This is a genomic window from Burkholderia anthinoferrum, assembly GCF_002925705.1.
In the GTDB taxonomy this organism is placed as follows: domain Bacteria; phylum Pseudomonadota; class Gammaproteobacteria; order Burkholderiales; family Burkholderiaceae; genus Burkholderia; species Burkholderia semiarida.
In genome coordinates this window covers 513,407-742,285 of record NZ_LFZP01000052.1, presented here as the reverse complement: position 1 = coordinate 742,285, position 228,879 = coordinate 513,407, and the positions used below count along the sequence as shown (strand labels likewise).

General features: G+C 67.5%; 199 protein-coding genes, 2 tRNA genes and 5 pseudogenes (2 of these 206 only partly in view). 125 read left to right on the top strand and 81 right to left on the bottom strand.

Going from position 1 to position 228,879, the window contains the following annotated elements:
* Nucleotides 1-829, bottom strand: partial view of a mannose-1-phosphate guanylyltransferase/mannose-6-phosphate isomerase gene (locus C5F75_RS26045; protein WP_059583041.1) — the 5' portion only. 728 nt of this gene lie to the left of the window's left edge; the window shows 829 of its 1,557 coding nt (coding positions 1-829); the start codon lies at nt 827-829; its stop codon lies off the left edge, out of view.
* Nucleotides 830-1,257: 428 nt separating this feature from the next.
* On the opposite strand from C5F75_RS26045, the gene C5F75_RS26035 reads away from it, so the two are divergent.
* From C5F75_RS26035 to C5F75_RS25990, 10 genes are all read left to right on the top strand, one after another.
* Complete coding sequence (locus C5F75_RS26035) at nt 1,258-2,631, top strand: undecaprenyl-phosphate glucose phosphotransferase (protein WP_060311804.1); 1,374 nt, start codon at nt 1,258-1,260, stop codon at nt 2,629-2,631.
* 74 nt (nt 2,632-2,705) lie between these two features.
* Complete coding sequence (locus tag C5F75_RS26030; RefSeq protein ID WP_059639103.1) at nt 2,706-4,118, top strand: UDP-glucose dehydrogenase family protein; 1,413 nt, start codon at nt 2,706-2,708, stop codon at nt 4,116-4,118.
* A 30-nt stretch (nt 4,119-4,148) separates the two neighbouring features.
* Complete coding sequence (locus tag C5F75_RS26025; RefSeq protein ID WP_059583036.1) at nt 4,149-4,592, top strand: low molecular weight protein-tyrosine-phosphatase; 444 nt, start codon at nt 4,149-4,151, stop codon at nt 4,590-4,592.
* The gene (locus tag C5F75_RS26020; RefSeq protein WP_059583033.1) at nt 4,586-5,764 is read left to right on the top strand and encodes a polysaccharide biosynthesis/export family protein; all 1,179 of its coding nucleotides are present in this window, start codon (nt 4,586-4,588) and stop codon (nt 5,762-5,764) included. Before C5F75_RS26025 ends, C5F75_RS26020 begins: the two co-directional genes overlap by 7 nt.
* A gap of 51 nt (nt 5,765-5,815) precedes the next feature.
* Entirely contained in the window at nt 5,816-8,041 is a 2,226-nt protein-coding gene (locus C5F75_RS26015) for a polysaccharide biosynthesis tyrosine autokinase (RefSeq protein WP_059583031.1), read from the top strand.
* Nucleotides 8,042-8,103: 62 nt separating this feature from the next.
* A complete protein-coding gene (locus C5F75_RS26010) occupies nt 8,104-9,063 on the top strand; it encodes a glycosyltransferase family 2 protein (RefSeq protein ID WP_059583028.1) in 960 nt (319 codons plus the stop codon).
* A gap of 43 nt (nt 9,064-9,106) precedes the next feature.
* The gene (locus tag C5F75_RS26005; RefSeq protein ID WP_059583025.1) at nt 9,107-10,252 is read left to right on the top strand and encodes a glycosyltransferase family 4 protein; all 1,146 of its coding nucleotides are present in this window, start codon (nt 9,107-9,109) and stop codon (nt 10,250-10,252) included.
* Nucleotides 10,253-10,262: 10 nt separating this feature from the next.
* The gene (locus C5F75_RS26000) at nt 10,263-11,729 is read left to right on the top strand and encodes an O-antigen ligase family protein (protein ID WP_059583023.1); all 1,467 of its coding nucleotides are present in this window, start codon (nt 10,263-10,265) and stop codon (nt 11,727-11,729) included.
* The gene (locus C5F75_RS25995) at nt 11,726-12,910 is read left to right on the top strand and encodes a glycosyltransferase family 4 protein (protein WP_059583018.1); all 1,185 of its coding nucleotides are present in this window, start codon (nt 11,726-11,728) and stop codon (nt 12,908-12,910) included. The genes C5F75_RS26000 and C5F75_RS25995 overlap by 4 nt, the downstream gene beginning before the upstream one ends.
* Complete coding sequence (locus tag C5F75_RS25990; RefSeq protein WP_059583017.1) at nt 12,910-14,076, top strand: glycosyltransferase family 4 protein; 1,167 nt, start codon at nt 12,910-12,912, stop codon at nt 14,074-14,076. The genes C5F75_RS25995 and C5F75_RS25990 overlap by 1 nt, the downstream gene beginning before the upstream one ends.
* Before the next feature lie 162 nt (nt 14,077-14,238).
* On the opposite strand, the gene C5F75_RS25985 is transcribed toward C5F75_RS25990, so the two are convergent.
* Nucleotides 14,239-15,474 carry an MFS transporter gene (locus C5F75_RS25985; protein WP_059583014.1) on the bottom strand — a complete coding sequence of 412 codons (1,236 nt, stop codon included), beginning with the start codon at nt 15,472-15,474 and terminating at the stop codon, nt 14,239-14,241.
* A 153-nt stretch (nt 15,475-15,627) separates the two neighbouring features.
* Here C5F75_RS25985 and C5F75_RS25980 point away from each other — a divergent pair, with 153 nt between their 5' ends.
* On the top strand, nt 15,628-16,098 hold the full coding sequence (locus C5F75_RS25980) for a winged helix-turn-helix transcriptional regulator (protein ID WP_181035465.1): 471 nt from the start codon (nt 15,628-15,630) through the stop codon (nt 16,096-16,098).
* A 151-nt stretch (nt 16,099-16,249) separates the two neighbouring features.
* Here the strand turns inward: C5F75_RS25980 and C5F75_RS25975 are convergent, their stop codons facing one another.
* Nucleotides 16,250-17,023 carry an AraC family transcriptional regulator gene (locus C5F75_RS25975; protein WP_059583011.1) on the bottom strand — a complete coding sequence of 258 codons (774 nt, stop codon included), beginning with the start codon at nt 17,021-17,023 and terminating at the stop codon, nt 16,250-16,252.
* Nucleotides 17,024-17,058: 35 nt separating this feature from the next.
* Nucleotides 17,059-17,400 (bottom strand): FKBP-type peptidyl-prolyl cis-trans isomerase, encoded by a 342-nt coding sequence (locus C5F75_RS25970; protein WP_006479474.1) that lies wholly within the window; start codon nt 17,398-17,400, stop codon nt 17,059-17,061.
* Between the two features lie 581 nt (nt 17,401-17,981).
* On the opposite strand from C5F75_RS25970, the gene C5F75_RS25965 reads away from it, so the two are divergent.
* Together C5F75_RS25965 and C5F75_RS25960 are read left to right on the top strand one after the other, a co-directional pair.
* On the top strand, nt 17,982-18,905 hold the full coding sequence (locus C5F75_RS25965) for a metal-dependent hydrolase (protein ID WP_059583163.1): 924 nt from the start codon (nt 17,982-17,984) through the stop codon (nt 18,903-18,905).
* Between the two features lie 443 nt (nt 18,906-19,348).
* Nucleotides 19,349-20,830 (top strand): sigma-54 dependent transcriptional regulator, encoded by a 1,482-nt coding sequence (locus tag C5F75_RS25960; protein ID WP_059583008.1) that lies wholly within the window; start codon nt 19,349-19,351, stop codon nt 20,828-20,830.
* Nucleotides 20,831-20,867: 37 nt separating this feature from the next.
* Here the strand turns inward: C5F75_RS25960 and C5F75_RS25955 are convergent, their stop codons facing one another.
* Nucleotides 20,868-21,254, bottom strand: a complete 387-nt coding sequence (locus C5F75_RS25955; protein ID WP_059583005.1) for a GtrA family protein — start codon at nt 21,252-21,254, stop codon at nt 20,868-20,870.
* A 618-nt stretch (nt 21,255-21,872) separates the two neighbouring features.
* On the opposite strand from C5F75_RS25955, the gene C5F75_RS25950 reads away from it, so the two are divergent.
* Nucleotides 21,873-22,121, top strand: coding sequence for a hypothetical protein (locus C5F75_RS25950; protein ID WP_081059116.1), 249 nt, complete (start codon nt 21,873-21,875; stop codon nt 22,119-22,121).
* A gap of 227 nt (nt 22,122-22,348) precedes the next feature.
* Here the strand turns inward: C5F75_RS25950 and C5F75_RS25945 are convergent.
* Nucleotides 22,349-22,684, bottom strand: a pseudogene (locus C5F75_RS25945) (transporter substrate-binding domain-containing protein); the annotation flags it as partial.
* An 88-nt stretch (nt 22,685-22,772) separates the two neighbouring features.
* On the opposite strand from C5F75_RS25945, the gene C5F75_RS25940 reads away from it, so the two are divergent.
* Both C5F75_RS25940 and C5F75_RS25935 read left to right on the top strand, forming a co-directional pair.
* Nucleotides 22,773-23,192, top strand: a complete 420-nt coding sequence (locus C5F75_RS25940) for an MbcA/ParS/Xre antitoxin family protein (protein WP_059583003.1) — start codon at nt 22,773-22,775, stop codon at nt 23,190-23,192.
* Nucleotides 23,189-23,890 (top strand): RES family NAD+ phosphorylase, encoded by a 702-nt coding sequence (locus C5F75_RS25935; protein ID WP_059583000.1) that lies wholly within the window; start codon nt 23,189-23,191, stop codon nt 23,888-23,890. The genes C5F75_RS25940 and C5F75_RS25935 overlap by 4 nt, the downstream gene beginning before the upstream one ends.
* Nucleotides 23,891-23,945: 55 nt before the next feature.
* On the opposite strand, the gene C5F75_RS25930 is transcribed toward C5F75_RS25935, so the two are convergent.
* On the bottom strand, nt 23,946-24,677 hold the full coding sequence (locus C5F75_RS25930; protein ID WP_059582997.1) for a metallophosphoesterase: 732 nt from the start codon (nt 24,675-24,677) through the stop codon (nt 23,946-23,948).
* Between the two features lie 133 nt (nt 24,678-24,810).
* On the opposite strand from C5F75_RS25930, the gene C5F75_RS25925 reads away from it, so the two are divergent.
* A complete protein-coding gene (locus C5F75_RS25925; protein WP_059582995.1) occupies nt 24,811-25,464 on the top strand; it encodes a DUF1345 domain-containing protein in 654 nt (217 codons plus the stop codon).
* A 6-nt stretch (nt 25,465-25,470) separates the two neighbouring features.
* Here the strand turns inward: C5F75_RS25925 and C5F75_RS25920 are convergent, their stop codons facing one another.
* Nucleotides 25,471-26,139, bottom strand: coding sequence for a glutathione S-transferase (locus C5F75_RS25920; RefSeq protein WP_059583161.1), 669 nt, complete (start codon nt 26,137-26,139; stop codon nt 25,471-25,473).
* Nucleotides 26,140-26,236: 97 nt separating this feature from the next.
* Entirely contained in the window at nt 26,237-26,944 is a 708-nt protein-coding gene (locus C5F75_RS25915; protein WP_059582992.1) for a class I SAM-dependent methyltransferase, read from the bottom strand.
* A gap of 317 nt (nt 26,945-27,261) precedes the next feature.
* Between C5F75_RS25915 and C5F75_RS25910 the strand changes: the two genes are divergently transcribed.
* On the top strand, nt 27,262-28,914 hold the full coding sequence (locus C5F75_RS25910; RefSeq protein ID WP_104012893.1) for a DUF3459 domain-containing protein: 1,653 nt from the start codon (nt 27,262-27,264) through the stop codon (nt 28,912-28,914).
* Between the two features lie 69 nt (nt 28,915-28,983).
* Here C5F75_RS25910 and C5F75_RS25905 read toward each other — a convergent pair whose 3' ends face one another.
* The 5 genes from C5F75_RS25905 to C5F75_RS25885 form a co-directional block, all read right to left on the bottom strand.
* Nucleotides 28,984-29,568, bottom strand: coding sequence for a thiamine phosphate synthase (locus C5F75_RS25905; protein WP_059582989.1), 585 nt, complete (start codon nt 29,566-29,568; stop codon nt 28,984-28,986).
* 22 nt (nt 29,569-29,590) lie between these two features.
* Entirely contained in the window at nt 29,591-30,934 is a 1,344-nt protein-coding gene (locus C5F75_RS25900; protein ID WP_059582988.1) for a hemolysin family protein, read from the bottom strand.
* 77 nt (nt 30,935-31,011) lie between these two features.
* Nucleotides 31,012-31,791 carry a sensor histidine kinase gene (locus C5F75_RS25895; protein ID WP_059582985.1) on the bottom strand — a complete coding sequence of 260 codons (780 nt, stop codon included), beginning with the start codon at nt 31,789-31,791 and terminating at the stop codon, nt 31,012-31,014.
* Between the two features lie 67 nt (nt 31,792-31,858).
* Complete coding sequence (locus C5F75_RS25890; RefSeq protein WP_059583155.1) at nt 31,859-32,782, bottom strand: DMT family transporter; 924 nt, start codon at nt 32,780-32,782, stop codon at nt 31,859-31,861.
* A gap of 40 nt (nt 32,783-32,822) precedes the next feature.
* Nucleotides 32,823-33,680 (bottom strand): LysR family transcriptional regulator, encoded by an 858-nt coding sequence (locus C5F75_RS25885; RefSeq protein WP_059582984.1) that lies wholly within the window; start codon nt 33,678-33,680, stop codon nt 32,823-32,825.
* Between the two features lie 113 nt (nt 33,681-33,793).
* Between C5F75_RS25885 and C5F75_RS25880 the strand changes: the two genes are divergently transcribed.
* The 3 genes from C5F75_RS25880 to C5F75_RS25870 all read left to right on the top strand — a co-directional run bounded on the left by C5F75_RS25880 (nt 33,794) and on the right by C5F75_RS25870 (nt 36,839).
* Complete coding sequence (locus tag C5F75_RS25880; RefSeq protein ID WP_059582981.1) at nt 33,794-34,177, top strand: tautomerase family protein; 384 nt, start codon at nt 33,794-33,796, stop codon at nt 34,175-34,177.
* Nucleotides 34,178-34,329: 152 nt separating this feature from the next.
* A complete protein-coding gene (locus C5F75_RS25875) occupies nt 34,330-35,949 on the top strand; it encodes a CHAD domain-containing protein (protein WP_059582979.1) in 1,620 nt (539 codons plus the stop codon).
* Between the two features lie 53 nt (nt 35,950-36,002).
* Nucleotides 36,003-36,839, top strand: a complete 837-nt coding sequence (locus tag C5F75_RS25870; RefSeq protein ID WP_059583152.1) for a TOBE domain-containing protein — start codon at nt 36,003-36,005, stop codon at nt 36,837-36,839.
* Nucleotides 36,840-37,022: 183 nt separating this feature from the next.
* On the opposite strand, the gene C5F75_RS25865 is transcribed toward C5F75_RS25870, so the two are convergent.
* The 4 genes from C5F75_RS25865 to C5F75_RS25850 all read right to left on the bottom strand — a co-directional run bounded on the left by C5F75_RS25865 (nt 37,023) and on the right by C5F75_RS25850 (nt 40,098).
* Complete coding sequence (locus C5F75_RS25865) at nt 37,023-37,724, bottom strand: sulfate/molybdate ABC transporter ATP-binding protein (RefSeq protein ID WP_059582977.1); 702 nt, start codon at nt 37,722-37,724, stop codon at nt 37,023-37,025.
* A 64-nt stretch (nt 37,725-37,788) separates the two neighbouring features.
* Nucleotides 37,789-38,466 carry a molybdate ABC transporter permease subunit gene (gene modB / locus C5F75_RS25860; protein ID WP_059582975.1) on the bottom strand — a complete coding sequence of 226 codons (678 nt, stop codon included), beginning with the start codon at nt 38,464-38,466 and terminating at the stop codon, nt 37,789-37,791.
* Between the two features lie 10 nt (nt 38,467-38,476).
* Nucleotides 38,477-39,271: a molybdate ABC transporter substrate-binding protein gene (gene modA / locus C5F75_RS25855; protein ID WP_059582973.1), complete on the bottom strand. Its 795-nt coding sequence runs from the start codon at nt 39,269-39,271 to the stop codon at nt 38,477-38,479.
* Nucleotides 39,272-39,399: 128 nt separating this feature from the next.
* A complete protein-coding gene (locus C5F75_RS25850; protein WP_059582970.1) occupies nt 39,400-40,098 on the bottom strand; it encodes a phosphatase PAP2 family protein in 699 nt (232 codons plus the stop codon).
* 259 nt (nt 40,099-40,357) lie between these two features.
* On the opposite strand from C5F75_RS25850, the gene C5F75_RS25845 reads away from it, so the two are divergent.
* Together C5F75_RS25845 and C5F75_RS25840 are read left to right on the top strand one after the other, a co-directional pair.
* Nucleotides 40,358-41,464, top strand: coding sequence for an extracellular catalytic domain type 1 short-chain-length polyhydroxyalkanoate depolymerase (locus C5F75_RS25845; protein ID WP_059582966.1), 1,107 nt, complete (start codon nt 40,358-40,360; stop codon nt 41,462-41,464).
* Nucleotides 41,465-41,544: 80 nt separating this feature from the next.
* Nucleotides 41,545-41,721, top strand: coding sequence for a DUF3563 family protein (locus C5F75_RS25840; protein WP_069618521.1), 177 nt, complete (start codon nt 41,545-41,547; stop codon nt 41,719-41,721).
* A gap of 110 nt (nt 41,722-41,831) precedes the next feature.
* On the opposite strand, the gene C5F75_RS25835 is transcribed toward C5F75_RS25840, so the two are convergent.
* The 5 genes from C5F75_RS25835 to C5F75_RS25815 form a co-directional block, all read right to left on the bottom strand.
* Nucleotides 41,832-42,251, bottom strand: a complete 420-nt coding sequence (locus C5F75_RS25835) for an organic hydroperoxide resistance protein (RefSeq protein ID WP_059582963.1) — start codon at nt 42,249-42,251, stop codon at nt 41,832-41,834.
* Nucleotides 42,252-42,405: 154 nt separating this feature from the next.
* Nucleotides 42,406-42,858 carry a MarR family winged helix-turn-helix transcriptional regulator gene (locus C5F75_RS25830; protein WP_059582960.1) on the bottom strand — a complete coding sequence of 151 codons (453 nt, stop codon included), beginning with the start codon at nt 42,856-42,858 and terminating at the stop codon, nt 42,406-42,408.
* Between the two features lie 184 nt (nt 42,859-43,042).
* Nucleotides 43,043-43,852: a BPSS1780 family membrane protein gene (locus C5F75_RS25825; RefSeq protein ID WP_059582957.1), complete on the bottom strand. Its 810-nt coding sequence runs from the start codon at nt 43,850-43,852 to the stop codon at nt 43,043-43,045.
* Nucleotides 43,843-44,841 (bottom strand): homoserine kinase, encoded by a 999-nt coding sequence (locus C5F75_RS25820; protein ID WP_059582956.1) that lies wholly within the window; start codon nt 44,839-44,841, stop codon nt 43,843-43,845. The genes C5F75_RS25825 and C5F75_RS25820 overlap by 10 nt, the downstream gene beginning before the upstream one ends.
* 99 nt (nt 44,842-44,940) lie before the next feature.
* Entirely contained in the window at nt 44,941-45,351 is a 411-nt protein-coding gene (locus C5F75_RS25815; protein WP_059582953.1) for a hypothetical protein, read from the bottom strand.
* 129 nt (nt 45,352-45,480) lie between these two features.
* On the opposite strand from C5F75_RS25815, the gene C5F75_RS25810 reads away from it, so the two are divergent.
* Nucleotides 45,481-47,007 (top strand): AMP nucleosidase, encoded by a 1,527-nt coding sequence (locus C5F75_RS25810; protein WP_011548157.1) that lies wholly within the window; start codon nt 45,481-45,483, stop codon nt 47,005-47,007.
* Nucleotides 47,008-47,122: 115 nt separating this feature from the next.
* Here C5F75_RS25810 and C5F75_RS25805 read toward each other — a convergent pair whose 3' ends face one another.
* The 4 genes from C5F75_RS25805 to C5F75_RS25790 form a co-directional block, all read right to left on the bottom strand.
* Nucleotides 47,123-47,686, bottom strand: a complete 564-nt coding sequence (locus C5F75_RS25805; RefSeq protein ID WP_059582950.1) for a tautomerase family protein — start codon at nt 47,684-47,686, stop codon at nt 47,123-47,125.
* 148 nt (nt 47,687-47,834) lie between these two features.
* On the bottom strand, nt 47,835-48,827 hold the full coding sequence (locus tag C5F75_RS25800) for a GlxA family transcriptional regulator (protein WP_059582947.1): 993 nt from the start codon (nt 48,825-48,827) through the stop codon (nt 47,835-47,837).
* A 155-nt stretch (nt 48,828-48,982) separates the two neighbouring features.
* Nucleotides 48,983-49,273 carry a hypothetical protein gene (locus C5F75_RS25795; protein ID WP_059582944.1) on the bottom strand — a complete coding sequence of 97 codons (291 nt, stop codon included), beginning with the start codon at nt 49,271-49,273 and terminating at the stop codon, nt 48,983-48,985.
* A gap of 381 nt (nt 49,274-49,654) precedes the next feature.
* Nucleotides 49,655-50,416 (bottom strand): LOG family protein, encoded by a 762-nt coding sequence (locus C5F75_RS25790; protein ID WP_059582942.1) that lies wholly within the window; start codon nt 50,414-50,416, stop codon nt 49,655-49,657.
* A gap of 1 nt (nt 50,417) precedes the next feature.
* Between C5F75_RS25790 and polA the strand changes: the two genes are divergently transcribed.
* The 3 genes from polA (at nt 50,418) to C5F75_RS25775 (ending at nt 56,019) form a co-directional block, all read left to right on the top strand.
* Nucleotides 50,418-53,171: a DNA polymerase I gene (polA, locus tag C5F75_RS25785; RefSeq protein WP_059582940.1), complete on the top strand. Its 2,754-nt coding sequence runs from the start codon at nt 50,418-50,420 to the stop codon at nt 53,169-53,171.
* Nucleotides 53,172-53,449: 278 nt separating this feature from the next.
* Entirely contained in the window at nt 53,450-54,784 is a 1,335-nt protein-coding gene (locus C5F75_RS25780; RefSeq protein ID WP_059582937.1) for an NAD(P)/FAD-dependent oxidoreductase, read from the top strand.
* A 359-nt stretch (nt 54,785-55,143) separates the two neighbouring features.
* Entirely contained in the window at nt 55,144-56,019 is an 876-nt protein-coding gene (locus C5F75_RS25775) for a dienelactone hydrolase family protein (protein WP_059582935.1), read from the top strand.
* Between the two features lie 84 nt (nt 56,020-56,103).
* Here C5F75_RS25775 and C5F75_RS25770 read toward each other — a convergent pair whose 3' ends face one another.
* Nucleotides 56,104-56,973: a sulfurtransferase gene (locus C5F75_RS25770; RefSeq protein WP_059582932.1), complete on the bottom strand. Its 870-nt coding sequence runs from the start codon at nt 56,971-56,973 to the stop codon at nt 56,104-56,106.
* A 117-nt stretch (nt 56,974-57,090) separates the two neighbouring features.
* The gene (locus tag C5F75_RS25765) at nt 57,091-58,197 is read right to left on the bottom strand and encodes an aromatic ring-hydroxylating oxygenase subunit alpha (protein WP_059582927.1); all 1,107 of its coding nucleotides are present in this window, start codon (nt 58,195-58,197) and stop codon (nt 57,091-57,093) included.
* A gap of 269 nt (nt 58,198-58,466) precedes the next feature.
* Here C5F75_RS25765 and C5F75_RS25760 point away from each other — a divergent pair, with 269 nt between their 5' ends.
* From C5F75_RS25760 to folE2, 4 genes are all read left to right on the top strand, one after another.
* Entirely contained in the window at nt 58,467-58,760 is a 294-nt protein-coding gene (locus C5F75_RS25760) for an exodeoxyribonuclease VII small subunit (RefSeq protein WP_006479428.1), read from the top strand.
* Nucleotides 58,757-59,641: a polyprenyl synthetase family protein gene (locus C5F75_RS25755; protein WP_059582924.1), complete on the top strand. Its 885-nt coding sequence runs from the start codon at nt 58,757-58,759 to the stop codon at nt 59,639-59,641. The genes C5F75_RS25760 and C5F75_RS25755 overlap by 4 nt, the downstream gene beginning before the upstream one ends.
* An 81-nt stretch (nt 59,642-59,722) precedes the next feature.
* Nucleotides 59,723-61,627, top strand: a complete 1,905-nt coding sequence (gene dxs, locus C5F75_RS25750) for a 1-deoxy-D-xylulose-5-phosphate synthase (protein WP_059582921.1) — start codon at nt 59,723-59,725, stop codon at nt 61,625-61,627.
* Between the two features lie 154 nt (nt 61,628-61,781).
* On the top strand, nt 61,782-62,591 hold the full coding sequence (gene folE2, locus C5F75_RS25745) for a GTP cyclohydrolase FolE2 (protein WP_059583149.1): 810 nt from the start codon (nt 61,782-61,784) through the stop codon (nt 62,589-62,591).
* A gap of 87 nt (nt 62,592-62,678) precedes the next feature.
* On the opposite strand, the gene tsaD is transcribed toward folE2, so the two are convergent.
* Nucleotides 62,679-63,719, bottom strand: a complete 1,041-nt coding sequence (gene tsaD / locus C5F75_RS25740) for a tRNA (adenosine(37)-N6)-threonylcarbamoyltransferase complex transferase subunit TsaD (protein ID WP_059582919.1) — start codon at nt 63,717-63,719, stop codon at nt 62,679-62,681.
* Between the two features lie 121 nt (nt 63,720-63,840).
* Between tsaD and C5F75_RS25735 the strand changes: the two genes are divergently transcribed.
* From C5F75_RS25735 to C5F75_RS25705, 7 genes are all read left to right on the top strand, one after another.
* Entirely contained in the window at nt 63,841-65,070 is a 1,230-nt protein-coding gene (locus C5F75_RS25735; protein WP_258048591.1) for a BaiN/RdsA family NAD(P)/FAD-dependent oxidoreductase, read from the top strand.
* Between the two features lie 105 nt (nt 65,071-65,175).
* Nucleotides 65,176-65,388 carry a 30S ribosomal protein S21 gene (rpsU, locus tag C5F75_RS25730; RefSeq protein WP_006479415.1) on the top strand — a complete coding sequence of 71 codons (213 nt, stop codon included), beginning with the start codon at nt 65,176-65,178 and terminating at the stop codon, nt 65,386-65,388.
* A 194-nt stretch (nt 65,389-65,582) separates the two neighbouring features.
* The gene (locus C5F75_RS25725; protein ID WP_006479409.1) at nt 65,583-66,029 is read left to right on the top strand and encodes a GatB/YqeY domain-containing protein; all 447 of its coding nucleotides are present in this window, start codon (nt 65,583-65,585) and stop codon (nt 66,027-66,029) included.
* 70 nt (nt 66,030-66,099) lie between these two features.
* Nucleotides 66,100-67,977, top strand: coding sequence for a DNA primase (gene dnaG, locus C5F75_RS25720; RefSeq protein WP_059583147.1), 1,878 nt, complete (start codon nt 66,100-66,102; stop codon nt 67,975-67,977).
* An 88-nt stretch (nt 67,978-68,065) separates the two neighbouring features.
* Nucleotides 68,066-70,483 carry an RNA polymerase sigma factor RpoD gene (rpoD, locus tag C5F75_RS25715; RefSeq protein ID WP_081066417.1) on the top strand — a complete coding sequence of 806 codons (2,418 nt, stop codon included), beginning with the start codon at nt 68,066-68,068 and terminating at the stop codon, nt 70,481-70,483.
* 138 nt (nt 70,484-70,621) lie between these two features.
* Nucleotides 70,622-70,700 (top strand) — tRNA-Ile (locus tag C5F75_RS25710).
* A 246-nt stretch (nt 70,701-70,946) separates the two neighbouring features.
* Entirely contained in the window at nt 70,947-72,497 is a 1,551-nt protein-coding gene (locus C5F75_RS25705) for a phospholipase D family protein (protein ID WP_104012875.1), read from the top strand.
* 314 nt (nt 72,498-72,811) lie between these two features.
* Here C5F75_RS25705 and C5F75_RS25695 read toward each other — a convergent pair whose 3' ends face one another.
* The 11 genes from C5F75_RS25695 to C5F75_RS25635 all read right to left on the bottom strand — a co-directional run bounded on the left by C5F75_RS25695 (nt 72,812) and on the right by C5F75_RS25635 (nt 89,532).
* A complete protein-coding gene (locus C5F75_RS25695; RefSeq protein WP_059582906.1) occupies nt 72,812-74,644 on the bottom strand; it encodes a S53 family peptidase in 1,833 nt (610 codons plus the stop codon).
* A gap of 643 nt (nt 74,645-75,287) precedes the next feature.
* The gene (locus tag C5F75_RS25685; protein WP_104012874.1) at nt 75,288-75,911 is read right to left on the bottom strand and encodes a histidine kinase; all 624 of its coding nucleotides are present in this window, start codon (nt 75,909-75,911) and stop codon (nt 75,288-75,290) included.
* Nucleotides 75,908-76,600 (bottom strand): response regulator, encoded by a 693-nt coding sequence (locus C5F75_RS25680; protein ID WP_059582901.1) that lies wholly within the window; start codon nt 76,598-76,600, stop codon nt 75,908-75,910. Before C5F75_RS25680 ends, C5F75_RS25685 begins: the two co-directional genes overlap by 4 nt.
* A 100-nt stretch (nt 76,601-76,700) precedes the next feature.
* Complete coding sequence (locus C5F75_RS25675; protein ID WP_059582898.1) at nt 76,701-78,137, bottom strand: efflux transporter outer membrane subunit; 1,437 nt, start codon at nt 78,135-78,137, stop codon at nt 76,701-76,703.
* 4 nt (nt 78,138-78,141) lie between these two features.
* Nucleotides 78,142-81,285, bottom strand: a complete 3,144-nt coding sequence (locus C5F75_RS25670; RefSeq protein WP_104012873.1) for a multidrug efflux RND transporter permease subunit — start codon at nt 81,283-81,285, stop codon at nt 78,142-78,144.
* Between the two features lie 20 nt (nt 81,286-81,305).
* Complete coding sequence (locus C5F75_RS25665; RefSeq protein ID WP_089465479.1) at nt 81,306-82,466, bottom strand: efflux RND transporter periplasmic adaptor subunit; 1,161 nt, start codon at nt 82,464-82,466, stop codon at nt 81,306-81,308.
* A 402-nt stretch (nt 82,467-82,868) separates the two neighbouring features.
* Nucleotides 82,869-83,480 (bottom strand): ankyrin repeat domain-containing protein, encoded by a 612-nt coding sequence (locus C5F75_RS25655; RefSeq protein WP_059639142.1) that lies wholly within the window; start codon nt 83,478-83,480, stop codon nt 82,869-82,871.
* A 77-nt stretch (nt 83,481-83,557) separates the two neighbouring features.
* Nucleotides 83,558-85,093 (bottom strand): catalase, encoded by a 1,536-nt coding sequence (locus tag C5F75_RS25650; protein WP_104012872.1) that lies wholly within the window; start codon nt 85,091-85,093, stop codon nt 83,558-83,560.
* A 234-nt stretch (nt 85,094-85,327) separates the two neighbouring features.
* Entirely contained in the window at nt 85,328-86,815 is a 1,488-nt protein-coding gene (locus C5F75_RS25645; RefSeq protein WP_104012871.1) for an efflux transporter outer membrane subunit, read from the bottom strand.
* A 13-nt stretch (nt 86,816-86,828) separates the two neighbouring features.
* Complete coding sequence (locus tag C5F75_RS25640) at nt 86,829-88,415, bottom strand: MDR family MFS transporter (protein ID WP_059582883.1); 1,587 nt, start codon at nt 88,413-88,415, stop codon at nt 86,829-86,831.
* The gene (locus C5F75_RS25635; protein ID WP_059582880.1) at nt 88,408-89,532 is read right to left on the bottom strand and encodes an HlyD family secretion protein; all 1,125 of its coding nucleotides are present in this window, start codon (nt 89,530-89,532) and stop codon (nt 88,408-88,410) included. Before C5F75_RS25635 ends, C5F75_RS25640 begins: the two co-directional genes overlap by 8 nt.
* Before the next feature lie 91 nt (nt 89,533-89,623).
* Here C5F75_RS25635 and C5F75_RS25630 point away from each other — a divergent pair, with 91 nt between their 5' ends.
* Nucleotides 89,624-90,460 (top strand): CerR family C-terminal domain-containing protein, encoded by an 837-nt coding sequence (locus C5F75_RS25630; protein ID WP_104012870.1) that lies wholly within the window; start codon nt 89,624-89,626, stop codon nt 90,458-90,460.
* A 33-nt stretch (nt 90,461-90,493) separates the two neighbouring features.
* On the opposite strand, the gene C5F75_RS25625 is transcribed toward C5F75_RS25630, so the two are convergent.
* Both C5F75_RS25625 and C5F75_RS25620 read right to left on the bottom strand, forming a co-directional pair.
* The gene (locus C5F75_RS25625) at nt 90,494-92,938 is read right to left on the bottom strand and encodes a mechanosensitive ion channel family protein (RefSeq protein WP_104012869.1); all 2,445 of its coding nucleotides are present in this window, start codon (nt 92,936-92,938) and stop codon (nt 90,494-90,496) included.
* Between the two features lie 348 nt (nt 92,939-93,286).
* On the bottom strand, nt 93,287-94,246 hold the full coding sequence (locus tag C5F75_RS25620) for an LLM class oxidoreductase (RefSeq protein ID WP_104012868.1): 960 nt from the start codon (nt 94,244-94,246) through the stop codon (nt 93,287-93,289).
* Nucleotides 94,247-95,309: 1,063 nt separating this feature from the next.
* Here C5F75_RS25620 and C5F75_RS25610 point away from each other — a divergent pair.
* The 4 genes from C5F75_RS25610 (at nt 95,310) to C5F75_RS25595 (ending at nt 98,902) form a co-directional block, all read left to right on the top strand.
* Entirely contained in the window at nt 95,310-96,212 is a 903-nt protein-coding gene (locus C5F75_RS25610) for an NAD-dependent protein deacetylase (RefSeq protein ID WP_059582868.1), read from the top strand.
* The gene (locus tag C5F75_RS25605) at nt 96,209-96,850 is read left to right on the top strand and encodes a DUF938 domain-containing protein (protein WP_104012867.1); all 642 of its coding nucleotides are present in this window, start codon (nt 96,209-96,211) and stop codon (nt 96,848-96,850) included. Before C5F75_RS25610 ends, C5F75_RS25605 begins: the two co-directional genes overlap by 4 nt.
* A 97-nt stretch (nt 96,851-96,947) precedes the next feature.
* Entirely contained in the window at nt 96,948-98,360 is a 1,413-nt protein-coding gene (gene gndA / locus C5F75_RS25600; RefSeq protein ID WP_027791098.1) for an NADP-dependent phosphogluconate dehydrogenase, read from the top strand.
* Between the two features lie 197 nt (nt 98,361-98,557).
* Nucleotides 98,558-98,902: a DUF4148 domain-containing protein gene (locus C5F75_RS25595; protein ID WP_059582861.1), complete on the top strand. Its 345-nt coding sequence runs from the start codon at nt 98,558-98,560 to the stop codon at nt 98,900-98,902.
* 110 nt (nt 98,903-99,012) lie between these two features.
* On the opposite strand, the gene C5F75_RS25590 is transcribed toward C5F75_RS25595, so the two are convergent.
* Nucleotides 99,013-99,333 carry a hypothetical protein gene (locus C5F75_RS25590; RefSeq protein WP_104012866.1) on the bottom strand — a complete coding sequence of 107 codons (321 nt, stop codon included), beginning with the start codon at nt 99,331-99,333 and terminating at the stop codon, nt 99,013-99,015.
* A gap of 414 nt (nt 99,334-99,747) precedes the next feature.
* Between C5F75_RS25590 and C5F75_RS25585 the strand changes: the two genes are divergently transcribed.
* Nucleotides 99,748-100,482: a peptidoglycan DD-metalloendopeptidase family protein gene (locus C5F75_RS25585; protein WP_059582858.1), complete on the top strand. Its 735-nt coding sequence runs from the start codon at nt 99,748-99,750 to the stop codon at nt 100,480-100,482.
* Between the two features lie 66 nt (nt 100,483-100,548).
* On the opposite strand, the gene C5F75_RS25580 is transcribed toward C5F75_RS25585, so the two are convergent.
* Nucleotides 100,549-101,187: a Pr6Pr family membrane protein gene (locus C5F75_RS25580; protein WP_059583144.1), complete on the bottom strand. Its 639-nt coding sequence runs from the start codon at nt 101,185-101,187 to the stop codon at nt 100,549-100,551.
* A 224-nt stretch (nt 101,188-101,411) separates the two neighbouring features.
* Between C5F75_RS25580 and C5F75_RS25575 the strand changes: the two genes are divergently transcribed.
* The 5 genes from C5F75_RS25575 (at nt 101,412) to C5F75_RS25550 (ending at nt 107,043) form a co-directional block, all read left to right on the top strand.
* Nucleotides 101,412-101,948 (top strand): cytochrome b, encoded by a 537-nt coding sequence (locus C5F75_RS25575; RefSeq protein ID WP_059582855.1) that lies wholly within the window; start codon nt 101,412-101,414, stop codon nt 101,946-101,948.
* A 156-nt stretch (nt 101,949-102,104) separates the two neighbouring features.
* A complete protein-coding gene (locus C5F75_RS25570) occupies nt 102,105-102,473 on the top strand; it encodes a DUF2946 domain-containing protein (protein ID WP_104012865.1) in 369 nt (122 codons plus the stop codon).
* An 83-nt stretch (nt 102,474-102,556) separates the two neighbouring features.
* The gene (locus C5F75_RS25560) at nt 102,557-104,689 is read left to right on the top strand and encodes a TonB-dependent copper receptor (RefSeq protein ID WP_059582850.1); all 2,133 of its coding nucleotides are present in this window, start codon (nt 102,557-102,559) and stop codon (nt 104,687-104,689) included.
* A 221-nt stretch (nt 104,690-104,910) separates the two neighbouring features.
* Nucleotides 104,911-106,005 carry an alpha/beta hydrolase gene (locus C5F75_RS25555; RefSeq protein WP_059582845.1) on the top strand — a complete coding sequence of 365 codons (1,095 nt, stop codon included), beginning with the start codon at nt 104,911-104,913 and terminating at the stop codon, nt 106,003-106,005.
* 3 nt (nt 106,006-106,008) lie between these two features.
* Complete coding sequence (locus C5F75_RS25550) at nt 106,009-107,043, top strand: lipase secretion chaperone (protein WP_059582843.1); 1,035 nt, start codon at nt 106,009-106,011, stop codon at nt 107,041-107,043.
* A 27-nt stretch (nt 107,044-107,070) separates the two neighbouring features.
* On the opposite strand, the gene pdxR is transcribed toward C5F75_RS25550, so the two are convergent.
* Nucleotides 107,071-108,591 carry a MocR-like pyridoxine biosynthesis transcription factor PdxR gene (gene pdxR / locus C5F75_RS25545; protein ID WP_059582838.1) on the bottom strand — a complete coding sequence of 507 codons (1,521 nt, stop codon included), beginning with the start codon at nt 108,589-108,591 and terminating at the stop codon, nt 107,071-107,073.
* A gap of 107 nt (nt 108,592-108,698) precedes the next feature.
* Between pdxR and C5F75_RS25540 the strand changes: the two genes are divergently transcribed.
* The 5 genes from C5F75_RS25540 (at nt 108,699) to C5F75_RS25520 (ending at nt 114,855) form a co-directional block, all read left to right on the top strand.
* Entirely contained in the window at nt 108,699-109,805 is a 1,107-nt protein-coding gene (locus C5F75_RS25540; RefSeq protein WP_059582835.1) for an ABC transporter ATP-binding protein, read from the top strand.
* Nucleotides 109,806-109,881: 76 nt separating this feature from the next.
* Complete coding sequence (locus C5F75_RS25535) at nt 109,882-110,928, top strand: ABC transporter substrate-binding protein (protein ID WP_059582832.1); 1,047 nt, start codon at nt 109,882-109,884, stop codon at nt 110,926-110,928.
* 111 nt (nt 110,929-111,039) lie between these two features.
* On the top strand, nt 111,040-112,305 hold the full coding sequence (locus C5F75_RS25530; protein ID WP_181035467.1) for an ABC transporter permease: 1,266 nt from the start codon (nt 111,040-111,042) through the stop codon (nt 112,303-112,305).
* A gap of 37 nt (nt 112,306-112,342) precedes the next feature.
* On the top strand, nt 112,343-113,179 hold the full coding sequence (locus C5F75_RS25525; protein WP_104012864.1) for an ABC transporter permease: 837 nt from the start codon (nt 112,343-112,345) through the stop codon (nt 113,177-113,179).
* A gap of 257 nt (nt 113,180-113,436) precedes the next feature.
* Entirely contained in the window at nt 113,437-114,855 is a 1,419-nt protein-coding gene (locus C5F75_RS25520) for an MFS transporter (RefSeq protein ID WP_081075298.1), read from the top strand.
* Between the two features lie 64 nt (nt 114,856-114,919).
* Here the strand turns inward: C5F75_RS25520 and C5F75_RS25515 are convergent, their stop codons facing one another.
* A complete protein-coding gene (locus tag C5F75_RS25515) occupies nt 114,920-116,653 on the bottom strand; it encodes a S53 family peptidase (protein WP_060009501.1) in 1,734 nt (577 codons plus the stop codon).
* A 412-nt stretch (nt 116,654-117,065) separates the two neighbouring features.
* Between C5F75_RS25515 and C5F75_RS36900 the strand changes: the two genes are divergently transcribed.
* The 4 genes from C5F75_RS36900 (at nt 117,066) to C5F75_RS25495 (ending at nt 118,489) form a co-directional block, all read left to right on the top strand.
* A complete protein-coding gene (locus C5F75_RS36900) occupies nt 117,066-117,239 on the top strand; it encodes a hypothetical protein (protein WP_181035463.1) in 174 nt (57 codons plus the stop codon).
* Nucleotides 117,240-117,300: 61 nt separating this feature from the next.
* Entirely contained in the window at nt 117,301-117,624 is a 324-nt protein-coding gene (locus C5F75_RS25505; protein ID WP_059582824.1) for an ArsR/SmtB family transcription factor, read from the top strand.
* Complete coding sequence (locus C5F75_RS25500) at nt 117,624-118,055, top strand: SRPBCC family protein (RefSeq protein WP_059582822.1); 432 nt, start codon at nt 117,624-117,626, stop codon at nt 118,053-118,055. The genes C5F75_RS25505 and C5F75_RS25500 overlap by 1 nt, the downstream gene beginning before the upstream one ends.
* Entirely contained in the window at nt 118,052-118,489 is a 438-nt protein-coding gene (locus C5F75_RS25495) for a DUF1801 domain-containing protein (protein WP_059582820.1), read from the top strand. The genes C5F75_RS25500 and C5F75_RS25495 overlap by 4 nt, the downstream gene beginning before the upstream one ends.
* Nucleotides 118,490-118,592: 103 nt before the next feature.
* Here the strand turns inward: C5F75_RS25495 and acnA are convergent, their stop codons facing one another.
* From acnA to C5F75_RS25470, 5 genes are all read right to left on the bottom strand, one after another.
* Complete coding sequence (gene acnA, locus C5F75_RS25490) at nt 118,593-121,310, bottom strand: aconitate hydratase AcnA (protein ID WP_059582818.1); 2,718 nt, start codon at nt 121,308-121,310, stop codon at nt 118,593-118,595.
* 52 nt (nt 121,311-121,362) lie between these two features.
* Complete coding sequence (locus C5F75_RS25485) at nt 121,363-122,814, bottom strand: bifunctional 2-methylcitrate dehydratase/aconitate hydratase (protein WP_059582817.1); 1,452 nt, start codon at nt 122,812-122,814, stop codon at nt 121,363-121,365.
* A gap of 29 nt (nt 122,815-122,843) precedes the next feature.
* A complete protein-coding gene (locus C5F75_RS25480) occupies nt 122,844-123,359 on the bottom strand; it encodes a hypothetical protein (RefSeq protein WP_059582813.1) in 516 nt (171 codons plus the stop codon).
* 229 nt (nt 123,360-123,588) lie between these two features.
* The gene (locus tag C5F75_RS25475) at nt 123,589-124,596 is read right to left on the bottom strand and encodes an HpcH/HpaI aldolase/citrate lyase family protein (RefSeq protein WP_059582810.1); all 1,008 of its coding nucleotides are present in this window, start codon (nt 124,594-124,596) and stop codon (nt 123,589-123,591) included.
* Between the two features lie 194 nt (nt 124,597-124,790).
* A complete protein-coding gene (locus C5F75_RS25470) occupies nt 124,791-125,777 on the bottom strand; it encodes a malate dehydrogenase (protein WP_006487742.1) in 987 nt (328 codons plus the stop codon).
* Nucleotides 125,778-126,074: 297 nt separating this feature from the next.
* Between C5F75_RS25470 and C5F75_RS25465 the strand changes: the two genes are divergently transcribed.
* From C5F75_RS25465 to gltA, 7 genes are all read left to right on the top strand, one after another.
* The gene (locus C5F75_RS25465) at nt 126,075-126,890 is read left to right on the top strand and encodes a GntR family transcriptional regulator (RefSeq protein ID WP_059583137.1); all 816 of its coding nucleotides are present in this window, start codon (nt 126,075-126,077) and stop codon (nt 126,888-126,890) included.
* Nucleotides 126,891-127,058: 168 nt separating this feature from the next.
* On the top strand, nt 127,059-127,475 hold the full coding sequence (gene sdhC / locus C5F75_RS25460) for a succinate dehydrogenase, cytochrome b556 subunit (RefSeq protein WP_059582807.1): 417 nt from the start codon (nt 127,059-127,061) through the stop codon (nt 127,473-127,475).
* 4 nt (nt 127,476-127,479) lie between these two features.
* Nucleotides 127,480-127,848: a succinate dehydrogenase, hydrophobic membrane anchor protein gene (sdhD, locus tag C5F75_RS25455; protein ID WP_006487767.1), complete on the top strand. Its 369-nt coding sequence runs from the start codon at nt 127,480-127,482 to the stop codon at nt 127,846-127,848.
* Nucleotides 127,849-127,851: 3 nt separating this feature from the next.
* Complete coding sequence (sdhA, locus tag C5F75_RS25450; RefSeq protein WP_059582803.1) at nt 127,852-129,627, top strand: succinate dehydrogenase flavoprotein subunit; 1,776 nt, start codon at nt 127,852-127,854, stop codon at nt 129,625-129,627.
* A gap of 21 nt (nt 129,628-129,648) precedes the next feature.
* Entirely contained in the window at nt 129,649-130,350 is a 702-nt protein-coding gene (locus C5F75_RS25445; protein ID WP_059582800.1) for a succinate dehydrogenase iron-sulfur subunit, read from the top strand.
* Nucleotides 130,351-130,356: 6 nt separating this feature from the next.
* Complete coding sequence (locus tag C5F75_RS25440) at nt 130,357-130,629, top strand: FAD assembly factor SdhE (protein WP_059582797.1); 273 nt, start codon at nt 130,357-130,359, stop codon at nt 130,627-130,629.
* A 66-nt stretch (nt 130,630-130,695) separates the two neighbouring features.
* Nucleotides 130,696-131,997, top strand: a complete 1,302-nt coding sequence (gene gltA / locus C5F75_RS25435; protein ID WP_011881720.1) for a citrate synthase — start codon at nt 130,696-130,698, stop codon at nt 131,995-131,997.
* A 90-nt stretch (nt 131,998-132,087) separates the two neighbouring features.
* Here gltA and C5F75_RS25430 read toward each other — a convergent pair whose 3' ends face one another.
* Complete coding sequence (locus C5F75_RS25430) at nt 132,088-133,065, bottom strand: helix-turn-helix domain-containing protein (RefSeq protein WP_059582794.1); 978 nt, start codon at nt 133,063-133,065, stop codon at nt 132,088-132,090.
* A gap of 71 nt (nt 133,066-133,136) precedes the next feature.
* Between C5F75_RS25430 and C5F75_RS25425 the strand changes: the two genes are divergently transcribed.
* From C5F75_RS25425 to C5F75_RS37755, 5 genes and pseudogenes are all read left to right on the top strand, one after another.
* Nucleotides 133,137-133,526 carry a VOC family protein gene (locus tag C5F75_RS25425; RefSeq protein WP_059582792.1) on the top strand — a complete coding sequence of 130 codons (390 nt, stop codon included), beginning with the start codon at nt 133,137-133,139 and terminating at the stop codon, nt 133,524-133,526.
* A 111-nt stretch (nt 133,527-133,637) separates the two neighbouring features.
* Entirely contained in the window at nt 133,638-134,888 is a 1,251-nt protein-coding gene (locus C5F75_RS25420; protein ID WP_060009498.1) for a DUF1479 domain-containing protein, read from the top strand.
* A 175-nt stretch (nt 134,889-135,063) separates the two neighbouring features.
* Nucleotides 135,064-135,822 (top strand): dimethylarginine dimethylaminohydrolase family protein, encoded by a 759-nt coding sequence (locus C5F75_RS25415; RefSeq protein WP_059583135.1) that lies wholly within the window; start codon nt 135,064-135,066, stop codon nt 135,820-135,822.
* 98 nt (nt 135,823-135,920) lie between these two features.
* Nucleotides 135,921-136,385: an Lrp/AsnC family transcriptional regulator gene (locus C5F75_RS25410; RefSeq protein ID WP_059582787.1), complete on the top strand. Its 465-nt coding sequence runs from the start codon at nt 135,921-135,923 to the stop codon at nt 136,383-136,385.
* Nucleotides 136,386-136,587: 202 nt separating this feature from the next.
* Nucleotides 136,588-136,725: pseudogene (locus C5F75_RS37755) on the top strand (hypothetical protein); the annotation flags it as partial.
* Between the two features lie 149 nt (nt 136,726-136,874).
* On the opposite strand, the gene C5F75_RS25400 reads toward C5F75_RS37755, so the two are convergent.
* Nucleotides 136,875-137,600, bottom strand: a complete 726-nt coding sequence (locus tag C5F75_RS25400) for a glutathione S-transferase (RefSeq protein ID WP_059582781.1) — start codon at nt 137,598-137,600, stop codon at nt 136,875-136,877.
* Between the two features lie 435 nt (nt 137,601-138,035).
* On the opposite strand from C5F75_RS25400, the gene C5F75_RS25395 reads away from it, so the two are divergent.
* The 8 genes from C5F75_RS25395 (at nt 138,036) to asd (ending at nt 144,878) form a co-directional block, all read left to right on the top strand.
* Complete coding sequence (locus tag C5F75_RS25395; RefSeq protein WP_081066418.1) at nt 138,036-138,641, top strand: TetR/AcrR family transcriptional regulator; 606 nt, start codon at nt 138,036-138,038, stop codon at nt 138,639-138,641.
* A gap of 170 nt (nt 138,642-138,811) precedes the next feature.
* Nucleotides 138,812-139,741, top strand: a complete 930-nt coding sequence (locus tag C5F75_RS25390) for an alpha/beta fold hydrolase (RefSeq protein ID WP_059582776.1) — start codon at nt 138,812-138,814, stop codon at nt 139,739-139,741.
* Between the two features lie 265 nt (nt 139,742-140,006).
* Nucleotides 140,007-141,416, top strand: a complete 1,410-nt coding sequence (gene leuC, locus C5F75_RS25385; protein WP_059582772.1) for a 3-isopropylmalate dehydratase large subunit — start codon at nt 140,007-140,009, stop codon at nt 141,414-141,416.
* Nucleotides 141,417-141,419: 3 nt separating this feature from the next.
* Nucleotides 141,420-141,566 (top strand): entericidin A/B family lipoprotein, encoded by a 147-nt coding sequence (locus tag C5F75_RS25380; protein ID WP_011548098.1) that lies wholly within the window; start codon nt 141,420-141,422, stop codon nt 141,564-141,566.
* Between the two features lie 68 nt (nt 141,567-141,634).
* Nucleotides 141,635-142,285 (top strand): 3-isopropylmalate dehydratase small subunit, encoded by a 651-nt coding sequence (gene leuD / locus C5F75_RS25375; RefSeq protein ID WP_059582769.1) that lies wholly within the window; start codon nt 141,635-141,637, stop codon nt 142,283-142,285.
* Between the two features lie 79 nt (nt 142,286-142,364).
* Nucleotides 142,365-143,432: a 3-isopropylmalate dehydrogenase gene (gene leuB, locus C5F75_RS25370; RefSeq protein WP_059582767.1), complete on the top strand. Its 1,068-nt coding sequence runs from the start codon at nt 142,365-142,367 to the stop codon at nt 143,430-143,432.
* A 119-nt stretch (nt 143,433-143,551) separates the two neighbouring features.
* Complete coding sequence (locus C5F75_RS25365) at nt 143,552-143,671, top strand: hypothetical protein (protein WP_006756675.1); 120 nt, start codon at nt 143,552-143,554, stop codon at nt 143,669-143,671.
* 85 nt (nt 143,672-143,756) lie between these two features.
* Nucleotides 143,757-144,878: an aspartate-semialdehyde dehydrogenase gene (asd, locus tag C5F75_RS25360; protein WP_059582764.1), complete on the top strand. Its 1,122-nt coding sequence runs from the start codon at nt 143,757-143,759 to the stop codon at nt 144,876-144,878.
* Between the two features lie 99 nt (nt 144,879-144,977).
* On the opposite strand, the gene flgE is transcribed toward asd, so the two are convergent.
* Nucleotides 144,978-146,222, bottom strand: a complete 1,245-nt coding sequence (gene flgE, locus C5F75_RS25355; RefSeq protein ID WP_059583132.1) for a flagellar hook protein FlgE — start codon at nt 146,220-146,222, stop codon at nt 144,978-144,980.
* A 223-nt stretch (nt 146,223-146,445) separates the two neighbouring features.
* On the opposite strand from flgE, the gene C5F75_RS36895 reads away from it, so the two are divergent.
* The 13 genes from C5F75_RS36895 (at nt 146,446) to C5F75_RS25295 (ending at nt 160,357) form a co-directional block, all read left to right on the top strand.
* Nucleotides 146,446-146,598: a hypothetical protein gene (locus C5F75_RS36895; protein ID WP_155634597.1), complete on the top strand. Its 153-nt coding sequence runs from the start codon at nt 146,446-146,448 to the stop codon at nt 146,596-146,598.
* Between the two features lie 381 nt (nt 146,599-146,979).
* Complete coding sequence (locus C5F75_RS25350; RefSeq protein ID WP_104012863.1) at nt 146,980-149,130, top strand: FimV/HubP family polar landmark protein; 2,151 nt, start codon at nt 146,980-146,982, stop codon at nt 149,128-149,130.
* Nucleotides 149,130-149,942 carry a tRNA pseudouridine(38-40) synthase TruA gene (gene truA, locus C5F75_RS25345; RefSeq protein WP_059582759.1) on the top strand — a complete coding sequence of 271 codons (813 nt, stop codon included), beginning with the start codon at nt 149,130-149,132 and terminating at the stop codon, nt 149,940-149,942. The genes C5F75_RS25350 and truA overlap by 1 nt, the downstream gene beginning before the upstream one ends.
* Nucleotides 149,939-150,643, top strand: a complete 705-nt coding sequence (locus C5F75_RS25340; protein ID WP_104012862.1) for a phosphoribosylanthranilate isomerase — start codon at nt 149,939-149,941, stop codon at nt 150,641-150,643. The genes truA and C5F75_RS25340 overlap by 4 nt, the downstream gene beginning before the upstream one ends.
* Before the next feature lie 55 nt (nt 150,644-150,698).
* Nucleotides 150,699-151,892: a tryptophan synthase subunit beta gene (trpB, locus tag C5F75_RS25335; protein WP_059582753.1), complete on the top strand. Its 1,194-nt coding sequence runs from the start codon at nt 150,699-150,701 to the stop codon at nt 151,890-151,892.
* A 9-nt stretch (nt 151,893-151,901) separates the two neighbouring features.
* A complete protein-coding gene (locus C5F75_RS25330; RefSeq protein ID WP_104012861.1) occupies nt 151,902-152,750 on the top strand; it encodes a DNA-methyltransferase in 849 nt (282 codons plus the stop codon).
* A 36-nt stretch (nt 152,751-152,786) separates the two neighbouring features.
* On the top strand, nt 152,787-153,602 hold the full coding sequence (trpA, locus tag C5F75_RS25325; RefSeq protein ID WP_059582749.1) for a tryptophan synthase subunit alpha: 816 nt from the start codon (nt 152,787-152,789) through the stop codon (nt 153,600-153,602).
* A gap of 65 nt (nt 153,603-153,667) precedes the next feature.
* The gene (gene accD, locus C5F75_RS25320; RefSeq protein WP_040139428.1) at nt 153,668-154,540 is read left to right on the top strand and encodes an acetyl-CoA carboxylase, carboxyltransferase subunit beta; all 873 of its coding nucleotides are present in this window, start codon (nt 153,668-153,670) and stop codon (nt 154,538-154,540) included.
* Nucleotides 154,541-154,635: 95 nt separating this feature from the next.
* Complete coding sequence (folC, locus tag C5F75_RS25315; RefSeq protein WP_104012860.1) at nt 154,636-155,946, top strand: bifunctional tetrahydrofolate synthase/dihydrofolate synthase; 1,311 nt, start codon at nt 154,636-154,638, stop codon at nt 155,944-155,946.
* 29 nt (nt 155,947-155,975) lie between these two features.
* Nucleotides 155,976-156,818, top strand: coding sequence for an SPOR domain-containing protein (locus C5F75_RS25310; RefSeq protein WP_059582744.1), 843 nt, complete (start codon nt 155,976-155,978; stop codon nt 156,816-156,818).
* Between the two features lie 6 nt (nt 156,819-156,824).
* Nucleotides 156,825-157,319 carry a CvpA family protein gene (locus C5F75_RS25305; protein ID WP_059582742.1) on the top strand — a complete coding sequence of 165 codons (495 nt, stop codon included), beginning with the start codon at nt 156,825-156,827 and terminating at the stop codon, nt 157,317-157,319.
* 51 nt (nt 157,320-157,370) lie between these two features.
* A complete protein-coding gene (purF, locus tag C5F75_RS25300; protein WP_059582739.1) occupies nt 157,371-158,903 on the top strand; it encodes an amidophosphoribosyltransferase in 1,533 nt (510 codons plus the stop codon).
* 263 nt (nt 158,904-159,166) lie between these two features.
* Complete coding sequence (locus C5F75_RS25295) at nt 159,167-160,357, top strand: O-succinylhomoserine sulfhydrylase (RefSeq protein WP_059583129.1); 1,191 nt, start codon at nt 159,167-159,169, stop codon at nt 160,355-160,357.
* Between the two features lie 103 nt (nt 160,358-160,460).
* Here the strand turns inward: C5F75_RS25295 and C5F75_RS25290 are convergent, their stop codons facing one another.
* Genes C5F75_RS25290 through C5F75_RS25280 form a run of 3 tightly spaced genes read right to left on the bottom strand, consistent with a single transcriptional unit; the run spans nt 160,461 to nt 163,559 of the window.
* Nucleotides 160,461-161,426, bottom strand: a complete 966-nt coding sequence (locus C5F75_RS25290; protein ID WP_060009488.1) for an NAD-dependent epimerase/dehydratase family protein — start codon at nt 161,424-161,426, stop codon at nt 160,461-160,463.
* A complete protein-coding gene (gene gmd, locus C5F75_RS25285; RefSeq protein WP_059639179.1) occupies nt 161,413-162,459 on the bottom strand; it encodes a GDP-mannose 4,6-dehydratase in 1,047 nt (348 codons plus the stop codon). Before gmd ends, C5F75_RS25290 begins: the two co-directional genes overlap by 14 nt.
* A gap of 35 nt (nt 162,460-162,494) precedes the next feature.
* On the bottom strand, nt 162,495-163,559 hold the full coding sequence (locus tag C5F75_RS25280) for an acyltransferase family protein (protein WP_060009485.1): 1,065 nt from the start codon (nt 163,557-163,559) through the stop codon (nt 162,495-162,497).
* Between the two features lie 444 nt (nt 163,560-164,003).
* Here C5F75_RS25280 and C5F75_RS25270 point away from each other — a divergent pair, with 444 nt between their 5' ends.
* From C5F75_RS25270 to C5F75_RS25260, 3 genes are read left to right on the top strand one after another with little or no spacing between them, the layout of a single operon-like run.
* On the top strand, nt 164,004-166,220 hold the full coding sequence (locus C5F75_RS25270) for an NHL repeat-containing protein (protein ID WP_104012859.1): 2,217 nt from the start codon (nt 164,004-164,006) through the stop codon (nt 166,218-166,220).
* 40 nt (nt 166,221-166,260) lie between these two features.
* On the top strand, nt 166,261-167,727 hold the full coding sequence (locus tag C5F75_RS25265; RefSeq protein ID WP_059639181.1) for a flippase: 1,467 nt from the start codon (nt 166,261-166,263) through the stop codon (nt 167,725-167,727).
* Entirely contained in the window at nt 167,724-170,192 is a 2,469-nt protein-coding gene (locus C5F75_RS25260; protein ID WP_059582723.1) for a glycosyltransferase family 4 protein, read from the top strand. Before C5F75_RS25265 ends, C5F75_RS25260 begins: the two co-directional genes overlap by 4 nt.
* 371 nt (nt 170,193-170,563) lie before the next feature.
* On the opposite strand, the gene C5F75_RS25255 is transcribed toward C5F75_RS25260, so the two are convergent.
* Nucleotides 170,564-171,739, bottom strand: coding sequence for an acyltransferase family protein (locus tag C5F75_RS25255; protein WP_059582720.1), 1,176 nt, complete (start codon nt 171,737-171,739; stop codon nt 170,564-170,566).
* Between the two features lie 217 nt (nt 171,740-171,956).
* Between C5F75_RS25255 and C5F75_RS36890 the strand changes: the two genes are divergently transcribed.
* Nucleotides 171,957-172,100, top strand: a complete 144-nt coding sequence (locus C5F75_RS36890) for a hypothetical protein (protein WP_006479318.1) — start codon at nt 171,957-171,959, stop codon at nt 172,098-172,100.
* 231 nt (nt 172,101-172,331) lie between these two features.
* Nucleotides 172,332-173,219, top strand: coding sequence for a UTP--glucose-1-phosphate uridylyltransferase GalU (gene galU / locus C5F75_RS25250; RefSeq protein WP_006482949.1), 888 nt, complete (start codon nt 172,332-172,334; stop codon nt 173,217-173,219).
* Between the two features lie 370 nt (nt 173,220-173,589).
* Here galU and C5F75_RS25245 read toward each other — a convergent pair whose 3' ends face one another.
* A complete protein-coding gene (locus tag C5F75_RS25245; RefSeq protein ID WP_059582718.1) occupies nt 173,590-174,708 on the bottom strand; it encodes an acyltransferase family protein in 1,119 nt (372 codons plus the stop codon).
* Between the two features lie 266 nt (nt 174,709-174,974).
* Here C5F75_RS25245 and C5F75_RS25235 point away from each other — a divergent pair, with 266 nt between their 5' ends.
* Together C5F75_RS25235 and C5F75_RS25230 are read left to right on the top strand one after the other, a co-directional pair.
* The gene (locus C5F75_RS25235) at nt 174,975-175,424 is read left to right on the top strand and encodes an HU family DNA-binding protein (RefSeq protein WP_059582715.1); all 450 of its coding nucleotides are present in this window, start codon (nt 174,975-174,977) and stop codon (nt 175,422-175,424) included.
* 295 nt (nt 175,425-175,719) lie between these two features.
* A pseudogene (locus C5F75_RS25230) lies at nt 175,720-176,509 on the top strand (AadA family aminoglycoside 3''-O-nucleotidyltransferase).
* A gap of 148 nt (nt 176,510-176,657) precedes the next feature.
* On the opposite strand, the gene C5F75_RS25225 reads toward C5F75_RS25230, so the two are convergent.
* The 3 genes from C5F75_RS25225 to C5F75_RS25215 form a co-directional block, all read right to left on the bottom strand.
* Nucleotides 176,658-177,131, bottom strand: coding sequence for a VOC family protein (locus tag C5F75_RS25225; RefSeq protein ID WP_059582714.1), 474 nt, complete (start codon nt 177,129-177,131; stop codon nt 176,658-176,660).
* Nucleotides 177,132-177,523: 392 nt separating this feature from the next.
* Nucleotides 177,524-178,681, bottom strand: coding sequence for a porin (locus C5F75_RS25220; protein WP_059582711.1), 1,158 nt, complete (start codon nt 178,679-178,681; stop codon nt 177,524-177,526).
* Nucleotides 178,682-179,099: 418 nt separating this feature from the next.
* On the bottom strand, nt 179,100-180,044 hold the full coding sequence (locus tag C5F75_RS25215) for a YihY/virulence factor BrkB family protein (RefSeq protein ID WP_059582710.1): 945 nt from the start codon (nt 180,042-180,044) through the stop codon (nt 179,100-179,102).
* Nucleotides 180,045-180,187: 143 nt separating this feature from the next.
* Here C5F75_RS25215 and fdnG point away from each other — a divergent pair, with 143 nt between their 5' ends.
* The 9 genes from fdnG to C5F75_RS25170 all read left to right on the top strand — a co-directional run bounded on the left by fdnG (nt 180,188) and on the right by C5F75_RS25170 (nt 191,761).
* Complete coding sequence (fdnG, locus tag C5F75_RS25210; RefSeq protein WP_081068207.1) at nt 180,188-183,259, top strand: formate dehydrogenase-N subunit alpha; 3,072 nt, start codon at nt 180,188-180,190, stop codon at nt 183,257-183,259.
* Nucleotides 183,260-183,269: 10 nt separating this feature from the next.
* On the top strand, nt 183,270-184,184 hold the full coding sequence (gene fdxH, locus C5F75_RS25205) for a formate dehydrogenase subunit beta (protein ID WP_059639188.1): 915 nt from the start codon (nt 183,270-183,272) through the stop codon (nt 184,182-184,184).
* Entirely contained in the window at nt 184,181-184,807 is a 627-nt protein-coding gene (locus C5F75_RS25200) for a formate dehydrogenase subunit gamma (RefSeq protein WP_006488816.1), read from the top strand. Before fdxH ends, C5F75_RS25200 begins: the two co-directional genes overlap by 4 nt.
* A 107-nt stretch (nt 184,808-184,914) precedes the next feature.
* Nucleotides 184,915-185,850 (top strand): formate dehydrogenase accessory protein FdhE, encoded by a 936-nt coding sequence (gene fdhE / locus C5F75_RS25195; protein ID WP_179231769.1) that lies wholly within the window; start codon nt 184,915-184,917, stop codon nt 185,848-185,850.
* A 74-nt stretch (nt 185,851-185,924) separates the two neighbouring features.
* Nucleotides 185,925-187,364 carry an L-seryl-tRNA(Sec) selenium transferase gene (selA, locus tag C5F75_RS25190; protein WP_059582698.1) on the top strand — a complete coding sequence of 480 codons (1,440 nt, stop codon included), beginning with the start codon at nt 185,925-185,927 and terminating at the stop codon, nt 187,362-187,364.
* A complete protein-coding gene (selB, locus tag C5F75_RS25185; RefSeq protein WP_059583126.1) occupies nt 187,361-189,286 on the top strand; it encodes a selenocysteine-specific translation elongation factor in 1,926 nt (641 codons plus the stop codon). Before selA ends, selB begins: the two co-directional genes overlap by 4 nt.
* Before the next feature lie 31 nt (nt 189,287-189,317).
* A tRNA-Sec gene (locus C5F75_RS25180) sits at nt 189,318-189,413 on the top strand.
* 599 nt (nt 189,414-190,012) lie between these two features.
* Nucleotides 190,013-190,501 carry an HrpB1 family type III secretion system apparatus protein gene (locus C5F75_RS25175; protein ID WP_059582696.1) on the top strand — a complete coding sequence of 163 codons (489 nt, stop codon included), beginning with the start codon at nt 190,013-190,015 and terminating at the stop codon, nt 190,499-190,501.
* 153 nt (nt 190,502-190,654) lie between these two features.
* Nucleotides 190,655-191,761, top strand: coding sequence for a hypothetical protein (locus tag C5F75_RS25170; RefSeq protein ID WP_060009478.1), 1,107 nt, complete (start codon nt 190,655-190,657; stop codon nt 191,759-191,761).
* 166 nt (nt 191,762-191,927) lie between these two features.
* On the opposite strand, the gene C5F75_RS25165 is transcribed toward C5F75_RS25170, so the two are convergent.
* Together C5F75_RS25165 and C5F75_RS25160 are read right to left on the bottom strand one after the other, a co-directional pair.
* A complete protein-coding gene (locus C5F75_RS25165; RefSeq protein ID WP_059582691.1) occupies nt 191,928-192,782 on the bottom strand; it encodes a methionyl-tRNA formyltransferase in 855 nt (284 codons plus the stop codon).
* Between the two features lie 204 nt (nt 192,783-192,986).
* Complete coding sequence (locus C5F75_RS25160; RefSeq protein WP_226094078.1) at nt 192,987-194,696, bottom strand: hypothetical protein; 1,710 nt, start codon at nt 194,694-194,696, stop codon at nt 192,987-192,989.
* Between the two features lie 284 nt (nt 194,697-194,980).
* On the opposite strand from C5F75_RS25160, the gene C5F75_RS25155 reads away from it, so the two are divergent.
* Nucleotides 194,981-195,286, top strand: coding sequence for a hypothetical protein (locus tag C5F75_RS25155; protein WP_059582687.1), 306 nt, complete (start codon nt 194,981-194,983; stop codon nt 195,284-195,286).
* Between the two features lie 61 nt (nt 195,287-195,347).
* Nucleotides 195,348-195,665: an HrpB1 family type III secretion system apparatus protein gene (locus tag C5F75_RS25150; protein WP_244110501.1), complete on the top strand. Its 318-nt coding sequence runs from the start codon at nt 195,348-195,350 to the stop codon at nt 195,663-195,665.
* Here C5F75_RS25150 and C5F75_RS25145 read toward each other — a convergent pair.
* The 3 genes and pseudogenes from C5F75_RS25145 to C5F75_RS25130 all read right to left on the bottom strand — a co-directional run.
* Nucleotides 195,591-195,966: pseudogene (locus C5F75_RS25145) on the bottom strand (IS3 family transposase); the annotation flags it as partial. The gene C5F75_RS25150 and the pseudogene C5F75_RS25145 overlap by 75 nt on opposite strands.
* A gap of 90 nt (nt 195,967-196,056) precedes the next feature.
* Nucleotides 196,057-196,872 carry a phage tail tip lysozyme gene (locus C5F75_RS36885; RefSeq protein ID WP_059582682.1) on the bottom strand — a complete coding sequence of 272 codons (816 nt, stop codon included), beginning with the start codon at nt 196,870-196,872 and terminating at the stop codon, nt 196,057-196,059.
* 260 nt (nt 196,873-197,132) lie between these two features.
* The gene (locus tag C5F75_RS25130; protein WP_059583124.1) at nt 197,133-199,262 is read right to left on the bottom strand and encodes a hypothetical protein; all 2,130 of its coding nucleotides are present in this window, start codon (nt 199,260-199,262) and stop codon (nt 197,133-197,135) included.
* A gap of 539 nt (nt 199,263-199,801) precedes the next feature.
* Between C5F75_RS25130 and C5F75_RS25125 the strand changes: the two genes are divergently transcribed.
* A complete protein-coding gene (locus C5F75_RS25125; RefSeq protein WP_226094076.1) occupies nt 199,802-200,353 on the top strand; it encodes a hypothetical protein in 552 nt (183 codons plus the stop codon).
* Between the two features lie 207 nt (nt 200,354-200,560).
* Here the strand turns inward: C5F75_RS25125 and C5F75_RS25120 are convergent, their stop codons facing one another.
* Both C5F75_RS25120 and C5F75_RS25115 read right to left on the bottom strand, forming a co-directional pair.
* A complete protein-coding gene (locus tag C5F75_RS25120; protein ID WP_059582679.1) occupies nt 200,561-201,028 on the bottom strand; it encodes a lytic transglycosylase domain-containing protein in 468 nt (155 codons plus the stop codon).
* Nucleotides 201,029-201,202: 174 nt separating this feature from the next.
* A complete protein-coding gene (locus tag C5F75_RS25115) occupies nt 201,203-202,639 on the bottom strand; it encodes a helix-turn-helix transcriptional regulator (protein ID WP_059582676.1) in 1,437 nt (478 codons plus the stop codon).
* 333 nt (nt 202,640-202,972) lie between these two features.
* Here C5F75_RS25115 and C5F75_RS25110 point away from each other — a divergent pair.
* From C5F75_RS25110 to pilV, 10 genes and pseudogenes are all read left to right on the top strand, one after another.
* Nucleotides 202,973-203,155, top strand: a pseudogene (locus C5F75_RS25110) (IS256 family transposase); the annotation flags it as partial.
* Nucleotides 203,156-203,632: 477 nt separating this feature from the next.
* Nucleotides 203,633-204,781 carry a toxin co-regulated pilus biosynthesis Q family protein gene (locus C5F75_RS25105; RefSeq protein WP_230951183.1) on the top strand — a complete coding sequence of 383 codons (1,149 nt, stop codon included), beginning with the start codon at nt 203,633-203,635 and terminating at the stop codon, nt 204,779-204,781.
* Nucleotides 204,781-206,514 (top strand): PilN family type IVB pilus formation outer membrane protein, encoded by a 1,734-nt coding sequence (gene pilN, locus C5F75_RS25100; protein ID WP_059582670.1) that lies wholly within the window; start codon nt 204,781-204,783, stop codon nt 206,512-206,514. The genes C5F75_RS25105 and pilN overlap by 1 nt, the downstream gene beginning before the upstream one ends.
* A 25-nt stretch (nt 206,515-206,539) precedes the next feature.
* Nucleotides 206,540-207,856, top strand: a complete 1,317-nt coding sequence (pilO2, locus tag C5F75_RS25095) for a type 4b pilus protein PilO2 (protein ID WP_059582668.1) — start codon at nt 206,540-206,542, stop codon at nt 207,854-207,856.
* 13 nt (nt 207,857-207,869) lie between these two features.
* Entirely contained in the window at nt 207,870-208,442 is a 573-nt protein-coding gene (gene pilP, locus C5F75_RS25090) for a type IV pilus biogenesis protein PilP (RefSeq protein WP_230951182.1), read from the top strand.
* Between the two features lie 4 nt (nt 208,443-208,446).
* Nucleotides 208,447-210,231 (top strand): GspE/PulE family protein, encoded by a 1,785-nt coding sequence (locus C5F75_RS25085; RefSeq protein WP_059582662.1) that lies wholly within the window; start codon nt 208,447-208,449, stop codon nt 210,229-210,231.
* Nucleotides 210,221-211,297 (top strand): type II secretion system F family protein, encoded by a 1,077-nt coding sequence (locus C5F75_RS25080; RefSeq protein WP_059582659.1) that lies wholly within the window; start codon nt 210,221-210,223, stop codon nt 211,295-211,297. Before C5F75_RS25085 ends, C5F75_RS25080 begins: the two co-directional genes overlap by 11 nt.
* A gap of 102 nt (nt 211,298-211,399) precedes the next feature.
* On the top strand, nt 211,400-211,954 hold the full coding sequence (locus C5F75_RS25075) for a type 4 pilus major pilin (protein WP_059582657.1): 555 nt from the start codon (nt 211,400-211,402) through the stop codon (nt 211,952-211,954).
* 52 nt (nt 211,955-212,006) lie between these two features.
* Nucleotides 212,007-212,486, top strand: coding sequence for a type IV pilus biogenesis protein PilM (gene pilM / locus C5F75_RS25070; RefSeq protein ID WP_104012857.1), 480 nt, complete (start codon nt 212,007-212,009; stop codon nt 212,484-212,486).
* Nucleotides 212,479-214,176, top strand: coding sequence for a shufflon system plasmid conjugative transfer pilus tip adhesin PilV (gene pilV / locus C5F75_RS25065; protein ID WP_059582650.1), 1,698 nt, complete (start codon nt 212,479-212,481; stop codon nt 214,174-214,176). The genes pilM and pilV overlap by 8 nt, the downstream gene beginning before the upstream one ends.
* Before the next feature lie 97 nt (nt 214,177-214,273).
* Here pilV and C5F75_RS25060 read toward each other — a convergent pair whose 3' ends face one another.
* A complete protein-coding gene (locus C5F75_RS25060; RefSeq protein WP_373680972.1) occupies nt 214,274-215,380 on the bottom strand; it encodes a type IV pilus twitching motility protein PilT in 1,107 nt (368 codons plus the stop codon).
* A gap of 103 nt (nt 215,381-215,483) precedes the next feature.
* Here C5F75_RS25060 and sctC point away from each other — a divergent pair, with 103 nt between their 5' ends.
* From sctC to C5F75_RS25040, 4 genes are all read left to right on the top strand, one after another.
* Nucleotides 215,484-217,253 carry a type III secretion system outer membrane ring subunit SctC gene (gene sctC / locus C5F75_RS25055; RefSeq protein ID WP_059583120.1) on the top strand — a complete coding sequence of 590 codons (1,770 nt, stop codon included), beginning with the start codon at nt 215,484-215,486 and terminating at the stop codon, nt 217,251-217,253.
* A 40-nt stretch (nt 217,254-217,293) separates the two neighbouring features.
* On the top strand, nt 217,294-218,502 hold the full coding sequence (locus tag C5F75_RS25050; RefSeq protein ID WP_059582645.1) for a sensor histidine kinase: 1,209 nt from the start codon (nt 217,294-217,296) through the stop codon (nt 218,500-218,502).
* Nucleotides 218,503-218,590: 88 nt separating this feature from the next.
* On the top strand, nt 218,591-219,376 hold the full coding sequence (locus C5F75_RS25045) for a response regulator transcription factor (RefSeq protein WP_059583117.1): 786 nt from the start codon (nt 218,591-218,593) through the stop codon (nt 219,374-219,376).
* On the top strand, nt 219,373-220,800 hold the full coding sequence (locus C5F75_RS25040) for a secretin N-terminal domain-containing protein (RefSeq protein WP_059582643.1): 1,428 nt from the start codon (nt 219,373-219,375) through the stop codon (nt 220,798-220,800). Before C5F75_RS25045 ends, C5F75_RS25040 begins: the two co-directional genes overlap by 4 nt.
* 138 nt (nt 220,801-220,938) lie before the next feature.
* On the opposite strand, the gene C5F75_RS25035 is transcribed toward C5F75_RS25040, so the two are convergent.
* The 5 genes from C5F75_RS25035 to C5F75_RS37345 form a co-directional block, all read right to left on the bottom strand.
* On the bottom strand, nt 220,939-221,394 hold the full coding sequence (locus C5F75_RS25035) for a type III secretion system chaperone family protein (protein WP_059582641.1): 456 nt from the start codon (nt 221,392-221,394) through the stop codon (nt 220,939-220,941).
* 123 nt (nt 221,395-221,517) lie between these two features.
* Nucleotides 221,518-221,727 carry a hypothetical protein gene (locus C5F75_RS25030; RefSeq protein ID WP_006765597.1) on the bottom strand — a complete coding sequence of 70 codons (210 nt, stop codon included), beginning with the start codon at nt 221,725-221,727 and terminating at the stop codon, nt 221,518-221,520.
* Nucleotides 221,728-221,900: 173 nt separating this feature from the next.
* On the bottom strand, nt 221,901-222,188 hold the full coding sequence (locus C5F75_RS25025) for a type III secretion system protein (protein WP_226094072.1): 288 nt from the start codon (nt 222,186-222,188) through the stop codon (nt 221,901-221,903).
* Nucleotides 222,185-223,225, bottom strand: coding sequence for an HrpD5 family protein (gene hrpD5, locus C5F75_RS25020; protein ID WP_059583112.1), 1,041 nt, complete (start codon nt 223,223-223,225; stop codon nt 222,185-222,187). Before hrpD5 ends, C5F75_RS25025 begins: the two co-directional genes overlap by 4 nt.
* A gap of 114 nt (nt 223,226-223,339) precedes the next feature.
* The gene (locus tag C5F75_RS37345) at nt 223,340-223,804 is read right to left on the bottom strand and encodes a hypothetical protein (RefSeq protein ID WP_226094071.1); all 465 of its coding nucleotides are present in this window, start codon (nt 223,802-223,804) and stop codon (nt 223,340-223,342) included.
* Between the two features lie 54 nt (nt 223,805-223,858).
* On the opposite strand from C5F75_RS37345, the gene C5F75_RS37340 reads away from it, so the two are divergent.
* Nucleotides 223,859-224,581: a hypothetical protein gene (locus C5F75_RS37340; RefSeq protein ID WP_226094070.1), complete on the top strand. Its 723-nt coding sequence runs from the start codon at nt 223,859-223,861 to the stop codon at nt 224,579-224,581.
* Here the strand turns inward: C5F75_RS37340 and sctS are convergent.
* The 5 genes in view from sctS to C5F75_RS24990 are tightly spaced (at most 16 nt apart) and all read right to left on the bottom strand, a layout consistent with a single transcriptional unit that may run on beyond the window.
* A complete protein-coding gene (sctS, locus tag C5F75_RS25010) occupies nt 224,551-224,814 on the bottom strand; it encodes a type III secretion system export apparatus subunit SctS (RefSeq protein ID WP_059582636.1) in 264 nt (87 codons plus the stop codon). The two genes, C5F75_RS37340 and sctS, sit on opposite strands and share 31 nt — an antisense overlap.
* Before the next feature lie 10 nt (nt 224,815-224,824).
* The gene (sctR, locus tag C5F75_RS25005; protein WP_059582633.1) at nt 224,825-225,481 is read right to left on the bottom strand and encodes a type III secretion system export apparatus subunit SctR; all 657 of its coding nucleotides are present in this window, start codon (nt 225,479-225,481) and stop codon (nt 224,825-224,827) included.
* Complete coding sequence (gene sctQ, locus C5F75_RS25000) at nt 225,468-226,592, bottom strand: type III secretion system cytoplasmic ring protein SctQ (RefSeq protein WP_059582630.1); 1,125 nt, start codon at nt 226,590-226,592, stop codon at nt 225,468-225,470. The genes sctR and sctQ overlap by 14 nt, the downstream gene beginning before the upstream one ends.
* 7 nt (nt 226,593-226,599) lie before the next feature.
* On the bottom strand, nt 226,600-227,529 hold the full coding sequence (gene sctP, locus C5F75_RS24995) for a type III secretion system protein SctP (protein WP_104012856.1): 930 nt from the start codon (nt 227,527-227,529) through the stop codon (nt 226,600-226,602).
* A gap of 16 nt (nt 227,530-227,545) precedes the next feature.
* On the bottom strand, nt 227,546-228,879 hold the 3' portion of the coding sequence (locus C5F75_RS24990) for an FHIPEP family type III secretion protein (protein ID WP_059583109.1). 643 nt of this gene lie beyond the right edge of the window; the window shows 1,334 of its 1,977 coding nt (coding positions 644-1,977); its start codon lies off the right edge, out of view; its stop codon occupies nt 227,546-227,548.

Below are 228,879 nucleotides of genomic sequence, written 5' to 3'. Positions count from 1 at the left end.
GGAAGAAATCGCCGTCTTCCTTGCCCTGGGCGACGGCCTGTTCGCAGGCCGCGTAGATCGCGGGCTCGAGCTGCCGGATCGCCTTCAGCCAGACCGACGCGCGCACGATGAAGATCCCGCTGTTCCACCAGTATTCGCCGGACGCGACGTACTGCTGCGCGAGTTCGAGGTGCGGCTTCTCAACGAAGCGGTCGAGGCGGCGCACGTCGAGGGCGCCCGTGCCGGCGTCGCCGAGCGGCGCGCCGACGCGGATGTAGCCGTAGCCGGTTTCCGCGTGCTTGGGCACGATGCCCATCGTCGCGATCTTGCCTTGCGCCGCGCAGTGCACGCCGGCCGCGACGGCCGCGTGAAAGCGCGGCACGTCCGCGACCGCATGGTCGGCCGGCATCACGGTCATCACCGCGTCGTTGCCGTTCGCGACGAGCCGCAGCGCGGCGAGCGTCAGCGCGGGCGCGGTGTCGCGGCCGAGCGGCTCGAGCATGATCGTCGCGCGCTTGGCCGTGAGGCGCAGCTGTTCGGCGGTCGTGAAGCGGTGATCCTCGCCGCACACGATCAGCACGTCGTCGTTCAGCGGGTGATCGGCGCTCAGGCCGTCGAGGCGCAGTGCGGTGGACTGCAGCAGCGAATGATCGCCGAGCAGGCCGATCAGCTGTTTCGGAAAGCGCTCCCGCGACATCGGCCACAGGCGCGTGCCGGAGCCGCCGGCGAGAATCACGGGCTGCACGGCGAGGCGCGTGCCGACGGCGGGCGTACCGGCTGCGGGCGTGCCGACGGCGGGTGCGGCGGAAGAAGAATGGCGCGTTTCGGCGGCCACTGCCGGAGCATTCATGATGACACTCTCCATGGTTGAAGTCGGTGCCTGTCGTTGTAGCATGAAGTAAATCGACAATAAAACCGGACCCAATGCCGGATATCCGCCGCGCATGCGGTCGGGAGAATTTTCCGCGGTAGCACCGGCAGGAAATAAAAAAATAAAAAATAATTCCGGGTGCCGGCCCGGCATGCCCGTCTGCAAAGGGCGAGCGGGAAGCGCAATGCATCTGAAAAAATCCCCGTTTCACACCGATTCGGGAAAACCTGCCGATTTAATTAAAAAAGATCGCGGCAAGAATTTCCGATTATTTTTCGAAATACTTGTGCGCTTGAGGCGGAATTTTCTTGTCGCTTCAATAGCGTCATGCAACGTTTGAATCGAAGGTGCGGCACGGGTCGCACGAGGAGCAGTTCGGCAAACGCCTGTTCAAAGAGGAAGCGGACATGTTGAGCGTGCTGGCGAGAGTCATCGATATCGCGATGGTCGTGACGGGGGCGCTGATCGCGGCGGCGCTGCACGACGGCAGCATCGGGCTCAGCGACCTGCAACGTACGACGGTGCTGTTCGATTGCCTGCTCGTCGTCGTGTTCTTTCCGGCCGTCGGCATCTACCAGTCGTGGCGCGGCAAGCGTCTCGTCGGGCTGGTGGTCCGCGTGGCGTTCGCGTGGCTCGCGGTCGAGCTCGCGGGCATCCTGTTGAGTTTCAGCTTTCACCAGTCGGGCGACCTGTCGCGGCTGTGGCTCGGTTACTGGGCGCTCGTGACGATGGCGCTGCTCGCCGGCTCGAAAGCCTGCGTGCACGTCGTGCTGCGGCAGTTGCGCCGCGGCGGCTACAACCTGAAGGCGGTCGCGATCGTCGGCGGCACGCCCGCGGCGCGACGGCTGATCGCGCAGATGCGGGCGCGACCGGAAGCCGGCTTCAACCCGGTGTGCGTGTACGACGAAAGCGAGGCGCCGGGCGAAGTCGCGCTCGACGACGTGCGCATCGAGCGGCAGTTCGACTCGCTGGTGTGGCTCGTGCGCAGCCGCGCGATCAGCGAGCTGTGGCTCACGCTGCCGATCACGGAGGAGCGCCGGATTCACCATATCGTGACGGTGTTCCGCCACGACTTCGTGAACATCCGCTTCATTCCGGACGTGCGCACGCTGTCGTTCTTCAACCAGGAAGTGGTCGAGGTGCTCGGCGTGCCGGCGATCAACCTCGCGGCGTCGCCGATCACCGACGTGCGGATCCTGCCGAAGTTCGTGTTCGACCGGCTGTTCGCGCTGGCGGCGCTCACGGCGCTCGCGCCGGTGATGGTGCTGATCGCGGCGCTGATCAAGCTGACCTCGCGCGGGCCGGTGTTCTTTCGGCAGAAGCGCAAGGGCATCGACGGGCACGAGTTCGAGATCTACAAGTTTCGCTCGATGAAGGTGCACCAGGAAGTGGCCGGGCAGGTCACGCAGGCGACCAAGAACGACGCGCGCGTGACGCCGGTCGGCCGGTTCCTGCGGCGCACGAGCCTCGACGAGCTGCCGCAGTTCATCAACGTGCTGAAGGGCGAGATGTCGGTGGTGGGCCCGCGCCCGCATGCGCTCGCGCACGACGACATCTACAAGGATCTGGTCAAGGGCTACATGTTCCGCTACCGGATCAAGCCCGGCATCACCGGATGGGCGCAGATCAACGGCTATCGCGGCGAGACCGACCAGATCGAGAAGATGATGGGGCGCGTGAAGCTCGACCTGTACTACATGCAGAACTGGTCGTTCTGGCTCGACATCAAGATCGTCGTGCTGACGCTGTGGAAAGGCTTCACCGGCAGCAACGCGTACTGACGCCGACGCGCCGCGTCACGCAGGCATTCCGGTTTTCCGAATTTCGAATCATTGGTCAAGGGGTCCGACACATCATGAATCTGACTATCATCGGCAGCGGTTACGTAGGGCTTGTCACCGGCGCCTGTCTCGCCGACATCGGGCACGACGTGTTCTGTCTCGACGTCGACCAGGCAAAGATCGACATCCTGAACGACGGCGGCGTGCCGATTCACGAGCCGGGCCTGAAGGAAGTCATCGCGCGCAACCGCTCGGCCGGCCGCCTGCGCTTCTCGACCGACGTCGAGGCCGCGGTCGCGCACGGCGACGTGCAGTTCATCGCGGTCGGCACGCCGCCGGACGAGGACGGCTCGGCCGACCTGCAGTACGTGCTTGCGGCGGCGCGCAACATCGGCCGCTACATGACCGGCTTCAAGGTGATCGTCGACAAGTCGACGGTGCCGGTCGGCACGGCCGAGCGCGTGCGCGCGGCGGTCGCCGAGGAGCTCGCGAAGCGCGGCGGCGACCAGATGTTCTCGGTCGTGTCGAATCCGGAATTCCTGAAGGAAGGCGCGGCCGTCGACGATTTCACGCGGCCGGACCGCATCGTGATCGGCTGCGACGACGACGTGCCGGGCGAGCGCGCCCGCGAACTGATGAAGAAGCTCTACGCGCCGTTCAACCGCAATCACGAGCGCACGCTGTACATGGACGTGCGCTCGGCCGAGTTCACGAAATACGCGGCGAACGCGATGCTCGCGACGCGTATCTCGTTCATGAACGAGCTCGCGAATCTCGCCGACCGCTTCGGCGCCGACATCGAGGCCGTGCGCCGCGGGATCGGCTCCGATCCGCGCATCGGCTACCACTTCCTGTACGCCGGCTGCGGCTACGGCGGCTCGTGCTTCCCGAAGGACGTCGAGGCGCTGATCCGCACGGCCGACGAGCACGGCCAGTCGCTGCAGATCCTGAAGGCCGTGTCGTCGGTCAACGCGACGCAAAAGCGCGTGCTGGCCGACAAGATCGTCGCGCGCTTCGGCGAGGACCTGAGCGGCCGCACGTTCGCGCTGTGGGGCCTCGCGTTCAAGCCGAACACCGACGACATGCGCGAGGCGCCGAGCCGCGAGCTGATCGCCGAGCTGCTGTCGCGCGGCGCGCGCGTCGCCGCGTACGACCCGGTCGCGCAGCAGGAAGCGCGCCGCGTGCTCGCGCTCGATCTCGCCGATCACCCGAGCTGGCTCGAGCGCCTGTCCTTCGTCGACGACGAGGCGCAGGCCGCGCGCGACGCCGACGCGCTCGTGATCGTCACCGAATGGAAGGCGTTCAAGAGCCCCGACTTCGTCGCGCTCGGCCGCCTGTGGAAGGCGCCCGTGATTTTCGACGGCCGCAACCTGTACGAGCCGGAGACGATGAGCGAGCAGGGTATCGAGTACCACCCGATCGGCCGGCCGGGCTCGCGCCAGGCGGTCGCCGCGCGCGTGCCGGGCGCCGCGCGCGCCAGCGCGTAACCCGTTTTCCGTCACTCGTTACGAGACGCCATGTTCCGGAACATCCTGATCGTCTGTCACGCGAACGTCTGCCGCAGCCCGGCGGCGGAAATGCTGTTCAAGTCGCACGCCGCGTCGCGCGGCGGCCCGCGTCCGACGTTCCATTCGGCCGGCGTGCACGCGAACGACGGCGACGGCATCGATCCGGTGATGCGGCAACTGCTCGCCGAGCGGGGCGTCGATGCGACGACCCACCGCTCGCGGCGGCTGTCGCGCCGGATCGTGCGCGACGCCGACCTGATTCTCGTCAGCGAGCGCGGACAGATCGCGGCCGTCGAATCGGTCGATCCGTTCGCACGCGGCAAGGTTCACCTGCTCGGCAAGTGGGAAGGGGCCGAGATCGCGGACCCGCACGGCGGCCCCGAGGCCGACTACCGCGAGAGCTACTCACTGATCGAACGTCTGGTTCAAGGATGGCTACAGAAACTATGCTGAAACGCCCGATGCGCCCGGTGGCGCTTGCCGTCGCGCTGACGACTTTCCTGTCAGCCTGTGCAACCGCGCCCGGCAACTACCTCGACTCGTCGAACCTGAAGGACGACGGCCGGCAGGAAGCGGCCGAAACCTATCCGGTTCATTACATCGACGCCAAAGTGGTGATGGATCAGCTGCAGAAAGCGCAGGTCGATCATCCGCTGCCGCCCGGGCGCTATACCGATCCGTCGCAGTACACGTATCGCGTCGGCCCGCAGGACATCCTCGGCGTCACCGTGTGGGACCACCCGGAGCTGACGACGCCGCAGGGCCAGTCGTTCTCGAGCGGCGGCAACACGACGCAATCGGTCGCGGGCGCGCTGCAGCAGCCGTATACGACCGCGCTGCCGGGTCAGGCCGATCCGTACGGCCAGACGGTGGCCGCCGACGGCACGATCTTCTTCCCGTTCGTCGGCCGGATTCGCGTGGCCGGCAAGACGGTCGCGCAGATCCGCGACGAGATGGCGTCGAGCCTCGCGCGCTACGTGAAGAATCCGCAGCTCGACGTGCGCGTGCTGTCGTTCCGCAGCCAGAAGGTGCAGGTGACGGGCGAGGTGAAGCAGCCGGGCCCGCTCGCGGTGAGCGACGTGCCGCTCACGCTCGTCGACGCGATCTCGCGCTCGGGCGGCTCGACCGCCGAGGCCGACCTGCAGCGCGTGCGCCTGACGCGCGACGGCAAGCTGTACACGCTCGACGCGAACGGCGTGCTCGATCGCGGCGAGGTGAAGCAGAACGTGATGCTGCAGCCGGGCGACATCGTCAACGTGCCGGACCGCAGCGACAGCCGCGTGTTCATCATGGGCGAGGTCAAGACGCCGGTCACGGTGCCGATGCTCAAGGGCAAGCTGACGATCGCCGATGCGCTGACCGCGGGCGGCGGGATTCTCGACACCGACGCGAACCCGCGCAAGATCTACGTGATGCGCGGGATGCGCGACAACCCGACGAAGCCCGAAGTGTACCGCCTCGACATGACGCAGCCCGATGCGCTGATGCTGTCGAGCCGCTTCCCGCTTCAGCCGCTCGACGTCGTCTACGTCAGCACGGCCGGTTCGGTGCAGTTCAACCGCGTGCTGCAGCAGGTGCTGCCGACGATCCAGACGATCTTCTACATGCGGCAAATCACGCGCTGATAGCCCGCCGGGGCGGCGTCCGCCCCCCCGGCACCACTCAAGCGGGAACGAATGGTGAACACGCAAGCGAAACACTCCTACGCGGACCTGACCGCGAAGACCGAGGAAGAGGACGTCGTCCTCGGCCAGTTGCTCCAGGTCATCCTGGACGACATCTGGCTGCTGCTCGGCATCGCCGTGATGGTCGTCGCGCTCGCCGGCCTCTACTGCTTCGTCGCGAAGCCGGTCTACCAGGCGGACGTGCACGTGCGGGTCGAGGGCAACGACAACACGTCGCAGGCGCTCACGCAGACGCAGACGGGCGCGTCGATCAACAGCGGGCCGCAGCAGGCGCCGACCGATGCGGAAATCGAGATCATCAAGAGCCGCGGCGTCGTCGCGCCGGTGGTCGAGCAGTTCAAGCTGAACTTCTCGATCGCGCCGAAGACGCTGCCGGTGATCGGCAGCCTCGCCGCGCGCGTCGCGACGCCCGGCGAGCCGTCGCGGCCGTGGCTCGGCCTGAAATCGTACGCGTGGGGCGGCGAAGTCGCCGACGTCGATTCGATCAGCGTCGTGCCGGCGCTCGAAGGCAAGAAGCTCACGCTGACGGCCGGCCCGAACGGCACCTATTCGCTCGTCGACGAGAACGGCACGCGGCTGCTGGCCGGCCGCGTCGGCGAATCGGCGCAGGGCGGCGGCGTGACGCTGCTCGTGAGCAAGCTCGTCGCGCGCCCCGGCACGCAGTTCACGGTGGTGCGCTACAACGATCTCGACGCGATCAGCGGGTTCCAGGCCGGCATCCAGGTAAGCGAGCAGGGCAAGCAGACGGGCGTCGTGCAGATCTCGCTCGAAGGCAAGGACCCGGACCAGACCGCCGCGATCGCGAACGCGCTCGCGCAGTCGTACCTGAACCAGCACGTGATCGCGAAGCAGGCGGAAGCGACCAAGATGCTCGACTTCCTGAAGGGCGAGGAGCCGCGCCTGAAGGCCGACCTCGAACGCGCCGAAGCCGCGCTCACGCAATACCAGCGCACGTCGGGCTCGATCAACGCGAGCGACGAGGCGAAGGTCTACCTCCAGGGCAGCGTGCAGTACGAACAGCAGATCGCCGCGCAGCGCCTGCAGCTCGCGTCGCTCGCGCAGCGCTTCACCGATTCGCATCCGATGGTGATCGCCGCGAAGCAGCAGCTCGCGGAGCTGCAGGGTGAGAAGGACAAGTTCAGCAACCGCTTCCGCAGCCTGCCGGCGACCGAAGTGAAGGCCGTCCAGCTCCAGCGCGACGCGAAGGTCGCCGAGGACATCTACGTGCTGCTGCTGAACCGCGTGCAGGAGCTGTCGGTGCAGAAGGCCGGCACGGGCGGCAACATCCACCTCATCGATTCGGCGCTGCGTCCGGGCGCGCCGGTCAAGCCGAAGAAGGTGCTGATCCTGTCGGCCGCCGTGTTCCTCGGGCTGATCCTCGGCACGGGCGTCGTGTTCCTGCGCCGCAACCTGTTCCAGGGCATCGAGGATCCGGACCGCATCGAGCGCACCTTCAACCTGCCGCTGTACGGGCTGGTGCCGCAAAGCGCCGAGCAGGTGAAGCTCGACGCGGCGGCGGAGAAGGGCGGCAGCCGCGCGCGGCCGATCCTCGCGAGCCTGCGTCCGAAGGACCTGAGCGTCGAAAGCATGCGCAGCCTGCGCACCGCGATGCAGTTCGCGATGATGGACGCGAAGAATCGCGTGATCGTGCTGACCGGCCCGACGCCGGGCATCGGCAAGAGCTTCCTGACGGTCAACCTCGCGGTGCTGCTCGCGCATTCGGGCAAGCGCGTGCTGCTGATCGACGCCGACATGCGCCGCGGGATGCTCGACCGCTACTTCGGCCTCACCGTGCAGCCGGGCCTGTCCGAGCTGCTGAGCGATCAGTCGCCGCTCGAGGAAGCGGTCCGCGAGACGCCGGTGCAGGGCCTGTCGTTCATCGCGGCTGGCACGCGCCCGCCGAACCCGTCGGAGCTGCTGATGTCGACACGCCTGCCGCAATACCTCGAAGGGCTCGGCAAGCGCTACGACGTCGTGCTGATCGATTCGCCGCCGGTGCTGGCGGTGACCGACGCGACCATCATCGGCCGCATGGCCGGCTCGACGTTCCTCGTGCTGCGCTCGGGCATGCATACCGAAGGCGAGATCGCCGATGCGATCAAGCGCCTGCGCACCGCGGGCGTCGATCTGGAAGGCGGGATCTTCAATGGCGTGCCGCCGAAGGCGCGCGGCTACGGCCGCGGCTATGCGGCCGTGCACGAATACCTGAGCGCTTGACCGCATTGCACGACACCGGGCCGGCGCGCGCCGCATCGGCCCGGCCGAATGGAGAACCCTCGATGAAAATTTCCGTGCTCGTTCCGACCTACCGGCGTCCCGCCGACCTCGCGCGCTGCCTGCTGGCGCTGCAGCGGCAGCAGCGGCTGCCCGACGAGGTGATCGTCGTCGCGCGCCCGGAGGACGACGCCACGCACGAACGGCTCGCCGACCCGGCGGTCGGCGGCGCGCTGCCGCTGCGCATCGTGCCGGTCGACGTGGCCGGGCAGGTCGCCGCGCTGAACAAGGGGCTCGACTCGGCGGGCGGCGACATCGTCGCGATCACCGACGACGATGCGGCGCCGCACCCCGACTGGCTCGCGCGCATCGAAGCCGCGTTCCTGTCCAACCCGCGCGTGGGCGCGGTCGGCGGGCGCGACTGGGTGCACGAGAAGGGCCGCGTGCTCGACGAATCGCGCGAGCGGGTCGGCCAGCTCACGCTGTCGGGCAAGATCGTCGGCAATCATCACCTCGGCGTCGGCGGCGCGCGTGAAGTCGACATGCTGAAAGGCGCGAACATGAGCTACCGCCGCGCGGCGATCGAACGGCTGCGCTTCGATACGCGGCTGCGCGGCGCCGGCGCGCAGGTGCACAACGACATGGCGTTCAGCATGGCCGTGCAGCGCGCGGGCTGGACGCTGCTGTACGACCCGGCGATCGCCGTCGATCATTTCCCGGCCGAGCGCTTCGACGACGACCGGCGCGATGCGGCGTCGCTGAACGCGATCGGCAACGGCGCGTACAACCTGCAGCTGACGCTGCGCGAGCATCTGCCCCCGCTGCGGCGCGAGATCGCGTGGTGGTGGTGGACGCTGGTCGGCACGCGCGTCTATCCCGGCTTCGCGCACGTGCTGCTGTCGCTGCCGAGCCCGCGGCGCGCCCGCGTGCTCGCGCACTGGCGCGCGGTGCGCCGCGGCGCGCGCGATGCACGCCGCACGAACCTCGCCCCCCACCGTGCGGCGATGCCGCCGGTGACGTCTTGAACGGCCTGCGCGCCTCGCGCGCGGCCATGCCCGGAGGGCTCGCATGACCACCAAGGCTGCAACGAACGTTCACGTCCATTTGTTCTACGGCGCCGATCCGCGTACCTACCGGAAAGGCGACGGCATCGGCTGCCTGTACGGCTATCACCACGCCGAATCCGACGAATTCCGGCTGACCTATTCGCAGGACGTGCGCGAGAACCGCGTCGTGAGCCTCGCGCGCCGCGCGCTGAAGGCGGCGCTCGGCTTCGACGTCGTGCATGCGTGGCGCAACCGCGCGGCGCTGCGCACCGCCGACGTGATCTGGACGCACACCGAGCAGGAGCATCTGGCCGCCGCGCTGATCCTGAAGCTCGCCGGCGCGCAGGGCAAGCGCCCGCTGCTGCTCGCGCAGAGCGTGTGGCTGTTCGACAAGTGGGACGGCTTCGGCGGCCCGCGCCGCTGGCTGTACCGCAAGCTGCTCGCGCGCGCCGATGTGCTGACCACGCTCGCCCGCGACAACGCCGAGCTGTGCCGCCGCACCCTCGGGCGCGAAGCCGAGTTCGTCTATTACGGGCTGAACACGCAGGATTTCCCGCCGGTCGAGCCGCGGCAATGGCAGCCGAACCGGCCGCTGCGGATCGCCGCGATCGGCAACGACCGCGACCGCGACTGGCGCACGTTTCTCGCCGCGTTCGGCGGCGACGAACGCTACGACGTGCGGCTCGCGACGCGCCGCCGCGTGCCGCGCGAGTGGCATGCGCCGAACGTGAAGATCGGCTCGGCATCGGGGCTCGCGAAGCAGCACGAGCTGTACGCGTGGGCCGACGTGATCGTCGTGCCGCTGCGGCCGAATTTCCACGCGTCGGGTATCACCGTGATGCTCGAGGCGGCGGCCGTCGGCAAGCCGATGATCGTGTCCGACGTGGGCGGCCTGAGCGACTACTTCCCGCACGATACTGCCGCCTACGTGCCGGCGTTCGACGCGCAGGCGATGCGCCAGGCCGCCGACCGCTTCGTCGCCGATCCGGCGGCGGCGCTCGACTGCGCACGGGCGGCCGCCGCGTGCCTGCGCGAACGCAACCTGACCACGCAGGCGTTCGCCGAGCAGCACGTGCGGATCACGCGCGACATGCTGCGCCGGCGCCGCACGCCCGCGGCGGCGGACGTCGCGATGCCGCTCGCGGATTCGAGCGCGTCGTCGCGGTGAGCGCGGATCGATGAGTACGATTGCCGCCGAACGCGCGCCGTCGCGCGCCCGCAGCTGGTTCGCCGAGCCGAAGCACTGGGCCGGGCAGGCCGGACTGTGGGCGTTCACCGCCGCGCTGATCGCCGTCCACCAGGGCAAGGTGCTGACGCTCGCGTTCCCGGTGCTGGCCATCGCGGTCGGCATCTGGCTGTATTTCAAGAGCCCGGCGCGCTATGTCGGCTTCATGTGGTGGGTGTGGTTCCTGAGCCCGGAAGTGCGGCGCCTGGCCGACTGGTCGAAGGGCGCGTTCACGCCGACGAGCCTGATCCAGGTCGCGCCGCTCGCGGTGACGATGATCGCCGGCCTGGGGCTCGTCAGGCATTACCGCGTGCTCGCGCAGCGGCGCGGGATTCCCGTGCTGCTGATGCTGTTCGGGCTCGTGTACGCGTACCTGGTCGGGATCGTGTCGAGCGGCGTGATGGCCGCGACCTACGACCTCGCGAACTGGCTGTACCCGATCCTGATCGGCTTTCACATCATGGTGAACGCGCGCAACTATCCGGAGTATCGCGACGTGCTGCTGTCCACTTTCATGTGGGGCATGCTCGTGATGGGCGTGTACGGCGTCGTGCAGTACTTCGTGATGCCGCAGTGGGACGTGCTGTGGATGGTCGGCTCGCAGATGGGCTCGCAGGGCGAGCCGGTGCCGTACGGCGTGCGCGTGTTCAGCACAATGAATTCGTCGGGCCCGTTCGCGTTCGCGATGATGGGCGCGCTCGTGTTCGTGCTGGTCGCGCCGCAGAAGATCCGCTGGTTCGCGGGCGCGGCCGGCTTCGTGTCGTTCGCGCTGTGTCTCGTGCGTTCGACCTGGGGCGGCTGGGTGATCGCGCTCGCGATCCAGCTCGTGCAATCGAGCAACCGCGTGCGGATGCGGATCCTGATCAGCGGCGTCGTGCTGGTCGGGCTGTGCGTGCCGCTGCTGACCGTCGGGCCGGTGGCCGACCGGCTCGGCCAGCGCCTGCAGTCGATCACGAACCTGAAGGACGACCGCAGCTACGACGACCGCAACAAGTTCTACGCGACCTTCGCGCAGACCGCGTTCACCGACGTCGCCGGCGAGGGGATGGGCGCGACCGGCGCGTCGACGAAGCTGTCGAGCGACAGCGGCGAGCTCGGCAAGTACGGCAGCTTCGACAGCGGCGTGATGAACGTGCCGTTCGTGCTCGGCTGGCCCGGCACGCTGCTGTATCTCGCCGGCGTCGTGATGCTGTTCGGCCGCACGCTGCGCGCGGCGTTCAAGCTGCGCAAGGACAAGTTCGTCGGCGCGTGCCTGAGCCTGTGCCTGTCGACCTTCGCGATGCTCGTGTTCACGAACTCGCTGATCGGCACCGGCGGCCTGCTGATGTTCACAGCCATTTTTTCGATACTTGCCGCGGCGCACTGGCAGAAGGCGCAACGTCTGCTGGCCGCCGCGCGTTCACGGGGAGGCGACCATTGAGAATCGCGATCGTCACGCACGTCGTGCGACATAACGACGGGCAGGGCCGCGTCAATTACGAAATCGCGCGCGCGGCGCTGGCCGAAAACTACGAGGTCACGCTGGTCGCGTCGCATGTCGCGCCCGAGCTGCTGGCCGATCCGCGCGTGCGCTGGGTGCCGGTGAAGGTCGGCGGCTTCTGGCCGTCGAATCTCGTCAAGCAGCAGGTGTTCGCGCTGAAAAGCGCGGCCTGGCTGCGCGCGCACCGCGGCGAATACGACGTGCTGCACGTGAACGGCTTCATCTCGTGGATCAAGGCCGACGTGAATACCGCGCACTTCGTGCACGGCGGCTGGTTCAAGAGTCCGTACTATCCGTTCGGGCCCACCAAGGGGCTGTGGTCGGCTTACCAGTACGTGTACACGCGCGTGAACACCGTGCTCGAGCGCTGGGCGTACAAGCGCTCGCGCGCGATCACCGCGGTATCGCAGAAGGTGGCCGACGAGATCGCCGGGCTCGGCATCGACAGTCGCAAGATCAGCGTGATCTACAACGGCGTCGACGGCAGCGCGTTCGCGGGCGCGCAGGCCGACCGTGCGGCGTTCAAGCTGCCGGACGACGCGTTCCTGCTGCTGTTCGTCGGCGATCTGCGCACGCCGCGCAAGAACCTCGGCACCGTGCTGAAAGCGCTGACGAAGCTGCCCGCGAACGTGCATCTGGCGGTGGCCGGCTACCTGCCCGGCAGCCCGTATCCGGAAGAAGCGCGCGCGCTCGGCCTCGATTCGCGCGTGCATTTCCTCGGGCTCGTGAAGAACATGCCGACGCTGATGCGCTCGGTCGACGCGTATGTCTTTCCGTCGCGCTACGAAGCGATGAGCCTGTCGCTGCTGGAGGCGATGGCGGCCGGGCTGCCGGTCGTCACCGCGCGCACGGCGGGCGGCGCGGAAATCATCACGCGCGAGTGCGGGATCGTGCTGGAGGACCCGGACGATCCTGCCGCGCTCGCGCAGGCGATCGGCTCGCTCGCGGCGTCGCGCGACACCTGTCGCGCGATGGGCGACGCGGCCCGCGAACTGATGACCCGTTTCGGCTGGGCGCACATGGGCGCCCAGTACGTCGCGCTTTACCGGCGCATCGGCCAACCCACGCAGCCGTCCGCGTTCGAGCGGGTCGAGCATGCAATCACGCAGGAGCAACCGTGATGTCCCAATCCTCCCGGCCGATCAAATCGTTGCAGATCGGCATGCACTGGTTCCCCGAACGCGCGGGCGGCCTCGACCGGATGTACTACTCGCTCGTCGGCGCGCTGCCCGGCGCGGGCGTCGAGGTGCGCGGGCTCGTCGCCGGCTCGCCGAAGGTCGCCGACGACACGGGCGGGGCGATCCAGGGCTTCGGGCCCGCGTCGCAGCCGCTCGCGCGCCGGATGCTCGCCGCGCGGCGCGCGCTGCGCGACGAGATCCGCACCGAGCGGCCCGACGTGATTTCGTCGCACTTCGCGCTGTACACGTTCCCTGGGCTCGACGTGACGCGCGGGATTCCGCAGGTGTCGCACTTCCAGGGGCCGTGGGCCGACGAAAGCCAGGTCGAGGGCGCCGCGTCGCTCGGGCAGCGCGCGAAACGCTATCTCGAACAGGCCGTCTATACGCGCTCGTCGCGGCTGATCGTGCTGTCGCAGGCGTTCGGCCAGATCCTGACGAACCGCTACGGAATCGATCCGTCGCGCGTGCGCGTGATTCCCGGCTGCGTCGATACCGCGCAGTTCGACACGCCGCTCACGCCCGCCGAGGCGCGGCACAAGCTGCAACTGCCGCAGGACCGGCCGATCGTGCTGGCCGTGCGCCGGCTCGTGCGGCGCATGGGGCTGGAGGACCTGATCGACGCGATCGGCCTCGTCAAGCGCCGTCACCCGGATGTGCTGCTGCTGATCGCCGGCAAGGGCAAGATCGGCGAGGAACTGCAGCAGCGTATCGACGAAGCCGGGCTGCAGGACAACGTGAAGCTGCTCGGCTTCGTGCCCGACCACCATCTCGCGGCGCTGTACCGCGCGGCGACGGTCAGCGTCGTGCCGACGGTCGCGCTGGAAGGCTTCGGGCTGATCACCGTCGAATCGCTCGCGTCCGGCACGCCGGTGCTGGTCACGCCGGTCGGCGGGCTGCCGGAGGCGGTCGCCGGGTTGTCGAACGATCTCGTGCTGCCGTCGACGGGCGCGGACGCGATCGCGGAAGGGCTCGGCGGCGCGCTGTCGGGCGCGATCGCGCTGCCCGACGAGGCCGCATGCAAGCGCTACGCGCGCGAGCATTTCGACAACGCGGTGATCGCGCGGCGCGTCGCCGGCGTGTACGAAGAGGCGATCCAGGCGGCAGGCTGAACGCCCGCGGCGCGCGCCGCGGGCGCCGCACCGAAGCGGGTCCGAAGCGGGACCGAAGCGGTCCGAAAACCCCACCGGCGCGCGTGCGTGGCCGGTTCGCGTGCCGGCCGTCCGGCAAAGGCGGGCCGGCTTTTCCCGTCCGATCCGCATGGCCGGCGCGCATCACGCGCGCCGGAGCGTCGCGGCCCATACGCCGAGCGCGGCCACGCTCACCCCCGCCCCGAGCACGCACACGCCTGTCCATCCGGCGCGCGCATACATCATCGTCGCCGCGATCGCGCCGAGCCCGCTGCCGGCCGAATAGAACAGCATGTAGCAGCCGACGAGACGCGCATGCGCGTCGGGCCGCGCACCGAGAATCATGCTCTGGTTGACGACGTGCACGGCTTGCCCGCCCACGTCGAGCAGCACGATGCCGACGACCAGCAGCGCAATCGACGTATTGCCGAACGCGAGCGGCAGCCACGCGCACGCGAGCAGCGCGAGTGCGGCGCCTGTCGTCGCTTCGCCGCGCCCGCGATCCGCGAGCCGGCCCGCGCGGGCGGCGGCCGCCGCGCCGAGTGCGCCGACGAGGCCGAACGCGCCGATCTGCGTGTGCGACATCGCGTGCGGCGGCGCGCTGAGCGGCAGCACGAGCGCGGTCCAGAAGATGCTGAACGCCGCGAACATCAGCAGCGCGATCGCGCCGCGCACGCGCAGCACGCGTTCGTCGCACAGCAGCGACCCCATCGAGCGCAGCAGCGCCGCGTAACCGATGCGTTCGCGCGGCGCGTGCATGTCGGGCAGCAGCCGCGACAGCACGACGAGCATCGCGATCGCGAGCGCGCCCGACACGAGATAGACGGCCCGCCATCCCGCGACGTCGGTGACGACGCCCGCCAGCGAGCGCGCGGCCAGCAGCCCGACCACGACGCCGCCTTGCGCGGCCCCCACGACGCGCCCGCGTTCGCCTGCGCCGGCGAGCGCGGCCGAGCACGCGATCAGCCCTTGCGTCATCGCGGTGCCGAGCAGCCCGACCGCGACCATCCCGGCCAGCAACGCGACGCGCGTCGACGCGGCGGCCACGCCGACGCAGGCCGCGGTCAGCAGCAGAAGCTGCACGGCGATCAGGCGCTTGCGGTTCACCAGGTCGCCGAGCGGCACGACGAACAGCAGGGCGAGCGCGCAGCCGAGCTGCGTCGCGGTGATGACGCCGCCGACGGCGGCCTGCGACACGCCGAAGTCCCGCGCGATCGAGTCGAGCAGCGGCTGCGCGTAGTAGACGTTCGCGACGCTCGCCGCGCAGCACGCGGCCAGCAGCGCGACGCGCGCCGGCGACAGGCGGCCACCCTCGGCAGAATGGATCGCATCGATGGGCGTGCGAGCGGCAACGGTGCCGGAATGACAGGACGATCCCATGGTTCCCTTGTGCAATGTAGTTGCAATTTAAAACTGGTTTGGAGTGTAGGGAAACAGGTTTTAAAATGCAACCTGTTGAGTGGCGGGCCAGAGGCCCGTGCACGGATGGCCGGCATGCCCGCGAAGGCGGCCGGCATGCTTGCGGAGAGGAACATGGCCAGACAGAAAAGTCTTGCGGATTCGCCGTGCCCGGTGGCGCGCGCGACCGATATCGTCGGCGATCGCTGGGCGTTGCTGATCGTGCGCGACGCGTTCGACGGCGTGCGCCGCTTCGGCGATTTCCGCGCGAGCCTCGGCGTCGCGAGCAACATTCTGTCCGACCGGCTGAAGATGCTGGTGGACGCCGGTGTGTTCGACGTCGTGCCGGCGTCCGACGGCACCGCGTATCAGGAGTACGTGCTGACCAAAAAGGGCGAGGGGTTGTTTCCGGTCATCGTGATGCTGCGGCAGTGGGGCGAGGCGAACCTGTTCGCGCGCGGCGAGCCGCATTCGGTGCTGGTCGATCGCAGTACCGGGCGCGCGATCCGCAAGCTCGCGCTTCGGCACGACGACGGCCGGCCTTTGAAGGCGGCCGATACGGCCGTCAGGAAGATCGGCGACGAAGCCGGCGCGGCACGGCGGTAAGCGTCATGGGCGATGGTTGCGCCGCCGGATGGTCGTCGATCGTAGGCAGCGACGGACATGCGATGTTTCGGCGGGACGTGAAGCGTCGGTACGGCTGCGGGTGTTGTTGCCTGCTATGTGCGTCGATATGGATTCAGCGAGGCCGATGCGTTCAATGCCGTTCACCGCGCCAGCGTCCCGGCGCGATGCCGAAGCGCTTCGTGAACGCATGCGTGAACGTGCTTTGATCCGCGAAGCCGACGCTGCCCGCGATGTCGACGAGCGAATGCCGGCCGTCGGCGAGCAGCACGACCGCTGCGTCGAGCCGCAGCCGCTGCAGATAGCGATGCGGCGTTTCGCCGAATGCGTCGACGAACAGTTGATGAAACCGGCGCATCCCGTAGCCGCAGTGCGCGGCGAGATCGGCGATGCGCAGCGGTTCGGCGAGGTGGGCGCGCAGCCAGCGGTCGATGCGCGCGAAATCGAGGCCCGACGCAGGCGCGGCGATGCCGGCATCGTCGAGCAGCGCGTCGCACAGGCGCGCGGCGGCCTGCCACTGGAAACGGTGCGCGGCCGCCTGCCGTGCGTCGCCGTCCGGCGCATCGTACTGCGCGGCGGCCGCCGCGACCTGCGCGACGAGCGACGTGAGCGCCGGGTCGATCGACACGGCACGTGCATGGTCGAACAACCGCTGCGGCACCGCGAGCGACGCGAGGGGAAGGTTGAGCACCAGCTGGCGATTCTCGCCCAGGCCCGCGTAATCGTGGCGCGCACCGGCCGGAACCAGCCACGCGCCGTGCCGGTCGAGACGCTGGCTGACGCCGTCCACCGCCATCACCATCGCACCGTCGATGCCGAGCACGATCTGGTGAAAGTCGTGCACATCCGACGCTTCGAGCGTGTCGTAGCGTTGCAGCGCGACGGTGGGGGACGGAAGGTGCGCCATGGGGCAGCGCGTCAGCCGGCGGCTCGCGTGCCGTGTCAGACGTCGAGCAGTTCGACTTCGAACACGAGCGTCGCGTTCGGCGGAATCACGCCGCCCGCGCCGCGCGGGCCGTAGCCGAGTTGCGGCGGGATCGTCAGGCGACGCACGCCGCCGACCTTCATGCCCTGCACGCCTTCGTCCCAGCCCTTGATGACCATGCCGCCGCCGAGCACGAACGCGAACGGGTCGTTGCGATCCTTGCTCGAATCGAATTTCTGACCGTCGGTCAGCCAGCCCGTGTAGTGGACGCTTACCGTCTTGCCGGCTTGCGCTTCCGCGCCGGTGCCTTCGGTCAGGTCCTCGTACTTGAGGCCCGATTCGGTCGTGATGACGGACATGATTTCTCCTGAAAGAGGTTGCGTGAAACCGCTATTGTAGGCGAGCGGGCAGTGGGCCGGCGCGCACGGATTTCGCGCCGCCGCACGCGTGCCGGCAAGCGTGGCGGGGCGCCGAGCGCACCACCGCCCGAAACGCAATTGGAACGCGCGTTTGAATTTTTCGCGAGCCGCTCGGGCCAAGGTTGCACCATGGGGGTGCGCGGCGCGTATGAATCGATGTGACCGGCACGCGTCGCCGCCCGCTGCGCGACGGGTGCCCGATGCGGTGCAAGGCCCGCCGCACGGGGCTCGCGGGCCGACGTGGGGGCGCGGCGCCGCGCCCGGGACCGCGTTCGTCAGTGCACCTCAGCGTTCGAATCGCAACCCGTCCGGGCGTCGTCCGAGCGCCATTTTTTCCGCCTTGCGGACCGCGCGCTGTTTGGAAGCGCGCATCTACCGTGCAGCTTGCGTGTGCCGGCGCGCGCGGCCTATCTTTACATCTGTCGATGTCATGATTTTGGCGGTGCGCGATGCGCCGCCCGGGCTTGCGCCGGCCGCGTCGTACGATGCGCCGGCCGCTCCGCAACAGGAGAACGATGAACATGAAGTCAGCCGCTTGCGCCACCGCAGCCGGGATCATGCCGGTGCGCCGCGACCTGCGCTTCGACCTGCCGGTCGAGCGCGCGAAGGACTGGCATGGCCTCGGATCGCACGTGACCCATTTCTTCAACGCGCTGTCGCTGCTGTTTCCGGCCGGCGAGCGCTTCTTCATGGATGCGGTGCGCAACTATCGCGACCGGATCGACGATCCCGTGCTGAAGCAGCAGGTGCTCGGCTTCATCGGCCAGGAGGCGATGCATACGCGCGAGCACGTCGAATACAACGAGCTGATGCAGGCGAACCGGCTGCCCGCGCGCAAGCTCGACCAGCGCGTGTGGAAGGTGCTCGGCTACATGAAGCGCAAGCTGCCGCATTCGGTGCAGCTCGCGCACACGGTCGCGGCCGAGCATTACACGGCGATGCTCGCCGACTGGCTGCTGCGCGACCCGACGCGCCTCGACGGTTCGGTCGAAGGCTACCGGCAGATGTGGATCTGGCATGCGCTGGAGGAAACCGAGCACAAGGCCGTGTCGTTCGACGTGTGGAATGCCGTGACGGAGCCGGGGCTGCGCCGCTACCTGATCCGCATCGGCGTGTATCTGCTGACGACGCTGACGTTCTGGCCGACCGTGTTTCTGATCCATGTAACGCTGTTGTGGCGCGATCGCGGCGCCGGGCATCACGCGCGCGGCATGCTGCGCACGATCGCGTTCCTGTACGGGCCGCGCCGCGGGCTGTTCCCGCGCATCGCGGGCGAATGGCTGAGCTTTTTCCGGCCGGGCTTCCACCCGTGGGATCACGACAATCGCCACCATCTCGCGCGGGTCGACGTACTGGCCGCCCGCTACGGCCAACACGGCGGCACGCCGGCCGGCCGCGGCCGCGGCCGCGCGAACGCGCCGGCACCGCTCGCATCGGGCCGCTGACCCGGCCCCGCCGCGCGGCGGGGCGCTGAGCATGTTGCGTTCGTGCATCAACCGGCTTCTTTCGGCGATTGACGAAAATCAACCGGAATCGATCTCCCGGGCGCCCGCATGCCCGGCCGACCGGTTGCGCGCACCGGCGCCGGCGCGCCGGCCTTGCATGCGCCGCGTCGCGCGGAATCGCCGCGCGCCAGCACCGGCGCGGCTTTGCGCGTGCAGGGCCGGGCCTTTCCGGTCGCGCGCGGTGCCTGCCACAGGGATAACACCCATCTAGCCGCAGGCCGGCCGCATCGATATACCGTTCATGACAACGTCCACCTCACGCGCGATTCATGCGCAGGGGGATTTTATTCGGACGGAAATACGGCCAATATGTCGGTTCGATCGTGTCCGTCGGATGCGACGGCGAGCCGGCGCGCGATACCAACGCCAAGCGGGGAATAACGATGGTTGCAAGGTCACCCGACGCAAACGGGCAGGCGGCGCCCGAGATGACGGACGTGTCCGTCACCGCTCCCGAGGCCGGACGCAAGCTGTTCGTGATCATGCGCACGCCCGACGAGCCGTTGCTCGCGCAACTGCGCGGGCTCGGCTGGGAGATCTCGGTCGCGAAGACGGCCGGCGCCGCGCAGAACATGACCTCCGGCGTGAGCGTGGCTGCCGGGCTGGTCGATTTCACCGGGTTCACGTCGCGCGACTATCCCGCGCTGAAGATGTGCCTGAGCCAGCCGGCGATCGGCTGGATTTCCATCGCGCAGGCCGGCATCACGATCGGCCCCGCCGTGCGCGAGCTGATCCGCAGCTATTGTTTCGACTACGTGACGCTACCGCTGCCGTACGAATGGATTTCGCACGTGCTCGGCCATGCACGCGGGATGGCCGCGCTCGATCGTGTCGACGGCGCGGCCTATGCGGCGTCGATCGGCGAACACGGGATGATCGGCAACTGCGAGGCGATGCAGCAGTTGTTCAGCACGATCCGCAAGGTCGCGAAGACGGACGCGAGCGTATTCATCTCGGGCGAGTCGGGCACCGGCAAGGAATTGACGGCGCTCGCGATTCACGAGCGCTCCAGCCGCGGCAAGGGGCCGTTCGTCGCGATCAATTGCGGCGCGATTCCGCATCACCTGCTGCAGTCGGAGCTGTTCGGCTACGAGCGCGGTGCGTTCACCGGCGCGAACCAGCGGCGCGCGGGCCGGATCGAATCGGCGAACGGCGGCACGCTGTTCCTCGACGAAATCGGCGACATGCCGGTCGAAAGCCAGGCGAGCCTGCTGCGCTTCCTGCAGGAGGGCAAGATCGAGCGGCTCGGCGGACAGGAATCGATCCCCGTCGACGTGCGGATCATCTCGGCCACGCACGTCGATCTCGACGGCGCGGTCGAGGCCGGGCGCTTCCGCGCGGATCTCTATCACCGGCTGTGCGTGCTGCGCATCCACGAGCCGCCGCTGCGCGCCCGCGGCAAGGACATCGACATCCTCGCGCACTACGTGCTGCAGAAATTCAAGGCCGACAGCGGCCGCAAGATCAGCGGTTTCACGTCGGCCGCGCTCGACGCGATGCGGCGCTACGAGTGGCCCGGCAACGTGCGCGAGCTGATCAATCGCGTGCGGCGCGCGATCGTGATGGCCGAGAGCCGGCTGCTGACGCCGCACGATCTCGGGCTCGACACGCCCGGCGAAACCGAACCGGTGACGCTCGAACAGGCGCGGGCGCTGGCCGAACGCACCGCGATCGAGAACGCGCTGCTGCGCAACGACCACCGGATCAACAAGGCCGCCGCCGAGCTCGGCATTTCACGCGTGACGCTCTACCGGATGATGATCGAACACGGGTTGAACGATCACGACGGCAACGGCGGCAATGGCGACAGCGGCGGGCACGACGGCGCGCCATCGGGCGACGCGGGGCATCAGCGGGTCGGCTGAGCGGCATGCGCGATGCCTGCGATGCGTGCGGACCGGCTTAGCGATAGGTCCACAGCCGGTGCAGCGCGAACGTGACGGGCGGCACGCACAGCACGACCGCGACGATGCTCCATGCGTGGGCGAGGCCGAGCGCGCCGGTGCCGTGCGCCAGCAGCATCGTCACGGCGAGGCCGGCCGTCGCGACCACGAGAAAGCGCGCGAAGTTGCCCCACGTCACCGGCGACGCAAAACTCCACAGCGTGTTGGCGAGATACGAGAACGCGGTCGAGCAGACGAACGCGGTCGCGTTCGCGATGACGGGCGTCGCGTCGAACAGCGCGAACATCGCGGCCGCGATCAGCGCATGCAGCGCGGTCGAGCCCAGGCCCGACACGCCGAAGCGGATCAGTCTCGTGCGCTCGGCGGCGTGAAAGGTTCGGATCATCGTGGGCGCTCGTTTGCGTGAAGTCGCTGGAGGTCGCGTGAGCTCGCGTGAAGCGGTGTCGCAGTATAGCCATGCGATTGGCCGCTGCGTCCAGCGGCGACGTCCGGTGCGTCTAATTGCCGGCGTGGGCATGTAAAGCGCATGAAACATTTCGCGTCGGCCGCCCGGCGAATTTCCGCGTCGAACCGGGCCGATCGGCCAGCCTGCCGCCGGTAAAAATTCCGCGTCCCATTGTTCAGCCTTATTCCGCAAGGCCTCGCCGTTGCCGGGCCGGCGCATGCCCGCGCCCCGATGTTTCAGTTTCGTAACTTCCGGCGGGCCACGCCCGATGCGGCCGGCGGCCGGCCCGATCATCGCCTTGTCCGGCCGGGCTCGCGTGGGGCTGGCCCGGTCCTTGCGACGAGAGACGTGCGAGAGTCGACGACACGAGGTCCATCCGGTCACGCAGCGAAAGCTTCCCGTACCGGCCAGGACGCAGTCCGCGGGGATGCGGCGGCCGAGCGCGGTGCAGCGCAGCAGCCGCGCCGCGGCGAGCACGGAACGTCGTCGCCTGATCGCCGGGGCATCGGCATTGTCCGGTTGCCGGAACACACATCAGACAGCAAACGGGGTAGAAAAATGATCGATCATCACACGCCGCGGTCCGCAGGCCGCGATCGCAGTGATTCGGGACATCGCCGCTCGAACGTCGCGCTTGCGGCCGACCGGCATGCCTCGACAGGCCATCTCTCCGCGCCCGGTGCGAGGCGGATCCGGCTGGTTGCCGGTCATCCGCGCCGGGTCGGCACTTTCCTGCACGCGAACCCGATCCGCATGGGCATGTGCGCACGGGCGCCGATGCCGCGACGCCCGGTCTTCGCCTATTGACCCGAGCGGCACGAGGTCCGTTCGCATGGCCATCTTTTCCGCGAACGATTGATCTGTCATCCGAACGATGGCCGACGCATCGTGCTGCGCGCGATGCAAGACGACAGGCATTCGATGCAACGGCGAACCACGCGCCGCCGTTGCCATCCGGTTGAAGGGGAGGGGCGGTCGGACGCGCGCGACGGAAAAGCGGTATCCGTACGCGCGCGACGCCGTTTTTTCAACCGCCGTAGCGCCGCGTCGAGGCGGCCGGCGATCAGGTCGGCATACACGCCGTCCTGGTTCTGATACGACACGACGTTCGCGCCGTGCTTGCCCCAGTACGCCTTCGCGTACGTCTCCTGCGTCGTGCCCTGCTCGACGCCGGTCGACTTGCCCTTCAGCGATTCGGCGGTCGGCAGCAACGACGAGCCTTTCTTCACGACGAGCCGCGTCGGCGGGTTGTAGATCTTCGTCATGAAGCCGATCTGCTGCGCGCGCCGCGGCGTGATCGACACCGACGACCGCACCGCGTCGAACTTCTTCGCCTTCAGCGCCGGAATCATTCCGTCGAAATCGTTCTCGGGCACGAGCACGGTCGATGGTGCGACCCTTGCAAAAATACAGGAATGGACTAATCTTGTTAGTAAATTCGTTTCGAGACTAACGATCATGTCACAGCCTGCCTATGAATCGCATTCCGCCGTGCCGCGCGCTTCGGTCGCGCAGATGTCGGCGGCCGGCCTGCGTGCATTTTTCAACATCGCGCGCGACTGGGAACTGACGATCGACGAGCAGATCGTGCTGCTTGGCTCGCCCGGCCGCTCGACATTCTTCAAGTGGAAGGCCGCGCCGGAATCGGCGCGCCTGCCGCGCGATACGCTCGAGCGGCTATCGCTCGTGCTCGGCATCTACAAGGGGTTGCAGATCCTGCTGCCGCAACCCGCCGCGGCCGATGCATGGATCAAGCGGCCCAACGATGCGGCGCCGTTCGGCGGCAAGCGCGCGCTCGACCGGATGCTGGCCGGCAACGTCGGCGATCTGGTGGCCGTCCGGCAATATCTCGACGCGATGCGGGGCGGCTGGGCGTGACGATACCGACCGAAGTGACCCGGTGGCCCACGACCACCGTCGACTGGGCGCCCGCCTATCGTGTGATTCCCACCCGTTTTCCCGCCATCAACCTGTTCGATCGCGTCGCGTCGGCGGACGATTTCGACGCGCTCTACGCGCTCGAATCGCTGACCAACGACCGCATCCGCAACGAAGTCGGCACGCTCGACCTCGTGCCGCCCGCCGAGCGTCGCTACGGGCAAGGCTGGGGGCCGATCATGGCCGCATTCACGCACCTGAATCCGCTGGGCAGCCGCTTTTCCGACGGCAGCTACGGCGTGTTCTACTGCACCCGCTCGCGCGACACGGCGATCGCCGAAACGCGCTATCACAGCGGGCTGTTCCTCGCCGCGACGAAGGAGCCGCCGATGCGCCAGCAGATGCGGCTCTATACCGTGTTCGCGCACGGCGACGTCGCCGACGTGCGCACGTGGCCGCAGCGCGATCCCGCGTTGCTGGATCCGGCCGACTACAGCGTCGGGCAGGCATTCGGCCGCGCGGTGCGCAATGCAGGCGGCGCGGGGATTCTCTATCCGTCGGTGCGCGACCCGCGCGGCGAGTGTCTCGCCGCGTTCCGCACGACGCTGCTGCGCGACTGCCAGCATGCGGCCTATCTCGAATACAACTGGAACGGCTCGGCCGTCGATGCGGTGTTCGAACTGAATCAGGTCGGCTAGCGTTCGCCTGGCCCGGGCCGGCTGGGCGCGGTGTACCGTTGCGCGGCCCGGCGCGTCAGGGCAGCGGCCAGTCGCCTGCGCGGCGTTCGCGCGCTTCGGCCTGCGTCATCGACAACGTGTGGCCGGTGCGCGGCTCGGCGAGCGTCAGCCGCCCGGCCGGCGCGAACGCACCCGTGTCGATGAACCATTGCGCGCCGATCCGCTGCGGCGCACGCACGGGCGTGTGCCCGGTGCACGTCAGCGACAGTCCGGCCTGCCACCCGGGATCCGCGAGCCCCTGCACGAGATCGCGGCCCCAGATCAGCCGCTCGCGCACGTCGTGCGCATAACTGCCCGTATCGAGATCCGCATCCGAGCCGAAGAATTCGGCATGCAGCACGTTGAAGCGCGCCGGGCCGTCGCCGATCACGCGCACGAGCGGCAGCGCGTCAACGCGCGCCGCATGCGCGCGCAGCCGCTCCGGCGGCAGCTCGGCCCCCCAGTCGCCGCCGATGCCGCGCCACGCGTCGAGTGGCAGCTTGCCGTGCGCGACGAGGCTCAGCACTGCCTCGTGATTGCCGCGCACGACGTGGCACCACGGCCGGTCGAGCAGGTCGAGCGCGGTTTCGGAGGCCGGGCCGCGGTCGACGAGATCGCCGACCGAGAACAGCCGGTCGCGGGCCGGATCGAAGCGGACGTCGTGCAGCAGCGCGCGCAGCACGTCGACGCAGCCGTGCAGGTCGCCGACGACGAAGTCGCGGCCGGCCGTGTTCGCGGGATGGCGGCAGAGCAGGGCGGTGGCGGTCATCCCCTTATCTTAGGCGCTCGCGCCCATCGCCACGCCACGATGGAATGAGGATAATCGGGGCGCGTTACGTGTCGGCGCCGGGGCTCTCCCGCGCACCGGCCGAATCCTTTCCATCCGCTTTCGGAATCACACGATGACGTTTTATCCGCAGGTATTACGCAACCGGCCGCGCATGGTCGCGGCATTCGTCGCCGGCGTGCTGTGCGCGGTGGTGCTGCCGTTTCCGCTGCGTCCGACCGCGCGCGCGCTGATCGGCTGGGATTGCGCGGTCTGGCTGTATCTGGTGCTGATGTGGGTGCGCATGGTCACCGCGCATCATCACAAGGTGCGCGAAGTCGCGATCCGCGAGGACGAAAACGCGACGACCGTGCTGACCGTCGTGTGCCTCGCCACCGTCGCAAGCGTGGCGGCGATCGCGATCGAACTCGCGACCGCCAAGAGCGTCGGCTTCAGCGCGGGGCTCAGCCACTACGCGATCACGGGCGCGACGCTGTTCGGCGCCTGGTTCCTGATCCCGACGATTTTCACGCTGCACTACGCGCGCCTCTATTACGGCTCGCCGAGCGGCGATCGTGCGCTCCGTTTCCCGGACCAGCACCCCGAGCCCGATTATTGGGATTTCCTGTATTTCGCGTTTACGCTCGCGGTCGCGTCGCAGACGGCCGACGTGTCCCTCGCGAACCGTTCCGCGCGCCGTTCGGTGCTCGCGCAGTCGATCCTGTCGTTCTACTTCAACATGGCCGTGCTCGGCTTGTCGATCAATGTCGCGGCGGGGCTGCTGAGCTGACGCCGGTTACTTGAGCAGGTCGTACCGGCCGCCGCGTTCCAGCGCACGCCGGTACGCGGGCCGTGCATGGATCGCGTCGAGAAAGCGCGCGATCGCGGGATACCGGCTGCCGCCGCCGCGTGCGGTCGCGGCCTCGAGCGGAAAGCTCATCTGGATGTCGGCCGCGCTGAAGCGGTTGCCGACGAACCAGCCGGTGCGCGCCAGCGCGCTGTCGACGTGGCCGAGATGCAGGTCGATCTGCGGATCGACGAAACCCGACTGCAGCGTCGCGGCGATCTTGCGTGCGATCGGCCGCGCGAAGAACGGCATCGGCGCATGCGCGATCCGCAGCGCGACGAGCTTGAGCAGCAGCGGCGGCATCGCCGACCCTTCCGCGTAGTGCAGCCAGTATGTGTAGTCGTGCCGCTCCGGCGAGCCGGGCGGCGGCGCGAGCCGCCCGTCGCCGTAGCGTGCGACCAGGTATTCGATGATCGCGCCCGATTCGGCGAAGGTGCGACCGTCGTCGGTCACGACGGGCGACTTGCCGAGCGGATGGATCGCGCGCAATTCGGCCGGCGCGAGCATCGTCTTCGGATCGCGTTCGTAGCGCACGATCTCGTACGGCACATCCAGTTCTTCGAGCAGCCAGAGCACGCGCTGCGAACGCGAGTTGTTCAGGTGATGGACGGTAAGCATGTCGAGGCCGGAAGGGGGCGGGAACGACATCATACCGAGCGCGGGCGGCGCGTTCGCGAAAGGCGTGATGCGTGCCGTCGCACGTCGCGTCGAACCGTCACGTGCGCCGCACCGCGATCCACGCGCCCCAGAACAGGCTCGCGAAAAAACGCAGCGGCGCATCGAAGCCCGCGTCGCGCAGCAGCGCGAACACGGCTTCCTCGGACGCGGGCGGATCGGCGCCCTGCAGGATCTTCGCGAGTTGCGCGCGCACGGCGTCGGGCGTGGCGCCCTTCATGCGCCAGCGTTGCTGCCACGCATCGAGCAGGCGCGGGTGATCCGCGTAGCGGCGATGGTTGCCGGCGAGCACGAGCGGCGCGCCGGGCTTCAGGCGTCGCGCGATCGCGCGCAGCAGCGCGGCTTTCGCGTCGTCGCCCGGTACGTGATGCAGCACGCCGATCAGCGTCGCGCCGTCGAACGCGGGTGCGTCGGGCAACGCGTCGACGGCATCCTCGACGAACGTCGTCCGCGCGCCGAAACCCGCGGCTTCGACGTTCGAGCGCGCGAGCGCGAGCATCGGCGCGGACGGGTCGACGGCCGTGAATTGCCAGCCCGGTTCCAGCGCGGCCGCGACGCAGATTTCCTGGCCCGTGCCGCCCGCGCCCGCGACGAGCATCCGTGCATCGGCCGCACCGATCGCCGACGCGAGCATGCAGGCGGCGAGTTCGTGGCAGGCATCGTAGCCGGCGAGCGCGATGCGCGATTGCTCGGCATATTCGTGTGCGCGTGACGGATCGAATTTCGCGGCGCTGGCGGGAAGCGACATGGCGGAGTCCTCGAGTCAGGGGGCGGACGACGTGTCCGCGAACGTGACGCAAAGCGTAGGTGCGCGAGGCCGGCGCAACAAGGCGAGCGGTCATTCCGGTATGCCGACTACCCGACTCGCCGGCACGTGCCGGCCGGCGGTTACGACCGCTGGTTTGCCGGGGTCGATTCGCATTTAAAAATGTCTGACCACGCCGCATCGCGGCGGCAAATCCGGCGCATACTCGTTTCTCCCCCCGCCTGGCCTTCGCATGCCGGGCCCCGATGCGCTGCGCCATTGGCGCGGCCATGCCGCTCGGTACGCACGAGGAGCGCATGATGTCCGATTGTCCGCACGATCCGTACGCGCAGCACTACATCCACTGCTTGCCGTTTGGCGCGCAGCCCTGCGGCGCGCTCTGCACGACGCCGCGCACGCATTTCCGCGTGTGGGCGCCCGGCAGCACGCACGTCGAGCTCGAACTCGATACCGGCTACGGCCCGACGCTCATCCCGATGACGAGTGCCGGCCCGAACTGGTTCGAAGTCTTCGTCGATTGCGGCGCGGGCGCGCGATACCGCTATCGTCTCGACGATACCGTGTCGATTCCCGATCCCGCGTCGCGCTCGCAACCCGAAGGGCTCAACGGCCCGAGCGAGGTCGTCGATCCGCGCGCGTTCACGTGGCGCAATACGTTCTGGCACGGGCGCGCGTGGGAGGACATCGCGCTCTATGCGATCCGCCCGCACGCGGTGGGCGGCTTCGACGGCGTGCGCCGCCGCCTGCCGCGGCTCGCGCGCCTCGGCGTGACCGCGCTGGAGCTGCTCGCGTCGCCGCACGACAGCCTGCCGTTCGCGCCGCTCGCGGCCGAAGGCGGCCCGGCCGCGTTGAAGGCGCTGATCGACGATGCGCATGGCTACGGTCTCGCGGTGCTGCTCGAGCTCGACTATGCGCGCTTCGGCAGCGGCACCGATGCGCTTCGCCACTACGCGGGGCCGTTCTTCCATACGCGCGACGATCCGTTGCAGGCCGCGCCGCTCGCGCTCGATCATCCGGAAGTGTGCGATTTCTTCTGCGACAACGCGCTGTACTGGATCGACGAATACCGCTGCGACGGGCTGCGCCTGCGCGAAGCCGACCGGATCGGCGTGTCGTGGCTGCGCGAGATCGCGGATCGCGTGCGCGCCGCCGTGCCGGCCGACCGGCTGATCCACCTCGTGCTCGGCAGCGAGCGGCATCCGGCGCATCTCGCCGATACCCATTTCGATGCGCAGTGGAACGGGTGCGGCGAGCGGGCGCTGCACCGGCTCACGGGGCGCGACACGTCGGCGCATGAAGGCATTTCCACGCATCAGTCGATTCACACGCTCGCCCGCGCGCTGACCGCGGCCGGCGCGGCGTACCAGCGGGCCGCATCGGCGGACGGAATGGCCGCCGAAGGCGGCCTGTCGCTGACGTCGCTCGTGCTGTCCGATGGCGCCTGGCGCGACACCGGCCCGGGCGACAGCGGGCAAGCGGCCGGCCTGGCCGCGCTCGCGCTGTCGCTGCTCACGCCGCAGATCCCGCTGATCTTCGACGAAACCGCGCGCGACATCGATCGTGCGCATTTCGTGCAGTCGGCGCTCGCGGTGCGCGCGAAGCTGATCGCGCCCAGGCTGTCCGATTGCCGGCCGCAGGAAGCCCATGCGCTGAAGGCGAACGGCGACGGCGATGCCGACGCGCTGTGCGCGTCGTGGCGGCTTGCCGACGACGAGACGTTGACGATCGCGTTGAACCTGTCGCCCGATGCGGTGCCGTTCGACGCGCCGGGCGGGCGGGTGGTGTTCGAGACGCCGGCGCGCGCGCGCGACCGGGTCGATGAAGGGGAGTTGCCGCCGTATTCGCTGGTCGCGTGGCTGACCGGCGACGTCAACCACTATGCGCTGACGCACGACGTGCGTCGCATCGACGACGGTTCATGGCGCGCGATGCGTCCGCACCTGAACGCATGAGCGCATGAACGCCTGAGTCGATGAACGTGTGAAGCGGCGGGGCCGGCAGCGCTGCCGGAGGGGGCCGAATTACCAGAACCCGCGAATGCCCGCGATCCCGTACGCGCCGTGACGGCGCGCGTCGTCGAGGTGTGCATGGGTCAGGCCGCCGAGCGCGAACACGGGCATCGCGGCCTGTGCGGCCAGCATGCCGAATTGCGCCCAGCCGAGCGTCGGCGCGCCGGGATGACTCAACGTGGGCAGCACCGGCGACAGCGTGACGAAATCCGCGCCGGCGCGCGCGGCCAGCAGCAGATCTTCCGGTGAGTGGCACGCGGCGGACACCCATCGTCCGGCCGGCAGCGGCCGTTGCGCGACAGCGGGCAACGCGGCGCCGTCGAGATGCCAGCCGGCGCCGTCGAGCCGCATCACGCCGGCTGCCTCGATCGGGCCGTTCAGCATCAGGTGCGCGCCGGCCGCGTCGCAGCGCGCGAGCGCCGCGGCGGCCAGCGACGCGAACGCGGCCGCGTCGAGCGATTTGACGCGCAGTTGCACGAGCGTTTCGCCGCGCGCGAGCACGGCCGACAGCCGGTCGAGGAACGCGGCCCGATCGGCCGCCGACGCGGACGCCGGTTCCGGCGTGATCACGCAGCAGCGCGGCAGCGGCGCGTTCATCGCGCGATGCGACGCGCGGCCGTCATTCGTCGGCCTCCTTCGCGATCTTCGGATAGACGCGCACGAGCACGATGCGCGGCCCGTTCATCTTCTTCACGACGATGTCGAAGCGGTCGAACGATACGCGCTGCCCTTCGGTCGGCAGGTCGCTGAGCGCCTGGATCACGAGGCCGCCGACCGACTCCGCGCGGCCTTCGTCGATGTCGATGCCGAGCGCCTGCTCGAGCGACACGACGGGCAGGCTGCCCTTGCCCATCAGCGTGCCGTCGTCGAGGCGGCTCCAGTCGGCGTCGCCCTGGCGGAATTCGTCGTGGATCTGGCCGACCAGCGCGCCGAGCAGGTTGTCGAGCGTCAGGAAGCCGATCGGCTTCTCGCCCTTGCTGCCGACCAGCGCGAAGTGCGGGGCGCCCTTGCGGAAGCGGCGGAACAGCTCCAGCGCCGGCGTATCGGGCTTCACGTACTGGACCGGGCGCACGTAGTCGGAGAGATCCTCGAGCGCGGCGCCCGCGTGACGCGCGAGCAGCAGGTCCTTCAGGTGGATCAGCCCGCTCACCTGTTCGCGCGACGCATCCTCGAACAGCGGATAGCGGCTGAAACGGTGCCGCGCGACGATCTCCATGTTGTCGGGCAGCGGCAGGTCGCGCCGCAGGCCGATCATTTCATGGGCCGGCCGCATCAGGTCCGACACGGTCATCGACGAAAAATCGAGCGAATGCGCGAGCGTGTTCCACTCGTCGTTGCTGTACGTGCCGCGCGCCGGCTGCGCCGCATTGCCGGCCGCGCTGCGGCGGCTGCGCAGGATCAGCTTCAGCTCGTCGGTCGAATAGTGCGCGTCGCCGCCGTGGTCGGCCGACAGCCCCGCGAGCCGCAGCACCGCGTTGGCGCTGGTGTTGAGCACCCAGATCGCCGGATACATCGCCCAGTAGAACGCGTAGAGCGGCAGCGCGACCCACAGGCCGACCTTCTCCGACTGGCGGATCGCCATCGATTTCGGCGCCAGTTCGCCGACGACGATGTGCAAAAACGAGATCAGCGAGAACGCGAACACGAGCGAGATCAGGTGCACGACGCGTTCGGACTCGACGCCGATCAGGTCGAGCAGCGGGCCGATCAGTTGCGCGAACGCAGGTTCGCCGACCCAGCCGAGGCCGAGCGACGCGAGCGTGATGCCGAGCTGGCACGCGGAAAGATATGCGTCGAGCCGGCCGTGCACGAGGCCGAGGATGCGCCCGCGCAGGCCGTGCTTGCGGGCGAGGGTCTTGACGCGCGTTGCGCGGAGTTTGACGAGGCCGAATTCGGCCGCAACGAAGAACCCGTTCAGGGCCACCAGGAACAACGCGCCGATGAGCGCGAAGATCTGTAACAAAGAATCGCTCCGGTTATGACAGGCCCGTCAGTATAGGGCCCGGAAAGGAAGTTGTAATGTTTCGGGCGGCCGACCGCTTACACCGGCGCCTCGCACGGAATCGAGAACGTGATGGTGGCGGGCGCGCCGTCGGCGAACGCGTCGTGCGCGAACGTGCCGCCGTGCGCGAGTGCGACGCGCTGGCACAGCGCCAGCGTCCACGCGCTGCGTTTCGCGTCGCGCTCGCGCAGCATCTCGCGCCGCGCGAACGATTCGAATACGTGCGGCCGCGCGGGATCGACGAGCACGTCGGCGTTCACGGTGCACGTGGCGCGCGCGGTGAACTGCGCGCCGTCGCGTGTGCATGCGAACGCGACGCGGCTGCCCGCGGCGCTGGCCTCGACGGCTGTCGTCAGCAGGGTCCAGAGCGCCTGCGCGACGCGTTCGCGATCGACGGCGAGCGACGGCTCGCCGTCCGGCAGCGTCGCGTCGAGCGCGACCTCGCGTGCGTCGGCGAGCGCGAAGCGCACGAGCGCCAGCGTGTCGTCGAGCAGCGCGCGCAGCGCGAACCGCTGCGGCGCGAGCGCGAGCGTGCGCGTTTGCGCGCGCGGCGCGTCGAGCACGTCGTCGATCAGCGCGACCTGCTGGTCGATGCCGGTGCGGATGCCCGCGAGCGCGCGCTGCAGGTTCGGATCGGCATTGGCGAGCTGGCGTTCGAGCACGTAGGCCCAGCTGTGCATCGCGTTCAGCGGGCTGCGCAGGTCGTGCGACGCGGTGGAGAGCGCCTGGTCGCGCAGGAACAGCGCCGCCTGGGCGGCGTAGTGCGCTGCGCGTTCGCGCAGCAGGTCGGCGGCGGGATCGACGGAATGGGGCGTCACGGAGCTGGCCTGTCGGAAACGGTTGGCGTAAGGGTCACGCGAATCGTCATTATAGGGACGGTGGCGATCACGCCGGCAGCGCGTCCTCGTCCTTTTTCGGCGCGGCGCCGTTCGGCAGCAACTGGCACGCGAGCAGGCCGGCCAGCATCAACGCGCAGCCGACGAGCGCGCGCAGCGTCAGCGTTTCGCCGAGCGCGGCCCACCCGGCGATCGCCGCGAACACGCCTTCCATGCTGAAGATCACGGCCGCGTGCGCGGGCGCCGCGTCGCGTTGCGCGACGACCTGCAGCGTATAGCCGACGCCGACCGACAGCAGCCCGCCGTACAGCAGCGTGGGCAGCGCGCCGCGCAGCATCGCGACGCTGACCGGCTCGACCGCCAGGCCGACGGCGAGGCACGCCACGCCGCACACGGCGAACTGCAGGAACGCGAGCACGAGCGGATCGTGGCGTTTCGCGAGATGGCCGACCGCCATCACGTGCGCGGCGATGATGACGGCGCCCGCGAGCTGGAACCAGTCGCCGTAGAGCACCGAGAAGTGCTCGTCGATGCTCAGGAAATACAGGCCGATCGCGGCCAGCAACGCGCCGAACCACGTGCCCGCGCCGATCCGGTGGCGCGCGAACACGCCCATCAGCGGCACGATCACGACGTACAGCGAGCTGATGAAGCCGGCGTTGGCGATCCGCGTGTATTGCAGGCCGACCTGCTGCAGCGAGATCGACACGGCGAGCAGCCCGCCGAGCGCGAGGCCCGGCAGCAGCCGCGCCGGGCCGCGGCGGATCGCCGCGAGCTGCGCGCGCGACGCCGGATTCAGCATCAGCAGCGGCGCCAGCACGAGCGCGCCGAGCAGGAAGCGCAGCCCGGTGAACAGGAACGGCCCGATCACGTCGAGGCTCAGGCGTTGCGCGACGAACGCGGAGCCCCAGATCGCGGCGGCGCCGAGCATCAGCAGGTTGGCGCGGAGATGCTTGCGGGCGTCGGGCTTCATCGGCATTCGTCTGGAGATTACGGGCGGCGGGGCCGCTAGTTTACGCCGAGATTGCCAGGCTGTCGGCAAACCTGCGCAGCGCGGCGGCGGCGCGGGCGTCGCGGACGCGCGAATACAGCACGACCTGCGATTGCGGCAGCGCCGGCAGCCCGAATTTCGCGCCGACGTCGACCAGCGTGCGCGGGGCGACGCGCCGCGCGAGCGGGCAGACGGCCAGCCCCGCCGCGGCGGCGGCCGAGACCGCCGCGACTCCGCCGCCCGTGAAGCGCTCGCGCCACGGCAGCCCCGCGCGGTCGAGCGCGCGCAGCGCGGCCGCCCGCACGCCGCAGGGGCCGGCCAGCACCGCGAGCGGCAGCGGCTCGCCTGCGCGCGGCGCCCAGTCGGGCGCGGCGAGCCACGCCAGCGGCTCGGTGAACAGCAGCGTGCCGTCGTCGCGCGGCGGGTCTTCGCCGGGCTCGTGCCGGACGATCACCGCGTCGAACCGCCGTTCGTCGTACTGCGGGAGCAGGCTCGTCGACGCCCCGAGATGCATTTCCAGCGACAGCCCCGGATCCTGGCGGTGCAGGCTCGTGAGCACGGCCGGCAGGTCGGGCACCGCGACGTGCTCGCTGACGCCGAGCGACAGGCGCACCGTGCCGGTCGAGATCGCGCCGAGCGCATGCTCGTGCGCGTCGAGCAGCGCGCGGGCGGCCGGCAGGAAATGCTCGCCGTCGGCGGCCAGCTTGACGACGCGCGGCGTGCGCGCCAGCAGCGGCTTGCCGAGGTGGGCTTCCAGCCGTTTGAGCTTCAGGCTGACGGCCGATTGCGTGGTGCCGAGCGCATCGGCGGCGCGCGTGAAGCTCGCGAGATCGGCGACCAGCACGAACGCGCGCACGGCATCGAGATCGAGTACTTTCATTTCAAATGAAAATGAATGAAATATTCATCAATGACTGTTCATTATAGATTGACGAGCCTAACCTGACGCTGTGTTTTCGTTCTTCAACGTTACTCACCAACAGGAGCAGGACCATGCCATTCACTCGTATCGCCGTACGCGAAGGTAAACCGGCCGCCTACCGCAGGGCCCTCGTCGACGGCGTGCAGCGCGCGCTGATACAGACGTTCAACGTACCCGAGGACGACATCTTCATGGTCGTGACCGAGCATGCGCCTGACAACTTCGTGTTCGGCCGCCATTACCTCGATATCGAACGCAGCGACGATCTCGTGATGATCCAGATCACCGCGAACAACACGCGCACGTTGGAGCAGAAGCGGGCGCTGTACCGGACGATCGCCGAGAACCTCGCGCAGCAGCCCGGCGTGCGGCAGGAAGACGTATTCATCAGCCTTGTCGAGGTACTCAAGGAGAACTGGTCGTTCGGCAACGGCATCGCGCAATATGCCGTCTGACGTACCGGCTTGACCTGCCGGTTTGACGTGCCACACGGAGACAGGGCCGGATCGTCGCCTGCGCCCTTTTGGGGCGTGTACTATGGAAGCTGCTTCACGAGCGACGCCGGCGCGGTGGATGCGCCGGCGATCCTTCTTGTGCGGGAGCCTCCATGTCGCGTGTGCTGGAAATCGTGTTGTCGTTGTCGCTGGAAGGGTGGCCGGTCAAGGGCGCGAGCCGTGCCCGTGGCGCGCAGCGCGACTTCGGCGCCGAACTCGTGCGTGCGTGGCGGATCTGCCCGCAGGTCCGGATGCGGCGTGGCCACGAGCGCGTGACGATCGAGCCGTGCCAGATCGAAGAGGCCGAGCGCAGCCCGGGCGCGAGCTGGTGGACCTGGGTCGAATCGAACGCGCATGGCACGCGGGTCGTCGCGTCGCGCACCGAGGCGTTCGCGCCCGGCGTCACGCAGCGCGAACTGTTCGACGCGGAGCACGCGGGCATCGTCGTCGCGGCGCCGCTGCCGATACCCGCGACGCGTGCCGCAGCCGATGCCGACGCGCCGGCTGCCGACGTGAACGGCGTTGCACCGGACACCGACGAAGCGCGATCCCAGGCATCGGCGCCGCGCATCGTCAGCGAACGGCGGCGCGGGCGCTGGGCCGACGACAGCGGCGTCGTGGTCGAAATGACGCTCGACGACATCACGCTGCACGGCGGCGGCGAGCCGCCGCGCCGCTACGTCGAGCTGCGCCTGGCCGCGCCCGACTGGGACACCGTTGCCGCGCGCACGGCCGCGCTGCACGCGCTGTTCGCCGCGGCGCGCGAACTGAGCGGCGCATGGCCCGCGTTCGTGCAACTGACGAGCGTGATCGACCGCGCCTGTGCGGGCGGCCCGGTGGCCGCCATGCTGGTCAAGGCGCAGCCCGTCGACCTGACCGGCATCCGCACGCAGCGCGCCGCGCTGTTCGCGCTGTCCGGCGACATCACCGCGCAGTGGCTCGGCAACGAGCGTGGCGTGCTCGATCGCGACGATCCCGAATTCGTCCACCAGATGCGCGTCGCGCTGCGCCGCCTGCGCACGCTGATGCGCTTCTTCCCGCGCTTCACCGATCGTCGATGGAAGGACACGCTCGGCGTCGACCTGCGCTGGCTCGCCGCGCTGCTCGGCACGGTGCGCGACTGGGACGTGTTCGCGACCGAGAGCCTGCCTGCGCTGATCGCGGCCGACGGCGGCGGCGGCGACTGGGACGGCACGCTCGACGCGGCCCGCGCGCAGTCGATGGCCGCGCGCGTCGAGCTGCGGCAGGCGCTGCATTCGGCCCGCTATGCGCGGCTGACGCTCGGCTGGCTCGAATGGCTGGGCACGCTCGCGTTGCCGGCGGCCGACGGCGACGACGCGCCGTCGCTGCGGCGTCACGCGACCAAGCGCGTGCGGCGGCTGTTCGGTCATCTCTACGGCTCGCCGTCGCTCACGTCGCTCGACACGGCGGCACGCCATCAGGTGCGGATCGATGCGAAGCGGCTGCGCTACGCGCTCGAATTCTTCGCGTCGCTGGCGTCGCGCCGCACGCGCAACGAGACGGTCAAGACGCTGGCGCGCGTGCAGGGCGTCCTTGGCGAGGCGAACGACGCGATGGTCGCGCTTCACCATCTCGAGCAACTGGGGGCACCGCCGTATCAGCTCGGTTTCGTGCGCGGCTACGGCGCCGCGCTCGAACAGCGCGCGGCGCGCGACGCCGAGGCGCTGCTGGCCAGCCTGCGGCCGCCGAAGCTCGACGGCAAGCCGGGCTGAGCGCCGCGCCCCCCCCCTATAATGGCCGCCCGTTTCCCGCACGCATGCCGATGATGACCGACGCCCCGCCTTCTTCCTCGTCCGCCGGACCGCTCGAACTGGGCGGCGAGCTGTGGTTGCGCGCCGGCGAACGGACGCTCGGCGGCGCGACGCGCATCGCGCTGCTCGCGGCGATCGGCGACACCGGTTCGATCACGCGCGCGGCCAAGGCCGTCGGCCTCAGCTACAAGGCCGCGTGGGACGCGGTCGACACGATGAACAATCTCGCCGGCGAGCCGCTCGTCGCGCGTGCGACGGGCGGCAAGGGCGGCGGCGGCACGACGCTGACGCCGCGCGCGACGTCGCTGATCGCCGCGTTCCGCGCGATCGAGCGCGAGCATCGCCGCTTCATCGAGGCCGCGAGCGCGGCCGTTGCCGGCTTCGACGTCGACTGGGCGCTGATCGGCCGGATCGGGATGAAGACGAGCGCGCGCAACCAGTGGTTCGGCAAGGTCGCGTCGATCGTTCGCGGCACCGTCAACGACGAGGTGACGCTTGCGCTGCCTGGCGGGCAAGCCGTCGTCGCCGTGCTGACGCACGAAAGCGCCGACGCGCTCGGGCTGCGGGAAGGCGAGCACGCGTGCGCGTTGGTGAAGGCGTCGTGGGTCGTGCTCGCGGTCGACGATGGCGGGCCCGACCTGAAAGTTTCCGCGCGCAACCGGCTGCACGGCAGCGTGGAAGCCGTCGCGGCGGGCGCGGTGAACAGCGAGGTGACGCTGGCGCTCGACGGCGGCGGAACGCTGACGGCCGTCGTGACCAACGACAGCGTCGATGCGTTGCAGCTCGACGCGGGCCGGCGGGCCATCGCGCTGTTCAAGGCGTCGAGCGTGATTCTGGCGGTGACGGGCTGACCCGGCCGGCAGTGCGGCTTCCGTTGGCCGGCGGCCGTCGTGCGGGGCGGGGTGAAGCCGGTGCCGCACGCGTGTGTGCATCGCACCGACTTCGTTTCCGCTTTCAGCATGTGCCGCGACGCGGCTTCTCCCAGGCTCCAACGCGGCGGCCAGCGCCACGCTCACGACCACGGCGTCGCGCGCTCAGGTGACGCGCGTCGGCCACTCGGCGTGCGGCGAGTTGGCCTGCACGCGTCCTTCGCTCAACTGCACGACCTGGTCGCCGAACGCGGCGACGTCGTCGGGGTCGTGCGAGATCAGCACCATCGGGATGTCGAGCCGCGCCTGCAGTTCGGCGAGCTCGTGACGCATGCGCTGGCGCATCGCGCCGTCGAGCGCCGCGAACGGTTCGTCGAGCAGCAGGATGCGCGGCTGCGCGACCAGCGCGCGCGCGAGCGCGACGCGCTGCTTCTGCCCGCCCGATAGCTGCGACGGATACTGCCCCGCGAGCGATTCGAGGTCGAACGCGCGCAGCCAGTACGCGACTTCCGGCGGCACCGTCCTCGCGCGCGGGTTGCGCAGCCCGGACGTGAGCCCGAACGCGATGTTCTGCCGCACGTTCAGATGCGGAAACAGCGCGTAGTCCTGGAACAGGTACGCGACACGGCGTTCGCGGGTCGGCACGTCGATGCGGCGCGCGGCGTCGAACAGCGGCTCGCCGTTCAGCGTGATCGTGCCTGCGTCGGGCGTCAGCAGCCCGGCGATCGCCTGCAGCGTCATGCTCTTGCCCGCGCCGGACGGCCCGAACAGCACGACGCGCTGCATCGCCGCCGTGAACGACACATCGAGCGTGAAGCGGCGCTCGGCGTTCGCGTAGGTCTTGCGGATGTCGACGACGAGGCTCATGCGGGCCTCCGCCGAAGCGGGCCGGCTGCCGGACGGCACCGGCGATGCGGACAGGGCACGCGCTTCATGTCGGTTGGCTCCGCCGTGCGCCCGATGGTACGAGCCAGCCGGTCGCGAGCAGCACCAGCACGCAGGTGATCGACGTCACCAGCACGAGGAAATTGGCCGTATTGTCGTCGCCGGCCTGCACGGCCGCGTAGATGGCGACGGACAGCGTCTGCGTGCGGCCGGGCAGGTTGCCGGCGATCATCAGCGTCGCGCCGAATTCGCCGAGCGCGCGCGCGAACGCGAGCAACGCCCCCGCCAGGATCCCGCGCGCGGCGAGCGGCAGCGTCACGCGGAAGAACACCGCGGCTTCGCCGAGCCCGAGCGTGCGCGCGGCGCGCTCGAGATGCGGATCGACGCCTTCGAACGCCGCGCGCGCCGATTTCAGGATCAGCGGAAACGCGACGACCATCGACGCGATCACCGCGCCTTGCCACGTAAACACCAGCTCGATGCCGAGCGTGTCGAGCCACGCGCCGAACACGCCGCGCCGGCCGAGCAGCACGAGCAGGTAATAGCCGAGTACCGTCGGCGGCAGTACGAGCGGCAGCGTCAGCACGGAATCGACGACGTCGCGCAGCGGCGAGCGCCAGCGCGCGAGCACGAACGCGGCCGCGACGCCGAGCACGACGTCGAGCGCGGTCGCCCAGCCGGCAACCTTCAGCGACAGCAGCAGCGGGACCCAGGCGTCTTGCATCGCGAGTCGCTCACTGGGCGGGCTTGAAGCCGAACGTCGACAGCACGGCCTGGCCCTGCGGCGACGCGACGAAATCGATGAACGACTGCGCCTGCGCGGCGTGGCGGCTGTCCTTGACCACCGCGATCGGGTAGGTGATGGCCGTCCGGGTCGGCACCGTCAGCGCGACTTTCACGCGGCCCGGCATGATCGCGGCGTCGGTACCGAACACGAAGCCCGCGTCGACCTCGCCGCGCGCGACGTAGTCGAGGCTCTGGCGCACGTTGGCGGCCAGCACGCCCTTCGCGCTGACCGCCTCCCACACACCGGCCGCGCGCAGCGCGCCCTCGGTGTAGCGGCCGACCGGCACCGACGCCGGGTCGCCGTATGCGATGCGTTTCACGCCGGGCGCGGCCAGGTCGTTCAGCGACGTCGGCGCGGCCGCGTGCCTGTCGGCCGGCACGATCAGCACCAGCGAGTTCGCCGCGAAATCGCGGCGTGTGCCGGGCGCGATCACCTTTTCGTTCACCGCGCGATCCATCGCCTTCTGGTCGGCCGATGCGAACACGTCGGCCGGCGCGCCCTTGGCGATTTGCTGCATCAGCACGTCCGATGCGCCGAAGTTGAGCAGCACCCTGGTGCCCGGATGCTGCTTCTCGTACGCGTCGCCGACGGCCTTGAACGCGTTCGTCAGGCTGGCGGCGGCCGACACGACCAGTTCGTCGGCGGCCGAAGCGGGCGCGCTGAACGCGAACCCGGCGGCAAGGGCGGCGAGCGGCAGCAGGCGAAGCAGGGTGCGGCGAAGCGGGCGGACGGTTGAGCGCATGGCGGATTCGCTTTGAACGGGAGGAAACCGTAATCGTAATATAGGGCGGGTTATAACGCTCGGCATACTGCTCATGCGGCGGTGCGCATGAAATGGTCGGACGTGAAAAGGAGCGGCCCGGCAGCCGGTCACGCGTGAAGCGTATGCGGCGCCGATTCGGTGCGCTGCAGCGACGACGGCTGCGACGCGGGATGGTAGTTCGGGTTGGCCTTCCAGCGCGCGCGGACGAACGGGCGCTCGTGCCCCGACAGTTCCAGCGCGACCTTGGTCACCCAGCGGTGTGACGGCACCGCGATGCCGTGCAGCGCCACGGTGACGAGCGCGAGGCTCGCGACGACCGCGGGCACCGACCAGCGGTGCGGCACCGCGCGCCACGAGCCGGCGATGAACGTGAGCGCGGCGAGCGCGCCGACGATGCAGCCGGTGATCGATTCGGACGGCGAATGCGCGTCGAGCGCGACGCGCGACACGCCGACCGCGATCCCGGCCGTCAGCCCGAGCGCGATGCCGGCGATCCGCAGCGGCGTGCGCGTGCGGATCAGCGCGAGGAAAATCGCAACCGGATACACCGACGTCGACAGCATCGCATGGCCGCTGAACCCGGTGAAATCCCACGCGCGGATGCCGATGCCCCAGCCGAGGAACGCGATCTTCGTGAGCGCCACCACGCCGATCGCGGCCGCGAGCACGCCGAGCCATGCGGCCGCGCGTTGCCACGAATAGCCGAGCGCGAGCCACACGGCAATCGTGATCGCGAGCGGCAAGGTCAGGCCGGCGCCGCCGAACGCGGTGATCATGATCCACAGGTGAGAGGGCAGGTCGAACATCGGGAAGGGGACGAACGAAGGCGGGGAGAATGCTTAAATCAACGCGCGAGCCGGGCAGAACGACTACAACGGATACAAGCGGCGAAACCCCAGTATAGCGCCGCGTCCGCATGAGGCCCGTTTTTTGCGCCGCCGGGAACTATCGGCGCGCAGGAAAAATCCCAGAAACAATGCTATGGTGCATTGCACAAAGCTGAACGCTGCACCCATGGCGGCGCTTTCATGGCGCCCTTATTTTTCCTGACTGCGAGCCCGATCGATGACCAAAAGTCTGACCAAGGTGTGGCTGGGCGGCATGAAACGCATGCTGTCTCCGGCCGCCAAGCGCGGCGCGCGCGATGCGCAACGCATCGCGCGCGACGCACTCGAGGCCGCCTCTCCCGCCGTGTCCGATCTGTCCCCGCCACGCGAATCGCGCGTACGGCCGCGCGCGGCCGCATGGGCGGCGGGTGAGTGGACGCGCGGCGAACATCCGATGACGCCCGCGCTCGGGCGGCTCGTCCAGAACCTCGCATACGGGCTCTACGTACCGCCCGGCCGGCGGCGCGGCGCGATGCCGCTCGTCGTGATGCTGCACGGCTGTCAGCAGTCGGCGGACGAATTCGCGCAGGGCACGCGGATGAACCTGCTGGCCGACAAGCACGGCTTCGCGGTGCTGTATCCGGAACAGTCGCTGCGCGCGCACGCGCACGGCTGCTGGCACTGGTATGAAGACACCGACCGCGCGGGGCGCGGCGAGGCGGACACGGTGGCGTCGCTGGTCGACGCGCTGGTCGACGAGCACGGTTTCGACGCGTCGCGCGTCTACGTCGCCGGGCTGTCGGCCGGCGCGGGGCTCGCGTCGCTTCTTGCACTGCACCATCCGGAGCGCTTCGCGGCGATCGCGTTGCACTCGGGCCCCGCGCTCGGCGAGGCGAACTCCGGCATTACCGCGATGGACGTGATGCGGCGCGGCCTGCGCCAGAACCCGGCCGCGGCGGTCGATGCGCTGGTCGATACCGGTGCGTATCCCGGCATGCCCGTGCTGATCGTCCAGGGCGACGGCGATCATGTCGTCGCGCCGAAGAATGCCGATCAACTGACCGTGCAGTTCATGCGCCTGAACGGGCTTGCCGACAGCCGCGGTGCGCTGCGCGGCGGCGAGCGCGTCGAGACGCGCGAAACGGGTGTGCAGATCACCGATGTGTGTCGCGACGGTGAGCCAGTCGTGCGGCTGTGTCACGTGAAAGGGCTCGCCCACGCGTGGGCCGGCGGCGACGAAGCCGTGCCGTTTCACGCGGCGGTCGGCCCCGACGCAAGCGCGATGATCTGGTCCTTTTTCGAAACCTATCGCCGCACTGTGGCGACGGAACGACGCACCGTCTGATCGATGCTGGTCAAAGCCTAGGGTTTTCCCTATAATTCGGGAAAACCCTAGTCCAGAACCTTTGAACAGCGAGATCGACCATGTACCTGCTGAGCCACCTCTTCCTGATGCTGACCAAGAACGCCGAAAAGGCTGCGAAAGAGCGCGCCGACGCGTACCTGGCCGAAGCCACCGACATCTACGATCTCGAATTCCGCATGCGCAAGATCGATCGCGACGCGGCAATGAACCGCCCGTATTCGATCGGCGCGCGCTAAGCAGCGCACGCGGGCCTTGCCGGCCCGCCAGTTCGACGAATCGCGCAAAAGGGCGCGTGCGGCACGATGCCGCACGCGCCCTTTTTGCATCCTGCCGGAACCTGCGGCCGTCAGACGAGCGTCAGCCGCACCGGCACGTTGTTGCGCGTGGCGTTCGAATACGGGCACACGTGGTGCGCCTTGTCGACCAGCGCCTGCGCGTCGGCCTTGTCGAGCCCCGGCAGCGACACGCGCAGCTCGATGTCGAGCCCGAAGCCGCCTGCGTCGTTCGGGCCGATGCCCACCTCCGCCGTGACTTGCGTGTCGGCCGGCAGCGTCTGCTTGTTCTGGCCCGCGACGAATTTCATCGCGCTCAGGAAACAGGCCGAGTAACCTGCGGCAAACAGCTGCTCCGGATTCGTGCCTTCCGCACCCGTGCCGCCGAGTTCGCGCGGCGCGGCCAGCTTCACTTCCAGCTTGTGGTCGGCGGAAACCGCGCGGCCGTCGCGGCCGCCCGTGCTCGTGGCGCTGGTCTTGTACAGAATGTTCATCGTGCTGCTCCTGTCGGGAAGAGAGGGAGAAAGCGGTCCGGTCCGACGGGGTGTCGCCGGCCACGAAGCAAATATAGAGCACAAATCATTAGTGTGCAAATTAAATTTCGAAGAAAAAACTCGGCACGCCGGGCGGTCGATCCGAGCTCGAGCGTCAGCGTTCGTTGGCCGCCGACAAAGCGTCGCGCAACTGCTGCAGATCGGCGCGCAGCCTGATCAGGAATTCGGGTGTCTGTTGCATCGCGCAAAAGAGGTCGGCGGGCACCGAGCGCGCGCGCTCCTTCAGCGCACGGCCTTCCGGCGTTACGCGCACGTTGACGACGCGTTCGTCGGTCGCGCTTCGCGCGCGCTCGACGTAGCCGAGCGCCTCCAGTCGCTTGAGCAGCGGCGTGACCGTGGCCGGATCGAGGTCGAGCCGCGCGGCGATGTCCTTCACGGCCATGTCGTCGCGCTCCCACAGCACGAGCATCGCGAGATATTGCGGATAGGTCAGCGACAGCTTGTCGAGCAGCGGCTTGTACGCCTTCGTCATCGCGTGCGAAGTCGAATAAAGCGCGAAGCAGAGTTGCTCGTCGAGTGTCTGGGGCAGCGCGGGCAGGCGATCCATGGTTCGGGAAGCGCATCCGATGCGCGAACGATTTGCACACGAATTATTTTGCGCGCAAAAGGTTTGGCTGAACAGGGGGCCGGAGAGCAGTCGATATGGAAAAAGGGGAGACTAGAAGCGCGCCGGCGACGACCGGGGGCCGAACAGCGGAGCGGCCGGCGACATGCGCCGGCCGGAAGCAGGATCAGCGGCCCGACATCGTCGTCGTCGCACCCGGTTCCTGCACGCCGAAGCAGCCGCGATAGGTCGCGTAGAACGAGCAGTACAGCATCGTGACGATGATGATCGTCACCGGCATCATGATCGTCAGCGCATACGCGCCCGCGCCGAGCGCCTGCAGCAGCAGCGACAGCGCGAGCGACGTGCCGAGCGCGACGGCGAACCACAGCACGCCGTACACGACGAACGCGCCGCGATTGCGCCAGCAGCTGACGACGCTGAAGAACAGCGCCTTCGCGGGCGGGACGTCATGCCATGCGACCAGCACCGGCGCGAACCAGAACAGCATCGCGACCGGCAGATAGAGCAGCGTCGCGAAGAACAGCGCGCCGAGCGCGCCTTGCGCGGCGAGCGTCTCGGGCGTCGTGTTCGCTTCGTCGGCCGCGCCCATCATCATGTGGAACAGCGCGCCGCCGTCCACGAACGACGAAGCGGCGAACACCAGCACCATCGACGCGACGTAGATCACGCCGAGCGCGAGCAGCCGCTGGGTCGCGACGGTGCCGTACGAGCGAAAGCCGTCCACGAGGATCGTCGGCATCACGGTCTTGCCGGCCACCGTGTCGCGGCATGCGGCCATGAAGCCGACCGCGATGCCGGGAATGAACACCAACGGCAGCGCCGAGCCGATCACGGGCACCATCGACACCAGCGTGATCGCGAGCAGGTACGTGAAGAACAGCGTGATGAACGCGAGCGGATTCCGGCGGAACAGCCAGATGCCTTGACGGAACCAGACATAGCCCGTTTTGGCGGGCACTTCGATCAGTTGCATGCGGTTTGGATCTCGGGAAGCGCGGGCGTATGCGCGATACGCTCACGCAGAATGCGTTCGAAATGGCCGGGGTCGTGCGGCTTGAGCATCTCGGCCGCGCGCGGCAGGTAGAAGTCGTACAGGCGCGACACCCAGAAGCGGTACGCGCCGGCGCGCAGCATGTCGCTCCAGTGGCGGCGCTCCTCGGCCGTGAACGGCCGAACCGTCTGGTACGCGCGCAGCAGCGCATCGGCGCGTGCGACGTCGAGCGCGCCGGTCGCGAGGTCGACGCACCAGTCGTTGACGGTGACCGCGACGTCGAACAGCCACTTGTCGCAGCCCGCGAAATAGAAATCGAAGAAACCGCCGAGCCGGACGTCGTGGCCGGTGCCGGGCGCCGCGTGCGCGAACAGCACGTTGTCGCGGAACAGGTCGCAATGGCACGGCCCGGCCGGTAGCGCCGCATAGTCGTCCGACGCGAAGAAGCCGGCCTGGTGCGCGAGCTCGCCTTCGAGCAGCGTGCGTTGCGCGTCCGTGATGAACGGCACGATGGCCGGCACGTTCTCCTGCCACCACGGCAGGCTGCGCAGGTTCGGCTGGCTGCGCGGATAGTCGCGCCCCGCGAGATGCAGGCGCGCGAGCATCTGCCCGACCTCGATGCAGTGTTCGACCCGGGGCGCGAGTTCGGCCGCGCCGTCGAGCTTCGTGACGATCGCGGCCGGCTTGCCGTGCAGCTCGCCGAACAGCGCGCCGTCGTCACGCGGGACCGGGTCCGGCACCGGCACGCCGTGGGCGGCCAGATGGCGCATCAGGTCGAGGTAGAACGGCAACTGCTGCGCCGTGAGCTTTTCGAAGATCGTGAGGACGTATTCGCCGCGCGTCGTCGTCAGGAAGAAATTGCTGTTTTCGATACCGGACGGAATGCCGCGGAACGCCAGCACGTCGCCCAGTTCGTAGTGGCGCATCCATTGCGCGAGATCGGAGTCGGAAACAGCGGTGAAAACGGCCATGCGGGATGCGTCAGGTCAGGGTGTCGGCACGCGGGCGGCGTGCAGCGCGACAACGGGTGAAGGGGCGGCGCGGCGCGCTCGACGCGCGGCGCCGCGAAATCAGTAGCGCAGGTTCAGCGACGGCAGGCGCGTGATCGGGATGCCGGCGTCGTGCGGCTTCGGCGACGTGTCGGGCGTCGAGCTCATCTGGTAGCGCGTGCCGAAGTTCGACTTCACGTCGATCTCGACCGGCTTGCCGCGGTCGCGGTACTCGGTGACTTCGGTGCCGTTCTTGCTCTTTTCGTGGAAGCTCGGCGTGCGGCGGATGTCCGCGAAGTCGACTTTCGACGTGACTTCGGCGCCCGGCCGGTTGATCTTGCGGAGATCGGGCAGGCCGGCGGCTTCGTTGGCCTCGGCCCGGGCCTGCGCGTCGGCGCCCGGCGCGTCGGCCTCAGGCGTGCCGCCGGCGGCGTGAGCGACGCTGGCGGCGGCAAACGCGACGGCAGCGGCGACGAAAATGAGCGGCTTCATGATGAGTCTCCAGTGAACCCACCGATTTTAGCAAATACTGCGCGCCATCCGGCCCCTGCGTGCGCGGGGGCGGCCATAAAGGCGCCCGGGTTCCGTGGTAATGTCGTCGGATCAGACGAGGTGATGAAAATGAAGAACGATTTGAGCCGCCGGCACCGTGTGCTGTCGCCCGAAAGCCCGTCGGTCGAGGCTTTCGACGATCCGATCGCCGCGGTCGCGCGGCTGTCCGCCATCTACGACACGAACACGGGCTTCCTGCGCGATGCGTTCGCGCGCTATCGCCGCCACGAAGCGATTACCGAGCACGTGCGCGCATGCTATCCGTTCGTGCGGATCCGCACCGACGTCAACACGCACGTTGATTCGCGCCGCTCGTACGGCTTCGTCGCGGGCCCCGGCGTATTCGAGACGACGGTCACGCGCCCCGATCTCTTCGCGAACTACTACCGCGAGCAACTGCGCCTGCTGGCGAAGAATCACCATGTCAAGATCGAGATCGGCGTGTCGTCGCAGCCGATTCCGATCCATTTCGCGTTTCCGGAAGGCATTCATCTCGAGGGCGAACTCGATCGCGACCGGCTGCTCGCGATGCGCGACATCTTCGACACGCCCGACCTGTCGTATCTCGACGACCGCATCGTCAACGGCACGTTCGAGCCGGCGCCCGGCGAGCCGCATCCGCTCGCGCTGTTCACGGCCGCGCGCGTCGACTTCTCGCTGCACCGGCTGCGCCACTACACGGCGACGTCGCCCACGCACTTCCAGAATTACGTGCTCTACACGAACTACCAGTTCTACATCGACGAGTTCGTGAAGCTCGGCCGCACGATGATGACGGAAAGCGACGATCCCGAGGTGCGTGCGTACCGCAGCGAGTACAGCGCGTTCGTCGAGCCGGGCGACGTCGTCACGTACAACGCGAACCTCGGCGGCGAGCCCGCCGAGGGCACCGCGCCGCCGCGCCTGCCGCAGATGCCCGCGTATCACCTGAAGCGCGCGGACGGCAGCGGGATCACGATGGTCAACATCGGGGTCGGCCCGTCGAACGCGAAGACGATCACCGATCACATCGCGGTGCTGCGTCCGCACGCGTGGGTGATGCTCGGCCACTGCGCGGGGCTGCGCAACACGCAGCGGCTCGGCGACTACGTGCTCGCGCACGGTTACGTGCGGGAAGATCACGTGCTCGACGCCGACCTGCCGCTGTGGGTGCCGATCCCGGCGCTGGCCGAAGTGCAGCTCGCGCTCGAGCGCGGCGTGGCCGAGGTCACGCGGCTGGAGGGCGTGGAACTGAAGCGCGTGATGCGCACGGGCACGGTCGCGAGCGTCGACAACCGCAATTGGGAGCTGCGCGACCATCGCGAGCCCGTGCAGCGGCTGTCGCAGAGCCGCGCGATCGCGCTCGACATGGAAAGCGCGACGATCGCCGCGAACGGCTTCCGCTTCCGGGTGCCGTACGGCACGTTGCTGTGCGTATCGGACAAGCCGCTGCACGGCGAGCTGAAGTTGCCGGGCATGGCCGACACGTTCTATCGCGGGCAGGTCGACCAGCATCTGCAGATTGGCGTGAAGGCGATGGAGATCCTGCGCACGAACGGGCTCGACAAGCTGCATAGCCGCAAGCTGCGCAGCTTTGCGGAAGTGGCGTTCCAGTGACGTGAACCGCGGCCCCGGGTTGCGGTGCGCGCCGCGATGTCCGGCGCAATCGCGAACCGGGGCATGCCTTTCTTCCGTGACGCGGGGCCGGTTGCGATTCCGTTGCGACCCGGCGTCAGCGCGCGGCTTCGGCGCTCGGCTCGTGCGATCCACGCCGGGCCGTCTCCAGCATCGAGTCGCGCACCGCATCGACGAGCCGGCCCGCATCCGCGCGCCGCTTGATCGCCAGGCGCTGTTCGCCGAGCGCGCGCAGCGTCGTGCCGCCGAAATATTCCATGATGTCCGGCAGCCGGCGCACCGTGCCGCGGCTTCCCCAGCAGCCGTCGTCGATTTCCGTCGGAAAGACCCACACGCGCGTCGCGACGGCGTCGATCGGCACGCCTTCCGCACGTGCGACGGCGGCGGTCACGTCGGCGATCAGCGCGGCGCGCGCGGCGTCCGTGTACTGCCCTTCCGGCACCGTCGGCACGACCCGGTAGATCGGCGCAGGTGCGACGACGCCCGCGCGATACACGGCCGCCGGCCGATGGACGAAGATCCAGGTCACGTCGCGTACGCGCGGATCGTCGGGATCGAGCCCCTCGTGGCGGATCAGCGTGGTGGTCAGTTCGTTCATCAACTGTGCTTCGGCTTGCGGCGCGAGCGCGCCTTCGGGGATGGTCACATCGATCATCGGCATGATGGTGTCCTGGGTTCGGTGGAGATCGCGTCGCTCCGGTCAAGGAGACGTGAACCCAGTGTATGAACCGCGTCGCCACGCGCGAAGTGGCGAAACTGCCATTCGACGATGCCATTCCCGACATCGCGCTTCCCGGCCGTTTCAGGCCCTAACGCGCGAAGCGGCGGCGATATTCTCCTGGGGAGATGCCGGTCTCGCGCTTGAACAGTTGCCGGAAGCCGCTGATGTCCGCATAGCCGACGCGTTCGCACACCGTGTCGATCGCGAGCTTCGTTTCCGCGAGCAGCCGTTTCGCGACTTCGATCCTGAGCGTCTGGAGATACCTGAGCGGCGGGGCGCCCACCGCGTCCCGGAAGCGGCGATGGAGCGTGCGTTCGCTCATCGCGACGTGGTCGCTCAGCCGTGCGAGGCTGAAGGGTTCGCGCAAGTGTTTTTCCATCCAGCGTTGCGCGCGCGCGATGGCCGGATCGTCGTGACCGTGGTGGCCCATCCGGTCGAGGTCGATGAACGAATCCTGCGAGTCGCGATTCATGTCGATCAACATGAGCCTGGCGACGGACGCGGCGACGCGCGCGCTCGCCAGTTTGTCGACGACCCGCAATGCGAGATTCTGGTACGACGTGACCGCGCCGCCGCACAGGATGCCGTCCTGTTCGGTCAGTACGTCGGACGCGCGCAGCGCGACGTCCGGATAGCGTGCGCGGAAGCTCGACGCCTTCGACCAGTGCGTCGTGGCGACGCGGCCGTCGAGCAATCCGGCCTCCGCGAGCAGGAACGCGCCGGTGCAGTAAGTCGCGATCAGCGTGCCGCGCGCGTGTTGCCGGCGCAGTGCGTCGAACAGCGGCGCGAGCGAGGCGGGCTTGTCGAGCAGCCGGTCGAGATCCGCGACGAACGGACCGGTCAGCCAGATCGCGTCGGCGGCACTGCCGCCGTCGATCGCGCCGTCGACCGGAACGACCTGCCCGGACGCCGTGCGCACGGGCCGCCCGTCGATCGATTCGACGCGCCAGCGGAACGGTGTAGCCGTGCGATGCGGTGGCATCGTCGATGCGATATGGTTGGCTGCCGTGAGGATGTCGGTCGGCGCGGCGATACCGGACGCAAGGGCGCGGTCGACGGCCCAGATTCGGATGAGCGGCATGAGTGGCGGGACAGGCCTTGGACGAGGGCAATCCTACCACCCGGAATCGAGCGGCTCCGCCGCCTTTCGTTCGCGGCCCGCCACCCAAAATCAAAGGCCGCCCTGCGCCGAATCGCGCGGGCGGCCTTGCGTCGCGGGTGAACGCGCCCGGGCGCTCAGCACTCGCCCTTTTTCGCGTGTCCCGGCGGGCAGTGATAGCCGCCACGCCCGCGATAGTGCTGGTGCTCTTCCCATTCGCGGCGTTCCCAGTAGCGGCGGCCGTCCCAGTAGCGGTCGCCGTGCCAGCCGACGATGACGGCCGGCGCCGGGGCGACCACGACGGGGGCGGGCGCGACGACGACCGGCGCGGGCGTGCCGATGTTGACGTCGACGTTGACGGCGTGAGCGAGGCCGGACAGCGAAAGGCCGAGGCCGGCGAAAGCGAGGGCGATCAGCGAGCGTTGCATGTTCTTTTCCGTGGTGTCGTGATGAATAGGCCGACGCGACGCGATGGAAGCGAGGGGGGGGCGCTCCACCGGGGGAACGCCGCGCCGACACAATGCAGTGTGCTGCCGCGCGACGGAAAAGGCGAGTCGTGATTATTACGGAGGATTGGCGGTGCACAGGCGCGCGAAGGGCCATCCGTTTGACATTGGCGGGCCGCCGGTGCGGCTGATCCCGCCGCATGACGCAGCGCCGACTGCGGGATTTGACATTCGACCGCGCGCGGCGGCGAACGGGCATTAACAGCGCGTTACAAAGTCACGCCCGGCGGGCCACCGGATCGCGCTGCCCTTTGCGTGAAAAGCACGACAGCCGGCCGTCGGGCCGGCTGTCGTCACTGACCGTTACAGATAGAACATCCGGTCTTCTTCAGGCCGCGGCGGTTGATCGTCGCCGTCCGAACCTTCCTCTTCCTCGCCGCTGTCCTCGTAGAACGCGAGCACCGCGTCGAGCACCTGGTCGGGATCGTCGATCACCTGCATCAGGTTCATGTCTTCCGGATTGATCAGGCCCATCGGAATCAGTTGATCGCGGAACCATTGCAGCAGCCCCTGCCAGAATTCGCTGCCGACGAGGATGATCGGCACGAGGCGCGACTTCTTCGTCTGGATCAGCGTGAGCACTTCGGACAGTTCGTCGAGCGTGCCGAAGCCGCCCGGCATCACGATCACGGCATCCGAATTCTTCACGAACGTGACCTTGCGCGTGAAGAAATGGCGGAAGCGCAGCGAGATGTCCTGATAGTGGTTGCCGGCCTGCTCGTGCGGCAACTCGATGTTCAGGCCGACCGACGGCGCCTTGCCGGCGTGCGCACCCTTGTTCGCGGCTTCCATGATGCCGGGGCCGCCGCCGGAGATCACCGCGAAGCCGGCGTCCGACAGCTTGCGCGCGATCTGCGCGGCAAGTTTGTAGTGCGGGTTGTCGGGTTTGAGGCGGGCAGAACCGTAGATGCTGACAGCCGGGCGGATCTCCGACAGGTACTCGGTCGCCTCGATAAACTCTGCCATAATCGTGAACATCTGCCACGATGCGCGCGCCTTCTTGGCCGTCGCGCGTTCTTGATCTGCGAGCGAACGCAGACTCGGAATCACTTTTCTCTTGTTCATAATGCCTGAAGAACGAAATCTGGAAGGTAAGACCCTGCTATTGGTTGACGGTTCGAGCTATCTGTATCGGGCTTACCATGCGATGCCTGATTTGCGTGGCCCTGGCGGGGAGCCGACCGGAGCGCTCTACGGAATCATCAACATGCTGCGCCGTATGCGCAAGGAAGTCAGTGCAGAGTATAGCGCTTGCGTGTTCGATGCAAAGGGCAAGACGTTCCGCGACGACCTTTATGCCGACTATAAGGCAAACCGCCCGTCGATGCCGCCCGATCTCGCCTTGCAGGTCGAGCCGATCCACGGCGCGGTGCGCGCGCTCGGCTGGCCGCTGCTGATGGTCGAAGGCGTCGAGGCCGACGACGTGATCGGCACGCTCGCGCGCGAGGCCGAACGGCACGGGATGAACGTGATCGTGTCGACCGGCGACAAGGATCTCGCGCAGCTCGTCACCGATCGCGTCACGCTCGTCAACACGATGACCAACGAAACGCTCGATCGCGACGGCGTGATCGCGAAGTTCGGCGTGCCGCCCGAGCGGATCATCGACTACCTCGCGCTGATCGGCGACACCGTCGACAACGTGCCGGGCGTCGAGAAGTGCGGGCCGAAGACGGCCGTGAAGTGGCTGTCGCAATACGACAGCCTCGACGGCGTGATCGAACACGCGGGCGAGATCAAGGGCGTGGTCGGCGACAACCTGCGCCGCGCGCTCGATTTCCTGCCGCTCGGCCGCAAGCTCGTGACCGTCGACACGTCGTGCGATCTCGCGCCGCATCTCGAATCGATCGAGGCGTCGCTGAAGACGGACGGCGAAGCACGCGAGCTGCTGCGCGACATCTTCGCGCGCTACGGCTTCAAGACCTGGCTGCGCGAAGTCGACAGCGCACCCGCGGAAGGCGGCGGCGCCGATGCGCCGGAAGGCGAGCCGGCCCCGGTCGTCGCGGCGGACATCGCGCGCGAATACGACACGATCCAGACCTGGGAGCAGTTCGACGCGTGGTTCGCGAAGATCGACGCGGCCGCGCTGACCGCGTTCGACACCGAGACCACCGCGCTCGATCCGATGCTCGCGCGGCTCGTCGGGCTGTCGTTCTCGGTCGAGCCGGGCAAGGCGGCCTATCTGCCCGTCGCGCACCGCGGTCCCGACATGCCCGAGCAGCTTCCGCTCGACGAAGTGCTCGCGCGCCTGAAGCCGTGGCTCGAGTCGGCCGATCGCAAGAAAGTCGGCCAGCACCTGAAGTACGACGCGCAAGTGCTCGCGAACTACGACATCGCGCTGAACGGCATCGAGCACGACACGCTGCTCGAATCGTACGTGCTCGAATCGCACCGCACGCACGACATGGACAGCCTCGCGCTGCGTCATCTGGGCGTCAAGACGATCAAGTACGAGGACGTGGCGGGCAAGGGCGCGAAGCAGATCGGTTTCGACGAAGTGGCGCTCGACCAGGCCGCTGCGTACGCGGCCGAGGATGCGGACATCACGCTGCAGCTCCATCACGCGATGTATCCGCAGGTCGCGCGCGAACCGGGCCTCGAGCGCGTGTACCGCGACATCGAGATGCCGGTGTCGCTCGTGCTGCGCAAGATGGAGCGCACCGGCGTGCTGATCGACGATGCGCTGTTGCAGGCGCAAAGCAGCGAGATCGCGACGCGCCTCATCGAGCTCGAGGGGCAGGCGTACGAGCTGGCCGGCGGCGAATTCAATCTCGGGTCGCCGAAGCAGATCGGGCAGATCTTCTTCGAGAAGCTGCAGTTGCCGGTCGTGAAGAAAACGCCGAGCGGCGCGCCGTCGACCGACGAGGAAGTGCTGCAGAAGCTGGCCGAGGACTACCCGCTGCCGAAGGTGCTGCTCGAGCATCGCGGGCTGTCGAAGCTGAAGTCGACCTATACCGACAAGCTGCCGCGCATGGTGAATCCCGCCACCGGCCGCGTGCACACGAACTACGCGCAAGCGGTCGCGGTCACGGGCCGGCTTGCGTCGAACGACCCCAATCTTCAGAACATTCCGGTGCGCACGGCCGAAGGTCGGCGCATCCGCGAGGCGTTCATCGCATCGCCGGGCCACCGGATCGTGTCGGCCGACTACTCGCAGATCGAGCTGCGGATCATGGCGCACATTTCCGGCGACGCGTCGCTGCTGCGCGCGTTCTCGCAGGGCGAGGACATCCATCGCGCGACGGCCGCCGAAGTGTTCGGCGTGACGCCGCTGGAGGTCAATTCCGACCAGCGCCGGATCGCGAAGGTGATCAACTTCGGGCTCATCTACGGGATGAGCGCGTTCGGGCTTGCATCGAACCTCGGCATCACGCGCGACGCGGCGAAGCTCTATATCGACCGCTATTTCACCCGCTATCCGGGTGTCGCGCAGTACATGGAAGACACGCGCGCGACCGCGAAGGAGAAGGGCTACGTCGAAACCGTTTTCGGTCGCCGCCTGTGGCTGCCCGAGATCAACGGCGGCAACGGCCCGCGCCGCCAGGCGGCCGAGCGCGCGGCGATCAATGCACCGATGCAGGGCACGGCGGCCGACCTGATCAAGCTGTCGATGATCGCGGTGGACGACTGGCTGACGCGCGACAAGCTCGCGTCGCGGATGATCATGCAGGTGCACGATGAACTGGTGCTCGAGGTGCCGGAAGGCGAGCTGCCGCTCGTGCGCGAGAAACTACCGGAAATGATGTGCGGCGTCGCGAAGCTGAAGGTGCCGCTGGTCGCCGAGGTGGGCGCCGGCGCGAACTGGGAAGAGGCACACTGACGCACCCCCGCGCGATTCCCGTTTCCCGCGGCATATTGTTGCAGGGATGCCAAATATCGAGATGGTTTGCTTGTGGTCAACGCGCAAGCTCCCGGACAATGCATGTGAGTCATGTCATTGACGCGGGGCGGCGCGCCCTGCGTTCCGGATCGGACGCATCGAAGTGCTTCGAAGTGCACATCGATGATGTCCGAACCGGTTAATCCACCGGGCGGCGCGCGTATATGGCGTTTGCTTCATCCGGCGGCAGCAGTTTCGAATCGCAAAGGGGGAATCAGATGCATCGGATCATCATCGTAGGCGGAGGCGCCGGCGGCCTGGAACTGGCGACGCGGCTCGGCGACCGTTACGGCGCGCGCGGCAATCGTCCCGCGCGTGCGCTTGTCACGCTCGTCGACCGCAATCCGACGCACATCTGGAAACCGTTGCTGCACGAGGTCGCGGCAGGCAGCATGGACCCGTTCACGCAGGAGCTCGAGTATGCGGCGCAGGCGCGCTGGCACGGCTTCGAGTTCCAGCAGGGCGAGCTGACCGGGCTCGATCGCGCGGCGAAGCGCGTCACGCTGTCGCCCCTCAACGACAGCGACGGCGCGGAGCTGTTGCCGGCGCGCGAGCTGGAATACGACACGCTCGTGATCGCGATCGGCAGCACGACCCACTTCTTCGGCGTGCAGGGCGCCCCGGAAAACGCGATCGCGCTCGACACGGTCGGGGAGGCCGAACGCTTCCGCAAGCGGCTGATCGCGGCGTGCATGCGCGCCGAGCACCAGGCGCCGGCGCCGAGCGCGCCGGGCGAGTCGGCCGAACCGCGCATCCAGGTCGTGATCGTCGGCGGCGGCGCGACGGGCGTCGAGTTGTCCGCGGAGCTGCGCAATACCGCGCAGGTGCTGTCCGCGTACGGGCTGCACAAGCTCGATCCGCGCCATGACGTCGGCATCGTGCTGATCGAATCGGGGCCGCGGATTCTGCCGGCACTGCAGGAGCGCGTGTCGGCGGCGACGGCCGAACTGCTCGAGAAGCTCGGCGTGCGGCTGATGCTCGCCGAGCGCGTGACCGAGGTGGCGCCCGGGTTCGTGCATACCGCGAGCGGCAAGGCGGTGCGCGCGGATCTGACGGTCTGGGCGGCGGGCATCAAGGCGCCGTCCGTGCTTTCGCACCTCGACGGCCTCCAGGTCAACAAGCTCGGGCAGCTCGACGTGCGCCGCACGCTGCAGACCTTCACGGACGACAACGTGTTCGCGCTCGGCGATTGCGCGGCCTGCGTATGGCCCGGCAACGAACGCAACGTCCCGCCGCGCGCGCAAGCGGCGCACCAGCAGGCGAGTTTCCTGCTCAAGGCGATCGGCTGCCGGCTCGAGGGGCGCCCGCTGCCCGAGTTCACGTATCGCGATTTCGGTTCGCTCGTGTCGCTCGGCCACTTCAGTGCGGTCGGCAACCTGATGGGCGGGCTGATCGGCGGCAACATGCTGATCGAAGGGCTGTTCGCGCGCTTCATGTACATGTCGCTGTATCGGCTGCACATCGCGGCGCTGCACGGTTATCCGCGGATGATGCTCGACACGGTCGCGCACTGGTTGCGGCGCACGACCCTGCCGCGCGTCAAGCTGCACTGATCGCGCGCTTGCGCGCGGAGCGGGCGGGATGCGCCTGTCGAGCGTGTTCGCCGCCCGTTTTTCGTTTCGATTCGCAACGATTCGGCCGCGCGACGAACCACGATGCGCGCCGCCGCACGGTGACTCGGCGGCCCGTCGGCAGGCCGCCGTGCGATGATCGATTCGATCGCCTCAACGCGTCGTAATCGAGTCTTACACATCCGACAGTTGACGCGACAACGGATTATTGGGCATCTTGTCCGGGTTTTCGTTTGCGGCGGGGTGCCAACCGCCGCGACATCCGCGCCGTGCGCCGGTGCGATGCCCCGTCATGCCGTATCCGCGATCGTGACGGCGGCGCCCAATCGAGGAGTGCATTCATGTTGAAACCCGAAGTCGACAGCCTGGTCCCCCATGTCCCGTTCTCGCGCCGCAAGTTCATGCAGGCTGCGCTGGGCGGCACCTTCGCGGCGGCCGTGCTGCCCGTGTCGGCGCAGACGGTCACGACCGACAGCGCCGGGCTGGACGTCGACACCATCGAGATCCGCTCGGGCGATGCGAGCGTACCGGCTTATCGCGCGCAGCCGGTCGACAAGACGAACCTGCCGGTCGTCATCGTGATTCACGAGATCTTCGGCGTGCACGCGCATATCGCCGATGTGTGCCGGCGCTTCGCGAAGCTCGGCTATCTCGCGATCGCGCCCGACCTGTTCGCCCGGCAGGGCAACGCGGCGAAGTATCCGACGATCCAGGCGCTGGTCGACAACATCGTCAGCAAGGTGCCGGACCGGCAGGTGACGGAGGATCTCGACGCGACGGTCGCGTGGGCCGGCAAGAACGGCGGCGACCTGACGCGCCTCGGTGTGACCGGCTTCTGCTGGGGCGGCCGCCAGGCGTGGCTGTATGCGGAACACAATCCGCACGTGCGGGCCGCGGTGGCGTGGTACGGGTTCGTCGAGGGCAAGACCGACGAGATGACGCCGTTCAACCCGGTCGATCACGCATCGTTGTTGAAGGTGCCGGTACTCGGGCTGTACGGCGAGAAGGACCAGAACATCACGCAGGCGTCGCTCGCGGACATGCGCAAGGCGATCCAGGCGAGCGATTCGAAGCTCGCGCGCGAATCGGAGATCGTCGTGTATCCGGATGCCGGCCACGCGTTCTTCGCCGATTACCGGCCGAGCTATGTGAAGGCCGATGCCGAGGATGGCTGGAAGCGCGCCATCGAGTGGTTCCACAAGTACGGCGTGATGTGAACGACGAGCGGCGGCATCGGCCGCCGCGGCATCGGCCGCCGCGGCATCGGCCGCCGCATCATCCTCATCGCGTCGCGTGGGTGCTCAAGGGTTCGGGCCGGTCGCGATCGGCCGCGACGGATCGGCGCTCCATTCGCTCCACGAGCCCGGGTACAGCGACGCGCCGTGCAGGCCGGCCACTTCCAGCGCCAGCGCGTTGTGGCATGCGGTGACGCCGGAGCCGCATTGCAGGATCACGCGGTTCGGCTCGGTGCCGGCCAGCACGGCGGTGAATGCCTCGCGCAATTCATGACCGGTCTTGAAGCGGCCGTCGGCAGTCAGGTTGTCCTTGAAGAAGCGGTTGCGCGCACCGGGAATGTGGCCGCCTACCCGATCGATCGTTTCATTTTCGCCGCGATAGCGGTCCGGTGCGCGTGCATCGATCACGACGCGCGCGGGCGACGACACGTTCGCGAGCACGGCAGCTGCATCGACCGTCGATTCGAGTGGCGTTGCCGTGCGGAAATCGCCGGCGGCCGGTTGCGGCACGTCGGTCGTCAGCGGCTGGCCGGCCGCTTCCCACGCCTGCAGCCCGCCGTCGAGCACGGCAACCGAATCGTGGCCGAGCCAGCGCAGCAGCCACCACAGGCGCGCCGCATAGGCGCCGCCTTGCGCGTCGTACGCGACGACCTGCTGACCCTGCTTGAGGCCGCGGCTCGCGAGCAGCGTGGCGAGCGCGTCGCGGGTCGGCAGCGGATGGCGGCCGTTGGTGCCCGTCTTGCGGCCGGACAGGTCGCGATCGAGATGAAGATATTGCGCGCCGGGGAGGTGGCCGGCCGCGTAGGCGGCCTCGCCGGCGCCGGGATCGGCGAGATCGAAGCGGCAGTCGAACAGCGCGACGCTGCCGGGCGCCGCGGCCAGGCGCTCGGCGAGATTGGCGGCGGAGATGAGCGTGGTGTAATGAGTGTGTGGCATGACGGCTCCCTGGAGTGCGAATGGCCTGACACTCCAAGTCTAAACAAAAAAAGACGGGCCGAAGCCCGTCTTTTCGCTTGCCGGCGGCCGGGCGGCGTCGAGGCGCCGCGGCCGCTGTCAGAGGTCGCCGAGGTGGCGGCGCAGGAACTCGTGGAAGTGCTGCATCCCGTCTTCCATCGGGCTCTGGTACGGGCCGACCTGCGACTCGCCGCGGGCCATCAGCGCTCGGCGGCCTGCGTCCATCCGCATCGCGATCTCGTCGTCCTCGACGGCCGTTTCCATATAGGCCGCGCGCTCGGCCTCGACGAATTCGCGTTCGAACAGCGCGATTTCCTCGGGGTAATAGAACTCGACGATGTTGGTGGTTTTCTGCGGCCCGCGCGGGATCAGCCACGACACGACCAGCACGTGCGGATACCACTCGATCATCAGGCCCGGGTAGTAGACCATCCAGATCGCGCCGAACTCCGGCGGCACGCCGTTGCGGAACTTCAGCACCTGCTCGTGCCATTTCTGGTAAGTCGCGCTGCCCGGCTTCGCGAGGGCGTTGTGCACGCCGACCGTCTGCACGCTGTACCAGTCGCCGAACTCCCATTTGAGATCGTCGCACGACACGAAGCTGCCGAGGCCCGGGTGGAACGGGACGACGTGATAATCCTCGAGGTAGACCTCGATGAACGTCTTCCAGTTGTAATCGCACTCGTGCACTTCGACGTGATCGAACAGGTACTCGGAGAAGTCGAAGTGATGCTTGGTGCCGAGGTTGGCGAGGTCGCGCGCGACGTTGCGGCCCTCGGCCTCGAACAGCAGCCCCTGCCAGTTCTGCAGCGGGCTCTTGCCGAGGTTCAGGCACGGCTTGTCGGGGAAGTGCGGCGCGCCAAGCAGCTCGCCTTCGAGGTCGTACGTCCAGCGGTGCAGCGGGCACACGATGTTCTGCGTGTGGCCGCGCCCGTTGAGCATGATCGCCTGCCGGTGGCGGCACACGTTCGACAGCAGTTCGATCCGGTTCGTCTGGTTACGGACCAGCACGCGGCCTTCCTTCTCGGACGGCAGCGCAAAATAATCCCCCGCCTCGGGCACCATCAGCTCGTGCCCGACGTAACGAGGTCCTTTCTTGAAGAGGGTTTCGATCTCGCGCTCGAGTAGCGCCTCATCGAAATATGCAGTGACTGGAAGCTGGCTGTGGGCCGACTTCAACTGAAGCGCATCGCTCAGATTGGACATTCCCACTCCCGGTGTTAGCGTGAAAGCAGTGAACAACCCAACCATCGAAAAATCGATTTAGGGAAACGGAGAATTATACCCGGTTCGCCTCGCAAGGCTAGGATTAAGTGCCTGATTTGTGTCAATTTTTTGTCGGGCTACCCTCGAAAGGCGCACACTGTGCGTCGAAGATGGGGCCGGAATTGTGCGCGGGCGCCCAAGACGGCAGGTCGGAAAATTCTCTTTTGCCGTAGAATGTCCGACTTGTTTTGAAATTTGACACCTCGTCCATGGCGAAAACCGCATCCCCAGGCGCCACGCCGCCCGGCAATGGCACCGAACCGTTGCCGGACAATTACGAGATGGCGCTCGCGGAACTCGAGACGCTGGTTGCCCGGATGGAAGGCGGCGCGTTGAGCCTCGAGGATTCACTGGCGGCGTATCGTCGCGGTGCGACCCTCGTTGCGTTTTGCCAACAGCAGCTCGAGAAAGTGGAGCAGCAGGTCCGCGTGCTCGACGGCGCGACGCTGAAGCCGCTTTCGTCCGGAACGGCCGCCACGGACGGCGAAGACGACGATCTATGACATTCGAACAATGGATGCGGTCCGTGCTTGACCGTGTCGAGGACGCACTCGGCCACTATCTGCCGGCCGAAACCGCGACGCCCGCGAAACTTCACGAGGCGATGCGCTACGCGGTCCTCGGTGGCGGCAAACGCGTTCGCCCGCTGCTGTGCCATGCGGCAGGCGAGCTGACCGGTGCGACGGAGGCGGCCCGCAACGCCGCGGCGGCGGCGCTGGAGATGATCCACGTCTACTCGCTCGTGCATGACGACATGCCGTGCATGGACGACGATGCGCTGCGTCGCGGCAAGCCGACCGTGCACGTGCAGTACGACGAGCCGACGGCCCTGCTGGTCGGCGACGCGCTGCAGTCGCAGGCGTTCGTGGCGCTGACCGACGCCGATGCGCTGTCGCCGGCGCAGCAGGCGGCGCTCGTGCGCGAGCTGGCGCTCGCGAGCGGCTCGATCGGCATGGCCGGCGGGCAGGCGATCGACCTGGCGAGCGTCGGCCTGAAGCTGACGCGCGAGCAGCTCGAAACGATGCACCGGATGAAGACGGGCGCATTGCTGCGCGCGGCCGTGCGAATGGGCGCGCTGGCGGGCGAGACGCCTTCGGCGGAAACGATGGCTGCGCTGGACGTGTACGCGGGGGCCGTGGGTCTGGCCTTCCAGGTCGTCGACGACATTCTCGACGTCACGACCGATTCGGCGACACTCGGCAAGACGGCCGGCAAGGACGCGGCGAACGACAAGCCGACCTATGTATCGATCCTCGGTCTCGAGGCGTCGCGCGAGCTGGCAGCGCAGCTGCGCGCCGAAGCGCACGACGCGCTAAAACCGTTCGGCGCACGCGCACAGCGTCTCGCCGAACTTGCCGACCTGGTGGTGAACCGGGTCAGCTGACGCGAAAGCCCGCCGCCGCGCACACGCTACGGTGCGTGCAAAAGAATGCGGGCGCGTTTGATTTCCTACAATGGAACGACGATGTACGACTTGCTGAAAACCATCGACGACCCGGCGGATTTGCGCCGCCTCGATCGTCGCCAACTGCAACCGCTCGCGGATGAACTGCGCGCGTTCGTGCTCGACAGCGTGTCGAAGACGGGCGGCCATTTGTCGTCCAACCTCGGGACGGTCGAGCTGACGATCGCGTTGCACTACGTGTTCAACACGCCGAACGATCGCATCGTCTGGGACGTGGGTCACCAGACCTACCCGCACAAGATCCTGACGGGCCGCCGCGACCAGATGCATTCGCTGCGTCAGTACGACGGCATCTCGGGCTTCCCGCGCCGCAGCGAATCCCAATACGACACGTTCGGCACCGCGCACTCGAGCACGTCGATTTCCGCCGCGCTCGGCATGGCGATCGGCAGCCAGCTGAACGGCGACGACCGCTTCTCCATCGCCGTGATCGGCGACGGCGCGATGACGGCCGGCATGGCGTTCGAGGCGATGAACAACGCGGGCGTGTCGGAGGATGCGAAGCTGCTCGTGATCCTGAACGACAACGACATGTCGATCTCGCCGCCGGTCGGCGCGCTGAATCGCCATCTCGCCCGCCTGATGTCGGGCCGCTTCTACGCGGCCGCGCGCGCGGGCGTCGAACGTGTGCTGAGCGTCGCGCCGCCGGTGCTCGAACTCGCGCGCAAGCTCGAGGAGCATGCGAAGGGCATGGTCGTGCCGGCCACGCTGTTCGAGGAGTTCGGCTTCAACTACATCGGCCCGATCGACGGTCACGATCTCGATTCGCTGATCCCGACGCTGCAGAACATCCGCGAACTGCGCGGCCCGCAGTTCCTGCACGTGGTGACGAAGAAAGGCCAGGGCTACAAGCTCGCCGAAGCCGATCCCGTGCTCTATCACGGCCCCGGCAAGTTCAATCCGGCCGAAGGCATCAAGCCGTCGACCACGCCTGCGAAGAAGACGTACACGCAGGTGTTCGGCGAGTGGCTGTGCGACGAAGCCGAGCGCGATACGCGCGTGGTCGGCATCACGCCCGCGATGCGCGAAGGCTCGGGCATGGTCGAATTCGAGAAGCGCTTCAAGGATCGCTACTACGACGTCGGCATCGCCGAGCAGCACGCGGTGACGTTCGCGGGCGGTCTCGCGACCGAAGGGCTGAAGCCCGTCGTCGCGATCTACTCGACGTTCCTGCAGCGTGCGTACGACCAGCTGATCCACGACGTCGCGCTGCAGAACCTGCCGGTCGTGTTCGCGATCGACCGCGCGGGCCTCGTCGGCGCGGACGGCGCGACGCATGCGGGCGCGTACGATCTCGCGTTCATGCGCTGCATCCCGAACATGACGATCATGGCCGCATCCGACGAGAACGAATGCCGCCAGATGCTGCACACGGCGCTCCAGCAGCCGAACCCGACCGCGGTGCGCTATCCGCGCGGCGCGGGCACGGGCGTGGCGACGGTGAAGGAATTCACCGAGATCCCGCTCGGCAAGGGCGAAGTGCGTCGCCGCACGTCGCAGCCGGAAGGCAAGCGCGTCGCGATCCTCGCGTTCGGCACGATGGTCGCGCCGTCACTCGCGGCGGCCGACGAACTCGACGCAACGGTCGCGAACATGCGCTTCGTGAAGCCGATCGATGCGGCGCTCGTGCGCGAGCTCGCCGAAACGCACGACTACGTCGTCACGGTCGAGGAAGGCTGCGTGATGGGTGGCGCGGGCTCGGCCTGCGTGGAAGCCCTGATGGAGAGTGGGGTTATCCGACCCGTACTACAATTGGGCCTCCCTGACCAGTTCATCGATCACGGCGACCCCGCGAAGCTGCTGTCGCAATGCGGCCTCGACGGCGCGGGCATCGCGAAATCGATTCGCGAACGCTTCCTGAACCCGGCGGCCGACGTCGCCGGTCAGGCGAAGCGCGTCGCATAAGCTGACGCCGCCCGCGGGCGGCGTCGGTGCGACTGGCGCAACCGGTCTACATTGATGCGGAAAACATGGGCCTGCGGGCCCATGTTGCTTTTCCGGCTGCCGCATGACGCGGCGTGCGCGTCGTCGAACGCGCGGCTTACAAGGATTGAACAAGATGAACCAGATGAATCCCGCCTTCGTGATGCCCGACGTGCAGAGCACGGTGGATACCCGTCAGATTCCGATTCAGCGCGTGGGCGTGAAGGCGGTCCGGCATCCGTTGACGGTGTGTACCGAAAGCGGCGACGTGCAACCGACGGTCGGCGTCTGGAACCTCGATGTCCGTTTGCCGGCCGATCAGAAGGGCACGCACATGTCGCGCTTCGTCGCGCTGCTCGAAGAGAATCGTGCGCCGCTGACGGTCGAGCGTTTTCGCGCGATGCTCGCGTCGATGCTCGAAAAGCTCGAAGCCGAAGCCGGCCGCATCGAAGTCACGTTTCCGTATTTCGTCAACAAGACGGCGCCGGTGTCCGGCGTGCAAAGCCTGCTCGACTATGAAGTGACGCTCGCGGGCGAAAGCCGCAACGGCGATACGCGCCTGTTCCTGAAGGTGCTCGTGCCGGTAACGAGCCTGTGCCCGTGCTCGAAGAAGATCTCGCAATACGGTGCGCACAACCAGCGCTCGCACGTGACGATCGATGCGGAGCTGGCTGCCGATCTGCCGGTCGAGGCGCTGATCCGCATCGCGGAAGAAGAAGCGTCGTGCGAGCTGTGGGGGCTGCTGAAGCGTCCGGACGAGAAGTTCGTCACCGAGCGTGCATACGAGAATCCGAAGTTCGTCGAGGATCTCGTGCGCGATATCGCGCAGCGCCTCGATGCGGACGAGCGCGTGGCCGCTTACGTGCTCGAAGCCGAGAACTTCGAGTCGATCCACAATCATAGCGCGTATGCGTTGATCGAGCGCGACAAGCGGCTGGCTGCATAACGCCGCGGCGTCTTGTCGCGCCCATGAGAAAGGCCGCTCGTTCGAGCGGCCTTCTGTTTTCCGGCTGACGGTGTCGCGTTGCGCGATTCAGCGTGCGAGCGACGCGAGATCCCAGCGCGGCTTCACCGTGAACGCGTAGTCGGCATTCGCCTGTTCGGGCCAGCGGCCGAGCCGCAACGCACCCGCGAGCGCGATCATCGCGCCGTTGTCGGTGCAGAGCGCGAGATCGGGGTAGTGCACGTCGAAGCCGCGCTTGGCCGCGGCCGCCGACAGTGCCGCGCGCAACTGGCGGTTCGCGCCGACGCCGCCCGCGACCACGAGGCGCTTGAGCTTCGTCTTCTTCAGCGCGGCGAGCGACTTCGCGACGAGCACGTCGACGGCCGCATCGACGAAGCCGCGCGCGAGGTCGGCCTTCGCGCGTTCGAGCGCTTCGCCCTCCAGCTTCGCCGCTTCGAATTTCTTCATCTGCGTGAGCACGGCGGTTTTCAGGCCGCTGAAGCTGAAGTCGAGATCGCCCGAGTGCAGCATCGGGCGCGGCAGCACGACCGCGCCCGGCGTGCCCGTTTCGGCCAGCTTCGATACTTCAGGGCCGCCCGGGTAGCCGAGGCCGATCAGTTTCGCCGTCTTGTCGAACGCCTCGCCGGCCGCGTCGTCGAGCGTTTCGCCGAGCGTCTCGTACACGCCGACGTCGGTCACGCGCATGAGTTGCGTGTGGCCGCCGGACACCAGCAGCGCGACGAACGGGAACGGCGGCGGCTCGTCGACCAGCAACGGCGACAGCAGATGGCCTTCGAGGTGATGGATGCCGACGGTCGGCTTGTTCCATGCGAGCGCGAGCGCATTCGCGATGCTCGCGCCGACGAGCAGCGCGCCGGCGAGGCCGGGGCCTTGCGTGAATGCGATCGCGTCGATGTCGTCGCGGCGCGTGCCGCTTTGCGCCATCACTTCCTCGAGCAGCGGCAGCGCACGGCGGATGTGGTCGCGCGACGCGAGCTCCGGCACGACGCCGCCGTAGTCGCGGTGCATCGCGATCTGCGAATGGAGCGCGTGCGCGAGCAGGCCGCGCTGCGTGTCGTAGAGCGCGAGGCCGGTTTCGTCGCAGGAGCTTTCGATGCCGAGAACGAGCATGGGTGAGGGCAGGACGCGCCGTTTCGGACGCGCCTCGGGTAGGTCAACGTAACCGGAAAGTATAGCAGGCGAGGGCGGGCCGCCGCTGGCGGCGGCCCGGGCCCGATGCCGGGCAGGTACAATCCGCGCCATGGAAACTTATGACATCGCCGTGATCGGCGCGGGCGCCGCCGGCATGATGAGCGCCGCGGTCGCCGGGCAGCTCGGCCGTCGCGTCGTGCTGATCGATCACGCGCCGCGGCTCGCCGAGAAAATCCGCATCTCGGGCGGCGGCCGCTGCAACTTCACGAACCTGTATGCCGGGCCCGACAACTACCTGTCGTCGAATCCGCATTTCGCGCGCTCGGCGCTGGCGCGCTATACGCCGCGCGACTTCCTCGGGCTGCTCAAGCGCCATCGCGTGACCTGGCACGAAAAACACAAGGGCCAGCTCTTTTGCGACCACGGCAGCGACGCGATCATCGACGTGCTGAAACACGAGTGCGACGCGGGCGGCATCGCATGGCGCCGGCCCGTCGTCGTCGACGCGGTGCGCCATGCGCCGTCCGACGGCTTCGTGCTCGATACGCAGCAGGCCGGGCCGATCGGCGCGCGCGCGCTGATCATTGCGACCGGCGGCCTGTCGATCCCGAAGATCGGCGCGACCGACTTCGGCTACCGGCTCGCGAAGCAGTTCGGTCACAAGCTCGTCGATACGCGGCCCGCGCTCGTGCCGCTGACGTTCGCGCCGCAGGACTGGGCGCCGTTCGCGTCGCTGTCTGGCGTGTCGCTCGAAGTGCGCGTATCGACCGGCGACAGGAAGCGCGGCGGCGAATTCGTCGAGGACCTGCTGCTGACCCATCGCGGCCTGTCCGGCCCCGGCATCCTGCAGATCTCGAGCTACTGGCAGCCCGGCGACCCGATTCGCATCGACCTGCTGCCGCAGCGCGACACGGTGGCCGACCTGCTCGAGGCGAAACGCACGTCGAAGCGCCAGATCGGTTCGCTGCTCGCCGACTGGGTGCCGGCGCGCCTCGCGCATGCGTGGCTCGACACGCATCGCGTCGCGGCCGACGCGCGGCTCGCCGATCTGCCCGACAAGACGCTGCGCCAGATCGGCGACGCGCTGTCGGGCTGGACGCTGACGCCGAACGGCACCGAAGGCTACAGGAAGGCCGAAGTGACGAAGGGCGGGGTCGACACGCGGGAGCTGTCGTCGGCGACGATGATGAGCGCGCGCGTGCCGGGGCTGTTCTTCGTCGGCGAGGCGGTGGACGTGACGGGCTGGCTCGGCGGGTACAACTTCCAGTGGGCGTGGGCGTCCGGCACGGCGGCCGGGCAGGCCGCGGCCGAGTATGCGCGCGGTGCCTGACGCGCCGGCCGGCGCCGTTCCGGCGGGGCCGGGCCCCGTGCCTTTGACCAATCGCTCTGCTATACTCGGTAGTCTTTCCCTGCAAACCTTTATTCGTGTCGGATCATGACGATCATTCGCGTTAAAGAGAACGAGCCGTTCGAAGTTGCAATGCGTCGCTTCAAGCGCACGATCGAAAAGAACGGTCTGCTGACCGAGCTTCGTGCGCGCGAGTTTTACGAGAAGCCGACCGCAGAACGCAAACGCAAGAAGGCTGCTGCGGTGAAGCGTCATTACAAGCGTATCCGCAGCCAGACGTTGCCGAAGAAGCTGTACTGAACGATTGGGCGCCGCGCGGTTCACTGAGCGGCGCACCGGCGATTCCGTGCGATCGGGTGCGATCGCGCAGCCGATCAGGCGGCGAGTCGCCGATGCCGGATTCGAGCAACCCGCTTGAGACACTGTCCCAAGCGGGTTTTTGTGTTGACGCCCGTTTGCGGGCGTCGGATTCACGTTTCCATCCCGGGTGAAAGATGAGTTTGAAAGAGCAGATCAGCGAAGACATGAAGGCCGCGATGCGCGCGAAGGAAAGCGAGCGCCTGGCAACGATTCGCCTGCTGATGGCCGCGATCAAGCAGCGCGAGGTCGATGATCGGGTCACGCTCGACGACGCCGGCATCACGGCCGTGATCGACAAGATGATCAAGCAGCGCAAGGATTCGATCAGCCAGTTCCAAGCGGCCGGCCGCGACGATCTCGTCGCGAAGGAGCAGGCCGAGCTGACCGTGCTGGGCGGCTACATGCCCGCGCAACTGTCGGACGCCGAAGTGGCGGCCGAAGTCCAGGCGGCGGTCGCGCAAACGGGCGCGGCGGGCCCGCAGGACATGGGCAAGGTAATGGGCGTGCTGAAGGGCAAGCTCGCCGGCCGCGCCGACATGACGGCCGTTTCCGCGCAGGTCAAGGCCGCGCTCACGAAGTAAAACCCGTTCCCGGCGCGCCCAGCGATGCGTGCGCCGGGCGTCGTATCGTCCTTTTTCGCTCGATCCCACGGTGATTCCGCATTCGTTCCTGCAGGATTTGCTGAACCGCGTCGATATCGTCGACGTGGTGGGCCGGTACGTGCAGCTCAAGAAGGGCGGCGCCAACTTCATGGGGCTGTGCCCGTTCCATAACGAGAAGAGCCCGTCGTTTACCGTCAGCCCGACCAAGCAGTTCTATCACTGCTTCGGTTGCGGCGCGCACGGCACGGCGATCGGCTTCCTGATGGAGCATGCGGGGCTCACGTTCCCGGAAGCCGTGCAGGAACTCGCGCAATCCGTCGGGCTGACCGTGCCGCACGAGCCGTCGATGCGCGGCGGCGGTGGGGGCGGAGGCGGTGGCGGCGACTATCCGGCGCCCGTGTCGAAATCGGTGGCGACCGCGCTGTCCGACGCGATGACGGCGGCGTGCGACTACTACCGCAAGCAGTTGCGCGGCGCGACCGTCGCGATCCAGTATCTGAAGAACCGGGGCCTGACCGGCGAGATCGCCGCGCGCTTTGGTCTCGGCTATGCGCCGGACGGCTGGCAGAACCTCGAGGCCGCGTTCCCGGATTATCGCGACGAGTCGCTCGTCGAAGCGGGGCTCGTGATCGTCAGCGAGAAAACCGACGCGCGGGGCGTCGCGCGCCGCTACGACCGGTTCCGCGAGCGGATCATGTTCCCGATCCGCAACGTGAAGGGGCAGGTGATCGGTTTCGGCGGCCGCGTGCTCGGCAGCGGCGAACCGAAGTACCTGAACTCGCCGGAAACGCCGCTGTTCAACAAGGGCAGCGAGCTGTACGGGCTGTTCGAGGCGCGGCTCGCGATTCGCGAGCGCAAGTACGTGCTGGTCGTCGAAGGCTACATGGACGTCGTCGCGCTCGCGCAGCTCGGCTTTCCGAACGCGGTCGCGACGCTCGGCACCGCGTGCACGCCGATTCACGTGCAGAAGCTGCTGCGCCAGACCGACACGGTCATTTTCAGTTTCGACGGCGATTCGGCCGGGCGGCGCGCGGCCCGGCGCGCGCTCGAGGCCTGCCTGCCGCATGCGGGCGACAACCGGACGATCCGGTTCCTTTTTCTCCCGCCCGAGCACGATCCGGACAGCTATGTGCGCGAGTTCGGCGCGGACGCGTTCTCCGAGCAGGTCGAACGCGCGATGCCGCTGTCGCAATTTCTGTTGAACGAAGCAATTGCCGGCAAGGCGCTCGATCAGCCGGAAGGCCGCGCGAAGGCGCTGTTCGATGCGAAGCCGCTGTTGCAGGCGCTGCCCGCGAATGCATTGCGTGCGCAGATCATGCACATGTTCGCCGACCGCCTCGATATCCCGTTCGAGGAAGTCGCGGGGCTGTCGGAAGTCGATACGCGCATCGCGGCGGCGCCGCGCCAGGCGCCCGCGCGCAGCGAGCGGCGACGCGTGACGGACAGCGAAAAGCGCGCGTTGCGCACGCTGGTGATGCATCCGCGCATCGCATCGCAGCTCGACGACGAACAGATCGCGACCCTGCGCGCGCTGCCGCGCATCGGCGAATTGTTCGCGGAAGTCGTCGATCATGCGCGTGCACTGGGCGACGGCGCGGAGTTCCGGCTGCTGTCGGATGTCCTGAGGGCGTCCTCGAACGGGGCGACTTACGAGGAAATCTTCCGCGAAATTCTGGACTATGATGAAAACGTCCGCGATCTGCTGTTACAGAATCCGGAAGACGAGACGGTACTCGAGCGGCAACGCGAGCAGGAGCGGATCGCGGGGGAGGAACTGCAGGCAGCGGTGCTCAAGATGCGTTATGACGCCTGCTGCGACCGGCTGGACAGGCTGGCGCGGCAATCCACCTTCACCCCCGAGGAGTTGGCTGAATTGACGGAATTGAACCAGCAGCGAACCGACATGAAGCGTCGGCTCGGGCTGTAGGCGGCCGGGGCGCTTAGAGAGGGCTCCCCAGCGTGCTATAATATAAGGTTTCCAGCGGTTTGTTTTCCAAGCAGAGGCGAGAATCGCGATGGCAAAGACGACAGGCGGAAAGAAAGCAACAGGCAAGGGCTCGACGGAGCCGACCAAGAAGGTCACAGCGGCCAAGTCTGCTTCTTCCACCAGGACAACGTCTTCAGCCACGTCAGCCCCTGCAGGAAAGAAAACCGCGGCCGGCACCGCTCAGGCTGCGCCGGCACCGGCAGCCAGAACACGGGCTGCCGCCAGACCCGACTCCGGGCCGGCCAAGCCGGCGGCGAAGCGGGCAAGTGCGAAAAGCGCAAGGGACACGACTGCCGCCGCGGACGAAACGGCAGTACGTACTACTCATGCACCCACGGTTCAACCGGCTGTCGTCCAGCAGCCGCGAGTCGATATAGCCGGTACGGCGAACTCCATGACCAAAAAGCTGAACGAAGTATCCGTCGAAGACGACGCAAATCAGAGCGACGAGCAGCCCGCAGCCGCGGCTGCACCGGGCAAGTCCAAGGTGCGTGATCGTCGCGCCAAGGAAAAGGCGCTGCTGAAGGAAGCGTTCGCGACGAGCACGCCGGGCACGGCCGAGGAGCTCGAAGAGCGCCGCGTGAAACTGCGCGCGCTGATCAAGCTCGGCAAGGAGCGCGGCTTCCTCACGTACGCCGAAATCAACGACCACCTGCCGGACAACTTCACCGAGACCGAAGCCCTCGAGGGCATCATCGGCACGTTCAACGACATGGGCGTGGCGGTTTACGAGCAGGCGCCGGACGCGGAAACGCTGCTCCTGAACGACAACGCGCCGGCCGCGTCGTCGGACGATGAAGTCGAGGAGGAAGCGGAAGTCGCGCTGTCCACCGTCGATTCGGAATTCGGCCGCACGACCGATCCGGTCCGGATGTACATGCGCGAGATGGGCACGGTCGAGCTGCTCACGCGCGAAGGCGAAATCGAGATCGCGAAGCGGATCGAGGACGGCCTGCGCCACATGGTGATGGCGATCTCCGCATGCCCGACGACGATCGCCGACATCCTCGCGATGGCCGAACGCGTCGCGAACGAAGAGATCCGCGTCGACGAGCTCGTCGACGGCCTGCTCGATCCGAACGCCGCGGATGCCGCCGATACGGACGGCTTCTCCGCGAAGGAAGCGGAAGCCATCGAGAACGAGGACGAGGAAGCCGAAGAGGAAGAGGAAGAAGAGGAAGAGGAGGAAGACGACGGCGCCGCGCAGGCATCGGCGAACGCCGCCCAACTCGAAGCCCTCAAGCGTGCGTCGCTCGAGAAGTTCTCGCAGATCAGCGAGTGGTTCGACAAGATGCGCCGCGCGTTCGAAAAGGAAGGCTACAAGTCGAAGGCCTACCTGAAGGCGCAGGAAACGATCCAGAGCGAGCTGATGACGATCCGCTTCACCGCGCGTACCGTCGAACGCCTGTGCGACACGCTGCGTGCGCAGGTGGACGAAGTGCGTCAGGTCGAGCGCCAGATCCTGCACATCGTCGTCGACAAGTGCGGCATGCCGCGCTCGGAATTCATCGCACGCTTCCCGGGCAACGAGACGGATCTCGACTGGGCCGAGAAGATCACCGCGGAAGGCCATCCGTACAGCGCGGTGCTGTCGCGTAACGTCCCGGCGATCCGCGAACAGCAGCAGCGTCTGCTCGACCTGCAGGCGCGCGTCGTGCTGCCGCTGAAGGACCTGAAGGAAACCAACCGTCAGATGGCGGCCGGCGAACTGAAGGCGCGCCAGGCGAAGCGCGAAATGACCGAGGCCAACCTGCGTCTCGTGATCTCGATCGCGAAGAAGTACACGAACCGCGGCCTGCAGTTCCTCGACCTGATCCAGGAAGGCAACATCGGCCTGATGAAGGCGGTGGACAAGTTCGAATACCGTCGCGGCTACAAGTTCTCGACCTATGCGACGTGGTGGATCCGTCAGGCCATCACGCGCTCGATCGCGGACCAGGCGCGCACGATCCGGATTCCGGTTCACATGATCGAAACGATCAACAAGATGAACCGCATCTCGCGGCAGATCCTGCAGGAAACCGGTCTCGAGCCGGATCCGGCAACGCTCGCCGAGAAGATGGAGATGCCGGAAGACAAGATCCGCAAGATCATGAAGATCGCGAAGGAGCCGATCTCGATGGAAACGCCGATCGGTGACGACGACGATTCCCATCTCGGCGACTTCATCGAGGACACCAACACGGTCGCGCCGGCGGATGCCGCGCTGCATGCCAGCATGCGCGACGTCGTGAAGGACGTGCTCGATTCGCTGACGCCGCGCGAGGCGAAGGTGCTGCGGATGCGTTTCGGTATCGAGATGAGCACCGATCACACGCTCGAGGAAGTCGGCAAGCAGTTCGACGTCACGCGCGAGCGGATCCGTCAGATCGAGGCCAAGGCGCTGCGCAAGCTGCGTCACCCGAGCCGTTCCGACAAGCTGAAGTCGTTCCTCGAAGGGAACTGATTTCCGGCGTTTCTCTTGCGAACGCCGCCGGTATCCGCATGATGCCGGTGGCGTTCGTTCCCTTTGTCGTCTTTGTTGTTACAATGCCGGCCCGGCTTCGTTGCCGGGGTGGCGTGTAGCACGCCGTGCTTCTCGTCTGGGCCCCTAGCTCATGCTTGGTTAGAGCAGCGAACTCATAATTCGTTGGTGCCGGGTTCGACTCCCGGGGGGCCCACCAGATTCCATGCCGCGCCGCGCTGTGTCGCGGTATGCCGAAAACCCGCGATCGCGTCATGCGCCGCGGGTTTTTCTTTGGGCGCACGCGCGGCAACAACGAAGCCCTGCCGCGCCGATGGCAATCGAAGTATGCTGTGGCGCGGCCGGCCTCGGCGCGATACTCGCGCACGTCGGGACCGCCGATCGATGCCGCCTCCATCCGGCGGCCAGAACAAACGGATTTCACCCGGGAGCGGGGACGGCGATCATGATCAGGCTGCGTTGGTGGGGTGCGATTCTGTCGTTGCTGATGCTTGCCGCGTGCGCAAGCCTCCCGCCGCAGGCCGACCGCGCGCCGACGCATGCATACACCGATACCGACAATACGCGGCTGGGCGCCGCGTTTCAGCAGCAGGCCCGCACGCACCCTGGGCAGGACGCGTTTCATTTGCTGACCGATCCGGTCGATGCGCTGGACGCACGCGTGCTGCTTGCCGACCGCGCCGATCGGTCGCTGGACCTTCAATACTACATCTGGCACGACGACCTGACCGGCCACGAACTGGCCGACGCGGTCATTCGTGCGGCCGACCGCGGCGTGCGCGTGCGCGCGCTGCTCGACGATCTCGGCACCAACGCGGACGACCGCAAGCTGCTCGAAATCAGCGCGCATCCGAACATCGAGATCCGGCTGTTCAATCCGGTGGCTACGCGCCGGTTCAAGAAGATCGGCACCGTGTTCGAGTTCTCGCGCGTCAACCGGCGCATGCACAACAAGGCGATGATCGCGGACAACCAGGCGGCGATCGTCGGCGGGCGCAATATCGGCGATGAATACTTCGGCGCATCGTCGATGCTGGAGTTCGGCGATCTCGACGTCGTCGTTCACGGCCCGGCCGTGAAGGACATCTCGACCGAATTCGATACGTTCTGGAATTCGCCGTATGCGTATCCGATCGATACGCTCGTCGGACACGATGCGGCGCCGGGCGGCCTCGACCGCGAGCGCGAACGGTTGCGCGACTACCTGCGGGCCATGGAGGACAATCCGTACGTGCTCGAGGCACGGCAGCGGCTCGACCGGATCGTTCACGGAGAGGGCACGGCGCTGTCGTGGGGGCATGCGACGGTGCTGTACGACGATCCGTCGAAGATCGCGCACCCACCGAAGGACAGCGACGGGCATCTGATGCCGCAACTGCGTGCGCTCGCGTTGCAGCCGAGGCACGACCTGCTGATCGTGTCGCCGTATTTCGTGCCGGGCAAGGAGGGGGTCGAGCGGCTGCGCGCGCTCACGGCGCGCGGCGTACGCGTGACGGTGCTGACCAATTCGCTCGCGTCGACCGACGTGGCGGCCGTGCATGCCGGCTACCGGCGCTATCGAAGCGATCTGGTGAACGCCGGCGTGCGGCTCTACGAGCGCCGGCCATCGGGCGACAAGAGCATTTCGAAGCAGGTCATCATCGGCTCGTCGCGCGCGTCGCTGCATGCGAAGACCTACGTGTTCGATCACACGAGCATCTTCATCGGGTCGATGAATCTCGATCCGCGTTCGCTGAACCTCAATACGGAGATCGGCGTTTACTGCGAGAGCCCCGCGATTGCGTCGCAGGTGGCCAACGATCTGGAAGCGCGGCTCGACCAGATCGCGTGGCGTGTCGAGGCGAGCACCGACGCGGCCGGCAACGGGCGGCTCAAGTGGATTCAGACCGATGCGGACGGGAAGGTCACCGAGATCGATCACGAGCCGGAGGTATCTACCGGGCGGCGGATGGAAGTCTGGTTCCTCGGGCTGTTTCCGATCGAATCGCAACTGTGAGCGACGCTCAGCGTCGCGCGCGGCGGTGCGGCTCGATGACGTTCGCGAACTGTGTTGCCGCTGTCTCGATCGTCGCGTCGTTCAGCCCCGAATAGCCGAGCACGAAGCCGTTGTAGCGGCGGCCGTCGCCGCGAGATCCGCACAGACATGCATGCCGCCCGGGCTCTCCCGCACGCTCGGCGACGTACCGATGCGCAGAGGCGAGATGACGCGGCATGCAGACAACCCGCGCAGGCTGCGCAGCCTTCGCGGGTCGTCAGACGCGGTTGCGTACGATACGTCGCGCTTGCGCAACCGCAACGGTCAGCAGCGCGTCAACGCGCGAAATCCGACGTGCTCTGGATGAACGCGTTCAGCTTCGAGATGTTCACGCTGCCGAAGCCCGTCGTCGCATCCCAGCCGGCCTTCGCCTTGTAGCCGTAAGTGCCGCTGCCGTTGTTCCCGGACGTGACGTCGTGCAACAGCGCGGCGTTGGTCGGGAAGTACTTGTAGATGCTCGACGCGGGGAACCCGAGCGCATTGTTGTTGGCCGATTGCAGCCGTGCCCAGATGCCCGTGAAGATCGGCGCGGCGAGGCTCGTGCCGCCTTCGTTGTTCAGGTAGCCCGAACCCCACAGCGTGTCGGACGTCTGCCCGTTCACGACGAGAATCGCACCCGTGCGCAGGTCGGCGTCGAAGCCGACGTCGGGGAGCGCACGCTTGGTCGAGCCGGTGAGCGTCGACGACTGCCACGCCGGCGCGGCCTCGTACTTGCTGTACCCGCCGCCGGTCGACCACACGGTGCCCGACTGCCAGCTCGGATCGTTCCAGACGATTTCGCTGTTGTACGCATTGGTCGACGTATTCGTGAACAGCGTCGTGCCGCCGACCGCGATCACGTACGGCGACGTGGCCGGCTCGCTCACCGTGTAGGTCGAGCGCGACGGCTTGCCGCTCGCGCATTCGTACGCGCCGTGGTCGCCGGCGGAAACCGAGAAGGTTTGCCCTTGCGCGACCGCCTGCTTGAAGATGGTGTCGTCGGTCGCCTGCGAGCCCGTGCTGTACGCGGACGATTCGCACACGCCGAGCGACACGTTGATCACCTTCGCGACGTTGTCGGTCACGGCCTTGTTGTACGCAGCCGTGATCGCGGTGAGCGTCATCGACGGCGCGGTGTAGAACACGACCTGCTTCACGCTGCCGCCGGCCGTGCCGACGATCGACTGGCTGTCGAGGTTCCACTCGACGGTGCCGTCGGTGTCGGTGTAGGAACTGCCGGCCGGGCCCGTCTTCACGATGCTGCTGCTGATCGTGCCGAGGCCGTTGTTCGCGGCGAACGTATTGAGGTCGCTCACCGTCTGCGACAGGTCGCCTTCGGAGATGATGCCGACGGTGGTCTGCGAGGCCGTCGGCGTGCCGTCGCCGCCATAGATCGACGAGAATTCGGTCGGGTTGTGCGGGACCGCCGACGCGCCGGCCGGGATCGTCAGGTTGCTGGTGTTGCCTTGCGGCTTGCCGCCCGCACCCGTATGCATCAGCTCGACGTTCTGCAGGCCGAGTACCGCGCCGACGATGTTGCCGATCGCGTTCGGCACTTGCGCGGCGTCGGTGTTCGCATAGACGCTGCGGCCGTTGCGGGTGAAGCGCTTGAGCGTCGTGCGGAACGCGGACTGGACGGTTCCCGCGGTGCCGGATGCGGAGACGAGCAGCCGGTTGGGTGCGACCACGATGTTCACGAAGCCTGCCTTGCGCAGGTGGGCGACGACGGAGGCGACCTGCTGATCGGTCGGCGCATATTGCGCGGCGAATTGCGCAGGCGTGAGGAACTGCCGGTAGTGCGGCGAGCCGGGCGTATGCAGGTCCCGCAGGTACTGGTCGAGTTGAGCTTCGTTGCGCAGGTTCAGCCCGAGCACGATGTCCACCGATTCGCCGGGCGCCATGTCGATGGCAGAGGCGGCAGCGGCCGCCGTGCTCGCGGCGGGCGCGCCGGCCGTACCGGCTTCGTTCTGCTGCACGAGCGGCAGGAATCCCTTGGTGCGTGTTTCCGTCCAGCCGGCCGCGGGCGCGGCATGGGCGGTCGCCATGCCGAACGAAGCGGCTGCTGCGGCGGCGAACGCGAGTTTGACGATGCGAATGTGCTTGTGTTTCTTGTTTGCAACCTGATTCATTTGAATTACCCCTCCGGTTGAACATCGAACGGCACGAACAACGACGGTCGACAGCGGTGCGGGTCATGCACCGCCGCTTTCTGTCGCATGCGGGCGGATGGCACGGACGCGACAGGGCCTTTCACCCGATCCGGAAAGCGGTTTTTCTCCGGGGGCGAAATACGGAAAACGCGATGACGGGAAGGCTGCGCCGCGGGGCGGAGCAGTCGCGCCGGATTCGACGCGGGCGGATTGCTAGAGCAACAGCTTCGTTATCCTGCTCATTTGATTCGGTCCTTCGGCCCGCTGCCGAATGGCAGCCGTCCAGTGAAATACATCGGGATGCCGCGCGCGCCGGCGTGCGAACGAATCGTTCGGCGGCGCGTACTTCGGTGCAGCGGAAGCAGAAAAAAGTGGAGCGGAATCGATTGCGTGGCGGGCAAACCGTCGGATTGCTTGCATCGGACGGTATCAAGAACGAAAGCGCGGTGTCAAACTTTTTTTGATTATATGAAATAAAATTAAACCGAATTAACCGCAATGGTTTTGAAAAGATCGGCGGCATTTTGTAATGTTCGAAACCCGCAACGCAGGTAATGCCGATAGCGATTCGCCGATCATTTCCGATGCGTGTTGAAACGGCCCGGGGTTAGACGGCCAATCGTCATCGAGGAAATGCTCGAATCGTCGCGGCCTGTCGTTCGGCCGCCTGAAGGTCGTCGACGAACCGGAACAGCGCGTCGACATGCTGAAGCAGCGCGTCGCGCGAGGGCGCATTCGTATCGGCGGCAAGCGCCTTGATCGTGTCGAGCCGGGTTGCGAGTTCGGCGAGCTGGGTGCGCGTGACGTGACTGCTGGTGGCGACGGTGGCCGTCGCATCGGATGGATTTGCCGGTTTCATTGAATGAGTGATCGCGTTGAAGTGCTGGATGAAGCGGGACAGGTCGGCCGAGCAGCCGTCGACGGAAACCGCGCGCGCCGACGGATCGCCGGCCACGATCCGGCCAACGGTGTCCGCCATCGCGTCGAGCGTCGCGAGCATGCGGCGGATCAGCCTGATCAGGTCGAACGCGGTGGCCAGCAGGCAGACGGACAGCGCGGCCGCGAGCACCACGTAAGTAAACGCATTGCCGAGCATCGCTTCGGCCGTCGCGTCGTGCGGCAACGCGGCCGGCGCATGCAATGCATGGACGAAAAACGCGACGGTGCAGGCGAGCAGCACGACGACGATCGCGGCGAGGCCAATCGCCTGCCCGATTTGCCGGCCGGGCCGTGCCGGCAGCGTCACTGCACGCCCCGCAGCCGGTAGCCGACGCCGCGCATCACTTCGGGCATGCCTGGCGCGCCGGCCCGTTCGAGTTTCTTGCGCAGCCGGCAGATGTGGCTGTCGACCGTGCGCTCCAGCGCGCTCACGTCGGCCATGCACGCATCGAGCAACTCGCCGCGCGTGAACACGCGGCTCGGCGATCTCGCCATGTGCGCGAGCAACCGGAACTCCGTCAGCGTCAGTGGGATCGGCACCTCGGCGCCCGCCGTGCGCACGCGGGCCAGATAGCTGTCGGTATCGATCTCCAGGTCGCCGACGCGCAGCATGCGCGTGGTGGGCGGCGCGGCCGACCGGCGCAGGATCGCGCGCAATCGCGCGACGACCTCGGCCGGGTTGAACGGCTTGACGATGTAGTCGTCGGCGCCGGCGTGCAGCGCCTGCAGCCGGTCGAGGTCGCGATCGAATGCGGTGACGACGACGACGGGCGTATTGTCGCGCCGTCGCAGCTCGGCGAGCACGTCCCAGCCGTTTTTCCGCGGCATCTTCACGTCGAGCAGGATCAGGTCGGGCTTCAGGCGCGGTTGCATGTCGAGCGCCGCTTGCCCGTCGGCGACGCGGTAGGTGCGAAAGCCGTCGTGCTTCAGGTACGCATCGAGGATGTCCGAGATGTCGGGCTCGTCTTCTGCAATGAGTATCAGGGAATTCGTCATGGAGTGTGCCGTGCGATGGCGAACAGTCGGGGCGGCCCGTCGCCGGGCCGGGGCGCGCCGTTCCGCCACGCTGCCGCGCGGGCGGAACGGCGCCGTTCGTTCAGTTCTGCACCACGCGCTTCGACGGTGCGACGTCCTGGTCCGTCAGGCCGCCGCCGAGCGCCTTGTACAGCGCAACGGCATTGCTCAGTTCGCTGCGGCGCAGGTCGAGCAGCGCTTGCCGTGCCGCATAGAGTTGCCGCTGCGAATCGAGCAACTCCAGCCGTCCCTCGACGCCCGCGCGATAGCGCAGGGTCGACAGGTCGGTGCGGCGTTCGGCCGAACCGACCACGCGGGTCTGCGCTTCGATCTGGCGGCCGAAGGTTTCGCGTCCGGCGATGCCGTCGGCCACTTCGCGGAACGCGGCCTGAATCGCGCGTTCGTACTCGGCGACCGCACCGGACTTGCGCACTTCCGCAAGACGCAGCTCGGCACGCAGCCGGCCGCCCTGGAAGATCGGCACCGTGACCTGCGGCGCGAAGCTCCACACGCGCTGGCCGCCGTCGAACAGGCTGCCCATCGCGGGGCTGAGGAAGCCGATCGACGACGTCAGCGACAGGCGCGGGAAAAACGCGGCGCGCGCGGCGCCGATGTCCGCATTCGCGGCGACGAGGTTTTGTTCGGCCTGCTGGATATCCGGGCGACGAAACAGCAGCTCCGACGGCAGGCCGGCCGGCAGTTGCGTCATCACCGGTTGTTGCTGAAGCGGCAGCGGCTCGGGCAGATCCTTCGGCAGCTCGGCGCCGACCAGCAGGCGCAGCGCATTGCGCGCCTGCTCGACGGCGCGCGTGCGCGCTTCGAGATCGGCCGTCGCGCTCGCGACCTGGCCTTCGGCCTGCGCGATGTCGACGCCGCTCGCCTGATGCGCGTCCTTCAGGCGGCGCGCGAGATCGAGCGACTGCCGCCAGTCGGCGAGCGTGCGCTCGGACAACTGGCGTTGCTCGTGCGCGAGGCGTTCCGCGAAGTACGCGTCGGCCACGCCGCCGACGAGCGAGATCTGCACCGCACGGCGGCCGTGATCGGTCGCGACGTAGCGCGCGAACGCGGCATCCGACTGCGACTTCACGCGGCCGAACAGGTCGATCTCGAACGCGCTGATGCCGACGTTCACGCCGTACTGGTTCTGCGTCGTGCCGAACAGCGGCGGATTCGACTGCGTGTCGTCCGACGTACGCTGACGCGTGAAGTTCGCGCCCGCGCCGATCGACGGCAGGCGCGCGGCGCGCTGGATGCCGTACTGCGCTTCCGCGGCCTCGACGTTCAGCGCGGCCACGCGCAGGTCGCGGTTGTTGTCGAGCGCGAGCTCGATCAGGCGCTGCAGGCGGCGATCGCCGAACATCGTGCGCCAGCCCAGATCGGCGGCGTTCGCGTCGAGATCGGCGGCGGCGGCGGCGGCGGCGGTGTAGGCCGTCGGCACCGGCATCGCGGGTTTGACCAGCGTCGGCGCGAGCGAGCAGGCCGACAGCGCGAGGATGAGGGGAAGAACAAGCAATCGCATGGCATCAACCTTCCTGTTCGCGAGTCGGGGTAGCCGGCTGCTTGCGGGACGCCCGCCATGCGCCGATGCGCTCCTGGATGCTCATCACGAACACAAAGAAAACAGGGACGAAGAAAATGGCCAGCACCGTGGCGGTCACCATGCCGCCGAACACGCCGGTGCCGATCGCGTGCTGCGTTTCGGCGCTGGCGCCGGTCGCGATCATCAGCGGCACGACGCCGAGGCCGAACGCGAGCGAGGTCATCAGGATCGGGCGCAGGCGCAGCTTCGACGCCTGCACGGCCGCCTCGATCAAGCCCTTGCCTTCCTCGCGCAACTGCTTCGCGAACTCGACGATCAGGATCGCGTTCTTCGCGGACAGGCCGATCACGGTGATCATCCCCACCTTGAAGAACACGTCGTTCGGCAAGCCGCGCAGCAGCACCGCGCCGATCGCGCCGATCAGGCCGAGCGGCACCACGAGCATCACCGACAGCGGAATCGACCAGCTTTCGTACAGCGCGGCGAGCACCAGGAACACGACGATCATCGACAGCACCATCAGCATCGGCGCCTGCGACGCCGACTGGCGTTCCTGCAGCGACTGGCCGGTCCACTCGACCGCGAAGCCCGGCGGCAGTTGCGCGGCAAGCCGCTCCATCTCGGCCATCGCCGCGCCGCTCGATTGGCCCGGGGCGGCGTTGCCCGAAATCCGCGCGGACGGGTAGCCCTTGAAGCGCACCATCTGCAGCGGCGTGTCGGTCCACACCGGGCGCACCACTTCCGACAGCGGCACCATGCCGCCGGCCGCGTTGCGCACGTACAGCTTCATCACGTTGTCGATCTGCATGCGTGCCGGCGCGTCGGCCTGGATGATCACCTGCTGCATGCGGCCCGCGTTCGGGAAATCGTTCACGTAGGTCGAACCCATCGCGGTCGACAGCGTGTCGCTGAGCGTCGTGAACGACACGCCGAGCGCCTGCGCCTTCGCGCGGTCGATCTCGAGGCGGATGCTCGTGCCGGCCGGCAGGCTGTCCGGGTACACGCCGGTCACGACCTTGCTTTGCGCGGCGAGTTCGAGCAGCTTCGCTTCGGCCGCCTTGAGCGCCGCCGTGCCCTGGTTGGCGCGGTCTTCCAGGCGCATCGAGAAGCCCGAGCTGTTGCCGAGTTCGTCGATCGCGGGCGGCAGCAGGCTCATCACCGTGCCTTCGGTCACGCCGGCCATCGCCTGTTGCGCGAGCATGCCTTCCTCGAGGGTCGATGCGCCGCCGCGGTTTTTCCAGTCCTTCATCACGGACCAGTTGATCGCCGCGTTCGGCCCTTGTCCCGAGAAACCGTAGCCGATCACGGAAATGCTCGACTGGATTGCCGGACGCGAGGCAAGATGTTTTTCGAGCGTGTTGACCACGTCATGCGTGCGCTCGGCGGTAGCGTCCGCGGGCAGCAGGAAGCTGGTGATGAAGTAGCCCTGATCCTCGTCCGGCAGGAACGACGACGGCAGGCTGCGAAAGCCGAACACCAGCGCGCCCGCGATCGCGACGAACACCAGCATCACGCGGCCGGTGCGGCCGACCAGGCGGCCGACGCGCGTCTCGTACCATTTCGTCAGGCGATCGAAGCGACGGTTGAACCAGCCGAAAAAGCCGCGCTTCTCGTGATGGCCCGGTGCGAGCGGCTTGAGCATCGTCGCGCACAGGGCCGGCGTGAGCGTCAGCGCGAGCAGCGCGGAGAACAGGATCGATACGGCCATCGACAGCGTGAACTGCTTGTAGATCACGCCGACCGAGCCGCTCGCCATCGCCATCGGCAGGAACACCGCGGTCAGCACCAGCGTGATGCCGACGATCGCGCCGGTGATTTCCTTCATCGCCTTCGACGTCGCGTCCTTCGGCGACAGCCCTTCCTCGGCCATCAGGCGCTCGACGTTCTCGACGACGACGATCGCATCGTCGACGATGATGCCGATCGCGAGCACCATGCCGAACATCGTCAGCACGTTGATCGAGAAGCCGGCCAGCAGCATCACCGCAAAGGTGCCGAGCATCGCGACGGGCGCGACGATGGCCGGGATCAGCGTATAGCGCACGTTCTGCAGGAACAGGTACATCACGAGGAACACGAGCACCATCGCCTCGAACAGCGTGGCCAGCACTTTCTCGATCGAGATCTTCACGAACGGCGACGTGTCGAGCGGGATCGAGTAGCGCATGCCCGACGGCATCGACTTGCTCAGTTCGGCCATGCGCGTGCGGATCGCGTCAGCCGTCTTCACGGCATTGGCGCCCGGTGCGAGCTGCACGCCGGCGAGGGTGGCCGGCTTGTTGTTCTCGCGGCTCACGAACATGTAGTTCTGCGAGCCGAGTTCGACGCGCGCGACGTCGCCGAGCACGACCTTCGAGCCGTCCGCGTTCGCGCGCAGCACGACCTTCGCGAATTCTTCCGGCGTCGTGAGCTGACCCTGCGCGGTGAGCGGCACGGTCACGCGCTGGCCCGGCAGCGCGGGCAGCGCACCGAGGCTGCCCGGCGCGATCTGCACGTTCTGCTGGCCGATCGCGGTCGTCAGGTCGTTCATCGACAGGCCGAAATTGATCAGCTTCTGCGGATCGACCCAGATGCGCATCGCACGCTCGGAGCCGAACTGCAGCACGCGCCCGACGCCGTCGATGCGCCGCAGCTCCTCGGACACGCTGCGCGCCATGTAGTCGGCGAGCGCGCCTTCGTCGAAGCGGCCGTTGTCGGAGCGCAGGCCGATCAGCATCAGGAAGCCGGACGACGCGGATTCGACGATCAGCCCGTTCTGACGCACGGCGGCGGGCAGGCGCGGCTCGATCGACTTGATCTTGTTCTGCACGTCGACCTGCGCCAGCGCCGGATCGGTGCCGGGCTTGAACGTCACGGTGATCTGCGCCGAGCCGGACGTATCGGCCGACGATTCGAAATACAGCAGGTTCTTGACGCCGGACAGTTCGCGCTCGATGAGGCTCAGTACGCCGTCGTTCATCGTCTGCGGCGTGGCGCCCGGGTAGTTCGCGGTGATCGTGACGGACGGCGGCGCGACCGACGGGTAGCGCGCGACCGGCAGTTGCGGGATCGCGATCACCCCCATCAGGATGATGAAGAGGGCGATCACCCACGCAAACACCGGGCGGCGGATGAAGAATTCAGCCATGGCTGGAGGCTCCTCGTGACTCAGTGCGCGGACGCGGCGGCGGCCGCGTCAGGCGACTTCCAGTCGGTCGCGGCGGCCGGCGCGCCATCGGTCAGGCGTTCCATGCCCTCGACGACGATCTTCTGGCCGGCCTGCAGGCCCGACTTGATGCGGTAGTGGCGGTTCGTGAGCTCGCCGACTTCGACGGCCTTCAGATGCGCGTGCCCTTTCGCGTCGAGCACCCACACCTGCGGCTTGCCGCCGGCGCGCACGACGGCCTGTTGCGGCACCATCACCGCGTTGGCGTAGTGCGCGCGCGGGATGCGGGCACGCACGTACATGCCCGGCAGCAGTTGGCGTTTCGGGTTGTCGACCAGCACGCGCAGCAGCACGTCGCCGGTGCCCGGATCGACGTTGACGCCCGAGAACAGCATGCGGCCCTTTACGTCGTAACGCGTGTCGTCGTCGCGCAGTACGTCGACCGGCAGGCCGTTGCCGTCCGACGCTTGCGGCTGCGACGCGAGCGCGCCGCGCAGCGCTTCGAGCGACGCGGCCGGCTGGCGCACGTCCACATAGACCTGGTCGATTTGCTGGATGCGCGCCATCGGCTGGCTGTCGCCGCTCGACACCAGCGCGCCTTCCGTCACGAGGGCCTGGTCGATGCGGCCGGCGATCGGCGCTTCCACGGTCGCGAATTTCAGATCGAGCTGGCGGCGCGCCAGCGTCGCGCGGGCCTGCGCGACGTCGGCCGCGGCCTGGTCGCGTTGCGATACGGCGTCGTCGTACACCTGGCGGCTGATCGCATCGGCTTCGACGAGCGGCTTGAAGCGCGCGGTCTGGACCTTCGCGCGTTCGAGCGCGGCCTGCGCCCGCAGCAGCGAGGCGGCGGCCGTATCCATCTCGGCCTTGAACGGCGCCGGATTGATCTGGAACAGCGGCTGGCCCTGGCGTACTTCGGTGCCCTGCTCGAATAGCCGGCGTTGCACGATGCCGCTCACCTGCGGCCGGATCTCGGCCACCCGCACGGCCGCGACGCGGCCGGGCAGATCTTCGGTCACGTCGACGCGCGTGGCGGCCACGGTCATGGCCGCCACCGGGGTGGCCGGCGCGGCGGCCTGCTGTTCGGACGGCCCGCAGCCGGCCAGCATCGCCGCCACCAGCACACATACGGCGCCGTGGCAGCATCGGTTCTGATTGTTCATAACGACTCCAGGAAGCGCAGGCAGCCCACTGCCTGCTTTGACGGGGCGGAGTGTGCTTGGAGTAGTTGGCGGCTTTCATGCGGAAAGATGGAGATTCGATGGAGGCGGCGAAAGGCGCCGAAAAGCAGGGGGTGAGGCGAAGCGGAATGCTCGGACGAACGGGATGCCGCGCGGTGTCATGCGCGCGATGTTTCGGCTCGATGCGGGCGTCGGCTCGAGCCGGTATCTAAAGATCGAGCCGGCAGGGCCGCCGGGCGAACCGCCCGACGACGCGGCGCGTGCGCGCTGGCGGGCGATGACGCGGCCGCTGGGCGCGCACGTGCGCGACGCGGCGCCGGCGTCGCGCGATGGCGAAGCGGGCGGGGGCAGAGAATGGGGCGCGCCATTTGACGCGCCGTCGCGCTACGGTCTGGCGCCGGCTTCCCGCAGCGCGTCCGCGGCGTACGTGTTGTCGTGCGTCAGCGCGAGCTGAAGCAGCGACTGGCCGCGCCGGTCGACATGGTTCGGATTCGCGCCATGCGCGACGAGCAGCGGAATCAGCTCGAAGCGGTTGAACAGCGTCGCGAACCCCAGCGCGGTTTCGCCGGCGCCGTTGGTCTGGTCGATCGGGCAGCGCGTGTCGATCAGGCGCCGCGCGATGTCGCGCTCGTTCCTGAAGAGCGCGCCCATCAGTGCGGTGTTGCCGTGACGATCGCCGACGCACGCGTCGGCGCCGGCCGACAACAGGTAGTCGAGCGCCGCGGGCTGGCCGTCGTACGACGCGAGGATCACGGCCGTATAGCCGTGGCTGTCGGTCGCGTCGACCGGATAGCCGGCGTCGTGCAACGCGCGCAGGATATCGACGCGGCCGACGCGCGCGGCGTCGAACCAGTCGTCGTCATAGCGACGCAGCGCGGCGGGATCGGCCTTGCCGTACGCCGGCTGGTCGGGTAGGTGCGCGCAGCCGGCGAGTGCGGCGAGCGCGAGCGCCGCCGCGGCCGCGCGGATCGCATGGGGGAAGCGTTCGGATCGCATGGGGAAGTCCTGATGAGGTGGCCGGGCCGACGTGCGCGGCGCAATCGCGCACGTCGGCAGCGACCGGCGTCGCGGGATCAGTTGTCGCTCAGCTTCGCCGCGAGCGACTGCACCTGCTGGACGTTCGCGTGAACGGCCTGGGCGAGGCGCGTACCGTAGTCGGCGTCGGCCTTGTAGAAGTACGAGAGCATCGCGTACTGGTTCTGCGCGTTCTTCACCTGGCCGAGGTCGCCGGACAGCGCGGTGACGAGGTCGTCCTTGTCCTGCTGCGACAGGCTGCGGTAGTACTCGCCGGCCTGACGGAACGGCAGCTTCTTGCGGATCGCTTCCTGTTGCGTCGTGCCGCTGAGCGCCATGCGGACCGACTTGTACTGCGGATCCTGCGCGAGCTCGTTCAGCGTCGACGGTTCGTAGTTCACCTCGCCCTTGCGGTCGCCGGCATTCATCTTGCCGTCCTGGTTGTTGTTGACCACCGGCACGACGGGGCGGTTGATCGGCAGATCCATGTAGTTCGCGCCGAGCCGGTACAGCTGCGTGTCGGCGTACGCGAACAGGCGATCCTGCAGCATCCGGTCCTCGGACGGCTCGATGCCCGGCACGAGCCGCGACGGCGCGAACGCGGATTCCTCGGTCGACTGGAAGTAGTTGTCGGGCACGCGGTTGAGCGTCATCGTGCCGATCTTGCGTTCAGGCACGCCGGTCCACACCTTCGTGTCGTCGAGCGCGTCGAAATCGAAGCGGTTCAGGTCCTTCGGCGTGAGCACCTGGACGTACAGGTCCCACTTCGGGAAATCACCCTGTTTCAGCGCGCCGTACAGATCGTTCGTCATCATGTTCCAGTCGCGGCCGATCGACGCGGCGATTTCTTGCGGGCGCAGGCCGTGCACGCCTTGCTGGCTCTTCCAGTGGAACTTCACGTAGTGCACGTCGCCTTGCGCATTGACGAACTTGAACGCATGCACCGCGAAGCCGTCCATGCGGCGATACGAATCGGGCATGCCCTCGTCCGTGTACAGCCGCGTCAGCATGTGGGTCGCTTCGGGCGTGTGCGCGAAGAAGTCGAACGCGAGGTTCGGATCCTGCACGCCGGTCACGGCGCTCGGTTTGTTCGCGTGCACGAAGTCGGGGAACTTGATGCCGTCGCGAATGAAGAACACCGGCCAGTTGATGCCGACCATGTCCCAGTTGCCCTGCTGCGTATAGAACTTCACCGCGAAGCCGCGCGGGTCGCGCGCCTGCTCCGGCGAGCCGCGATAGCCCATCACGGTGGAGAAGCGCACGAACACCGGCGTGCGGGTGCCCGGCGTGAAGACTTTCGCTTTCGTCAGGTCGGAGATGTCGGCGCTCGGCACGAACTCGCCGAATGCGCCCGTGCCGCGTGCATGCACGACGCGTTCCGGAATGCGTTCGCGATCGAAGCGCTGCAGTTTCTCGATGAGCGCGGAGTCCTGCAGCAGCACCGGGCCGGCGGGGCCGGCCGTCTGCGAATTCTGGTTGTCGCCGACGGGTGCGCCGGTGTCGCGCGTGAGTTCGGCGGCGTATGGGGAAGCGGAGAGTGCCACGCAGATTGCGGCGACTGCGTGCCGCAGCACGCGATGGGAAGACGAGGACATGACGATGGAACTCCTTGATCCGATCGGTGGTGGGGAAGCCGACTGAATTAGAAGAGATCGTCAGACGATTGGCTAATTGATATTCGATATGTCATCGATAGCCGTGGGCACGATGCGGCGCGAACCGTTCGTCGCGCACGAAACGAAGCAGTATTGTTGCGCGCGCAATGAGTTGTTGCCGAATTGTTTCGACGAGCATGATGCATCGGTCGTGCATGATTTGCGGCGGCGCCGTCAACCGGCGCCTGTTTGCCATCCGAGCCCGAGGCTCTTCTGCACCGACACGTAGTCCTTGATCAGTTCGGCTTGCCCGGCGATCACGTTCTGCTGCGCGGCTAGCGCTTCGCGTTGCGTATCGAGCAGGTCGATCATCGACGCGACGCCCGCGCGATAGCGCTGGTCCATCAGCGCACGCGAATGCACGGCCGACGTCTGCACCTTCGTCAACGCGACCACATGTTCGCGCTGATGCCCGTAACGCTGCAACGCGGTGTTGGCATCCTGTAATGCATCGAGCACGGCTTTCTGATAATTCGCTTCCGCTTCGTCGCGCGATGCTTCGGCCGCACGTACCGCGCCGCGCGTGCGTCCGAAGTCGAGAATGTTCCATTGCAAGTACGGCGCGCCGACCCACGTGAAATTCCGCTTGCGCAACAGGTGGCCGGGGTCGGTCGCGCTGAAGCCGAGATCGCCGAGCAGCGTCACCTTCGGGAAATAGTCGGCCACATGCTCGCCGATCTGCGCATTGCTCGACGCGAGCCGGCGTTCGGCCGCGCGAATGTCGGGGCGCTGTTTCAGCAGCGTGGCCGGATCGCCGATCGCGACGCTGCCGGGCAGCGTCGGCAATGCCGCGTCCGGCGTCGACAGCGCGGCGTCGAGCGCGCCCGGCGCGCGGCCCGTCAGGATCGCGAGCCGGTCGAGCGATTCGGTCACCTGGGCATCCAGCGGGATCAGCGAGGCGCGCGTGTTCTCGACCTGCGTCGTCAGGCGCTCGATGTCCGCATCGGCCGCGACGCCGCGCGCGCGGCGCTGCTGCGTGAGTTCGAGCATCTGCTGCTGCAATTGCGCGGTGCGCCGCGACAACGCAAGCCGTTGCTGCTGGTCGCGCAGGTCGACGTACGCATTCGCGACTTCCGCCGCGATCGACACCTGCGTGTCGGCAAGATCGGCATCGACCGCTTCGGCCTGTGCGGATGCGGCTTCGATCGCGCGGCGCGTGCCACCGAACAGATCGATTTCCCAGGTCGCGTCGAAGCCCGCCGAATAGAGTTGCAGCGGCCCCGAGCCGCCGAGCGACGGCGACGTGCCGCCCGACTGGCCCGAGTCGTTCGACGGCAGCAGCGCGCCGAGCGCGCCGACGTCCGGTTCGCGCATGCGGATGGCCGCGACGGTGGCCGACGATTTCGGCATCCGTGCGGCGCGCTGTTGCGAGAGCTGCGCGCGTGCCGCGCGCAAGCGGCCCTGCGCCGCATGCAGATCGGGGTTGTAGACGAGTGCGGCGACGATCAGCTCGTCGAGCTGGCGGTCGTTCAGCGCGTGCCACCACGCGCTCGGCGCGGGCGCGGCGGTGTCGACGCCGGTGGCCGGTGCTCGCACGAAGGTCGGCGCATCCGGTGCGGCGGGCGCGCCGCGGTAGTCGGGGCCGACCGTGCAGCCGGCGAGCAGGCACGCGACCGCGCACAGGGTGAGCGCGGGGCGGCGGGGCAGGGTGAAGGGTTTCATCGCGTAAGACGGGTCAATGGCCGGATGACATCGGTTGCGGGCCGCGCGGCGTGCGCAGCAGCAGCGCGAGCGGCACGCAGGCGAGCAGCGCGAGGCCGAGCAGATAGAAGGTTTCGGAATAGGTCATCACGACGGCCTGGATCTGGATCTGCTGCGCCAGTTGGCCGAGCGCGCGCATGTTCGAATACGCGAGATCGCCGGTGTGCGCGAACCAGTTGGCCGCATAGGCCGACAGGCGATCCTGCCCGATCAGCGAGTTCGCGCTCACCGATTCGCGCAGCGCGGCCGTATGGAAGGTCGTGCGCCGGTCGATCACGGTGCCGATGATCGCGAGCCCGATCGAGCCGCCGAGGTTGCGCGCCATGTTGTAGAGCCCGGCCGCATCGCCTGAATCCTCGCGCGCGACGGCCGCCATCGACGCCTGGTTGAGCGGCATCATCGCGAGCATCTGCGCGAGGCCGCGGATCAGTTGCGACCACACGAAATCGTGGCCGACGCTCTGCGCGGTCAGGCTGATGTCGAGCATGCAGCTCAGGCAGAACAGCAGCAGCCCCGCGATCACGAGGATGCGGAAATCGACCTTGCCGAGCAGGCGCGGCAGGATCGGCATCACGAGAAAGGCCGGCAGCCCCGACAGCAGCATGATCGCGCCGGCCTGTTCCGCGTTGTAGCCGGCGACGATCGCGAGGAACTGCGGCAGCAGGTAGGACACGCCGTACAGCCCGGCGCCGACCGCGGACACGATCACGATCACGCTCGCGTAGCGCGGGTTGCGCATCAGCGACAGCCGCATGATCGGCCGCTTCGCGAAGCGCTGCGACAGCGCGATCAGGATCATCCCGACGAACGACACGACGCTCAGCGTGACGATCATCTGCGATTCGAACCAGCGCTCGCGCTGGCCTTCCTCGAGCACGACGGTCAGCGAGCTCAGGCCGATCGCGAGGCCGAAGATGCCCAGCCAGTCCGCGTTGAAGAATGCGCTCCATTGCGGGCGGTCCGACGGCAGCCCGAACACCAGCAGCGCCATCAGCAGCAGGCACACGGGCAGGTTCAGGAAGAAGCACCAGCTCCAGTTCACGTTTTCCGCGAGCCAGCCGCCGAGCACCGGGCCGAACAGCGGCCCGAGCAGCACGATCAGGCCGAACAGCGTCATCCCGACCGGCAACTGCGACAGCGGCAATCGCGTGCGGATGATCGTCTGCGCGGTCGGGATCAGCGCGCCGCCGGTGAAGCCCTGGCCGATCCGGCCGGCGATCATCATCGGCAGCGAATGCGACCAGCCGCACATCATCGAGAACGCGATGAACAGCGCGGAGTTCGTCAGCAGGAAATTGCGCAGCCCGAACACGCGCGTGAGCCACGCGGCGAGCGGGATCATCACGATTTCCGACATCAGGTAGCCGGTCGAGATCCACGTGCCTTCGGTGCCGGTCGCGCCGATTTCTCCCTGGATCTGCGGCAGCGCGGAGTTCGTGATCGAGATGTCGAGCGTCGCCATCAGCGCGCCGAGCGCGCCGGCCGCGACCGCGATCCAGTCGGTCACGCTCGCGCGGCCCTCGTGCGGCGGCATGGGTATCGTGGCGGACGTATCAGCCATGATGCGTCTCGTCGCGGGCCGAGCGCGTATCGACGTCGACCGTCACCGACAGCCCGGGCAACAGCATGCGCTGCGCGCGGGCATCCGCGGCGAGACGGATGCGCACCGGCACGCGCTGGACGATCTTCGTGAAGTTGCCGGTCGCGTTCTCGGGCGGCAGCAGCGCGAACTGCGCGCCGGTGCCGGGCGCGAAGCTGTCGACGACGCCGGACAGCGGGCCGTCCGGCAGCGCGTCGACATGCAGCTCGACGGGCTGGCCGATGCGCATGTTGCCGATCTGCGTTTCCTTGAAGTTCGCGACGAGATAGATCGAGTCGACCGGCACGACGGTCAGCAGACGCGTGCCGGGCTGCACGTATTGACCGACGCGCACCGTGCGATCGCCGACGCGGCCCGCGAGCGTGCTGCGCACGATCGTGTTGTCGAGGTCGAGTTGCGCCTGTGCGGCGCTGGCCTGCGCGGCCTCGAGCTGCGCGCGCGCCTGCTGGAGCTGTGCGGTGAACGACGCGATCTGCGTGCGGGCGGCGGCGATCGACGCGTTGTTCGCGGCGAGCGTCGCCGCCGCCTGGTCGCGCGTGCTTTTCAGGTCGGCCACGCGTTCGTGCGTCTCGGCGCCCGTCGCCGCGAGCGGCGCGTAGCGCGTGTACTCGTCGCTTGCGTGCTGCGCGTTGATGCGCGATACCTTCGCCTGCGCTTCGGCCTGCTCGAGATTCGCGCGCTGCTGGCTGATGTCGGCTTCGGCGCGCGCGATATCGGCGCGGCGGGCGTCGACGGTAGCGAGCGCCTGCGCGAGCGCGACCTGATACTGGCGCACGTCGAGCCGCACGAGCGGATCGCCGGCCTTCACGGGCTGGTTGTCGCGTACATAGACGTCGGTCACGTAGCCGGCGACCTTCGGCGCGGCGGTCATGCTGTCCGCTTGCAGATACGCGTCGTTGGTGCTCTCGATGAAGCGGCCGACCGTCCACCAGCGGCCGAGCCAGACCGCGCCGCCGACGGCCGCGAGCACGGCGACCGCGAGCAGGATGCGCCGCCTTCTCCCGCCGTTTCCGTTGCGCGGCGTTGTTCCGTTTTCCTGACGATCTGCTTTCTGTGGCGGGTCTTGTGGCGTCGACATGCTGAGTCCAATTTATTCCAAGTGGAAGAATTATTCCAGTTGATAAAATTGTGTCAAGTAGAATGTCGATCGATCGAATGACGAGGAAGGCATGAACGAAGCGAAGAAGCTGCGCCGCACGTCGGCGGGCGGCTACGCGCGCGGCGACGAAACGCGCCAGCGGATCATCGAGGCGGCGCTCGAACTGTTCGGCGAACGCGGGTTCGCGGGCGCGTCGACGCGCGAGATCGCCGCGAGGGCGGGCGTGAACGCGCCGGCGCTCCAGTACTACTTCGAGAACAAGGAAGGCGTGTACCGCGCGTGCGTCGAGACGATCGCCGAGCACGGCTGGGCGGTGTTCGCGCCGGCGGTCGGCCATGCGCGGGCGATGCTCGACACGGACGCGAGCGTCGACGAGCTGATCGATGCGTTCGTCGGGCTGCTGCGCGCGCTGTCGGACCGGATGTTCACCGCACCGAAGACGATGAACCAGCGGATGTTCTTCGCGCGCGAGCAGGGCGGCCAGGAGCCGGCGAGCGCGAGCGAAATCCTGATGAAGCGCTTGCGCAAGCCGCTCAACGACGTGAGCGCCGAGCTGATCGGCCGCATCTCCGGCCGGCCTGTCGACGATCCCGTCACGCGATTGCGCGCGCTCAGCCTGTTCGGGCAGATCACGGTGTTTCACATCGCGCAGCGTTCGGCGCTGCAGTTGCTCGAATGGGACGCATTCGAGGGCGAGCGTGCGGCGCTGGTAACCGACACGATTGCCGAGCAGACGCGCGTGCTGCTCGAGCAATGGCATGCGCAGCGCGATGCGGGTGCCGCTGCCCCGGCAACCGCTGCGAAGCGCGGGCAGCGTGCCGCGGCGAAACCACGTGCCGCGAAGCCGGGGGCGGTACCCCCCGCCGCGAAAAGCACGGCGCGCGTGAAGAAGCCTGCCGCGCGTTGAGCGCGGCCGGTCGCCGGCCCCGGGCGAGCGCGATCAGCCCGGCTTGCGCTCCGCTCCGTCGGGCGACGGCGGCCGGGCTGCCGGTTCGGCGGCATTCCGCGTATCGGGGCGCGCGTCGTTCTCGTTGCCGGCAGGCCGCGATCCATCCGCATAGGCTACGACGCTGCGCTGCGGATTGGCGATCCGGATCCCGCGTTCGCGGAACGTTTCCGCGATCCGCCGGTTGAATTCGCGCTGCACGCTCCAGCGCGCCGAGTCCGTGCACTGGATCTGCCCGGCCAGCGCGAGCGCCGCGCCATCGACCTGATCGATACCCCAGTAGCTGAAATCCGACAGGATGCCGTCTTGGTATTTCGGATCGTCGCGCAACGCGGCGCCGATTTCCTTCAGCGTCGCGATCGCGCGGTCGATGTCCTCGCCGTACGCGATGCTGACCTTGACGGCCGCGTTGCCGAGCCCGCGATTCGTGTTGTTGACGGTCGTCACCGAGCTGAACGGGATCGTGTACAGCGACCCGTCGCCGGCGCGCAGCCGCACGGTGCGGATCGACAGGTATTCGACCGTGCCCGATACGCCGGCGAGCGTGACCCAGTCGCCGACCTGCATCGCGTTTTCCATCAGCAGGAAGATCCCGGTGATGAAATCCTGCACGAGCTTTTGCGAGCCGAACCCGAGCGCGACGCCGAAGATGCTGGCGCCGGCCAGCAGCGGGCCGACGTTTACGCCGAGTTCACTGAGGCCCGTCAGCACGACGACGAGCGCGATCATCACGAACAGCAGCGAGCGCAGCATCGGCAGCAGCGTGCGCAGCCGCGCCGCGCGCACCAGGTTGCCTTCGCGCGTCCAGCGTTGCAGGCGGCGCTCGATCGCGATGTTGGCCGCTTCCCACACGACGAGCGCGACGATTGCCGCGATCGCGATCGTCACCAGCGCGGACGCGAGGCGGTGGCCGATCGTGCCCGTCTCGAACGCGCGGAAGATCGGCACGCCCCAGATCTGCAGCAGCAGTACGACGGTCACGATGCCGATCGCGCCCGACACGATCTGGCGCAGCAGCGGGTAGTAGCGGTACGCGTGCAGATGAACGAGCGTGCGGTCGTCCTCGCGGCGCTGGAACAGCCGCGCGAGCGCGCCGAACACGACGATCGACACCATTCGCATCGCGATCATCACGGCGATCGAGCGGCCCCCGAGCGCGATCAGCACGCGGTAGCCGTTGTGGACGTCGAGCGCCCACACGAACCACAGCGCCATCACGATGAAGACCGAGACGGGCGCCCACGCGTCCGCGAGCGCGTTGCCGACGACGGTGAAGGTCGGCCGATCCGCGCCGGCGGCGCGGATGCGTGCCGCCACCGGCCGGCGGCACTGCAGGATCAGTACCGAGATCATCACGTGCCCGACGAGCGCGACGGCCTTCAGCAGCGCGACATGGCCGGCTTCGGTCAGGCCGAAGTTGGCGGCGATCTCGACGGCCGCCGTGCACGCGCCGACCACGATCACGATCCGCGCGATCGAGCGTTGCGCGAAATCGGCCCATGCGTCGCTGATATGCAGCAGCCGCAACTGCCGCGCATCGGGCTGGAAGAACAGTCGGCTGACGATGGTGACGAGCCGGCAGATCACGTAGATGTCGATCAATGCTTCGAGCGCGGATTCGATCGGCGTGTCCGTTTCATCGAGCAACGACATCGTCAGGCTCGCGACGCCGACGAACACGAGCAGCGGCACCGCGCGCAGCGCGAGACTCACGAGCGCGCGCGGCATCCGGTGCAGCAGCGTGGTGTGTCGGCGTGCGTGGCCTCGGCTTTGCGAGGATGGAGGGGCGGTGTCTGCCGTGCCTGCGGTTGCGGTGTCGGGCGCGGTGGACGTATCGGGCGGCGGCGTGTTGCCCTCGTCCGACGCGGCGGAATCGGACGCCGCGCGGCGCGCGGCCAATGCAGCCAGCGCGCGTCGCAGCAGCCGCTTCGCGAGCCATTCGACGAAGAGCGCGGGCACGAGCACCGCGAGGAGGATCACGAGCGTGTGAGTGAGGTCCGCACGCTGGTCGGCGCGCACGAGCCTGTCGTGCCACCAGCTTCCCACCGACCCGATATCGAGCAGCGAGCGCAGCGATTCCTGCAGTGCATTGCCGATCTGGGCGGCCCAGCGCGATCCCTGGCGAACGAGCATCGATGCGAGCCCGTTCGACGTGAGCGCCGCCGGCGCCGCGGCAGCCGATGCGCCGCTGGCAGGCGCGGCGCTTGCCGGCACGGCGGGCGCGCTCAACGCGCCGACGGCCGCGATGGCGCGCAGCGTCGTTTCGACCTGTGCGCGCTCGCGCGGGTTCTCGAGCACATTCAATGCCTGCCGCGCCTGCTGCGGCGTCAGTGCGGGCTCGGCGCCGGAGGCGGCCGACGCGGCGGCCGGAGCGGGCGCGGCCGCGTGGGCGGCCGAGACGACGGCGGCGAGCAGCCAGCCGAGGAGGAAATGTCGCATGGAGTGGGAAGGCGGTGCGTATCGTCACGCGGCCCGCCGGGCTGAACGATGGACGGAAGTTAACATGATTGCGACCGGGAGCGAATAGTTCCGTCGCCGACTATTCGGATCGGGTATGAACAGGGCTGTGCGGGCGCTGGCGGTGCATGTCCGCAAGTCATGTATCTGATACCTGATGCTGACTGCCGCCGTCCGGCATCGGCGGAAACGTCCCGCTTTCCCGATCGCAGGGGAGCCGCCTGTAACGCGTGTCTTTCGATGCCGACTCGCGATGCGTTGCCCGGCGAGCGTTCGTGCGGCCGCGACCCACGCTCGCATCACGTCATCTGAATTTGGATTCCTGATGAATCACGCTTGCTCGTCGTGAAATACCGGCAGGACATGTTCGGCGATTTCTTCGATGACATCGCGCACGGGCCGGTCCGATCCTAGGTTCAGCGTGACATGGTGCGTACCTTCCGCACGCATGTCCCGCAGGATGTCGACCAATGCGCGGCGCCCGGTTGCATAACCGAGCGGCAGCGCGGTGGCGGGCGTGTCGGGACGGGCGGCGAGGTCGAGCCGCATCGCGACGCCGAACGCGCGATATGCCGGCGAGGCGAGCCGGTCGACCGCCGCGCGCCACATCGAATAGCGGGCGCGCTGCGTATCGGGATCGCGGTGATACGTCATCCAGCCGATCGAATGCCGTGCGATCCAGTCCACGCTCTGTCCGCCCGAGCCGACCGCAAGCATCGGCACCGCGTCGGCGCCGCGCGGCAGCAGCGTGAATTCGGGCGCATCGGGCGGCGTTTCGTCCGGCCGCACGCGCGACGGCACGCCGAGTGCGGCCGCGACGACGTCCCAGTGCGCGCGATAGCGGTCGCGCCGCGTTTCCGCGTCCACGCCGAACGCCGCATATTCGGGCGGCCGGTCGCCGGAGCCGAGCCCGAGGATGAAGCGGCCGCCCGACAGCGTCGCGACCGACAGCGCGCCTTTGGCGATATGCAGCGGATGACGCAGCGGCAGCACGATCGCGCCGCTGGCGAGCGCGATCCGGCGGGTGCGCGCCGCGAGCGCGCCGAGCAGCACCCACGGGTCGAGGTGGCCGACCGGGTCGGGATAATCCGCGCTGTTCAGCGGCACGTCGCGAATCCACAGCGCGCGAAAGCCGAGCGAATCGGCCCGCGCCGCGAGTTCGAGCTGTTCGTTGAAGTCCGCGACGACGTGGCCGCTGCGCAGGAGCGGAAGCGTGAGGCCGATCGACAGCCGCCCGGCCGAAAACACGGGATGCGCGACGTCGGGGTGGGCGGCAGCGACGGAGGTCATGGCGGTTCCTTGGAGGCGAGGCGGCGGGAACGCGCGGCGTTCCCTATGTAAAGAGACTCTAGCGTGTTTGCGCGATGGACGAGCGGGACGGCCAAGCTCGCGCTATCCGGCCCGCGGGGACGTGCCGCGCGGCGCCAAACGTAGGGCGATCTCAAGGCGATCGTAAGGTGATCGACCGCCCGGCTCGGGGGCCGCGCGACGACGCCCGGCGGGCCCGGCGATACGTTTCAGTTTCGAAACGTTCGCGCTTTCTGGCGGGGTGCGATGCTTGTTCGCGGTCTTGCAGGTGCCCGCGAGGCCTTGCGGCATGAAGCATGGTGCGCTCCTTGCATGGTTGTATGTGCCGTGAGCGCGATCGCGGGCGAAGTCGATCCCGGCAATCGCTTCAGTGGGGCGGATGTATCGGAGACGGGGACAAGAGAATGAAAAAAGACCGAAACGCAACGAATCGTGTTGCAAACATGAATCGCCGACCTGCCAGGGTAGTCGCTTCGCCGTTGATGACGGCGACGTGAACAAGCGGCTTTCCGTTCCATCCGGGCAATCGGGTTCGTTCTGAACGACGGCGTGTATGCGTGACGCACGAGGCCGACCAGTGCCGATCGGCCGTCGACGATGAACCGCGAACGCAGGCGGATGGCCGCGGCCTGGATCCCGGAATCGTCATGCCATGGCGCCACGCACGTCGTCGCGCGGCGAATCCATTTGCACGCCGTGCATCGTGTCGGCGTGACGAGCCAGCCGAACAGGATCGAATCGGGAAAGCCGGTGACGCGCCGATGTGCGCGGCAGCGCGGAACACGAAGTCCGGGGAACGTCCGTCGATCGCGGTACGACGGGCGTCGCAACATTGTGCTGTCAGTTGATCCACTACCCCGATGGATCAATTGTTGAAGCGCCCGTCGCCGAGCGGCGATGGGCGTCTTTTTGCGGGTTTTTCGTGCCGCCGGCTTGCCGCGGCGGCCGCCCACCCGATCGCGCGGCGTTCTGTATCATGTGCTGGCATGCGTGGCCAGCCCGTGCGGGCGCACGGCCTGCCGGCACGACCGATCACGTTGCCAACATGAACGATAAAGCCTTGCCCGATTCCTCCCTCGCCGACGTCGATCCGGCCGCGCTCGATGCGCTGCACACGTTCGTCGAGCGTCATCCGCGCCTGCTCGTGCTGACCGGCGCGGGCATCAGCACCGATTCCGGCATTCCCGGCTACCGCGACCGCAACGGCCAATGGATGCGCTCGCCGCCGATCCAGCTCCAGGAATTCCTCAGCTCCGATGCCGCGCGGCGCCGCTACTGGGCCCGCAGCATGATCGGCTGGCCGGTCGTCGGGCGCGCGCGGCCGAACGGGTCGCATGTCGCGCTGGCGCGGCTCGGCGGCGCGGGCCGGATCGAGCGCCTCGTCACGCAGAACGTCGACGGCTTGCATCAGCGCGCGGGCAGCGACGACGTGATCGAGCTGCACGGCGGCATCAACGGCGTGACCTGCCTCGACTGCGGCGCGCATCACGCGCGCGCGACAATCCAGGCCGTGCTCGAAGTCGACAATCCGGATCTGCTGGGCGCGCAGGCCGAGCCGGCCGCGGACGGCGACGCGCATCTCGAATGGGCCGCGCTCGATACGTTCCACATCCCGGCGTGCCCCGCGTGCGGCGGGCTGCTGAAGCCGGCGGTGGTGTTCTTCGGCGAGAACGTGCCGCGCGAGCGCGTGGCGCTGGCGTCGCAGGCGCTCGACGCGGCCGACGCGCTGCTCGTCGTCGGCTCGTCGCTGATGGTGTATTCCGGCTACCGCTTCTGCGTGTGGGCGCAGGCGCAGCGCAAGCCGGTTGCCGCCCTCAATCTCGGCCATACGCGCGCCGACCCGATGCTGACGCTGAAGGTCGAGGCGCACTGCGCCCCCGCGCTCGACGCGCTCGTGGCGCGGCTGGGGCTCGGAAGCAACAGCCACACGACGGAGCATGCATCGTGACCGGCGCCGCTTCCTCGCCCGATCCGTCCGCGCGGCTGTCGGCGCCGGCGGCCGAACGCAATCGCGGGCCGATCCTCGACGTGCTGCGCCGCGTGCTGCCGGCGAGCGGCAGCGTGCTCGAAATCGCGAGCGGCACCGGGCAGCACGTCGTTCACTTCGCGCAGGCGTTGCCGGGCCTGCACTGGCAGCCGAGCGATCCCGACGCGCAGGCGCGGCGCTCGATCGCGGCGTGGATCGCGCACATGGGCCTCGCGAACGTCGCCGGCCCGCTGGCGTTCGACGTGCGCGATACGCCGTGGCCGGTCGCGGCGCTCGACGCGATCGTCTGCATCAACATGATCCACATCTCGCCGTGGGCCTGTACGGAAGCGCTGTTCGCGGGCGCGTCGCGCGTGCTGAGGCCGGACGGCGTGCTGTTCCTGTACGGCCCGTACCGTCGCGAAGGCCGCCATACGGCGCCGTCGAACGCGGCCTTCGACCAGCAGTTGCGCGGCCGCGACCCGTCGTGGGGCGTGCGCGATCTCGAGACGGTGGTCGCGCTCGGGCTCGATCGCGGGCTCGACTGCCGCGAGGTCGTCGAGATGCCGGCGAACAACCTGAGCGTCGTGTTCCGGCGTCTGCCGCTCGCGGAGCAATGACACGCAAGCGCGCAGCGCCGCCGGGTTTCCTCTATCCTTTCGCCTGTGCGCGCGGCCCGGCTCGGGTCGTGCCCCGTTTTTTCCGGAGAATTGACTAATGGGCAAACAAGCAATCGGTGTGATCGGGCTCGCGGTGATGGGCCGCAATCTCGCACTCAATATCGAGAGCCGCGGTTACGCGGTATCGGTGTACAACCGCAGCCGCGAGAAAACCGACGAACTGATCGCCGAATTCCCCGGCCGCAATCTGGTGCCGACCTATACGCTCGAGGAGTTCGTCGCGTCCCTCGAAACGCCGCGCCGGATCCTGATGATGGTGAAGGCCGGGGAAGCGACCGATGCGACGATCGCATCGCTCAAGCCGCTGCTCGAGAAGGGCGACGTGCTGATCGACGGCGGCAACACGCACTTCACCGACACGATCCGCCGCAACCAGGAACTCGCGCAGTCGGGCCTGCATTTCATCGGCACCGGCGTGTCGGGCGGCGAAGAGGGCGCGCTGCGCGGCCCGTCGATCATGCCCGGCGGCCAGCGCGACGCGTACGACCTCGTCGAGCCGATCCTCAAGCAGATCGCCGCGAAGGCGCCGTCGGACGGCGAGCCGTGCGTCGCGTACATGGGCCCGGACGGCGCGGGCCACTACGTGAAGATGGTCCACAACGGCATCGAATACGGCGACATGCAGCTGATCGCTGAAAGCTACTCGGTGCTGAAGGACGTTGCGGGCCTGACCAACGACGAACTCGGCGCCGTGTACACCGAATGGAACCAGGGCGAGCTCGACAGCTACCTGATCGAGATCACGTCGAAGATCTTCGGGAAGAAGGACGAAGAGACCGGCAAGCACCTCGTCGACGTGATCCTCGATCGCGCCGCGCAGAAGGGCACGGGCAAGTGGACGAGCCAGAACGCGCTGGATCTCGGCGTGCCGCTGCCGCTCATCACCGAGTCGGTGTTCGCGCGCGTGCTGTCGTCGCTGAAGACCGAGCGCGTCGCGGCCAGCAAGATCCTGTCGGGCCCGGCCGCCGCGCCGTTCGACGGCGATCGTGCCGCGTTCGTCGAAGCGGTGCGCCGCGCGCTGTATCTGAGCAAGGTGATCTCGTACGCGCAGGGCTTCGCGCAGTTGCGCACGGCGTCGGAAGAATACGGCTGGAACCTCGACCTCGGGACGATCGCGAAGATCTTCCGCGCGGGCTGCATCATCCGCGCGCGCTTCCTGCAGAAGATCACCGACGCCTATGCGAAGGATCCGGCGCTCGCGAACCTGCTGCTCGATCCGTATTTCAAGGACATCGCCGCGAACTACCAGACGGCGCTGCGCGACGTCGTGGTGGCCGCGGTGAAGGCCGGCGTGCCGGTTCCCGCCTTCGCATCGGCGGTCGCGTATTTCGACAGCTATCGTTCCGAGCGGCTGCCGGCGAACCTCGTGCAGGCGCAGCGCGACTTCTTCGGCGCGCACACGTTCGAGCGCACCGACAAGCCGGGCAGCTTCCACGCGAACTGGTCGTAACCGGTTTGCGGCGGCATTGTTGCGAAAATCTATTCTTTGAATAGGGTTTTTCTATCCCGGATGCTGACATTGTTGGCTCCGGGGAAACAGTGTTTTCGCTCTTTCATGGTTTTCCCTAGGTGCTGTCGGGACTAAACTCTGTTCCATCGCTGCAGACATGGTGTGTGCGGCGGAGCAAAAAAATCCCGGAGGTAATCATGAAATCGCTGATCGCAACGTTCGCTGCTGCTGCTGTCCTCGCCGTTCCCGCCGTCTCGTTCGCCCAACAAAACGCGCCCGTCACCCGTGCCCAGGTGAAGGCCGAGCTGGTCCAGCTGCAACAGGCCGGCTACAAGCTGGGCAGCGACCGGACGAACTACCCGGAAGGCATCCAGGCTGCTGAAGCCCGCGTGAACCCGCAACAGAACGTCGCCGCGGCCGACACGACCGGCTACGGTGCGCAACCGGCCGCCGGCCAGGAATCGGGCGCGCCGGCTCCGGCCAAGACCGGCTGGCAAGTCAAGCGCGTCTCGGACGGCGCACCGGTCTACAAGGGTCGTTAATGGTACGGCCGCGCTGGCGACCGCATCCGACCCTCTGTCGTACAAAAGCCCGTCGTGCCGCTATGCGGTACGGCGGGCTTTTTCATTGGCGGCGCGCGATGCGCGGCCGTTCAGTGCAGCGGGCGCCTGCCGCGCCCGATATCGCGGAACAGCGCTTCGGCCGGTTCCAGTACCTGCAGCCACGTTTCGTCGTAACCGCTCAGCGTATCGAGCGCGTCGCGCAGCCGCTCGATCGCGAGGACCGGTAGCTCGACGCTGTGGCGCGTGGCGCCGGTCAAATGCGTGACGCTCGCCAACTGGACGAGCGCATCGGCCGCTTCGGCGACGTCGGTCGCGAACAACAGGTGCCGGTTGAGCAATTCGACCAGACCGCTGGAACCGGCGAAATCGTCGGCGTCGAGCTGCACGGAGAGAAACATCGCGTTGTTCATTGTCATCCTCGTCGTTGTCGTTGGATTCGCGCTGCGCATCACCGAGTATAGGCGGGGATCGAAGCGGACAATATGACGGCGCCGAGACCGCGGGCAAGGGCGGCCGCGCCAGCGAAAAACCCCCAAAGCGCCCGCCGGCACGGCCCGCAGGCGACCGGCGCCCCCCGTGCGACGCCGCAAGATTGTTTCCGGGTCGGGCAACTGTCGGGGCCTTGACCGCGACAAATGGTATCTTTGCCGATCGGGACGACGCGAAAAAGGGGCCGGTGAGCTCATTCGCGTCGACGTTCCGCTGTGGAAACTGACGGCCGCGCAAGCGGTCGGATACTGATTGATCCGGCCGTTCGGCCGGACATCGTGCGTCGCGCGCCGGAGGGCGGCGGGCGGCGCAACGACGCAAATCCGGGAGGACCCTTGAGAGAAACTATTCCCATCCACGACACGCTCACGCGCTGGCTGCCGCAGGCGGCGCTCGTTGCCGCGGCCATCGCGCTGACGGGTTGCACGATGACGCCGTGGACCGACAACTGGCAGCCCGCCCGCCAGCCGGCGTCCACGTCGGCGGCGACGCCGGGCGTGATCGCCGGCTATTACCGCGTGAACCCGGGCGATACGCTGGCGGGCATCGCGAGCGCCTACGGGCAGCGCGTGCAGGACGTCGCCAGCTGGAACCACATGGCGCCCACCGATGCCGTGTCGCCCGGCCAGGTGCTGCGGGTCGCGCCGCCGCCGGCTGCGACCTCGTACGGGCAGCCGCCCGCGTCGGCCGCCCAGCCAGGCTCGCTCGCATGGCCGGCCACGGGTGTCGTCGCGACGCCGTTCTCGGCCGGCAAGACGCGCGGCGTCGTGATCGCCGCATCCGGGCCCGACCGTTCGGTGCGGGCCGCGGCGAACGGGCGCGTGGTATATGCCGGCTCCGGCGTCCAGGCGTACGGTCCGCTCGTGATCCTGAAGCACGACAACGGGCTCATCACGGCCTACGGACACAACGGCAAGCTGCTCGTCAACGAAGGCGACGCGGTGCGCCAGGGTCAGCCGGTCGCCGAAATGGGCACCGACGCGAGCGGTCGTTCGACGTTCGAGTTCGAAGTCCGCCAGAACGGCAAGGTCGTCGATCCGATGAACTTCCTGCCGCGCAACGGCCGCTGATCGCCGGCATCGCCACGTGTGCGCCGGGCGGCGCACACGTTCCTGCTTCTTTCCTCTTTTCCGCCTTCATCCTTCCTTAAGCGTCGCGCTGCCAGACTGTCTCGCATGATTCCCGAGCCAGCAAATGCCCAGCGCGAGCGCCGCCGCGCCGAGCGCGATCATCGAACACTGGATCGCGACCGGCAGGTACCCGTGCGGCCGCGGATCGACGAACGGATACGGATACCAGTTCTCCACCGCGCCGCGCACGAGCGTATAGCCGAGATAGACGACCGGAAAGCCGAGCCACGCGAACGCGCTGCGGCGCGGAATCGGCGAGCGCGGTTCGACATACAGCCAGTCGCACAGCACCACGAGCGGCACGATCCGGTGCAGCACCCAGTTGTTGAACGGCGGCGTGACGTGGCGCAGCGCATCGAGCCGCGCGAGCAGCAACTCGTAGACGATCGCGGTGATCAGCACGTACAGCACCGCCGCGCCGCGCATCGATTCGTAGCGGGCGGAGCCGGGGCGCGCGATGCGCGACAGCCCCGCGGCCAGCATCGCGGCCGCGTAGAGGCTGCTCAGTTGCGTGAAGTAGCTGAGGTAGTTGCCGAGATGAAAATCCGGCAGGCGCCAGTAGTCGGCGACGCTGTGCAGCGTGGTGGACACCGCGAGCAACGCGGCGATCAGCCGGTAGGCCGCAACGAAGAACGCCTTGCTCATGATGCCCGCGCGCCGTCGCACCAAAGCTTCATCGTGCCACAGCCGCCCGGGCGCGCGATGCGGATTTTCCATAGGGCGGCCATTGTGCGGCGCGCGTCGACGATGGATCGGATATTTGACCGCGTCGTGCAAAGCCGGACGCCCGTGCGGCTACAATCGTCACAGCTTTGCCGGGCGCAGGCCGGTGGCCCGCACCTCTCCCCGAATACGACACGAGACGAAGCATGAAAAACATCCTCGCGAAACAGACGCGCTACAGCTCGCCCGCGATCTTCTTCCACTGGGCCGTCTTCCTGCTGGTCGCGCTCGCCTATCTGGCCATCGAGATCCGCGGACCGAAGGGCAGCGACAGCCGCGCGTTCTGGATGAACGTGCATGTGACGGCCGGTACGTGCGTCCTCGTGCTGTCGGTGCTGCGCGTGCTGTGGCGCGTCGTCAGCCGCGTGCCGGAACCGGTTGCGCAGGCGGCGCTGCTGCGCTGGCTGTCGAAGCTCGCGCATTTCGCGCTTTATGCGTTCATCATCGCGCAGCCGCTGCTCGGCATCATGACGATCAACATGGGCGGCAAGCCGGTGTCGCTCGACTGGCTCGGCGTGTCGTTTACGCTGTTCGGCCCCGACAAGGCACTGCGGCCGACGATCAAGGAAGCGCACGAGCTGATCGGCAACGCGTTCTACTTCGTGATCGGCCTGCATGCGCTGGCCGCGCTCTATCATCACTTCATCCGGCGCGACGACGTGTTGCGGCGCATGGCGCCCTGATCATCCGCCGCCGGCCCGCATCGCATGGGGGGGGGCGCATGGTTGTGTTGACAACCATGCGCCCCCGGTTCGTTTACCGTCGTCCGCACTGGTCATCGCGTTGAACATTCTGTAACATCTCGGCTGTTTTTACGTTCCGCTTACGCGTCGCCGTCCATGCTGTACCGACATCGTCACCTGACTGCCTGGCTTGGCCTGCTCGCGATCTGGATCGCGATCGCGGCGCCGCTGGTGTCGCAGTGGCGTATCGCGCAGGCGGCCACGCCCGAGGCGATCGTCTGCAGTACCGAGCATGGTGCGCATCGTTCATCCGATGCGGGCGGCGTGCACGATCATGCGCTGCATCTCGACGCGTGCGGCTACTGCGCTTTCTTGGCGCATAGCCCGGCGATCGGCGCGCCTGCCGCCGCGTCGGTCGAATCCATTCCCGTCGTTTCCGTTGCCGCCGCCGCGTCGTCTGCCGTCGCGGCGCACAGCGACCGCTATCCGCGCACCTATCCGCGCGCACCGCCCGAGCGCGCCTGACGCGTTTCTTTCCGTTCCTATCACCGCCGATATCCGTGCGGCCCGCCAAGGCCGCGTGGAGGGCGTCACTCGGGCTTTCGATCATGACCCATTCCCAGTTGCGTGCGCCGCGGGCGCCCCGCAATGCCCGTGCGCGGCCTCTGCCGCGCATGCTGAAACTTACCGTTCCCGCGCTGGCCGTCGGCGCGCTCGCCGCGAGCACCGCCGCGGCCGAAACCGTGCCTGCTGCCGGCGCGGCGACGGCCGACGCGGCCGCGCTGTTGCCGCCCGTCGAAGTCGTCGCGTCGCCGCTGTCGACGCCGCTCGTCGTCGTCACGGATCCGAAGGCGCCGCGCCAGCCGCTGCCCGCCAGCGACGGCGCCGATTACCTGAAGACGATCCCCGGCTTCACGTCGATCCGCAGCGGCGGCACGAACGGCGACCCCGTGCTGCGCGGGATGTTCGGGTCGCGGTTGAACATCCTGGCGAACGGGATACCGACGCTCGGCGCGTGCCCGAACCGGATGGATGCGCCGACGTCGTACATCGCACCGGAAAGCTATGACAAGGTCACCGTCGTGAAGGGGCCGCAGACCGTGCTGTACGGTCCGGGCGCGTCGGCCGGCACCGTGCTGTTCGAACGTGTGACACCGCGTTTCGAGCGCCCCGGCATGCGCTTCGACGGCAGCCTCGTCGGCGGGTCGTTCGGCCGCAACGACCAGAACGTCGACCTGAGCGCCGGCACGCCGGACGTCTATGGCCGCGTGACCGCGAACCACGCGCATTCGCAGGACTACCACGACGGCAACGGCAACACCGTGCCGTCGCAGTGGGACAAGTGGAACGCCGATGCGGCGCTCGGCTGGACGCCCGACGACCATACGCGCGTCGAGCTGACCGCCGGCACCGGCGACGGCTATGCGCGCTACGCCGGCCGCGGGATGGACGGTGCGCATTTTCGCCGCGAGACGTTCGGCCTGTCGTTCGACAAGCGGCATCTTGGCGACGTGCTCGACCGGATCGAGGCGCGCGTGTACTACAACGAAGCCGATCACGTGATGGACAACTACACGTTGCGGCAGCCTGACCCGACGAGCAGCATGCCGATGCGGATGGCCGCGGACGTGCGGCGCCGCACGGTCGGCGCGCGTGCGGCCGCGACGTTCCGCTTCGGCGACGACGTCAAGCTCGTCACGGGCGTCGATGCGCAATCGAACCGGCTCGATTCGCGTTCGTCGATGGGGCGGCAGAACTACCGCGACCAGCCGTGGAATGCGCAGGCGACGATGTGGAACGCGGGCGTGTTCGGCGAGCTGACGTGGTATGCGAGCGACGTGTCGCGCGTGATCGGCGGCGCGCGCGCCGACTATGCGAGCGCACGCGACAAGCGCGCGACGACGAGCGGCATGATGAAGAGCAAGCCGAACCCGACTTTCGACGACGACCGGTCGAGGGTGCTGCCGAGCGGCTTCGTGCGCTACGAGCGCGATCTCGCGTCGCTGCCCGTCACGTGGTACGCCGGGATCGGCCATGCGGAGCGTTATCCGGACTACTGGGAACTGTTTTCCGCGACGCGCGGGCCGGCCGGCTCGGTCAACGCATTCTCGGCGGTGCAGCCGGAGAAGACCACGCAGCTCGATATCGGCGCGCAATACAAGAGCGACCGGTTCGATGCGTGGGTGTCCGCGTATGCGGGTTACGTACAGGACTTCATCCTGTTCAACTATGCAGCCGGCATGATGGGCGCGACCACGCAGGCCACGAACGTCAACGCGCAGATCATGGGCGGCGAAGCCGGCTTGTCGTGGCGGCCGGTCGCGCCGCTGCGCGTCGAGACGTCGCTCGCGTATGCGTGGGGGCGCAACGTGGCGAGCGGCGATCCGCTGCCGCAAATGCCGCCGCTCGAGGCGCGCATCGGGCTCGAATACACGCGCGGTGCATGGTCGGCGGGCGGCCTGTGGCGCATCGTTGCGCCGCAGCATCGCTATGCACTCAACGCGGGCAACGTGGTCGGCAAGGATTTCGGCCCGAGCGCCGGATTCGGCGTGCTGTCGCTGCATACGCAGTACAACGTCAGCAAGACCGTGCAGATCTCGGTCGGCGTCGACAACGTGCTGAACAAGGCCTACACCGAGCATTTGAACCTCGCCGGCAACGCCGGCTTCGGCTATCCGGCGAACGCGCCGGTGATGGAGCCGGGGCGTACCGCGTGGGTGCGCGTGAGCGCGAAGCTGTAGCGAGCCACGCGTGTGTGCGTCGCAGCATGCGCGTGCCTGGGCGCCGCACCGCCCGAACGGGCGGCGCGCGTCAACCGATTAGAGAACCGTATCTAGTCGGGGCGCAAACGTTCGCGAGTCGTGCTTCACTCCCGCATTCGACACACGCGGCGCGCGCGATGCGGCGTGCGTGTCGATCCGGTGTCATTCGCACCGGCAGCACAATAACCAGGAGAACATGCATGGCCAAATCGATGCGTTCCAGGGTAATGGCAGGGGCAGTGGCATGCGCGATGAGCGTCGCGCCGTTCGCGGGGACGACCGCATTGACGACGCTCGCGACGACGCATACGGCGATGGCGGCAACCGCGCCCGCCGACGACTATGCGACGACGCGCTATCCGATCATTCTCGTGCACGGGCTGACCGGCACCGACAAGTATGCAGGCGTACTCGACTACTGGTACGGTATCCAGGAGGATCTGCAGAAGCATGGCGCGACCGTCTACGTCGCGAACGTGTCGGGCTTCCAGAGCGACGACGGCCCGAACGGGCGCGGCGAGCAGTTGCTGGCCTACGTGAAGACGGTGCTCGCCGCGACTGGCGCGACCAAGGTCAATCTCGTCGGTCACAGCCAGGGCGGGCTGACGTCGCGCTATGTCGCGGCCGTCGCGCCCGATCTCGTCGCGTCGGTGACGACGATCGGCACGCCGCATCGCGGCTCCGAGTTCGCCGACTTCGTGCAGGGCGTGCTCGCGTACGATCCGACCGGATTGTCGTCGACGGTGATCGCCGCGTTCGTCAATGTGTTCGGGATCCTGACGAGCAGCAGCCACAACACGAACCAGGACGCCCTCGCCGCACTGAAGACGCTGACGACCGCGCAGGCGGCCACCTACAACCAGAACTATCCGAGCGCGGGCCTCGGCGCGCCCGGCAGTTGCCAGACCGGCGCGCCGACGGAAACCGTCGGCGGCAACACGCATCTGCTGTATTCGTGGGCCGGCACGGCGATCCAGCCGACGCTTTCCGTGCTCGGCGTGACGGGGGCGACGGACACGAGCACCATTCCGGTCGTCGATCCGGCGAACGCGCTCGACGTGTCGACGCCCGCGCTGTACGGCACGGGCACGGTGATGATCAACCGCGGCTCGGGCCCGAACGACGGGCTCGTGTCGAAGTGCAGCGCGCTGTATGGCCAGGTGCTGAGCACGAGCTACAAGTGGAACCATGTCGACGAGATCAACCAGCTGCTCGGCGTGCGCGGCGCGTATGCGGAAGATCCGGTCGCGGTGATCCGCACGCATGCGAACCGATTGAAGCTCGCGGGCGTGTGATCGATGGCGGCACGTGAAGGGCGCGCGCCGCTCGCGCGGCGCGCTGCAATCTATGGTGTCGTGGGGCTGGCGGCGATTGCCGGCGTCGCGATGTGGAGCGGTGCGGGATCGCATCGAGGCACGGGCGCGACGAGTGATGCGCAGGATGCGGCCGCGGTCGGGGGCGTGCCCACCGCCGCACCGCAGGCCGCCGCGCCGGCGAGGGCGGGCCTGCCGCCGTCGCTCGCCGGCTCCAGCGCGCCGCGGTTGCCGCTCGATGCAGGCGGCCATCTCGCGAAATCGCGCGCGGTGCGCGATTTCTTCGACTATTGCCTGACCGCGCGGAGCGACCTGAGCGCGGCCGCGCTCGACGCGTTCGTCGTCCGCGAAATCGCCGCGCAGCTCGACGGCACGGTCGCGCAGGCCGAGGCGCTCGACGTGTGGCACCGGTATCGCGCGTATCTCGACGCGCTCGCCAAATTGCCCGATGCCGGCGCGGTCGACAAGTCCGATCCGGGTGCGTTGCAGCTCGCGCTCGACCAGCGCGCGTCGCTTGCGTACCGCACGCTCGGCGACTGGAGCCAGCCGTTTTTCGGCGCGGAGCAGTGGCGGCAGCGCTACGACCTCGCACGATTGAAGATCGTTCAGGATCGCTCACTCACGGACGCGCAGAAGGCCGAGCGGCTCGCGGCGCTCGAACAGCAGATGCCGGCCGACGAACGCGCGGCGCGGCAGCGGGTGGAGCGGCAGCGCGCCGCGATCGACCAGATCGCGCAATTGCAGAAGAGCGGCGCGACGCCCGACGCGATGCGCGCGCAACTGACGCAGACCCTCGGCCCCGAGGCGGCCGCACGCGTCGCGCAGATGCAGCAGGACGACGCGTCGTGGCAGAGCCGTTACGCGGACTACGCGGCGCAGCGTGCGCAGATCGAGTCGGCCGGCCTGTCGCCGCAGGATCGCGACGCGCAGATCGCCGCGCTGCGGCAGCGCGTGTTTACGAAGCCCGGCGAGGCCGTGCGCGCGGCATCGCTCGATCGTGGAGCGGGAAGCGCGCATTGATCCGCGCGCCGCCGCGCGCGGCGGGCGTCATGCCGCGCGCGAGATGTTGCGTGGCAGATGTTGCTCGATGGCACGGGCGAGCGTGTCGAACGCGGGCCGGATGCCTTCGTGCGGGACGCATGCATAGCCGAGCAGCAAACCCTGCCGCGCGGTGTCGGCATTGCTGTAGTAGCTGGTGAGCGGGCGCACGATCACGCCGGCGTCGAATGCACTCTGCGTGACCGTGCGATCGTCGCACGCATCGGGCAGGCCGAGCACCAGGTGCAGGCCGGCCTCGTCGCCCATCACGGGCAGCGCGTCGCCGAAGCGCGCGCGGATCGCGTCGATCATCAGTTGCCGGCGCTCGCCGTACAGCGTGCGCATGCGTCTGACGTGCGACGTGAGGTGGCCGTCCATGATGAATTCGGCCAGCACGGCCTGCTGCATCAGCTGGCCTTCGCGGTACAACTCCGACAGCCCCGTGCGGAAGGTGTCGACCAGATGCTCGGGCACGACCATGTAGCCCATCCGCAGCCCCGGGAACAGCATCTTGCCGAGACTGCCGACGTAGATCACGCGGCCGCCGTCGTCGAGCCCCTGCAGCGACGCGAGCGGGCGGCTGCCGTAGCGGAATTCGCTGTCGTAGTCGTCCTCGATGATCCAGCAGCGGTGCTGGCGCGCATATTCGAGCAGCATGCGGCGCCGCGCGAGGCTCATCACCATCCCGAGCGGGTACTGGTGCGACGGCGTGACGAGCACGAGCCGCGGCGGATGCTGCATGTCGCTCGCGCGCGGGGCGAGCCCTTCCTGGTCGACCGGCACCGGCGCGAGCGTGAGGCCGGCCGCCTGCAGGACGCTGCGCACGCCCCAGTAGCACGGCTCCTCGACCCACGCGCGATCGCCGATGTCGGACAGCAGCCGCACCGCGAGATCGATCGACTGATGGATGCCGGTCGTGATGATCACCTGGTCCGGCGAGCATTTGACCGAGCGCGCGACGCGCAGGTAATCGGCGAGCGCGCGCCGCAGCGGGCGGTAGCCGCCGCCCGGCGCATAGGTCAGCAGCTCCGGATTGGCCTCCTTCCACAGCCGTGCCTGCAGGCGGCTCCACGTGCGGCTCGGGAATTCCGACACGTCCGGCACGCCCGGCATGAAGGCGCCCCACTGGCGCCGCGAGACGCCCGCATGCTCGACCAGTTGCCGCCCGCGCATCGACAGGCTGCCCTGCGCGTCGGGCGGCGGGAGTTCGCCGGCCGTTGACGGCGGCGCGGCGCCCGGTACGCGGATCGCGGCGGCGTCCGGCCGCGTGTCGGCCACGTAGGTGCCGCTGCCGGTGGTCGTCAGCACGTAGCCTTCGGCGGTCAGCTGGTCGTACACGTGCAGCACGGTATTGCGCGCGATCGACAGGTCGCCCGCGAGCGTGCGCGAACTCGGGAGCTTCGTCCCTGGCCCCAATTCCCCGGTCAGGATGGCCTGCTGCATCAGTTGCAGCAGTTGCCGGTACATCGGCTCGGACGAGCTGCGGTCCAGACGGGCGGACAGCCAGTCGGCGAGGATCACGGTATCCAAAGTGGTCCTACTAGGAATATTGAAATGGTTCCCTAGTATAGAACCGTGCGGGCCGTATAGTGGCTCGCATCTCAAAATCAATTGGCGCGGAACCAGGGGACAGCACGATGAAGTCCGATGATGTAATCGTCAGCTTTCGCGGCGTGCGGAAGACCTACGACGGCGAGACGCTGGTCGTCAAATCGCTCGACCTCGACATCCACCGAGGGGAATTCCTGACGCTGCTCGGGCCGTCCGGCTCGGGCAAGACCACCTGCCTGATGATGCTGGCGGGCTTCGAGTTCCCGACGGGCGGTGAGATCCGCCTCGACGGCGAGCTGCTGAACAACGTGCCGCCGCACAAGCGCAACATCGGCATGGTGTTCCAGAACTACGCGCTGTTTCCGCACCTGACGGTCGAGCAGAACGTCGCGTATCCGCTGACGGTGCGCAAGCTGCCGGCCGGCGAGCGTGCGGAGCGCGTCGCGCATGCGCTGAAGATGGTGCAGATGGAGCGCTTCGCGAAACGCTACCCGGCGCAACTGTCGGGCGGCCAGCAGCAGCGCATCGCGCTGGCGCGCGCGCTCGTGTTCGAGCCGAAGCTGGTGCTGATGGACGAGCCGCTCGGCGCGCTCGACAAGCAGTTGCGCGAACACATGCAGTACGAACTGAAGGCGCTGCACGAAAAGCTCGGCGTGACCTTCGTGTACGTGACGCACGACCAGGGCGAGGCGCTGACGATGTCCGATCGCGTCGCCGTGTTCGACAAGGGCATCGTGCAGCAGCTCGACACCGTCGACCGCCTGTACGAATCGCCGTGCAATGAATTCGTCGCGAACTTCATCGGCGACAGCAACCGGCTGCGCGGCACCATCGCGCGCGTCGACGGCGAATTCTGCGAGTTCCGGCTCGACGACGGCACGAAGCTCGTCGGCCGCCATATCGGCGAAGCCGCCGAGGGCGCGGCGGCCGTCGCGTGCATCCGCCCCGAACGCATGAGCCTCGCCAACGGCCTCGCGAACGGTCACCAGAACGGCGCCGCCGCCAACCGCGTGACCGGCGAGGCGCGCAGCCTCATCTATTTCGGCGATCACGTGCGCATGCGCTGCGCGCTGCCGGGCCAGGACGAATGCTTCGTGAAGGTGCCGCTCGGCACCGGCGCGCTCGACGCGTTCTCGCCCGGCGCACCCGTCTCGCTTGCGTTCTCGCCCGAACACCTGCGCGTGTTCGCGTGAGCATGGCTCACCCGGTTTCCCGTAGCACGTCGTCAACAACAAAGCCCACTTCCACCACGAGAGGAGAGGAACCATCATGAAACGAGCAAGCTTTACCGCGCGCCGCACGGCGCTCGCGCTGGCGCTGGTCGCGTTCGGCGCATCGGCCGCCGCTGCCGAACTCACGGTCGTCAACTTCGGCGGCGCGAACGGCGACGCGCAGAAGGTCGCGTTCAACCAGCCGTTCGAGAAGGCGACCGGCAACAAGGTCACGGCCGTCGAATACAACGGCGAGCAGGCGAAGGTGAAGGCGATGGTCGAGGCCAAGCACGTCAACTGGGACGTGGTCGAAGTCGAATCGGGCGACCTGAACCGCGGCTGCGACGAAGGGTTGTACGAGAAGCTCGACTGGTCGAAGATCGCGAAGAAATCCGACCTGATTCCGGAATCGCCGCAGGTGTGCGGCGTCGGCTTCTTCGTATGGTCGACCGCGCTGTCGTACAACGCGGACAAGCTGAAGACCGCGCCGACCGGCTGGGCCGATTTCTGGAACGTGAAGAAATTCCCCGGCAAGCGCGGGATGCGCAAGGGCGCGCGCTACAACCTCGAATTCGCGCTGATGGCCGACGGCGTCGCGACGAAGGACGTCTACAAGGTGCTCGGCACGAAGGCCGGCCAGGATCGCGCGTTCAAGAAGCTCGACGAGCTGAAGCCGTACATCCAGTGGTGGGAAGCGGGCGCGCAGCCGCCGCAGTTCCTGGTGGCCGGCGACGTCGTGATGTCGACCGCGTACAACGGCCGCATCGACGCCGCGCAGAAGGAAGGCAAGAACCTGAAGGTCGTGTGGAACGGCAGCATCTACGACCTCGACTACTGGGCGATTCCGAAGGGTTCGCCGAACAAGGCGCTCGCCGAGCAGTACATCGCGTACACGCTGACGCCGAAGCCGCAGCAGGCGTATGCACAGCACATCGCGTACGGCCCGGCGAACGTCGCCGCGATCAAGTCGCTCGACGCGAAGACGCTCGCGAACCTGCCGAACTCGCCGGCCAACGGCAAGAACGCGGTACTGGAGGACATCGGCTTCTGGACCGACCACAGCGACGAGCTCGAACAGCGCTTCGCCGCGTGGGCCACGAAGTAACCGGTCGGGCATCCTGAAGGATGCCGTGATGCAACCGGCCGCGCGACGCGTCGAACCCGTCGCGCGGCCTTCCGCCGGAACGTGCCCGGCCGGAGAGAACCGTTGAATACGATCACGATCGCGCCTTCCTCGCCGTCGACCGCCGCGCTCAAGCGCGAGCTGAAGGCCGCCGAGGCGCGCAAGCGCACGATGGCGCTGCTGCTGGTCGCGCCGCTCGCGATTTTCCTGCTGCTGATCTTCGTCGTGCCGATCGGCACGCTGCTCACGCGCGCGGTGCAGAACCCGGAAATCGCGACCGCGTTGCCGAACACGGTCGCCGCGTTGTCGGGCTGGGACCGCAAGACGCCGCCGGCGGACGCCGCGTATGTCGCGCTCGCGGCCGACATGACGAAGGTGGCCGACAGCGAGGCGATGGGCGCGCTCGCGCGGCGCCTGAACACCGAGATTCCCGGCTATCGCTCGCTCGTCGCGAAGACGGCGCGCGCGATGCCGTTCAAGGGCGACGGTAACGCGGGCGACGCGGCGCTGACGCCCGCGCAGACGCGCGCGAAATTCATCGATCTCGATGCGCGCTGGGGCGAGCTCGCGTACTGGCAGGCGATCGCGAAGAACGGCAGCCAGGTGTCGCCGTTCTATCTGCTCGCCGCGCTCGACCACAAGCAGGACGGCTTCGGCCATATCGTGCAGGCCGATCCCGATCAGTCGATCTACCTCGCGATCTTCGGGCGCACGTTCGTGATCGGCATCGCCGTCACGCTGTTCGCGCTGCTGCTCGGCTATCCGCTCGCGTACTGGATCTCGACGCTGTCGGAACGGCGCGCGAACCTCGTGATGATCCTCGTGCTGATTCCGTTCTGGACGTCCGTGCTGGTGCGCGTCGCCGCATGGATCGTGCTGCTGCAGAGCGAAGGGCTCATCAACACGGCGCTGATCGGCAGCGGGCTGATCTCGCATCCGCTCACGCTGCTGTTCAACCGCGTCGGCGTGTACATCTCGATGACGCACATCCTGCTGCCGTTCATGATCCTGCCGCTTTACAGCGTGATGAAGTCGATTCCGCCGACCTACCAGCGTGCGGCCGTGTCGCTCGGCAGCCATCCGTTCGCCGCGTTCTGGCGCGTGTACGTGCCGCAGACGTATCCGGGCGTCGGCGCGGGCGCGCTGCTCGTGTTCATCCTCGCGATCGGCTACTACATCACGCCCGCGCTGCTCGGCGGGCCGAACGACCAGATGGTCAGCTACTACGTCGCGTACTTCACGAACGTGACGATCAACTGGGGCATGGCGTGTGCGCTCGGCGGGCTGCTGCTCGCGGCCACGCTCGTGCTGTACGCGGTGTACGGGCGCTTCACGCGCACCAACGTGAGCCTCGGCTGAGCGCCGGGCACAGGGAAACGGGAAGGGGATGCCGACCATGAAACTCGCCAGGCCGCTGTTCGCGCCGCACATGTCGTTCGTCGAGCGCGCGTGGTACGTCGCGTTGCGCGTGCTCGTCGTGCTGACGCTGCTGTACCTGATCCTGCCGGTGCTCGCGATCGTGCCGCTGTCGTTCTCGTCGAGCACGTTCCTCGTGTATCCGATTCCAGGCTTTTCCACGCGCTGGTACGAGAACCTGATCGCGTCGGACGAGTGGCGGATGGCCGCGAAAAACAGCTTCATCGTCGCGCCGTCGGCGACCGTCGTCGCGACCGTGCTCGGCACGCTCGCGGCCATCGGCCTGACCAAGGCCGACTTCCGCGGCAAGGCGTTGCTGATGGCCGTGCTGCTGTCGCCGATGATCGTGCCCGTCGTCGTGGTCGGCGTCGGCATGTACCTGTTCTTCGCGCCGCTCGGGCTCGCGAATACCTACACGGGGCTGATCGCCGCGCACGCGGCGCTCGGCGTGCCGTTCGTCGTGACGACGGTGGCCGCGACGCTGCAGGGCTTCAACCAGAACCTCGTGCGCGCGAGCCTGTCGCTCGGCGCGAATCCGGTGTCGACCTTCTTCCGCGTGACGCTGCCGGTGATCGCGCCGGGCGTGATGTCGGGCGCGCTGTTCGCGTTCGCGACGTCGTTCGACGAAGTGGTCGTCACGCTGTTTTTCGCGGGCGCGGACCAGACGACGCTGCCGCGCCAGATGTTCACGGGCATTCGCGAGAACATCAGCCCGACGATCGCCGCGCTCGCGACGATCCTGATCATTTTCTCGACGAGTTTGCTGCTCGCGCTCGAATGGCTGCGCGGCCGCAATGCGCGGCGTGCGGTGTCGTAAATGGCGGCGGCCGGCCGCGTGCCGTCCGGCGGGGCCGCGAGTGCGCCGGTCGTTGCGTCTGCATCGATGGCGCGCGCCCGCCGCGGCGCACCGAATCTTTCGTTTCGCTGACTGACGAGGCGGCCGCCTGCACGTTCGATGCGGCTCTGCAACAATACGGCTCGCGGTGCCGCGCGTTCCCGTGCTGCTGCACGGGGCGTCCGGCGCCGCGCCGCTCAATCCGCGACGCCGCGCGTCGCTCGTCAGCCGAGCCCATCTTGTCCGAATTCGCTTCCCCCGCCGGCGCGCACGAGCCGGCCGTCAACTGGCGCGCGATGTCCGCCGTGCTGCTGGCCGTCGCGCTCGCGACGCTCGACACCGCGATCGCGAACACCGCGCTGCCCGCGATCGCCGCCGACCTGCACGCGTCGCCGGCCGCGTCCGTGTGGATCATCAACGCGTACCAGCTCGCGATGGTCGCGACGCTGCTGCCGTTCGCGTCGCTCGGCGACATCGTCGGCCACAAGCGCGTGTATGTCGCCGGGCTGGCGGTGTTCACGCTGGCGTCGCTCGGTTGTTCGCTCGCGGCCACGCTGCCGATGCTGACGGCCGCGCGCATCGTGCAAGGCTTCGGCGCGAGCGCGATCATGAGCGTGAACGTCGCGCTGATCCGCGGCCTGTTCCCCGCGCACCGGCTCGGGCGCGGCGTCGGCTTCAACGCGCTCGTCGTCGGCGTGTCGTTCGCGGTGGGGCCGACGATCGCGTCGCTGATTCTCTCGGTGGCCGCATGGCCGTGGCTGTTCGCGGTGAACGTGCCGCTCGGCGTGTTCGCGCTCGCCGTGGCGATTCCGTCGCTGCCGCGGACGGCGCGCGGCAAGCATGTATTCGATCCGGTCGCCGCGCTGTTCAACGTGATCACGTTCGCATCGCTGATCTTCGCGCTCGGCGAATTCGCGCAGCGCGGGCCGCGCTCCGTCGTGTTCGCGGCGGCCGCGGTGGCATTCGCGTTCGGCTGGCTGCTGATCCGCCGCCAGGCCGGGCACCCGGCGCCGATGCTGCCGATCGACCTGTTCCGCCGGCCCGTGTTCACGCTGTCCGCGCTGACCGCCGTGTGCGCGTTCGCCGCGCAGGGGCTTGCGTTCGTGTCGCTGCCGTTCTATTTCGAAACCGTCCTGCATCGCAGCGCGGTCGAAACGGGCTTCCTGATGACGCCGTGGTCGGCGGTCGTCGCGCTCGCCGCGCCGATCGCGGGGCGGCTGTCGGATCGTTATCCGCCCGGGCTGCTCGGCGCGATCGGCCTCGCGCTGCTGAGTGCGGGGATGGTGTCGCTCGCCGCGCTGCCGGTGTCGCCGGGCGTCGTCGACATCGGCTGGCGGATGATGCTGTGCGGCGCGGGCTTCGGCTTCTTCCAGTCGCCGAACCTGAAGGCGCTGATGTCGAGCGCGCCGCCCGAACGCAGCGGCGGCGCGAGCGGGATCATCGCGACCGCGCGGCTGATCGGGCAGGCCACGGGCGCGGCGCTGGTTGCATTGTCGTTCGGGATCGCGGGCCGCCACGGGCCGACGCTTGCGTTGATGCTCGGTGCGGGGTTCGCGGGCGCGGCGAGCGTCGCGAGCGGGCTGCGGCTGTTCGCGCCGTCGCATCGGGCCGGCGCGCCGGTCGTGTCGGAGCGCGTGAAGGAGCCGGCGGCGGAGTAGCGCGCGGCACGGTCACAGCCGGCGCGCGGCAAGCCATCGCCGCGCGCCGGCTTTCATGCATCGCTCAGAACCCGCCCGACTTGATCAACTGGTTGAGGTTCGCGATGTTCAGGCTGCCGAAGCCGGTCGTCAGATCCCAGCCGGTGCCGGCCTTGTAGCCATACCCCTGATAGCCGTTGTTGCCCGACACGACGTCATAGCGCACGAGCGACGGATGCGACGGAATGTCCGCATAGAAGTTGCCGGCCGGGAAGCCGAGGCCCGTGCCGTTCGCCGCGAGCAGCCGCGCCCAGAAGCCCGTGAAGATCGGTGCGGCGAGACTCGTGCCGCCGATCTGCTGCAACTGGCCGTAGTTATAGATGTACGCGCCCGTGCTTTGCGCGGCATCGAACGCGACGTCCGGCAACCGGCGATTGCTGCCCGATTGCCACGACGGCGCGGGCAGGATCGAGCTGACGCCGCCGCCCGTTGCCCACAGCTTGCCGTTCGAATCGAGCCCTTCGTTCCACACGGTCTCGTTCGAGAACGCACCGGCCGACGTCGTGTACAGCGTCGTGCCGCCGATCGCGAGCACGTGCGGCGACGAAGCCGGCCACGACACCGTGTAGTTCGAGCCGTCCGGATAGCCGCGGTTGTTGCACTCGTACACGCCTTCGTCGCCCGACGATACCGAGAACGTCTGGCCTTGCGCGGCTGCCGTCGTGAAGATCTGTTCCTCGGCGTCGAGCGTGCCGTCCGCGTCCGCATCGGTTTCGCACCAGCCGAGCGAGACGTTGATCACCTTCGCGGTGTTGTCCGACACCGCGCGGTTGAACGCCTGCGTGAGGCCGGTGTTGCCGGCGGCGTTCAGGTCCGCCATGTAGAACACGAGCTTGCCGACCTGGCCGCCGGCCGAGCCGACGATCGACTGGCTGTCGAGATCCCATTCGCCCTGGCCGTCCTGGTCGTCGGCGTAGCTGCCGCCCGTGCCGTTGGTCTTGACGGTCTGCGTCGAGACCGTGCCGTAGCCGTTGCTCGACGTGAACTGCTTCAGGTCCTGCAGCGTCTGCGACACGCCGCCGATCGTGATGATGCCGACGGTCACGCCGGCGGCGGTCGGCACGCCGGTCGCGTTGTAGAGGCCCGGGAATTCCTTCGGATAGTGGCCTGTCGCCGTGCCGGCCGCGAGCGCCTGCGGCTTCGCCACGTTGCCGATGCGCAGCATCGGCCGCGCCCGCGCGACACTTTGCAGCCCGAGCACCGAGCCGACGACGTCGCCGAGTGCGCGCGGCACCTGCGCGGTCGACGTGTTCGCGAAACCCGAGCGGCCCGCGTACTGGAAGTGCACGAGCGACGTGTTGAACGCGGCCTTCACCGTGCCGGCCGTGCCGCTGGCGGAGACCAGCAGGCGGTTCGGCGCGACCTCGACATTCGTGAAGCCGCTCTTGTGCAGATAGTCGACGACCGACTTCACCTGCGCATCGGTCGGCGCGTAGTCCGCGAGGAACTGCTCGTGCGTCAGGTACTGGCGGTAATGCGCGCTGCCGGGCCGGTTCACGTCGCGCGCCAGCTGCTTGAGCTGCGCGGCGTTGCGCAGCTTCAGGCTGACGACGACGTTGGTCGTCTCGCCGGCCGCGAGTTCGAGCGACGGCGCCGCACTGCGCGCCATCAACTGCGGGCCGGTCAGAAAGGCTTTCGTATGGGTATCGACCCAATCCGTCGCCGCATGCGCCGCAGCGGCGGCGAACACGAGCGGTGCCACGCACGCCAGGCGGCGGGGCGACGGAAGGGGAAGGGCAAACCAGGCGTTCCTTTTCATCGGGAGTCCTTTTTTAGGAGAGGCGACGTTACTGGAACCCCCGGCCCTTGTGGGGCCGCGAGCGGTGACGAGCGTAGGGCGTCGATGCCGTTCGGGTAGCTGCCAGTTTCCATAGCTGTCAGTTCTGACAACCGGACGCATGGCGGGCACGCGCGGCGGCGTACGCGACGGCGATGGTGGGCCCGGTGAGCGAACCGGTTTGCGGTACGACGGCGCGGCAACGCGCGTCGCTCGCACACACGAGCCGTTCGTTGCAGCATCGGAATGTGCGCGGTCCCGGAAGGGCGCGCCGCATGGATGCATGGCGTGTGCGTGTCAATGGCTGCGCGCCGTATCGCACTATGTGGTCATTGGAAGCGACTCGTCAGGAACGGATTCGCGCATGCACAACGACGGGGCCGGTGGAGCCCGGATGTTTCCCGAACTGTGGAACAGCGCGCCGGGCAGTCTTGCAGGCGGCTTTCGGATCGCGTGGCGCGACTGCGGATTAGAGGAGAGTCTCGAATTCGACGAAGGCCGCGTGCCGGCGCGACCGAGCGATGCGTGCGCCGAATCGAACGGCGCCGTTCGCGAAATCCCGCCTTGACTCGAGCCGATCAGCGGATATTCTTGAATTCATAACCACAGAGTTATGAATTGTGACCGATATGCAGAATGCACACGACACGCTTTTCCGGACACTCGCCGATCCGACGCGCCGCGCGCTTTTCGAGCGGCTGTGCGCGGAGGGCGAGCTGACGGTTGCCGCGCTCACGGCCGATGCGGGCGTGTCGCAGCCGGCCGTGTCGAAGCACCTTGGCGTACTGAAGCAGGCCGGGCTCGTGAACGACCGTCACGAAGGCCGGCAGACGCACTACAGCGCGCAGCCGCAGGCGCTGGCCCCGTTGATCGACTGGACGAGCCAGATGGCGGGCTTCTGGCGGAGCCGGTTCGATGCCCTTGAAGATCTGCTCAAAAGGATGGATCAGTAATGAACCAAGCCACTACCGAAACCCGCTCCGTCGTCGTCGACCGGGAGCTGCCCCATCCGCCGGAGAAGATCTGGCGCGCGCTCACCCAACCGCACCTGATCGAGGCGTGGCTGATGAAGAGCGACTTCGAGCCCGTCGCGGGCCGGGCGTTCAGCTTCCGGGCGGACTGGGGCTCGGTCGACTGCACGGTCCTCACGATCGAGCCGCACCGCGCGCTGTCCTATACGTGGGCCGCCCACGGCCTCGAAAGCGTCGTGACGTGGACACTCACGCCGACGCCTGCCGGCACGCGCCTGCGCATGGAGCAGGTCGGCTTCCGGCCCGATCAGGAGCAGGCGTATCGCGGCGCGCAGTACGGCTGGGTACGGTTCCTCGACGCGCTCGAACAGGTGCTGGCGCGCCCCGACGCGCAAACGGAGGCCCGCGCATGAGTACGCGTGCCAACGAGCTGCAACCGTCCGAGCGCATCGACGCGCTGATCGCCGGCATCGCCGACTGGCGCGGCGAGACGCTCGCCGACCTGCGCCAGACGATCCTCGATGCGCAAGCGGGCATCGTCGAGGAATGGAAGTGGATGGGCAGCCCCGTGTGGTCGTGCGACGGGATGATCGCGGTCGCGAACGCGCACAAGGGCAAGGTGAAGCTGACGTTCATGCACGGCGCGCACCTGCCCGATCCCGACGGGTTGTTCAATGCGGGCCTCGAAGGGAACGCGCGTCGCGCGATCGATTTTGTCGAAGGCGACGAGATCGACAAGCGGGCCTTGAAGCACCTCGTGCGTGCGGCAATCGAATACAACCGCATGCATTTGAAGAAGAACGCGCGAGGGGCGGCCGCGAAGGCGCGCGGCGACAAGGCGGCGTAAGGCCGCATCGAGCACCGGCGAAAAAAAGCCCGACACGAGGTCGGGCATCCAAATCGGCCGCAACCGCCCGCGAGGCGGCTGCGGCACCTGCAACAGGCAGCGCTTACGCTGCGAGCAGCGAGCGCAGCACGAACGGCAGGATCCCGCCGTGCTTGTAGTAGTCGACTTCGATCGGCGTATCGATGCGCAGCAGCACCGGCACGCGCTGCGTTTCGCCGTTCTTGCGATGGATCACGAGCGTGACGTCCTGCTGCGGCTTGAAATCGTCGCCGAGGCCTTCGATGTCGTACGTCTCTTCGCCGGTGATGCCGAGCGACTGGACGCTGTCCGCGCCCTTGAACTGCAGCGGCAGCACGCCCATGCCGACCAGGTTCGAGCGGTGGATGCGCTCGAAGCTGCGTGCGATCACGGCCTTCACGCCGAGCAACTGCGTGCCCTTCGCGGCCCAGTCGCGCGACGAGCCCGTGCCGTACTCCTCGCCCGCGAACACGACGGTGGGCGTGCCGGCGGCGACGTACCGCATCGCCGCGTCGTAGATCGACTGCTGTTCGCCGCTCGGCTGGTGGATCGTCAGGCCGCCTTCGACGCGCGTGCCGTCCGGCTTCGCCGGGATCATCAGGTTCTTGATCCGGACGTTCGCGAACGTGCCGCGCATCATCACGTCGTGGTTGCCGCGGCGCGAGCCGTAGCTGTTGAAGTCGGCCTTCTGCACGCCGTTTTCCTTCAGCCACTTGCCGGCCGGCGAATCTTCCTTGATCGAGCCTGCCGGGCTGATGTGGTCGGTCGTGACCGAATCGCCGAAGATGCCCAGCGCGCGCGCGCCCTTGACGGTCGGGATCGACGCGGCCGGTTCCATCGAGAAGTCGTTGCCGAAGAACGGCGGCTCGGCGATGTACGTCGATTTCGGCCAGTCGTAGACCTCGCCCGTTTCGCCCTCGATCTTGCTCCAGAGGTCGCCCTTCTTGGTCAGCTTCGAGTAGTTGTCCTCGAACTTCTTCGGATCGAGCGCGAACTTGAGCAGCGCGTGGATCTCGTCGCTCGTCGGCCAGATGTCGCCGAGGTAGATGTCGCGGCCGCCCTTGCCCTTGCCGACCGGCTCGGTCATCAGGTCGCGCGTGATGTTGCCGGCGATCGCGTACGCGACGACGAGCGGCGGCGACGCGAGGAAGTTCGCGCGGATGTTCGGGTGGATGCGTGCTTCGAAGTTACGGTTGCCCGACAGCACGGCCGCCGCGACGATGTCGTTCTTCGTGATCGCTTCGTTCAGCTCCGGCGTCAGGTCGCCCGCGTTGCCGATACAGGTCGTGCAGCCGTACGCCGCGACTTCGAAGCCGAGCTTCGACAGGTAGGGCAGCAGGCCCGTCTTCGTCAGGTATTCGGTGACGATGCGCGATCCCGGCGCGAGCGAGGTCTTGATCTTCGGATCGACCGTGAGGCCGGCCTCGACCGCCTTCTTCGCGAGCAGGCCGGCCGCCAGCAGCACGCTCGGGTTCGACGTGTTCGTGCACGACGTGATCGCGGCGATCAGCACGTCGCCGTTCTTCACGTCGACGCCGTTGCTCGTCGTGTACTGCGTGTTCAGGTCTTCCGCCTTCTTCGCGAAGCCGTTTTCCGCGACCGGCTTCGAGAACAGGTCGGTGAACGTCGACTTGACGTGGCCGATCTCGATGCGGTCCTGCGGGCGCTTCGGGCCCGCCAGCGACGGCGCGACCGTCGCGAGGTCGAGCGTCACCGTCTTCGTGTAGTCGATGTCGCCGGCCTTCGGAATGCCGAACAGATTCTGCGCCTTGAAGTAGTTTTCGAACGCGGCGATTTCGGCCTTCGTGCGGCCCGTGCCTTCGAAGTACTCGATCGTCTTTTCGTCGACCGGGAAGAAGCCCATCGTCGCGCCGTATTCCGGCGCCATGTTGCCGATCGTCGCGCGGTCCGGCAGCGACAGCGAGCGCGTGCCTTCGCCGAAGAATTCGACGAACTTGCCGACGACCTTCTCCTTGCGCAGCATTTCCGTGATCGTCAGCACGAGGTCGGTGGCCGTCACGCCTTCGCGCAGCTTGCCCTTCAGCTCGACGCCGACGACGTCCGGCGTCAGGAAGTACACCGGCTGGCCGAGCATGCCGGCTTCCGCCTCGATGCCGCCCACGCCCCAGCCGACCACGCCGATGCCGTTGATCATCGTCGTGTGGCTGTCCGTGCCGACGAGGGTGTCCGGGTAGTACACGGTGTCGGCGCCGTCCGTCTTCTTGTGGACGCCGCGCGCGAGGTATTCGAGGTTCACCTGGTGGACGATGCCCACGCCCGGCGGCACGACCTTGAACGTGTCGAACGCCTGCATGCCCCACTTCATGAACTGGTAGCGCTCGTTGTTGCGCTGGAATTCCAGCTTCATGTTCAGGTCGAGCGCGTCCTTCTGGCGGAAGTAGTCGATCTGGACCGAGTGGTCGACGACGAGATCGACCGGGACCAGCGGCTCGATCTTCTTCGGGTTCTTGCCCGTGCGCTCGGCGACGCCGCGCATGGCCGCGATGTCGGCGAGCAGCGGCACGCCCGTGAAATCCTGCAGCACGACGCGCGACACGACGAACGGAATCTCGTCGACGCGCTTCGCGGTCGGCTTCCAGTTCGCGAGCTGCTCGATGTGCTCTTCGGTGATTTTCTTGCCGTCGTAGTTGCGCAGCACGGACTCGAGCACGATGCGGATCGACACCGGCAGGCGTTCGATCTTCGTCTTCAGTTCCTTGCCGAGCTGCGGCAGCGAGTAGAACTTGCCTTTGCCGGAACCGCTGTCGAATTCCTTGAGGGTCTTGTGGAGATTGTGGGCCATGGTGATTTTCCTGGGTTTGAGGCTAGGAAACAAAGAGTCCTGTATCTGACGGCTAGATCATATACAGATCGACGTACTCATCGACCGGCATCGCTTCGAGCTTTGCCTGGTCCAGCGACACGTCGAGAATCGCTTGTTGCTGCTTGGCCGGAAAGCGGCGGGCGAGGTTGGTCCTGAACTTCTCGACCAGCAGCGGGATGCCGTCCGCACGGCGCCGCCGATGGCCGAGCGGGTACTCGACCGCCACTTCGGCAAGCTTCGATCCGTCCGTGAACTCGATCGTCAGCGCATTCGCGATCGATCGCTTGTCCGGATCGTGATAATCCTTCGTGAATTGCGGATCCTCGACGCACACGGTCTTCGCGCGCAGCGCGTCGATGCGCGGGTCCGCCGCGGCCGAGTCTTCGTAGTCGGCCGCCGTCAGCCGGCCGAACAGCAGCGGCACGGCGACCATGTACTGGATGCAGTGGTCGCGATCGGCCGGATTGGCGAGCGGGCCCTGCTTGTCGATGATGCGGATCGCGGCCGCGTGCGTGCGGATCGTGATCCGGCCGATGTCGTCGGTCGTGCGGCCCGCCGCGGCGAGCCGCGCGTGCAGCAGCAGCGCGGCCTCGGCGGCCGTCTGCGCATGGAATTCGGCGGGGAACGCGATCTTGAACAGCACGTTTTCCATCACGTACGTGCCGTACGGGCGCTGGAAGCGGAACGGCTTGCCGTCGAACAGCACGTCGTAGAAGCCCCAGGTCTTCGCGGTGAGCGCCGACGGATAGCCCATTTCACCCGTTTTCGCGATCAGCGCGAGGCGCACCGCGCGGGACGTGGCGTCGCCGGCCGCCCAGGATTTGCGCGAACCGGTGTTCGGCGCATGGCGGTAGGTACGCAGCGCGTGGCCGTCGACGAACGCGTTGGAGACCGCGTTGATCAGCTCGTCGCGCGTAAGCCCGAGCAGGCGCCCGACGACGGCCGTCGACGCGACCTTCACGAGCAGCACGTGGTCGAGCCCGACCGCGTTGAACGAATTCTCGAGGGCAAGGCAGCCCTGGATCTCGTGGGCCTGGATCATCGCGACCAGCACGTCGCGCATCGCGAGCGGCTTGCGGCCGGCCGCGCGGGCCGTGCGGGAGAGCCAGTCGGCCGTCGCCAGGATCCCGCCGAGGTTGTCGGACGGATGACCCCATTCGGCGGCGAGCCAGGTGTCGTTGAAGTCCAGCCAGCGGATCATCGCGCCGATGCCGAACGCAGCCTGGACGGGATCGAGCTGGAAGGACGTGCCGGGCACCTTCGCGCCGTTCGGCACGATCGTGCCGGGCACGACGGGGCCGAGCAGCTTGGTGCAGGCAGGGTAGGACAGCGCCTCGAGTCCGCATCCGAGCGTGTCGATCAGGCAATGACGCGCCGTCTCCAGCGCGAGCGCGCTGTCGATGCCGGTGTTCAGCACGTAGTCGACGATGTCGACGAGTACCGTATCCGGAGCAGGGCGGACGTTGGAGACCGGGGCGGACATCGAGGGGCCGAGAGCGGAAAAACGCGCGCTTAGTTCGTTGCCGGCTTCAGTTCGTTCGCCTGCGTCGGCGCTGCGCCGCCTTGCGCCATTTCCGGCGTCACGCACTCGTCCGCGAGGCGCTCGCCGCCGTTCGCGTCGGAGAACAGCATCGCCTTGGTCGGGATCACGACCAGCTTGAAGCCTGCTGCCGGATCGTAGAACGTGTCGGCGCCCGTCGTCGTGGTCTGGCGCGGCAGCTTGTAGTTCTTCTTCGCCCAGTGAACCGTGACGACCTGGTCGCGCTTCATGTCGCCGGCGAGATCGAACGACAGACCTTCCTTGCAGGACCACTTGACCGCGCCTTCCGGCACCGGATCGACCTTGGCGGCCGCGCGCGCCTGCGCCTTCTTGCTGCGCGGGATGATGCGCTTGGCCGGCGCCGGGCGCTTGGCCGCTGCCTTCTTCGCGGTCGTGGTGGCCGTACCCTGGGCAAACGCGCTCGGAGCCGACACCAGCATCGTGGCGGACAAGGCGCCGATGGCGGTAGCGATCAGGAGTTTCTTCATGGAGTCAGAACCTTTCGATAATCAGTTGACAAGGGCCGGCAATCGACACTGCCGGCCGGTTTGAAACTGCACGCGCCCCGAAAGCGCGCAGCGGCCGCTATTTTCACCTATTTGGCCGCGCATATATCAGGTTTTCGGGCTCCGTTACGTTTTTTGTCGTTTCGCAAACGTCTGCCGGCTCGCGTGCCGGCGGATGCATGCAACGCGTGGCTCGGCCGGCGGCGCGCACTCAATGCGCGACGCCCGCGGCGGCCGGGCCGAACAGCGGCGCGGCCTCGGACGGTACGGGCTGGCCGGTGGCCCGCGCACGGCGCAGCACCGACCAGTAATAACGATAACTCGCGCGATCGTGCAGCGTATCGCCGTGGCGCGTCGGGCCCCAGTCGGCGGCCTGCGCGGCCAGCAGGATCTCGGCGGCCAGCGCGACTTCGTCGGTGCGCGGGGCGAACGCGTCGACGATCGGGCGGATCTGCGCGGGGTGAATGCTCCACATCCGCGTGAAGGCGAATTCGTCGCGCGCGCGGCGCGCATCGCCGGCGACCACGCTCATGTCGCGCACCTCGGTCGTCACATTGTGTGACGATGTTTTGCCGTGTGCGTGACAGGCCGCGGCGATTTCCAGCTTCGCGCGGCGCACGAGCGGGTGATCGAACTGGCCGGGCGAGCGCATCGCGGAGTCGGGGATCGCGCCGTGGTGCGCGGAGACGAAATCCATCAGCCCGAAGCTCAGCGTGCCGACCGTCGGCAGCGCGGCGAGGGCGGCCGCCTGCGCGAGCGCGCCGTGCGTTTCGACCAGCACGTCGACAGGGATCGGTTGCGCGATGCCGAGCTCGCGGCGCGTGCCTTCGATGAACGCGGTCATTTCGGCCGCGTCGGCGGCGTTCGCGATCTTCGGCAGCGTGATGTAGGCCGGTACGCGCGCCGCGCGCAGCACGATGCGCACGTCGTCGCGCCAGTGCGGGTGGGAAAAGTCGTGGATGCGCACGCCGACGCGGCCGAAGCGGTTCTCGGCGCTGCCGAGCAGGTCGGCCACGAGCGCCGCGTGCGCGGCTTCCTGGCCGACGGCCGCGCCGTCCTCGCAGTCGAGCGTGAGGTCGAACACGGGACCCAGCTCGGCCTGCAGTGCGAGCGACTTGCGCATCAGCTTCTCGCTGCCCGCGTAGTGATCGCAGCAGGGCAGGATCGCGGGCGGGGACGCCCCGTCGTAGAGCACTTGTGCAGGAGTGAGCGCGGCCATCTCTTCTACGTCAGGGAAGCGGGTCAACGTGGAGAAAATCGGATTCGGGCAGGTTCTGGGCCGGCGAGAGGTGGCGCGAGGCGGCAAAACGGCGGCAAAACGTGCGCGAATCGGATCGCTCGGCGCGGGCCGGCGGCATGCCGGCCCGCGCCGAAGCCGGGCGCCCGAAGGCTGCCCGGCCCGATGCGTGATGCTTAGTTCTTCAGCAGGTGGGCGACGCCGTCGCGCTCTTCGAGCAGCTCGGCCAGCGTACCGTCCATCTTCTCGCGCGAGAACGCGTCGATTTCCAGGCCTTCGACGCGCTTGTATTCGCCGTTTTCGCAGGTGACCGGCACGCCGTAGATGATGTCTTCGGGGATGCCGTACGAGCCGTCCGACGGGATGCCCATCGTGACCCACTTGCCGTTCGTGCCGAGCACCCAGTCACGCACGTGGTCGATCGCCGCATTCGCCGCCGACGCTGCCGACGACAGGCCGCGCGCTTCGATGATCGCCGCGCCGCGCTTGCCGACGGTCGGGATGAACGTGTCGCGGTTCCACACGTCGTCGTTGATCAGCTTCAGCAGCGATTCGCCTTCGGCGGTCGCGAAGCGGAAGTCCGGGTACATCGTCGGCGAGTGGTTGCCCCACACGGCGAGCTTCTCGATCGACGCGACCGGCTTGCCCGACTTGGCGGCGAGCTGCGACAGCGCGCGGTTGTGGTCGAGGCGCAGCATGGCCGTGAAGTTCTTCTTCGGCAGATCCGGCGCCGACTTCATCGCGATGTACGCGTTCGTGTTCGCCGGGTTGCCGACGACCAGCACCTTCACGTCGCGGCTCGCGACTTCGTTCAGCGCGGCGCCCTGGACCGTGAAGATTTCGGCGTTCGCCGACAGCAGGTCCTTGCGCTCCATGCCCTTCGAGCGCGGACGTGCGCCGACCAGCAGCGCGACGTCGGCATCCTTGAACGCGACCTTCGGATCGTCGGTGATCACGACGCCCGCGAGCAGCGGGAACGCGCAATCGTCGAGTTCCATCACGACGCCTTTGACGGCGGCTTGGGCTTGCGGGAGGTCGAGCAGTTGCAGGATGACCGGCTGATCCTTGCCGAGCAGGTCGCCGTTCGCGATGCGGAACAGCAGGGAGTAAGCGATTTGACCTGCGGCGCCGGTGACGGCAACGCGCTTTGCGGGCTTAGCCATTGAAAATCTCCAGGACGGGTGAAGCGTTGGACGCGAGCGAAAACGCCATTCTATGCGCGTTGTGCGTAGCGTTGCATTGAAGCAGGGCGGAGGACTCGCGATGGCGGACGCGGTGAACCTGGAGACGGCCGTGGCACGTAGCCGGGGACGCGCTGTTGCACCCGCGAACCCTTGCTCGACCGGGAGTGTAGGAGCCGTCACGCGCAAAGTCAAACGGTATCATATGTCTTATATAAGACAGATGTTTTGCGGAAATTGAGTGGACGAAAAAGTGCGGTTTGTGATGAAATGCGCGCCATGACATCGAACCAGGCGAACACCGCGAATCAGACCGGCGCAGGCGGCCCAGGGCAGCCGGGCGCGGGCGATCCCGCGGCTTCGCCCGCGGCGGCCGCGTCGCCGACGTTCAGCCCGTTATACCAGCAGATCAAGTCGTTGATCACGCAGAGTCTCGAATCCGGCGAATGGAAGCCGGGCGAGATCATCCCGAGCGAAGTGGAGCTCGCGGCCCGTTACAAGGTCAGCCAGGGCACCGTTCGCAAGGCGATCGACGAGCTGGCCGCCGAAAACCTGGTGGTCAGGCGGCAGGGCAAGGGTACTTTTGTTGCAACGCACAACGAGGATCGCGCGCAATTCCGCTTTCTGCGTCTGCTGGCCGACGACGGCGCCGAGCACCCGCACGTGAGCCGTCTGCTCGAATGCCGGCGCCTGCGCGCGCCGGCCGAGATCGCGCGTCAGCTCGACCTGAAGCCCGCCGACCCCGTCGTGCAGGTGCGCCGCCTGCTGGAATTCGACGGCGAAGTGACGGTGCTCGACGAGATCTGGCTGCCGGGCGCGATGTTCCGCGGGCTGACGTTCGAGCGGTTGAGCGAATACAAGGGGCCGCTCTACGCGATGTTCGAGACGGAGTTCGGTACGCGGATGATCCGCGCGACGGAGAAGATCCGCGCGGTCGCGGCGGATCCGGCGGTGGCCGACCTGCTGCACGTGCCGGCGGGTTTCCCGCTGCTGTCGGTCGAGCGCGTGTCCTATACGTACGGGGACCGGCCGGTGGAAGTGCGTCGCGGCTGGTATGTCACAACCGGGTACTACTATCAGAATGACTTGAGCTGACGACGTTCGGTTCAGCCGCGTGCATTCGCGTTTCCCACGCTCGCGAAGCACGTTTCGGGCCGCCTTTGTTCGTGTTCGCGCAATTATCCAGAGCAGACTTTCGCTGCAGCGCGATATGAAAAGGCGCTAAAATCGCGGATTAGTGTGACAACATAGTAGGGGTCTAGCATGACTGACGCAGTAAGAAAGCCGAGGCCGGAATACCGGAACATCGGAATCGGCGACATCACGTTGAAGTATCGCATGCCGCTGGCGGCGATACTGTCGATTCTCCACCGAGTCAGCGGCGCGCTGCTGTTCCTGTTCCTGCCGTTCCTGCTGTTCCTCTTCGACCAGAGCCTCACTTCCGAGCTCAGCTTCGAAGTCTTCAAGGCTTTCCTCTCCAACATCGTCGTCAAGCTGATCGTCCTCGCGTTGTCGTGGGCCTTCTTCCACCATTTCTGCGCCGGCATTCGCCACCTGCTGATGGACGTCAACCACGACGCCGTCTCGAAGGAAGGCGGCAAGCGGACGGCCGTCGTCGTCTTTGTCGTCTCGATCGCGCTGACGATCGCCATGGCACTCAAACTGTTCGGAGCATTCTAAGAAAATGGCAGCCAACAACCGAATCGGCTCGAAGCGCCTCGTCGTCGGCGCACACTACGGCCTGCGCGACTGGCTCGCGCAGCGCGTCACCGCCACGATCATGGCGGTCTACACGGTCATTCTGCTCGTCCTGTTCTTCGGCGCGCACGATTTTTCGTACGAAGGCTGGGCATCGATCTTCGCCGCGCAATGGATGAAGCTCGCGACCTTCGTGATGCTGCTTTCCCTCTTCTACCACGCATGGGTCGGCGTGCGCGACATCTGGATGGACTACGTGAAGCCCGTCGGTGTGCGCCTGCTGCTGCAATCGCTGACCATCGTCTGGCTGCTCGCATGTGCGGGCTACGCCGCGCAGATTCTCTGGAGAGTGTAAAGAATGGCTGCAATCAAAACTTCCCTCCCGCGCCGCAAGTTTGACGTCGTGATCGTCGGCGCGGGCGGCTCCGGCTTGCGCGCGGCGCTGCAACTGTCGCGCGCGGGCCTGTCGGTCGGCGTGCTGTCGAAGGTGTTCCCGACCCGTTCGCACACGGTCGCCGCGCAAGGCGGGATCGGCGCGTCGCTCGGCAACATGAGCGAAGACAACTGGCACTACCACTTCTACGACACGATCAAGGGTTCCGACTGGCTCGGCGACCAGGACGCGATCGAGTTCATGTGCCGCGAAGCGCCGAACGTCGTGTACGAACTCGAGCACTTCGGCATGCCGTTCGACCGTAACGCGGACGGCACGATCTACCAGCGTCCGTTCGGCGGCCATACCGCGAACTACGGCGAGAAGCCGGTCCAGCGCGCTTGCGCGGCCGCCGACCGTACCGGTCACGCGCTGCTGCACACGCTGTACCAGCAGAACGTCGAGGCAAAGACGCAGTTCTTCGTCGAATGGATGGCGCTCGACCTGATCCGCGACGCGGACGGCGACGTGCTCGGCGTGACGGCCCTCGAGATGGAGACGGGCGACGTCTACATCATGGAAGGCAAGACGACGCTGTTCGCGACGGGCGGCGCAGGCCGGATCTTCGCGGCATCGACGAACGCGTTCATCAACACCGGCGACGGCCTCGGCATGGCGGCCCGCTCGGGCATCGCGCTGCAGGACATGGAGTTCTGGCAGTTCCACCCGACCGGCGTGGCCGGCGCGGGCGTGCTGATCACCGAAGGCGTGCGCGGCGAAGGCGGCATCCTGCGCAACGCGAACGGCGAGCGCTTCATGGAACGCTACGCACCGACGCTGAAGGATCTGGCGCCGCGTGACTTCGTGTCGCGCTCGATGGACCAGGAAATCAAGGAAGGCCGCGGCGTCGGTCCGAACAAGGATCACGTGCTGCTCGACCTGTCGCACATCGGCGCCGAGACGATCATGAAGCGTCTGCCGTCGATCCGCGAAATCGCGCTGAAGTTCGCGAACGTCGACGCGATCAAGGAGCCGATCCCGGTCGTCCCGACGATCCACTACCAGATGGGCGGCATCCCGACCAACATCCACGGTCAGGTCGTCGGCACGTCGCGCGATCACAAGGAACCGGTCAACGGCTTCTACGCAGTGGGCGAATGCTCGTGCGTGTCGGTGCACGGCGCGAACCGTCTCGGCACGAACTCGCTGCTGGACCTCGTGGTGTTCGGCCGCGCGGCCGGCAACCACATCGTCCAGCACGTGAAGAACCAGAAGGAACACAAGCCGCTGCCGGCGGATGCGGGCGAGTTCTCGCTCGCGCGCCTGAACAAGCTCGACAAGTCGAGCTCGGGCGAGTACACGCAGGACGTCGCGAACGACATCCGCGCGACGATGCAGAAGCACGCAGGCGTGTTCCGCACGTCGGCGCTGCTGAAGGAAGGCGTCGACCAGATGGCCGGCCTGAAGGCGCGCGTGGAAAACATCCACCTGAAGGACAAGTCGAAGGTGTTCAACACCGCGCGCGTCGAAGCGCTCGAGCTGGAGAACCTGATCGAAGTGGCCCGCGCAACGATGGTGTCGGCGGAGGCGCGCAAGGAAAGCCGCGGCGCGCACGCGCACAGCGACTACGAACACCGCGACGACGAGAACTGGCTGCGCCACACGCTGTGGTACAGCGAAGGCGACCGCCTCGACTACAAGCCGGTTCAAATGAAGCCGCTGACGGTCGATTCCGTGCCGCCGAAGCCGCGCACGTTCTAAGCCGAGTCAAAGGAATCCGAAATGGCAAAACGCATTTTTGAAGTCTACCGCTACGATCCGGACAAGGACGCAGCGCCGCGCATGCAGACGTACGAGCTCGAGATCCAGCATGAGCGCATGCTGCTCGACGCACTGGTCAAGCTGAAGGCACTGGACGAGACGCTGTCGTTCCGCCGTTCGTGCCGCGAAGGCGTGTGCGGTTCGGACGCGATGAACATCAACGGCAAGAACGGTCTCGCGTGCCTGACGAACCTGAACGACCTGCCGCACAAGATCGTGCTGCGCCCGCTGCCGGGCCTGCCCGTCGTGCGCGACCTGATCGTCGACATGACGCACTTCTTCAACCAGTACCACTCGATCAAGCCGTACCTGATCAACGACGCGCCGCCGCCGGAGAAGGAACGCCTCCAGTCGCCGGAAGAGCGCGACGAGCTCGACGGCGTGTACGAGTGCATTCTGTGCGCGAGCTGCTCGACGTCGTGCCCGAGCTTCTGGTGGAACCCGGACAAGTTCGTCGGCCCGGCCGGCCTGCTGCAGGCTTACCGCTTCATCGCGGACAGCCGCGACACCGCCACCGGCGAGCGTCTCGACAACCTGGAAGACCCGTACCGTCTGTTCCGTTGCCATACGATCATGAACTGCGTCGACGTTTGCCCGAAGGGCTTGAACCCGACGAAGGCGATCGGCAAGATCAAGGAACTGATGGTTCGGCGCGCGGTATAAAGTTTGATGAGCGACGAATCGCATCAATCCGACCCGCACCGCCGCGCGCGCCTGCGCTGGCGCGCGCGGCGGGGTCTGCTGGAAAACGACATCGTATTCGAGCGTTTCTTCAGCCGATACGAGCATGACCTCACCGATGCAGACGTAGGCGCGTTGTCGCGCCTGCTCGATCTGAGCGACAACGACCTGATGGACTTGCTCCTCGCGCGCAAGGAACCAGAAGGCGACCTAGACAGCCCGGACATTCACCGGCTGTTGGAGATGCTGCGCAACGTGTGACGCCAAGGTGTAACGCGCTGCGCCCGTTATCGAATCCCGTTTCTTTATTTCGATTGAGGATGTGCCATGACTCCGTCTGATGTTAAAGCCACGCTATCGTTCAGCGACAACTCGCCGAGCGTCGAAATGCCGATCTACAAGGGCACGATGGGCCCGGACGTGATCGACATCCGCAAGCTGTACGGCCAGACCGGCAAGTTCACTTACGACCCGGGCTTCATGTCGACGGCTTCGTGTAATTCGGCGATCACGTACATCGACGGCGACAAGGGCGAGCTGCTGTACCGCGGCTACCCGATCGACAACCTCGCACAAAACGCGGACTTCCTCGAAAGCTGCTACCTGCTGCTGAAGGGCGAACTGCCGAACGCCGCGCAGAAGAAGGAATTCGTCGACACCGTCACGAAGCACACGATGGTGCACGAGCAGATGCACTTCTTCTTCCGTGGCTTCCGTCGCGACGCGCACCCGATGGCGATCCTGGTCGCCGCGGTCGGCGCGCTGTCGGCGTTCTACCACGACTCGCTCGACATCAACGACCCGCGTCACCGCGAAGTGTCGGCGATCCGCATGATCGCGAAGCTGCCGACGCTCGTCGCGATGGCGTACAAGTACAGCATCGGCCAGCCGTTCGTGTATCCGAAGAACTCGCTGTCGTACAGCGCGAACTTCATGCACATGATGTTCTCGAATCCGTGCGAAGAGTACAAGGTCAACGACGTGCTTGTCCGCGCGCTCGACCGCATCCTGATCCTGCACGCCGATCACGAGCAGAACGCATCGACGTCGACGGTCCGTCTGGCCGGCTCGTCGGGCGCGAACCCGTTCGCGTGTATCGCGGCCGGTATCGCGTGTCTGTGGGGCCCGGCGCACGGCGGTGCGAACGAAGCCGCGCTGAACATGCTCGAGCAGATCGGTTCGCCGGACAACATCCCCGAATTCATCAAGCAGGTGAAGGACAAGAACTCGGGCGTGAAGCTGATGGGCTTCGGCCACCGCGTGTACAAGAACTACGACCCGCGTGCGAAGCTGATGCGCGAGACGTGCTACGAAGTGCTGAACGAACTGGGCCTGCACGACGACCCGCTGTTCAAGCTCGCGATGCAGCTCGAGAAGATCGCGCTGGAAGACGAATACTTCGTGTCGCGCAAGCTGTACCCGAACGTCGACTTCTACTCGGGTATCGTCCAGCGCGCGCTGGGCATCCCGACGTCGATGTTCACGTGTATCTTCGCGATGGCACGTACGGTCGGCTGGATCGCACAGTGGAACGAAATGATCGCCGATCCGGAACAGAAGATCGGCCGTCCGCGCCAGCTGTTCATCGGCGATACGCCGCGCGAAGCGAAGCCGCTCAACGCACGTTAAACCGTGTGCGGCGCGAACGGCCGGCAGGCCGCTCGCGTCGGGCAACCGCAACGCCACGACACCCCGACGGGTCAGCCCGTCGGGGTGTTTTCATTTGCGCGGCCGACGTTGGCCCGAGCCGGCGCGGCGCTCCAGCGACGGCGGCCGCGTGTCGAGCGCGGGCGCGTCGTCGTCCGGTGCATGGCCGTGCTGCTTGAAGAACTGCCGGTACGCGCCGGGCGTCGTGCCGCGCGCGGCGAGGAACTGGCGATTGAAGTTCGCGGCATTCGGAATGCCGCAGCGCGCGGCGACCGTCGCGATCGGCCAGTCGGTGCCGACGAGATGGCGGCATGCATGCGCGAGGCGCAGCCGCTGCACGTAACGGCCGACGCTTTCGCCGAGATGCCGGACGAACAACCGTTGCAGCGTGCGTTCGGACAGGTGCGCGGCAGCGGCGAGTGCGTCGATGCGCAGCGGTTCGTGGAAATGCCGGTCGATCGCGTCGAGCACGCGGTCTAGACGTTCGGCTTCGGGCGCGCCCGGCCCGCCGGGCGACGGCGCGCCGTCGGGCCGGTCGTACGCATGCGCGGTGGCGAGCGGTTCGCCGCCGGCCTCCGCGAGATCGGCAAGCGTGTCGAGCGTGGCTGCAAGCCGTACGCGCGGCGACGGATCGAGCAACCGCGGCAGCCGCGCGCGCATCGCGCGGGCCGTCTCCACGTCGAAGTGCAGCCCCGGCGCCGCGCGCCGCAGCAGCGAGCGCAGCGGCGCGTATTCGGGGCAGCAGTCGGCCAGCCGCCGCGCCCAGTCTCCGTCGAACCAGACGACGAGCGCGACTTCGGGCGCGTCGCGATCGATGCGCGCGTTCGACGACCACGTATGCGGCAGGTTCGGCGGCACGAGCACGAGATCGTCGTCCGCGTAGCGCGCGACGTGATCGCCGATGAAGCGCTGGCCGCGGCTGTTGAGCGTCAGCGTCAGTTCGTACTCGGGATGGCGATGCCATTCGAACGGAATGCGCGCGAGCTGGCGGTGATAGACGCGGATCGAACAGCCGGACGCGAACGTCACGTGCTCGTATTGCGGTTTCATCGCGGCCTCCGGTAGGGGCGGGCAGTGCGCCGTGGCATGATCGTGGGCGATTCTCACCAAGGAGCGATGCCATGTTTTCACATGTGTGCGTGGGCGTCGGTGATACGGCGCGCGCCTACGATTTCTATGCGCCGCTGTTCGCGGCACTCGGGCTGCGCCTGAAATTCCGCGAGCCGGACGGCTGGTCGGGCTGGATGCCGGCCGACGCCGAGCGGCCGCTGTTCTTCTTCGGCAAGCCGCTCGACGGCCGCCCACCGGAGCCGGGCAACGGCCACACGATCGCGTTCGATGCGCCGACCCGCGCGCACGTCGATCGCTGTCACGCGCTCGCGCTGCGGCATGGCGGCACCTGCGAAGGGCCGCCGGGCCTGCGGCCGCACTATCACCGCGACTATTACGGCGCGTATTTCCGCGACCCGGACGGCAACAAGCTCTGCGTGGTCTGCCATCGTCCCGAATGACGCACGATTGTCAGGATTGTATCGATCGTTGGCCGGATAGTGGTGATGACGGCCGTGTGCCGGCCGTACGCTGACAGCACATCACGACACGCTTTCAGCGAGGAGACGACGATGCAACTGACGATTGACGACATGCCTGCCGCGATCCGCGCGGCGAAACGGGCGCTGCGCGCCGATTTGCCCGGTTATGCGGCCACGTTCCGCGAAGTGGAGGGCGACATCGCCCGGCAGGTCGATGCGATCCGCCGCGCGCACGCGCACGGCCACGACGTGATTCCGGTCGTGCCGTTCGCGGATATCGCGGGCGGCCGGGTCGATCCGCATGCGGTTGCGGCGATCCGCACGCATGGCGCGGTCGTGATCCGCGGCGTGTTCGATGCGAGGCAGGCACGCGACTGGAACGACGAGATCGGCGCGTATCTGGATGCGAACCGTTTCGCCGACCGGCTGCACGCGCGCGCGGAAGACCGCTATTTCGGCAATCTGGCGTCGGGCAAGCCGCAGATCTACGGCGTCTACTGGTCGAAGCCGCAGGTGGCCGCGCGCCAGTCGCCGGCGCTCACGCAGGCGCGGGTGTTCCTGAACCGCCTGTGGCGGCATGCGGACGGCGCACGTGCGCATTTCGATCCCGACCGGGTGCCCGCGTATGCGGACCGGATCCGCCGCCGGCCGCCCGGTTCGACGTCGCTCGGGCTGTCGCCGCATGTCGACGGCGGCTCGGTCGAGCGCTGGCTCGGCGCGAATTTTCGGCAGGTCTATCGCCATGTGCTGGCCGGCCGCTGGCGCGAGTACGATCCCTTCGATGCGGCGTTCCGGCCCGACGTCGAAGAGATTCCGTCGCCGGCCGTGTGTTCGATGTTCCGCACGTTCCAGGGCTGGACCGCGCTGACACCGCAGGGGCCCGGCGACGGCACGCTGCAGCTGATCCCGGTTGCGAACGCGATGGCCTATGTCGTGCTGCGCGCGCTGCAGGACGACGTCGCCGACGACGACCTGTGCGGCGCGCGTCCCGGCCGCGCGCTGTCGATTCGCCCGGAATGGCACACGCTGCTGCTCGATGCGCTGGTGCCGATCCCGCATATGGAACCGGGCGACGCGGTGTTCTGGCACGGTGACGTCGTGCATGCGGTCGAGGATGCGCATCGCGGCAGCGGCGACAGCAACGTGATGTACATCGCGGCCGCGCCGGGCTGCGCGAAGAACGACGCATACTTGCAACGCCAGCGTTGCGCGTTCCTGCGCGGCGACAGCCCGCCCGATTTCCCGGCCGACCATTTCGAAGTCGATTTCGACGGGCGCGCGGGGGAGGCCGAACTCACGGCGCTCGGCCGCGCGCAGATGGGATTCGAGCCCGGCGCATGACGCGCGGGCGGCCCGTTCGCCGAATCGGCTGCGTGGTGCGCGCAATTCGACGCAATCGGCTGTCGGCGCCGCCGAATTCGACGCGAATTGCGCAATTTGGCTTCCGATAATGGTCCGGTCACGACGCCGCCGGCCCGTGCACGGCACGGGTGCGGCGCAGATCATGGAGGAGTCGATGCAATTCACGCAAGCGATCGTTCGCCGTCCCGCGCCGTCCTGCGGCGCGGGCCTGACCACCGCCGAACTCGGCGCACCCGACTACGACAAGACGCTCGCGCAGTTCCACGCATACTGCGACGCGCTGCGCATGCTCGCGGTCGAGCTGACCGAACTGCCGCCGCTCGATGCGTTTCCCGATTCGCACTTCGTCGAGGACGTCGCCGTCGTCACGCCGGAGTTCGCGGTGATCACGCGCCCCGGCGCGCCCGCCCGGCGCGGCGAGACCGCGCACATCGAAGCGTCGCTGCGCGTGCATCGCGAGCTGCTGCCGATGCAACAGGGCCGCCTCGACGGCGGCGACGTGATGCTGGTCGGCAAGCGCTTCTTCATCGGGCTGACGAGCCGCACCGACGCGCAAGGCATCGCCGCGTTCGAGTCGCTGGTGTCGCGCCATGGATATTCGGTCGTCGCGGTGCCGGTTGGCGCCGGCCTGCACCTGAAATCGGTCGTCAATGCGCTTGGCGACGACACGCTGCTCGTGACCGACGCGCTGGCCGCGCATCCGGCGTTCGCCGACTATCGAAGGATCGCGATTTCCGCCGCCGACGAATATGCGGCCAACACGCTGCGCGTGAACGGCACGCTGATCACGCCGGCCGGCTATCCGCGCGTGCATGACGCGATCGCGTCGCTCGGCATGCCGCTGCACGTGATCGACACGAGCGAGTTCCGCAAGATGGACGGCGGCCTGACGTGCCTGTCGCTGCGGTTCTAGTCGATTGGCGCGCGGCGGCGGCGGCCGGATAATATGGCCCGCGTGTGGAACGGCAGACGTTCCTCCCATGAGCCACGACCCGACCGGAGCGAACGCGGATGACCGACAAGAAGATGCAGTTGGACAAGATCGATCTCCGGATTCTCGACATCCTGCGCACCGACGGACGGATTTCCTACCGGAAGCTGTCGGAACGCGTGAATCTCACGCCGCGGCCGTGCCAGGCGCGCGTGGAGCGGCTCGAGGCGCTCGGCGTGATCGAAGGGTACCGCGCGGTGATCAACGCGCCGCGCGCGACCAAGCCGATCGTCGTGATCGCGCAGATCGTGCTGGCCGACCACGGGCGTTCGCAGGCGCCGTTCGAGGAGGAAATGCGCGCGAATCCGGCCGTGCTCGATTGCTGGCTGGTGAGCGGCACGTTCGATTTTCTCGTGCGGCTCGCGTGCGAGGATCTCGACGAGTACCGGCGGATCGCGAACGTGTGGCTGGAAAGCCCGCGATTCCGGATCGAGAAGATCGTGACGACGGCCGAACTGCAGACGATCAAGCGCAGCGTCGTGTGAGGCGACCGGCCAGCCAGGGCCGGTTTCGATGCGAATGACCGGCGCGATCGATTTGCATCCCGAATCGAATCGACTGTCCCGGATCACGATCGGGGTGAACATTATGGATGCCGCGCAAGCGGCAGCGCAGACGGCCGCGCCGTCCGGAGCGACGCTGAAACGCCGTCTGCAGGGCCGTCGCATCGCGATGATCGCGATCCAGCTCGCCGCCGGCGCGATGAATCCGTTGATCCTGACGGCCGTGCTGTCGGCCGGCAATTCGGGTGCCTACGCGGCGGCACGGACGCTGTACAACCTCGCATCGGAAGGGCACGCGCCGATGTTCGCGACGCTGTCGCCGCGCGCGCAAAAGCCGGCTCGTGCGCTACGAGGAAATGGACATCGGGCCGTGGCTCACGCGCTCGGTCGAGGCCGTCGACGCGGCCGCCGCGCGGCACGGGCCACCGCGCCGGTCGGCCGCTGCCGCGATGGGGTAACGGCAGCCGGCCGTTACTTGTCCAGCTCCGGATAGTGCCGGAAGATCCCCATGTCGTTGAACGGGATGCGGCGTTCCGACTCGAGGTAGTGCGCGACGGGCGGATGCCGTGCGACGCGATCGTGCAGCGCGACGAGCCCGGCGATCTTGCGTTCCGCGCGCTTCATCGCTTTCGGAAACGCATAGCGCAGGCCCTCGATCAACTGGAACATCGACAGGTCCGCGTAGGTGAGCGTGTTGCCCGCGATATAACCGCTCTTGTGCGGATTCTGTTCGAGCACGCGATCGAAGTAGCCGAGGAATTTCGGCAGCCGGTTCTCGAGGAAATCGGCCGCGCGCTCGGCCGCTTCCGCCTTCTGGTCCTCGTAGTACAGGCCGCTGCCGATCGGATGGTGCGTGTCGTGGATCTCGGTGATGAAATCGGCGGCGGTCAACTGGAGCTGGTGCACCCACAGCCGGCCGGCTTCGTCGTCGGGCGCGAGTCCGAGCCGCGCGCCGAGAAACAGCAGGATGTTCGCGGTCTGTCCGACGACCACGTCGCCCGCCTTCAGGAACGGCGGTGCGAACGGCACGCATTCCGCTTTCGTGTCGTCCATCATGCGCATCATCGCCGCCACGCCCATCCCGCGTCCCGATTCGCGCGCGACGTCGACGTAGTCGGCCTCGGCTGCTTCCAGCGCGAGGCGCACGTACTCGCCGCGGCCCTGGATTTCAGGCCAGTAATAGAGTTCATATCGCATGCAGTGCTCCTGTCCTTCGATGCTTCGGGTGATGCTCGCATCGTGATGGCGGGAGGGCGGCCGCGTGCCGCCCGTTGCGAATAGACAGTCTACGAGATCGAGTGCGAAATGCCAGCGGCGCCGCGTTTCATGCGCGGCGTTCGTCGCGCCCACACGCCTTCGTGGCTGCGTTCGACCAGTTCACCGCCGATCATGCCAGGGTGCGTGTCGCCGCTGGCGAAGCGGGTCAGCGCCAGCGCAAGCCCGTCACCTATGGGCGCGAACAGGCCTTGACCTTCCCCGTCGGTCGGAAGCCGCCCCGATGCGGAACCCGCGAGGACGAACCCTGCAAGAAACGGAAGGAAAGGCGCGTTTTCGGCCGGTCGTTTAATCGTATGCCTCGTTGCGCGGTTCCGGATCGCTTGATTTGGAAATGATCATTTCCTATAATGCCGCATGGCGACGAAAATTGCACCGAACGTTGGCAGGCCGCGAGAATTCGACATGGAGCAAGCGCTGGACGGCTTCATCCGCGTCTTTCGCGAGCGTGGCTATCATGCGACTTCCATCGGCGATCTGTCCCGGGAGACAGGGCTCACCACCGGCAGTCTTTACAAGGCTTTTGCGGACAAGAACGCCATATTCGTTGCCGCGTTGAACCGGTACGTCGATCGGCGCGCGAGCGAACTCAACACGATCCTTGCCGATGAAAGGAACGGACGGGACAAGGTGCGCGCGCTGCTGCGCTTTTATGCGGACGTCTCGCATGGAGACGAGGGCCGAAAGGGCTGTCTGGTCGTGGGCGGCGCTATTGTTCTCGGTACGTTGGATAGCGAGATCGCCGACATCGTTCACAAATCGATGCAGCGGGTCGAGCGTCTCCTTCGCGATTTGATCAGGCAGGGGCAGGCCGATGGGTCCGTCGATGCCACGCTGAACGCACAAGCCACGTCGAGCTGTCTGTTCACCATGGTGCAGGGGCTTCGAGTGGTGGGTAAGCTCGGCCAACGCCGCAGCGATATGTCGATGCTGGTCGACGAGGCCATGCGGCTGCTCAACTAGGGTAGAGCGTCATCCCTTGGGTAACTCGATGTGAAGTAACACGCGAAACCACGCGTGCGCGCGATCTGGTTCTGTCGAATTAGGAAACGACTATTTCCCAATGCCATTGCTCGCGCTGCGCGTGGTGAACCATCATCCAGGAAAGTCGATTCCATAGAGAGGACGAACTTATGCACCAGCATCAATCGACCGCGGATTCTTTGCCGCTTGCGACCACACCCTATTTTCGCGAAGACCCGCGGCTCAGCGGCTTTCGTCATCGGTTCGATACGGTGGACGGGGTGCGCCTTCATTATGTCGAAGGCGGCCGCACCGACGGCGAGACCATTGTGTTGCTCGCGGGGTTTCCGGAAAGCTGGTACGCGTGGCGCAGAATCATGTCCCTGCTCGCGGACGAATTCAGGATCGTGGCGCCGGATCTTCCCGGGCAAGGCGACTCGGACCGGCCGCTCACCGGGTATGACACGCAGACCGTCGCGACAACGCTTGCGCGCCTGCTGGAGCGGCAAAATATCTCGCGCTTTTACCTGGCCGCTCACGACGTCGGCGCATGGGTCGCCTATCCGTTTGCGGCGATGTATCCCGATTCAGTGAAGCGCATGGCGTTGCTCGACGCCGGGATACCCGGCATCACGCTGCCCGACGCACTGCCGATCGAGCCTCGCAGCGCATGGCGCACGTGGCACTTTGCATTCCATGCGGTAGCCGACCTGCCGGAGACGTTGATCGCCGGCAGGGAGCGCGCGTATCTCGATTGGTTCTTGCGTCGCAAGGCGGCAAATCCCGAATCGTTCTCCGACGCGGATATCGACGAGTACGTCCGGGTGTTCACCAGGGACGGCGGGTTGCGAGCGGGCCTGGCATTTTATCGGGCCGTGTCGGAATCGTCGGCCCAGAACCGCAAGCTGCAGGCGCGAGGAAAGCTGAAGATGCCCGTGCTCGCTGTCAGTGCCGACCAGGGATCCATACCCGACATGGCAGGGCCGCTCGAACATGTCGCGGAAGACGTGACGGCTGCGACGATCGCATATAGCGGGCATTTCATCCCTGAGGAACAACCGCAGGCGCTGGCGCGCGCGTTGCGCAATTTCTTCCGGTAGCACGTCGCCGCGAGTCGATTGCAAGGGCTGGAGCGGCCCACGACGGCCGACATGGTGCGCGGAGCAAGCCCCGTCGGTGCGGCACGCGCCTGTGCCGCACGCGCTGCCGCGCTTGCCGGGTAATACTTATCCGGGTATCGCGTGTACCACCCAACTCACTGTTTTTATTCACTTTTTTCGTTATCGTGGTACTCCATGGGCCGATTTTGCGTGGCATAATCGATCGCATCCGCAAGGCTTGTAGTCACAACGACCCCGCATACCCATGGCACAGACTCTCTACGACAAACTGTGGAACACCCACGTGGTCCACACCGAGGAAGACGGCACGACCCTGCTCTACATCGACCGTCAACTGCTGCATGAAGTCACGAGCCCGCAGGCATTCGAAGGGCTGAAGATCGCGCAGCGCCCGGTGTGGCGCATCAGCGCGAACCTGGCCGTGTCGGACCACAACGTGCCGACGACGGACCGCAGCCACGGCATCGCCGATCCCGTCTCGAAGCTGCAGGTCGACACGCTCGACGCGAACTGCGATGCATTCGGCATCACGCAGTTCAAGATGAACGACGTGCGCCAGGGCATCGTCCACATCATCGGGCCGGAACAGGGCGCGACGCTGCCGGGCATGACGATCGTGTGCGGCGATTCGCATACGTCGACGCACGGCGCGTTCGGCGCGCTCGCCCACGGCATCGGCACGTCCGAAGTCGAGCACGTGCTCGCGACGCAGACCCTGCTGCAGAAGAAGAGCAAGAACATGCTCGTGAAGGTCGAGGGCGCGCTGCCGCGCGGCTGTACCGCGAAGGACATCGTGCTCGCGATCATCGGCAAGATCGGCACGGCAGGCGGCACGGGCTACGCGATCGAATTCGGCGGCTCGACCATTCGCGCGCTGACGATGGAAGGCCGCATGACCGTCTGCAACATGGCGATCGAGGCCGGCGCGCGCGCGGGCATGGTCGCGGTGGACGACACGACGATCGACTACCTGAAGGGCCGTCCGTTCGTGCCGACCGGCGCGGAATGGGATCAGGCCGTCGAGTACTGGCGCCAGTTCAAGTCGGACGACGGCGCGCAGTTCGACCGCGTGGTCGAGCTGAACGCGGCCGAGATCGTCCCGCAGGTCACGTGGGGCACGTCGCCGGAAATGGTCACGTCGATCGACGGTCGCGTGCCCGATCCCGAGCGCGAGAAGGATCCGGTCAAGCGCGACGCGATGGAGCGCGCGCTGGCCTACATGGCACTCGAGCCGAACACGCCGATCGAATCGATCAAGGTCGACAAGATCTTCATCGGCTCGTGCACGAACGCCCGGATCGAGGACATCCGCGCGGCCGCGTACGTCGTGAAGAAGCTGAACCGCCGCATCGCGTCGAACGTGCGGCTCGCGATGGTCGTGCCGGGCTCGGGCCTCGTGAAGGCGCAGGCCGAGCGCGAAGGGCTCGACAAGGTGTTCACCGATGCGGGCTTCGAATGGCGCGAGCCGGGCTGCTCGATGTGCCTCGCGATGAACGCCGACCGGCTCGAGCCGGGCGAGCGCTGCGCGTCGACGTCGAACCGCAACTTCGAAGGCCGGCAGGGCGCGGGCGGTCGCACGCACCTCGTGAGCCCCGCGATGGCGGCGGCCGCGGCGATCGAAGGCCACTTCGTCGACATTCGCCAGCTGGGGTGACGCGTGACGGCATCGAAAGTCATCGCGCGGCTGGTTGCCGCGCTGGCGCTGGCGGGGCTGGGTTTCGGCCTGGCCGGCTGCAATACCGTCCGCGGCTTCGGTGAAGACGTCAACGCCGCCGGCAGCGCGCTGAAGCGCGCCGCGGAGTGACGGTTCCCGCCGAGAATTTGTCGATGTGCGCCGGCTGACTGCCGGCCCTTCAACCGGATAGACGGATCATGGAAAAATTCACTGTACATACCGGCGTCGTGGCGCCGCTCGATCGCGAGAACGTCGACACCGACGCGATCATCCCGAAGCAGTTCCTGAAGTCGATCAAGCGCACGGGCTTCGGTCCGAACGCGTTCGACGAATGGCGTTACCTCGATCACGGCGAGCCGGGCCAGGACAACTCGAAGCGTCCGCTGAACCCGGACTTCGTGCTGAACCAGCCGCGCTACCAGGGTGCATCGGTGCTGCTCGCCCGCAAGAACTTCGGTTGCGGGAGCTCGCGCGAGCACGCGCCGTGGGCGCTGCAGCAGTACGGCTTCCGCGCGATCATCGCGCCGAGCTTCGCGGACATCTTCTTCAACAACTGCTACAAGAACGGCCTGCTGCCGATCGTGCTGACCGAGCAGCAGGTCGATCACCTGTTCAGCGACACGTACGCGTTCAACGGCTACCAGCTGACGATCGACCTCGACGCGCAGGTCGTGCGCGCGGGCGACGGCCGCGAGTATCCGTTCGAGATCGCCGCGTTCCGCAAGTACTGCCTGCTGAACGGCTTCGACGACATCGGCCTCACGCTGCGCCACGCGGACAAGATCCGCCAGTTCGAAGCGGAGCGGCTCGTGAAGCAGCCGTGGCTCAGCACCAAGCTGGTCGGCTGAGCGCGCGTTGCAGGCGGGCGCGCCGTGCGTGCGCTCGCCGGCCTGCCTCCATAACACCCTACCCAGTCAGGAATTTCGCATGAAGATTGCAGTGCTGCCCGGCGACGGCATCGGTCCGGAAATCGTCAATGAAGCGGTGAAGGTGCTGAACGCACTCGACGAGAAGTTCGAACTCGAACAGGCGCCGGTCGGCGGCGCGGGCTACGAGGCGAGCGGCCATCCGCTGCCCGACGCGACGCTGGCGCTCGCGAAGCAGGCCGACGCGATCCTGTTCGGCGCGGTCGGCGACTGGAAGTACGACTCGCTCGAGCGCGCGCTGCGCCCCGAGCAGGCGATCCTCGGGCTGCGCAAGCACCTCGAGCTGTTCGCGAATTTCCGCCCGGCGATCTGCTATCCGCAGCTCGTCGATGCGTCGCCGCTGAAGCCGGAGCTCGTCGCGGGCCTCGACATCCTGATCGTGCGCGAACTGAACGGCGACATCTACTTCGGCCAGCCGCGCGGCGTGCGCTCGGCGCCGGACGGCCCGTTCGCCGGCGAGCGCGAAGGCTTCGACACGATGCGCTATTCGGAGCCGGAGGTGCGCCGCATCGCGCACGTCGCGTTCCAGGCCGCGCAAAAGCGCGCGAAGAAGCTGCTGTCGGTCGACAAGTCGAACGTGCTGGAGACGTCGCAGTTCTGGCGCGACATCATGATCGACGTGTCGAAGGAGTACGCGGACGTCGAGCTGTCGCACATGTACGTCGACAACGCGGCGATGCAGCTCGCGAAGGCGCCGAAGCAGTTCGACGTGATCGTCACCGGCAACATGTTCGGCGACATCCTGTCGGATGAGGCGTCGATGCTGACGGGCTCGATCGGCATGCTGCCGTCCGCGTCGCTCGACAAGCACAACAAGGGGCTGTACGAGCCGTCGCACGGTTCGGCGCCGGACATCGCGGGCAAGGGCATCGCGAACCCGCTCGCGACGATCCTGTCGGCCGCGATGCTGCTGCGCTATTCGCTGAATCGCGCGGAGCAGGCCGATCGTATCGAGCGCGCGGTGAAAACGGTGCTCGAACAAGGCTACCGCACGGGCGACATCGCGACGCCGGGCTGCAAGCAGGTCGGCACGGCGGCGATGGGCGATGCGGTGGTCGCCGCGCTGTAAGCGTGGGAAATGAAGTGCGGTAACTAATGTGGAAAAGGGCGCGAACGGGCCGTGAAAATCGGCCGGTTCGCGCGCGGTTGGCCGTTGTGCGGGCCACCGGCTTTGTGTAGACTCGAACGATGGCGCTGATTTCCCTGATCTCCCCGGTCCTGAAACTCCACGGCAACACTGCCCGTGCGGGTGCGCGCGCCATCGTCATCACGAAAACCATTACCACGAAAACGATCATTAAACGCTGATCGCCGTCGTGCCCGCCTGTTTCCCCGCGCGGTCACGCGGGGACGGAAATGGCGGGGAAGCTCCATTCAAAGCAAAGGGTTAGTCATGAACGTAGGTCTCGTAGGTTGGCGCGGCATGGTCGGCAGCGTCCTGATGCAGCGCATGCAGGAAGAGGGCGATTTCGACCTGATCGAACCGGTGTTTTTCAGCACCAGCAACACGGGCGGCAAGGCGCCGTCGTTCGCGAAAAACGAGACCACGCTCAAGGACGCGACCAGCGTCGACGAGCTGAAGAAGTGCGACGTGATCATCACGTGCCAGGGCGGCGACTACACGAACGACGTGTTCCCGAAGCTGCGCGCGGCCGGCTGGAACGGCTACTGGATCGATGCGGCATCGTCGCTGCGGATGCAGGACGACGCGGTCATCATCCTCGATCCGGTCAACCTCGACGTGATCAAGGACGCGCTCGTCAAGGGCACGAAGAACTTCATCGGCGGCAACTGCACGGTCAGCCTGATGCTGATGGCGCTCGGCGGCCTGTTCCGCGAGAATCTCGTCGACTGGATGACGGCGATGACCTACCAGGCCGCATCGGGCGCGGGCGCGCAGAACATGCGTGAGCTGCTGTCGCAGATGGGCACGCTGAACGGCGCGGTACAGGAACAGCTCGCCGATCCGGCCTCCGCGATCCTCGACATCGACCGCCGCGTGCTGGCCGCGATGAACAGCGACGCGATGCCGACGAGCCAGTTCGGCGTGCCGCTCGCCGGTTCGCTGATCCCGTGGATCGACAAGGATCTCGGCAACGGGATGTCGAAGGAAGAGTGGAAGGGCGGCGCGGAAACCAACAAGATCCTCGGCAAGCCGGCGATGGGCGAACCGGGTTCGATCCCGGTCGACGGGCTGTGCGTGCGGATCGGCGCGATGCGCTGCCACTCGCAGGCGCTGACGATCAAGCTGAAGAAGGACGTGCCGCTCGACGAAATCAACGGCATCCTCGCATCGGCGAACGACTGGGTGAAGGTCGTGCCGAACGAGCGCGAAGCGTCGATGCGCGACCTGTCGCCGGCGAAGATCACCGGCACGCTGTCGGTGCCGGTCGGCCGCCTGCGCAAGCTCGCGATGGGCGGCGAATACCTGTCGGCGTTCACGGTCGGCGATCAGTTGCTGTGGGGCGCGGCCGAGCCGCTGCGCCGCATGCTGCGCATCCTGCTCGACAAGTAAGCACGCTCGCTGTCCGGCTCGCGGGCCGGGCTGCACGATACGACGCGCCGCGTCGGCCTCGAGATTCGGGGCCGGCGCGGCGCGTTTTTCATGCGCGGTTCAGCGCAGGTTCAGCAACGTCTGGTCGACGGCCTGCTGGGTCTTGATCGTCTGCGCATTCGCCTGGTAATTGCGCTGCGCAGTGATCAGGTTCACGAGCTCGGTGGTCAGGTTGACGTTCGCGTTTTCGAGCGCGCTGCCCTGCAGCGTGCCGTGGTTCGTGCTGCCCGGCGCGGAGATCTGCGGCACGCCCGACGCGGCCGTTTCCGCATACTGGTTGCCGCCGATGTTCACGAGCCCGTTCGGGTTGTTGAAGTTCGCGAGCGCGATCAGGCCGAGCACCGTGCTCTGTCCGTTCGAATAGTTGCCGGTCAGCTTGCCGTCGCTGCCGATCGAGAACGTCGTCAGCGTGCCGCTCGCGAAGCCGTCCTGCGCGAGATTGTTCACGCCGTCCTTGCCGCCGTATTGCGTCGTGCCGCCCAGGTCGAGCGTCAGGTTCTGCGGATTGGCGCCGCCCGTCGTGTTCGGGATCGAGAACGCGAACTGGCCGAGGCTCGGCGTCGGCTGCCCGGTCGCGGCCGACGTCGTCGAGCTGATCCGGCCCGATGCGTCGAACGTGACGGTGCCGAGATGCGTCGGCGTCTGGCCCTGCACGCCCGCGTAGGCCTGCCACGTGCCGGCCGCGCTCTTTGCGAAGTACATCGTGACCTGCTGCGAGCCGCCGAGCGTGTCGTAGACCTGGATCGACGAGTTGTAGTTGAACGTCGTGTTGTCGGTCGCGTTGAACGGCGTCTTGGCCGGCACCTTGTCCTGGGCGTTCAGGTTGAACTGGCCGGTGATCTTGTTCGTCGCGCGCGGCGCGATGTTGCTGGTCGGCGCCTGCAGCGGCACGGTCTGCGCGGTGTTGATCGCGCCGCCGGCGCCTGCCGCATAGCCCATCAGGTTGCGGCCTTGCGCGTCGACGATCGCGCCGTTCTTGTCGCGGTGGAACGTGCCGTCGCGCGAGTACGTGGTCACGCCGTTGCTCGACATCTGGAAGAAGCCGTTGCCGTTGATCGCGACGTCGAGCGACGACTTCGTCGAATTGATGGTGCCCTGGCCGAAATTCTGTTGCACCGACGCGAGCCGCGTACCGATGCCGATCTGCGTGTTGACCGACGTCGCGACCGAATTCGCGTACATGTCCGCGAAGTTCGCGCGCCCCTGCTTGAAGCCGACCGTGTTTGCGTTCGCGATGTTGTTGCCGATCACGTCGAGGTTGCTCGACGCGCCGGCCAACCCGCTCAAACCCTGCTGATAGCCCATGTTCGTCCCCGTAACGAGCTGGTAGTGAATGCAGTCGTGCGACTGCGCGATGGCCCTCTGGTCCTTCACGGCATCGGTCCGACCGCGAAGTCGAAATATGCCGATTCCCGTTTGAAGGCGATCGTATCGACGGCAACGGTTGGGTCTGTGTAATTTTGTGTAATGAAATTGAATTGATGCGGAAAAGATCGCCTTTGTATGAGAGACAGGTGGGCGGAAGGCGATGAAAGCCTTATGGGGCGGGGCTTTGGTGATGTGGATTTTCATTTCGCCGATAAGCGGGATGAACTGCCTTCTTATCGACGAATTGAAATTTGTTGGTTCGGGATTGATTGCCGGCTGGGATTATTTGGATTTCCTGCGGCTAATTCTTTAACGGCTGGCGGGGCGGGTCATTGAGGGAGCGTTTGCGATGCTGTCGCCGTGATCCTGCGGTGGACGCGCAGTGAGCACCGAAAGGCCGCGTCATTCGAGCAGGGGGCGGTGCTGTTGCGAGACGGTTTTCGACAGCGCGCGTGGGGGGCGTTCTGGTCGATCGAATGCATGGGCTGCGGCAGGCGGACCCGCCCGACGCGCGCGCCGGCTGGCGACGAATTCGGCCGGAACTCGAGCGCGTGAAGTAAACTACGCGGTTACGACGCACAGACCCGCCGAAAGCGTCGCGTTTCGCGCGACGCTTTTGCATTTCTGCAGCAACTTTATTGACGCTTCCAACCGCGAATCCGAGCCGCGCCCGCGCGCGGCGATAGAGCCAACGATGTCCCGAATTTCCTTGTTTCCGCGTCAGTCCCGTCTGTCGCGCGCCGTGCGTGGGGCGCTGACGATCCTGGCGCTTGGCGCAGCCGCATCGGCGTGGGCAGTCGGCACCGGCGAACTGCCGGCGTCCGCCGCCGGCGCCGCCGCACCGCTTACCGTGACGGTCCAGCCGGGCCAGTCGCTGAACGACATCGCGAAAGCGGCCACGCAATCGCACGACCCGGCCGTGCTCGCGCGCGCCGCCCGTGCGCTGTTCGACGCCAATCCGCAGGCGTTCATGAAGCGCGACGCGAGCCGGCTGAAAGTCGGCGCGACGCTGACCGTGCCCGCGCTCGACGCCACCGGCGCGGCGCTCGTGCCGGCCGGCGCGTCCGCTGCCTCCGGTGCGACGGCCGCTTCCGCGCCCGCCGCCGCATCGGGTGGGGCGGCGATCGCGCAGCACGGCGCATCCGCGCCGCATCCTGGCTCGGCGGTGCAATCCGCGCCGGTGGCGTCGGCCGTGCATGCGGCTCCGGTGAGCGGTGCGAGTGCGCCGGCGGCGGGGGTGGCGGTTTCGATCGGTGCTTCGGCTTCGACCGGTGCTTCGGCTTCGACCGGGGCGGCGGCCGCACAGGGCGCGTCGGGTGTCGACAGCACGCAGCCGGCGGCGCCCACGGGCGGTGCCAGCGGCCCGCATGTGTGGAGCGGGGCGATCCAGTCGGCGCCGTCGTCCGCGAGCGAGGCGGCGGGGCAGGCGGTGCCGGGCAGTCCGGTTTCCGGCGTGCGCGAACCGGGCGGCGCGGCGCCCGCCGTGGGAGCGTCGCAGCCCCGGCCGTCGAGCTTGCAGCAATTGCTGGCGTTGAAGAATCGCGTGCTGATGGAGTTGCAGAAGCACGGCATCGGCAAACCGGCGACGACGACCGGCGTCGCGCCTGCGCCGGCTCCGGCGCCCGCCGCGTCGCGTCCGGCCGCGAATGACGTGAGTGCGTCGGCCGCTGCATCGACGGCGGACGAAGCCGCGTCGGGTGTGGCAGCCAGTGCGCCGCAACCGGCATCGGCTTCCGTGCAACCGATCGCGCCCGTCGCGACACCGGCACGTCGTACCGAACAGATGGACTGGCGCCCGGCCGCCGCGGCCGGGGCAGCCGTGATCGTGCTCGCGGCCGGCTTCGTATGGCGCAAGCGCCGGAGGGGGCGCCGCGCGGACGACGCGGGTGCCGATACGACTGCTGCCGCAGCAGGCGGCGCCGCGGTTGCGGCTGCGGGAGCCGCGCCGTCCGTCGAACGTGAACTGCCGATCACGCCCGAAATGCCGATCGCACGCGATGCGGCGTCCGACATGAATCTCGCCGCGGCGACTGCCGCGGCGGCCGAGACGGTCGAGTCGCCCGTAGCGGACACATCGGCTGCGCCTGAAGTGGCGGCACCGCGCGACGAGTCGCCCGAATTGCCGGCTGCCGACGCTGCCGTGTCGCCCGCGCACGACGCGACTCCGGTTCCGGCTGAGGCTCCGCCCGACGCAGAACCGGCGGAAAAAAACACTGGCGCCGACGAGCAGGCCGAGCCGACCGAGCCGACCGCCGCATCCGTCGCCCCTTCGACAACCGAAGCACAGCACGCGACGCTGATGCAGAACGCGATCAGTGCGCTCAACAGTCTCGACATGCCGTTGCCGCCGCGGGCGGCGGACGAGCCGTCGTTGACGCCGGAGGCGCTCTCCGCGCGGGCAGCACAGCCCGACACCGGCAAAATCGCAACTAACGGTCAATCCGCCCAGCACCCGCCTATGGGTTCGGATGAAACGACACCGGAACATCCGGTTGACCACGACGACGAGTTCGACTGGGATCCGGACGCGGCGACGCCCGCCGGCCAAGCGGGCGGCCCGCCTGCGGCGACATCGCTGCCGCCGCTCGGCGGCGCGCAGTTCGGCGCGCTGAAGCTCGATTTCGATCTCGACCTGCCGTCCACGCCGGGCGCCGCACTGCCCGCGCTCACCGCGGACGAGCTCGCGCGCATCGCGCGCAACAAGCTCGACCTCGCGGCCGAATACGTCGAGCTGGGCGATCTGGCCGGCGCGCGGACGCTGCTGCAGGAAGTGGTCGACGCGAACGACGCCGCGACGCGCGACGATGCACGCGCGCTGCTCGCGAAACTGGCGGACGAGGCGTGATGCGGATCGCGCTGGGCATCCAGTACGACGGCGCGGCGTTCTGCGGCTGGCAGGCGCAGCCGCACGGCAAGACCGTGCAGGACCGGCTCGAGCATGCGCTGGCCGAGTTCGCGCGGGTGCCGCTGCACACGACGGTGGCCGGGCGCACCGATACCGGCGTGCACGGGCTCGGGCAGGTCGTGCATTTCGACACGGATCTCGAGCGCGAGGTGTTCTCGTGGGTGCGCGGCACCAACGCGTTCCTGCCGCCGACCGTGTCGGTGCAATGGGCGAAGCCGATGCCGGACACGTTCCATGCGCGCTTCTCGGCGTTCGAGCGCACCTATTACTACGCGCTGTACGTGCATCCCGTGCGTTCGCCGATGCTGGCCGGGCGCGCCGGCTGGATCCACACGCCGCTCGACGACGACGCGATGCGCGCCGCCGCCGCGCACCTGATCGGCGAGCATGATTTTTCGTCGTTCCGGTCGTCGGAATGCCAATCGAAGACGCCGGTCAAACACCTGTATCAGATCGACGTGCGGCGCGCCGGGCATTTCATCCATTTCCGCTTTCGCGCGAACGCGTTCCTGCATCACATGGTGCGCAACCTGATGGGCTGCCTCGTCGCGGTCGGGCGCGGCCGCTATCCGGCCGACTGGCTCGCCGACGTGCTGGCCGGGCGCGACCGCAACCTCGCCGCACCCACGTTCATGGCCGACGGGCTGTACCTCGCCCACGTCGGCTACCCGGCGGAATTCGCCGTCCCGCCCGCGCAGCTCGGCAGCGTGCCGTGGAGCAGCGTCTGGGCCGATCTGGACCCACAATCATGACGGATCACGCCGTGTCCCCTTCGAGTTCCGCCGCGGCGGCGGGCGTGCCGCCGCGCACGCGCATCAAGCTGTGCGGGCTGTCGCGGCCCGAGGACGTGCTGCACGCGGCAGCCCTCGGCGCCGATGCGATCGGCCTCGTGTTCTACCCGAAGAGCCCGCGCGCGGTGACGATCGCGCAGGCGGCCGAGCTGGCGAGCCTGGCGCCGCCGTTCGTCTCGGTGGTCGGACTGTTCGTGAATGCGACCGAGGCCGAGATCGAAGCCGTCGTGCGCGACGTGCCGCTCACGATGCTGCAGCTCCACGGCGACGAGACGCCGGCGCAGTGCGAGGCGCTCGGCCGCGCGGCGCGCCTGCCGTGGTTGCGCGCGGTGCGCGTCGGCCCCTCGACGCAGCGTGCCGATTTGGTAGAATCGGCTCTTCATTATTCGAAAGCGCGCGGCCTCCTGTTCGACACCCTGGTGCCGGATTACGGCGGTAGCGGCAAGGTCTTCGATTGGTCTCTTATTCCCGCAGAGCTCGCGCGTCGGGCCGTTTTGAGTGGTGGCTTGAACGCGCAAAACGTCGGTGATGCGATCCGCCAGCTGCGTCCGTTTGCTGTCGATGTCTCGAGTGGCATCGAAGTGGAGGGCGCGAAGGGCGTGAAGGATCACGCCCGGATGGCGGCGTTCGTACGCGCGGTGCGCGAAGCGGACGCCGGGTGATGCAAGCCGGTGCGGCCCCGCGGGCGGGGCGCACCGACCGATCGAGAGAGACACCATGTACAACCTTCCTGATGATCGCGGCCATTTCGGCCCGTATGGCGGCGTGTTCGTCGCCGAGACGCTGATTCATGCGCTGGACGAACTGCGCGCGGCGTATGAAAAGTTCCAGAACGATCCCGATTTCGTCGCCGAATTCGAGCGCGAGCTGAAGCATTTCGTCGGCCGTCCGTCGCCGATCTACCACGCGCAGCGCTGGAGCGAGACGCTCGGCGGCGCGCAGATCTACCTGAAGCGTGAAGACCTGAACCACACGGGCGCGCACAAGATCAACAACGTGATCGGCCAGGCGCTGCTCGCGAAGCGCATGGGCAAGAAGCGCGTGATCGCGGAAACGGGCGCCGGCCAGCACGGCGTCGCGACCGCGACCATCTGCGCGCGCTTCGGGATGGAGTGCGTCGTCTACATGGGCGCCGAGGACGTGCGCCGGCAGGCCGCGAACGTGTACCGGATGAAGCTGCTGGGCGCGACGGTCGTGCCGGTCGAATCGGGTTCGCGCACGCTGAAGGACGCGCTGAACGAAGCGATGCGCGACTGGGTCACGAACATCGAAAGCACGTTCTACATCATCGGTACGGTCGCGGGCCCGCACCCGTACCCGATGATGGTGCGCGACTTCCAGCGCGTGATCGGCGACGAGTGCAAGGTGCAGATGCCCGAGCTCGCGGGCCGGCAGCCCGACGCGGTGATCGCCTGCGTCGGCGGCGGGTCGAACGCGATGGGCATTTTCTATCCGTACATCGACGATACGTCGGTGCAGCTGATCGGCGTCGAAGCGGCCGGCGACGGCCTCGACACGGGCCATCACGCGGCGTCGCTGATCGCCGGCAGCCCGGGCGTGCTGCACGGCAATCGCACGTACCTGCTGCAGGACGACAACGGCCAGATCATCGAGACGCATTCGGTGTCGGCGGGCCTCGACTATCCGGGCGTCGGCCCCGAGCACGCATGGCTGAAGGACAGCGGCCGCGCGCAGTACGTGCCGATCACCGACGCGGAAGCGTTGAAGGCGTTCCACGACTGCTGCCGGATCGAGGGGATCATTCCCGCGCTCGAGTCGAGCCATGCGATCGCGTATGGCGTGAAGCTCGCGCCGACGTTGCCGAAGGACAAGATCCTGCTCGTCAACCTGTCGGGCCGCGGCGACAAGGACATGCACACGGTCGCCGAGCGATCGGGCATCGCGCTCTGACCCCGACCGATGCGTGACCTGATCGAAGAGCCGGGCGGCGGCGCCGCGAACGAGGCGGAGGCGGTTCAGCCCGCCGCCGTGCCGCGCGCGCTGCCGCCCGGTATCGAACTGCACAACCGCGATTTCCTGACCGATGCCGCGCACTTGCCGGATGCGTCGATCGACCTGATCGTCGCCGATCCGCCGTACGGGCTCGGCAAGGACTACGGCAACGATTCGGACAAGCGTTCGGGCGACGATTTCCTCGCGTGGACGCGCGAGTGGCTCGAACTCGCGATTCCGAAGCTGAAGCCGAGCGGGTCGATGTACATCTTCTGCACGTGGCAGTACGCGCCGGAAATCTTCAGTTTCCTGAAGACGCAACTCACGATGGTCAACGAGATCATCTGGGACCGGCGCGTGCCGAGCATGGGCGGCACGACGCGCCGTTTCACGTCGGTGCACGACAACATCGGCTTTTTCGCGGTTTCCAAAGCGTATTACTTCGATCTCGATCCGGTCCGCATCCCGTACGACGCCGACACGAAGAAGGCCCGCTCGCGCAAGCTGTTCGAAGGCAGCAAGTGGCTGGAGATGGGCTACAACCCGAAGGACGTCTGGTCGGTCTCGCGCCTGCACCGGCAGCACGCGGAGCGCGTCGATCATCCGACCCAGAAGCCGCTGGAAATCATCGAGCGGATGGTGCTCGCAAGCTGCCCGCCGGGCGGCCGCGTGCTCGATCCGTTCATGGGCAGCGGCACGACCGCGGTGGCCTGCGCACGGCAGGGGCGCGACTTCGTCGGCTACGAGATCAACGAAAGCTATTGTGCGATCGCGCACGAGCGCGTGAGCGCGCTCGCCGCGCCGGCGTGCGCGTGAATCGCGCCGCCGCCGAATGCACTGAGGAAAATTGCCATGTCCCGTATTCAGCAGACCTTCGCCGCGCTCGCCGAACAAGGCCGTAAGGGCCTGATCCCGTTCATCACGGCCGGCGACCCGGACCCCGCGAAAACCGTCGAATTCATGCACGCGCTCGCCGCCGGCGGCGCGGACGTGATCGAGCTCGGCGTGCCGTTCTCGGACCCGATGGCCGACGGCCCGGTGATCCAGCGCTCGTCGGAGCGCGCGCTCGCGCGCGGCGTCACGTTGAAGAGCGTGCTCGCCGACGTGAAGCGTTTTCGCGAAACCGACCCCAAAACCCCCGTCGTGCTGATGGGCTATGCGAACCCGATCGAACGGATGGGTGTCGACGCGTTCGCGGCCGAAGCGCACGCGGCCGGCGTCGACGGCGTGCTGGTGGTCGACTATCCGCCGGAAGAGGCGGGCGTGTTCGCCGAAAAGATGCGGGCCGCGCAGATCGATCCGATCTTCCTGCTCGCGCCCACGTCGACCGACGAACGCATCGCCGACGTCGGCAAGATCGCGAGCGGCTACGTGTATTACGTGTCGCTCAAGGGCGTGACCGGCGCGGGAAATCTGGATGTTTCGAGCATTGCAGGTAAAATCCCGGCCATCAAGTCGCGCGTGCCGGTTCCGGTGGGCGTCGGCTTCGGTATCCGCGACGCCGAAACGGCGCGTGCGGTGGCCGAAGTGTCGGACGCCGTCGTGATCGGCAGCCGCCTCGTGCAACTGCTCGAGAGCGCCGCGCCGGAAGGTGCCGCCGCCGCGCTGAAGACGTTCATCGCCGAGCTGCGCGCCGCCCTGGACGGTGCCGGCAACACGGCGCGATAAACACAACACAGGAAGCGGGAACGGGCCGCGTCGGCCCGCCCCGCCACGGAACAGGAAACCATACGATGAGCTGGCTCGACAAACTGTTGCCGCCGAAGATCAAGCAGACCGACCCGAAAAGCCGCAAGGGCATTCCGGAAGGCCTGTGGGTCAAGTGCCCGTCCTGCGAGGCCGTTCTCTATCGCAACGACGTGGACGCGAACCTGCACGTGTGCCCGAAGTGCGATCACCACATGCGCATCGGCGCGCGCGAGCGCCTCGACGGGCTGCTCGATCCGGAAGGCCGCTACGAGATCGGCCAGGAGGTCGTGCCGGTCGACTCGCTGAAGTTCAAGGACAGCCGCAAGTACCCCGATCGTCTGAAGGAAGCGATGGACGAAACCGGCGAGACCGACGCGATGGTCGTGATGGGCGGCGCGATCCACACGCTGCCGGTCGTGGCAGCGTGCTTCGAGTTCTCGTTCATGGGCGGCTCGATGGGTTCGGTCGTCGGCGAGCGCTTCGCGCGCGGTGCGCAGAACGCGCTGGAGCAGCACGTGCCGTTCATCTGCTTCACGGCATCGGGCGGCGCACGGATGCAGGAAAGCCTGCTGTCGCTGATGCAGATGGCCAAGACCACCGCGATGCTGACCAAGCTGGCCGAAGCGAAGCTGCCGTTCATCTCGGTGCTGACCGACCCGACGATGGGCGGCGTGTCGGCGAGCTTCGCGTTCCTCGGCGACGTCGTGATCGCGGAGCCGAAGGCGCTGATCGGCTTCGCCGGCCCGCGCGTGATCGAGCAGACGGTCCGCGAGAAGCTGCCGGAAGGCTTCCAGCGCGCCGAATTCCTGCTGAAGACGGGCGCGATCGACATGATCGTCGACCGTCGCAAGATGCGCGACGAGATCGCGCAGTTGCTCGCGCTGCTGCAGCGACAGCCGGCCGACGCGCTGGCCTGACCGGCGCAACGTCGTGACTCCGCGCGTCGCCTGGCTTCTCAGGCGGCGCGCTTTGCTTTTTGGCGTAGTGGCGGTACCGATCCAGATTTGATCCGATGAGCACATTTCCCACTCTCGACGCGTGGCTTTCGCATCTCGAACGCGCGCACCCGGTCGGCATCGACATGGGCCTGACCCGCATCGGGCAGGTCAAGGCGGCGCTGCAGCTCGAATTCGCGTGCCCGGTGATCACCGTCGGCGGCACGAACGGCAAGGGCTCGACCTGCGCGTTCCTCGAGACGATTCTCGTGCGCGCGGGTTACAAGGTCGGCTGCCACACGTCGCCGCACCTGCTCGCATTCAACGAGCGCGCGCGCGTGAACGGGCAGAACGTGACCGACGACGAACTGCTGCCGCACTTCGAGGCCGTCGAAGCCGCGCGCACGTCGCTGGCCGAGCCCGTGTCGCTCACGTATTTCGAATTCACGACGCTCGCGATCCTGCATCTGTTCGCCTCGCGCGGGCTCGACGCGGTGATCCTCGAAGTCGGCCTCGGCGGCCGGCTCGATGCGGTGAACATCATCGACACCGATTGCGCGATCGTCACGAGCATCGACATCGACCACACCGAATACCTCGGCGACACGCGCGAGAAGATTGCGTTCGAGAAGGCCGGGATCTTCCGCGCGGGCAAGCCGGCGATCTGCGGCGATCCGGCCGCGCCGCAGACGCTCGTCGACCACGCCGAAGCGATCGGCGCCGATCTGTGGCTCGTCGGCCGCGATTTCCGCTACGAGGCGCAGGCAGGGGCCGAGCGCCAGCAATGGAGCTACCTCGGCCGCGACAAGCGCTATCCGGCGCTCGCGTATCCGGCGCTGCGCGGCGCGAACCAGCTGATCAACGCGTCGGCCGCGCTCGCCGCGCTCGAGGTGCTGCGCCCGGTGCTGCCGGTGTCCGCGCAGGACATCCGGCTCGGGCTCGCGAACGTCGAGCTGCCGGGGCGCTTCCAGGTGCTGCCCGGCAAGCCGGCGATCGTGCTCGACGTCGCGCACAACCCGCATGCGTCGGCCGTGCTCGAGCAGAACCTCGGCAACATGGGCTTCTTCCCGTACACGTACGCGGTGTTCGGCGCGATGCACGACAAGGACATCGACGGCGTGCTGCAGCACCTGAAGGGAGAGATCGACCACTGGTGCGTGACCGACCTGCCCCTGCCGCGCGCGGCCTCCGCGGAGCAGCTCGAAGCCGCGCTGCGCAAGGCCGGCGTGGAGGAGGGGCCCGATTCGAGCGTGACGCGTTACGCGTCGCCCGCGGAAGCGTTTCGCGGTGCACTAAAAAGAGCATCCGAGAATGATAGAATCGTGGTTTTCGGCAGTTTCCATACGGTTGCCGGCGTGCTGGCCTACCGTAAATCGCAGCAACACTGACTGACGGGCAGTTTCGGACTCAGCCATTCATGGGAATTTTCTCGTTCGGCAAGAAAGACGACGACGCGCCCCCGCGGCGCGGCGGTCGCACCGGGGCCTCCCGGAACGTGCGCACGGAGCGCACTGAACGCGTCGAGCGCCGCACGCGCCGCACCGAGCGTCCGGAATCGGACGCACTGCTCCTCGATCCGACCCTTCCTGAAAAGCAACGCGCGCGCCGTCGCCTCGTCGGCGCGATCGCGCTCGTCGTGGCCGCCGTGATCGTGCTGCCGATGGTGCTCGACTCGCACCCGAAGCCGGTCACCGACGACATCGCGATCGACATCCCGAACCGGCCCGCGCACCAGGCGGTCGCGCCGCGCGACGACGACGTGTCCGACGTGCAGGCGGGCGTCGCGCACGACGAACCGCCGGCCTCCGACACGGCCATGGCGGCCGCACCGGCACCCGCCCCCGCGCCGAAGGATGTCGCCAAGCCGGCCGCGAAACCCGATACGACCACCACCGCGAGCGTGACGCCGCCGAAGCCCGCGCCGAAGCCGGCCGCTCCGGCGGCGAAACCGGCCGCGCCGAAGCCTGCGCCCGCAACCGTCGCGAATGCCGGCGCCGCGAGCCCGGACGGCGGCGACGCATCGTCGCCGGCGTCGCCGGCCGGTGCGCGCTTCGCGGTGCAGCTCGGTTCGTTCAAGGACGCCGCGACCGCCCGTTCGTGGGCCACCAAGTTGAAATCGGCGGGCGTGCCCGCATATGTCGAGCACAGCAAGCAGGCCGACGGCAGCACGGCTACACTGCTGCGTGCCGGCCCGTTCGCGGATCGTGCGGCGGCATCCGCCGCGATCGCGAAGGTGCGCGAAGCCGGACTGACGCAGTAACGTGCGATGCTGACGGCTTTCGACTACGCTGTATTGGCGGTGATCGCGTTGTCGGCGTTGCGCGGCGCGTGGCGCGGCTTCGTGTCCGAGATTTTCGGGCTGATCGGCTGGATCGCGGCGGTCGTGATCGCGGGCCGCTACGTCGGGCTGGTCGTGCCGTACATTCCGGCGAACTGGCCGGGCGGCGCGCTGACGCAGTGGGTGATCGCCTTCGCGTTGCTCGTGATCGGCGTCGTGCTGGTCGCCGGCGTGGCGAACGCGCTGCTGTCGCGGATCGCGCAGGCGAGCGGCCTGGGCGGCGTCGACCGCTCGCTGGGCATGATGTTCGGGCTCGTCCGCGGCTGTGTGCTGGTGGTGCTGCTGGTCGCGGCGGCCGGGCTGACCGAACTGCCCAAACAGGATTTCTGGCGCAATGCGCTATTGCGTCCTTTTGCCGAACAGGGCGTGCACGAGCTGAAGCAGCTCCTGCCCGACGGCATGGCCCAGTACGTACGCGTGTGACGGCGCGGCCGGGCAGGACGGAACCGATTTTGTCATCTTGAAGGACATGCCATGTGCGGCATCGTAGGCGTTATCTCCCAATCCCCTGTCAATCAGCTGATCTATGACAGCCTGCTGCTGCTGCAGCATCGCGGTCAGGACGCGGCGGGCATCGCGACGGCGGACGGCAGCAATTTCCACATGTACAAGGCGAACGGCATGGTGCGCGACGTGTTCCGCACGCGCAACATGCGCAGCCTGCCCGGCACCTACGGCATCGGCCAGGTACGCTACCCGACGGCCGGCTCGGCGTCGAGCGAGGCCGAGGCGCAGCCGTTCTACGTGAACGCGCCGTTCGGGATCATCCTCGCGCACAACGGCAACCTGACGAACTGGATGCAGCTGAAGGACGAGATGTTCCGGATCGACCGCCGGCACATCAACACCAACTCCGACAGCGAAGTGCTGCTCAACGTGTTCGCGCACGAGCTGCAACTGTCGACCACGGGCCTCGAGCTCGACCCGGCGTCGGTGTTCAAGGCGGTCTCGGGCGTGCATCGCCGCCTGCAGGGTTCGTACGCGATCGTGTCGCTGATCGCCGGCTACGGCCTGCTCGCGTTCCGCGACCCGTTCGGCATCCGCCCGCTGTGCATCGGCAAGCTCGAAACCGAGCACGGCACCGAATGGATGGTCGCGTCGGAGTCGGTGGCGGTCGAAGGCATCGGTTTCGAATTCGTGCGCGACCTGGAGCCGGGCGAAGCGGTCTTCATCGACAAGGCCGGCAACTTCCACAGCCAGCAGTGCGCGGAGAACCCGACGCTGAATCCGTGCATGTTCGAATACGTGTATCTGGCCCGTCCGGATTCGTGCCTCGACGGCGTGCCGGTGTACAACGTGCGCCTGCGCATGGGCGACTATCTCGCCGAGAAGATCAAACGCGAACTGCCGAACGTGCCGATCGACGTCGTGATGCCGATTCCCGATTCGTCGCGCCCGGCCGCGATGCAGGTCGCCGCGAAGCTCGGCGTCGAGTACCGCGAAGGCTTCTTCAAGAACCGCTACGTCGGCCGCACCTTCATCATGCCGGGGCAGGCCGTGCGCAAGAAGTCGGTGCGCCAGAAGCTCAACGCGATGAGCATCGAGTTCAAGGACAAGCACGTGCTGATCGTCGACGATTCGATCGTGCGCGGCACGACCTCGCACGAAATCGTGCAGATGGCGCGCGATGCGGGTGCGAAGTCGGTGATCTTCGCGTCGGCGGCGCCGCCCGTGAAATTCCCGAACGTGTACGGCATCGACATGCCGACGCGTGGCGAGCTCGTCGCGCACGGCCGCACCGACGAAGAAGTCGCGAAGATCATCGGCGCCGATCACCTGATCTATCAGGACGTCGACGATCTGCGCCGCGCGGTGCGCGACATCAACCCGAAGCTCGAGCGCTTCGAGGCGTCGTGCTTCGACGGCAACTACATCACCGGCGCCGTGACGCCCGAGTACCTCGATGCGATCGAGCGCGCGCGTCTCACGCCGGCGTCGCAGGCCGATCGCGATACGGCCAGCGATACCGAGCGCTCGCAGATGAACCTGCAACTGTCGGTCGAGTAACTCACGCCGGCGCGCGCTTGGATCGAGGCGTGATAGGATGTGGCCTTGCGTCGATTTGATATCAGCTTGCGGACGCGGGGCAACTTCCCAAAACAGCTAAAGCGAAGGCCGGCGGCAGCCGGCCCGAGTCGATCGCTGTCGTACCGCACCGAAGCCCGCTGATGCCGACGCATAGCGGGCTTTTTGTTTTTGGCCTCGGTTTTGACCGGGTCCGCGCCTCGTGCATGACCATCGGCGCGGCCATCGAATACGGAAAACGGAACATGGACGACTCCCTCAACTTCGACACGCTTGCCGTGCGCGCGGGCACGCTGCGCAGCGACTTCAACGAGCATTCGGAAGCGCTGTTCCTCACGTCGAGCTTCTGCTTCTCGAGCGCGGCCGACGCGGCCGAGCGCTTCGCGAATTCGGAAGACTATTTCACCTATTCGCGCTTCACGAACCCGACCGTCACCATGTTCCAGGAGCGTCTCGCGGCGCTCGAGGGCGGCGAGGCGTGCATCGCGACGGCGTCGGGCATGGCCGCGATCATGTCGGTCGTGATGTCCGCGCTGCAGGCGGGCGACCACCTCGTCAGCTCGCGCAGCCTGTTCGGCTCGACGCTCGGGATGTTCTCGCAGATCTTCAGCAAGTTCGGGATCACGACGACCTTCGTCGACCCGACCGACCTGAACGCATGGCAGGAAGCCGTGCGGCCGGAAACGAAGATGTTCTTCCTCGAGACGCCGTCGAACCCGCTGACCGAACTCGCCGACATCGAGGCGATCGGCAAGATCGCGAAGGCCGCGAACGCGCTGTTCGTCGTCGACAACTGTTTCTGCAGCCCGGTGCTGCAGCAGCCGCTGAAGCTGGGCGCGGACGTCGTGATGCACTCGGCGACGAAATTCCTCGACGGGCAGGGCCGCGTGCTCGGCGGCGCGCTGGTCGGCTCGAAGGAATTCATCATGGGCAAGGTGTTCCCGTTCGTGCGCAGCGCGGGCCCGACGCTGTCGGCGTTCAACGCGTGGGTGCTGCTGAAGGGGATGGAGACGCTGTCGCTGCGCGTCGAGAAGCAATCGGCGAACGCGCTGGAGATCGCGCGCTGGCTCGACGCGCATCCGGCAGTCGCGCGCGTGTTCTACCCGGGCCTCGAATCGCATCCGCAGCATGAACTCGCGAAGCGCCAGCAGAAGGCGGGCGGTGCAATCGTGTCGTTCGAGCTGAAGGGCGACACGCCGGAGCAGCAGCGCGCGAACGCGTGGCGTGTGATCGACAACACGAAGCTGGTGTCGATTACCGGCAACCTCGGCGACACGCGCACGACGATCACGCATCCGGCCACCACGACGCACGGCCGCATCACGCCGGAAGCGCGTGCGGCGGCGGGGATCACCGAAGGGCTGATTCGCCTCGCGGTCGGGCTCGAGCACGCGGGCGACATTCGCGACGATCTCGCGCGCGGCCTGGACAGCTGAGCGATACGGCCGGTTTTTGCCCGGCATCGATGAAACGGGCCGCTCGAGAGAGCGGCCCGTTGTCGTTTCGGCGCATGCCGTTGCGCGCGTGTTTTGCCGACGTTCAGCCCGCGGCGTGCGCGGGCGGCGCGGCACGCATCGCGTCCACCATCCAGCGCAGCGTTTCGTCGAGCGGCGTGATCGGCAGTTCGCCCACCGCGCGCCGCAGCTTGTCGCGCGACCCGCTCAGGCGCTTCACTTCGTTGTGCCGCACGAAGCGCGGATCGATCGTCACGTCGATCACGTAGCCGGCGATGCGCGACAGCATCGCCAGCACTTCCTTCAGCGAATACGCGCGCTCCGAACAGACGTTGAACGTCTCGCCGGCCGGCGCGGCTTCGATCAGCTTCAGATAGGCGGCCGTCACGTCGCGCACGTCGGAGAAATCGCGGCTCACGTTGAGATTGCCGAGCGAGATCCGCGGCGCGTTGCCCGCAAAGTGCGCGACGAGCTTCGGCAGCAGATACGCATCGCTCTGGCCGACACCCGTGTAGTTGAACGGCCGCGCGATCACGATCGGCAGCCGGTCGGCCCACAGCTTCGCCGCATATTCCATTGCGAGCTTGCTGACCGCGTAGTCGTTCGCCGGGGCCGGCGCGACGGTTTCGTCGAGCACGCCGGCCGTCGAGTTGCCGTAGACGTTCGCGCTGCTTGCGAGCAGCACCGCCGACGGGCGGCGGTCGAGGCCGTCGAGCGCGGCCAGCAGGTTGCGCGTGCCGACGATGTTGACCGCGTAGGTCTGCGACGGCTCGTCCTGCGCGACATGCGCGCGCGCGGCCAGATGCACGACCGCGTCGGGCCGCGCGTCGGCCGCGGCCGCGCGCATGGCCTGCGCGTCGAGCAGGTCGACGGGCAGCAGCGTGCAGTGCGCGAACGCCGGATCGGCGGGGCCGGGCGTGCCGGGCGCGACCGTGCCCCAGACGTCGTAGCCGGCAGCCTGCAGGCGTTCGACCATGTAGCGGCCGGTGAAGCCCGTCAGGCCCGTGACGAATGCACGGCGCGACGGACGCCCGGCCTCAGAACGTGTCATGGTGTTGATTCCGCGTCAAATCCGCTTCGACCATCATCTGGCAAAGTTGTTCGAGCGTCGTCTTCGGTTCCCAGCCGAGTTTGCTTTTCGCCTTGTCCGCGCAGCCGATCAGCAAGTCGACTTCCGCGGGGCGGTAGAACTTCGGGTTCACTTCGACGAGCACGTTGCCGGTCGATGCGTCGAGGCCGCGCTCCTGCTCGCCCTTGCCGGTCCATTCGAGCTGGTAGCCGGCCGCCGCGAACGCCATCCGCACGAAGTCGCGCACGGTTTCGGTGCGGTTGGTCGCCAGCACGTAGGTGTCGGGCTCGTCGGCCTGCAGCATGCGCCACATGCCTTCGACGTATTCGAGCGCGAAGCCCCAGTCGCGTTTCGCGTCGAGATTGCCGAGCTCGAGCCGGGTCGCCTTGCCGAGCCGGATCTTCGCGACCGTGTCGGTGATCTTGCGCGTGACGAATTCGCGGCCGCGCAGCGGCGATTCGTGGTTGAACAGGATCCCGCTGCTGCCGAACAGGCCGTACGACTCGCGGTAGTTCACGGTCATCCAGTGCGCGTACAGCTTCGCGACGCCGTAGGGGCTGCGCGGGTAGAACGCGGTGGTTTCCGTTTGCGGGATCGCCTGCACCTTGCCGAACATCTCGGACGTCGACGCCTGGTAATAGCGGGTCTTCGGGCTCACGACCCGAATCGCCTCGAGCAGGTTCAGCGGGCCGATGCCGGTCACTTCGGCGGTGGTCGCCGGCTGGTCGAACGACACGCCGACGAAGCTTTGCGCGGCCAGGTTGTAGAGCTCGTCCGGCTGCGTGCGTTCGAGCAGGCGCAGGCTCGAGCCCGCGTCGGTCAGGTCGTGTTCGACGAGCGTCAGGTTCGGGTGCGTGTCGACGCCGAGCTCGGCGATGCGCCAGAAATTCACCGAGCTGGTGCGGCGATAGGTGCCGGTGACTTCGTAGCCCTTGTCGAGCAGCAGTTTGGTCAGGTACGCACCGTCTTGCCCCGAAATTCCGGTGATGATGGCCTTTTTACGCGTTTGGCTCATGGCGTTGTCCTGGTAGAAGCGATGGATGATGAGATTCAGGCGGTCGTGCCGGCGGCGGCCGGCAGCGCGCGGCGCGCGGGCCCGCGCGTCAGGCGCCGTTCGAAGCCGTACCAGCTCAGGGTCGCGTACGCGAGCGTGATCGCAAGCGCCAGCGCGGCCGTGACGAAACGGTTCAGGTGCAGCGGCCACAGCGCGTACAGCACGCTCAGGTGGATCAGGTAGACGGTGTAGCTGACGGTGCCGACGTAGACGAGCATCGGGTTCGTCAGCACGCGTTGCACGAGGCCGCGCCCGCGCAGCGCGATCACGACGATCGACGTGCACAGCAGCAGCGAGATGCTGTAGAGCGCCGCGTTCGACAGCGGCGTGTTCGCGGCGCGAAAGCGCGGGAACGACAGGTGCAGCCAGCCGAGGATCGCGAGCGACACGAGCGCGCCGACGATCGCGAGCGGATAGAACGGCTCCAGCGCGCGCCGGTCGCGGCGCAGCACGATCGCGAGCAACGCGCCGGCCGCGAGCAGGTCCATCCGGAACGGCGTCAGGTAGTAGATCGGCCAGAACGAATCGAACCACGGCGTCGCGATCGCGCGCAGCACCGGCGCCGCGACGATCAGCGCGGCGGCGACCCACAGCAGCGCGCGCTCCGAGCACCACAGCACGACGAACGGCCAGAAGATGTAGAACTGCTCCTCGACCGCGAGCGACCACAGCACGTTCAGGCTGTCATGGCCGATGCTGCCGAGCGACAGCCCGATATTGGTCGAGAAGAACGCGAACCACGGCCAGTGCGGCAGCCAGCTCGCGCCGAACAGCAGCGTCGACACCGCCAGCAGCAGCACGTACGGCGGCAGGATCCGGCGCATGCGGCGTGCGTAGAAGTGGCTGAAGTACGACTGCCCGCGCGCCTTGCGATCGAGCAGGATGCCGGTGATCAGCAACCCGCTCAGCACGAAGAACAGATCGACGCCCATCCACAGCGGCGCCTTCAGCGCGTGCTGCAGGAACACGGCGCCCACGGCGATCGCGCGCAGTCCGTCGAGCTGCACGATGCGGCCGTGTTGCGGCGGGGCGAGGTCGGCGGGGCGCGACAGGGCCGTCATCGCGCGGCTCCTTCACGACCCGCATCCGATGCGTGTACGTATTGCATGCCTTTAAATGAAATAGGGAATCGAAAACGATTCTAGGGAAAAGAAATCGGTAAAAAAACGCGCGTCATTTATCTGACGGCAAATACCCGAATGCCGATTATTACGGTCGCGAGACGAAAGATTTGCACCGGGCGGCCGCCAGACGCGGCGCGGGGCGGAACTTTCTACGTGGCGGCGCGGGAAAGGCGGTCGTTATTGCCGTTTCCGGGCCGGATTGACTGCCTGTTCCGGTTCGATATTTCTGGCGGAAACATCCCCAAATATTTCCAAATTTCTTGTGATTATTTTTGCTTGTAACCTGCATCGCGACGTTTGAAACCCATTTAGCGACAGGGCGCAGCCGCCGGCCATCCGAGGCTGCGCCGGTCGTTGTTGCATCGAGTCTGGAGAAGCGCATTGCGACGTCTGATTCTGGTTGGCGTGACGGTATGCGCGGCGCTGCTGACGAGCGCCGTGCCGGCCGAAACGGTGTTGCCCGCGACGACCTCGTGGATCGGCAACACGTTCGGCTATGGCGACGGCAGCTGGACGCAGATCGACATCCGCGCGATCGCGGTGACGCCCGACGGCAAGGTGTATACGAATGCGCCGTGGGACGAGAGCGGCGCCGAGGCGAGCGTCTACCAGGACGGGAAGATGCTCGGCTTCGCCGGTGGCACCCACGGCTGGGGCAACCTCGGCGGCAACGCGATCGCGGTGAACGGCAAGTATGCGTATGTCGCGATCGGCGTCGGCAACGAGCGCGGCCACCTGCAGTCGCCCGGCATCTGGCCGGACAAGGGCAAGCAATGGTTCGGCATCTCGCGGCGCACGATCGGCGACATGAAGCAGCCCGCGCCGTTTCGCGCGGCGCCGCCGGTCGCGCCGGGTGGCCGCGCCGATGCCGGCCGCGCGCGAATGGCCGCCAGCTTCATGATGATGAACGAGGTGCCGGCGCCCGCACGCTCGGAAGTGGGCGACGCGAAGGCGGAAGTGGGCGGCCTCGCGGCCGACGACAAGACGCTGTTCGCGACCAATCCGTCGCGCGACGCGGTGGACGTGTACGACGCGGAGACGATGCAGCGGAAGGGCACGTGGAGCGCGCACGAGCCGGGCCGCATCGCGCTCGCGGGCGACGGCACGCTGTGGCTGCTGACCGATACGCTGGGCGGGCCCGCGCATCTCGTGCACGTGCGGGCCGACGGCCGCAAGCTCGACGACGCGCCGGCGCTGCCGGCCGGCACCGACGCGGTGGACGTGGCGGTCGATGCGAAAGGGCGCGTGCTGGTCGCGGACAACGGGCCGCGCCAGCAGATCCTGATCTTCTCGAAAGGCGCGAGCGGCTACGCGCAGTCGGGCTCGCTCGGCGAGCGCGGCGGCATCTTCGCGGGGCCGGTGCCGGGGCGCCCGGGGCCGCAGCGCTTCAACGGGCTGACGGGCGTCGGCGTCGACCGCGCGGGCAACGTCTACGTATCGATGAACGGGATCGGGCCGCGCCACGACACGATCGGCGCGGGGCTCGGCGCGGTGCTGGAAAGCTACACGCCGGACGGCAAGCTGCGCTGGCAGGTGCAGGGGCTGCTGTTCGTCGACGGCGCGTGGCTCGACCCCGCGCGGCCGAACAGCGTGTACACGGGCAACAAGCGCTTCGAGCTCGACCTGTCGAAGCCGCCGGGCCAGGACTGGAAATACGTCGGCTTCCTGTCGAACCGCTTCAAGTATCCGGACGACCCCGTGTTCCACACCGACCAGTATCCGGGCATGCCGATCGCGCGGCGCGTCGACGGCCGCACGTTCCTGTACCTGACCGACATGTACGCCGATCATCTGAAGATCTACCGCTTCGACGCGAAGCGCGACGGCGAGGTCGCGATTCCGTCCGGCCTGATCGCGGGCCGCGCGCGGCCGGTCGACAAGGTGCCGAACAAGCCGCCGGGCGGCGACTGGCTGTGGCGAGACGCGAACGGCAACGGCCGGATCGATGCCGACGAGTCCGAGATCAACACGACGGGCAAGGCGAAGGCGGGCGGCTGGGGCTGGTGGGTCGACACGAAGGGCGACATCTGGCGCACGAGCGACGTGCGCGGCATCCACCGCTTCCAGTACGGCGGCGTCGACAAGGCCGGCAACCCGATCTATTCGTACGACAAGGTCACGACCTACCCGATGCCGCAGCCGTTCACGCAACTGCGCCGGTCGATCTACGACGCGCAGACGGACACGCTGTACGTGACCGGCTACACGGCCGACGCGCCGCCGCAGCCGGGCATCAACAAGGAAGTCGGCCGCGTGCTGGTGCGCTTCGACAAGTGGTCGAGCGGCTCGCCGGTGGTGCGCTACCAGGTCGCGCTGCCATGGCAGCTCGATGCGAAGCCGATCCTCGACCTGATCGGGATCACGGTCGAAGGCCGCTACATCTTCACGGTGGAGCCGGTCGGCAAGATCCACGTGTACGACAAGGAAGCCGGCAAGGAAGTGGGCGTGATGAGCCCGGGCGCCGAGGTCGGCAAGGCCTCCGGCTGGGTCGACGTGCCGTTCGGCATCAGCGCGTTCCGGCGCGAGAACGGCGAATACCTCGTGTTCGTCGAGGAAGACGCGCGCGGCAAGGTGCTGATGTATCGCTGGAAACCGTGACGGGCGGCGCGCCGTCGTCGACGTCACTCAAGGCTTAAGCATGGACAAAGGCATACTCAAGAACGTTTCGATCAACTTCATCGGGCTGATCCTGCCGACCTTCGTGTCGCTGGTGACCGTGCCCGCGTACATCCACGCGCTCGGCGTCGAACGCTACGGCGTCGTCAGCCTCGTGTGGACGCTGATCGGCTATTTCGGGATCCTCGATCTCGGGATGAGCATGGCCGCGCAGAACCACATCTCGAAGGCGCTCGCGAGCGGCGACGCCGACGAAAGCGCGCGCGTGTTCTGGAGCGCGTTCTGGCTGAATCTCGGCACCGGCATCGCGGGCGGGTTGCTGATCTATTTCGGTGCGTTCGTCTACACCGCGTATTTCACGAAGGTGTCGGCCGCGATGCAGCACGAGGTGTATCTCGCGCTGCCGTGGCTTGCGCTCGCGATTCCGCTCGCGAACGTGTCGTGGGTGTTCGCCGGCGCGATCAACGGCGCCGAACGGTTCGGCGTGTTCAACACGAACCAGACGATCGGCACGTTCCTGTTCCAGCTGCTGCCGCTCGCCGCCGCGTGGTGGATCGCGCCGAACCTGCAGACTGTGCTCGCCGCGGCCGTCGTCGCGCGGCTGATCGCGGCGGTGATGCTCGGCCAGGCCAGCATCAAGGTGCTCGGCATCCGCCGCATCGATCCGCCGCAGTGGGGTACCGCGAAGGGGCTGTTCAACTTCGGCGGCTGGATGCTGATCGCGAGCACGACCAGCATGATTGCCGACACGCTCGACCGCGTGATGCTCGGCGCCGGCATGGGCGCGAAGTTCGTCACCTATTACACGGTGCCGCAGAACCTCGTCACGCGCCTGAACATGCTGCCGAACGCACTGGTGCGCACGCTGTTTCCGCGCCTGTCGGCGGTCGGCCGCGATCACGCGGATACCCTCGCGCGCCAGTCGCTCGAATTCCTGAACGGCGTGTTCACGCCGGTCGGCATCGTCGCGATCTTCGCGCTCGCGCCGTTCCTCACGCTGTGGGTCGGCGCCGATCTCGCCGCGCATTCGGCGCCGGTCGGCCGCGTGCTCGTGATCAGCGTATGGCTCGTCGGGCAGGCGAGCGTCACACGCATCCTGATCCAGTCGCAGGTCAACCCGGCCCGCGCGGCATTCGCCGGGCTCGTCGAGATGCCGTTCTTCGTCGGCGGCCTGTGGCTCGGCATTCATCACTTCGGGCTGATCGGCGCGGCGGTGGTCGTCGCGGCGCGCGCGCTCGTCGACTACGGCGTGCTGCTGTACCTGTCGGCGATCCGGATGCGCGCGATCGTGCTCGACATGCTCGCCCATCTCGCCTTCCTGCTCGCTAGCCTGTTTCTGGCGCAAGCGTGGCCGGGGCTGGTCCAGTCGATCGGCCTGTGCGCGGTCGTGCTGGTGCTGAACGTTGCGTGGTCGCTCACGATGACGCCGGGATTGCGTGCACTCGTGCGCGACCTGTTCGTCCGTCTCAATGCGAGGAGAACTGCATGAATCGCGATCTGGCGGAACACGCCGTCCTGAATCTCGCCACGGCCGACGCCGCCGTGGCCCACGCGGGCGACGCCGCCGCGCTGCACCGCGCGGTGCCGGCCGAACGGGCCGGCGCGCGGCAGCCGGCGCGTGCGCTGCGCGTGGCGATCGTCCACGACTGGCTCGTCACCTACGCGGGCGCCGAGCGCGTGCTCGAACAGATCGTCGCGTGCTTTCCCGACGCGGACCTGTTCAGCCTCGTCGATTTCCTCGACGACCGCGCGTTCGTGCGCGGCAAGGCGGTGACGACGTCGTTCATCCAGAAGCTGCCGTTCGCGCGCACCAAGTACCGCAGCTACCTGCCGCTGATGCCGCTCGCGATCGAGCAGCTCGACGTGTCCGAGTACGACCTCGTGATCTCGAGCAGCCACGCGGTCGCGAAGGGCGTGCTGACCGGGCCGGACCAGGTGCACATCAGCTACGTGCATTCGCCGATCCGCTATGCGTGGGACCTGCAGCACCAGTATCTGGAACAGTCGAATCTCACGCACGGGCCGAAATCGCTGCTCGCGCGGATGATTCTCCATTACATCCGCAACTGGGATACGCGCACCGCGAACGCGGTGGACGGCTTCGTCGCGAATTCCGCGTTCATCGCGCGGCGCATCAAGAAGGTCTACCACCGCGACGCCGCGGTGATCTTCCCGCCGGTCGACGTCGACGCGTTCTCGCTGAACGCGGCGAAGGAGGACTTCTACCTCACCGCGTCGCGGATGGTGCCGTACAAGAAGATCGACCTGATCGTCGAAGCGTTTTCGCGCACGCCCGAGCGCAAGCTCGTCGTGATCGGCGACGGCCCCGAGATGCAGAAAATCCGCGCGAAGGCCGGCCCGAACGTCGAGATCATGGGCTATCAGCCGTTCGCGGTGCTGCACGACCGGATGCGGCGCGCGAAGGCGTTCGTGTTCGCGGCCGAGGAGGATTTCGGGATCTCGGTCGTCGAGGCGCAGGCGTGCGGCACGCCGGTCATCGCGTACGGCAAGGGCGGTGCGCTCGAAACCGTGCTCGACCCGCAGTCGAGCCTGAACCCGACGGGCCTGTTCTTCGACGAACAGACGCCGCACGCGATCGTCGCGGCCGTCGACGATTTCGAGCGCGCGCCGCAGCGCTTCACGCCTGACGCGTGCCGCGCGAACGCGGAGCGGTTTTCCGCCGATACGTTCCGGCAGCGCTTCCTCGACTACGTGGAGCAAGCGCTGCCCGGCTCGACCGCGCGGCGCGGCACGGCCGCGCCGATGCCGGCCGCGCGCGGCCCGGCGACGCTCGTGCTCGATCAGAGCGGCGTGCTCGGCGGCGCCGAGCTGTCGCTACTCGAGATCATGAAGCACATGCGCGCGAACGCCGACGTGCTGCTGTTCGACGACGGCCCGTTCCGCGCGGCGCTCGACGAGATCGGCGCGCGCGTCGACGTGGTCGACCAAGGCGCGCTCGCGGGCGTGCGCAAGCAGGGCGGCGTGTCGTTCGGCGCGGTGAAGCAGCTCGTGCGGCTCGTGCGCGACGTGGCCCGGCGCGCGCGTCGCGCCGAGGTGATCTACGCGAACACGCAACGCGCGATGGTGGTCGCCGCGCTTGCCGGGCGGCTCGCGCGCAAGCCGGTGGTCTGGCATTTGCGCGACATCGTCAGCGCCGACCATTTCGGCGGCAAGCAGTTGCAGGCGATCAAGTACTGCGCGCGGCTCGGCGTCACGCGCGTGATCGCGAACTCCGATGCATCCGCGCAGGCGTTCCGCGCGCTGACGGGCTTCACGCCGCAGCACGTCGACGTCGTGTTCAACGGCATCTCGGCCGAACCGTTCGATGCGCTGGAAGGCGTGAGCCAGGCGGCGCTGCGCGCGCGCCTCGGGTTGCCGACGGACGCATGGCTGGTCGGTTCGTTCAGCCGGCTCGCGCGCTGGAAGGGGCAGCACGTGCTGCTGGAGGCCGCCGCGCGGCATCCCGACATGCACGTGGTGCTGGTCGGCGCGCCGCTGTTCGGCGAGGACGACTATGCGGCGCAACTGCACGAATACGTCGCGCAGCACGGGATGGACGAGCGCGTGCATTTCCTCGGATTCCAGCGCGACGTGGCCGCGTGCATGACGGCCGTCGACGTCGTCGCGCATACGTCGATCACGCCCGAACCGTTCGGGCGGGTGATCGTCGAGGGGATGCTCGCGCGCCGACCCGTCGTCGCGGCGCGTGCGGGCGGCGTCGTCGAGATCATCGAGGACGGCGACAACGGGCTGCTCTGCGAGCCGGGCAACGCGGCCGCGCTGGCCGATGCGCTGGCGGCGCTCAAGCGCGACGGCGCGCTGCGCGAGCGGCTCGTCGCGAGCGGGCGCGCGACCGCGGTGCGGCGGTTCGGGACCGAAACCTACGTGGAGCGGGTCGAGAAGATTCTCTCCGATACGGCGAAGGCCGTCCGGGCCGCGAAAGCGAAGAAATAGCAGCCGGCGCGCGCCGGCGGGAAACGAGCCTCCGTGCGGCGTCGTGCCGTGCGGGGGCTTCGTCGTTCAGCGGGCGACGCGCCTGGTTGGGGCGGGTTGGCGGGCTCGAGTCCGAGTCGGCGCGAGCTTGGCCGATCGTCATCCGGAACGGGAGCGGGCCGTCGGCAACGTGACGCGAGCAGGACACCGTCGCGGTCGTACCGAGGAAACCGCGCACCGGCGGCTTGCGCGGGCCGTGGCGCGGTCGGCGCGCGGCAGGCTGCCGGTCCCTTGTCGAACCGGCCTGCAACCGCACGCCAGCCGTGAAAAAGCCCCCGAGCGGCGGGACGCCGCGCGAGGGCTCCGGAGCCGGACGGGCCGGCCGCCCGGCGTCAGACCGCCTGTTCGGGCGTCGACGCGACGACGCGGGCGGCGCGGGTCGGCTTGAAGCTGGCCGACCACATCATCGCCGGCCGTTCGAACATCCGGTAGAACAGGTACGCCACCGGAATCGCGACGGCCATGAACGCGAACGACGGCCAGATCGACAGTTGCAGCTCGGAGTGGAACAGCACCGAGCCGAGGCAGACGAACAGCGGCAGGTGGACGAGATACAGCGAGTAGCTGAAGTCGCCGAACCAGCTCAGCACGCGCAGCGGCGGCGTGGCGCGCGGCGGGCGGGCGAGGGCGCGGTACAGGAAGCACGCGAAGCCGGCCGACCACAGCTGGAACGCGCCGTACTGGCCGAAATGGAACGCGCCGCAGCCGGCGGCGAGCAGCACCGCGGCCGCGACGTACCATGCGCGCGACGGCACGACGGCCGTGCCGCGCGACTGCTGCGCGCGCACGTCGGCGATCCACGCGCCGATCGTCCAGGACAGCCAGTAGGACGTGAAGAACTGCAGGTCGTGCCGTTCGAGCAGCCACGCCGACGCGACGTTGACGAGCGCGACCGCGGCCACGACAGCCGGCATGCCGATGCGCCGGCGCAGCGCGAACAGCAGCGGGTAGATCGCGTAGAACTGCACTTCGAGCGACAGCGTCCACAGCGCGCCGTTCGACCCGTACGTATAGCCGGCGACGCCCTGCAGCGAGAACAGGTTCACGAGGAACGCGACGACGCCGACGTCGCGGATCTTGTGGCTGACCGGCTCGATCTGCAGGCTGACCGCGTCGAGCGCGAGCGTGAACAGCAGCGCGGCGAGCAGCACCGGGTAGATGCGCGCGAAGCGGCGCACCCAGAAGTTCGGCGCGTCGAGCCGGTACGCGGGGTTCGCCGCTAGCTTGAGCGCCGCGTTGCGGTGGATGCAGTAGCCGCTGATCACGAAGAAGATCGGTACGCCGGCAGAGCCCCACGCGAACGGAAAGGTCAGGTAGCCGGCGATCGCGCCGGGGCTCAGCGCGTGGCCGTAAGCATGATGGAAGCTTTGCATGCCGACCCAGACGACCTGGCGGCAGTGGAAATAGGCGACGAGCAGCGCCGCGAAGCCGCGCATCGCGTCGATCACGTGTTCCTTGTGGTCGGCGACGGGCGGCGCGGCCAGAGACGATCCGCTGAAAGCTTGCATGCGATTCGATTCCTTGCGACGGATGGACGGGAAGTTTCATCCAATCGTAATGCGCAAGAATTCCGTCAATGAATAAAAAAATCTCGTCCGGAAATATCGGTATTCCGCATCATGGGTTTATCGAGATCTGAAAGCGGTTCCGAGAGCCGCCTGAATTATTTGCCGATTTTTTTCTGATAGTTTGAAGCTCCAGTTGATTGATGCAAGGAGCGGCAAGATGGACATGCATTGGATCGCGAGCGCTGCAGTACTACTGGTCATGGCCGTGCTGTCGGCGTACCGCGAGGCGCTGAAGAACGAACCGATCCGCCCGGGCCTCGAACGGGGCGGCGTGCCCTATATCGAGGAATTCGAATCGTAAGAATTTGTATCCGGAGAATCGGTAATTTGTTTCTGCTCCGGCAATCGGTTCGGCAATATCGACCGGCTTGAAACGATTATATTTTTTTCCGGAATAATTGGGCAATCAGTTCATATCGAAAATGAGCGGAGCGGAATTGGCAGTGCCGTCGATTCTCGATATGCCGTTCGGAACACAATCGCGCCGGGTCGCGGGTCGACGCGGCGCAGACAACGCTATCAGGATGCGAACATGTTGAAAGTCACCAAGGCCGTGTTCCCCGTTGCCGGTCTCGGCACGCGGTTCCTCCCGGCAACGAAGGCGAGCCCGAAGGAAATGTTGCCCGTCGTCGACAAGCCGCTGATCCAGTACGCGGTCGAGGAAGCGATCAACGCCGGTATCACCGAGATGATCTTCGTCACCGGGCGCAGCAAGCGCGCGATCGAGGATCATTTCGACAAGTCGTACGAGATCGAGGCCGAACTCGAGGCGCGCGGCAAGGAAAAGCTGCTCGAGCTCGTGCGCGGCATCAAGCCGAGCCACGTGAACTGCTTCTACGTGCGGCAGCCGGAAGCGCTCGGCCTCGGCCATGCGGTGCTGTGCGCGGAGAAGCTCGTGCACGGCGAGCCGTTCGCGGTGATCCTCGCCGACGACCTGCTGCACGGCGAACAGCCGGTGCTCAAGCAGCTCGTCGACGTGTTCGACCACTATCACAGCTCGGTGATCGGGGTCGAGACGATCCCGCGCGAGGACAGCCGCTCGTACGGCGTCGTCGAGGGCCGGGAATGGGAAGAGGACATCATCAAGCTGTCGGGCATCATCGAGAAGCCGGCGCCCGAGGATGCGCCGTCGAACCTCGGCGTGGTCGGCCGCTACGTGTTCATGCCGACGATCTTCGATCATCTGCGCAAGCTCAAGCCGGGCGCGGGCGGCGAACTGCAGCTCACCGACGCCGTCCAGTCGCTGCTCGCGAACGAACAGGTGCTCGCGTATCGCTACTACGGTACGCGTTTCGACTGCGGCAGCAAGCTCGGGTATCTGAAGGCAACCGTCGAGCTCGCGCTCCAGCATCCGGAAGTGAGCCGCGAATTCGAGGCGTACCTGCGTACCTGCCTCCCCGCGCTGGCTGCCGTCGCTTAAGCGGCCGCGCGCTCCGTCGTTTCAGGTGGTGGTTGTTCCGTTGGCCCCGGCCGCTCGCGCGCCGGGGCTTTTTTGTATTTGCGGCGCACGAGCATGGTGCGCGACGTTTGCGTGCGGCGCCGGGAATGGGTGCGGGGTGGTGGCGCGCGACGCGCGACGTCTGTCGACGCGGCAGGACGTCGTGCTTGAAACGGGTGCCGCGGCATTCGCCGCGTGACCGGATCGGTGGATGGATTGCGCGGTATGCGCGACGCTGGCGCGTCGCGCGGATGTCGCGCGATGACGCATCGCCTGCCATGCCGCCGGACGTCGTCACCGGTATCGACGCGTTCCGATCCGGTTCCGGCCGCGCGCCGCGTCGGCGCGCCGCTCAGCGCGGCGACGCGCTCGGCTGCGCGGCGAAGTGCCGGGCCAGCATCGCGGCGATCGGCTTCTTGAAGTCGAGCAGCCGCTTTTCGAGATAGCGCCACGACAGGTGCGCGAGCAGTACGGCGAGCGCGAATTGCAGCATTTCCGGCAGCGCGTCGCGGACGAGGTCCGGCATCGGCACGTGCGCGAAGGACGAGGGCAGCGCGCCGAAACGCGCCGGGATCAGGTTGTGGAACAGGTAGAAGCCGTAGCTGATCGTGCCGAGATAGGCGAGCGGCGCGCAGTCGAGCAGCGCGACGACGGGATGCTCGGGCTCGCTGACGATCCACAGCATCAGCGCGCCGAGCGACGCGGACAGGCCGAGATCGGCGAGCCCCGCAGCCGCATCGGGCAACGCCGTGCAGGCGGGCAGCGCGAGGAAGAAGGCGACGCCTGCCGCGCCGAGCCAGCCCGGCGGTACGCGGCGTGCGGCGGCCGCGCCGCGATCGGCGAGCGCCATCGCGCCGACGCCGCCGAGCGCGATCAACGCGAAATTCCACGGGGAAAACGCATAGATCAGCACCGGCGATGCGTCCGCCAGGTAGAGCGCGAGATGCGCGACCGCGCACAGCGCGACGGCCGCCACACTGAGCGCGACGTGGCGCGCGGCGGGCACCGCGAGCAGCGCGAGCGGCGCGATCAGATAGAACTGCTGTTCAACGGCGAGGCTCCAGAAGTGCGACGTGGAGCCCGGCCAGCCATCCTTGACGACGCCGATCCAGTAATTCGACAGGAACGCCGCATGCCATGCGAGCCCGAGATTGACGCCGCGCTGGTAGAACAGCGCGTGCGCGATCGCGAGCGCCGCGAGCAGCAGGTAGTACACGGGAAAGATCCGCAGCGCGCGCTTCGCGAGGAACAGCGCGAGCGCGTGGCGGCGCGTCATGGCGCCGCGCTCGACCGCCTGGCGGTTGCGATGCAGTTCGCCGACGATCAGGAATCCGCTGATGAGGAAAAACGTCCACACGCCAAGCTTGCCGACGTCGATGGCAAGGACGTGGCCCTTGTGGGACAGGAAAACGAGGATGACGGCGAGGGCTCGCAGGCCGTCGAGTCCTTTGACGTATCTGACTTCGCGCATGGAGGCATCCGGGCATTGAGCGGGCCCAGTATAGGTGCGCAAATATCGAACGTAATTCGCATTCGCCCCGTTTGAGCGCCTACGTGAAGGCGTTTTTTCACGCTCGAGCGTCGATGAAGTCGGTCGCGCGCAACAAAACCTGCGGGAAACCCCGCGAAAACGCATAAAAGTACTGCACGAAGCGACAAGGCGCTTGTAGAATCCGGCGTTGAAGCGCGCGCGTTGCACGCTTCGTGTATCCAACGACCACACCTGGTAGGAGAAACATGGCGACTTCCGCAAAAAAGGTGGCCAAGAAGGCTGCCGCACCGGCGACCAAGAAAGTGGCTGCCAAAAAGGCTGCGCCCGCGAAGAAAGTAGTGGCCAAGAAGGCTGTCGCAAAGGCAGCACCGGCTGCTCCGACGCCGCTGAAGGACAAGTTCACGAAGGCATCGCTCGCAACGCACATCGCTGAGCGCGCAGCTGTCGAAGTGAAGGCGGTCAAGGCAGTGCTCGCCGCACTCGAGAACGTCGTGCTGGGCTCGGTTCACAAGAAGGGCGCAGGCGAGTTCACGCTGCCGGGTCTGCTGAAGATCACGGCGCAAGTCGTGCCGGCGAAGAAGAAGCGCTTCGGCAAGGATCCGTTCACGGGTCAAGAGCGCTGGTTCCCGGCGAAGCCGGCCAGCGTGCGCGTGAAGGCACGTGCGCTGAAGAAGCTGAAGGACGCGGCAGCGTAATGCCGCAGCAACGCTGCCGAACGCATGTCGGCAGCCGTTGCGATGTCCCGCGGTCCCCGTACGCGAAAGCGTGCGGGGATTTTTATTGCGCCGCGCAAGCCGCGCGGCAGCGAAAACGCGCAGCGCCGGCGATGTGCGATTCGAGCCATGTGGCCAATGGCGTGCCGCGCCGCGCGTGCGCAACGCCGGACGGCCATCGTCATCCGCGTGCCGTCGTACCGCCGCAGCCCGTCGCTCTCGTTACCTCGTCGCTCCCGCCGCGCCTGTTGCGTGCGCATCGCGAGGCCCGCGCATCGTGACTGAATTCGTTCCGTCTGAAATCGCCGGGCAGGTCGCTGCCGCGCGCGCCGCGATCGAGCGGCATCTCGGTGCGACGATGGAAGCAATCCACCTGTTCGGCTCGGCGCTCGACGGCGGCTTGAAACCGCGCAGTGACATCGATCTGCTGGTGACGGTGGCCGTGCGGCCCGACGAAACGGCGAGGCGTGCGCTGATGTACGACCTGCTCGCTGCGTCGGCGCCTCCCGGCCACGCAGGCGGCATGCGCGCGCTGGAGGTCACCGTCGTCGCGCACGGCGACGTGGTGCCGTGGCGTCATCCGGCGCGCCGCGAACTGCAATTCGGCGAATGGCTGCGTCGCGACCTGGAAGCCAGCATCGTCGAAGCGCCGCTCGTCGATCACGATCTGGCGATCCTGCTGACGAAGGTGCGGCAGCACGGTGTCGCGCTGGTCGGGCCGCCCGCGGCCGTGCTGTTCGAGCCGGTGCCCGCGCGATTTCGGCGCCGCGCTGCTCGCCACCGTTGCGCAGTGGAATGCCGAGCCGGACTGGCGCGGCGACGAATGCAACGTGGTGCTCGCGCTCGCGCGCATCTGGTACAGCGCCGCGACCGGCAGGATCGCGCCGAAGGACGTCGCCGCGGCGTGGGTGCTGGCGCGCTTGCCGGACGCGCACCGGCCGGTCGTGGCGGCCGCGCGTGCCGCCTATCTCGATGGCGAAGCGGGCGCGGCGATCCTGTCGGGCGAACCGCTAGCCGAATTCATCGGCTTCGCGCGGCGGACGGTCGAGTCGATGCTGTCGGCGTAGCAGTCGGCGCCAACGATGCACGCTACCGGCTGGCCGGCCAGCGACGGATAGCGAACGCGTGCGAGCCGGCTGCATGCGCAAACGGTCGAGCCGGGTGCGTGCAGGCGAGCCGGTGCGGCGTCACGCCAGCGCGGCCCGACGCGTTTCGTCAGCCCGCGGTGCCCGCAAAGGCGGCCTTCAGCGCGGCGTCGTCGAACTTGGTCATCTGCATCATCGCGGCGGCCACGCGTCCCGCCTTGACCGCGTCGCGGTCGGCCATCATCGGGATGAGCGCCTCCGGAACGATCTGCCACGACACCCCATAACGATCCCTCAGCCAGCCGCAGCCGTCGGCCGTGCCGCCGTTGTCGAGCAGGGCGCTCCAGTAGCGGTCGAGTTCCGCCTGGTCCGCGCAACTGACGAGCAGCGAGATCGCGTGGTTGAACGTCTCCGTGCGCGGGTGGCTCATCGCGAAGAACGGTTGTCCGAACAGCTCGAATTCGACCATCCGCGTGCCGTCGGTGCCGGGCACCGCCGTGACGCGCACGACGCGCGAATCCGGAAAGATGCCGGCATAGAAGGCCGCTGCTTCTTCGGCTTGCGTCGAATACCAGAGGAATGGCGTGATCTTCTGAATCGTCATGACGAGTCTCCTGTCTGTATGGGGCCGCGGCAAACCGGATGCCGCCATCGATACGACGGACGACGCCTGCCGAAATCGACACGTGCGGCCAACAAGTCGCGCATCGGATGAAGCGGGCGGTGCCGGCTGTGCGGATGGTAGCCGTCGTACGGAGAAATGGCGACCTGCCCGACCATTCGGAAACGGTGTTCCGGGCCGCTGACAGCCGCAAGGTGCCGTTGCCGGCAAGCAAGCATGCATCGGGGCGCGGTTTGCCCGGCAGCCCGTGCAGCGAATGCCGGCTCGCTCGCCGGAGGCGGACGAAAAAAAGCCAGCCGCGGCCGAAACCGGGGCTGGCTTTCCAGGTCGGCGACAGGGCGTCGGAGACGCCGTGCACACCGGATACTTCGTTTTTAGAACTTGTGACGCAGGCCGAGTGCGACGATTTCCTGCGAGCTCTTGCCGGCGATGCCGTACGAGCCGATCGACGCTTGCGCTTCGCTGCCGTCGGCGTTGTGGCCGCTTGCGTGCTGATATGCGCCAACCAGGTAGATGTCCGTACGCTTCGACAGCGAGTAGTCCGCGCCGAGCGAAACCTGATGATACTTGGCGTCGGTCTGGCCGCTACCCTTCGTGTAGATGTAGCCGAGGCCGAGCAGCAGCGGTGCCGATGCCTGGTACGTGACGAATGCGCGACCCGTGTTGTACTTCTGGTTCGTGCCGAAGCCGGAGTTCGCGTCAGCCTTGTACTGTGCGTTGCTGTAGCCGAGGCCGAACGTCACCGGGCCGAATGCATACTGGCCGGCGGCTTGCGCGATGCCGATCGACGATGCCGACGTGTATGCGTTGTTGATGAAGCTGCCCGAACCGTCGAAGATCGCGTCCGACGTGCCGGCCCAGCCGGTGCGCACGCCAGCGGGGCTCAGCGGAGCCGAGTTGTTCGCGTGGAAGTAACCTGCAGCCAGGCCGAGCGGGCCGTTGTTGTAGGCTGCAGCCGCCGCCCACGTCTGACCCTTGCCGGTTGCGCCGGCGACACCGCCGAGTGCGTACATCGCCTCGACCTGGAGGCCTGCCCAGACCGGCGACGTGTACTTGATCGCGTTGCTGACGCGCAGGCTGTTGTCGTTGTTGTCGACGTCGCCCGGCGTGGCGAACACGCTGCCGAAGTAGTTGTCAGCCGTGACCGCCTGGACCAGGTCGACGAGCGGGTCGTACTGGCGACCCAGCGTCAGCGTACCGTACTGGTCGCTTTGCAGGCCGACGAAAGCCTGGCGGCCGAACATGCGCTGGCCTTGGCCCAATGCACCCGTTGCCGAGTTGAAGCCGTTTTCCAACTGGAAGATCGCCTTCAGGCCGCCACCGAGGTCTTCCGAACCCTTCAGGCCGAAGCGGGCGCCTTGCAGGTTGCCGCTACCCATCGACCACGAATTGTTACCTTGACCATCGTTACCGTGAACATAGGTGATCGACGTGTCGATCACGCCATACAGCGTCACGCTCGATTGCGCCTGAGCAGCACCAGCAGCGCCCAGCAGCGCGAGCGAGAGGGTCGAGAGAGCAAGTTTCTTCATCGTTGAGTTTCTCCACGCAAGTGATTCATCGTTATTTGTTGCGGATTGGAGAATAGCTCAGTGCCATACACGCAAGAAAGCTCAAAAAATAAAGTGTCTCGAAAAGGTAACAGCGCGGAAAAGTCCATATATATCAAGCACATCAGCAACTGTTCCTGTTTATGAAACAGTTGACAATTGCTGCGCCGCGATTGTTTCAATCGGTGGCGCGCATGCCGGTGAACCGCCTGTTTCGGCCCGTTGCAGCAACAAAACGAGGGCATGCAAACGTTTGCCATTGCAGGTGTCTGCATGTCGGCGAGCAACGCATGCGCCGACGCCGCGCGAATGCGCTGCGGGGCGACGGGGTTGCAAAGGGGCGGCGCGTGTGCCGGGCGCGCGCGCGATCGAAGCGCGGCCGCTTGCAAGGGCGGGTGAATCAGTCGTCGCGCGGGCGATGATCGGCGTGGCCAGGTTGAGCAACTTGAGCCGACCCGGCCGGCGCCGAATCCTCGGCCGGCCGATGCGCATCGCCGCGCGCCGCCGCGAATTCCGCGCCGAGCAGCAGCACGATCGCGGAGAAGTACAGCCACATCAGCAGGACCGCGAACGATCCGGCCGCGCCGAACGCACTGGCGGTGCCCGCATGCGCGAGATACAGCGCGAACAGCTTCCTGCCGCCGGAGAACAGGATCGCGGACACGATGCCGCCGATCGCGGCGTCGCGCCACGCGACGCGCGCGTCGGGCAGGAACTTCATCAGCGACGCGAACGCGGCCGCGAGCACCGCGATGCCGACGAAGAACTGGATGAAGTTGGTGACGACCACGTACGGCGAATTGCCGAGCAGCCAGGTGCCGATGAAGGTGATCGCCGTGTCGAGCACGAGCGACACGATCAGCAGGAACGCGACGCCGAGCACCAGCCCGAACGAGATCAGCCGCACGCGCACGAGGCCGAGCATGCTCGACCAGCGGCTTTCGGTGGCCGGCCAGATCACGCTGAGCGCCGCGCTGAGCGACGCGAACGTGGCCGACGCGCCGATCGCGAGCGCGGCGAACGAGATCAGCGTGGCGAGGCCGCCGCGCTCGCCCGCGCGGTGCGCGTTCTGCACGATCGTCTGGATGGAGGCCGCCGCGTCGTCGCCGATCAACTGGTGCGCCTGTTCGAACACCTGGCCGCGCGCGGCGTCGTCACCGTAGAACCAGCCGGCCACCGCGATCACCATCACGAGGGTCGGCGCGAGCGAGAACGCGGAGAAAAACGCGATGCCCGCGGCCATCGCGGAGCAGCGGTCGGACGAGAAGCGCTTGAACGCGGTGAGGGCCCAGTTGGCCTGCTGCTGGGCGAGACGAGTGGCTTCGGAAGTGATCTGTCGTTTCATGACGGTCGGGTTGCGCGCGGAACGCGGATCATCTCGGATTAATCGGACCAATCGGTATTGATCCGAGGATTCGATCATAGTTGCCTGAACTGTCTATAATTCCTTTCAGTTGCACCCCACCCCACAATAACGCCGAGACCATCATGCTACAAATGTCCCGGCGCCAGTTCCTGAAGGTGACGGCCACGTCGCTTGCCGGATCGAGTCTTGCCCTGATGGGCTTTTCTCCGTCCGAAGCGCTGGCCGAAGTCCGGCAGTACAAACTGGCGCGCACCGTCGAAACGCGCAACACCTGCCCTTACTGTTCAGTAGGTTGCGGCATCCTGATGTACGGCCTCGGCGACGGCGCGAAGAACGCGCAGCCGAGCATCATCCATATCGAAGGCGATCCCGACCACCCCGTCAATCGCGGCACGCTGTGCCCGAAGGGCGCGAGCCTGATCGACTTCATCCACAGCCCGAACCGCCTGACGCACCCCGAGTATCGCGCGCCCGGCTCGGACAAGTGGGAACCCATCTCGTGGAACGACGCGCTCGACCGCATCGCGAAGCTGATGAAGGCCGACCGCGACGCGAACTTCGTCGAGACGGCCGAAGACGGCGCGAAGGTCAACCGCTGGCTCACGACCGGCATGCTGGCCGCGTCGGCGGGCAGCAACGAGGTCGGCTACCTGACGCACAAGACCATCCGCAGTCTCGGGATGCTCGCATTCGACAATCAGGCGCGTGTCTGACATGGCCCGACGGTGGCAGGTCTTGCCCCGACGTTTGGCCGTGGAGCGATGACGAACCATTGGGTCGACATCAAGAACGCGGACGTGATTCTCGTGATGGGCGGCAATGCAGCCGAGGCCCATCCGTGCGGTTTCAAGTGGGTAACGGAGGCGAAGGCGCACCGCAAGGCGCGGCTGATCGTCGTCGACCCGCGCTTCACGCGTACGGCCTCGGTGGCCGATTACTACGCGCCGATCCGCACCGGCACCGACATCGTCTTCCTGGGCGGCGTCATCAACTATCTGCTGACGAACGACAAGATCCAGCATGAGTACGTGAAGAACTACACGGACTTCTCGTTCATCGTGCGCGAGGATTTCGCGTTCAACGACGGCATCTATTCCGGCTACGACGCGGAGAAACACGCGTACCCGGACAAATCGAGCTGGGACTACGAGCGCGGCGACGACGGCTTCGCGAAGGTCGATCCGACGCTGCAGCATCCGCGCTGTGTATACAACTTGCTGAAGCAGCACTACGCGCGCTATACGGCGGACATGGTCCAGCAGGTCTGCGGCACGCCCAAGGACAAGTTCCTGAAGGTGTGCGAGATGCTCGCGACCACGGCCGTGCCCGGCCGCGCCGGCACGGTGCTGTACGCGCTCGGCTGGACCCACCACTCGATCGGCGCGCAGATCATCCGCACCGGCGCGATGGTGCAGCTGCTGCTCGGCAACATCGGCATCGCCGGCGGCGGGATGAACGCGCTGCGCGGCCACTCGAACATCCAGGGGCTGACCGACCTCGGGCTGATGTCGAACCTGCTGCCCGGCTACATGACGCTGCCGATGCAGGCCGAGCAGGATTTCGACGCGTACATCAAGAAGCGCGTGCAGCAGCCGCTGCGGCCCAACCAGTTGAGCTACTGGAAGAACTACAAGGCGTTCCACGTCAGCTTCATGAAGTCGTGGTGGGGCGACGCGGCCACCGCCGAAAACAACTGGGCGTACGACTACCTGCCGAAGCTGGACAAGCAGTACGACCTGCTGCAGGCGATCGAGCTGATGAATGCCGGCAAGATGAACGGCTACATCTGCCAGGGCTTCAACCCGCTCGCGGCGGCGCCGTCGAAGGTGAAGACGGCGGCCGGTCTCGCGAAGCTGAAGTGGCTCGTGATCATGGATCCGCTCGCGACCGAGACGTCCGAGTTCTGGAAGCATCACGGCGACTACAACGACGTCGATGCGTCGAAGATCCAGACCGAGGTGTTCCGCCTGCCGACCACCTGCTTCGCGGAGGAAAACGGCTCGCTCGTCAGTTCGAGCCGCGTGCTGCAGTGGCACTGGAAGGGCGCGGAGCCGCCCGGCGAGGCGAGGAGCGACCTCGAGATCATGTCGGGGCTGTTCCTGCGCATGCGCAAGATGTACCAGAAGGACGGCGGCAAGTACCCGGACCCGATCGTGAACCTGACCTGGCCGTACGCGAACCCGGAAAGCCCGACGCCCGAAGAGCTGGCGATGGAGTTCAACGGGAAAGCGCTCGCCGATCTGCCCGATCCGAAGGATCCGGCGAAGACGCTCGTGAAGAAGGGCGAGCAGCTCGCCGCGTTCGCGCAACTGAAGGACGACGGCACGACCGCGAGCGGCTGCTGGATCTTCTGCGGTGCGTGGACGCAGGCCGGCAACCAGATGGCGCGGCGCGACAACGCCGACCCGACCGGCATCGGCCAGACGCTGAACTGGGCGTGGGCGTGGCCGGCGAACCGGCGGATCCTGTACAACCGCGCATCGTGCGACGTCGCCGGCAAGCCGTTCGACCCGACCCGCAAGCTGATCGGCTGGAACGGCAGCGCGTGGAAGGGCGCCGACGTTCCGGACTTCAAGGCGGACGAACCGCCCGAGAACGGGATGGGGCCGTTCATCATGAACCCGGAAGGCGTCGCGCGCTTCTTCGCCCGCGCGGGGATGAACGAAGGTCCGTTCCCCGAGCACTACGAGCCGTTCGAGACGCCGCTCGGCGCGAACCCGCTGCACCCGAACAACCCGCTGGCGCTGAACAACCCGGCCGCCCGCGTGTTCCCGGACGACCGTGCGTCGTTCGGCAAGGTGGCGGACTTCCCGCACGTGGCGACGACCTACCGGCTGACCGAGCATTTCCACTACTGGACCAAGCATGCGCGGCTGAATTCGATCATCCAGCCCGAGCAATTCGTCGAGATCGGCGAAGACCTCGCGAAGGAGGTCGGCGTCGCGCATGGCGAGCGCGTGAAGGTGTCGTCCAAGCGCGGCTACATCGTCGCGGTCGCCCTCGTCACGAAGCGGATCAAGCCGCTGACGGTCGACGGCAAGAAGGTCCAGACGGTCGGCGTCCCGTTGCACTGGGGCTTCAAGGGTCTGACGAAGCCCGGCTATCTCGCCAATACCCTGACTCCGTCCGTGGGCGACGGCAACTCCTATACACCGGAATTCAAGTCGTTCCTGGTGAAGGTCGAAAAGGCGTAAGGGGAAAGAGATGGCATTGCAATCGCTGGATATCAAGCGCGTCTCGGCCACCACGACGCCGCCGCCCACGGTGCGCGAACCGGTGACCGGCAGCGTCGCGAAGCTGATCGACGTATCGAAGTGCATCGGCTGCAAGGCATGTCAGACGGCATGCATGGAGTGGAACGACCTGCGCGACGAAGTCGGCACCAACGTCGGCGTGTACGACAACCCGGCCGACCTGAGCGAGCATTCGTGGACGGTCATGCGGTTCTCCGAATACGAGAACCCGGCGGGCGACCTCGAGTGGCTGATCCGCAAGGACGGCTGCATGCACTGCGAGGATCCGGGCTGCCTGAAGGCGTGTCCGTCGCCGGGTGCGATCGTGCAGTACAACAACGGGATCGTCGATTTCCACGAGGAGAACTGCATCGGTTGCGGCTACTGCGTGACCGGCTGCCCGTTCAACGTGCCGCGGATCTCGAAGAAGGATCATCGCGCATACAAGTGCACGCTCTGTTCCGACCGCGTCGCGGTCGGCCAGGAACCGGCTTGCGTGAAGACTTGCCCGACGGGCGCGATCGTGTTCGGCACCAAGGAGGACATGAAGCAGCACGCGGCCGAGCGGATCGAGGACCTGAAGGAGCGCGGCTTCGAGCATGCGGGGCTGTACGACCCGCAGGGCGTCGGCGGCACGCACGTGATGTACGTGCTGCATCACGCCGATAAACCGTCGCTGTACCACGGGCTGCCCGACAATCCGTCGATCAGCCCGATGGTGAAGCTGTGGAAGGGCATCGCGAAACCGCTCGCGGTCGCGGGCCTCGCGCTGACCGCGCTGGCCGGGTTCTTCCACTACACGCGGGTCGGTCCGAACGAGGTCACAGACGACGAAGAAGCCGCCGCCCGGGACGAGGCGCGACGCATCAAGGAGGACGCGAAATGAGCCACGACGACCCCAACCTGATCGTCCGCTACACGCCGAACGAGCGCACGAACCACTGGATCACCGCGATCACGTTCGTGCTGCTCGCGCTGTCCGGGCTCGCGCTGTTCCATCCGTCGATGTTCTGGCTGACCGCGCTGTTCGGCGGCGGCCAGTGGACGCGGATCCTGCATCCGTTCGTCGGCCTCGTGATGTTCGTGTCGTTCGCGATTCTCGTGGTGCGCTTCTGGCACCACAATGCGCTCGACGCGGACGACCGGCAGTGGCTGAAGCAGATCGGCGACGTGCTGACCAACCAGGAAGACAAGCTGCCGCCGGTCGGGCGCTATAACGCCGGGCAGAAGCTGCTATTCTTCACGCTGGTGGCGTGCCTGCTGCTGCTCCTGCTGTCGGGAATCGTGATCTGGCGGCGCTATTTCTCGTTCTACTTCCCGATCGGGGTGATCCGCGCGGCCGCTGTCGTGCATGCCGTGGCGGCCTTCGTGCTGATCGCGAGCATCATCGTGCACATTTACGCGGCGTTGTGGGTGAAGGGTTCGATCGGCGCGATGGTGCGCGGCACCGTCACGCTGGGCTGGGCCCGCAAGCATCACCCGAAGTGGTTCCGTGAAAGCGTGAAGTAGCGCAGCGGAGCGGGGCGGCACGCCGATTGCGGCGGGCCGCCCCGTCAGCCGTCGGAACCGCCCGAAGCGCCGACCTGTCGGCGCTTGTTTTTTTGGAAGATATTGTCGTGACACAACGCATTCTCGAACCGACCGAGATCTCGGCGCTCGATCATTCGGCCATTCCGCGCTTTCGCCTGCCGGAGCGCGCGACCGCATTCGCGGCGCGCGCCGCGCGGCTGCGCAAGCTTGCCGACCTGAACCCGATCAGCGGCTACCTGCGGCTGATGGCCACCGTCGCCGACGCGCAGCACGCGACGCTGCAGACGCTGGCGCTGCCGCTGCCGTCGAAGGAAGCGATCGCGCGCGCGCAGGAACATTCGATGCCGCTCGTGCCGGCGCTCGACGGCGAGCGCGATGCGCGCTGGCGCGCCGTGCTGTATGAACTGCTCGATCGCGTCGAAGGCGCCGGGCTTGTCAATCCGCCGCTCGCGAAGCTGCTCGACCGGCTGCGCCTGATGGCGCCTGCCGAGCTCGACGCGCAGGCCGATGCGATCCTCGCGCTGCGCTTCGCCGAGGTCGACCCGGCCACCGCGCCGTTCCTGATGGCCGCGCTGCAGGTCGCGTGGACGGACCTCGCGAGCCGCGTGACGCCGGCCGACGTGCCGTATCTCGACCAGCCGGGGCTGTGCCCGGTGTGCGGCACCCATCCGGTCGCGAGCGTCGTGCGGGTGGGCGGCCAGTATCAGGGCTACCGTTTCCTGCAGTGCGGGCTGTGCACGACCGAGTGGCACATGGTGCGCACCAAATGCTCGCACTGCGATTCGACGAAGGGCATCGCGTATCACGGGATCGAAGGCGGCAGCGAAGCCATCAAGGCCGAATCGTGCGACGAATGCAAGACCTATCGCAAGATCGGCTATCAGGAGAAGGACTACGAGTTCGAGCCGCTGGCGGACGATCTCGCGAGTCTCACGCTCGACCTGCTGATGAACGAAGCCGGCTACCAGCGCAGTTCGCCGAACCCGCTGCTGTGGCCCGACGTGTCGCGGGAAGCGGATTGACGGCACGGGGCCGGGGCGGTGCGCGAGCGTCGGCCCCGGCCGACTGCGAAGCATGAGACTGGAGCGACAACGACGTGACCGAACCGGGTGTGAATGAATTGAATGCCGTGCTGGCGCGTGTGCCGTCGGTCGAGCGCGTGCTGTCGTCGGCGCCGCTGCAACCGCTCGTCGCCGACCATGGACGCACGCGCGTGCTGAACGCCGTGCGCGCCGAACTGGAACGCTGGCGCACGGCCGCCCAGCACGATCCCGCGGCGGCCGAGCCGCTCGACGAGCTACGCATCGCCGCTGCCGTCTCGCGCACGTTGGCCGCGCAGAACGCAGGCGCCGTGCGCACCGTGTTCAACCTGACCGGCACCGTGCTGCACACGAACCTCGGGCGCGCGCTGCTGCCCGATGACGCGGTGCGTGCGGTGGTCGACGCGCTCACGCGGCCCGTCAACCTCGAATTCGATCTCGCCACCGGCCGCCGCGGCGATCGCGACGACCTGATCGACACTTTGCTGTGCGAACTGACGGGCGCGGAAGCCGCGACCGTCGTCAACAACAATGCGGCGGCCGTGCTGCTGACGCTGTCGGCGCTCGCGACGAAGCGGGAAGTGGTCGTGTCGCGCGGCGAACTGGTCGAGATCGGCGGGGCATTTCGCATTCCCGACATCATGAGCCGTGCCGGCGCGAAGCTGCGCGAGGTCGGCACGACCAACCGCACGCATTTGCGCGACTACGCGGACGCGATCGGCCCGCGCACCGCGCTGCTGATGAAGGTGCACTGCAGCAACTACGCGATCAGCGGCTTCACGAAGGAGGCGACGCTCGCCGAACTCGCACCGCTCGCGCGCGAGCGCGGCGTGCCGGTCGCCGTCGATCTCGGCAGCGGCACGCTGGCCGATCTGACGCAATGGGGGCTGCCGCACGAGACGACCGTGCAGGAAACCGTCGCCGCCGGTGCAAACGTTGTCACGTTCAGCGGCGACAAGCTGCTCGGCGGGCCGCAGGCCGGCCTGATCGTCGGCGATCGTGCGCTCATCGCGAAGATCAAGAAGCATCCGCTCAAGCGCGCGTTGCGCGTCGGCAAGCTGACGCTCGCGGCGCTCGAACCGGTGCTGCGCCTGTATCAGTCACCCGAATTCCTGCGTGACCGGCTCACGACGCTGCGCCTGCTGACGCGCCCGCAGCGCGACATCGCCGAAGCCGCCGAACGCGTGCGCCCGGTGCTGCAGGCCGCACTCGGCGGCGGTTTCGACGTGACGGTCGAACCGATGTTCAGCCAGATCGGCAGCGGCGCGCTGCCGGTCGACCAGTTGCCGAGCGCCGGGCTCGTGGTGCGCTCGTCGGACGGCAAGCGCAGCGGCCGCGCGCTCGCGCAGCTCGAGAAACGGCTGCGCGAATGGCCGCGCCCCGTGATCGGCCGCATCGCCGACAACGCGCTGCGGCTCGACCTGCGCTGCCTCGAAGCGGCCGACGAAGCGGCGTTCGTCGCGCAATGCGCGCCGCTCGCGGGGCCCGCCGCATGATCGTCGGGACCGCGGGACACATCGACCACGGCAAGACCACGCTCGTGCGTGCGCTGACGGGCGTCGACACCGATCGCCTGAAGGAAGAGAAGGCGCGCGGCATCTCGATCGAACTCGGTTACGCGTATACGCCGCTCGACAACGGCGACGTGCTCGGGCTGATCGACGTGCCGGGCCACGAGAAGCTGATTCATACGATGGCGGCGGGCGCGTGCGGGATCGACTTCGCGCTCATCGTGATTGCCGCCGACGACGGTGTGATGCCGCAGACGCGCGAGCATCTCGCGATCCTGCAACTGCTCGGCGTCACGCATGGCGCCGTCGCGCTGACGAAATGCGATCGCGTCGATGCCGCGCGCGTCGTCGAGGTGCGCGACGAGATCGCCGCGTGGCTGCACGATTCGACATTGGCCGGCGTGCCGATTTTCGAAACGCGTGCGACCGTTGCCGACGATCCGGGCGTCGCCGCGTTGAAGCAGCACCTGGCCGACGCGGCGATTGCGTGGCGCGCGCGTCGCGACGACGGGCTGTTCCGGCTCGCGGTCGATCGCGTATTTACGCTCGCCGGGCAGGGTACCGTCGTGACGGGTACCGCATTCGCGGGCCGCGTCGCGACGGGCGACACGCTCGCGATCTTGCGCACGGGCGGCGCGGCCCGCGTGCGCAGCATTCATGCGCAGAACCGGCCGGTCGAGGCCGGCCGCGCGGGTGAGCGTTGTGCGCTGAATCTGGCCGGCGTCGACAAGGCCGACGTCGAGCGAGGCGACACCGTCGCCGACGCGCGGCTCGTCGCGACGTCGCCGCGCCTGGACGTCGAGCTGACGTTGCTTGCGGACGCCGGGCTGACGCTGACCCACTGGGCGCCGCTGCACGTGCATCTCGGTACGCTGCATCGCGTGGCCCATGTCGCGCTGCTCGACGGCGACACGCTCGCGGCCGGCCAGCGGATGCGCGTGCAACTGGTATTCGACGAGCCGGTGTTCGCGCTGCCGGGCGACCGCTTCATCGTTCGCAATCCGCAGGCGACGCGCACCGTCGGCGGCGGCCGGGTGCTCGATCCGTTCGGGCCGGCACGCAAGCGCCGCACGCCCGCGCGCCGCGCGTGGCTCGATGCACTCGCGGCGTGGCTCGACGAAGGGCGCCTCGATGCGCTGCTCGCGCAGGCGCCGCTCGGCATCGCGCGTGCGACGCTCACGCATCTGACGGGGTTTGCGCCGAATGTGCTGGCGTTGCCTGGCGATGCGCTGGCGATCGGGCAACGCGATGCCGCGTCGAACGAAGGCGCGGTGATTTCCCATGCGCACTGGCGTGCGTTGCAGACGCGGGCGGTCGATACGCTGCGCGTGTATCACGAACGCATGCCCGACGAACAGGGGCTCGACGCCGCACGCCTGCGGCGGATGGCTGCGCCGCTCGTTGGCGATTTGCTGTGGCGCGCGCTCGTCGATGCGCTGGTGGCGGGCGGCGAAGTCGCGCGCAGCGGGCCGTGGCTGCATCTGCCGTCGCATTCGGTAAGCCTCGAGCCGCGCGAGGAAGCGCTCGCGCGGCAACTGCTGCCGTTGATTCACGCGGGGCGCTTCGATCCGCCGTGGGTGCGCGACCTGGCCCGCGATACTGGCGCGGCCGAGGACGCGGTGCGCACGCTGCTGCGCAAGCTCGCGCGGCGCGGCGACGTGCACCAGGTCGTGCGCGACCTGTTCTATCATGCGGACGTCGCGCGCGAACTGGCGGCGCTGGTCGCGCATCTCGCACCGTCGCGCGGCGGCGGGCTCGATGCCGCGACGTTTCGCGACGCGACGGGGCTCGGTCGCAAGCGCGCGATCCAGATTCTCGAGTTCTTCGACCGGGTTGGGTATACTCGCTTCCACCGCGATCTTCACTACCTGCGGCCTGACAGCGGTTGGGTGGGTATTCAGGCGTAGGCGCTCGTTGTTCTTCGGTTTCTTTTCCCGCGGAAGGCATTCGTATCCGGTGGTACGGCTGGACTTCAAATCCAGTTGGGGGTGTCAGACACTCCCGGGTAGGTTCGACTCCTGCTGCCTTCCGCCAGTCATGGCTTCTTGCGCATTCCGGCGCCTTCCGTAAACGCCCTGTAGATCCCACCCGTGAAGTAGCGGTCCGCGCGAAGGAGGGCGGGGCGATGTTCACAATCGTGGTGTCGAGCACGATCATCAGGACGCCCACGCAGCGCACGGCCCGCGCAATCCAGCGTTTCGATTCGTCGATCGATGCGTGATGGACAGCGCCTCCTGCCCGTGGTGATCGCTCCATTTCATGAGCCGACGCCTGCGGACGCGGCATCGGTCGCCGGGCGTGATTCGATGGACGCATCCTGGCCGATGGCCGGGGCGCATCAACCGATGGCGGGCCTTCTTCTACGCCGGGCATAAAGCAAATCCCCTTCCGATACACGGCGAGCCCGCCGGCCTGTCGCACCGATCGCTTCCATCGCCGCGGTCGGTATTCTTCTCCGTTCTCTCTTCGCATCCCGATCGTTCCGTTCGCATCGCGTCGGCAAAAGCCGACCCGATGCAAGAGACTAACCGCCAGGGGACGTCCACCGCACGAGCCGGCAGCTAGCGCGGCACGGCTGGGCGCGGCGCCGCCGTGCGCTTTTTGATTGCAGCACTCCAGCAGACGAGGACATCGTGACTTACACAGGATGCAGGGACGAGATTGCCGGCGGCCTAACCAAGGTGCTGTGGACGGCTTCGCAGCTCGACGACGAAGCCGACTTCGAGGATCTCCTCGAGGCGATCCGCGTGCTTCGGCCCAAGTGGCCCGGGACGGGGACGGTCGCCGCGTGGCGCTACGTCCGGCGCCAGGCATGGGGCGACGCGCGCCGCGTGCTCGAAGACGACGACACCGAAGCGAAGCGCTCGGGGCTTCATACCGCGCTGATGGCGGTGTGTCTGTTCGGCCTCGAAGACCCGCTGTGGCACAGCTATGCACTCAGCGCGGCCGAGCAGCGCGAAAGCATCGAGGGCGCGAAGATCGGCGCGCGTCTGCTCGAGCGTGCCGCCAAGCTCGACGCCAGCGTTCAAGCGCCTGCGTCCACCGACGCGCCGGCGAGCACGCACGGCGGGCCGGCCGACAACGGCGGATTCTCCGCGTCGATGACGTGGGTCCGCGCATGAGTATCCGTTTTCATGTTTTCCGCGCGCCGGGCGATTCGCATTTCAATCGCAGCCTTCGCATCGGTGCGCTTGTAGCAGCGACAGCAACCTAGACTGACTTTGCTTCGTAGTACCCACGGTCACGCAACACTTACCCGACAGGAAGGAAACATCATGAATCTGAACGTTCCGAGTATGACCACTTACCCCACCGATCCGGCGAGCTACCTGCAACGGCTGACCAACGGTGCCTCGGCGAGCTCGACGCAGGACGTGCTCAAGGATCTCATCGGCCTCATCAGCCAGTTGCTCAAGCAGATGCAGACGGGGCAGAACGGGCAGCCCGGCGGCATGCCGGGCGGCGCCGGCGGTGCTGGCGGCATGCCCGGTGGCGGCGCGGGCGCGATGCCCGGCGGTGTGGGCGCCACGCCCGGCGGCATGGGGGGCGCGGGCGCCATGCCGGGCGGCACCGGCGGGATGACGGTGCAAAACGCGGCGGGCGTGCTGGCCTCGTACATGGGGCAGCATGGCATCAACGCGTCGGACCCGAACACGATGTACAAACTCGCGACGAACGCCGACGGCGGCACGCCACCCACGGTGCAGCAAGCGGCGCAGACCATGCTCGCGAACCCGGCTGCCTACCAGCAGATCGACACGCACGACGTGGCGGGCACCGACGGCAAGTCCGCGGTCGGCAATTTCCAATGGGCGGCTCAAGGCGGTCTCGGCGCGGCGGGCAACGCAACGGGTGGCGCGGGCGGCGCGGCGGGGCAGTCGGGGGCGACGGGCGGCTTGCCTGGCACGGGCGGTTTCCCGACGAACACCGGTACGCTGCCGACGACGGGTGGCTTGCCGACGACGGGCGCGACGGCAGGCTTCACACCCGGTACGGGCGACCTCTTGAAGGACGGCAAGCCGCTGCAGATGGCCGACGAGGGCAAGGCGCTGGCCAATTTCAACGCGCAGGACGGCGCCGACTTCCAGGCCATGGAAAGCGCGTTGTCGCACGGCGACGGCAATGCCGCGGCGAAGACGCTCGCCAACGCGGTGAAGTCGGGCAAGCTGAGCCAGTCGGATGCGGCGGCGATCGGTGCACAGCTGCAGCAGACGGCGAACGCGCATGGCGGCGGCAAGATCAGCCACGACGCGAGCAAGGCGCTTTCGGATGCGCTGGGCGGCGCGAACGTGCTGACGCCGGGCAAGACGCGCGCCGCGATTGCCTTCGAGAACATCACCGGCATTCACACGGGTACGATCGCCGGCGTCAGCACGAAGTAACGTCGCCGGCCGTTCAGGCGATCATCCCGATCGGCGACCCGAGCGGCCGCCGATCGGGAGGTGCAGGAAGCAACGATCGGTGACAAGCGGCCACAATCGGCGGCCGCGCTGCGATACACCGCAGCGCGGCCGCTTCGTCGTTTACCCGCGCAACCGATGTCCCGATTCAGCCCTCCATCTGCCGACGAAGGGACGCGTTCAGCGGGCTCCATTCGAGCAAGGCGACGAAGCCGTCCTGCGCGGCGACCACGACCCAGCGCCGGTACTGATGCACGATCTGCCCGGGCTCGTACGTGTGTGCTTCCTGCCACGCGGTGGCGCGCCTTACGTGGACGGTCGTGCCGAAGAGCGGCGCGATCGATTCGACGTTCCCGCAGGCCCGCACGACGCGCATCACCTCGGCCACGGGCCGCGCGAAATCGATCGTGCGCTCGGCATCGGCAACGCGCGGCCAGTAGCTGCCCGCACCTTGCGGACGCCGTTCGTTCCAAAGCCGATCGAAGTCACGGGCCACGCGCGTGGCCAGCCGATGGGCGGCCATCTGCAGCTTCAGTTGCAGCGTCTCGTGCCATTCGTCGGCATCGAGCGGAAAGCATTCGGCATCGACGATCTCCCCGGTATCGAAATCGGCATCGATTCGATGGCAACTGACGCCCCACTCGCGCCGCCCCTCGAGGATCGCGCGCATGGCCGGGTACGGGCCGCGCCCGTCGGGCAGCGGTGACGGATGGAAGTTGGCCGCATGGCGCAGATAGGGCTGCCACGCCGGAATCTTCCAGTTGTAGCCGGCCACGATCAGTGCGTCGCATTGCCGTTCGGCGAGCCGGCGCAGATCGTCTTCGTTCATGCGTGACAGCTGCACCGGAATACGCAGCTTGTCCGCGCGCTCGACGAGTTCGCTATTGAAGTCGAGCCGGTTGTCGACCGGAATCGAGTAGAGCGCCACAGGCTCCCAGCCGGCGGCGACGAACGCGTCGAAGACGACACGCCAGCGATCGAAGCCGGCGAACGCGAATCGCATGATCGGTTCTCCCTTTCGCATTGAAGGTCAGGGCGGCATGGACGGCGATGACGGCCGACGGCCACCCCGCTTCACGGTAAGCGCGCACGGTGGCGGATAGCCCGCGTATCCCGAAGTTTCGTCGAGTGCCGCGAACCGGCGAATCATCGCCGGCTGCGCGCCGCGGCGAGGGCGTCGCGATTGCGCGCGCCGCCGCGCCGCGCGTCAAGACCTCAGCCCGAGGTTTTTCTTGATGAGGTCCTCCGCCGTCTTCGCGGCGGTTGCCGTGAGGCCGGGCTGCCCGATGATGTTGGCGATCTGTTTGAGCCGCTCGCTGTCGGTCAGCGGTACGGCACTCAGGCCGGAAGCCGATGTATCGCGCGGCGCCGGCGCCTCTTGCGGTTTTTCGCGCCGCGCGCGTGCAAGCTGCGAAAGCAGCAGTGCCGCTTCGCCCTTCGGAATGCCGCTGTCCGTCAGCAGCGTGTGCGCGGCGATCAGATCCTGGTTGCGGCTCGCGCGCGGATGGTTGCCCACGATCGCGAGCGCCTGCCTGGCGCGCTGCGAGGCTGATGCATCGACTGCCATGTCGGCACCCGCGAGCGCCGCGAGCGTGGCCGGATCGAGGCGCCCGATGCTCCTGGCGACCATCGACAGAATGTGCTTGACCACGATGTCGCGCTCGGCATCCTTGTGTACCTTCGCCTTGTCTTCGGCGTGCATGCCCGAGATCAAGCGCTTGCCGAACGACGTCGTGCTGTTGGCGTAGCGGCGTGCATCGTCATAGAGCGACGCATAGATACCCGCCTGCGCCTGCGGGCTGCGCAAGTCCGCGGGCAGGCCTTCGTCCGCCGGCCGCGCCTCCATGGCGCGCAGATCGTCGATCTTCGCGCGGCTCGTTTGCAGCGCCGCGCGCAGGCGCTCGTCCTGCGTCTGGCCCGTGTAGTCGTGCGGGGCCAATACCGTGTCGACGTAGCGTTGAATCGTGGCGGCCTTCGCATTGCGCAGGTTTTGCCGTCCTTCGACAAACGGCTTCTTCAAATCGAGCGCTTCCTTGACCGCGTTGGTCAGGTGCCCGGATGCCGCGAGCGGCGCCAGCGCGCCGTGCGAGCCGCCCACGAGCAGCCCGCTTGCCGTCAGGCCGATGGCGGACGTGACCGACTGGTAGAGCGCGCCGTTACGTTGCTTGCCCTTGTTCTCGGCGATGCTCATGGCGGTCAATACGTCGCGGGCATGCTGCGTGAGCGGATGCGCGTCGTCTCGCGCAATGCGCGAGAGCTTGCCGGTGTCGTATTGCCATTGTCCGTTGCCGTTTTTCGTCAGCAGCAGGTTGTCGACCTGGTTGGGCATCGGCGCGCCCGGCGGGCGTTTTTCGGGGTGCTCGAAGCGTTCGACGTCGGCGGCGAGCATCGCCTTGACCTTGTTTTCGTAACGGCGATGGATCGAATGCGCGGCGGCGGCGGCCGAGCCCGAGGCCAGCGCGTTCACGAGGTCGGTGGCGGGCGCCGCGTCGTAGCCGAACTGCCCGTGCGCCGCCGTCGATACGCCGTTCAGGCCGTCTTTCGCGGGCCGCTTGGCGGCGAAGGCCGTCAACGTCATGCCTTTGCGGTTGACGCCCATCGCGTGCGCGAAATCGGCGAAGCGCCGGCCTTTGCCGCCGGCACCCGGCACGAATGCGCCGATGTCGTCCACACCGGGCTTCTGCGGTGCGATAGCCGCGGCGGGCTTGGGCGCAGCGGGCGCGGTGGGCGGACCTTCCGCGCGCGGGCGCTTGCCGAGGCCGCCGAGCTCGTCGATGAGCGCGCCGGCACTCGCGCGCCGGGTTGGCACCGGCGCGGGCTTCGCTCCCGTGGACGGGCCGGGGTCGCTCGGCGTGCGGGTGAGGGCGGCGGATTCGATCGCACGCGACCGGAACTCGATCTTCGGTGGAGCAGCCATGATGTTCTCGGACCAGGAGACAGGATGGACTGGACTGTGCAAGCCGGTCATGACACTCCCGTGAACCGCGCGAAGCGTCGTCCGGATTGACGAAGCAGGTTCGCGGCGGCCTGCCGCCGAGCCGTCTCGCGGGTGTCGCTCATTCGGTTTTCGCGGTGCGGCTTCGCGCGCGCGAACGCGTTCGCATCCGCATTCATTAGATTGGAACGAGGGCCGGCTTCGCGCGGTTCGGTTCCGCGCGTTTCATCGAACGCGCGTTTCTTTCACGATCAAGGAGAAAACGAATGAGCTTCATCGGCAATATTGTGAAAAGCGTGGTCGGGGATGTCACCAAGGCTGCCGGGGATGTCCTTCATGGTGTCGGCAACGCGCTGCACGGCGCGGCGACGTTCGGCAAGGGGCTGCTGAGCGGCAACCCGAAGGAAGCCCTTGCGGGGGCGGGGGCCATTGCGACGGGTGGGCTCGAGGCGCTCGAGGGCGGCACGGCGCTCGCGGAAAACCTGACGCCGGAGGGCGCCGCTACCGCACTCGCATTGGCGGGCGGCAAGGAGGCGGTGCGAACGCTGACCTCGGGCACGGGCGCAGCCTGATGCACGGACGGTGACGAGCATGATGGAGCTTCTTACCGAACTGCCGGCCGATGCGCCGGCCATGGCGCAGGCGATCATCGAGCATATCGAGGCCAACGAGCTGGACGAGGCCGAGGCGCTGCTGGCGCGCATGCACGATGTCTACCCCGAAACGCGCGAGGTGCACGTGTTTGCCGTGACGATCGCGTTGGTGCGCGGGCGTCCGCACGATGCGTGGCAGATCGTGAACGGATTGCCCGACGATCGCGCGCCCGAACTGAAGGCAATCTGCCTGAAAGTCCTCGACGATCCGTCGTGGCATGGCTATGCGACGGCACACGAGGACAGTGCCGATCCCTACGTGCGCCTTGCCATGCGACGCCTGCTCGAACGAGACTGATGCCCGATTGCACCGCGCCGGATCGAATCGTCGTGCAAGCCGATTCGGCGCAATCGGGCTCTCGACCTGCCACCCGATAACGGTGTACGCGCCTGGACCGCACCAGCCGCGCCTGACGCATCAACGATCGAGCTCGACAAGGCCGACGTCGTGTCCGAGCAAGCGCAACGCTTGCGACATCCTCCCGCTGCCGTCGCTTCGACGAGCCTCCTCATGAATACGGCGCACCGCCGCCGGCGCCATCGCGTCGCAGATTTGATCTGCGTGGGCGCGACCGGGTAGTTCGTAAATTGCCGGCGAGCGGTGTTCTCGCGCGGCAAAAAAATCCCGCCCGGACATCGGGCGGGATCGTGCGAGCTTCAAACGCCCCGGGGGGCGGACGCGTTCGCGTTCAGAAACCTTGCGCGAGGAATTGCTCGGCGTACTTGTTGCGGTTTTCCATTTGCGGATCGGTGGCCTGTTCGTAGTCCTTGTCCCAGACCAGGGCCGCTTGTTCCGCCGTCGTCGTCTGCTTGATGTCCGTGATCGTCTTGCTGTACGTCGTGTCGAGTTCCTGATTCATGAAGCCGATGTTGGCTTCGAGGCTGCCCGGGTCGAGCCCGTGCTCCTTCGCATAGTTGATTTCGCCTTGTTTGCGTGTGCCGCCCCATTGCGCAAGACCCCAGCCGTTGGCGTTGTCGTCCGCGAAGTTGCCGGAGGGCGCGCCCTTCGCGCCGCCTTGATTGACGTTGCCTTGCAGCCCGCTTTCCTGCTGCAGGTTGCCGAGCACGCCGGCTACCTGCGCGTCGGTCAGGCCGTAGCGCGATTTGAGATCCTGTGCGATGGCGTGCGCGGCGTCGCCGCCCGATACAGTGGGCAGCGTGTTGCCGTGGCTGCCGCCGCCACCGCTTCCACCGCCGCCTATGCCCGGCGCCGCGCCCCCACCGCCCTGGCCGCCACCGCCGCCACTCACGCCAGCGGGTGCGGTGCCGCCGCCGCCGGCATAGGCGGGCGGCGCGGAGTACGAAGGCGTACCGCCGCCGATGCCGCCCACGCCACCCGCATCGCCTGAATTCTGGCTGGAGGGATCGAGAATCTGCTTGATTTCTTCGATGAGCAACTCGAGCAGTTGTGCGAGCTGCGATTCGTTCGTGCCGCCGATGCCGCCGACATCATCGATGCCGTTCAGATAGCCGGCGTTATAGCCTTGTACTGCTGTAGTGGACATGATTTTCTCCGCGTGAGAATGACGGTATTCATCAGCTGCTGATGGAGGGCCGATAGCGGCCGCCCGCGAAACCTAATTTATTGCCCGGCGCTTACAGTGCGTTGACGGATGCGAAGTCGCCGTCGGATAGCCGAACCGCCGAACCGGGTGGCGACCGCGATGCCGATGCAAGCGGCTTGCGGCAGGCGAGCCGCCGCGCCACCGATGCGGCCACCTGCGCGAACCCGCGTCGTTTCGCTTGCTCGGCGCACCGCGGTTGCTCAGGCGGTCGTGCGATGCATCACGCCCAGTTCCACCGCGTTGTCGGCGCCGATCGTTCGCCCCTCGTTCGACCGGTTCGACGGGCCCGACGTGCTCGCGGCAAACGGCAGGCATCCCGCGATGATGAGCAGTGCGCCCAACGCGTTCTCCGCGAAGCTCTTGCCGCCGGCGGACCAATCGCCTTTACCCTCCACGGCGTGATTGACCACGGCGGTGGCGGCATAAAGGGAGAGGAACAGGCTGAGACGCGCGATTCCCGCGCCGGCCGCCTTGTCCCCGAGCTGCCTGGCCGTGCTGGTTGCGGAGGTGTCGATCTTGCCCCAGCTCAGGCGCAGCGTCTTCAGTTCATCGAGCGCCTTGCCCGTGAAGCCGTGCGTCGCGATTTCCGAGGCCACGCGTCCCCCGATCGCATCCAGCCCCTCGCCGGCGGCATTCGCCGCCGAATAGCCGAACAGGCCTTTGATCGCTGCGTTGCTCTTCGTGTGGTGAATGAGGCTGTCGACGTAGGACGGGGCCGACCATTGCGAGCTGCCCTGCGCGGTGTTCACGGCGAGCTGGTTTCCGAAATACGGAGCGTCGTTGAGCAGCTGACCTCTGACGGGGTGCTCGTAGCCTGCGTCGTGATTGCCTTCGAGCGGGCGGAACACGTTGATCACGTCGCGCGCCAGGTATGCGTACGATTTGATCGCGCTAGGCAGTATGCTGGAGAGCTGCCCAAGGTGCCCGTTGCCCTCGTCGTTCTTGCCGGTATAGGCTGCGGTGGCCACTGTTGCTATCAGCGCGAAGATCTGCGCACCGTGGCCCGCGTAGGTCTTGTTGTCCGCGGCGCCGGTGTGATACTTGTGCAACATCGCGGCCAGGTTGCCCATCGCGGCCGCCGTGAACAGCGTGGCCGTAATTGCGCCGCGTGTTTCGGGCCCGGCACCCGTCTTGTCGAGGACTGCTTCGGCAGCCATCGAGCACAACTCCCGGAAGAGCGTGGCGCCGCCGGTTGCGACGAATTCATGACTGAACGCGTTGACGAGGTTGGCCGTCCACCCTTTGAGCGGTTGCGCGGCGCCGTAGGGATTCCGGGTCAGCATGTCGCCGACGTTCGAGATGAACGACTGGATCTGCCCCGGCCGGGACAGCGCGGCCGACAGGTTGTTGGTGATCGAGGCGGCCGATGCCGGACGTGTGCCCTCGGTCTGCGCGACCGAGATCTCCGCGGGCACCGATGTCGCGGCGGCGGCCAGCGTGCGGGTTTCCGGCGCTACCCGGGACGACGCGCTCGGAACGGTTGCCTCGGTCGGGCTTTCGGAATCCTGACTGTCGATGTCGTGCGCGACGACGTGAGGCGCCGAGAAGCTGGCCGGATTCGGGGAGAGGGCGCTCCGGGACGCCGTGTCGTGCCCCTTGGGCAACGAAGGTGTGTCGGGCAGGCGCGACGATGAGGCTTCCGCTTGGGAAAGCGTCGTGAAAGTGTTTTTTGTCGGCACCGGTTCGTCTTGCGGTGGCGCGGCGCTCGTCGTTGCCTTTTCTTCGAGCGCGGGCGCCTCTTTCGGGAGCGGCACCGGGCTGGCCGCGCGCGACGTGTCGGGAGTCGATTCCGCCTCGCTCGTCGTCGCGGCTGTCAGCCCCGTGGCCGCGTTCTCGTGCGGCAACGGGCTGCCCGAACGCGACGTGGCCGGTTGCTTGTCGGGAGTTTTCGTTTCCACGGTCTCCTGATGTCGAACGGGCGCCGCACTGTCGTGCTGCGATGCAGGCGTGCGTGGCCGCGGCTCCTCGTGTACGGGCACTTCTTCGCTCGACTCCCCGCCGCCCGACAAGTTGAGCACCGGTATCGCCTCGTCCGCCAGGGCTGCACGTTGAGCGCCCAGCTTGCCCGAACCGGGCAGCGACCGTGAGCCGCCTTGGCGGCCGATCGCGGAGCCTGACGACGATGCGCGCGTAGGCAGCGAGCTGCGCCTGACCGGCATCGGCGCCGGCAGCGGCGGCGATGGGAGCTGCTGTACCGTCCCGGCCGGTTGCGATGTCGTCGAAAGCGGGCCCGGCTGCGCCGGTGCATGGTTGCCGGTGTGCGCCGGAAGGGCGGGCGCATTGCCCAGAGCGCCGAGCAATGCGCCGCCGGAGGGGCGCGGGCCGGTCATCGATGTGCTTCGTTGGCGCGGGGCCGGCGCGGGCTGCGCGTTGTCGCGCGGGAGGTCGAGCGATGATGACCGTACTTGCGTGCTGTTTCTGATCGTCATGACGTTTCCTTTCGGTTGATTTCGATCGTTCGACGTCGCCTCGCGACAAAGGCCCTGATGGACTTTCGCGCTGCCTCATCGCGTCCAGGTGGTCGACGTGTCTCGCCCGTCGATTCCGTCTTCGCGCTTTGCGAACGTGGGTTCTCGTGTTGGAAAGGTAAAACGACATAACGGTGGCAGCCTGCCGATTCCGAAGTGGCGTGCAAAAAAGCGCACGTCGATGCCGGCGCGGTGCTGCGAGTGCGGACCCATCTGCGCACTTCATCGCATTTGCCGCATGCGCGCTTCGCAATTTCGCTCGCCGCGTCGCGTCGCTTGCGTGGCGCAATGCCGTGGAGCATAAGCTTGGGCTTGCATTCCTCGATATCGCTCCGCGTGAGTGGGATGCGGGGACCGTACCGCACCGACATCGAGCGATGTTGCCGGCGACGGAAATCGTCATGTCACTCAAGGAGTTCTCCATGAGCAAGTTAGGAATTCAACCGGGGCTCGTCCAGTCCACTATCGCGAAATTCGAGAAAGGGACGAAGAACGGTGCGACCGACGGCGCGCAAAAGCAAGCGCCCGCGCGCAGCAAAGGCCAACTGGACGGGCTGTCCAGCTTCAAGGGGGCCGACGGCGCGCCGCCGCCTCCTCCGCCGCCGCGCAACTTCGCGAGCCTGCCGGGGCGCGCGGGGAACGTCGGTGCACAGGTGCTGAGTTCGGCGCTGCATGCCGGAAGCCACTTTCTGCCGCCTGGTATCGCGTCCACCGCGATGCATGCGGCGGGTGACATCGTGCGTCCATCGGCCCTCGGCGCAGGGGACCCCGTGACGCAAATGGCCGCGATGCAAAACGACTTCATGAGGCAGCAAAGCGAGATGACGCGGCTCAACAACGCGAACACGTTGGCGGCCGCCGTCAACCAGCAGTCGCAGGAGCTCACATCGGCGCTGGCGTCGGTGGGTAACAAGGGCGCCAGCAACATTTCGAACGCCGCCAAGGGGCAGTAACGGCTGCGGCGGGCCGCGGCGTTTTCGCGCGCGGCTCGCGAACGCCCCGGTCTGATCGTCCACACGTCCTGCCTGCCTTGTTCCTGCTTCGTCTGCGCTTCGTGCTTGCCCTGGCGCTCGCCATGCGGGACGATTTCTTCATGCAACGTCGCATTCTCGCTTGACGACGTTCGCCGGCAGCCGGGTCTCCCCGGCTACCCCCTCGTCTTACTGCCCGTCATCCGTCAGCTTCATGCGCTCGACGATGTGTTCCACGGAACGCGCGTAGCGGTCGCGCTCGGCAGGTGTCTCCGAATGGTAGGCACCGATCGCCGCCCAGGTATTCCCGTACTTGACCATCATCTTGTGCAGGTGCCACGCAGCCACGTAGACGCTCAGGCATGGGTTCATGAGGTCGTCCGCCGAGACGCCGTAGCGCGACAGCAGCGGAAGGTGAATCGAGTTGATCTGCATCATGCCGTAATCGGTCGAACCGTTCCGGTTGCGATGGAGCGCGTTCGCATTGCCATGCGATTCTTGCCACGCGATCGCGCGCAGCACGACGGGGCTCACCTGCTGATAGGCTGCAGCCGCTGCAAAGCAGTCGGGAGTCTGCGCGCGCACTTCGGCGGGCCGCGCGGACAGAATGGCAAGCGCCAGCACGAGCGCCGGCTTGGGGGTGAATGGTCGCATCATGGATCATCCGGTAAGAGAAGCGGTGCGGGGAATCGCTTCGCACCGACGTGCGAATGAAAACGCCGTCCGACCCACGCGTTTGCGTTTCGTCGGACGGCGTTGGCGAAAAAAGCCGTGGGCCGGCCGTGTTGGCGATCGGCGGTGCAGGCGCTTGGGCGCCGCACACCGCTGCCCTCAGCGGCCCATCGTCTCCGACGGCGCTTCCTGGAACACGCGCCGGTAGCCGTTGACCAGCGTCGAACGATGGCGCACGCCCCACTTGTTCGCGACGTCGAGCACGCGCGTGGCCGGTGCGCCGTCGTCGAGCAGATCGCCGCGAATGCGCTCCATCCGCTGGCGCCGGATCAGCTCGCTCGGCGACAGCCCGAGGTGGTTCTTGAACGCTGCCTGCATCGCGCGCTCGGTCACGCCCACATGCGATGCCACTTCGCGCACCGAAAGGTCCTTTTGGTCGAGGTTGTCCATCAGGTAACGATAGGCGCGGCGGTATTTCGCCGGCAGGCGCGCGCTCACGTCGTCGGAGCGCTGCGCCGTGCGCGACGCCTGCATGTGATCGGCCGCGGCGGCGGGCATCGACATGCTGTCCGCGCGCACGTGCTGAATCGACGCGAGCGCGTAGCGGCCGTAGAACTGCGCGAATTCCTGCGTGCGCATCTGCTGCTGCATGATCTTCGCGCGGCAGTAGAGGTAGTCGAGGTACCAGCGCGCATGCTGGCTGCCTTGCGAATTCGCCGCGCCGGACGCATCGAGCATCGCTTCGGCCAACGGCGTCGCGTGGCCGGCGATCGCGGCCAGCGTGATTTCCAGACACAGGCTGCGGTGGTAATCGTTGAGGCCGGCCTGGCGGCTCCAGCTCACGTATTGCTTGAGCGTTTCGCCCGCGCTCGTCCGGCCGTCGGCCAGCGAAACGAGCCGGCTCAGGTGCGAGAGTCGCTCGGCCAGCAGCGGCAGCACGGTCCCGGCGGGCTGCGAGCCGGGTACCGGTGCCTCGCTCGGCTCGAACTCCGCGATGGCCGAGCGCCAGTAGATGTGGTCGGCGAGCCGCTCCGCACCGTGCAGTTCGTGCTGCGCGAAGAGGTCCCGCCGCAGCGCGTCCACGAGGTAGCTCCAACGGCGATCGCCATGCGTTGCCGCCAGAGCGGCCAGCTCGCCGAGGCGATGGCACGCTGCCTGGATCAAGCCCAGATGAAACGAAACGAGCGTCGCACCGAGGAGGCTGTCGAGACGTTGGCGCGGCGTGGCCGCCTTTTCCTCGCCGACGCGCTTGAAGCAACTGAGCGCGACGTTGAACTGGTTGCGGAACAAGGCTTGCCAGCCGGTATTGCGGCACGACGCGATACGCAGACCGTCGCGATGGGCGCGAATGGCTTTTTGCGCGCGGCGATACGTTTCCTCCGCTTCTTCATGGCGGCCGAGCATCAGCTCGAGGTCGGCGCAGACTTGCAGCTGTGCGTAGCCGGGCTGAGCTTGCGCCGTGTCGGTATCGGCATGGCGTGCGGCGTGGCGGACAGCGTCGAGAAACTGGCCGTGGAGCATTTTCGAGGCGACGTCCGCGGGGGTGTCGTCGAAAGCGAGGGCCGAGGCGGCGGCGAAGTAGATCGTTGAGAACATGTCGTGCTCCTGACTCAATGAGCGATGCGTTAAGCGGCGTGAAACGATTCGTGAAGCCGTGAGCGCATGTTTTCATCGCGGGCCGATTCAGGCGCGTGTTTGTGATGGTTTGTTACCTTCGGTTGGGATCGGCATGTGCCGGATAGGGCGGTGCCGCGGTGGACTTTCACGCACGAGCGGGAGGCCTGCGTCGCGGCTTTTTGATGATTTGTTACGTTTGCCGCCGCCGTGCGCCGTTTGGCGCGGTGCACGGCGAGCCTGTCCGGATCTTCGTGTGTGACGCATGAACCGACGGCCAGGGGGCCGCTTCATGCCACGCAAACTCGAGTCGAGCACATGCAGCTTCGGAAGATGATCACGGCGCGGCCACTTCCAGTCGGATGAGGCGGCGCTCAAGCTGATCCGGCTGGCGCTGCGCAGCGTCTTGGTCAAGTGGACCGGTTCCCGGCACGATTGGAGCGCGCCGTGAATCAGTTCGCGCTTGTTTATTCAGAAAGATTAAACAATGGAATCTGAATATCAATCCGCCTGACCCACGGATTTCCGGATACCACCTGTACGGCACCCAATTGGCGGCTTGCCCGCGAACGGCGCCATAGCACACGTTTGTATCTGCCATATTTCCAGGGTGGCCATTCCGCGATTCGCGCAGAAACGTCCAAAAAAAACATGGCGGCTGCCACAGAGCCATGCTGGGCGGGGCTTGCGTCGCGAAGGCGACGTTCTTGCGCCAGTGCCTGTATCATCCATGCCGGCCGAGACAGGATGATTTTCCAGGATTATTTTTTTACTTAAAGGTGCGTTGTACGTTGCCGTAAACACCCATTGAGCTGTAGTGCTATCCTTACGCGGCGTTACTGTTTTCTTACATAATTTCTTTCGAATTCCTGACGCCTTTCTGTACTGCTTTTAGGGCGGCTATTGGCATGGTTCAAGTAGATTGAAAAGAACGTGGCAACAAGAAAAATAGAGCTTCCGGTGCATCCGAGGTGCATGAGCGACAAGAGGCGGAACCGGGCGAGGGCGAATGTCTGGATAGCGGCGATGCCGCCGGCAATTCGGGCGCTGATGTGCGGCGTCTGGTTCGCCTGCACGGTCGCGCACGCTTCCGATCAGCAAGTGATCGTCGACGGCGGGCAGCGCCTGGGCGGCGTCGTGCGCACGGGCGGCCACGACGTGCCGTTGCTGCGCGCGCTCGAGCAGATCATGCCGACGAGTTACAGCATCAATGTGCCGAACGCGGGCGCTTGGGCCGACGCGCCCGTGAGCTGGCGCGCCGGCTCGTCGGTCGCGCACGCGCTCGGCGAGGTGCTGTCGGTCGATCCCGCGCTGCAGGCGCGCATCGATACGGATATGCGCTTGCTCACGGTGACTGCGCATGCACGGCGCGCAAACGTTGACGCGCCGCGGCCTGCCTCGCAGGCGGCCGGCGCGGCGTCACGGATGAACGGTGCCGCCACGAATGCGTCTTCCACGTTGCCCACGGGCGCGACGGCGATGGCGTCCGCGGCGGGGCCTGCCATTGCACAGGCGCAGGCCGTGGCGCAGGCGCGCGTTTCGACGTCGACGCCCGCAGCACCGGCATCGGCTCGCATACCGGCGGCAGCACCGGCGGTCCTGCCCGTGGCGGCACCGGCACCGGCACCGGCACCGGCACCCGCTCCGGTGACGTCGCCCGCACCGGCAGCCGGGCCGGCGATGCCGGCATCGGTACCGGCACTTGTTTCAGCACCGCCGCGAGCGCAGGTACCGGCGCCGGCAAAGCGTGACGCCATCGAGCCCCCGCTGCTCGCCGCCATGCAGCCGGCGTCCGGCCCGGAGTCGCCGGCCCCATCGTGGGCGCCCGCCGCGACGCCGGCGTTCGCGCCCGCGGCGGCGCCCGAGCGCACGGAGTGGCAGATGCGCCTGTCGGACGGCTCCGTGCGCAATGCGCTCGCGCGCTGGGCGAGCGAAGCCGGCTGGCAATTCATTTGGGACGTGCCGACCGATTTTCAGGTCGACGCGACGGCCACGATACACGGCACGCTTACCGAAGCGCTGCGTCAGGTGACCAATGCGCTCGCCGGCGCGCAGGTGCCGATTCAGGTGGTCTTGTACCAGCGCAACCGCGTCATGCGCGTCGTTCCCAAAGGAGCAAGTTGATGAGCGTCCTCCGTCGTCCTTTCGTCATCCTTGCCGCCTGCCTCTCGCTGCTCGCGGGGTGCACCGGCCTCCTGGACAAGATCGAGCGCAGCTCGCAGGCCGATACCGCGCGTGCGGGGCAATTGCTCGGCAAGCTGTCGAACGGCGACAACCGCGCGGTGTCGGGCAGTGACGACGTCATCGTCAAGGACGAACTCTGGCTATCGGGCAAGACGATCAAGATCGCCGCGAAATCGACGCTGCCGAAGCTCTTCGACGAGCCGGCGAGCTTCGACGGCACGGTCGATTCGCTGCGCATGTTCGCCGATCGCATTTCGCGCCTCGCGCACCTGCCGGCCAAGGTCGCGCCGGGCACGAGCGAAGCGGCCGCGCGCGCGACGCAGACCGCGGTCGATACGGGCGGCGCCGGAGCCTATCCGGGCGTGCCGCCGCTGCCACCGGGCCTGCTGCAGGGGCCCGCGCCGAGCACGAGCGCCGCGACGGTGGCCGCGCGCGTGCCGAACGTATCGTCGCCCGTGCGCATCGCGTATTCGCGCGGCACGCTGCGCGGGCTGCTCGACACGGCGTCGGCCCGCTTCGGCGTCTACTGGAAGTACGAGGACGGCGCGATCGTCTTCTTCTACACGGCCACGCGCGTCTACCAGGTGGTCGCCATTCCGGGCGACTCGAGGCTGGATACGAACGTCGTGAGCGGTGCGAGCAACAGCGGCGGCGCCTCGGGCAACGGCGCGGGGGCCGCGGGCGGATCGGGCGCCGGTGGCGCGGGCATCGGCGGCGGAGGCGGCGGGGCGTCCGGTTCGCCGTCGGTGTCGTCGGACAACACCGCGAACATCACGATGAACGCGCAACTCTCGGTGTACAACGGCTTGCAGACGGCGATCAAGGCGATGCTCTCTCCGGCAGGCTCGGTCATCACCTCGCCCGCCACGGGCTCGATCTCTGTAACCGATACGCCCGACGTGCTCGAACGCGTGGGCGAGTTCATGGAGCAGCAGAACCGCGTGCTCGCGCGGCAGGTGCTCGTCAACGTGACGGTGCTGTCGGTCACGCTTTCCGCGCAGGACAGCTACGGCATCAACTGGCACGCGGTCTATCAGGCGCTCGGCACGCAGTTCGGCATCACCACCGCGTTCACGAGCATGATCCAGAACCCGAGCGAGCTCTCGGCCACGGTGATCACACCGTCGAGCCGCGCCTCGAGCACGACGGCCATCATCGATGCGCTTTCGACGCAGGGCACGGTGCACCGCAAGACCTCGGCCTCGATCACGACGCTCAACGATCAGCCCGTTCCCGTGCAGGTGGCCGAGCAGCAAGGCTATCTCGCGCAGATCTCGACGACCAACACCGTCAACATCGGCAGCCAGACGTCGCTCACGCCGGGCACGATCACGACCGGCTTCAACCTCACGGTGCTGCCGCACATCCTCGACGACGGCACGATCATGATGCAGTTCTACAGCAACATTTCGTCGCTCGTGAATCTTGCGCCGTTCGGCCCGGCGAACCAGCAGATTCAGCTGCCGACCGTCGACACGCGCAACTTCCTGCAGCGCATCGCCGTGAAGTCGGGGCAGACGCTCGTCATCAGCGGCTACGAGGGCATCACCGATCAGGATAACCGGCAAGGCGTCGGCCATCCGTCGAACTACGCGATGGGCGGATTCAACGCGTCGGGCACGCGCGAGGTGATCGTCATCCTGCTGTCGCCGATCGCGATCAACGGCGCTTGACGCGCGCTCGGGCACAGGATCCGTCATGGCGACGCAAGTCATCCAGATCGGCCGTCAGCGTTTCATATGCGGCCTTTTCTGGCAATCGCTCTCGCGCCGGCACGCGCTGCGCGCGGAGGCCGTGGAACTCGCCGCGCGCCTGAATTTCGATGCGATGGTGCTGCGTATCGACCGCACCTTCGCGGGCGTGGGTTTCGCGAGCACGCGCGAGGGCGCGCAACTGGGCTTGCCGTCGCTCGGCGCGCTCGTGTCGAAGACGATCGCGGCCGAAGGCGCGTTCTACGACGGACGCCAGCAGCCGGCGCCCAACTGGCTCGGTGCGTTTCATCTGCCCGACGGGCGCTGGGCCTACTTCGCCGTGCGCGACGGCGCGTTCCTGCCGAACGGCGACTGGATCGGTTCGAGCGAAGACGTGTTCGAGCGGCTGCACGGCGATTACAGCCTCGGCGGCTGGAACGTCGTCATCGGCGATCCGCAGCTGGAAGTGCAGGGGTTCCACAACTTCTACGCGCGGCGCATCGAGGACATGATTCCGCGCCGGGGCGGCAAGCCGCATTTGCCGCGCTGGCTCAATCTGTCGCGTGTCTCGCGGCGCGCACCGCGGCGCGAGGTGCTGCTGGTCGCCGGCGCGATCGTGGTGGCGGCCGCGGTGGCGGCCGGCATCGTCGCGTACCGGCACCACCGGATGGAACTCGAGCGGCAGCAGGCGTTCGAGCGGATGCGCGCGGAACTCGCGCTGCATCCGCCCAAGCCCGCGGCGCCGCCCGAAGCCGCGCACCCATGGGCCGGCGCGCCGCGGCCCGATGCGTTCGTTCGCGCGTGCCTCGATCACTTCACGCATATCGCGCCGGGCGGCTGGGAACTCGACGACTACGTTTGCCGCGCGTCGAACGTCAGCTACAGCTGGTCGCGGGGCGGATCGAACGTGGCGATGCTGATGGCGGCGGAGCCGCGCGCGACGATCGACGGCAACGGCGAGCATGCGAGCTACGTGGAGCCGCTGGCCTTGCCCGTCGGGGGAGACGAAGTGCTCGATGGCGTGCACGGCGTGCGCTTGCGCATGCTTTCCGCCTTCCAGTTGCTGGGCATCGGCCTGACGTTCACGCTGCAACCGGCAAGCGCGCCGCAGCGCGGCCTCGCTTCGCAAACGCTGGACCGGCTGCATCCGGGCGGCGGCCCGCCCCCGGCGCCGAGCTGGCAGACCTGGCGCATGTCGGCGCAACTGGGCGACGTGCGGCCCGACAGCCTCGTCAGGTACCTCGACGAGCCGGGCGTGCGCGTCGAGACGCTTTCATACAAATCCGGGCAGTGGACGCTCGACGGAGTGCTCTATGAGAAATGACGATGCATTGACTGTGCTGGTGCTCGCCTGCTGCTGGGCGTGGCCGTTGGCCGCGTTCGGCGAGGCCAGCGCCACGGCCGCCGCAGCCACCACGGCCGCCGCGCCCGCTGAAGCGGCGCCGCGCATGAACGTCGTTCCGACACCGGCCGCCGTGCAGGCAGCCAACGAACTGATGCGGCTACAGGAGGAAACGATGATCCTCAAGGCGCAGCTGAAAAAGCTCGATGCGCAGGCGCAGGTGGCGGAGCGGCAAGAAGCGCTGCACCGGATGGGCAGTACCGTCTCGTCGTATTCGGACGTGTCGCTCGTGGCGACACAAGGGCTCGGCAAGAAGCTCGGCGCAACCGTGGCGACGAGCGACGGCGCGGAGTTCGACGTCGGGCCCGGCGATACGCTGCCCAACGGCATGCGCGTGGCGGCCATTCGCCCGGGTGCGATCGTCCTCGCATCGCAAGACGGACGGCGCACGACGCTGACCGTCTCCGCGAGCGTGCGGCAGCAGCCCGCGCGCAACGTGGCGTCGACAGGCTCGCCCGGCGTGCCGCCGATACCGACGCTGCCTGCGTTGCCGATGCCTGCGAGGTGACGCCATGAGTTCGTCTCCCACACCGCCGGGCAAGACGCCCACGAGCGTGACGCCGCTGATTCTCTCGCGCGCCGTGAAGCCGATCGAAACCGATCCGCCTCTTGCGCAGGTTCAGCCCGCGGCCCCCGCCGCGCCGGCTCTCGCGCCCGTCGCGCGGCCACGCGAGCCGGTGCTGAGCGCCGTGGCCGCGGCCGCCGCCGCTTCGGTGCGGCCCGCGCAAACGGCGTCGCAAAGCCAGCCGCCGGGGCAGGCGCTGCCGCTCGCCGCGGTGGCGCGCCCGCTTTCCGACAGCGGCGAGTTCGCCGCGAGCGACGAGGAGCGCAAGTTTCTCTGTCTGCTCGACGACGGCACGCTGCTCGTTGCCGAAGGGCACGAAATGAATCCGTTCGTGCTGTCGTACTGCGCGAGGCTCGAACGGCTCAATTGCCGCTATACGACGCGGCTCGTGACGCTCGATGCGATCAGGCGCAGCTATCAGGGCCCGCGCCGCGACGGCAGTGCCGAGCGCATCGATCACACGCAGATGCAGGCCGTCGCGAAGAACCTGATCGCGCGGGCGTGCGACGAGCGTGCGTCGGATATCCATATCCGTGTGAACCGCTTCAGCACGGAGATTCTTTTTCGCATCCACAACGAACTCGTGCGCATGTCGGAGCAGACGCGCGAGTACGGCGAGCGGCTGCTCGCCACGCTTTATGCGGCGATGTCGAGCGTATCGGACAACACCTACAAGCCGAACGAACGCCAGGACGCGGCCATCGGCGATCGCGACAAGCTGCCGGACCGGCTTTTCGGCGTGCGGATCGCGACGGCGCCCACGAGCGTCGGCAGCGTCATGGTGCTGCGGCTGCTCTACAACGATGCGGGCGAGGCAACGGCCCTGACGGAGCTCGGCTTCACGGTGGCGCAGGCGAACGCGTTCGAGCTGCTCGCGCAGCAGCCGCACGGCATGAACATCATCAGCGGCCCGACCGGCTCGGGCAAATCCACGACGTTGCAGCGCGTGCTGACGAGGCAACTGCGCGAGATGGCCGGCTCGATCCACGTCATCACCGTGGAAGACCCGGTGGAGTACCCGATCGAGGGCGCCGTGCAGACGCCCGTCGTCAACGCGCCGACGGAAGAGGCGCGCTCGCTCGCGTTCGCCGCCGCGATCGCGAACGCGATGCGGCTCGATCCCGATACGATCATGATCGGCGAAGTGCGCGACCGTGCATCGGCGCAAAGCGCGTTGCGCGCCGCGATGACGGGCCATCAGGTCTGGACGACGGTGCACGCGAACGGCGCGCTCGCGATCGTGGACCGTCTCGTCGATCTCGGCTTGCCGATCGCGATGGTGACGGACGAATCGCTCGTCACGGGGCTCATCAGCCAGCGGCTCGTCAAGCTGCTGTGTCCGCACTGCTCGCGCCCGCTGGCCGAGTCGATGGCGCAGCTCGACATGGGGCTCGTCGCGCGCTTGAAGCGGGCCGTCGGCGCGCGGTTCGACGCGGTGCGCGTGGCCGGGCCGGGCTGCCCGCATTGCAAGAACGGCACGGTCGGCCGGACCGTGGTGGCCGAGGTCGTGCGCACCGACGCGACGTTTTGCGAATTGCTGCGCGCCGGGCGCAAGCCCGATGCGCACGCGTACTGGCTCGGCGAGCTTGCGGGGCAGACGGTCGCGCAGCACGCGCTCGAAAAAGTGGCGGCAGGCCTCGTCGATCCGCGCATGGCGGAGCGCGTGGTCGGGCCGTTCATGCAGGGCAGCGGGGGGCGGCCGCAGCCGCTCGGAAGCGGCTATGGCACTTGAGCTCAACCGGCGCTGGGCGCGCCTGCAACTCACGACGCAGGCGCGCCTGCGGCTCTATCGCAAGATCGCGAAAATGCTCGCGAACGGTTTGCCGTTGCTCAAGATTCTCGAGGAGCTCGAGTTGCGTGCGTCGCACGAGGGCCGCAAGCCGAACGAGCCGCTGGCATTGACGCTCGCGGACTGGCGCGGCGTCGTGCAAAACGGCGGCATGCTGGCCGAGGCAATGGCGTGGTGGGTGCCGCATACCGAGCAGATGATCGTCATGGCCGGCGAGCAGTCCGGGCGCCTCGAGGCCGCGCTGCTGAACGTGTGCAACGTCGTGCAGTACGGCCGCCGGATCCGGACGGCCATCGTCGGCGGGTTGACCTACCCGTGCGTGATCGTGGCGATGACGATCGGGTACGTGTACCTCTTCGGCAAGCTCGTGATTCCGCGCTTCGCGTCGATCGTGAGCCCGGAGCGCTGGCACGGCGTCGCGAAGTCGCTCTACGAGCTGTCCCGGTTCGTGCAGGGCGGCATGATCTACTGCCTCGTGGTGCTCGCGATCCTCGTCGCGGCGCTCTTGTACTCGATGCCACGCTGGTCCGGCAACGTGCGGGCCTGGCTCGACCGCTACCCGCCTTACTCGATCTATCGGCTCATTACGGGCTGCGGTTTTCTCGTCGCGCTTTCGTCGCTGCAGGCGGCGGGCTTCACGGTCGAACGCTCGCTCGCGCGGCTGGCCGCCGATGCGACGCCGTGGCTCAGGCAGCGAATCGACGACATGCTGTTCGGCGTGAAGTCGGGGCTCAACGTCGGCGAGGCGATGAAGAACGCCGGCTACCGGTTTCCTTCGGAGGAGATCGTCGACGATCTGTGTGTGTATGCCGAATACAAGGGCTTCGCCGAGGCGCTGCACGCGATCGCCAACGAATGGATGACCGACGGCGTGGAGACGATCGAGGCGCAGATGCGCGTGGTCAACGGCGCGGCGATCGTCGTGCTCGCGCTCGTGCTGTCGTGGCTCATCAGCGGCTTCTTCGGAATTCAGCAGGAAATTGCGGCTTTGGCCCGGAGTGTGCATTGAGCCTGCCGTGTAATGACGTGCAAGCGCAGTGCAAACGAACGGGTGTTGAAGGTAGGGGCACGTCTTTCTCGCGTGCCGATTGAGGAAACCAAGGAGAGCAACATGAATGTCAAGACCGTCGCATCGATCCGCGCCCGGGTGGGCAGCCGTGGGGCGCGGCACATGCAGCGTGGCGCCACCCTGCTCGAAGCGATCGCCTATCTCGGGATCGCCGCAATCGTCGTCATCGGCGCGATTGCGCTGCTGCGCGGCGCATTCGGCAGTGCTTCGTCGAATCAGACGGCCGAGCAGGTGACGGCCATCCAGACCGGCGTCAAGAAGCTGTATATGGGGCAGACCAACGGCTACAACGGGCTGACGACGACCGTCGCCATTGCCGCCGGCATCATCCCGACGACGCTCGTCATCGACACCGCGGCAAATACCGTCACCGATGCCTGGGGTGGTGCAGTCACCGTTGCGAGCGCTACCAGCGGTACATTCACGATCACATTCGATTCCGTGCCGACGGACGTATGCATCAACGCGGCATCCGCCGGCGGAACGTGGACGGCCGTCTCTATCGGCAATACGCCGCAAGCCGTGCCGGTCACGCCCGCCGCCGCTCAGGCCGCTTGTGCCGGTGGTGCGAAGACCATCGTCTGGACCTCCGCCTGATCGAGGCCAGAGTATCGGCCTTCACTCCGATTGACGTCACGAGCCGCCTGCCATGTTCCTGATCTGGATCGTCGCCGCCTTCGCGATGCTGACCGGTGCCTACGCGCTGCTCGGCGCCGAGGCGGCGCCGGCACCGCTCGCGCCGTCGGCGATGGCGCTCGCGGCGAACATGAGCGCCTACCGGCAGGCCGTGGTGGCCTTCGCGCGCGCCAACCCGTTGTTCGCCGGCAGCGTGCCGGCGGCGAGCGTCGCGCCTTACCTCGGGGCGACCGTTCCCGATCCGATGTGGCGGAACTACGTCCAGCCCAATACCGGCTATGCGGGCAGCCTGGTCGTGGTCTATGCGGCGTCGGCGGCGGCCGCGACCGCGGTCGACGGCATCGAGCAGATTGCGCAGGGCTCGGCGCTGGCCGGCGTGGCGCTCGGCGCCAACCTCGTGTCCCCCGGCAACCCGGCCGTGCCGCTGCCGGCCGCGCTGGCGAACGCGATCCCGAACGGCATGCCGGTATGGATGGCGCAAGCGTATGACTGAGCGCACCCGTACCCTCGCTCGCATCGGCATGCGGCGCGCCGGCCCCCGCGCGCGGCCGGCGCGTCGCATGTCCGGCTTCACGATGGTGGAGATGCTGGCGGTACTTGCGCTCGCGGCATTGATGATGGCGGGCCTCGTCACGCTCACGAACTCGTCGCTCGACGATACGCGCGCGCAGCAGGCCGCGCTTTATCAGTCGCAGCTGACGGCGGCCGCCACGCGGCTCATTCGGCAGAACTACACGGCGCTCGCGGCCCAGGCCACGACCACCTCGCCGGTGATCGTGAAAATGACCGGCTCGCCGTATCAGCTGTCGACCTACCTGTCGAATGCGTTGAGCGGCACGAACCCGTATGGTCAGACGCCGTGCCTGCTCGTCTACGCGGCCCCGGGCGGCGCCAGCCCGGTGGCGTTGCAGGCGCTGCTCGTCACGGAGGGCGGCCGGACCATTCCCGATCCCGAACTCGGCTACATCGCGGCGAACGCCGGCCCGGGCGGTGGCTCGATCCAGGCGACGAACAATGCGAGCGGCGCGGCCACCGGCGCCTTCGGCACCTGGAAGGTCGATACGCCCAACCCGGCGAATAGATCCTGCACAAGCACGAAAACGGGCACGGGACATCTGGCGAGCCTCATCTTCTACGACGGCACGCAGGCGCAGAACGTCGATTATCTGTACCGCGTGGCCGTGCCGGGCAACCCACAGGCGAACACGATGCAAGTGCCGATCGTGCTCGCGCAGCAGATCGACTACGCCGCCTGCACGCAGCCCGGCGCCATCGCGGCCGACTCTTCGGGCAACGTCCTGAATTGCGATGGAACGCAGCACATGTGGGTGCCGCAGGCGGCCTATCACTGGCGCGAACCGGTGGCCGACGAAGCGGCGCTCGCGGGCGTTGCCGCGCATCAGGGCGACGTGCGGCTCACCGCCGCGACGAATCGGGCCTATGCGTACGATGGCGCCGCATGGCAAGCGCTGGCGGTGGACGAAGCGGGCAATCTCGCGCTCGGCAACGCGAACAACGTCGGCGACCCATGCCCGCCCGCGCCGCAGAATGCGGCCATCGCCCCCGCGTCGGCGAGCACGACGCTCGTCTCCACCGATGCGAACGGGCGCGTGCTGTCGTGCCGCGGCGGCAGGTGGCAAACGCAAAGCGAAATCGAGCCGGCGTCATCGCTCACGGGCTGTCAGCTCGTGATGGCCAACCCGAACGGCGCGGGCGATTACTCGGCCTGCACGAGCCAGCCGGCGACGAACTTCCAGTCGGGCGCCTATTCGTACAACGGCAGCAATGGCACGTACTCGTATACGTTCAGGACGACCGTCAACCTCACCAAGCCGGGGATCATCGTCGCATCCACGTGGGCGCACCTGAACGACGGCATGTGCAACGGGCCCTCCGGCAACCGCGGGCAGCTCTCGCAGAGCATCGACATCACCGACGGCGGCAACCACAACCTCGGGCATACGGAAAGCCAGACGCCGACGCTTCAGGACGATTCGGGCGGGATCAACAACGCGCTGTCCCAGGCGGGCACGCCTGGCACCTACACGATCGTCGTGACGACGAACTGGGCGACGTACGCCGGCATCACGACGCCGTGGGTCAGCAGCTTTTGCGGGGAGTCTGGCCAGACGGTCTGGAACACGCCCGTCGCGGCCGGCTGGACGATCAACTCCTACTACTGAGCGCTCAACCGTGAGCCCGTCGACACCGCACACCTTCGCAGCACCGCCGCGCACGGCGCGACCGGCGCCATCGCGCCGGCGCGGCCTTCGCGCGGGCTCAGTGCGGCGCGAGCGTCTGCAGCATTTCGTGCAGCTCGAGCCGGTTGTAGGTCGCGCGCAGCACGTCGCGCGGCAGGCATTGCCGCTTCGATACGAGGCTGAAGAGGTGATCGTTGAGCATGCGCGACATGTTGTCTTCCTTGCGCTTCATGAATTCGGCAAGGTACGGCAGCTTGCCCGGATCGGTCAGCAGGCCGCTGATCTGCTGATTGTTGTTGAACAGCAGTTCGCTCGCGAGCACGAGGTTCTCGCCATCCTCCGTCGGCACGAGGCACTGGCAGATCACGCCGATCAGGCAGTTCGCGAGCGCGGCCGCATAGCGCTCGCGCTGCTCGGCCGGAAAGAACGACAGCAGCCGCGTGAGCGTGCCGATCGCGCTGCCCGTGTGCATCGTCGCGAGCACGAGGTGGCCCGATTCGCCGGCCTGCAGCGCCGTCTCCGCCGTCTCGGGGTCGCGCACCTCGCCCACCATGATGACGTCGGGCTTTTGCCGCAGCGCCTCGCGCAGGCCGGCCGAGAAGCTCGGCGTGTCGGTGGGCACTTGCCGCTGCGAGACGATCGACGTGCGGCCCTCGAGTTCGTATTCGATCGGCTCCTCGATCGTGACGATGTGGCTGTTGCGGGTGCGGTTGATGTGCTCGAGCAGCGACGCGATCGTCGTCGTCTTTCCCGAGCCGGTCGGGCCCGTCACGAGGATCAGCCCCTTGGCGCTGTCGATCATCGAGCGCACGTAGGCGGGCAGGCCGAGCTTGTCGAGCGCGAGCGGCTGCAGCGGCAGGCGCCGGATCGAGATGACGAGCTTGCGGCCGCCATTGGTGCGGTAGATGTTGCAGCGAAGGCGGCAGCGCGTGAGCACGAACGGGCGATCGATCGCGCCGTGCTGAAGCTGCGCCTCCCAGTCCGGTTCGATCGAGGCCAGCGTGGGCAGCATTTCGTCGTGGAGCACGGGCTCGTCGCCGACGGCGAGCCAGCCGCGCGGCGCCTTGATCATGATCGGCCGGTCCTGCTCGATGTGAATATCGGTGAAAGTCTGCCGCAGGTCGATCAATTCGAGAATCTCGCGCGTCAGGTCGCGACGTTCGTGACTCGGAGCGTTCATCGTCAGTGCCCTTCCTATGAAAGATAGTCGGAACTTACATGAAAACTTTGTCTATGTGTCGGCGAAGCATCGGGCGGCGCCGCGTACGTTTCATCGCGGGCGGCGCGTCATGAACTGGGCTTGCCGACTGGGCACCGTGGCCCTCGCCGCCGCGCTCGCATTCGGGGCGACGGCCCCCGTTGCCGAGGCGGCGGCCGTGCGCTGGAAGTCGTCGATCGTCGATTACGAAGCGCAGGGCAAGGACATCAAGGATGTGCTGCGCGACTTCGGCGCGAGCCAGGGCGTCCCCACACGCATCGCCGCCGATGTGGGCGGCACCGTGAGCGGCAAGTTCCATCTGCCGCCGCGGCGCTTTCTCGATACGCTCGCGGCGTCGTTCGGCTTCGTGTGGTACTACGACGGCGAAGTGCTCGACATCACGACGGCCGCCGAACTGCAGAGCACGCTCGTGAAGCTCGATTCGGCCGATACGGGCGCGCTGCGCGAGGCGCTCGACCGGCTGCGCATCTCCGACGAGCGCTTTCCGATCGTCTACGATAGCGCGCAGGGCACGGCGCTCGTGAGCGGGCCGCCTCGCTACGTGCAGATGGTGACGAACGTGGCGTCGCGGCTCGACAACAACGCCGCGCATCGAAGCGGCACGCAGGTACGCGTCTTTCCGCTCTATCACGCATGGGCGCACGACCGCACGGTGCCCATCGACGGCCAGCAGGTCACGCTGCAGGGCGTGGTGGCCGTGCTCAACGGCATCTACCACCCGCGCACGGCCAAGGCCGCCGACAAGCGCGGCGACGGCGAGGGCGGCCGCCCGGCGAGCGGCGTGAAGCGCACCACGCCGATCAACGACGTGAACGGCAATGCCTACAACGGCCCGTACATTCCGCCGCCGGTGCCGTCGGGCGCGGCCGGCAAGGGCATGTTCGCCGGGCTCACCGGGCAGCCTTCGCCGGCCGTGGCCGCGGCGGTGGGCGAGCCGCCGCCGCCGCAGAACACGAGCACGGCGCCGGCGAGCGACGATCAACTGCCCGTCATCGTCGCGGACCAGCGCACGAACTCCGTCGTGATTCGCGATACGGCCGACCGGATGGATCAGTACGGCAAGCTGATCGATCGCCTCGACGTCAAACCGCAACTGATCGAGATCGAGGCGCACATCATCGAGATCGACGACGACGCGCTGCATCAGCTCGGCGTCGACTGGACCGCGCACAACAGCCACGTCGACGTGCAGACCGGCACCGGCACGCTCGCACAGAGCACCTACAACGGCACGCTCTCGCAGAACTTCGGCCAGACGGCGCTGCCGGGCAACTTGCTCGCGGCGGCGACGCCCGTGGGCGCATCGGTGGCCGCCGTGCTCGGCGACGCCGGCCGCTATCTGATGGCGCGCATCTCGGCGCTGCAGCAGACGAACGCCGCCAAGATCGACGCGAGCCCGAAGGTCGTCACGCTCAACAACATCGAGGCCGTGATGGACAACCAGACGCAGTTTTTCGTGCCGGTGTCGGGATACACGTCGGGCGATCTCTACAGTGTGTCGACGGGCATCTCGCTGCGTGTGCTGCCGATGGTCGTGGAGGAGGACGGGCGCACACGCATCAAGCTCGACGTGGCGATTCAGGACGGCCAGCTCACCGACCGGACGGTCAGCAACCTGCCGGTGATCCAGAACAGCACGATCAACACGCAGGCGTTCATCGAGGAGGGGCAGGCGCTGCTCATCGCCGGCTATCGCGCGGACAGCGCGACGATGGGCGTGACCGGGGTGCCCGGACTCTCGAAGATTCCGTTGATCGGCGCGCTCTTCCGAACCGACAGCCGCCAGAAGAGCCACATGGAGCGGCTCTTCCTGCTGTCGCCGCGCGTCATCTCGCCGTGATTCACCGCAACCGCCCGCACCGGGGAATGCAGGAGGCCATGTGAACGAATCCGATACTCAGCCGCATTCGCTGCCCGGCGGGCAGCCCCGCAAGCCGTCCGAGCCGCGGCCCGCCCCCTCGGGCTTGCCCGCCGAGGGATGCGCCGACGGCGCCGCCGATCGCCGCCTGTCCGACGACGAGGCGCGCCGCGTGCGCGGCACGCTGCGCGGGCTGCCGTGCGGGGTGATCGTGCTCGATCGGGCGGGCGCGGTCGTTCACGCGAACGCACGCGCGCTCGAGATGCTGGCGATGGCGTTGCCCGCGGGCGTCGATTTCAGCGTGGCGCTGAGCGAGCGCTTCGAGATGACGGACGTGCCGAGGCTGCGCGATCTCGAAGCGGGCCGCGAGGTGCGCGTGGACGATTCGACCTTCTGGATTCAGGCGGGCCCCGCTGGTGCGTGCGGCGGTGCGGGGGCGGGCGAATCCGTCATCGCCGTGACCGACGTGACGCCGTTCGCGCGCTCGCTCGACGAGCGGGCCATGTCGCTGCGCTTCTTGCTGCACGATCTGCGCTCGCCGCTCAATTCGATCAGCGCGCTCACGCAGCTCGACGCGAGCGACCCCGAGGCGTTCGAGCGCTGCGGCGGCATGCAGCAGATCACCTCGCTCGCGCAGTACGTGCTCTCGCTCGGCGAGCAGTTCATCTTCTCGTCGGTGACCGAGCATTTGCAGGCGCGCGACTTCAAACGGTTCGATCTGCGCGCGACGCTGCGCCAGATCATCTCGCAGCTGGAGGTCACCGCCGTCTATTGCGGCGTCGCGCTACACTTGTGGCTGCCCGACAGCGCACCGCTCTGGGTGAGCGGCATGCGCAACTTCGTGGCCCGCGCCGTCCAGAACGTCATCGACAATGCCGTTCGCGCGTCGCCGCGCGGCGAGGCGGTGACCGTGTCGATCCGGCAGGCCGACGGTTTCGCCGAGGTGGTCGTCGACGATCGCGCGGGCGGGCTGCCGGGTCTCGTCGAGGGCGATCGGCTGGCCGACTTCGAGAAGCTCGGCAAGCGGACGGCAACGGGCTTCGGCCTCGGGCTCAAGCTCGCCGTGCAGATCGTCGGCATGCACGGCGGCGCACTTTACGCGGAGCTCAACGGGCAAGGCGGTACCATGTTCGTGCTGCGTCTGCCGTGCCTGAATCCTGTCGCCGCGAAGCCGCCCGCGACATCGCTCGTCGATGCCGACCGCGCGTTGCGCGCGGCGCGCGGCGAGTGAGGCGCCGGAGCGCGGCCCGTATTCGTTTGGCACGCGTCGCGCGGACCGGGCGCCGGCTCCCGCGCGGCCGTTGGAACCAAAGGCCCATATGAAATCGCTTGCAGGCAAACCCGTACGCATTCTGTTCGTCGAGGACGACGTCGCGCATCACGCGCTCATCCATTCCTGGCTCAAGAGCGAGGGCTACCACATCGACGCTTTTCACAGCGGGCTCGACGCGCAGCAGTTTCTCTCGGAGCAGTGGGCCGATCTCGCGATTCTCGACTGGGACCTGCCGGGCGTTTCCGGCGACAAGCTGCTGCAAAAGATCCGCAGCCGTTCGCAATCGATCATGCCCGTGATTTTTCAGACCGTGCACTCGGCGGAGTCCGACATCGTGCGCATACTGGATGCAGGTGCCGACGACTATCTCGTGAAACCCTACGACAGGCAGGTGCTGCTTGCGCGCATGCGCGCGCTGCTGCGGCGCTTCGCGCCGATGAACGTGCAGGGCCGCAAGATGTTCGTCGACGGCGAATGCGCGCTCGATCAGCAGGCGCGCTCGCTCGTGGTGGCGGGCGTGGCGCACAAGCTCGGCACCAAGGAGTTCGACATTCTCTGGCATCTCGCCCGGCACACGGGCGCCGTCGTGCTGAGGCAGGATCTGATGAGCGTGGTCTGGGGCTGGGATGCGGCCGTGCAAAGCCGCTCCGTCGACATGTACGTGAGCCGCCTGCGTGCGAGCCTGAAGGCGGCCGGCGTCGGCTGGACCGTGCAATCGGTCTATGCGACGGGTTACCGCCTGACCCTCAAGCCGGATGTGGATCAGTCGGGCGCCGGTGCGTCGGGCGCCGATGCGTCGGGCGCCGGTGCGTCCCCGGAAGGCGCCGCATGAGCGCGGCCCGCATGCGGACGCTCGCACGCGGCGCCGTCGCGGCCTTCGTCTGCGCGGCCGCCGTGCACGCGCAGGCGGCGAGCATGGCGTGGGCCGGCGGCCCCGGCGCGCGCTTCGTCTACGTGACGAACGGCGCGGGCCTCGCGGAGGTCCTGAATGCGTTCGCGGCGGGGCAGCACGTTGCCCTGCGCATCGACGGTCAAGTGGACGGCGTCGTGAGCGGCCGTTTCGCGATGCCGCCGCAGCGTTTTCTCGACGTCATGAGCCGTTCGTACGGATTCGTCTGGTACTACGACGGCGCGGTCCTGCACGTGTCGCCCGCGAACGAGCAGGCGCATGTCGCCATCCGGCCTCACTTCCTTTCCGCGAATGCGCTGCGTGCGTCGCTCGAGCAGGCGGGTCTTGCCGATACGCACTTCCCGTTGACGGTGGATGCCGGCGCGCAAACGGTGAACGTGCGCGGGCCGGCGACCTACGTGGAGCGTATTCGTGCCGCGGCCGAGCGCTTCGAGCGCGACGCGCGAAAGCGCGTGCGTTTGTCCGTGCGGGTGTTTCGCCTGAGTGCCGCGAATGCCGCCGACGAAACGCGCGTGGTCGATGGCCGCACGCTCGTCGTGCCCGGTGTGGCCACGCTGTTGCGGCGCCGTTTCGAGCGCCCGGCCGTCGCGAGCGGGCCCGCCGTTTCCGATGCACCGCGGATCGTCGAGTTCGATGCGGCGCTGCCGGCGATCGAAGCGGATGCGACCACGAATTCCATCCTGATACGCGATCGGGCCGAGCGCATCGACGCCGACGGCGCGCTCGTCGCGAGCCTGGACGTGCGTGCGCAGCTCGTATCGGTCCAGACGTGGGTGGTGGACGTCGATGGCGACGCGCTCGACGCGTTGCGGCCCGCACTGCCGCCGGCCATGGCCGGCGGGGCAGGTGCGCAGGAGGCGACGGCGGCCGCGCGCGAGCACCGCGATGCCGGTATCGCGCCCGACGGCGGCCGCGCGCTGCTCGCGCAGCTCAAGGCATTGGCCGGGAGCGGCCGCGCCGAAATCGAGGTGTCGCAAACGGCGCTCACGCACGACCGCTCGCCGGCCGTCATCGATCGCCACGAGGCACGTCTCGCGCGCCGCGACGAGGATGACCTGCCCGATGACGGCGCCCGCGATCTCTGGCTGTCGATTGCACCGACGGTCGAAGGCGCCGCGTCGATGCCGCGTATCGGCTTGCGCGTGGAACTGGGGCGCCGCGGCGATGCACGCCGCTATCGGGCCGTCGACGAAAGCCTGGCGCCGGGCGAGTGCCTCGTCATCGAGGGACCGGCGCCGTACAACGGCGATGTCGCGCGTCGCGCGGACGATACCGATTCCGGCAGTGCGGGAGAGGGCGGTATGCGCCGCCGCCTCGTCTTGCTGATACCGCGCGTGGCAGCATAGCCGCCGATCGGATGAGCGCCGGCGATGGCGTGAGGGTGAGGCGACGTGCCGTGTCCGAACGGATGCGACGGCTGGTCAGTCAGGCATCGACGCGCGCGGATGCGCCCGTTGCCCGAGGCGCGCTGGCGCTCGCCGGGGTTACGCCCGCAGCCACATGAAATTGCCCGACGCGATGCCCTCGAACATTTCGTCGGGCGATTCGAGGATGTTGTTCTGCCAGTAGCGGCCGTGTTCGGCGTAGTGCGAGAAGAGATCGGCGAGATAATCGCCGGTGATGGTCGGGCCCATCGGCAGATGGACGAGCAGCACGACGTTGCCCGTATCGGATTCGAGGCACAGTTGCGCCTGGTCCTGCGCGTAGATGAGCAGGTTGGCCTCGAGCATGAGCCGGAAAACGACGAGCGACCGGCCGGGCGTGACGGCGCCGTAATGAAAGCTGACATAGACCGAATCGGGGTCGGTCTCGTGGTGATTGAGATGGACGTCGAACCCTTCGATCTCGAGCGTTTGCGTCTCGACGACATACTCGGCGTCGGGCAGTCCGACCACCGCGCAAACCTCGTGAATCAACTCGACGAAACGTTCCCTGCTCATGGGCGGCAATCTCCGGCGAAAATAGGGCGGCCCGGCTGCAAAAACGCGGGGGCACGTAGCCGGAAAGCAGGGCTTTCCGCTTTCGTGCCCCTCGCGCGAACGGACTGCGGCAAGGCGAGTGGCTTACTGGCCCTTCGCGGCGTCGGCGATGTTCTTCGCGCCGTTGTTGCCCACGGAGGCGAGCGCCGACGTTTCCTGCTGCTGCATGTTGATCTGCATCGCGGCCATCGTCATCGCGTTGTTCTGGTTGGCCATGGCCTGCATCTGGCCGACCATGTCGGCGTTTTGCGAACCGGCTTGCGAGACGCCCGAGCTTCCGATCGATGAAGACATGATGTATTCCCCTTATCAAGAAAGTGATGGAAAAAGCACTGCTGTGGGTTGACGCGTGATGCTTCGGTAAAAGACCCTTGGCCGTGATGGCCGCCGGTCCGGGCCGGCTGACGCGCAGCCGGATGCTGCAACTGCAAACTGTTCAACCGTCTTGCGTATCGCCGCGGATGCGGTCAAAGCGCCGCGCCGCGGGCGCTGTGGCGCTCCTGCAGCGTGAGCACGATGCGGCGCGCCGCGATCATCCCGCGATAAAGCTTTTGCAGATCGAGCCGCTCGCGCTCGTCGGCCGCGGACTGCGTGGCCGTACTGATCCGGCGCGCGGTTTCGTCGAAGGCCGCCGCGATGCGCGCGACCCGTTGCGCGCCGTCGGGCGCCGAGAGCGTGGCGTCCAGCGCGTTCAGATCCTGCGCGATGGGAAGCAATGCGTCGTACATGTCGGTTCCTTTGGTGGTCGAGGTCAATTGTTTGCTTCGTCCTTGCTGCTCGCGAACAGATGCTTCGTGCCGTCGGGCGTCTCGATGTAACGCAGCCCGCCCGTGGCGATCACGGCCGTGTACTCGACATCGGGCGCGAGCGCCTGCGCTTCCTTGACATCCACGTCGACGCGCTTGACGTTGTCGCCGAGGTCGGCCCTGATACCTGCGATCAGCGTGCGGAAGGTCGTCATCGACTGCACGCTGCCGCTCACGCGGAAGATGCCGTGGCCCTGGTAATTCACTGCCGCGCCCGTGCCGGCGAGCGACTGCTGGATGTTGTCCACATCCTGCTGCGCGACGTCGTATTCGCGCCGCACCTTGCCGCGCGCGAGGCTGTCCATGATCCGCTGCGCCTTCGCGCTTTCGTCGCTGCTCGTCACGATGCCGCGCACCGCCACACTGTCCTTGCGTGCCATGGCCTGCAGATCGCCGAGGCCTTCGCGGTGCAGGGCCTCCTGCAACTGCCGTGCGAGCGCGTCGGCGTCGAACCTCACGCTCGCCGCCTCGCTCGACTGCGTGCCCGCGAACATCACACCGGCCACGGCGATGCCGCCGATCGCGGCGGTGCAGGCGAGCGCCAGCACCGCCGTGCGCCAGGGCACCTTCGGCGAAGCGGCCGGCGCATGGCCGGCGCCGGGTTCGTCGGCATGGGCCGGGTCCATATCCTGCGCGCCGCTATCCGCGTCGGCCTGCGCCGCGGTGTCGGCGGCAGGCGGCTCGGCCGTCTTCCAGAGGCCCGCCAGCAAATCGAGATCGCGCGGCCAGGCTTCGCCATCGGGGCCCACGCAAAGCACGACGTCGCCGAACGGCACGGCCACGAAGTCCGCCACGAGCACCTCATCGCCGTTCGCCGAGCGGATCCGCGCCACACCGTCCTCGCCCACGCAAAGCTCGATGTCCTCGACCGTCCAGTCGCTGATGCAGACATCGGCGTGCTCGGTGGCGCCGATCCGGTAGGCGCCGCTCGTGAGCCGGACCTGGGCTCCGGCGTGGGTGCCGGTCAGTACTCGAAGCGCTTTCATGATCGTGGTATCCGTGTATCCGACGTGGGTCATGCGGTTGCTGTTGCGGGTCGCCGCTCCGGCGTTGCGCTGCTTCGCGCATCGGGCTGCCGAGCCTCGACCGTCAGAATCAGTTTAGGGTTTAGCCGCTGTCGCAGCCGGCGCCATGCGAACTTCGAACGTCTTATCCGAAGCGCCGGCCGCGGGCTTGGCCGCTCCTTGCCGCGCGGCGCCGGTTTGATCCCCGATCGCGCCGCCCGTCGCGCCGCCCGTGACGGCGGCACCGGCTGGCGCCCCGCGGGCCGGCAGCGCGGCTTGCGTGTCGAGAATGCGTTGCTTCACTGCCGCGATCGATTGATCGTCGTACGTGTATTCGATGCCCGCGCGCTGGCGCGCGAGCGTGTTGTCGAGCGCGACGCCGAGAAGCCCCGCCACCGCGGCGGCCTTGCCCGGGGTCGCCGCGCCTTGCATCAGTGCCGCGTCGCGGTGCGCGTGAAGCCGGGCAGCATTGCGCCGGAGCGCCATCGGCGAACGCATCGCGAGCAGCATCGGCACGGCCAGCAAGGGGCCCAGCTCGATCTGCGCGGCAAGCCGCAGCACCTCCTTCGCGCACGCCGCCGCGAGTTCGGCCGGCAAGTCCGGCGCACCGAGCTTTTGCGCCGCGAGCAGTTGCATCGTGGCCGCGAGCGGCTGGCTGCGCGCGGCGGCCTTGGCCCGGCCCGCCTTGCCGATCGCGAACTTGCGCGGTTTGTCGCGGCCTTCGCCGGACTGACGGCCGTCGCGCCGAGGCTGCCCGTCGCGCGGCCCACTCTGCTGCGGCTGCCCATGCTCCTCGCCCTGCTGATTCGAGCCGCGATCGTGTCCATGGCCGTTGCGATGCTGTTGCTGCCCGTCGCCGTGTTGCTGATCGCGCTCGCGCTTTTGCTGCTGTCCGTGCTTTTGCTGCTGCCCCTGCTCGTGCTTGCGTTCGCGCTCGTGCGGGTGTTCGTGCTCGCGCCGGGGCTCGAGCGCGTGCTGATCGTCCGGCCGTTCGTGAGCCGATGCTTCTTTGCCCTGCGCCTTCGCCGAGCCCGCCGGCCGCGGCCGTTGGCCGAGCTGGCGCATCAGCTTTTGCGCGGAAGGGGGCGGCGGCTTGTGCAAGCCTTCGGCAAAACGCTTGCCGCGGTAGAAAGCGGCGGCGAGCATCTTGTTGTGCTGCATGCGCGCGCGCTGCATCTTCGTGTGCTGCACCTTCACGCCCGTGAAGCCGCGCGCCTGGGTCATCTGCCCCATGTGCTCGGCGCCGGCCTGCGCCTGCTGCGCGAGATCGGCGGCGTGGTGGCCGTGGTTGTTGCGGATCGGCGAATTCACGACGGCACCGCGAGCGTGATGATCTGATTGGCGAAGCGCAGGATCGCGGCGGCGCCCCAGGCGCCGAACATGAGCACGGTGGCCACGACGGCCACGAGCTTCACCGCGTACGAGATGCTTTGATCCTGCATCGACGTGATGGCCTGCACGAACGAGATCGCGAGGCCGGAGAGGGCGGCGACGGCCACCACCGGCATCGAGACGGACAGGCAGAGCAGCAGCCCCTGCGAGGTGATGCGAACGAGCGTATCGGTTTCCATGGCGCGTGCCTCAGCGATAGGTCATGACGAGACCGTGAATCAATGTGGACCAGCCGCTCATGACGACGAACAGGAGCAGCTTGAACGGAATCGCGACGTTCGTCGGCTGGACCTGATTCAGGCCCATCGCCATCAGCACGTTGGCGATGACGAGATCGACAACGATGAACGCGATGTACAGCAGGAAGCCGATCTTGAAGGCGTCGGCCATCTCGGTCAGCGTGAAGGCCGGGGCGAGCACGATGAGGTCGTCCTCGCGGATCTTCGCCGCCATGTCCTTCGGCCAGACCACGGCTGCCGAGCGGACGAAGAACCGCTTTTCGCGCTCGTGCGCGTGCTTCTTCAGAAAGGCGCGAAACGGCTCCTTTGCCGCATCGAATGCATCGAGCACGACGAGCGACGTGTCGCTGCCGGGGGTACGGTGCATCGTCTGCATGGTTTGCATGGCCTGCATGCCGATCGGCGCCATCACGTACGCGGACACGAGGACCGCGATGCCGTTGAGCACCATGTTCGGCGGCACCTGCTGCACGCCGAGCGCGTTGCGCAACAGCCCGAGCACGACCACGATCTTCGCGTACGAGGTCGCGACCATGGCGACGAACGGGATCAGGCTGATCGCGACGACGGTGATCAGCAGCCCGGTGAGATCGCTAAACTGAACCATGGCCGCGCGACAGCTGAACGAGACGCACGCCGAGATGATCGCCGACGCTCACGAGTTCGCCGAAGCCGATCGTCTGCCCGTAGGTGACGAGCCGCACGCGCGCATCGGGCAGCGCGGTGGGAAGCTCGAGCACGTAGCCCGCGCGCAGCGCCGAGAGCTGCGCGACCGGCATCGACACCGTGTCGATCTCGAGCTTCAGCGGCAGGTCCAGCTGGCTGATGTCGACGGGCGTGTCGATCGAATCGGTAAGCGGCGCGTTGAACTGCGTCTCATGGCTCATGGTGGGGTCCTCGTTCAAGGTCATCAGATGGTGGGTGACGTCTGCCACGGCGCGCAGTTGCCGCGTCCCGTAGCGGCCCCAGACGACTTGCATCGGGGCGGATGAACGCTCGCTCGCGAAGAGCGCGCGGGTGGCTTCGGGTACGGCGCGCAAGATGACGTCCCCCGCGCGCAGCGAATCGAGCGTCGTCACGCTCATCGTTTTCTCGCCGATCCGCAGCCGGCCCGGTACGGCGATCTCACTTACGTGGGTGGCGAACGGCGTGCATTGCCGGGCCACGAGCGTTTCGAGCGCGTCGAGCCAGCCGCCGTCGATGTGCTCGATCACCGCATCGAAGCGGCTATCGCCCACGCGCAGCGAGAGCGCGCAGCAAGGCGCGTTCAACGGCGCACGCGCGGCCCGCTCGAGCGAGACGATTTCCACGCCGTCGAAGCCGAGCGCTTGCAGCGCGCGCCGCAGCGGATCGAGCAGGATGGCGCACACGGCATGGCGCAAGCGCTCGTTCACGGGCTCGTCCGACGCGACGACGCTCGCGAGCCCCGCGTGCTGTCCGACGTCGATGCGCACCGCGGCCGTCTCCATGCCCCAGCGCACGCGCACGACGGCGGCGCGCTCCGGCGCCACGAAATCGTGCGTACCGACGCCGAAGGCCGACACGCCGAGCGTGTGAGCGAGCAGTGCGCTCAGGCGCTCGTCGACGGCGAGCCGATGCAGGCGCGCGGTGGCGGCCGCAAGCGCGGGCAGCCGCGCGGGATCGAGCAAGACGGCCGCCGCCGGCGCTTGGGCGCCTGCCTCGGCGTGGTCTGTCAGTAGCGTTCGTGTGGTATCCATATTGGTTTTACGTGACGATGATCTCGACGCTGCGCGCGCCGTCGAAGCGGTTTTGCATCACTTCCTCGAGGCTCGTGCGCAACGTCGCCGCATGCTGTGAGATTAGTTCGCGCGAGCGTGCGTCCGTGGTGTCGAAGCGAAGCGTCAATTGGAAATGCGAAAGCGCGAGGCTCAACGTGCAGCCAGGCAGCAGCGCCGGATCGATAAGAATCGTGATCTGCCAGTCGCCGCTTTCGAATACGATCGGATTCGCGCAGAAGTCCGACACCTCGGCGACGATCGAATCGACGAACCGGTTCATGTCCTGGCCCGTGCGCGCCGGTGCCCGCACGGCGGCCACGACGTGCGGGCCGCCCGCTGTGGGGCGCTGCGGCTCGCCCGCGGCGTGTACGCGCGGCATGTGCGGCATGTCCGGCGCGGCCGTCGAGGGCGGTGCGTTGGGCGGCCACTGCGATGAAAGCGGCGCCGCGCCGCGCGCCGGCATCGGCATCGGTGCGGGCATCGTCGAATATGCCGGGACGTGCATGAACCCCTGCATGGCCGAATGCACCGGCAGGCGCATCGTCGAATGCAAGGGCGGATGAATCGGCGCTGCCGATCGACCATGCGCGGCAGCGTCGTCGCCTTCGTCGCCGGAGCCGGCCGGCGCGTCGTCGTCGCGCTCGCCGCTGCCGGCATCGTCGCGATGTTCGTCCGCGGCGAACCCGGCGACCGGATAGCGCGGATCGGCTTGCTCGGCGAATGAAGGCTCGGCCGGCGCGGCGCATGGCTGCTCGTCGCCGGGCGTTTCCGACGCGCCGGCGTGCACGCCTTCGCGCAGGCGCTGAAAAAGGGCGGCCTGGCGGCTCAACTGCGCGGCCGGCATCTCGGGTGCAGGGTCGGTGTGCGTGGCCGGCGCCGCGATGACGCGGGCGCGATGAGGGGCGGAGGAATGCATGGCGCGGCTCGCTCGATCACATCGCCAGGCGGCCGACGGGCTGGAGATCGACGTGCGAGCCGAGCTCCTGGTACGAATACACGGGCAGCCAGGGCAGCCGCGCCTCGATCATGCGCTTGATGTAGCGCCGGATATCCATCGAGGCGACGAGCGCCAGCGGCTGCCGCGGCGTATCGCCGACGATGTCGGCGATCTTGCCGACGAGCTGGGCGATTTCGTCGGGCGGCAGCGCGAGGAAGTTGCCCGTGGGGGTCTGTTTGATCGACTGCCGGATGTGCTGCTCGACCTGAACGTCGACGAGTACGACGGGCAGATCCCGCACGCCACCCGTCGCGCGATAGGCAATGAGCCGGCCGAGCTCCATGCGGATGTATTCGGTCAACATCAGCATGTCCTTCTCCTTCGGTCCCCAGACGATCAGGCTTTCGGTGATGCTGCGGATATTGCGCACCGGCACCTCTTCCTCCAGCAGCCGGCGCAGCACGTCCGCCATCTTCTGCAGCGGCAGTGCCTTTTGTACCTCCGCGACGAGGCCCGGGTAGTCCTCGTTGAGCTGGTCGAGCATCCATTGCGCTTCCTGAATGCCGAGAAAGAGATGGGCGTTGCGCCGCAGCAGGTCGATCGTGTGGCGCGCAATCAATGCTTCCGGTGTCGCCGCGGCGGCAGGCGCGTCCGCGGCGCCGCCGTCGGCCGCCGCGTGTACCGCGCGCGTTTCGGCGAGCGTCGTGCGCCCTTGCGGCACGTCGAAGAGGAGTACCTCGTAACTGTCTTCGGGCAGCGTGCCGTCGGTCCACATCATGATGCCGGGGAACGGCAGGCCGACTGCCGATTGCAGCGCGTGGCGCTGGGCGTCGAACGCGCGGTCGAGGGCATCGGCCGCGAGACGCGCGCTGACATCGGCTGCGAGGCGCACGCCGAGCGGGCACGTGAACTGCGGCGGGCGTGGCAGGATCGATGGCGCGTCGCCCTTGGCGCCGGCGCGCTGCAGTGCCCCGACGGGCTTGCCGGCGCCTTTGGCCGGACCATCCTGCTTTTTCTGCAGACGGTAGCCGACGAAGCCGAGCAGCCCGGCGAGCAGCGCGAAGAGCGCCGCCGGAAAACCGGGCACGGCGGCGAAGCCGAGCAGCAGCAGCGCGGCGAAGAACAGCGCGCGCGCGCTGCTCGTGAACTGGCGCCTGATGTCTTCGCCGAGGGAGGAATTTCCATGGTCGCCGCCTTCGTCCACGCGCGTGATCATGACACCCGCGGCCACCGAGATCAGCAGCGAGGGAATCTGCGAGACCATGGCGTCACCGATCGACAGGACCGAGAAGCGGTTGGCCGCCTCCCCGGCCGACATGCCGTGATAGG

Bases quoted from the DNA above. Each gene is read 5' to 3' on its own strand.
- C5F75_RS26035 (WP_060311804.1), top strand. From the start codon at position 1,258: ATGTTGAGCGTGCTGGCGAGAGTCATCGATATCGCGATGGTCGTGACG.
- C5F75_RS26030 (WP_059639103.1), top strand. From the start codon at position 2,706: ATGAATCTGACTATCATCGGCAGCGGTTACGTAGGGCTTGTCACCGGC.
- C5F75_RS26025 (WP_059583036.1), top strand. From the start codon at position 4,149: ATGTTCCGGAACATCCTGATCGTCTGTCACGCGAACGTCTGCCGCAGC.
- C5F75_RS26020 (WP_059583033.1), top strand. From the start codon at position 4,586: ATGCTGAAACGCCCGATGCGCCCGGTGGCGCTTGCCGTCGCGCTGACG.
- C5F75_RS26015 (WP_059583031.1), top strand. From the start codon at position 5,816: ATGGTGAACACGCAAGCGAAACACTCCTACGCGGACCTGACCGCGAAG.
- C5F75_RS26010 (WP_059583028.1), top strand. From the start codon at position 8,104: ATGAAAATTTCCGTGCTCGTTCCGACCTACCGGCGTCCCGCCGACCTC.
- C5F75_RS26005 (WP_059583025.1), top strand. From the start codon at position 9,107: ATGACCACCAAGGCTGCAACGAACGTTCACGTCCATTTGTTCTACGGC.
- C5F75_RS26000 (WP_059583023.1), top strand. From the start codon at position 10,263: ATGAGTACGATTGCCGCCGAACGCGCGCCGTCGCGCGCCCGCAGCTGG.
- C5F75_RS25990 (WP_059583017.1), top strand. From the start codon at position 12,910: ATGTCCCAATCCTCCCGGCCGATCAAATCGTTGCAGATCGGCATGCAC.
- C5F75_RS25985 (WP_059583014.1), bottom strand. From the start codon at position 15,474: ATGGGATCGTCCTGTCATTCCGGCACCGTTGCCGCTCGCACGCCCATC.
- C5F75_RS25980 (WP_181035465.1), top strand. From the start codon at position 15,628: ATGGCCAGACAGAAAAGTCTTGCGGATTCGCCGTGCCCGGTGGCGCGC.
- C5F75_RS25975 (WP_059583011.1), bottom strand. From the start codon at position 17,023: ATGGCGCACCTTCCGTCCCCCACCGTCGCGCTGCAACGCTACGACACG.
- C5F75_RS25970 (WP_006479474.1), bottom strand. From the start codon at position 17,400: ATGTCCGTCATCACGACCGAATCGGGCCTCAAGTACGAGGACCTGACC.
- C5F75_RS25965 (WP_059583163.1), top strand. From the start codon at position 17,982: ATGAAGTCAGCCGCTTGCGCCACCGCAGCCGGGATCATGCCGGTGCGC.
- C5F75_RS25960 (WP_059583008.1), top strand. From the start codon at position 19,349: ATGGTTGCAAGGTCACCCGACGCAAACGGGCAGGCGGCGCCCGAGATG.
- C5F75_RS25955 (WP_059583005.1), bottom strand. From the start codon at position 21,254: ATGATCCGAACCTTTCACGCCGCCGAGCGCACGAGACTGATCCGCTTC.
- C5F75_RS25950 (WP_081059116.1), top strand. From the start codon at position 21,873: ATGATCGATCATCACACGCCGCGGTCCGCAGGCCGCGATCGCAGTGAT.
- C5F75_RS25940 (WP_059583003.1), top strand. From the start codon at position 22,773: ATGTCACAGCCTGCCTATGAATCGCATTCCGCCGTGCCGCGCGCTTCG.
- C5F75_RS25930 (WP_059582997.1), bottom strand. From the start codon at position 24,677: ATGACCGCCACCGCCCTGCTCTGCCGCCATCCCGCGAACACGGCCGGC.
- C5F75_RS25925 (WP_059582995.1), top strand. From the start codon at position 24,811: ATGACGTTTTATCCGCAGGTATTACGCAACCGGCCGCGCATGGTCGCG.
- C5F75_RS25920 (WP_059583161.1), bottom strand. From the start codon at position 26,139: ATGCTTACCGTCCATCACCTGAACAACTCGCGTTCGCAGCGCGTGCTC.
- C5F75_RS25915 (WP_059582992.1), bottom strand. From the start codon at position 26,944: ATGTCGCTTCCCGCCAGCGCCGCGAAATTCGATCCGTCACGCGCACAC.
- C5F75_RS25910 (WP_104012893.1), top strand. From the start codon at position 27,262: ATGTCCGATTGTCCGCACGATCCGTACGCGCAGCACTACATCCACTGC.
- C5F75_RS25905 (WP_059582989.1), bottom strand. From the start codon at position 29,568: ATGAACGCGCCGCTGCCGCGCTGCTGCGTGATCACGCCGGAACCGGCG.
- C5F75_RS25890 (WP_059583155.1), bottom strand. From the start codon at position 32,782: ATGAAGCCCGACGCCCGCAAGCATCTCCGCGCCAACCTGCTGATGCTC.
- C5F75_RS25885 (WP_059582984.1), bottom strand. From the start codon at position 33,680: ATGAAAGTACTCGATCTCGATGCCGTGCGCGCGTTCGTGCTGGTCGCC.
- C5F75_RS25880 (WP_059582981.1), top strand. From the start codon at position 33,794: ATGCCATTCACTCGTATCGCCGTACGCGAAGGTAAACCGGCCGCCTAC.
- C5F75_RS25875 (WP_059582979.1), top strand. From the start codon at position 34,330: ATGTCGCGTGTGCTGGAAATCGTGTTGTCGTTGTCGCTGGAAGGGTGG.
- C5F75_RS25870 (WP_059583152.1), top strand. From the start codon at position 36,003: ATGACCGACGCCCCGCCTTCTTCCTCGTCCGCCGGACCGCTCGAACTG.
- C5F75_RS25865 (WP_059582977.1), bottom strand. From the start codon at position 37,724: ATGAGCCTCGTCGTCGACATCCGCAAGACCTACGCGAACGCCGAGCGC.
- modB (WP_059582975.1), bottom strand. From the start codon at position 38,466: ATGCAAGACGCCTGGGTCCCGCTGCTGCTGTCGCTGAAGGTTGCCGGC.
- modA (WP_059582973.1), bottom strand. From the start codon at position 39,271: ATGCGCTCAACCGTCCGCCCGCTTCGCCGCACCCTGCTTCGCCTGCTG.
- C5F75_RS25850 (WP_059582970.1), bottom strand. From the start codon at position 40,098: ATGTTCGACCTGCCCTCTCACCTGTGGATCATGATCACCGCGTTCGGC.
- C5F75_RS25845 (WP_059582966.1), top strand. From the start codon at position 40,358: ATGACCAAAAGTCTGACCAAGGTGTGGCTGGGCGGCATGAAACGCATG.
- C5F75_RS25840 (WP_069618521.1), top strand. From the start codon at position 41,545: ATGTACCTGCTGAGCCACCTCTTCCTGATGCTGACCAAGAACGCCGAA.
- C5F75_RS25835 (WP_059582963.1), bottom strand. From the start codon at position 42,251: ATGAACATTCTGTACAAGACCAGCGCCACGAGCACGGGCGGCCGCGAC.
- C5F75_RS25830 (WP_059582960.1), bottom strand. From the start codon at position 42,858: ATGGATCGCCTGCCCGCGCTGCCCCAGACACTCGACGAGCAACTCTGC.
- C5F75_RS25825 (WP_059582957.1), bottom strand. From the start codon at position 43,852: ATGCAACTGATCGAAGTGCCCGCCAAAACGGGCTATGTCTGGTTCCGT.
- C5F75_RS25820 (WP_059582956.1), bottom strand. From the start codon at position 44,841: ATGGCCGTTTTCACCGCTGTTTCCGACTCCGATCTCGCGCAATGGATG.
- C5F75_RS25815 (WP_059582953.1), bottom strand. From the start codon at position 45,351: ATGAAGCCGCTCATTTTCGTCGCCGCTGCCGTCGCGTTTGCCGCCGCC.
- C5F75_RS25810 (WP_011548157.1), top strand. From the start codon at position 45,481: ATGAAGAACGATTTGAGCCGCCGGCACCGTGTGCTGTCGCCCGAAAGC.
- C5F75_RS25805 (WP_059582950.1), bottom strand. From the start codon at position 47,686: ATGCCGATGATCGATGTGACCATCCCCGAAGGCGCGCTCGCGCCGCAA.
- C5F75_RS25800 (WP_059582947.1), bottom strand. From the start codon at position 48,827: ATGCCGCTCATCCGAATCTGGGCCGTCGACCGCGCCCTTGCGTCCGGT.
- C5F75_RS25795 (WP_059582944.1), bottom strand. From the start codon at position 49,273: ATGCAACGCTCGCTGATCGCCCTCGCTTTCGCCGGCCTCGGCCTTTCG.
- C5F75_RS25790 (WP_059582942.1), bottom strand. From the start codon at position 50,416: ATGAACAAGAGAAAAGTGATTCCGAGTCTGCGTTCGCTCGCAGATCAA.
- polA (WP_059582940.1), top strand. From the start codon at position 50,418: ATGCCTGAAGAACGAAATCTGGAAGGTAAGACCCTGCTATTGGTTGAC.
- C5F75_RS25780 (WP_059582937.1), top strand. From the start codon at position 53,450: ATGCATCGGATCATCATCGTAGGCGGAGGCGCCGGCGGCCTGGAACTG.
- C5F75_RS25775 (WP_059582935.1), top strand. From the start codon at position 55,144: ATGTTGAAACCCGAAGTCGACAGCCTGGTCCCCCATGTCCCGTTCTCG.
- C5F75_RS25770 (WP_059582932.1), bottom strand. From the start codon at position 56,973: ATGCCACACACTCATTACACCACGCTCATCTCCGCCGCCAATCTCGCC.
- C5F75_RS25765 (WP_059582927.1), bottom strand. From the start codon at position 58,197: ATGTCCAATCTGAGCGATGCGCTTCAGTTGAAGTCGGCCCACAGCCAG.
- C5F75_RS25760 (WP_006479428.1), top strand. From the start codon at position 58,467: ATGGCGAAAACCGCATCCCCAGGCGCCACGCCGCCCGGCAATGGCACC.
- C5F75_RS25755 (WP_059582924.1), top strand. From the start codon at position 58,757: ATGACATTCGAACAATGGATGCGGTCCGTGCTTGACCGTGTCGAGGAC.
- dxs (WP_059582921.1), top strand. From the start codon at position 59,723: ATGTACGACTTGCTGAAAACCATCGACGACCCGGCGGATTTGCGCCGC.
- folE2 (WP_059583149.1), top strand. From the start codon at position 61,782: ATGAACCAGATGAATCCCGCCTTCGTGATGCCCGACGTGCAGAGCACG.
- tsaD (WP_059582919.1), bottom strand. From the start codon at position 63,719: ATGCTCGTTCTCGGCATCGAAAGCTCCTGCGACGAAACCGGCCTCGCG.
- rpsU (WP_006479415.1), top strand. From the start codon at position 65,176: ATGACGATCATTCGCGTTAAAGAGAACGAGCCGTTCGAAGTTGCAATG.
- C5F75_RS25725 (WP_006479409.1), top strand. From the start codon at position 65,583: ATGAGTTTGAAAGAGCAGATCAGCGAAGACATGAAGGCCGCGATGCGC.
- rpoD (WP_081066417.1), top strand. From the start codon at position 68,066: ATGGCAAAGACGACAGGCGGAAAGAAAGCAACAGGCAAGGGCTCGACG.
- C5F75_RS25705 (WP_104012875.1), top strand. From the start codon at position 70,947: ATGATCAGGCTGCGTTGGTGGGGTGCGATTCTGTCGTTGCTGATGCTT.
- C5F75_RS25695 (WP_059582906.1), bottom strand. From the start codon at position 74,644: ATGAATCAGGTTGCAAACAAGAAACACAAGCACATTCGCATCGTCAAA.
- C5F75_RS25680 (WP_059582901.1), bottom strand. From the start codon at position 76,600: ATGACGAATTCCCTGATACTCATTGCAGAAGACGAGCCCGACATCTCG.
- C5F75_RS25675 (WP_059582898.1), bottom strand. From the start codon at position 78,137: ATGCGATTGCTTGTTCTTCCCCTCATCCTCGCGCTGTCGGCCTGCTCG.
- C5F75_RS25670 (WP_104012873.1), bottom strand. From the start codon at position 81,285: ATGGCTGAATTCTTCATCCGCCGCCCGGTGTTTGCGTGGGTGATCGCC.
- C5F75_RS25665 (WP_089465479.1), bottom strand. From the start codon at position 82,466: ATGAACAATCAGAACCGATGCTGCCACGGCGCCGTATGTGTGCTGGTG.
- C5F75_RS25655 (WP_059639142.1), bottom strand. From the start codon at position 83,480: ATGCGATCCGAACGCTTCCCCCATGCGATCCGCGCGGCCGCGGCGGCG.
- C5F75_RS25650 (WP_104012872.1), bottom strand. From the start codon at position 85,093: ATGTCCTCGTCTTCCCATCGCGTGCTGCGGCACGCAGTCGCCGCAATC.
- C5F75_RS25645 (WP_104012871.1), bottom strand. From the start codon at position 86,815: ATGAAACCCTTCACCCTGCCCCGCCGCCCCGCGCTCACCCTGTGCGCG.
- C5F75_RS25640 (WP_059582883.1), bottom strand. From the start codon at position 88,415: ATGGCTGATACGTCCGCCACGATACCCATGCCGCCGCACGAGGGCCGC.
- C5F75_RS25635 (WP_059582880.1), bottom strand. From the start codon at position 89,532: ATGTCGACGCCACAAGACCCGCCACAGAAAGCAGATCGTCAGGAAAAC.
- C5F75_RS25630 (WP_104012870.1), top strand. From the start codon at position 89,624: ATGAACGAAGCGAAGAAGCTGCGCCGCACGTCGGCGGGCGGCTACGCG.
- C5F75_RS25625 (WP_104012869.1), bottom strand. From the start codon at position 92,938: ATGCGACATTTCCTCCTCGGCTGGCTGCTCGCCGCCGTCGTCTCGGCC.
- C5F75_RS25620 (WP_104012868.1), bottom strand. From the start codon at position 94,246: ATGACCTCCGTCGCTGCCGCCCACCCCGACGTCGCGCATCCCGTGTTT.
- C5F75_RS25610 (WP_059582868.1), top strand. From the start codon at position 95,310: ATGAACGATAAAGCCTTGCCCGATTCCTCCCTCGCCGACGTCGATCCG.
- gndA (WP_027791098.1), top strand. From the start codon at position 96,948: ATGGGCAAACAAGCAATCGGTGTGATCGGGCTCGCGGTGATGGGCCGC.
- C5F75_RS25595 (WP_059582861.1), top strand. From the start codon at position 98,558: ATGAAATCGCTGATCGCAACGTTCGCTGCTGCTGCTGTCCTCGCCGTT.
- C5F75_RS25590 (WP_104012866.1), bottom strand. From the start codon at position 99,333: ATGAACAACGCGATGTTTCTCTCCGTGCAGCTCGACGCCGACGATTTC.
- C5F75_RS25580 (WP_059583144.1), bottom strand. From the start codon at position 101,187: ATGAGCAAGGCGTTCTTCGTTGCGGCCTACCGGCTGATCGCCGCGTTG.
- C5F75_RS25575 (WP_059582855.1), top strand. From the start codon at position 101,412: ATGAAAAACATCCTCGCGAAACAGACGCGCTACAGCTCGCCCGCGATC.
- C5F75_RS25570 (WP_104012865.1), top strand. From the start codon at position 102,105: ATGCTGTACCGACATCGTCACCTGACTGCCTGGCTTGGCCTGCTCGCG.
- C5F75_RS25560 (WP_059582850.1), top strand. From the start codon at position 102,557: ATGACCCATTCCCAGTTGCGTGCGCCGCGGGCGCCCCGCAATGCCCGT.
- C5F75_RS25555 (WP_059582845.1), top strand. From the start codon at position 104,911: ATGGCCAAATCGATGCGTTCCAGGGTAATGGCAGGGGCAGTGGCATGC.
- C5F75_RS25550 (WP_059582843.1), top strand. From the start codon at position 106,009: ATGGCGGCACGTGAAGGGCGCGCGCCGCTCGCGCGGCGCGCTGCAATC.
- C5F75_RS25540 (WP_059582835.1), top strand. From the start codon at position 108,699: ATGAAGTCCGATGATGTAATCGTCAGCTTTCGCGGCGTGCGGAAGACC.
- C5F75_RS25535 (WP_059582832.1), top strand. From the start codon at position 109,882: ATGAAACGAGCAAGCTTTACCGCGCGCCGCACGGCGCTCGCGCTGGCG.
- C5F75_RS25525 (WP_104012864.1), top strand. From the start codon at position 112,343: ATGAAACTCGCCAGGCCGCTGTTCGCGCCGCACATGTCGTTCGTCGAG.
- C5F75_RS25515 (WP_060009501.1), bottom strand. From the start codon at position 116,653: ATGAAAAGGAACGCCTGGTTTGCCCTTCCCCTTCCGTCGCCCCGCCGC.
- C5F75_RS36900 (WP_181035463.1), top strand. From the start codon at position 117,066: ATGTTTCCCGAACTGTGGAACAGCGCGCCGGGCAGTCTTGCAGGCGGC.
- C5F75_RS25505 (WP_059582824.1), top strand. From the start codon at position 117,301: ATGCAGAATGCACACGACACGCTTTTCCGGACACTCGCCGATCCGACG.
- C5F75_RS25500 (WP_059582822.1), top strand. From the start codon at position 117,624: ATGAACCAAGCCACTACCGAAACCCGCTCCGTCGTCGTCGACCGGGAG.
- C5F75_RS25495 (WP_059582820.1), top strand. From the start codon at position 118,052: ATGAGTACGCGTGCCAACGAGCTGCAACCGTCCGAGCGCATCGACGCG.
- acnA (WP_059582818.1), bottom strand. From the start codon at position 121,310: ATGGCCCACAATCTCCACAAGACCCTCAAGGAATTCGACAGCGGTTCC.
- C5F75_RS25485 (WP_059582817.1), bottom strand. From the start codon at position 122,814: ATGTCCGCCCCGGTCTCCAACGTCCGCCCTGCTCCGGATACGGTACTC.
- C5F75_RS25480 (WP_059582813.1), bottom strand. From the start codon at position 123,359: ATGAAGAAACTCCTGATCGCTACCGCCATCGGCGCCTTGTCCGCCACG.
- C5F75_RS25475 (WP_059582810.1), bottom strand. From the start codon at position 124,596: ATGGCCGCGCTCACTCCTGCACAAGTGCTCTACGACGGGGCGTCCCCG.
- C5F75_RS25470 (WP_006487742.1), bottom strand. From the start codon at position 125,777: ATGGCTAAGCCCGCAAAGCGCGTTGCCGTCACCGGCGCCGCAGGTCAA.
- C5F75_RS25465 (WP_059583137.1), top strand. From the start codon at position 126,075: ATGACATCGAACCAGGCGAACACCGCGAATCAGACCGGCGCAGGCGGC.
- sdhC (WP_059582807.1), top strand. From the start codon at position 127,059: ATGACTGACGCAGTAAGAAAGCCGAGGCCGGAATACCGGAACATCGGA.
- sdhD (WP_006487767.1), top strand. From the start codon at position 127,480: ATGGCAGCCAACAACCGAATCGGCTCGAAGCGCCTCGTCGTCGGCGCA.
- sdhA (WP_059582803.1), top strand. From the start codon at position 127,852: ATGGCTGCAATCAAAACTTCCCTCCCGCGCCGCAAGTTTGACGTCGTG.
- C5F75_RS25445 (WP_059582800.1), top strand. From the start codon at position 129,649: ATGGCAAAACGCATTTTTGAAGTCTACCGCTACGATCCGGACAAGGAC.
- C5F75_RS25440 (WP_059582797.1), top strand. From the start codon at position 130,357: ATGAGCGACGAATCGCATCAATCCGACCCGCACCGCCGCGCGCGCCTG.
- gltA (WP_011881720.1), top strand. From the start codon at position 130,696: ATGACTCCGTCTGATGTTAAAGCCACGCTATCGTTCAGCGACAACTCG.
- C5F75_RS25430 (WP_059582794.1), bottom strand. From the start codon at position 133,065: ATGAAACCGCAATACGAGCACGTGACGTTCGCGTCCGGCTGTTCGATC.
- C5F75_RS25425 (WP_059582792.1), top strand. From the start codon at position 133,137: ATGTTTTCACATGTGTGCGTGGGCGTCGGTGATACGGCGCGCGCCTAC.
- C5F75_RS25420 (WP_060009498.1), top strand. From the start codon at position 133,638: ATGCAACTGACGATTGACGACATGCCTGCCGCGATCCGCGCGGCGAAA.
- C5F75_RS25415 (WP_059583135.1), top strand. From the start codon at position 135,064: ATGCAATTCACGCAAGCGATCGTTCGCCGTCCCGCGCCGTCCTGCGGC.
- C5F75_RS25410 (WP_059582787.1), top strand. From the start codon at position 135,921: ATGACCGACAAGAAGATGCAGTTGGACAAGATCGATCTCCGGATTCTC.
- C5F75_RS25400 (WP_059582781.1), bottom strand. From the start codon at position 137,600: ATGCGATATGAACTCTATTACTGGCCTGAAATCCAGGGCCGCGGCGAG.
- C5F75_RS25395 (WP_081066418.1), top strand. From the start codon at position 138,036: ATGGCGACGAAAATTGCACCGAACGTTGGCAGGCCGCGAGAATTCGAC.
- C5F75_RS25390 (WP_059582776.1), top strand. From the start codon at position 138,812: ATGCACCAGCATCAATCGACCGCGGATTCTTTGCCGCTTGCGACCACA.
- leuC (WP_059582772.1), top strand. From the start codon at position 140,007: ATGGCACAGACTCTCTACGACAAACTGTGGAACACCCACGTGGTCCAC.
- leuD (WP_059582769.1), top strand. From the start codon at position 141,635: ATGGAAAAATTCACTGTACATACCGGCGTCGTGGCGCCGCTCGATCGC.
- leuB (WP_059582767.1), top strand. From the start codon at position 142,365: ATGAAGATTGCAGTGCTGCCCGGCGACGGCATCGGTCCGGAAATCGTC.
- C5F75_RS25365 (WP_006756675.1), top strand. From the start codon at position 143,552: ATGGCGCTGATTTCCCTGATCTCCCCGGTCCTGAAACTCCACGGCAAC.
- asd (WP_059582764.1), top strand. From the start codon at position 143,757: ATGAACGTAGGTCTCGTAGGTTGGCGCGGCATGGTCGGCAGCGTCCTG.
- flgE (WP_059583132.1), bottom strand. From the start codon at position 146,222: ATGGGCTATCAGCAGGGTTTGAGCGGGTTGGCCGGCGCGTCGAGCAAC.
- C5F75_RS36895 (WP_155634597.1), top strand. From the start codon at position 146,446: ATGAAAGCCTTATGGGGCGGGGCTTTGGTGATGTGGATTTTCATTTCG.
- C5F75_RS25350 (WP_104012863.1), top strand. From the start codon at position 146,980: ATGTCCCGAATTTCCTTGTTTCCGCGTCAGTCCCGTCTGTCGCGCGCC.
- truA (WP_059582759.1), top strand. From the start codon at position 149,130: ATGCGGATCGCGCTGGGCATCCAGTACGACGGCGCGGCGTTCTGCGGC.
- C5F75_RS25340 (WP_104012862.1), top strand. From the start codon at position 149,939: ATGACGGATCACGCCGTGTCCCCTTCGAGTTCCGCCGCGGCGGCGGGC.
- trpB (WP_059582753.1), top strand. From the start codon at position 150,699: ATGTACAACCTTCCTGATGATCGCGGCCATTTCGGCCCGTATGGCGGC.
- C5F75_RS25330 (WP_104012861.1), top strand. From the start codon at position 151,902: ATGCGTGACCTGATCGAAGAGCCGGGCGGCGGCGCCGCGAACGAGGCG.
- trpA (WP_059582749.1), top strand. From the start codon at position 152,787: ATGTCCCGTATTCAGCAGACCTTCGCCGCGCTCGCCGAACAAGGCCGT.
- accD (WP_040139428.1), top strand. From the start codon at position 153,668: ATGAGCTGGCTCGACAAACTGTTGCCGCCGAAGATCAAGCAGACCGAC.
- folC (WP_104012860.1), top strand. From the start codon at position 154,636: ATGAGCACATTTCCCACTCTCGACGCGTGGCTTTCGCATCTCGAACGC.
- C5F75_RS25310 (WP_059582744.1), top strand. From the start codon at position 155,976: ATGGGAATTTTCTCGTTCGGCAAGAAAGACGACGACGCGCCCCCGCGG.
- C5F75_RS25305 (WP_059582742.1), top strand. From the start codon at position 156,825: ATGCTGACGGCTTTCGACTACGCTGTATTGGCGGTGATCGCGTTGTCG.
- purF (WP_059582739.1), top strand. From the start codon at position 157,371: ATGTGCGGCATCGTAGGCGTTATCTCCCAATCCCCTGTCAATCAGCTG.
- C5F75_RS25295 (WP_059583129.1), top strand. From the start codon at position 159,167: ATGGACGACTCCCTCAACTTCGACACGCTTGCCGTGCGCGCGGGCACG.
- C5F75_RS25290 (WP_060009488.1), bottom strand. From the start codon at position 161,426: ATGACACGTTCTGAGGCCGGGCGTCCGTCGCGCCGTGCATTCGTCACG.
- gmd (WP_059639179.1), bottom strand. From the start codon at position 162,459: ATGAGCCAAACGCGTAAAAAGGCCATCATCACCGGAATTTCGGGGCAA.
- C5F75_RS25280 (WP_060009485.1), bottom strand. From the start codon at position 163,559: ATGACGGCCCTGTCGCGCCCCGCCGACCTCGCCCCGCCGCAACACGGC.
- C5F75_RS25265 (WP_059639181.1), top strand. From the start codon at position 166,261: ATGGACAAAGGCATACTCAAGAACGTTTCGATCAACTTCATCGGGCTG.
- C5F75_RS25260 (WP_059582723.1), top strand. From the start codon at position 167,724: ATGAATCGCGATCTGGCGGAACACGCCGTCCTGAATCTCGCCACGGCC.
- C5F75_RS25255 (WP_059582720.1), bottom strand. From the start codon at position 171,739: ATGCAAGCTTTCAGCGGATCGTCTCTGGCCGCGCCGCCCGTCGCCGAC.
- C5F75_RS36890 (WP_006479318.1), top strand. From the start codon at position 171,957: ATGGACATGCATTGGATCGCGAGCGCTGCAGTACTACTGGTCATGGCC.
- galU (WP_006482949.1), top strand. From the start codon at position 172,332: ATGTTGAAAGTCACCAAGGCCGTGTTCCCCGTTGCCGGTCTCGGCACG.
- C5F75_RS25245 (WP_059582718.1), bottom strand. From the start codon at position 174,708: ATGCGCGAAGTCAGATACGTCAAAGGACTCGACGGCCTGCGAGCCCTC.
- C5F75_RS25235 (WP_059582715.1), top strand. From the start codon at position 174,975: ATGGCGACTTCCGCAAAAAAGGTGGCCAAGAAGGCTGCCGCACCGGCG.
- C5F75_RS25225 (WP_059582714.1), bottom strand. From the start codon at position 177,131: ATGACGATTCAGAAGATCACGCCATTCCTCTGGTATTCGACGCAAGCC.
- C5F75_RS25220 (WP_059582711.1), bottom strand. From the start codon at position 178,681: ATGAAGAAACTTGCTCTCTCGACCCTCTCGCTCGCGCTGCTGGGCGCT.
- C5F75_RS25215 (WP_059582710.1), bottom strand. From the start codon at position 180,044: ATGAAACGACAGATCACTTCCGAAGCCACTCGTCTCGCCCAGCAGCAG.
- fdxH (WP_059639188.1), top strand. From the start codon at position 183,270: ATGGCATTGCAATCGCTGGATATCAAGCGCGTCTCGGCCACCACGACG.
- C5F75_RS25200 (WP_006488816.1), top strand. From the start codon at position 184,181: ATGAGCCACGACGACCCCAACCTGATCGTCCGCTACACGCCGAACGAG.
- selB (WP_059583126.1), top strand. From the start codon at position 187,361: ATGATCGTCGGGACCGCGGGACACATCGACCACGGCAAGACCACGCTC.
- C5F75_RS25170 (WP_060009478.1), top strand. From the start codon at position 190,655: ATGAATCTGAACGTTCCGAGTATGACCACTTACCCCACCGATCCGGCG.
- C5F75_RS25165 (WP_059582691.1), bottom strand. From the start codon at position 192,782: ATGCGATTCGCGTTCGCCGGCTTCGATCGCTGGCGTGTCGTCTTCGAC.
- C5F75_RS25160 (WP_226094078.1), bottom strand. From the start codon at position 194,696: ATGGCTGCTCCACCGAAGATCGAGTTCCGGTCGCGTGCGATCGAATCC.
- C5F75_RS25155 (WP_059582687.1), top strand. From the start codon at position 194,981: ATGAGCTTCATCGGCAATATTGTGAAAAGCGTGGTCGGGGATGTCACC.
- C5F75_RS25150 (WP_244110501.1), top strand. From the start codon at position 195,348: ATGGCGCAGGCGATCATCGAGCATATCGAGGCCAACGAGCTGGACGAG.
- C5F75_RS36885 (WP_059582682.1), bottom strand. From the start codon at position 196,872: ATGTCCACTACAGCAGTACAAGGCTATAACGCCGGCTATCTGAACGGC.
- C5F75_RS25130 (WP_059583124.1), bottom strand. From the start codon at position 199,262: ATGACCGGCCCGCGCCCCTCCGGCGGCGCATTGCTCGGCGCTCTGGGC.
- C5F75_RS25125 (WP_226094076.1), top strand. From the start codon at position 199,802: ATGTCACTCAAGGAGTTCTCCATGAGCAAGTTAGGAATTCAACCGGGG.
- C5F75_RS25120 (WP_059582679.1), bottom strand. From the start codon at position 201,028: ATGATGCGACCATTCACCCCCAAGCCGGCGCTCGTGCTGGCGCTTGCC.
- C5F75_RS25115 (WP_059582676.1), bottom strand. From the start codon at position 202,639: ATGTTCTCAACGATCTACTTCGCCGCCGCCTCGGCCCTCGCTTTCGAC.
- C5F75_RS25105 (WP_230951183.1), top strand. From the start codon at position 203,633: ATGAGCGACAAGAGGCGGAACCGGGCGAGGGCGAATGTCTGGATAGCG.
- pilN (WP_059582670.1), top strand. From the start codon at position 204,781: ATGAGCGTCCTCCGTCGTCCTTTCGTCATCCTTGCCGCCTGCCTCTCG.
- pilO2 (WP_059582668.1), top strand. From the start codon at position 206,540: ATGGCGACGCAAGTCATCCAGATCGGCCGTCAGCGTTTCATATGCGGC.
- C5F75_RS25085 (WP_059582662.1), top strand. From the start codon at position 208,447: ATGAGTTCGTCTCCCACACCGCCGGGCAAGACGCCCACGAGCGTGACG.
- C5F75_RS25080 (WP_059582659.1), top strand. From the start codon at position 210,221: ATGGCACTTGAGCTCAACCGGCGCTGGGCGCGCCTGCAACTCACGACG.
- C5F75_RS25075 (WP_059582657.1), top strand. From the start codon at position 211,400: ATGAATGTCAAGACCGTCGCATCGATCCGCGCCCGGGTGGGCAGCCGT.
- pilM (WP_104012857.1), top strand. From the start codon at position 212,007: ATGTTCCTGATCTGGATCGTCGCCGCCTTCGCGATGCTGACCGGTGCC.
- pilV (WP_059582650.1), top strand. From the start codon at position 212,479: ATGACTGAGCGCACCCGTACCCTCGCTCGCATCGGCATGCGGCGCGCC.
- sctC (WP_059583120.1), top strand. From the start codon at position 215,484: ATGAACTGGGCTTGCCGACTGGGCACCGTGGCCCTCGCCGCCGCGCTC.
- C5F75_RS25045 (WP_059583117.1), top strand. From the start codon at position 218,591: ATGAAATCGCTTGCAGGCAAACCCGTACGCATTCTGTTCGTCGAGGAC.
- C5F75_RS25040 (WP_059582643.1), top strand. From the start codon at position 219,373: ATGAGCGCGGCCCGCATGCGGACGCTCGCACGCGGCGCCGTCGCGGCC.
- C5F75_RS25035 (WP_059582641.1), bottom strand. From the start codon at position 221,394: ATGAGCAGGGAACGTTTCGTCGAGTTGATTCACGAGGTTTGCGCGGTG.
- C5F75_RS25030 (WP_006765597.1), bottom strand. From the start codon at position 221,727: ATGTCTTCATCGATCGGAAGCTCGGGCGTCTCGCAAGCCGGTTCGCAA.
- hrpD5 (WP_059583112.1), bottom strand. From the start codon at position 223,225: ATGAAAGCGCTTCGAGTACTGACCGGCACCCACGCCGGAGCCCAGGTC.
- sctS (WP_059582636.1), bottom strand. From the start codon at position 224,814: ATGGAAACCGATACGCTCGTTCGCATCACCTCGCAGGGGCTGCTGCTC.
- sctR (WP_059582633.1), bottom strand. From the start codon at position 225,481: ATGGTTCAGTTTAGCGATCTCACCGGGCTGCTGATCACCGTCGTCGCG.
- sctQ (WP_059582630.1), bottom strand. From the start codon at position 226,592: ATGGATACCACACGAACGCTACTGACAGACCACGCCGAGGCAGGCGCC.
- sctP (WP_104012856.1), bottom strand. From the start codon at position 227,529: ATGCATTCCTCCGCCCCTCATCGCGCCCGCGTCATCGCGGCGCCGGCC.